The sequence below is a fragment of the Rhizobium sp. YAF28 genome, from assembly GCF_052113285.1.
Lineage (GTDB): Bacteria > Pseudomonadota > Alphaproteobacteria > Rhizobiales > Rhizobiaceae > Rhizobium.
Map to the genome: position 1 here is coordinate 107,803 of NZ_JBFRCX010000005.1, position 228,113 is coordinate 335,915.

Annotated in this window: 215 protein-coding genes, 1 tRNA gene, 2 other RNA genes, 2 pseudogenes and 2 riboswitches (2 of these 222 only partly in view); of the genes and pseudogenes, 85 read left to right on the top strand and 135 right to left on the bottom strand. The window is 61.1% G+C overall.

What is annotated here, in order from left to right:
• The 9 genes from AB4Z13_RS12920 to AB4Z13_RS12960 all read right to left on the bottom strand — a co-directional run.
• Nucleotides 1–598, bottom strand: the 5' end (the start) of a protein-coding gene (locus tag AB4Z13_RS12920; RefSeq protein ID WP_439015793.1) for a glycoside hydrolase family 43 protein. It extends 1,016 nt beyond the left edge of the window; the window shows 598 of its 1,614 coding nt (coding positions 1–598); it begins with the start codon at nt 596–598; its stop codon lies beyond the left edge, outside the window.
• A gap of 90 nt (nt 599–688) precedes the next feature.
• Entirely contained in the window at nt 689–1,720 is a 1,032-nt protein-coding gene (gene mgrA, locus AB4Z13_RS12925; protein ID WP_442206094.1) for an L-glyceraldehyde 3-phosphate reductase, read from the bottom strand.
• A gap of 288 nt (nt 1,721–2,008) precedes the next feature.
• Nucleotides 2,009–3,142 (bottom strand): Gfo/Idh/MocA family protein, encoded by a 1,134-nt coding sequence (locus AB4Z13_RS12930; protein ID WP_442206095.1) that lies wholly within the window; start codon nt 3,140–3,142, stop codon nt 2,009–2,011.
• An 8-nt stretch (nt 3,143–3,150) separates the two neighbouring features.
• Entirely contained in the window at nt 3,151–3,915 is a 765-nt protein-coding gene (locus AB4Z13_RS12935; protein ID WP_442206096.1) for a sugar phosphate isomerase/epimerase family protein, read from the bottom strand.
• Between the two features lie 39 nt (nt 3,916–3,954).
• On the bottom strand, nt 3,955–6,420 hold the full coding sequence (locus AB4Z13_RS12940) for a beta-mannosidase (RefSeq protein ID WP_442206097.1): 2,466 nt from the start codon (nt 6,418–6,420) through the stop codon (nt 3,955–3,957).
• A gap of 125 nt (nt 6,421–6,545) precedes the next feature.
• Entirely contained in the window at nt 6,546–7,637 is a 1,092-nt protein-coding gene (locus AB4Z13_RS12945; RefSeq protein WP_442206098.1) for an ABC transporter ATP-binding protein, read from the bottom strand.
• Between the two features lie 4 nt (nt 7,638–7,641).
• Nucleotides 7,642–8,574, bottom strand: coding sequence for a carbohydrate ABC transporter permease (locus tag AB4Z13_RS12950; protein WP_439017251.1), 933 nt, complete (start codon nt 8,572–8,574; stop codon nt 7,642–7,644).
• A gap of 4 nt (nt 8,575–8,578) precedes the next feature.
• Nucleotides 8,579–9,484 carry a carbohydrate ABC transporter permease gene (locus tag AB4Z13_RS12955; protein ID WP_113320652.1) on the bottom strand — a complete coding sequence of 302 codons (906 nt, stop codon included), beginning with the start codon at nt 9,482–9,484 and terminating at the stop codon, nt 8,579–8,581.
• 209 nt (nt 9,485–9,693) lie between these two features.
• On the bottom strand, nt 9,694–10,929 hold the full coding sequence (locus AB4Z13_RS12960) for an ABC transporter substrate-binding protein (protein WP_037099253.1): 1,236 nt from the start codon (nt 10,927–10,929) through the stop codon (nt 9,694–9,696).
• 455 nt (nt 10,930–11,384) lie between these two features.
• Here AB4Z13_RS12960 and AB4Z13_RS12965 point away from each other — a divergent pair, with 455 nt between their 5' ends.
• The gene (locus AB4Z13_RS12965) at nt 11,385–12,425 is read left to right on the top strand and encodes a LacI family transcriptional regulator (RefSeq protein WP_439015799.1); all 1,041 of its coding nucleotides are present in this window, start codon (nt 11,385–11,387) and stop codon (nt 12,423–12,425) included.
• Nucleotides 12,426–12,673: 248 nt separating this feature from the next.
• Here AB4Z13_RS12965 and pyrE read toward each other — a convergent pair whose 3' ends face one another.
• The 4 genes from pyrE to gndA all read right to left on the bottom strand — a co-directional run bounded on the left by pyrE (nt 12,674) and on the right by gndA (nt 16,361).
• A complete protein-coding gene (pyrE, locus tag AB4Z13_RS12970; protein ID WP_442206099.1) occupies nt 12,674–13,213 on the bottom strand; it encodes an orotate phosphoribosyltransferase in 540 nt (179 codons plus the stop codon).
• A 445-nt stretch (nt 13,214–13,658) separates the two neighbouring features.
• The gene (locus AB4Z13_RS12975; RefSeq protein ID WP_439015803.1) at nt 13,659–14,123 is read right to left on the bottom strand and encodes a histidine kinase; all 465 of its coding nucleotides are present in this window, start codon (nt 14,121–14,123) and stop codon (nt 13,659–13,661) included.
• A 324-nt stretch (nt 14,124–14,447) separates the two neighbouring features.
• Nucleotides 14,448–14,846, bottom strand: a complete 399-nt coding sequence (locus tag AB4Z13_RS12980) for a VOC family protein (RefSeq protein WP_113320676.1) — start codon at nt 14,844–14,846, stop codon at nt 14,448–14,450.
• Between the two features lie 84 nt (nt 14,847–14,930).
• Nucleotides 14,931–16,361, bottom strand: coding sequence for an NADP-dependent phosphogluconate dehydrogenase (gene gndA / locus AB4Z13_RS12985; RefSeq protein WP_439015804.1), 1,431 nt, complete (start codon nt 16,359–16,361; stop codon nt 14,931–14,933).
• Nucleotides 16,362–16,516: 155 nt separating this feature from the next.
• Between gndA and AB4Z13_RS12990 the strand changes: the two genes are divergently transcribed.
• The 3 genes from AB4Z13_RS12990 to AB4Z13_RS13000 all read left to right on the top strand — a co-directional run bounded on the left by AB4Z13_RS12990 (nt 16,517) and on the right by AB4Z13_RS13000 (nt 18,127).
• Nucleotides 16,517–17,302, top strand: coding sequence for a DUF6597 domain-containing transcriptional factor (locus tag AB4Z13_RS12990; RefSeq protein ID WP_442206100.1), 786 nt, complete (start codon nt 16,517–16,519; stop codon nt 17,300–17,302).
• A 62-nt stretch (nt 17,303–17,364) separates the two neighbouring features.
• Nucleotides 17,365–17,763: an SRPBCC family protein gene (locus AB4Z13_RS12995; protein ID WP_113320658.1), complete on the top strand. Its 399-nt coding sequence runs from the start codon at nt 17,365–17,367 to the stop codon at nt 17,761–17,763.
• A gap of 1 nt (nt 17,764) precedes the next feature.
• Nucleotides 17,765–18,127 carry a VOC family protein gene (locus tag AB4Z13_RS13000; protein WP_442206101.1) on the top strand — a complete coding sequence of 121 codons (363 nt, stop codon included), beginning with the start codon at nt 17,765–17,767 and terminating at the stop codon, nt 18,125–18,127.
• Between the two features lie 2 nt (nt 18,128–18,129).
• Here AB4Z13_RS13000 and AB4Z13_RS13005 read toward each other — a convergent pair whose 3' ends face one another.
• The 8 genes from AB4Z13_RS13005 to hemN all read right to left on the bottom strand — a co-directional run bounded on the left by AB4Z13_RS13005 (nt 18,130) and on the right by hemN (nt 25,905).
• On the bottom strand, nt 18,130–18,834 hold the full coding sequence (locus AB4Z13_RS13005; RefSeq protein WP_439015807.1) for a PAS domain-containing protein: 705 nt from the start codon (nt 18,832–18,834) through the stop codon (nt 18,130–18,132).
• A 199-nt stretch (nt 18,835–19,033) separates the two neighbouring features.
• Nucleotides 19,034–19,969, bottom strand: coding sequence for a lipid A biosynthesis lauroyl acyltransferase (locus AB4Z13_RS13010; RefSeq protein WP_439015808.1), 936 nt, complete (start codon nt 19,967–19,969; stop codon nt 19,034–19,036).
• Between the two features lie 4 nt (nt 19,970–19,973).
• Complete coding sequence (locus tag AB4Z13_RS13015) at nt 19,974–21,002, bottom strand: zinc-binding dehydrogenase (protein ID WP_439015809.1); 1,029 nt, start codon at nt 21,000–21,002, stop codon at nt 19,974–19,976.
• A gap of 57 nt (nt 21,003–21,059) precedes the next feature.
• Nucleotides 21,060–22,346 (bottom strand): beta-ketoacyl-ACP synthase, encoded by a 1,287-nt coding sequence (locus AB4Z13_RS13020; RefSeq protein WP_439015810.1) that lies wholly within the window; start codon nt 22,344–22,346, stop codon nt 21,060–21,062.
• A 12-nt stretch (nt 22,347–22,358) separates the two neighbouring features.
• Nucleotides 22,359–23,564, bottom strand: a complete 1,206-nt coding sequence (locus tag AB4Z13_RS13025; protein ID WP_439015811.1) for a beta-ketoacyl-ACP synthase — start codon at nt 23,562–23,564, stop codon at nt 22,359–22,361.
• Nucleotides 23,561–24,058, bottom strand: coding sequence for a 3-hydroxyacyl-ACP dehydratase FabZ family protein (locus AB4Z13_RS13030; protein ID WP_113320665.1), 498 nt, complete (start codon nt 24,056–24,058; stop codon nt 23,561–23,563). The genes AB4Z13_RS13025 and AB4Z13_RS13030 overlap by 4 nt, the downstream gene beginning before the upstream one ends.
• Before the next feature lie 115 nt (nt 24,059–24,173).
• Entirely contained in the window at nt 24,174–24,452 is a 279-nt protein-coding gene (locus tag AB4Z13_RS13035) for an acyl carrier protein (protein ID WP_007814022.1), read from the bottom strand.
• Nucleotides 24,453–24,558: 106 nt separating this feature from the next.
• Nucleotides 24,559–25,905, bottom strand: a complete 1,347-nt coding sequence (hemN, locus tag AB4Z13_RS13040) for an oxygen-independent coproporphyrinogen III oxidase (RefSeq protein WP_439015812.1) — start codon at nt 25,903–25,905, stop codon at nt 24,559–24,561.
• Nucleotides 25,906–26,097: 192 nt separating this feature from the next.
• On the opposite strand from hemN, the gene AB4Z13_RS13045 reads away from it, so the two are divergent.
• Nucleotides 26,098–26,820 carry a Crp/Fnr family transcriptional regulator gene (locus AB4Z13_RS13045; RefSeq protein ID WP_442206102.1) on the top strand — a complete coding sequence of 241 codons (723 nt, stop codon included), beginning with the start codon at nt 26,098–26,100 and terminating at the stop codon, nt 26,818–26,820.
• A gap of 5 nt (nt 26,821–26,825) precedes the next feature.
• Here the strand turns inward: AB4Z13_RS13045 and AB4Z13_RS13050 are convergent, their stop codons facing one another.
• Nucleotides 26,826–27,254 (bottom strand): L,D-transpeptidase, encoded by a 429-nt coding sequence (locus tag AB4Z13_RS13050; RefSeq protein WP_439015814.1) that lies wholly within the window; start codon nt 27,252–27,254, stop codon nt 26,826–26,828.
• A gap of 136 nt (nt 27,255–27,390) precedes the next feature.
• Nucleotides 27,391–28,899 (bottom strand): winged helix-turn-helix domain-containing tetratricopeptide repeat protein, encoded by a 1,509-nt coding sequence (locus AB4Z13_RS13055; protein ID WP_439015815.1) that lies wholly within the window; start codon nt 28,897–28,899, stop codon nt 27,391–27,393.
• A gap of 177 nt (nt 28,900–29,076) precedes the next feature.
• Here AB4Z13_RS13055 and plsY point away from each other — a divergent pair, with 177 nt between their 5' ends.
• Entirely contained in the window at nt 29,077–29,736 is a 660-nt protein-coding gene (gene plsY, locus AB4Z13_RS13060; protein ID WP_439015816.1) for a glycerol-3-phosphate 1-O-acyltransferase PlsY, read from the top strand.
• Between the two features lie 46 nt (nt 29,737–29,782).
• Here the strand turns inward: plsY and AB4Z13_RS13065 are convergent, their stop codons facing one another.
• Nucleotides 29,783–30,694 (bottom strand): agmatinase, encoded by a 912-nt coding sequence (locus AB4Z13_RS13065; protein ID WP_439015817.1) that lies wholly within the window; start codon nt 30,692–30,694, stop codon nt 29,783–29,785.
• A 175-nt stretch (nt 30,695–30,869) separates the two neighbouring features.
• Between AB4Z13_RS13065 and AB4Z13_RS13070 the strand changes: the two genes are divergently transcribed.
• Nucleotides 30,870–31,106 (top strand): DUF1127 domain-containing protein, encoded by a 237-nt coding sequence (locus tag AB4Z13_RS13070; RefSeq protein ID WP_439015818.1) that lies wholly within the window; start codon nt 30,870–30,872, stop codon nt 31,104–31,106.
• A 12-nt stretch (nt 31,107–31,118) separates the two neighbouring features.
• On the top strand, nt 31,119–32,321 hold the full coding sequence (locus tag AB4Z13_RS13075) for an MFS transporter (RefSeq protein ID WP_439015819.1): 1,203 nt from the start codon (nt 31,119–31,121) through the stop codon (nt 32,319–32,321).
• On the opposite strand, the gene cbiB is transcribed toward AB4Z13_RS13075, so the two are convergent.
• The 6 genes from cbiB to AB4Z13_RS13105 form a co-directional block, all read right to left on the bottom strand.
• The gene (cbiB, locus tag AB4Z13_RS13080) at nt 32,318–33,298 is read right to left on the bottom strand and encodes an adenosylcobinamide-phosphate synthase CbiB (RefSeq protein ID WP_439015821.1); all 981 of its coding nucleotides are present in this window, start codon (nt 33,296–33,298) and stop codon (nt 32,318–32,320) included. The two genes, AB4Z13_RS13075 and cbiB, sit on opposite strands and share 4 nt — an antisense overlap.
• On the bottom strand, nt 33,295–34,296 hold the full coding sequence (gene cobD / locus AB4Z13_RS13085; protein ID WP_439015822.1) for a threonine-phosphate decarboxylase CobD: 1,002 nt from the start codon (nt 34,294–34,296) through the stop codon (nt 33,295–33,297). The genes cbiB and cobD overlap by 4 nt, the downstream gene beginning before the upstream one ends.
• Nucleotides 34,293–35,600 carry a cobyrinate a,c-diamide synthase gene (locus AB4Z13_RS13090; protein WP_442206103.1) on the bottom strand — a complete coding sequence of 436 codons (1,308 nt, stop codon included), beginning with the start codon at nt 35,598–35,600 and terminating at the stop codon, nt 34,293–34,295. Before AB4Z13_RS13090 ends, cobD begins: the two co-directional genes overlap by 4 nt.
• Nucleotides 35,597–36,445, bottom strand: a complete 849-nt coding sequence (gene cobA, locus AB4Z13_RS13095; RefSeq protein WP_439015824.1) for a uroporphyrinogen-III C-methyltransferase — start codon at nt 36,443–36,445, stop codon at nt 35,597–35,599. The genes AB4Z13_RS13090 and cobA overlap by 4 nt, the downstream gene beginning before the upstream one ends.
• Nucleotides 36,446–36,641: 196 nt before the next feature.
• Nucleotides 36,642–37,592, bottom strand: a complete 951-nt coding sequence (locus AB4Z13_RS13100; protein WP_442206104.1) for a nucleoside hydrolase — start codon at nt 37,590–37,592, stop codon at nt 36,642–36,644.
• Nucleotides 37,593–37,759: 167 nt separating this feature from the next.
• On the bottom strand, nt 37,760–38,179 hold the full coding sequence (locus AB4Z13_RS13105; RefSeq protein ID WP_442206105.1) for a cobalamin biosynthesis protein: 420 nt from the start codon (nt 38,177–38,179) through the stop codon (nt 37,760–37,762).
• A 115-nt stretch (nt 38,180–38,294) separates the two neighbouring features.
• Between AB4Z13_RS13105 and AB4Z13_RS13110 the strand changes: the two genes are divergently transcribed.
• Entirely contained in the window at nt 38,295–39,080 is a 786-nt protein-coding gene (locus tag AB4Z13_RS13110) for a TSUP family transporter (RefSeq protein WP_442206106.1), read from the top strand.
• Here AB4Z13_RS13110 and AB4Z13_RS13115 read toward each other — a convergent pair.
• Complete coding sequence (locus tag AB4Z13_RS13115; protein WP_442206107.1) at nt 39,077–39,724, bottom strand: isochorismatase family protein; 648 nt, start codon at nt 39,722–39,724, stop codon at nt 39,077–39,079. The genes AB4Z13_RS13110 and AB4Z13_RS13115 overlap by 4 nt on opposite strands.
• Before the next feature lie 261 nt (nt 39,725–39,985).
• Here AB4Z13_RS13115 and AB4Z13_RS13120 point away from each other — a divergent pair, with 261 nt between their 5' ends.
• Entirely contained in the window at nt 39,986–40,366 is a 381-nt protein-coding gene (locus AB4Z13_RS13120; protein WP_113325752.1) for a nuclear transport factor 2 family protein, read from the top strand.
• Nucleotides 40,366–41,160 (top strand): helix-turn-helix domain-containing protein, encoded by a 795-nt coding sequence (locus AB4Z13_RS13125; RefSeq protein WP_442206108.1) that lies wholly within the window; start codon nt 40,366–40,368, stop codon nt 41,158–41,160. Before AB4Z13_RS13120 ends, AB4Z13_RS13125 begins: the two co-directional genes overlap by 1 nt.
• A gap of 3 nt (nt 41,161–41,163) precedes the next feature.
• Here the strand turns inward: AB4Z13_RS13125 and cobO are convergent, their stop codons facing one another.
• From cobO to cobU, 4 genes are read right to left on the bottom strand one after another with little or no spacing between them, the layout of a single operon-like run.
• Nucleotides 41,164–41,796: a cob(I)yrinic acid a,c-diamide adenosyltransferase gene (gene cobO / locus AB4Z13_RS13130; protein WP_037099329.1), complete on the bottom strand. Its 633-nt coding sequence runs from the start codon at nt 41,794–41,796 to the stop codon at nt 41,164–41,166.
• Nucleotides 41,793–45,599, bottom strand: a complete 3,807-nt coding sequence (gene cobN, locus AB4Z13_RS13135) for a cobaltochelatase subunit CobN (protein ID WP_442206109.1) — start codon at nt 45,597–45,599, stop codon at nt 41,793–41,795. The genes cobO and cobN overlap by 4 nt, the downstream gene beginning before the upstream one ends.
• A 9-nt stretch (nt 45,600–45,608) precedes the next feature.
• Complete coding sequence (gene cobW / locus AB4Z13_RS13140; RefSeq protein WP_439015832.1) at nt 45,609–46,655, bottom strand: cobalamin biosynthesis protein CobW; 1,047 nt, start codon at nt 46,653–46,655, stop codon at nt 45,609–45,611.
• 4 nt (nt 46,656–46,659) lie between these two features.
• Complete coding sequence (cobU, locus tag AB4Z13_RS13145; protein WP_442206110.1) at nt 46,660–47,184, bottom strand: bifunctional adenosylcobinamide kinase/adenosylcobinamide-phosphate guanylyltransferase; 525 nt, start codon at nt 47,182–47,184, stop codon at nt 46,660–46,662.
• 352 nt (nt 47,185–47,536) lie between these two features.
• Nucleotides 47,537–47,931: riboswitch (cobalamin riboswitch) on the bottom strand.
• Nucleotides 47,932–48,138: 207 nt separating this feature from the next.
• On the opposite strand from cobU, the gene AB4Z13_RS13150 reads away from it, so the two are divergent.
• Nucleotides 48,139–49,929, top strand: coding sequence for a chloride channel protein (locus tag AB4Z13_RS13150; protein WP_439017252.1), 1,791 nt, complete (start codon nt 48,139–48,141; stop codon nt 49,927–49,929).
• Nucleotides 49,930–50,004: 75 nt separating this feature from the next.
• Here the strand turns inward: AB4Z13_RS13150 and AB4Z13_RS13155 are convergent.
• Together AB4Z13_RS13155 and AB4Z13_RS13160 are read right to left on the bottom strand one after the other, a co-directional pair.
• Nucleotides 50,005–51,314, bottom strand: a pseudogene (locus tag AB4Z13_RS13155) (adenylate/guanylate cyclase domain-containing protein).
• Nucleotides 51,307–51,606: a DUF1330 domain-containing protein gene (locus AB4Z13_RS13160; protein ID WP_442206111.1), complete on the bottom strand. Its 300-nt coding sequence runs from the start codon at nt 51,604–51,606 to the stop codon at nt 51,307–51,309. Before AB4Z13_RS13160 ends, AB4Z13_RS13155 begins: the two are co-directional and overlap by 8 nt.
• Nucleotides 51,607–51,710: 104 nt before the next feature.
• Here AB4Z13_RS13160 and AB4Z13_RS13165 point away from each other — a divergent pair, with 104 nt between their 5' ends.
• A complete protein-coding gene (locus AB4Z13_RS13165; RefSeq protein WP_113311133.1) occupies nt 51,711–52,214 on the top strand; it encodes a MarR family transcriptional regulator in 504 nt (167 codons plus the stop codon).
• Between the two features lie 34 nt (nt 52,215–52,248).
• On the opposite strand, the gene AB4Z13_RS13170 is transcribed toward AB4Z13_RS13165, so the two are convergent.
• A complete protein-coding gene (locus AB4Z13_RS13170; RefSeq protein ID WP_442206112.1) occupies nt 52,249–53,019 on the bottom strand; it encodes an SDR family oxidoreductase in 771 nt (256 codons plus the stop codon).
• A gap of 104 nt (nt 53,020–53,123) precedes the next feature.
• Nucleotides 53,124–54,578, bottom strand: a complete 1,455-nt coding sequence (locus AB4Z13_RS13175) for a cobyric acid synthase (RefSeq protein ID WP_439015837.1) — start codon at nt 54,576–54,578, stop codon at nt 53,124–53,126.
• A 662-nt stretch (nt 54,579–55,240) separates the two neighbouring features.
• On the opposite strand from AB4Z13_RS13175, the gene AB4Z13_RS13180 reads away from it, so the two are divergent.
• Nucleotides 55,241–56,239 carry a glycine betaine ABC transporter substrate-binding protein gene (locus AB4Z13_RS13180; RefSeq protein WP_442206113.1) on the top strand — a complete coding sequence of 333 codons (999 nt, stop codon included), beginning with the start codon at nt 55,241–55,243 and terminating at the stop codon, nt 56,237–56,239.
• Nucleotides 56,240–56,272: 33 nt separating this feature from the next.
• Nucleotides 56,273–56,623, top strand: a complete 351-nt coding sequence (locus AB4Z13_RS13185; protein ID WP_439015839.1) for a hypothetical protein — start codon at nt 56,273–56,275, stop codon at nt 56,621–56,623.
• Nucleotides 56,624–56,629: 6 nt separating this feature from the next.
• Here the strand turns inward: AB4Z13_RS13185 and AB4Z13_RS13190 are convergent, their stop codons facing one another.
• The 4 genes from AB4Z13_RS13190 to AB4Z13_RS13205 form a co-directional block, all read right to left on the bottom strand.
• On the bottom strand, nt 56,630–56,785 hold the full coding sequence (locus AB4Z13_RS13190; protein ID WP_113321818.1) for an entericidin A/B family lipoprotein: 156 nt from the start codon (nt 56,783–56,785) through the stop codon (nt 56,630–56,632).
• Between the two features lie 190 nt (nt 56,786–56,975).
• Nucleotides 56,976–57,668: a molybdate ABC transporter substrate-binding protein gene (locus AB4Z13_RS13195; RefSeq protein ID WP_439015840.1), complete on the bottom strand. Its 693-nt coding sequence runs from the start codon at nt 57,666–57,668 to the stop codon at nt 56,976–56,978.
• A 74-nt stretch (nt 57,669–57,742) separates the two neighbouring features.
• Nucleotides 57,743–58,642, bottom strand: a complete 900-nt coding sequence (locus AB4Z13_RS13200) for a LysR family transcriptional regulator (RefSeq protein ID WP_439015841.1) — start codon at nt 58,640–58,642, stop codon at nt 57,743–57,745.
• A gap of 109 nt (nt 58,643–58,751) precedes the next feature.
• The gene (locus AB4Z13_RS13205) at nt 58,752–60,158 is read right to left on the bottom strand and encodes a DUF882 domain-containing protein (RefSeq protein WP_439015842.1); all 1,407 of its coding nucleotides are present in this window, start codon (nt 60,156–60,158) and stop codon (nt 58,752–58,754) included.
• A gap of 289 nt (nt 60,159–60,447) precedes the next feature.
• On the opposite strand from AB4Z13_RS13205, the gene AB4Z13_RS13210 reads away from it, so the two are divergent.
• The 5 genes from AB4Z13_RS13210 (at nt 60,448) to AB4Z13_RS13230 (ending at nt 65,807) form a co-directional block, all read left to right on the top strand.
• Entirely contained in the window at nt 60,448–61,752 is a 1,305-nt protein-coding gene (locus tag AB4Z13_RS13210) for a hemolysin family protein (protein ID WP_310387469.1), read from the top strand.
• A gap of 125 nt (nt 61,753–61,877) precedes the next feature.
• A complete protein-coding gene (locus AB4Z13_RS13215; RefSeq protein ID WP_439015843.1) occupies nt 61,878–63,779 on the top strand; it encodes a potassium transporter Kup in 1,902 nt (633 codons plus the stop codon).
• A gap of 215 nt (nt 63,780–63,994) precedes the next feature.
• The gene (locus AB4Z13_RS13220; protein WP_007817848.1) at nt 63,995–64,162 is read left to right on the top strand and encodes a hypothetical protein; all 168 of its coding nucleotides are present in this window, start codon (nt 63,995–63,997) and stop codon (nt 64,160–64,162) included.
• 116 nt (nt 64,163–64,278) lie between these two features.
• Nucleotides 64,279–64,482 (top strand): hypothetical protein, encoded by a 204-nt coding sequence (locus tag AB4Z13_RS13225; RefSeq protein WP_113323313.1) that lies wholly within the window; start codon nt 64,279–64,281, stop codon nt 64,480–64,482.
• Between the two features lie 302 nt (nt 64,483–64,784).
• Nucleotides 64,785–65,807 (top strand): GlxA family transcriptional regulator, encoded by a 1,023-nt coding sequence (locus tag AB4Z13_RS13230; protein ID WP_113323369.1) that lies wholly within the window; start codon nt 64,785–64,787, stop codon nt 65,805–65,807.
• 186 nt (nt 65,808–65,993) lie between these two features.
• On the opposite strand, the gene AB4Z13_RS13235 is transcribed toward AB4Z13_RS13230, so the two are convergent.
• The 9 genes from AB4Z13_RS13235 to AB4Z13_RS13275 form a co-directional block, all read right to left on the bottom strand.
• The gene (locus AB4Z13_RS13235; protein WP_439015844.1) at nt 65,994–67,325 is read right to left on the bottom strand and encodes a diguanylate cyclase; all 1,332 of its coding nucleotides are present in this window, start codon (nt 67,323–67,325) and stop codon (nt 65,994–65,996) included.
• A gap of 201 nt (nt 67,326–67,526) precedes the next feature.
• Nucleotides 67,527–68,357, bottom strand: coding sequence for a response regulator (locus tag AB4Z13_RS13240; protein WP_113323315.1), 831 nt, complete (start codon nt 68,355–68,357; stop codon nt 67,527–67,529).
• Between the two features lie 147 nt (nt 68,358–68,504).
• Nucleotides 68,505–71,018, bottom strand: a complete 2,514-nt coding sequence (locus tag AB4Z13_RS13245; protein WP_442206114.1) for a GcvT family protein — start codon at nt 71,016–71,018, stop codon at nt 68,505–68,507.
• 236 nt (nt 71,019–71,254) lie between these two features.
• Entirely contained in the window at nt 71,255–71,530 is a 276-nt protein-coding gene (locus AB4Z13_RS13250) for a hypothetical protein (protein ID WP_442206115.1), read from the bottom strand.
• A 100-nt stretch (nt 71,531–71,630) separates the two neighbouring features.
• Nucleotides 71,631–74,270, bottom strand: coding sequence for a mechanosensitive ion channel family protein (locus tag AB4Z13_RS13255; protein ID WP_442206116.1), 2,640 nt, complete (start codon nt 74,268–74,270; stop codon nt 71,631–71,633).
• A 91-nt stretch (nt 74,271–74,361) separates the two neighbouring features.
• Complete coding sequence (locus tag AB4Z13_RS13260; RefSeq protein ID WP_439015848.1) at nt 74,362–74,919, bottom strand: DUF924 family protein; 558 nt, start codon at nt 74,917–74,919, stop codon at nt 74,362–74,364.
• A gap of 33 nt (nt 74,920–74,952) precedes the next feature.
• Complete coding sequence (locus tag AB4Z13_RS13265; protein WP_442206117.1) at nt 74,953–76,008, bottom strand: sensor histidine kinase; 1,056 nt, start codon at nt 76,006–76,008, stop codon at nt 74,953–74,955.
• Between the two features lie 273 nt (nt 76,009–76,281).
• Nucleotides 76,282–77,727, bottom strand: a complete 1,446-nt coding sequence (locus tag AB4Z13_RS13270; RefSeq protein WP_442206118.1) for an MFS transporter — start codon at nt 77,725–77,727, stop codon at nt 76,282–76,284.
• 166 nt (nt 77,728–77,893) lie between these two features.
• On the bottom strand, nt 77,894–78,973 hold the full coding sequence (locus AB4Z13_RS13275) for a glycosyltransferase family 2 protein (protein ID WP_442206119.1): 1,080 nt from the start codon (nt 78,971–78,973) through the stop codon (nt 77,894–77,896).
• A 190-nt stretch (nt 78,974–79,163) separates the two neighbouring features.
• Between AB4Z13_RS13275 and AB4Z13_RS13280 the strand changes: the two genes are divergently transcribed.
• A complete protein-coding gene (locus tag AB4Z13_RS13280; RefSeq protein WP_442206120.1) occupies nt 79,164–79,853 on the top strand; it encodes a methyltransferase in 690 nt (229 codons plus the stop codon).
• Nucleotides 79,854–79,868: 15 nt separating this feature from the next.
• On the opposite strand, the gene AB4Z13_RS13285 is transcribed toward AB4Z13_RS13280, so the two are convergent.
• The 8 genes from AB4Z13_RS13285 to AB4Z13_RS13320 form a co-directional block, all read right to left on the bottom strand.
• Entirely contained in the window at nt 79,869–80,522 is a 654-nt protein-coding gene (locus AB4Z13_RS13285; protein WP_113323324.1) for an O-methyltransferase, read from the bottom strand.
• Between the two features lie 227 nt (nt 80,523–80,749).
• Nucleotides 80,750–80,825, bottom strand: a tRNA-Lys gene (locus AB4Z13_RS13290).
• A 126-nt stretch (nt 80,826–80,951) separates the two neighbouring features.
• The gene (locus tag AB4Z13_RS13295; RefSeq protein WP_442206121.1) at nt 80,952–81,863 is read right to left on the bottom strand and encodes a PhzF family phenazine biosynthesis protein; all 912 of its coding nucleotides are present in this window, start codon (nt 81,861–81,863) and stop codon (nt 80,952–80,954) included.
• A 70-nt stretch (nt 81,864–81,933) separates the two neighbouring features.
• Nucleotides 81,934–82,683: an NUDIX hydrolase gene (locus AB4Z13_RS13300; RefSeq protein ID WP_442206122.1), complete on the bottom strand. Its 750-nt coding sequence runs from the start codon at nt 82,681–82,683 to the stop codon at nt 81,934–81,936.
• Nucleotides 82,680–83,789 (bottom strand): endonuclease/exonuclease/phosphatase family protein, encoded by a 1,110-nt coding sequence (locus AB4Z13_RS13305; protein WP_442206123.1) that lies wholly within the window; start codon nt 83,787–83,789, stop codon nt 82,680–82,682. The genes AB4Z13_RS13300 and AB4Z13_RS13305 overlap by 4 nt, the downstream gene beginning before the upstream one ends.
• Before the next feature lie 128 nt (nt 83,790–83,917).
• Nucleotides 83,918–84,937 carry an ABC transporter ATP-binding protein gene (locus tag AB4Z13_RS13310; RefSeq protein WP_442206124.1) on the bottom strand — a complete coding sequence of 340 codons (1,020 nt, stop codon included), beginning with the start codon at nt 84,935–84,937 and terminating at the stop codon, nt 83,918–83,920.
• Nucleotides 84,925–86,619, bottom strand: coding sequence for an ABC transporter permease (locus AB4Z13_RS13315; protein ID WP_442206125.1), 1,695 nt, complete (start codon nt 86,617–86,619; stop codon nt 84,925–84,927). Before AB4Z13_RS13315 ends, AB4Z13_RS13310 begins: the two co-directional genes overlap by 13 nt.
• 7 nt (nt 86,620–86,626) lie before the next feature.
• Nucleotides 86,627–87,604: an ABC transporter substrate-binding protein gene (locus tag AB4Z13_RS13320; protein ID WP_442206126.1), complete on the bottom strand. Its 978-nt coding sequence runs from the start codon at nt 87,602–87,604 to the stop codon at nt 86,627–86,629.
• A gap of 585 nt (nt 87,605–88,189) precedes the next feature.
• On the opposite strand from AB4Z13_RS13320, the gene AB4Z13_RS13325 reads away from it, so the two are divergent.
• Together AB4Z13_RS13325 and AB4Z13_RS13330 are read left to right on the top strand one after the other, a co-directional pair.
• Nucleotides 88,190–89,248 carry an aldo/keto reductase gene (locus AB4Z13_RS13325; RefSeq protein WP_442206127.1) on the top strand — a complete coding sequence of 353 codons (1,059 nt, stop codon included), beginning with the start codon at nt 88,190–88,192 and terminating at the stop codon, nt 89,246–89,248.
• Between the two features lie 96 nt (nt 89,249–89,344).
• Nucleotides 89,345–90,388 (top strand): DUF2278 family protein, encoded by a 1,044-nt coding sequence (locus tag AB4Z13_RS13330; protein WP_442206128.1) that lies wholly within the window; start codon nt 89,345–89,347, stop codon nt 90,386–90,388.
• A 24-nt stretch (nt 90,389–90,412) separates the two neighbouring features.
• Here AB4Z13_RS13330 and AB4Z13_RS13335 read toward each other — a convergent pair whose 3' ends face one another.
• A complete protein-coding gene (locus AB4Z13_RS13335) occupies nt 90,413–91,630 on the bottom strand; it encodes an aminotransferase-like domain-containing protein (protein ID WP_442206129.1) in 1,218 nt (405 codons plus the stop codon).
• A 315-nt stretch (nt 91,631–91,945) separates the two neighbouring features.
• On the opposite strand from AB4Z13_RS13335, the gene AB4Z13_RS13340 reads away from it, so the two are divergent.
• The 4 genes from AB4Z13_RS13340 to AB4Z13_RS13355 all read left to right on the top strand — a co-directional run bounded on the left by AB4Z13_RS13340 (nt 91,946) and on the right by AB4Z13_RS13355 (nt 94,399).
• Nucleotides 91,946–93,043, top strand: a complete 1,098-nt coding sequence (locus AB4Z13_RS13340; RefSeq protein ID WP_442206130.1) for a branched-chain amino acid aminotransferase — start codon at nt 91,946–91,948, stop codon at nt 93,041–93,043.
• Nucleotides 93,044–93,255: 212 nt separating this feature from the next.
• A complete protein-coding gene (locus tag AB4Z13_RS13345; RefSeq protein WP_442206131.1) occupies nt 93,256–93,504 on the top strand; it encodes a ribbon-helix-helix domain-containing protein in 249 nt (82 codons plus the stop codon).
• The gene (locus AB4Z13_RS13350; RefSeq protein WP_442206132.1) at nt 93,491–93,793 is read left to right on the top strand and encodes a type II toxin-antitoxin system RelE/ParE family toxin; all 303 of its coding nucleotides are present in this window, start codon (nt 93,491–93,493) and stop codon (nt 93,791–93,793) included. The genes AB4Z13_RS13345 and AB4Z13_RS13350 overlap by 14 nt, the downstream gene beginning before the upstream one ends.
• An 18-nt stretch (nt 93,794–93,811) precedes the next feature.
• Complete coding sequence (locus tag AB4Z13_RS13355; protein ID WP_442206133.1) at nt 93,812–94,399, top strand: class I SAM-dependent methyltransferase; 588 nt, start codon at nt 93,812–93,814, stop codon at nt 94,397–94,399.
• Nucleotides 94,400–94,450: 51 nt separating this feature from the next.
• On the opposite strand, the gene ilvC is transcribed toward AB4Z13_RS13355, so the two are convergent.
• Nucleotides 94,451–95,470, bottom strand: a complete 1,020-nt coding sequence (gene ilvC / locus AB4Z13_RS13360; RefSeq protein ID WP_442206134.1) for a ketol-acid reductoisomerase — start codon at nt 95,468–95,470, stop codon at nt 94,451–94,453.
• Between the two features lie 48 nt (nt 95,471–95,518).
• A complete protein-coding gene (locus tag AB4Z13_RS13365; protein WP_007817743.1) occupies nt 95,519–96,169 on the bottom strand; it encodes a TetR/AcrR family transcriptional regulator C-terminal domain-containing protein in 651 nt (216 codons plus the stop codon).
• Nucleotides 96,170–96,343: 174 nt separating this feature from the next.
• Between AB4Z13_RS13365 and AB4Z13_RS13370 the strand changes: the two genes are divergently transcribed.
• On the top strand, nt 96,344–96,700 hold the full coding sequence (locus tag AB4Z13_RS13370) for a DUF4087 domain-containing protein (protein ID WP_310387522.1): 357 nt from the start codon (nt 96,344–96,346) through the stop codon (nt 96,698–96,700).
• A 3-nt stretch (nt 96,701–96,703) separates the two neighbouring features.
• Here AB4Z13_RS13370 and AB4Z13_RS13375 read toward each other — a convergent pair whose 3' ends face one another.
• The gene (locus tag AB4Z13_RS13375; protein ID WP_442206135.1) at nt 96,704–97,612 is read right to left on the bottom strand and encodes an AraC family transcriptional regulator N-terminal domain-containing protein; all 909 of its coding nucleotides are present in this window, start codon (nt 97,610–97,612) and stop codon (nt 96,704–96,706) included.
• Nucleotides 97,613–97,809: 197 nt separating this feature from the next.
• Here AB4Z13_RS13375 and AB4Z13_RS13380 point away from each other — a divergent pair, with 197 nt between their 5' ends.
• Entirely contained in the window at nt 97,810–98,856 is a 1,047-nt protein-coding gene (locus tag AB4Z13_RS13380) for an NAD(P)-dependent alcohol dehydrogenase (protein WP_113323340.1), read from the top strand.
• 57 nt (nt 98,857–98,913) lie between these two features.
• Here AB4Z13_RS13380 and AB4Z13_RS13385 read toward each other — a convergent pair whose 3' ends face one another.
• Nucleotides 98,914–100,194, bottom strand: a complete 1,281-nt coding sequence (locus tag AB4Z13_RS13385; protein WP_442206136.1) for an NAD(P)/FAD-dependent oxidoreductase — start codon at nt 100,192–100,194, stop codon at nt 98,914–98,916.
• Here AB4Z13_RS13385 and AB4Z13_RS13390 point away from each other — a divergent pair.
• Complete coding sequence (locus AB4Z13_RS13390; RefSeq protein ID WP_310387527.1) at nt 100,183–101,157, top strand: aminoglycoside phosphotransferase family protein; 975 nt, start codon at nt 100,183–100,185, stop codon at nt 101,155–101,157. The genes AB4Z13_RS13385 and AB4Z13_RS13390 overlap by 12 nt on opposite strands.
• 9 nt (nt 101,158–101,166) lie before the next feature.
• Here AB4Z13_RS13390 and AB4Z13_RS13395 read toward each other — a convergent pair whose 3' ends face one another.
• The gene (locus tag AB4Z13_RS13395) at nt 101,167–101,631 is read right to left on the bottom strand and encodes an Lrp/AsnC family transcriptional regulator (RefSeq protein ID WP_310387529.1); all 465 of its coding nucleotides are present in this window, start codon (nt 101,629–101,631) and stop codon (nt 101,167–101,169) included.
• A gap of 149 nt (nt 101,632–101,780) precedes the next feature.
• On the opposite strand from AB4Z13_RS13395, the gene AB4Z13_RS13400 reads away from it, so the two are divergent.
• From AB4Z13_RS13400 to AB4Z13_RS13415, 4 genes are all read left to right on the top strand, one after another.
• The gene (locus AB4Z13_RS13400; RefSeq protein ID WP_442206137.1) at nt 101,781–102,503 is read left to right on the top strand and encodes an aspartate/glutamate racemase family protein; all 723 of its coding nucleotides are present in this window, start codon (nt 101,781–101,783) and stop codon (nt 102,501–102,503) included.
• A 62-nt stretch (nt 102,504–102,565) separates the two neighbouring features.
• Nucleotides 102,566–103,483, top strand: a complete 918-nt coding sequence (locus AB4Z13_RS13405) for a bifunctional helix-turn-helix transcriptional regulator/GNAT family N-acetyltransferase (protein ID WP_442206138.1) — start codon at nt 102,566–102,568, stop codon at nt 103,481–103,483.
• Between the two features lie 60 nt (nt 103,484–103,543).
• The gene (locus AB4Z13_RS13410) at nt 103,544–104,167 is read left to right on the top strand and encodes a TetR/AcrR family transcriptional regulator (protein ID WP_442206139.1); all 624 of its coding nucleotides are present in this window, start codon (nt 103,544–103,546) and stop codon (nt 104,165–104,167) included.
• A 93-nt stretch (nt 104,168–104,260) separates the two neighbouring features.
• Nucleotides 104,261–105,469 (top strand): MFS transporter, encoded by a 1,209-nt coding sequence (locus tag AB4Z13_RS13415; RefSeq protein WP_442206140.1) that lies wholly within the window; start codon nt 104,261–104,263, stop codon nt 105,467–105,469.
• 88 nt (nt 105,470–105,557) lie between these two features.
• Here AB4Z13_RS13415 and AB4Z13_RS13420 read toward each other — a convergent pair whose 3' ends face one another.
• Nucleotides 105,558–106,004: a winged helix-turn-helix transcriptional regulator gene (locus tag AB4Z13_RS13420; protein WP_113323347.1), complete on the bottom strand. Its 447-nt coding sequence runs from the start codon at nt 106,002–106,004 to the stop codon at nt 105,558–105,560.
• 119 nt (nt 106,005–106,123) lie between these two features.
• On the opposite strand from AB4Z13_RS13420, the gene AB4Z13_RS13425 reads away from it, so the two are divergent.
• Nucleotides 106,124–107,011 (top strand): SDR family oxidoreductase, encoded by an 888-nt coding sequence (locus AB4Z13_RS13425; protein ID WP_442206141.1) that lies wholly within the window; start codon nt 106,124–106,126, stop codon nt 107,009–107,011.
• Nucleotides 107,012–107,160: 149 nt separating this feature from the next.
• On the opposite strand, the gene AB4Z13_RS13430 is transcribed toward AB4Z13_RS13425, so the two are convergent.
• Nucleotides 107,161–107,913, bottom strand: a complete 753-nt coding sequence (locus AB4Z13_RS13430) for a pyridoxine 5'-phosphate synthase (protein ID WP_113323349.1) — start codon at nt 107,911–107,913, stop codon at nt 107,161–107,163.
• Nucleotides 107,914–108,360: 447 nt separating this feature from the next.
• Here AB4Z13_RS13430 and AB4Z13_RS13435 point away from each other — a divergent pair, with 447 nt between their 5' ends.
• Nucleotides 108,361–109,053: a MerR family transcriptional regulator gene (locus AB4Z13_RS13435; RefSeq protein WP_007817771.1), complete on the top strand. Its 693-nt coding sequence runs from the start codon at nt 108,361–108,363 to the stop codon at nt 109,051–109,053.
• A gap of 68 nt (nt 109,054–109,121) precedes the next feature.
• Here the strand turns inward: AB4Z13_RS13435 and AB4Z13_RS13440 are convergent, their stop codons facing one another.
• Both AB4Z13_RS13440 and AB4Z13_RS13445 read right to left on the bottom strand, forming a co-directional pair.
• Nucleotides 109,122–110,249 (bottom strand): ATP-dependent DNA helicase, encoded by a 1,128-nt coding sequence (locus tag AB4Z13_RS13440; RefSeq protein WP_113323371.1) that lies wholly within the window; start codon nt 110,247–110,249, stop codon nt 109,122–109,124.
• 59 nt (nt 110,250–110,308) lie between these two features.
• Nucleotides 110,309–111,634, bottom strand: coding sequence for a bifunctional folylpolyglutamate synthase/dihydrofolate synthase (locus AB4Z13_RS13445; RefSeq protein WP_442206142.1), 1,326 nt, complete (start codon nt 111,632–111,634; stop codon nt 110,309–110,311).
• Nucleotides 111,635–111,654: 20 nt separating this feature from the next.
• Nucleotides 111,655–111,735, bottom strand: a riboswitch (ZMP/ZTP riboswitch).
• Between the two features lie 172 nt (nt 111,736–111,907).
• Between AB4Z13_RS13445 and AB4Z13_RS13450 the strand changes: the two genes are divergently transcribed.
• The 4 genes from AB4Z13_RS13450 to AB4Z13_RS13465 all read left to right on the top strand — a co-directional run bounded on the left by AB4Z13_RS13450 (nt 111,908) and on the right by AB4Z13_RS13465 (nt 114,716).
• Entirely contained in the window at nt 111,908–112,939 is a 1,032-nt protein-coding gene (locus tag AB4Z13_RS13450; RefSeq protein WP_442206143.1) for a sensor domain-containing diguanylate cyclase, read from the top strand.
• Nucleotides 112,940–113,030: 91 nt separating this feature from the next.
• Complete coding sequence (locus AB4Z13_RS13455; RefSeq protein WP_439015880.1) at nt 113,031–113,411, top strand: COG4315 family predicted lipoprotein; 381 nt, start codon at nt 113,031–113,033, stop codon at nt 113,409–113,411.
• A 10-nt stretch (nt 113,412–113,421) separates the two neighbouring features.
• Nucleotides 113,422–113,937 carry an RNA polymerase sigma factor gene (locus tag AB4Z13_RS13460; RefSeq protein ID WP_113323353.1) on the top strand — a complete coding sequence of 172 codons (516 nt, stop codon included), beginning with the start codon at nt 113,422–113,424 and terminating at the stop codon, nt 113,935–113,937.
• Complete coding sequence (locus tag AB4Z13_RS13465; protein WP_442206144.1) at nt 113,934–114,716, top strand: anti-sigma factor family protein; 783 nt, start codon at nt 113,934–113,936, stop codon at nt 114,714–114,716. Before AB4Z13_RS13460 ends, AB4Z13_RS13465 begins: the two co-directional genes overlap by 4 nt.
• A 27-nt stretch (nt 114,717–114,743) precedes the next feature.
• Here AB4Z13_RS13465 and AB4Z13_RS13470 read toward each other — a convergent pair whose 3' ends face one another.
• The 4 genes from AB4Z13_RS13470 to nthA form a co-directional block, all read right to left on the bottom strand.
• Nucleotides 114,744–115,301 (bottom strand): hypothetical protein, encoded by a 558-nt coding sequence (locus tag AB4Z13_RS13470; protein WP_442206145.1) that lies wholly within the window; start codon nt 115,299–115,301, stop codon nt 114,744–114,746.
• Nucleotides 115,302–115,484: 183 nt separating this feature from the next.
• Entirely contained in the window at nt 115,485–115,856 is a 372-nt protein-coding gene (locus tag AB4Z13_RS13475; protein ID WP_442206146.1) for a nitrile hydratase accessory protein, read from the bottom strand.
• Nucleotides 115,843–116,502 carry a nitrile hydratase subunit beta gene (gene nthB, locus AB4Z13_RS13480; RefSeq protein ID WP_442206147.1) on the bottom strand — a complete coding sequence of 220 codons (660 nt, stop codon included), beginning with the start codon at nt 116,500–116,502 and terminating at the stop codon, nt 115,843–115,845. The genes AB4Z13_RS13475 and nthB overlap by 14 nt, the downstream gene beginning before the upstream one ends.
• Nucleotides 116,499–117,173: a nitrile hydratase subunit alpha gene (gene nthA, locus AB4Z13_RS13485; RefSeq protein WP_442206148.1), complete on the bottom strand. Its 675-nt coding sequence runs from the start codon at nt 117,171–117,173 to the stop codon at nt 116,499–116,501. The genes nthB and nthA overlap by 4 nt, the downstream gene beginning before the upstream one ends.
• 255 nt (nt 117,174–117,428) lie before the next feature.
• Here nthA and AB4Z13_RS13490 point away from each other — a divergent pair, with 255 nt between their 5' ends.
• The 3 genes from AB4Z13_RS13490 (at nt 117,429) to AB4Z13_RS13500 (ending at nt 119,974) form a co-directional block, all read left to right on the top strand.
• Entirely contained in the window at nt 117,429–118,121 is a 693-nt protein-coding gene (locus AB4Z13_RS13490; RefSeq protein ID WP_442206149.1) for a hypothetical protein, read from the top strand.
• A gap of 99 nt (nt 118,122–118,220) precedes the next feature.
• Nucleotides 118,221–119,504 carry an SDR family oxidoreductase gene (locus tag AB4Z13_RS13495; protein ID WP_442206150.1) on the top strand — a complete coding sequence of 428 codons (1,284 nt, stop codon included), beginning with the start codon at nt 118,221–118,223 and terminating at the stop codon, nt 119,502–119,504.
• Complete coding sequence (locus AB4Z13_RS13500) at nt 119,504–119,974, top strand: DUF2269 family protein (protein WP_310387561.1); 471 nt, start codon at nt 119,504–119,506, stop codon at nt 119,972–119,974. The genes AB4Z13_RS13495 and AB4Z13_RS13500 overlap by 1 nt, the downstream gene beginning before the upstream one ends.
• On the opposite strand, the gene AB4Z13_RS13505 is transcribed toward AB4Z13_RS13500, so the two are convergent.
• Nucleotides 119,966–120,559: a LysE family translocator gene (locus AB4Z13_RS13505; protein ID WP_439015888.1), complete on the bottom strand. Its 594-nt coding sequence runs from the start codon at nt 120,557–120,559 to the stop codon at nt 119,966–119,968. The genes AB4Z13_RS13500 and AB4Z13_RS13505 overlap by 9 nt on opposite strands.
• Before the next feature lie 152 nt (nt 120,560–120,711).
• On the opposite strand from AB4Z13_RS13505, the gene AB4Z13_RS13510 reads away from it, so the two are divergent.
• The gene (locus AB4Z13_RS13510; protein WP_442206151.1) at nt 120,712–121,557 is read left to right on the top strand and encodes an aldo/keto reductase; all 846 of its coding nucleotides are present in this window, start codon (nt 120,712–120,714) and stop codon (nt 121,555–121,557) included.
• Between the two features lie 230 nt (nt 121,558–121,787).
• The gene (locus AB4Z13_RS13515; RefSeq protein WP_442206152.1) at nt 121,788–122,705 is read left to right on the top strand and encodes an SAM-dependent methyltransferase; all 918 of its coding nucleotides are present in this window, start codon (nt 121,788–121,790) and stop codon (nt 122,703–122,705) included.
• A gap of 58 nt (nt 122,706–122,763) precedes the next feature.
• Here the strand turns inward: AB4Z13_RS13515 and ilvN are convergent, their stop codons facing one another.
• Nucleotides 122,764–123,336 carry an acetolactate synthase small subunit gene (gene ilvN, locus AB4Z13_RS13520; RefSeq protein WP_113323364.1) on the bottom strand — a complete coding sequence of 191 codons (573 nt, stop codon included), beginning with the start codon at nt 123,334–123,336 and terminating at the stop codon, nt 122,764–122,766.
• Nucleotides 123,337–123,362: 26 nt separating this feature from the next.
• On the bottom strand, nt 123,363–125,156 hold the full coding sequence (locus AB4Z13_RS13525) for an acetolactate synthase 3 large subunit (RefSeq protein WP_113323365.1): 1,794 nt from the start codon (nt 125,154–125,156) through the stop codon (nt 123,363–123,365).
• A gap of 342 nt (nt 125,157–125,498) precedes the next feature.
• Between AB4Z13_RS13525 and AB4Z13_RS13530 the strand changes: the two genes are divergently transcribed.
• A complete protein-coding gene (locus AB4Z13_RS13530; RefSeq protein WP_442206153.1) occupies nt 125,499–127,544 on the top strand; it encodes an ATP-binding protein in 2,046 nt (681 codons plus the stop codon).
• A 7-nt stretch (nt 127,545–127,551) separates the two neighbouring features.
• Here the strand turns inward: AB4Z13_RS13530 and AB4Z13_RS13535 are convergent, their stop codons facing one another.
• Together AB4Z13_RS13535 and miaA are read right to left on the bottom strand one after the other, a co-directional pair.
• Nucleotides 127,552–127,809: a hypothetical protein gene (locus AB4Z13_RS13535; protein ID WP_007817811.1), complete on the bottom strand. Its 258-nt coding sequence runs from the start codon at nt 127,807–127,809 to the stop codon at nt 127,552–127,554.
• A gap of 81 nt (nt 127,810–127,890) precedes the next feature.
• On the bottom strand, nt 127,891–128,787 hold the full coding sequence (gene miaA / locus AB4Z13_RS13540; protein WP_442206154.1) for a tRNA (adenosine(37)-N6)-dimethylallyltransferase MiaA: 897 nt from the start codon (nt 128,785–128,787) through the stop codon (nt 127,891–127,893).
• Between miaA and serB the strand changes: the two genes are divergently transcribed.
• Nucleotides 128,786–129,676, top strand: coding sequence for a phosphoserine phosphatase SerB (gene serB, locus AB4Z13_RS13545; protein WP_442206155.1), 891 nt, complete (start codon nt 128,786–128,788; stop codon nt 129,674–129,676). The genes miaA and serB overlap by 2 nt on opposite strands.
• A gap of 293 nt (nt 129,677–129,969) precedes the next feature.
• On the opposite strand, the gene AB4Z13_RS13550 is transcribed toward serB, so the two are convergent.
• The 6 genes from AB4Z13_RS13550 to AB4Z13_RS13575 all read right to left on the bottom strand — a co-directional run bounded on the left by AB4Z13_RS13550 (nt 129,970) and on the right by AB4Z13_RS13575 (nt 135,655).
• Nucleotides 129,970–131,709 carry a Do family serine endopeptidase gene (locus AB4Z13_RS13550; RefSeq protein WP_442206156.1) on the bottom strand — a complete coding sequence of 580 codons (1,740 nt, stop codon included), beginning with the start codon at nt 131,707–131,709 and terminating at the stop codon, nt 129,970–129,972.
• A 103-nt stretch (nt 131,710–131,812) separates the two neighbouring features.
• Nucleotides 131,813–131,998 carry a DUF2065 domain-containing protein gene (locus tag AB4Z13_RS13555; RefSeq protein ID WP_442206157.1) on the bottom strand — a complete coding sequence of 62 codons (186 nt, stop codon included), beginning with the start codon at nt 131,996–131,998 and terminating at the stop codon, nt 131,813–131,815.
• Between the two features lie 11 nt (nt 131,999–132,009).
• A complete protein-coding gene (gene hflC / locus AB4Z13_RS13560; RefSeq protein ID WP_442206158.1) occupies nt 132,010–132,975 on the bottom strand; it encodes a protease modulator HflC in 966 nt (321 codons plus the stop codon).
• A gap of 3 nt (nt 132,976–132,978) precedes the next feature.
• Nucleotides 132,979–134,079: an FtsH protease activity modulator HflK gene (hflK, locus tag AB4Z13_RS13565; RefSeq protein ID WP_442206159.1), complete on the bottom strand. Its 1,101-nt coding sequence runs from the start codon at nt 134,077–134,079 to the stop codon at nt 132,979–132,981.
• A gap of 146 nt (nt 134,080–134,225) precedes the next feature.
• Complete coding sequence (locus AB4Z13_RS13570) at nt 134,226–134,747, bottom strand: dihydrofolate reductase (protein WP_442206160.1); 522 nt, start codon at nt 134,745–134,747, stop codon at nt 134,226–134,228.
• A gap of 113 nt (nt 134,748–134,860) precedes the next feature.
• Entirely contained in the window at nt 134,861–135,655 is a 795-nt protein-coding gene (locus tag AB4Z13_RS13575; RefSeq protein ID WP_442206245.1) for a thymidylate synthase, read from the bottom strand.
• A gap of 114 nt (nt 135,656–135,769) precedes the next feature.
• On the opposite strand from AB4Z13_RS13575, the gene ssrA reads away from it, so the two are divergent.
• From ssrA to AB4Z13_RS13595, 4 genes are all read left to right on the top strand, one after another.
• Nucleotides 135,770–136,146, top strand: a transfer-messenger RNA (tmRNA) gene (ssrA, locus tag AB4Z13_RS13580).
• 131 nt (nt 136,147–136,277) lie between these two features.
• Nucleotides 136,278–136,790: an SspB family protein gene (locus AB4Z13_RS13585; protein ID WP_113325497.1), complete on the top strand. Its 513-nt coding sequence runs from the start codon at nt 136,278–136,280 to the stop codon at nt 136,788–136,790.
• A 47-nt stretch (nt 136,791–136,837) separates the two neighbouring features.
• Complete coding sequence (locus AB4Z13_RS13590; RefSeq protein ID WP_037070786.1) at nt 136,838–137,026, top strand: DUF4169 family protein; 189 nt, start codon at nt 136,838–136,840, stop codon at nt 137,024–137,026.
• Between the two features lie 82 nt (nt 137,027–137,108).
• Complete coding sequence (locus AB4Z13_RS13595) at nt 137,109–137,330, top strand: ribbon-helix-helix domain-containing protein (protein ID WP_113325498.1); 222 nt, start codon at nt 137,109–137,111, stop codon at nt 137,328–137,330.
• 22 nt (nt 137,331–137,352) lie between these two features.
• Here the strand turns inward: AB4Z13_RS13595 and AB4Z13_RS13600 are convergent, their stop codons facing one another.
• The 3 genes from AB4Z13_RS13600 to AB4Z13_RS13610 form a co-directional block, all read right to left on the bottom strand.
• The gene (locus AB4Z13_RS13600) at nt 137,353–141,066 is read right to left on the bottom strand and encodes an AsmA family protein (RefSeq protein ID WP_442206161.1); all 3,714 of its coding nucleotides are present in this window, start codon (nt 141,064–141,066) and stop codon (nt 137,353–137,355) included.
• Nucleotides 141,067–141,155: 89 nt separating this feature from the next.
• Entirely contained in the window at nt 141,156–142,568 is a 1,413-nt protein-coding gene (locus tag AB4Z13_RS13605; protein WP_439015898.1) for an FAD-binding oxidoreductase, read from the bottom strand.
• 100 nt (nt 142,569–142,668) lie between these two features.
• The gene (locus AB4Z13_RS13610) at nt 142,669–143,721 is read right to left on the bottom strand and encodes an aldo/keto reductase (protein WP_442206162.1); all 1,053 of its coding nucleotides are present in this window, start codon (nt 143,719–143,721) and stop codon (nt 142,669–142,671) included.
• Between the two features lie 91 nt (nt 143,722–143,812).
• Between AB4Z13_RS13610 and AB4Z13_RS13615 the strand changes: the two genes are divergently transcribed.
• From AB4Z13_RS13615 to AB4Z13_RS13625, 3 genes are all read left to right on the top strand, one after another.
• Entirely contained in the window at nt 143,813–144,715 is a 903-nt protein-coding gene (locus tag AB4Z13_RS13615) for a LysR family transcriptional regulator (protein WP_442206163.1), read from the top strand.
• A 152-nt stretch (nt 144,716–144,867) separates the two neighbouring features.
• Nucleotides 144,868–145,962 (top strand): AbrB family transcriptional regulator, encoded by a 1,095-nt coding sequence (locus tag AB4Z13_RS13620; RefSeq protein ID WP_442206246.1) that lies wholly within the window; start codon nt 144,868–144,870, stop codon nt 145,960–145,962.
• 117 nt (nt 145,963–146,079) lie between these two features.
• Complete coding sequence (locus AB4Z13_RS13625) at nt 146,080–147,000, top strand: LysR family transcriptional regulator (protein WP_442206164.1); 921 nt, start codon at nt 146,080–146,082, stop codon at nt 146,998–147,000.
• 1 nt (nt 147,001) lies between these two features.
• On the opposite strand, the gene AB4Z13_RS13630 is transcribed toward AB4Z13_RS13625, so the two are convergent.
• Together AB4Z13_RS13630 and AB4Z13_RS13635 are read right to left on the bottom strand one after the other, a co-directional pair.
• Nucleotides 147,002–147,955 carry an NmrA/HSCARG family protein gene (locus AB4Z13_RS13630; RefSeq protein ID WP_442206165.1) on the bottom strand — a complete coding sequence of 318 codons (954 nt, stop codon included), beginning with the start codon at nt 147,953–147,955 and terminating at the stop codon, nt 147,002–147,004.
• 453 nt (nt 147,956–148,408) lie between these two features.
• Entirely contained in the window at nt 148,409–148,807 is a 399-nt protein-coding gene (locus AB4Z13_RS13635; RefSeq protein WP_442206247.1) for a VOC family protein, read from the bottom strand.
• Nucleotides 148,808–148,895: 88 nt separating this feature from the next.
• On the opposite strand from AB4Z13_RS13635, the pseudogene AB4Z13_RS13640 reads away from it, so the two are divergent.
• Nucleotides 148,896–149,603, top strand: a pseudogene (locus AB4Z13_RS13640) (helix-turn-helix transcriptional regulator).
• Here the strand turns inward: AB4Z13_RS13640 and AB4Z13_RS13645 are convergent.
• Nucleotides 149,598–150,512, bottom strand: coding sequence for an AraC family transcriptional regulator (locus AB4Z13_RS13645; protein ID WP_442206166.1), 915 nt, complete (start codon nt 150,510–150,512; stop codon nt 149,598–149,600). The pseudogene AB4Z13_RS13640 and the gene AB4Z13_RS13645 sit on opposite strands and share 6 nt — an antisense overlap.
• A gap of 33 nt (nt 150,513–150,545) precedes the next feature.
• On the opposite strand from AB4Z13_RS13645, the gene AB4Z13_RS13650 reads away from it, so the two are divergent.
• Nucleotides 150,546–150,953: a DUF2000 family protein gene (locus tag AB4Z13_RS13650; protein WP_113325509.1), complete on the top strand. Its 408-nt coding sequence runs from the start codon at nt 150,546–150,548 to the stop codon at nt 150,951–150,953.
• A gap of 68 nt (nt 150,954–151,021) precedes the next feature.
• Here AB4Z13_RS13650 and AB4Z13_RS13655 read toward each other — a convergent pair whose 3' ends face one another.
• Both AB4Z13_RS13655 and AB4Z13_RS13660 read right to left on the bottom strand, forming a co-directional pair.
• Complete coding sequence (locus AB4Z13_RS13655) at nt 151,022–151,687, bottom strand: OmpA family protein (protein ID WP_113325510.1); 666 nt, start codon at nt 151,685–151,687, stop codon at nt 151,022–151,024.
• A 164-nt stretch (nt 151,688–151,851) separates the two neighbouring features.
• A complete protein-coding gene (locus AB4Z13_RS13660; protein ID WP_310389410.1) occupies nt 151,852–152,262 on the bottom strand; it encodes a winged helix-turn-helix transcriptional regulator in 411 nt (136 codons plus the stop codon).
• Nucleotides 152,263–152,339: 77 nt separating this feature from the next.
• On the opposite strand from AB4Z13_RS13660, the gene AB4Z13_RS13665 reads away from it, so the two are divergent.
• Nucleotides 152,340–152,933, top strand: a complete 594-nt coding sequence (locus AB4Z13_RS13665) for an NADPH-dependent FMN reductase (protein ID WP_442206167.1) — start codon at nt 152,340–152,342, stop codon at nt 152,931–152,933.
• 64 nt (nt 152,934–152,997) lie between these two features.
• Here the strand turns inward: AB4Z13_RS13665 and AB4Z13_RS13670 are convergent, their stop codons facing one another.
• The 5 genes from AB4Z13_RS13670 to AB4Z13_RS13690 form a co-directional block, all read right to left on the bottom strand.
• On the bottom strand, nt 152,998–153,996 hold the full coding sequence (locus AB4Z13_RS13670; RefSeq protein ID WP_113325513.1) for a flagellin N-terminal helical domain-containing protein: 999 nt from the start codon (nt 153,994–153,996) through the stop codon (nt 152,998–153,000).
• A 283-nt stretch (nt 153,997–154,279) separates the two neighbouring features.
• Nucleotides 154,280–157,435: an efflux RND transporter permease subunit gene (locus AB4Z13_RS13675; RefSeq protein WP_113325514.1), complete on the bottom strand. Its 3,156-nt coding sequence runs from the start codon at nt 157,433–157,435 to the stop codon at nt 154,280–154,282.
• Nucleotides 157,432–158,637, bottom strand: coding sequence for an efflux RND transporter periplasmic adaptor subunit (locus tag AB4Z13_RS13680; protein ID WP_113325515.1), 1,206 nt, complete (start codon nt 158,635–158,637; stop codon nt 157,432–157,434). The genes AB4Z13_RS13675 and AB4Z13_RS13680 overlap by 4 nt, the downstream gene beginning before the upstream one ends.
• A 193-nt stretch (nt 158,638–158,830) precedes the next feature.
• Nucleotides 158,831–159,619, bottom strand: coding sequence for a helix-turn-helix domain-containing protein (locus tag AB4Z13_RS13685; protein ID WP_113325520.1), 789 nt, complete (start codon nt 159,617–159,619; stop codon nt 158,831–158,833).
• 188 nt (nt 159,620–159,807) lie between these two features.
• Complete coding sequence (locus tag AB4Z13_RS13690) at nt 159,808–160,290, bottom strand: VOC family protein (protein WP_439015909.1); 483 nt, start codon at nt 160,288–160,290, stop codon at nt 159,808–159,810.
• A gap of 332 nt (nt 160,291–160,622) precedes the next feature.
• Between AB4Z13_RS13690 and AB4Z13_RS13695 the strand changes: the two genes are divergently transcribed.
• The 7 genes from AB4Z13_RS13695 to AB4Z13_RS13725 all read left to right on the top strand — a co-directional run bounded on the left by AB4Z13_RS13695 (nt 160,623) and on the right by AB4Z13_RS13725 (nt 166,584).
• On the top strand, nt 160,623–161,312 hold the full coding sequence (locus AB4Z13_RS13695) for a hydrolase (RefSeq protein WP_442206168.1): 690 nt from the start codon (nt 160,623–160,625) through the stop codon (nt 161,310–161,312).
• A gap of 69 nt (nt 161,313–161,381) precedes the next feature.
• Complete coding sequence (locus AB4Z13_RS13700; protein WP_007814401.1) at nt 161,382–161,651, top strand: XapX domain-containing protein; 270 nt, start codon at nt 161,382–161,384, stop codon at nt 161,649–161,651.
• A gap of 28 nt (nt 161,652–161,679) precedes the next feature.
• On the top strand, nt 161,680–163,566 hold the full coding sequence (locus tag AB4Z13_RS13705) for an amidohydrolase (protein ID WP_439015910.1): 1,887 nt from the start codon (nt 161,680–161,682) through the stop codon (nt 163,564–163,566).
• An 11-nt stretch (nt 163,567–163,577) separates the two neighbouring features.
• Nucleotides 163,578–164,006, top strand: a complete 429-nt coding sequence (locus AB4Z13_RS13710) for a DoxX family protein (protein WP_439015911.1) — start codon at nt 163,578–163,580, stop codon at nt 164,004–164,006.
• A 129-nt stretch (nt 164,007–164,135) separates the two neighbouring features.
• Entirely contained in the window at nt 164,136–164,957 is an 822-nt protein-coding gene (locus AB4Z13_RS13715; protein WP_442206169.1) for an alpha/beta fold hydrolase, read from the top strand.
• A 40-nt stretch (nt 164,958–164,997) separates the two neighbouring features.
• Entirely contained in the window at nt 164,998–165,879 is an 882-nt protein-coding gene (locus AB4Z13_RS13720; RefSeq protein ID WP_439015913.1) for a glyoxalase, read from the top strand.
• A gap of 27 nt (nt 165,880–165,906) precedes the next feature.
• Nucleotides 165,907–166,584: a YoaK family protein gene (locus AB4Z13_RS13725; RefSeq protein ID WP_442206170.1), complete on the top strand. Its 678-nt coding sequence runs from the start codon at nt 165,907–165,909 to the stop codon at nt 166,582–166,584.
• A 9-nt stretch (nt 166,585–166,593) separates the two neighbouring features.
• On the opposite strand, the gene AB4Z13_RS13730 is transcribed toward AB4Z13_RS13725, so the two are convergent.
• The gene (locus AB4Z13_RS13730) at nt 166,594–166,863 is read right to left on the bottom strand and encodes a hypothetical protein (RefSeq protein ID WP_442206171.1); all 270 of its coding nucleotides are present in this window, start codon (nt 166,861–166,863) and stop codon (nt 166,594–166,596) included.
• Nucleotides 166,864–167,035: 172 nt separating this feature from the next.
• Here AB4Z13_RS13730 and AB4Z13_RS13735 point away from each other — a divergent pair, with 172 nt between their 5' ends.
• The 5 genes from AB4Z13_RS13735 (at nt 167,036) to pncA (ending at nt 172,005) form a co-directional block, all read left to right on the top strand.
• Nucleotides 167,036–169,528: an ATP-dependent helicase gene (locus AB4Z13_RS13735; protein WP_439015916.1), complete on the top strand. Its 2,493-nt coding sequence runs from the start codon at nt 167,036–167,038 to the stop codon at nt 169,526–169,528.
• A 161-nt stretch (nt 169,529–169,689) separates the two neighbouring features.
• Nucleotides 169,690–170,187 carry a hypothetical protein gene (locus AB4Z13_RS13740; RefSeq protein ID WP_442206172.1) on the top strand — a complete coding sequence of 166 codons (498 nt, stop codon included), beginning with the start codon at nt 169,690–169,692 and terminating at the stop codon, nt 170,185–170,187.
• A 136-nt stretch (nt 170,188–170,323) separates the two neighbouring features.
• Entirely contained in the window at nt 170,324–170,665 is a 342-nt protein-coding gene (locus tag AB4Z13_RS13745) for a hypothetical protein (RefSeq protein WP_113324954.1), read from the top strand.
• On the top strand, nt 170,662–171,171 hold the full coding sequence (locus AB4Z13_RS13750) for a GNAT family N-acetyltransferase (RefSeq protein WP_113324953.1): 510 nt from the start codon (nt 170,662–170,664) through the stop codon (nt 171,169–171,171). The genes AB4Z13_RS13745 and AB4Z13_RS13750 overlap by 4 nt, the downstream gene beginning before the upstream one ends.
• Before the next feature lie 207 nt (nt 171,172–171,378).
• On the top strand, nt 171,379–172,005 hold the full coding sequence (pncA, locus tag AB4Z13_RS13755) for a bifunctional nicotinamidase/pyrazinamidase (protein ID WP_113324952.1): 627 nt from the start codon (nt 171,379–171,381) through the stop codon (nt 172,003–172,005).
• Here pncA and AB4Z13_RS13760 read toward each other — a convergent pair whose 3' ends face one another.
• On the bottom strand, nt 172,006–172,257 hold the full coding sequence (locus AB4Z13_RS13760) for a DUF2164 domain-containing protein (protein ID WP_439015921.1): 252 nt from the start codon (nt 172,255–172,257) through the stop codon (nt 172,006–172,008).
• A 134-nt stretch (nt 172,258–172,391) separates the two neighbouring features.
• Here AB4Z13_RS13760 and AB4Z13_RS13765 point away from each other — a divergent pair, with 134 nt between their 5' ends.
• Together AB4Z13_RS13765 and AB4Z13_RS13770 are read left to right on the top strand one after the other, a co-directional pair.
• Nucleotides 172,392–173,123 carry an AzlC family ABC transporter permease gene (locus AB4Z13_RS13765; RefSeq protein ID WP_442206173.1) on the top strand — a complete coding sequence of 244 codons (732 nt, stop codon included), beginning with the start codon at nt 172,392–172,394 and terminating at the stop codon, nt 173,121–173,123.
• 1 nt (nt 173,124) lies between these two features.
• Nucleotides 173,125–173,433 carry an AzlD family protein gene (locus AB4Z13_RS13770; RefSeq protein ID WP_442206174.1) on the top strand — a complete coding sequence of 103 codons (309 nt, stop codon included), beginning with the start codon at nt 173,125–173,127 and terminating at the stop codon, nt 173,431–173,433.
• Nucleotides 173,434–173,457: 24 nt separating this feature from the next.
• Here the strand turns inward: AB4Z13_RS13770 and AB4Z13_RS13775 are convergent, their stop codons facing one another.
• A complete protein-coding gene (locus AB4Z13_RS13775; RefSeq protein WP_113324957.1) occupies nt 173,458–175,293 on the bottom strand; it encodes an aminopeptidase P family protein in 1,836 nt (611 codons plus the stop codon).
• A 278-nt stretch (nt 175,294–175,571) separates the two neighbouring features.
• On the opposite strand from AB4Z13_RS13775, the gene AB4Z13_RS13780 reads away from it, so the two are divergent.
• Complete coding sequence (locus AB4Z13_RS13780) at nt 175,572–175,745, top strand: hypothetical protein (protein ID WP_007814367.1); 174 nt, start codon at nt 175,572–175,574, stop codon at nt 175,743–175,745.
• Nucleotides 175,746–175,915: 170 nt separating this feature from the next.
• Here AB4Z13_RS13780 and AB4Z13_RS13785 read toward each other — a convergent pair whose 3' ends face one another.
• Both AB4Z13_RS13785 and AB4Z13_RS13790 read right to left on the bottom strand, forming a co-directional pair.
• Complete coding sequence (locus tag AB4Z13_RS13785) at nt 175,916–176,794, bottom strand: 50S ribosomal protein L11 methyltransferase (RefSeq protein ID WP_442206175.1); 879 nt, start codon at nt 176,792–176,794, stop codon at nt 175,916–175,918.
• A gap of 59 nt (nt 176,795–176,853) precedes the next feature.
• The gene (locus tag AB4Z13_RS13790; RefSeq protein ID WP_442206176.1) at nt 176,854–177,456 is read right to left on the bottom strand and encodes an SCO family protein; all 603 of its coding nucleotides are present in this window, start codon (nt 177,454–177,456) and stop codon (nt 176,854–176,856) included.
• A 376-nt stretch (nt 177,457–177,832) separates the two neighbouring features.
• Here AB4Z13_RS13790 and AB4Z13_RS13795 point away from each other — a divergent pair, with 376 nt between their 5' ends.
• On the top strand, nt 177,833–179,797 hold the full coding sequence (locus AB4Z13_RS13795; RefSeq protein WP_442206177.1) for a methyl-accepting chemotaxis protein: 1,965 nt from the start codon (nt 177,833–177,835) through the stop codon (nt 179,795–179,797).
• 2 nt (nt 179,798–179,799) lie between these two features.
• Nucleotides 179,800–180,270: a chemotaxis protein CheW gene (locus AB4Z13_RS13800; protein WP_037099584.1), complete on the top strand. Its 471-nt coding sequence runs from the start codon at nt 179,800–179,802 to the stop codon at nt 180,268–180,270.
• A 47-nt stretch (nt 180,271–180,317) separates the two neighbouring features.
• Here the strand turns inward: AB4Z13_RS13800 and AB4Z13_RS13805 are convergent, their stop codons facing one another.
• A complete protein-coding gene (locus AB4Z13_RS13805) occupies nt 180,318–180,809 on the bottom strand; it encodes a CreA family protein (protein ID WP_442206178.1) in 492 nt (163 codons plus the stop codon).
• An 89-nt stretch (nt 180,810–180,898) separates the two neighbouring features.
• Nucleotides 180,899–181,489: a 3'-5' exonuclease gene (locus tag AB4Z13_RS13810; RefSeq protein WP_442206179.1), complete on the bottom strand. Its 591-nt coding sequence runs from the start codon at nt 181,487–181,489 to the stop codon at nt 180,899–180,901.
• Nucleotides 181,490–181,761: 272 nt separating this feature from the next.
• Here AB4Z13_RS13810 and AB4Z13_RS13815 point away from each other — a divergent pair, with 272 nt between their 5' ends.
• Nucleotides 181,762–182,292, top strand: a complete 531-nt coding sequence (locus tag AB4Z13_RS13815) for a GNAT family N-acetyltransferase (RefSeq protein WP_442206248.1) — start codon at nt 181,762–181,764, stop codon at nt 182,290–182,292.
• A gap of 33 nt (nt 182,293–182,325) precedes the next feature.
• On the opposite strand, the gene ligA is transcribed toward AB4Z13_RS13815, so the two are convergent.
• The 10 genes from ligA to aqpZ form a co-directional block, all read right to left on the bottom strand.
• Complete coding sequence (ligA, locus tag AB4Z13_RS13820; RefSeq protein WP_113324943.1) at nt 182,326–184,482, bottom strand: NAD-dependent DNA ligase LigA; 2,157 nt, start codon at nt 184,480–184,482, stop codon at nt 182,326–182,328.
• Nucleotides 184,483–184,556: 74 nt separating this feature from the next.
• Nucleotides 184,557–185,075, bottom strand: coding sequence for a DUF6886 family protein (locus AB4Z13_RS13825; RefSeq protein ID WP_113324942.1), 519 nt, complete (start codon nt 185,073–185,075; stop codon nt 184,557–184,559).
• 71 nt (nt 185,076–185,146) lie between these two features.
• Nucleotides 185,147–186,820 (bottom strand): DNA repair protein RecN, encoded by a 1,674-nt coding sequence (gene recN, locus AB4Z13_RS13830; RefSeq protein WP_439015929.1) that lies wholly within the window; start codon nt 186,818–186,820, stop codon nt 185,147–185,149.
• A gap of 5 nt (nt 186,821–186,825) precedes the next feature.
• On the bottom strand, nt 186,826–187,695 hold the full coding sequence (locus AB4Z13_RS13835; RefSeq protein WP_310389354.1) for an outer membrane protein assembly factor BamD: 870 nt from the start codon (nt 187,693–187,695) through the stop codon (nt 186,826–186,828).
• Between the two features lie 273 nt (nt 187,696–187,968).
• A complete protein-coding gene (gene lpxC / locus AB4Z13_RS13840) occupies nt 187,969–188,925 on the bottom strand; it encodes a UDP-3-O-acyl-N-acetylglucosamine deacetylase (RefSeq protein ID WP_439015930.1) in 957 nt (318 codons plus the stop codon).
• Nucleotides 188,926–189,185: 260 nt separating this feature from the next.
• Complete coding sequence (gene ftsZ / locus AB4Z13_RS13845) at nt 189,186–190,898, bottom strand: cell division protein FtsZ (RefSeq protein ID WP_442206180.1); 1,713 nt, start codon at nt 190,896–190,898, stop codon at nt 189,186–189,188.
• A gap of 56 nt (nt 190,899–190,954) precedes the next feature.
• Nucleotides 190,955–192,286 carry a cell division protein FtsA gene (gene ftsA, locus AB4Z13_RS13850; RefSeq protein ID WP_113324938.1) on the bottom strand — a complete coding sequence of 444 codons (1,332 nt, stop codon included), beginning with the start codon at nt 192,284–192,286 and terminating at the stop codon, nt 190,955–190,957.
• Complete coding sequence (locus AB4Z13_RS13855; RefSeq protein ID WP_442206181.1) at nt 192,283–193,215, bottom strand: cell division protein FtsQ/DivIB; 933 nt, start codon at nt 193,213–193,215, stop codon at nt 192,283–192,285. The genes ftsA and AB4Z13_RS13855 overlap by 4 nt, the downstream gene beginning before the upstream one ends.
• Complete coding sequence (locus tag AB4Z13_RS13860) at nt 193,203–194,129, bottom strand: D-alanine--D-alanine ligase (RefSeq protein ID WP_442206182.1); 927 nt, start codon at nt 194,127–194,129, stop codon at nt 193,203–193,205. Before AB4Z13_RS13860 ends, AB4Z13_RS13855 begins: the two co-directional genes overlap by 13 nt.
• Nucleotides 194,130–194,405: 276 nt before the next feature.
• On the bottom strand, nt 194,406–195,092 hold the full coding sequence (gene aqpZ / locus AB4Z13_RS13865) for an aquaporin Z (RefSeq protein WP_113324935.1): 687 nt from the start codon (nt 195,090–195,092) through the stop codon (nt 194,406–194,408).
• A gap of 276 nt (nt 195,093–195,368) precedes the next feature.
• Here aqpZ and AB4Z13_RS13870 point away from each other — a divergent pair, with 276 nt between their 5' ends.
• Nucleotides 195,369–196,679, top strand: a complete 1,311-nt coding sequence (locus AB4Z13_RS13870) for an MFS transporter (RefSeq protein WP_310389342.1) — start codon at nt 195,369–195,371, stop codon at nt 196,677–196,679.
• A gap of 114 nt (nt 196,680–196,793) precedes the next feature.
• Nucleotides 196,794–197,723 carry a UDP-glucose 4-epimerase family protein gene (locus AB4Z13_RS13875; protein ID WP_442206183.1) on the top strand — a complete coding sequence of 310 codons (930 nt, stop codon included), beginning with the start codon at nt 196,794–196,796 and terminating at the stop codon, nt 197,721–197,723.
• Nucleotides 197,724–197,726: 3 nt separating this feature from the next.
• Here the strand turns inward: AB4Z13_RS13875 and murB are convergent, their stop codons facing one another.
• From murB to AB4Z13_RS13960, 17 genes are all read right to left on the bottom strand, one after another.
• Nucleotides 197,727–198,701, bottom strand: coding sequence for a UDP-N-acetylmuramate dehydrogenase (murB, locus tag AB4Z13_RS13880; RefSeq protein ID WP_442206184.1), 975 nt, complete (start codon nt 198,699–198,701; stop codon nt 197,727–197,729).
• Entirely contained in the window at nt 198,698–200,113 is a 1,416-nt protein-coding gene (murC, locus tag AB4Z13_RS13885) for a UDP-N-acetylmuramate--L-alanine ligase (protein WP_113324355.1), read from the bottom strand. The genes murB and murC overlap by 4 nt, the downstream gene beginning before the upstream one ends.
• Nucleotides 200,110–201,234 carry an undecaprenyldiphospho-muramoylpentapeptide beta-N-acetylglucosaminyltransferase gene (gene murG, locus AB4Z13_RS13890; RefSeq protein ID WP_442206185.1) on the bottom strand — a complete coding sequence of 375 codons (1,125 nt, stop codon included), beginning with the start codon at nt 201,232–201,234 and terminating at the stop codon, nt 200,110–200,112. Before murG ends, murC begins: the two co-directional genes overlap by 4 nt.
• 6 nt (nt 201,235–201,240) lie before the next feature.
• Complete coding sequence (gene ftsW / locus AB4Z13_RS13895; protein WP_007824016.1) at nt 201,241–202,395, bottom strand: putative lipid II flippase FtsW; 1,155 nt, start codon at nt 202,393–202,395, stop codon at nt 201,241–201,243.
• 1 nt (nt 202,396) lies between these two features.
• Nucleotides 202,397–203,809 carry a UDP-N-acetylmuramoyl-L-alanine--D-glutamate ligase gene (gene murD, locus AB4Z13_RS13900; protein ID WP_442206186.1) on the bottom strand — a complete coding sequence of 471 codons (1,413 nt, stop codon included), beginning with the start codon at nt 203,807–203,809 and terminating at the stop codon, nt 202,397–202,399.
• A 7-nt stretch (nt 203,810–203,816) separates the two neighbouring features.
• Entirely contained in the window at nt 203,817–204,917 is a 1,101-nt protein-coding gene (gene mraY, locus AB4Z13_RS13905; RefSeq protein ID WP_113324358.1) for a phospho-N-acetylmuramoyl-pentapeptide-transferase, read from the bottom strand.
• A 20-nt stretch (nt 204,918–204,937) separates the two neighbouring features.
• Entirely contained in the window at nt 204,938–206,371 is a 1,434-nt protein-coding gene (locus AB4Z13_RS13910) for a UDP-N-acetylmuramoylalanyl-D-glutamyl-2,6-diaminopimelate--D-alanyl-D-alanine ligase (RefSeq protein ID WP_442206187.1), read from the bottom strand.
• Nucleotides 206,368–207,828: a UDP-N-acetylmuramoyl-L-alanyl-D-glutamate--2,6-diaminopimelate ligase gene (locus AB4Z13_RS13915; protein ID WP_439015937.1), complete on the bottom strand. Its 1,461-nt coding sequence runs from the start codon at nt 207,826–207,828 to the stop codon at nt 206,368–206,370. Before AB4Z13_RS13915 ends, AB4Z13_RS13910 begins: the two co-directional genes overlap by 4 nt.
• A 64-nt stretch (nt 207,829–207,892) precedes the next feature.
• On the bottom strand, nt 207,893–209,641 hold the full coding sequence (locus tag AB4Z13_RS13920) for a peptidoglycan D,D-transpeptidase FtsI family protein (protein ID WP_113322230.1): 1,749 nt from the start codon (nt 209,639–209,641) through the stop codon (nt 207,893–207,895).
• The gene (gene ftsL, locus AB4Z13_RS13925; RefSeq protein ID WP_113322231.1) at nt 209,641–210,066 is read right to left on the bottom strand and encodes a cell division protein FtsL; all 426 of its coding nucleotides are present in this window, start codon (nt 210,064–210,066) and stop codon (nt 209,641–209,643) included. The genes AB4Z13_RS13920 and ftsL overlap by 1 nt, the downstream gene beginning before the upstream one ends.
• 1 nt (nt 210,067) lies before the next feature.
• Nucleotides 210,068–211,093, bottom strand: a complete 1,026-nt coding sequence (gene rsmH, locus AB4Z13_RS13930) for a 16S rRNA (cytosine(1402)-N(4))-methyltransferase RsmH (protein WP_439015938.1) — start codon at nt 211,091–211,093, stop codon at nt 210,068–210,070.
• A 17-nt stretch (nt 211,094–211,110) separates the two neighbouring features.
• Nucleotides 211,111–211,548 (bottom strand): division/cell wall cluster transcriptional repressor MraZ, encoded by a 438-nt coding sequence (gene mraZ / locus AB4Z13_RS13935; RefSeq protein ID WP_439015939.1) that lies wholly within the window; start codon nt 211,546–211,548, stop codon nt 211,111–211,113.
• 430 nt (nt 211,549–211,978) lie between these two features.
• An RNA gene (gene rnpB / locus AB4Z13_RS13940) (RNase P RNA component class A) lies at nt 211,979–212,372 on the bottom strand.
• A 58-nt stretch (nt 212,373–212,430) separates the two neighbouring features.
• Nucleotides 212,431–213,606 (bottom strand): NAD(P)/FAD-dependent oxidoreductase, encoded by a 1,176-nt coding sequence (locus AB4Z13_RS13945; RefSeq protein WP_439015940.1) that lies wholly within the window; start codon nt 213,604–213,606, stop codon nt 212,431–212,433.
• Between the two features lie 81 nt (nt 213,607–213,687).
• Entirely contained in the window at nt 213,688–214,305 is a 618-nt protein-coding gene (locus AB4Z13_RS13950) for a lytic transglycosylase domain-containing protein (RefSeq protein WP_439015941.1), read from the bottom strand.
• 263 nt (nt 214,306–214,568) lie between these two features.
• A complete protein-coding gene (locus AB4Z13_RS13955) occupies nt 214,569–215,330 on the bottom strand; it encodes an N-acetylmuramoyl-L-alanine amidase (RefSeq protein WP_113322236.1) in 762 nt (253 codons plus the stop codon).
• Complete coding sequence (locus tag AB4Z13_RS13960; protein WP_113322237.1) at nt 215,327–216,034, bottom strand: J domain-containing protein; 708 nt, start codon at nt 216,032–216,034, stop codon at nt 215,327–215,329. Before AB4Z13_RS13960 ends, AB4Z13_RS13955 begins: the two co-directional genes overlap by 4 nt.
• Before the next feature lie 468 nt (nt 216,035–216,502).
• Between AB4Z13_RS13960 and AB4Z13_RS13965 the strand changes: the two genes are divergently transcribed.
• The 3 genes from AB4Z13_RS13965 (at nt 216,503) to AB4Z13_RS13975 (ending at nt 219,491) form a co-directional block, all read left to right on the top strand.
• A complete protein-coding gene (locus tag AB4Z13_RS13965; protein WP_439015942.1) occupies nt 216,503–217,714 on the top strand; it encodes a pyrophosphate--fructose-6-phosphate 1-phosphotransferase in 1,212 nt (403 codons plus the stop codon).
• 57 nt (nt 217,715–217,771) lie between these two features.
• The gene (locus AB4Z13_RS13970; protein WP_439015943.1) at nt 217,772–218,407 is read left to right on the top strand and encodes a LysE family translocator; all 636 of its coding nucleotides are present in this window, start codon (nt 217,772–217,774) and stop codon (nt 218,405–218,407) included.
• Between the two features lie 115 nt (nt 218,408–218,522).
• Nucleotides 218,523–219,491: a transglycosylase SLT domain-containing protein gene (locus tag AB4Z13_RS13975; RefSeq protein ID WP_439015944.1), complete on the top strand. Its 969-nt coding sequence runs from the start codon at nt 218,523–218,525 to the stop codon at nt 219,489–219,491.
• A 27-nt stretch (nt 219,492–219,518) separates the two neighbouring features.
• On the opposite strand, the gene AB4Z13_RS13980 is transcribed toward AB4Z13_RS13975, so the two are convergent.
• Complete coding sequence (locus AB4Z13_RS13980) at nt 219,519–220,922, bottom strand: serine hydrolase domain-containing protein (RefSeq protein ID WP_439015945.1); 1,404 nt, start codon at nt 220,920–220,922, stop codon at nt 219,519–219,521.
• Between the two features lie 196 nt (nt 220,923–221,118).
• Here AB4Z13_RS13980 and AB4Z13_RS13985 point away from each other — a divergent pair, with 196 nt between their 5' ends.
• From AB4Z13_RS13985 to AB4Z13_RS14005, 5 genes are all read left to right on the top strand, one after another.
• A complete protein-coding gene (locus AB4Z13_RS13985; RefSeq protein ID WP_439015946.1) occupies nt 221,119–222,363 on the top strand; it encodes a DUF3419 family protein in 1,245 nt (414 codons plus the stop codon).
• 14 nt (nt 222,364–222,377) lie between these two features.
• Nucleotides 222,378–223,031, top strand: a complete 654-nt coding sequence (locus AB4Z13_RS13990; RefSeq protein ID WP_439017256.1) for a class I SAM-dependent methyltransferase — start codon at nt 222,378–222,380, stop codon at nt 223,029–223,031.
• 120 nt (nt 223,032–223,151) lie between these two features.
• On the top strand, nt 223,152–223,949 hold the full coding sequence (locus AB4Z13_RS13995; protein WP_113322243.1) for a glycoside hydrolase family 25 protein: 798 nt from the start codon (nt 223,152–223,154) through the stop codon (nt 223,947–223,949).
• Nucleotides 223,950–224,032: 83 nt separating this feature from the next.
• Nucleotides 224,033–225,259, top strand: coding sequence for a lytic murein transglycosylase (locus AB4Z13_RS14000; protein WP_113322248.1), 1,227 nt, complete (start codon nt 224,033–224,035; stop codon nt 225,257–225,259).
• 95 nt (nt 225,260–225,354) lie between these two features.
• Nucleotides 225,355–226,260: a DMT family transporter gene (locus AB4Z13_RS14005; RefSeq protein WP_439015947.1), complete on the top strand. Its 906-nt coding sequence runs from the start codon at nt 225,355–225,357 to the stop codon at nt 226,258–226,260.
• A gap of 428 nt (nt 226,261–226,688) precedes the next feature.
• Here AB4Z13_RS14005 and metF read toward each other — a convergent pair whose 3' ends face one another.
• Nucleotides 226,689–227,591 (bottom strand): methylenetetrahydrofolate reductase [NAD(P)H], encoded by a 903-nt coding sequence (metF, locus tag AB4Z13_RS14010; protein ID WP_439015948.1) that lies wholly within the window; start codon nt 227,589–227,591, stop codon nt 226,689–226,691.
• Nucleotides 227,592–228,113, bottom strand: partial view of a metalloregulator ArsR/SmtB family transcription factor gene (locus AB4Z13_RS14015; protein WP_113181102.1) — the 3' portion only. It continues 504 nt past the right edge of the window; 522 of the gene's 1,026 nt are visible here — the last part of the coding sequence; its start codon lies beyond the right edge, outside the window — the gene reads right to left on this strand; the stop codon is at nt 227,592–227,594.

Here is a 228,113-nt window from a genome sequence, read left to right on the forward strand (position 1 = left end):
TCTTGCGGAAGAGATGCGGCCCTTCGACGAGGCCGAGCGGGCTGCCGGCAAAGATATTCTTGATCGGGCCTTTCAGCGTCTTCGTCTGCGGGTCCCATTCCTGCAGCAGGATGCCGTCGAAGGCCGGCGATTTCGGCGAGCCGCCATAGCTTTCTGTACGGTGGTTCCACTGCATGTTGATGAACCACTTGCGGCCGTCCTCGTCATGGAAGAGCGACGGATCGAAGCCCGAGGAATTGACATAGATGGGCTCGGACCATTCGCCCTCGATGGTGGGCGAAGTCACGATGTAGTTATGCGCATCCTTGAAGTTGCCGTCGAAGCGCTTGACGTCGGTATAGACGAGCCAGAACTGTCCGTCGGCATAGGAAAGGCATGGCGCCCAGATGCCGCAACTATCAGGATTGCCGCGCATGTCGAGCTGCGAGGCCCGCTCCAGCGGCCGCCGCACCAGCTTCCAGTTCACCAGATCGCGCGAATGGTGGATCTGCACGCCCGGATACCATTCGAAGGTGGAGGTCGCGATGTAATAGTCGTCGCCGACGCGGCAAATGGACGGATCGGGATTGAATCCAGGCAAGATGGGATTGCGGATCATGGCGGCTCCTCCGTTGAGCAACAATTTTTGCTGCACGTACATCAAATTATAACAGAAAAACGCCCGGGGTTTTGCCCCGGGCGATCAAAACTAATCCAGCTCTGCGGACTTGGCCCAGAGGTTGATGTCGGCCTCCTTGGCATAGACATCGATCTGCTTCAGCTCCTCTGCCGAGAACTCGAGATTGTCGAGTGCGGCAACGCAATCGACGATCTGAGAGGAGCGGCTGGCGCCGATCAGCGCCGAGGTCACGCGCCCGCCGCGCAGCACCCAGGCGATCGCCATCTGCGCCAGCGTTTGGCCGCGCTTCTCGGCGATCTCGTTGAGCTTCCTGATATTGTCGATGATCGAAGGGCGGATGAAATCCTTCTTGAGGAAGTGGTTCTGTGCCGCACGGCTGTCGGCGGGAATACCGCCGAGATATTTCGTCGTCAGCATGCCCTGGGCGAGCGGCGAGAACACGATCGAGCCCATGCCGACCTCGTCGAGCGTATCGAGCAGTTTGTCATCCTCGACCCAACGGTTGAGCATGGAATAGCTCGGCTGGTGGATGAGGCAAGGCGTTCCCAGATCCTTCAAGATCGCGGCCGCCTCGCGGGTGCGCTGCGAATTATAGGAGGAAATGCCGACATAGAGTGCGCGGCCGGAACGCACGATATAGTCAAGCGCGCCACAGGTCTCTTCCAGCGGGGTGTCCGGATCGAAACGGTGCGAATAGAAGATATCGACATAGTCGAGACCCATGCGCTGCAGGCTCTGGTCGCAGGAAGCGATCAGATACTTGCGGCTGCCCCACTCGCCGTAAGGACCCGGCCACATGTCGTAACCTGCCTTGGACGAGATGATCAGTTGGTCGCGGAGACCAGCAAAATCGGTGCGCAGGATTTCGCCGAACGCGGTCTCGGCGCTGCCGGGAGGCGGGCCGTAATTATTGGCGAGGTCGAAATGGGTGATGCCGAGATCGAAGGCCGTGCGGCACATATCGACCTTGCGGTCATGCGGGGTGTCACCGCCGAAATTGTGCCAGAGGCCGAGGGAAACGGCCGGGAGCTTCAGGCCGGAACGGCCCGTGCGGTTATACTTCATCTTCGAATATCGGTCTTCGGCCGGTTGCCAGCTCATCTGAGGTCTCCTCAACCTGTAAAAGTGCTTCTCTTTCGTATCCCGCACCAAGCGGCAGTCGAAAGCTAAAAACGTCGCCGCCCTCATGTCAGGCAAAGCGCGACGGCACTATTGGATTAAGCACGCCGATACGGCAAGCGCGTGGCGCGTGTTCTCGACAGCTTCACTCACTGACGCTGCCTGATGGCAAGCCCTATCAGCCGACACCGTCATGTCAGGGCCTGGCCTGACATGACGAGATTATTGTCCGAGCGCACCGCGCGACAAGCGCACGGCGCAGCCCTCACCTTACTTCAACAGCGCCTGCGCCTCTTCGATGCCGAGAGCCGCCGGCTGTGTGCAGGTCGTCTTGAGCTCCACGAACCGGCCTTCCGCACCCGACTTCAGGATCGAGGTCATGATGTCGACGCCGTGCAGGGTGCGGTCGAGCGAGCAGCGTGCATCGCGGCCCTCGATCAGCGCCATGGCCATGTCGGCAAGGCCGGCGGTGCGGTAGTTGGCGCGCGGGCCGTTCGGGCTTTCCTGGTTGAACTTGCCGAACGGGTGATCCCAGGCGCCGAGTGCCTTGATGTCCTTGTCGCGGCCGCTTGCCTCGACGACACCGCCAAAGAAGTTCGGATCCGGCACGTAGAGCGATCCGTCCGTGCCGTAGAGCTCCATATTGGCATGGCGGTGCGACCAGACATCCCAGCTCGCCGTCAGCGTCACGGTGGCACCCGAGACGAATTCGAGCAGCGCCTGGATCGTCGTCGGCGTCTTGACCGGGATGGTCTCGCCGTTGCGCGGCTGGCTGGTGATGGTGCGGGTTTCCGACGCCATCGAGGTCAAGCCAGCAACACGCTTCACCGGTCCGATCAGGTTGATCAGGTTGGCGATGTAATACGGACCCATGTCGAGGATCGGGCCGCCGCCCGGCAGGAAGAAGAAGTCCGGGTTCGGGTGCCACATTTCCATGCCCGGGCCCATGACGTAGCAGGCGCCGGACGTGATGCGGCCGATACCGCCGTCATCGACGAACTTGCGGGCAAGCTGATGCGCGCCCCCGAGGAAAGTATCCGGGGCGCAGCCGACCGAAAGCCCCTTCTCCCTGGCGATGCGGCGAAGCTCTTCGCCCTGCTCCAGCGAGAGAACCAGCGGCTTTTCCGAATAGACATGCTTGCCGGCTTCGAGTGCGGCCTTCGACACCGGATAATGCGCATCCGGGATCGTCAGGTTGACGACGACGTCGATCTCGTCATTGGCGAGAAGCTCTTCGATCGTCTGTGCCGTCACGCCATATTCCTCGGCGCGATGCTTTGCGGCCTGCACATTGATATCGGCGCAGGCAAGCACCTTCAGCCCCTTGAAGAGCGGTGCGAGTGAAAAGTAGGTGGTGGAGATGTTGCCGCATCCGATGATGCCGACGCCAAGTTCCTTGGTCATGGTCTGCCTCAGTAGGTCTTGAAGGAAGCAATCGAGCGCGTGATGTTGCGGTCGATATCATTCGGGTTGTCGTGCTCGACGACGAAATGCTTGGCCTTGGTCTTTGCCTTGACGACCGGAAGCAGCTTCGCCCAGCCGATCGTGCCATGGCCGACATCGGCCCAGCCGCCTTCGTCAGTGGCTTCGCCAGCCGGTGCGATGTCCTTGACGTGGACAGCGCTGATACGGGAGCCAAGCTTCTCGACCCAGGCATAGGGATCCGCACCGCCGCGAACGACCCAGGCGATATCCGCTTCCCAGGTGATGCCTGGCGCGCCTTCGAAGATGCGCTCGATCGGCAGCGAGCCGTCGGAAAGCTTCACGAATTCGAAGTCGTGATTGTGCCAGCCGAATTCATAGCCCGCATCCTTGTAGGGCTTGCTCATTTCCTGCAGGCGCTTGCCGAAGGCGAGCCAGCCGGCAGCATCCGTCGGGCGCTGGTCGGGCATCAGGTGCGGCGCATAGATGGAATCCATGCCGAGGATCTTGGCGATCTGCAGCGACTTCTCGACATTGCCGTCGAGGAAATCGGGGCTGAAATGGCCAGTCGCCATCACGAGGCCGTTCTTGTCGAGTTCGGCGCGCAGGTTCTTCAGACCGGCCTCGTCGAGTTCGGCATAAATGCCGCCGAAGCCTTCGACTTCGCCGTAGCCGGCCTTGCCGAGCTTTTCAAAGATCGCCGACAGCGGCGGGAAATTGCGGGCGCTATAAAGCTGATAGCTGAGCTTGGTCATGTCATCCTCCTCGGGCCTCGTGCCCGTTCTCACGTAAGATCAATCTGCCGACTGGCAGGAATGCAGGTCGTAGAAGCGGAATTCCGGCAGCTTGCCCTCTTCGAGCGGTTTTGCCGGCGTAAAGGTGATGCGGCGGCTTTCGCCAGCTGCAAGGTCGAAGGCATTGTCGGAATATTTGCCGTCCACGTCCGTCTCGATCATCACGAAGAGCGCCAATCCCTTGGCGGTGACGTCGATATCGATCGAGCCGTTCTCGTCGACGAATTCGCGGATGACGGAAAGGCCCGCCGGTTCCAGTTCCAGCGCTTTGTAGGTGCCGTTGACGAAATGCCCCTCGCCGCCCATGCCGTTCGAGGCCGTGAAGTGCCAGGCAAGCAGCGTACCGGGGGGTATCTCGGAAATGTCGAGCGTCGCTGCAGTGCAGGCCGCATCCGGCGCGCACATGGCCTGCACGTTCTTCAGGTGCTTGCGTTCGCCCTTCATCGTCAGGATGGAGATGGCGAGATCGGCGCTGACCTCGGCAAGCGTATCATTGACCAGCGAGAAGCGGATCGACTTGCCGTCGTCGGACGGAATGGCGGCAACCGCCACCGGCTGGAAGAAGCGCTTGACGAGATAGTGCATTGCCTTCCAGCGGCCACCGTAGTCTAGGCTCGACCAGGAGGCCACAGGCCAGGTGTCGTTGAGCTGCCAGTAGATCGTGCCCATGCAATGGGGTTTCAGCGAGCGCCAATATTCCACCGCCGTCTTGATCGCCAGACCCTGCTGGATTTGGCTGAGATAGACGAAATTCGGGAAATCCTTCGGGAAACGGAAGTAACGGAACATCGTGCCGGCAATGCGCTCGTTGCCGCCGGCATTCTTCTGGTGCAGCTCCATGACGGGCGATGCCACGTTCATGTCCTTGGCGTCGGCATAGGTCTTGATAACAGGCAGCGACGTGTAGGACTGGAAACCGAATTCCGAGCAGAAGCGCGGCCGCACCGAGCGGTAATTGTCGAACGACTTGTTCTCGTGCCAGACCGACCAGTAATGCATGTCGCCGGAACCATCGGCATGCCAGGCATCGCCGAAATCGAGATAACCGGAAGCCGGGCTCGACGGCCACCACAGGGCGCCAGGCATCGCCTTCTTCACAGACTGTTCGATGGTGCGGTTCAGGCGGTCGTAGGAAACGAGATAGCGGTCACGATCCCTACGGGACTCCTCAAACCAGGTGAGCGCGCCGACGAGCTCGTTATCGCCGCACCAGAGCGCGATCGAGGCATGCGAGGACAGCCGGCGAACCTGGTAATCCACCTCGACGGCGACATTCTCGAGGAAGTCTTCGGTCGAGGGATAAAGGTTGCAGGCGAACATGAAGTCCTGCCAGACCATCAGGCCAAGGCGATCGCAGATATCGTAGAACCAGTCGTGCTCGTAGAAGCCGCCGCCCCACACACGGATCATGTTCATGTTGGCGGCCTTGGCCGATTGCAGCAGGTCCTCGGTCTTCTCCTGCGACGAGAGCGAGAACAGCGCATCGGCCGGGATCCAGTTGGCGCCGCGGCAGAAGATTTCGTGACCATTGACCTTGAAGGCGAAACGGCTGCCGGCGGCATCGGGCGTGGTGATCAGCTCGATGGTGCGCAAGCCGATCTGCTTCGTCACGCTGTCGGAGCCAAGCTCGACGGTGAGAGTATAAAGCGCCTGCTCGCCGCTGCCGGATGGCCACCAGAGACGCGGATTGTCGATCTGGAAGACGTGGTTGATGTCAGCCTCGCCGGGGTTGACGCCAACATCGAGCCGCACACGCTCGCCATCGAGATCGAAATAGAGCTGGGCGATGCCGGCATTCTTGGCGTAGAGCGTCGCCGTCACCTGCAGTTCCACCGAGCCATCGGCATTATGCGTCTGGCGTGTCAGCACATGCTCAATGCGCGCCGTCTCCAGCTTCTTCAGCGCGATCGTGCCATAGAGGCCGAGAGGGGCAATGGCGATATTCCAGTCCCAGCCGAAATGGCATTGCGGCTTGCGCAGCATGTTGCCGTCAGGGATCGGCGAGTTGCCGGTGCTATAGGGAATGTAGAAGGGCTGCTTCTTCTGCCGTTCGGCACCGGTGGCAATGCTTGAGGCAAAGACGATGCGGATCGTGTTCTCGCCCTTCTTCAGCATGCTCGAAACATCCGGCCTGTAGCGGCGGAAGCTGTTATCGGCTTCGAGCGCCAGGAAGCCGTTGACGTGAACGCTGGCGACCGTGTCGAGGTAGTCGATGTCGAGATACCAGTCGCCCTCGGCATCAGGAAGCGTGAAGCTGCGCTCGACCACCCATTCGCGCTGGGCGACCCACTGCACCTTTTCCTCGTTACGACCGAAATAGGGATCCGGGATCAGTCCCGCGCGGTGAAGCGCGGTGTGCACGTCGCCCGGCAGCGTGATGACGCTGCGAATCTCGCCATCGGCGGAGGCAAGCTGCCACGAGCCCGAAAGTTCGATGTTGAAACCGTTCTTCGGCAAGGATGTCATAGTCTTATCCTGATCGGGCCGCTCCTGGGAGTGCCGGACAAGCCGGACTGCGGCCGAATTTGGCTGGCCTGACGGCCGATTGGAGGATCGGGCGGCACTGTTTCCGGCGCCGCCTGCAGAACTTTCTAGAGGCGCAGTTCGCTTTCGGCGTCGAAGACCGAGGCGAGCGACATGTCGAAGCTGAGCTTCACCTTGGCTCCGACGTTGAAGCGGCGCGCACCGTTGATGCGTACCGACATCGTGTGACCAGCATGTTTCAGCCACAGAAGATTGTCCGCGCCCATCGGTTCCTCGATGTCGACAGTGGCGTCATGCTCTTCACCACCGGTATTCTCGTTGACCTTGATGTGTTCGGGGCGAACGCCAAGCACCACCTTGCGGCCGGGCTGCAGCTTATCGTAGCCGTCATAGGCGGCAAGCGAGAAATTGACGCCATTGGCGGTAAAGGCGATGCCGTCACCCGATTTGATCAACTCGCCGTGCAGGAAGTTCATCGACGGTGAGCCGATGAAGCCGGCGACGAAGAGATTGCGCGGCTTGTTGTAGATCGTCGTCGGATCGTCGAGCTGCTGGATGATGCCGCTCTTCATGATGGCGATACGGTCAGCCAGCGTCAGTGCCTCGATCTGGTCATGCGTGACGTAGATCATCGTGTTCTTCAGCGACTGGTGCAGACGCTTGATTTCGACGCGCAGTTCCGAGCGCAACTTCGCATCGAGGTTCGACAGCGGCTCGTCGAAGAGGAAGACATCGACATCGCGCACCAGAGCACGGCCGATCGCCACACGCTGGCGCTGACCACCGGAAAGCTCGGCGGGCTTGCGCTTCAACAACGGCTGGATCTGCAGGATCTCGGAGGCACGTGCCACACGCTTGTCGATCTCGACCTGCGGCACCTTGGCGACGCGAAGGCCGAAGGAGAGGTTCTTTTCAACCGTCATCTGCGGATAAAGTGCATAGGACTGGAAGACCATGCCGATGCCGCGGTCCTTCGGCTCTTCCCAGGTGACGTTCTTGCCCTTGATGAAGATCTGCCCTTCCGAAGCGTCGAGCAGGCCGGCGATGCAGTTCAGCAAGGTCGACTTGCCGCAGCCGGACGAGCCGAGCAGCACCAGGAATTCGCCGTCTTCGATATCAAGGTTGAGATCCTTCAGCACGCTGACCGCGCCAAAATTCAGCGACAGATCCTTGATGGAAACGCTTGCATTCATATTCATGAGATCAACCCTTCACTGCGCCGGCGGCGATGCCGCGGACGAAAAGCCGCCCCGACACGAAGTAGACGATGAGCGGCACGAGTCCCGTGAGGATCGTTGCCGCCATGTTGACGTTGTATTCCTTCACGCCCTGGACGGAATTGACGATGTTGTTGAGCTGCACGGTCATCGGATAGGTATCCGGCCGGGTGAAGACCACGCCGAACAGGAAGTCGTTCCAGATGCCGGTCACCTGCAGGATCATCGCGACGACGAAGATCGGCAGCGACATCGGCAGCATGATCTTCAGGAAGATCTGCCAGAAGCCCGCCCCGTCGACACGCGCCGCCTTGAAGAGTTCCTCAGGCAGCGACACGAAGTAGTTGCGGAAGAGCAGCGTCAGAATCGGCATGCCGAAGATCGAATGCACGATGACGAGGCCGGTGAGCGACCCGTAGATGCCGATTTCGCGCAGGATGATGACGATCGGATAGATCATTACCTGATAGGGAATGAAGGCGCCGATGATGAGGACCGAGAAGAAGAATTCCGATCCCTTGAAGCGCCAGTTCGCCAGCGCATAACCATTGACCGAGGCGATCGCGATCGAAACGATGACCGAGGGAACGGTGATGCGTACCGAGTTCCAGAAACCGCGCGAAAGACCGTCGCAGTTGAGGCCGGTGCAGGCCGTCGCCCAGGCCTTGACCCAGGGTTCGAAGGTGATTTCCATCGGTGGCGCGAAAATGTTGCCGAGCCGGATCTCCGGCATCCCCTTGAGCGAGGTCACGACCATCACGTAGAGCGGGATCATGTAATAGACGGCGGCCACAAAAAGCGAGCCGTAGACGATGATGTTGCGGGCCGAAACCACCGGCCGCGGCTTTGGCCCGGCCGGACCGGAAACCGACTTCTTCTCGAAGGGAGTGTCGCCGCCGTTGACGGCCTTGAGAGCGATATTGTCAGCCACGTTTGCGCCCTCCGCCAAATTCCAGATATGCCCAGGGAATGACGATGATCGCCACTGTCAGCAGCATCATGGTCGAAGCTGCGAAGCCCTGACCGAGATTCTGTGCCTGGAACATGTAGTCGTAGACGTATTTCGCCGGCACTTCCGACGAGATGCCCGGACCGCCGCTGGTCTGGGCGACGACGAGGTCGTAGACCTTGACGATGCCGCTGGCGATGATGACGAGCGTGGTGATGAAGACCGGCCGCATCATCGGAATGATGACGAAGAGATAGGTCCGCCACATGGGAATGCCATCGACGCGGGAAGCCTTCCAGATATCTTCGTCGATGCCACGAAGCCCTGCGAGCATCAGGCACATCACGAGGCCGGTGCCCTGCCAGAGGGCGGCGATCAGCACCCCGTAGATGACGATTTCCGACGTATAGAGCGGGTCGAAACTGAAGCTTGTCCACCCCAGTGACCGTACGACCGCCTGTACGCCGAATTCCGGGTTCAGGATCCACTGCCACACGAGACCGGTGACGATGAAGGACAGCGCAAAGGGATAGAGGAAGATCGTGCGGAACGTGTTCTCGAAACGGATCTTCTGATCCATGAGAGCCGCCAGCATGAAACCGATGACCAGACTGAAGATCAGCGACAGAATGCCGTAGATCGCCAGGTTCTCGATGGACACGACCCAGCGCGGAGCGGCCCAGAGACGCTGATATTGCTCGATGCCCACGAAGTTCAATCGCGGCAGAAGCTTGGAATTGGTGAAGGAATAAACCACCGTCCAGATCGTGCCACCGAGAAAGATGACCATGGAGGTGAGGATCATGGGAATGGAGGCAATCTTGGAATTCAGATTGCGAAATAGTTTAAACGGTCGGCCGGCTTTCGCTTGACCTGTCATTGAGCTTCCTCCTGAAGCACAGTCGCTTCGGTGATCGCGGCTCCATCCGAAGACGGCCACCCTTCCCGCCCCTGTCGCAACCGCCATGCGGTCTTGGCGCGATCGCAGCCGGGTGTGGCGTGCCGTCGCCGGAAGGATCAGAGATCCGGGCGGCGCGATCCGGCCCTGCAACATGCAGGACCGGACCTGATGGGCTTGAGGACCGAGGATCAGTCGGCGGCGGCGATGATGTCGGCGAAGCGCTTCTGCGCTGCGTCGGGCGTCATCGTGTTATTGGCGAAGAACTCGGCGAAGAGGTCTTCGATCTGCTTTGTCGTATCGGGCGAAACGAGCTGATCAGAGCTGGTAACGATATTGCCCTTGGAGAGGATATCGAGACCCTTCTTCATGCAGTCGTTTGCGGCCGAGATATCGACGTCGCCGCGAACCGGCAGCGAGCCCTTCTTCAGATTGAAGGCAACCTGGGTCTTGGGGTCGAGAAGTGTGGCGGCAAGCACGTCCTGAGCCTTCGCCTTCTCGGCATCCTTCTGGAGCGGGAAGTAGAAGGCGTCACCGCTGGTCGAGATGATCTCGTTCACGCCGAGGCCCGGAAGGCAGGTATAGTCCTTGCCGGCAACCTGTTTGGCGACCTGGAATTCGCCCTGCGCCCAGTCACCCATGATCTGGCCGCCGGCCTTGCCGGTGATGACGAGGTTGGTGGCCTGGTTCCAGTCCTGCACGTTGCTGCCCTTGGACATGCGGCGTGCATCGTCGGCAGCCTTGAAGACCTTGGCAATCTCGGGGCCGGCTGCCACCTTGGCATCCTTGTCCTTGAAGACCTTCAGGTAGTTGTCCTTGCCGCCGATGGCGATCATCAAAACGTTGAAGGCGCCGCTTGCCTGCCAGCCCTGACCGCCGACTGCAAGAGGAACGATCCCGGCCTTCTCAAGAGCCGGAGCGGCAGCGACGAATTCATCCCAGTTCTTCGGAACCGCAACGCCGGCCTTCTGGAAGGCGGCATTCGACAGCCACAGCCACTGCCAGGAGTGGATGTTGACGGGGGCGCAATAGATCTTGCCGTCGATCGTGCAGGAATCGAGCAGGGTCGACGGACGGATGATTTCCTTCCACTTGCCTGCGGTCGCCACATCGGTCAGATCCTTCATGAGGCCGGCCTGGACGAGTTCCTCGGCCTGACGGCCGTGGTTGAACTGGGTCGCACCCATCGGGTCACCGCCGGTGATGCGGCTGATCATGATCGGACGCGCGGTGCTGCCGGAACCGGCGATTGCGCCGTCTACCCAGTGGTTGCCGGTGGCATCGAATGCCTTTGCCAGCTCAGCCACAGCGGCAGCTTCACCGCCCGAGGTCCACCAATGGGTGACTTCGAGATCGGTTGCCTTGGCGGCACCAAACGGAATGGCTACGGAAGCGGCAAGCACAGCCGCCATCATACGGATTTTCATGAGTTCTCCTCCCTCACTGAAACGTTGCCGGAAAAACTTAGAGCAATCGATTTATCCGCGCAACCGCCCGCTCGCAAAATTTTCTGTGAAAGGCAGAATTACAGCCTATGAGGGCAATCACCAGTTCCGCCTTTGCTCAATAAGAAAAGCGTAAGCAAGCGATTTCGCAATTGCGGCATTATGCTAAAATAATGATTTTGCTATTTAATTTTTGATTAATCTGACAATTCCGGCCTTTCAGCATTTCGCGGGTGCAAAAAATCGCGCGCCGGACATGCGATTCAACCAGAGAGCACCACTATGCAACGTTGATCAGAAAAAAGGCTCGACATTTCTACTGTATCGTTACAGATTGTCTCGCTCAGGGAGGAGAGCTTTTTCAGCGCCGGCGTACTTACAGCGCAGCAAAAAGTCTCTATAAGGCGAAGCAAATCGCGTGAGGCGGGCCTAAAGGGATGGAAAACAACGGAAATTTCGGCGGAGCGGCATCCGGTTCCGTTCCGCGCGAGCGCCCGACATTGAAGACGATCGCCTTCATGACGGGCCTTGGCGTTACGACCGTATCGCGGGCACTGAAAGATGCACCGGATATTGGCGCTGAAACCAAGGAACGGGTGCGTATGGTCGCCCGCCAGCTCGGCTATCAGCCGAACCGGGCCGGTGTGCGCCTGAGAACAGGCAAGACCAACGTAATTGCCCTCGTCCTCAGCATCGATGAGGAGATCATGGGCTTTTCCAGCCAGATGGTCTTCGGCATTTCCGAAGTGCTGACCGGCACGCCCTACCACATCGTCGTCACCCCGCATTCGCACAGCAAGGACCCCATGCTGCCGGTGCGCTATATCCTCGACACAGGCTCCGCAGACGGTGTCATCATCTCGCGCGTCGAGCCTGACGATCCGCGCGTGCGCCTGCTCGCCGAAAGCGGCATGCCCTTTACCGCCCACGGCCGCACCGATGCCGGCCTCGTGCACCCCTACCACGATTTCGACAACGAGGCTTACGCCCATCAGGCCGTGCAGAAGCTCGTCAACCGCGGCCGCAAGCGCATTGCCCTGCTGCAGCCGCCGAGCAAGCTCACCTATTACACCCATACCCGCATCGGCTTTCAGACCGGCCTGCACGATTATGGCGCCGAGGAAGTGCCGCTACGCGCCAATATCGACGCCCCGCTCGCCGAAATCCGCGACGCCGTGGAGCAGCTGATGCGCTCCCCCGGCGCACCTGATGGCATCGTCTCGTCAGCCGGCAGCGCCACCATCGCCGTCAACGCCGGCATCGAAGCCGCCGGCAAACGCCTCGGCCACGACGTCGACCTCGTCTCCAAGCAATCCGCCCCGATCCTCAACTGGATCCGCCCCGAGATCATCACCGCCTACGAAGACGTCCGCCACGCCGGCCGCGAGATGGCCAAGCAGGTGATCGCGCGGATCGATGGCGTGGATGCGGAACTGTTGCAGAGTATCAGCAAGCCGGAATGGCCGGACGGGCGGTAGGCTGATCCAAACGCAAATCCGCGAAACCACCGGCCATGGCCATAGAAGCGATCTTCTTCGACGTCGGTGAAACACTCGTCGATGAAACCCGGCAGTGGTTCTCCTGGGCCGACTGGCTCGCCGCCGGCCCCGCCTGACCTTCGCCGCAGCCCTCGGCGCAGTGATCGCCGAAGGCCAGCACGTCTTTCCCGGTAAGGCTCGCCGGACGATTTGTGCCTGTGCCGAAAAACCGGTCTCCAGCAGCCCGCCTACCGCGCATTCTCCAGATCGGCCCGCGTAAACACTGGATACACGGCAAGCCTCGGCACGCCCTCGATGCGCGCAGCCCCCTCGCCGCGCCAGATCGCGCAGACGACGCCGAGGACCTTGGCCTTCTCGCCGACCGCCATCCGATAGGCATCGGCCACCGCCCCGCCCGTGCTGATCACATCCTCGATGAAAGTCACGCGCCGGCCGACCACGTCCTGCCCTTCGATCGCCCGGCAGGTGCCGTAGGTCTTGGCTTCCTTGCGGATGAAGGCGGCTGGCAGGCCGGTTTCCAGCGAGATCGCGGTCACGAGCGGTACGCCGCCGAGCTCCAGCCCGGCGATGATCTCCGTATCCGCGGGCAAAAGGGCCGCCATTGCCTGCGCCAGCGGCTTCAGAAGGGCCGGTGTGCCTTCGAAGCGGTACTTGTCGAAATAGCGGTTGGAAACCTGGCCAGAGCGGAGGACGAATTCGCCCTCCAATGTTGCGATTTCAGAGATTTGCCGGGCCAATGCCGCATGGTCGACGGATGCCTTGATCATTTCTACCCCTTCAGAAAGTGCTGGCTCACAACGCTGCTTCGCACAGAGGAATGCCCTACACATGCGCATTCCCGCAACAGTGTCGCTGCGATTTGTGCCGGTATGAACAGGGCAGTTATGGGCGCGACGATGATGGGACAGAGTCCGGCTTCCGCGGCAGGCCTACGATGGCGGGATGAGCGCTTGTGCTCGGCAGGCCGACAGCGGCAATTAACGGGCCTGCCGGACTATCGCTCCGCAGCCAATTCGCGCGAAACCCGCTCAGCCTCCTCGATATCGGCACGTGAATGCTTGCCATCTGCTCCCCGCGTCGACGGCTCGCAAACGGCGATCGGGGCGTGTCAAAGCACCGGAAAGGCAAGGTCATATGCCGGGAGCACGGAGCCCAGGAAACGGCTGGTGAACTATGCTCTCGGCACGACGAGGCTGTAGATGGCCCGCCTATTTACTGCTTGGGCTTTTCGGATTCCCAATTGAGAAAGAAGCCGACATCGCCCGGCATGCCGCTCGGAAAATTGACGACGACAGCCTTCAGCTTATAGCCCTGCGGCCGCCCGTATTTCTCGTAGCGCTCGTAGAATTCCTTAGCTTTTCCCTGCAGCGTTTCCGGCCAGTTATCGGCGCCGTTATTGATGGCGCGGCCGCTGTCGGTGCAGTAGTCGGACGAGAACTGATAGACCAGCGCTTCCGTCTTTCCGTCCCTCAGGGCATTATCGACCAGTCGCCGCACGATCTGGATTTCGTTTTCGGTGACATGCTTGAACATAAAATCATTGACGAGGTCGAAATGACTTTTCTCCTTCGCCTCCGTCGCTCGCGTCGCCTTCTGCTTCATCGCCTCCTGAAGATCGCGCAGATCCTGCGCGCTCGGCGGCATCTCGTTTGGGTCAGAGCTTTTCCTGTCCGACATTCCGTGTCTCCCTCTCGGTTCAAAGGAACAACGCAACGCCACGCAGTTAGTCCTTCATGGAACTAGTCAAACGTCGGGAACAACAGCCGATTCTTGAGCAGTTCCCCGCCTGAACAAGAGGATTACCCGATAAGGACTATGTGCAAGCGTCTGATGGTGAGACCAGCGCCTTATGACATTGCTGCTAAAGCCTGTACGCACTGCTAATAGTTCTAACACCTAATATTAGTGCCAATTCGAATCGGCAGCAATTAGGGCGATTGCGTACACACTTGCAGCGCGAGGTAACGGATAACACAGTGGCACCTCTCAGCCGAGCAACCGTCACTCCGCCTGATTGAAAACCGCCTCCACACGATACCCGTCGGGATCGATCACGAAGGCCGCAAAGTAATTCGGCCCATAATGCTGCCGAAGCCCCGGCCCGCCATTATCCACGCCGCCATTGGCAAGGGCTGCCGCATAAAAGGCGATAACCGACTGCCGGTCGGGTGCCGCAAAGGCGAGATGGAAACCGGCACCTGGCGCGCCCTGCCCCGCTTCCACCGATTTGAGCGCCAGCTTGTCGCCACCACCGGGCACGCCATAACCGACAGCCTGCCCGACCTCGCCGGGACGCAAGTCCTCCCAGACCCTGATATAGCCGAGCGCGCCGAGCGCAGCATCGTAAAACCGCGCGGCTCTCTCGATATTGCCAACCCCGAAGGATGCATGGTGAAGCATGTCGAAAACCTCCCGTTCGCCGTCGGCCTTATAGCAAAAAGCCCGGCACGATGGCCGGGCTCTTCATCTTTATCCTGACAAACCTCAGAAGGTCGATGCACCGCTGCCCCAGGGGCCATGGTGGAAGTCCTTGCCGTCGAGGCGGTCGAAGCCGTGGGCGCCGAAGAAGTCGCGCTGCGCCTGGATCAGGTTCGCGGTGCCGCGGCCCTGGCGGTAGGCGTCGAAATAGCTGAGCGCCGAGGCAAGCGCCGGAACCGGCAGGCCGGCGGCAAGTGCTGCGGTCACGACGCGGCGCAGCGCCGGGATCGATTCCTTGACCATGCCGGAGAAGGCAGGCGTGACGATGAGGTTTGCAGCGTCAGGCGCATCGGTAAACGCCTTGGTGATCTCGTCGAGGAACTGCGAGCGGATGATGCAGCCGGCGCGCCAGATACGGGCGATCGTCGGCATCGGCAGCGACCAGTTGAACTCCTTGGAGGCTTCCGCCATGACGGCAAAGCCCTGCGCATAGGCGCCGATCTTGCCGGCAAACAGCGCCAGTTCCAGATCCTTGTTGAACTCGGGGCCATAGGCGATCGGGAAGGCAGCACCGAGATCACCGAAGATCTTTTCGGCGGCGACGCGCTGTTCCTTCATCGACGACAGGCTGCGGGCAGCGACGGCGGCTTCGATGCCGGTTGCCGGAATGCCCATGTTCTGCGCTTCGATCGCCGACCACTTGCCGGTGCCCTTCTGGCCGGCCTTGTCGAGAATCATGTCGACCATCGGCGTCTTGGAGATCGGATCCTGGGCGGCCAGAACCTTCTCGGAAATCTCGATCAAGTAGGAATTCAGGCGACCCTTGTTCCACGCGCCGAAGATGCCGGAGATCTCCGCAGCACTCTTGCCGAGGCCATCGCGCAGGATGCCGTAGATTTCGGCGATCATCTGCATGTCGGCATATTCGATGCCGTTATGGATCGTCTTGACGAAATGGCCGGCGCCATCATTGCCGAGCCAGGCGACGCAGGGGTCGCCATCATACTTGGCGGCAATCGAGGTCAGAACCTTCTCGACGCGCTTCCACGAATCTTCCGTGCCGCCGACCATGATCGACGGGCCGTGGCGGGCACCTTCCTCACCGCCCGAAACGCCCATGCCGATGAAGGTCAGGCCGGTATCCTTGAGGCGGTCGAAGCGGGCGACCGTATCGCGGAAGTTGGCGTTGCCGGCATCGATCATGATGTCGTTCTTCTGAAGATGCGGGCGTAGCGCCTCCATCTGCTGGTCCACGGCATCGCCCGCCTTGATCATGATGATGATCGGGCGCGGCGGGCGGATTGCCTCGACGAACTCCTCGATCGTCTTGCAGGGAATGATCTGCTTCTTGAGATCGCCGGCGCTCTCGTAGAATTCATCCGTTTTTTCAGGCGTGCGGTTGAAAACCGCGATCTTGTTGCCCTTTTCCGCAATGTTGAGAGCCAGGTTGGAACCCATGACGGCGAGGCCGATCAGTCCGATTTCTGCCTTTTCCACGACAAACCTCCGATGAGTGAAATGGTGCGATGTTGTGGCACTCTCTCGGCCAAACGGCAAGGTCGAAGACCGCGATTCGGGTCGAAAAAAGGCTGGCGGAACAGGCTTTTCGAATGGCCAGGGGAGCACCATATGCATGTGTTTGGGAGGCCGGAATGACTGCTGCTGCAGCAGGGCAAAGCGATATCAGGCCGCTGCTCGCAAAGAGAGCCGGGCGCTACCGTGAATACGCGCCCTCGCTGGTACTCGCCCCGCATTTCCACTGCCTCTGGTCGCATGAGATTCGAACCGCAAGCCCGGTCGCCATCGTACCTGATGGCTATTGCGACCTGCTTTTCGCAGATGGCCGCCTCTTCGTTGTCGGGCCGGACCGCACTGCCGCCTTCCCTCCGATGACGCCTGGCATGCGGATTATCGGCGCGCGTTTTGCACCGGGCGCCGGCGCCGCCTGGCTGAAGCTGCCTCTGTCAGAGATCACCGGCCTCTCCATTCCCCTGAGCGATATCGCGCCTGAGAAGGCCGCCGCCCTCGAACCGCGCCTGTCCGACTGTCCGGATGAGCCTGCCGCCCTTTCGCTCTTCGCCACCCTGTTGAGTGAACTGGCAAGGGAAGAAGCGGAGCCGGACCCCGAGGCTCGCATGATCTTTGCCGCTGCTGACGATGGATCAGGCCGTATCGGCGACCTGCGGCAGAGGCTCGATATCGGCGAACGGCAATTGCGCCGCCGCGCCCACCACCATTTCGGCTACGGCATCAAGACGCTCGAACGCATCCGCCGGCTGCAGCGTTTCATGGCCTTGTGCCGCGCAAGTGAGACCCTGTCCCTTGCCGCTCTCGCCCTCGAAGCCGGTTTTTCCGACCAGGCGCATATGACGCGCGAGATCGGCGACCTGACGACACTGACGCCATCCGCCATGCTCGCTCAATTGACGACCCGCTGACCGTTTTGTTCAAGACGGCCCGTGCCGGCCTGCTAGTCTGACGCAAAGCAAAGGACAGACCGATGAACACAATGCCCGCCCGCATCGTCCACATCACGATCAAAAGAGACTGGCGCGATGTCTATGATTTCGCCGGCCGGCCGGAGAACATGCCGCTCTGGGCCTCGGGCCTTGCGAGCGGCCTGGAACCCGATGGCGAGGACTGGATCGCCCACGGCCCGCTCGGCAGCGTCCGGGTAAGCTTCGTGCCGCCGAACGAATTCGGCGTCATCGACCATACCGTCACTATCGAATCCGGCCTGCGCGTCTATAACGCGCTGCGCATCGTGCCGAATGGCGATGGGTGCGAGGTGATGTTCACGCTGCTGCGCCTGCCAGGCATGACCGACGAACAATTCGCGGCCGATGCCGCCCATATCCAGAAGGATCTGGCGGCTCTGAAATCGATGATGGAGAAATAAGATGGCCAGCAACGACGCTCAAAATGACCGCCGCATCGACTATGTGGAGTTTAACGTCGCCGATATTGGTGCGGCAAAAGCCTTCTACGGCGCGGCCTTCGGCTGGCGCTTCACCGATTACGGGGAGAGCTACTGCGAGTTCGACGACGGAAGGCTGAAAGGCGGCTTCACCAATCTCAGCCCGGCGCGCGCCGCAGGCGGCCCGCTCGTCATCCTCTATGCCGAGAAGCTGGAAGACGTGCTCGCCAGCGTCGAAAAGGCCGGCGGCACCATAGCTAAACCGATCACGGCCTTTCCCGGCGGCCGGCGCTTCCATTTTGTCGACAAGGACGGCTACGAACTCGCCGTCTGGAGCAAAGACTGAAATCAGGCGTCCGCCGTTGCCGTGGTGCCGAGATTCTGGATGGTGATGAGCGCCCCGATCACCTTCTTCGCTGCGTCATGGAGCGGCACCATGCGGCAGCGATTGTGCCGCTCATCCCGCGCGTAGGTGTAATCCGCCGACATGCCGTCGAAGCAGGCGTCGAGCTTTTCCTTCACCTCGCTGGCAAAGCGCTCTTCGCCGATGAACTCGACGATATGGCGGCCGATGAGCTGCATGGCATTCTTGCCGAGGTGGGCGCAATTGACGGGATTGGAATAGAGATAGCGGTAATCCTTCGTCAGCACCGCCACGCGGTCCGGCAGCGTCTGCAGGATGGCCGCATTGAGGAACTGACCGTTATCGGTATCCGGAATATAGGCTGGCGGTTGCCTGAGCTTCACGTCCACCGGCAGCGGCACGCGCCAGTCCGGCGCATGGGCGCCGAAATAGCGGTCGAGCAGATAGGAGAGCACGGCGGAATATTGCGTCACGAAAGCCGCGTCATCGGCATCCTGCGCGATGAGGTAGCTTACAAACTGAAGTTGCATATAGACTTCGATGAGGCTGGAGGCCCTGCATGAGAGGATCGCCTCGACCAGCGGCTGGATATCGCGGTCGAGCGCCTCCACGCGCCCATCATCCCCTAGCCTTATCGCTTCCTCTATCTGCGCGCAGCGCAAGGAAAAGGCCCTGAACAGCTCAAGCAAGATACCCCCAATATCCATTTCCTGAGAAACGTTCCGAAACCGGTCGAGGCCTATGCTTAATAAAAGACTACGCCCTGCGGTAGGTGCTTTGCGCGCCCTAGTAGAGACGCGTAACATGAACCGTGCTCATTTTCAACCGAACTGAACCTGTCGCTTTTCACCGATTATAAATCAGGAGCAAAATCTTACAGGCAGAATCTTACAGACTGACGGAACGCTTGATATCCCAGCGGTCGTGATACCAGAGCCACTGAGCCGGATATTCGCGCACCCAGCTCTCCACCTTGTCGTTCATCATCTGTGCCGTGGCGGGAAGATCCAGATTGCCCTTCTCGTCGCGCGGCATCTCCATCTTCGGCTCGATCTCCAGGCGGTAGCGATTGCCGGGCAGGCGGATGCAGCGGGCCGGATAGACCTCGCAATTGAACTGGCGCACCAGCTTCGGCAGCAGCGGATTGGTCTTGGTTTCCAGGCCGAAGAATGTCGTCTTCAACCCGCGGCTGAATTTCTGGTCGACGAGGACGCCAACGCCCTGCCCTGCTTCCAGCTGACGAGCGAGCGCAAAGGAAGAGCCAGCATGCGAAGGCACCAGCTTGCCCATGCGGCCGCTGCGGAAATCGAAGACCTTCTGCGCCACATAGGGATTGTTCGGCGGGCGGAAGAGCACGGTCACGCTGAGACCGAAGGCATTGCCCGCGACCGGCAGCAGCTCGAAATTGCCGGTATGGCCGGTAAAGACGATGAAGGGGCGCGGATTGTCGCGCAGCTCCAGGAAGATCGGAATGCCTGAGACCTCCACCCTGCCCGGCTCGGCACTTTCAGGATCGAAATCGAAGAGCTGGTCAAGAAAGACATATTCGGCCGCAAGCCGGCCCATATTGCCCCAGCTTTCGAGCGCGATTTCCTCAAGCTCCGCATCGCTCTTTTCCGGGAAAGCCCGGCGTAGATTGTAGAGCATCAGTTTGTGGCGCTTCAGCCGCCGGCCGATCTGGCGGGTCATCCAGTCGGCAAAGCGCATGGCACCATCGGCCGGAAAAAGCTTCAGGAGGTTCAGGAAGCCGAACATCAGCTGCGCCACCAGCCATTGCTGGAAACGCCTCAGCGCCAGAACGATCCTGGTGACGAAAAGCTTCACTCGGTCAGTCCATCTTCAGGATGATCTTGCCGAAGATCTGACGGGTTTCCATGCGCTCCAGGGCGCGGTCGATATCGTCGAAGCTGACTTCCGTATCGATGACGGGATGAACGAGGCCGCGGCCCATCTTCTGCATGGCATCAGCCATGTTCTCCATGCGGCAGCCGAAGGAGCCGAGCAGCTTCAGCTGCTGCTGGAAGAGCATCATCAGGTTCATCTCGGTCGAAACGCCCGAGGTCGAGCCGCAGGTGACGAGACGCCCGCCGCGCTTCATGCAAAGCATCGAGCCCGCCCAGGTATCCTTGCCCACATGTTCGAAGACGACATCGACGCCCTTCTTCTTGGTGAGCTTGCGCACCACCCCTTCGAAACGGTCGGTGCGGTAATTGATGACGTGGTCGGCGCCGAGCGCCCTGGCCTTCTCGATCTTGTCGTCGGAGCCGACGGTCGTGATGACTGTGCAGCCGATCTTCTTGGCAAGCTGGATCGCAGCCGTGCCGATGCCGGAGCCGCCGGCATGGACAAGGATCGTTTCGCCGGGCTCGAGCTTGGCATTGTCGAACAGCATGTGCTCGACCGTGCCGAAAGTGACAGGCGCAAGCGCCGCACCAATCGCATCGACACCGGGAGGGGCCGGAACCAGGAGACGCGCCGGCAGGTTCACCTTCTCCTGCGCGAAGCCATCGAGATGGAAGCCATGCACGCCGGAAACGTGTTCGCAGAGATTGTCGCGGCCTTCGCGGCAAGGACGGCAGAGGCCGCAGGTGCGCGCACCATAGATTGCCACGAGCTGGCCGGGCAGGACATTCGCCACGCCGGGGCCGATGGCCTCAACCACACCGGAAGCTTCCGCACCGATGACGAGCGGCATCTTGCGCTTGGCGAAAGCCATGCCGCGCCAGCCCCAGACATCGATATGGTTGAGCGCAACCGCCTTGACGCGCAATGTCACTTCGCCGGTGCCAGGAGCGTCCGGTTCCGGCAGGTCGGTGATCTCAAGCTTGCGGTCATCGATCAGTTGCAAAGCGCGCATGGCAAAACCTCTCGCCTCTGGGGCGTTTTTCTTATCGGTTGGATTGTCGGGAACCGCTTAAGCCGGTTCGAGCGCCATGACAAGGCTGGCATTCTGTCCGCCGAAGCCGAAAGAGTTGGAAAGCACGGCCGAAACCTGGGCTTCCCGCTTCTTGTTCGGCACGACATCGAGAACGATCGACGGATCCGGGTTGTTGTAGTTGATCGTCGGCGGCAGCGTGCCGGTCAGCATCGTCTGCAGCGAGAAGACCGCCTCGACCGCACCGGCAGCCGTCAGCGTATGGCCGATCATCGACTTGTTGGACGACACCGGAATGCCGACCAGCTTCTCGCCGAAGACGGCGGACATGGAACCATATTCCATCTTGTCGTTTTCAGGCGTCGAGGTGCCATGGGCGTTGATATAGCCGATATCGTCCTCGCTCATGCCGGCATCGGCAAGGGCTGCGCGGATCGTCGCGATCGCCGGGGCGCCATCGGGCGAAGAGCGCGTGCGGTGGAAGCTGTCGGCCTTGTCGCCCGCACCCTTCATGATGCCGAGCACCTTGGCGCCGCGGGCAATTGCCGATTCCAGGGATTCCAGCACCAGCGTCGCCGCGCCTTCGGCGATGACGAAACCGTCGCGATCCTTGCTGAAGGGCTTGGAAGCCTTGGTCGGCGGATCGTTCTGGGTAGAGAGAGCAGATAACAGCGAGAAGCGGATCAGCGCTTCCGCACTCAGCGAACCGTCGGTCGCAACCGTCAGCGCCCGGTCGGTGCGGCCCTGGCGGATCGCCTCGATGCCGAGCTGGATGGCGGTCACACCCGATGCACAGGCCGTCGACAGCGTGACCGGCAGGCCGCGCGTGCCGAACCGGTCGGACAATCGCTCGGAAATCGCGCCGAAGAGCGCCGCCTCATGGAAGGCCGGATCGGGACGCTGGCGCATGGCAGCGAGGAACCGCTCATAGGCATCGCCCGGATGGTCGGCGGCCGGCGAACGGTCGGCAAGCTCGAAACGGGCGCTCCATTCCGGCTCGATCGGCGGTGCAGCCAGGAACAGCGGACCGTTGAAATCGCCGGAAATACCGGCATCGGCAAGCGCTTCGATGGTCGTTTCGCGCGCAAAGGCATAGGAGCGCTCGACGGCGTTCGGCACCGGGATGTCGATGAAATCGACCGTGCCGGCAATGCGCGTCGAAAGGCCGTCCGTCGGGAAGCGGGTAATGTCGTGAATGCCCGATGTACCTGACGAAAGAGCTGCCCAGTTATCCCTGAGGCCCTGGCCGAGCGAGGTGATGATACCCATGCCGGTGACCGCAATGATCGGACGGCCGAGATGATCCCTGTAAGCGGACGCTGTCATTTCAGTCACTCCTCACGCTTCTGCGGAAAGAACGGCAACGCCTTCGCCGCGCTGATGTCCGACAGTGGTTACGACGGCAGCCTTCGTGCTTGCCTTCATCGGCGCTTCGTTCGCGGCATCAAAAGGCGGAACCTTGGCCTTGGCGTCGATCGCAAGCGCTGCAAGCGCAAGGCCGAGCGTGAACTGCGCCTCGATCGTGTGGCCGGAAACGCCGGCGAAGCCGCGGATCGCAGCACCCGGAAGCTGACGTTCAAGCACTGCCTTTTCGCGGGCGGCAAGCTCATGCATGCCGGTCGAGCCGGAGAAGATCGCCGTAGTTTCGGGGGCCAGACCGGCAGCGGGTTTCAGCAGCCGCTCCAGGCGCACTTCGAAATTACCCGCAGCCCGATTGCCGCGGTCGCCTTCGACGGCACCGATTGTCGCATAGATATGCGCGCCGCGCTCTTCAGCATGCTTGCGCGATTCCAACACCAGGAAGGCGCCGGCGGAACCGGTGATCATGCCGCCGCCCTCAAGACCGGAGCGCGACCAAAGCGGCGCCCACTCACCCCGCGTATGCGCGCCGATTGCTTCCGTCAGCAGGATCATGTCCGGGCGTTCGGCCGCAAAGGCGCCGCCAACAAGCGCATGGGTGGATTCGCCTGACTTGATGCGCCAGAAGGCCGTCTCGACGGCGGAAACGCCGGAAGCTTCCTCACCCATGAAAGTGCGCGAGGAGCCGGTGACCTTGTGAACGATGGAAATATTGCCGGCAAGCAGGTTGGAAAGCTGTGCCAGAAACAGCGTAGGCCGCAGTTCGGTCGTCAGCTTCTCATTGAGCAGCAACTCGCGGTCGTTGCGCTTCAGGCCCTCATCGACGATCAGCGTATCGACATTGATGTCGCGCTCGCCGCCGCCGGCCGCCACGATCATGTCCATCGTGCCGCAGGCTTCCAGATTGTCCTTGAAGCCCGCATCATCGAGCGCCAGACCCGCTGCAAAAACGCCGATCCGCTGCCAGTTTTCCATCTGGCGCTGGTCGCCGCGCTTGGCGATCTGCTGCGACCAGTCGATCTCAGGAAGCGGATGGACCGGATAAGGCCTGAACTTCTCGGTCTCGATAACGGTCGCAGGTGCGGCATCGGCAGTCAGGATCGCCAGATGCGCATCCTTGCCGACACCCTGACAGGTCACGATGCCGATGCCTGATATCACGACGTCATTGGCGGCCTTGCTCATTCACTCACCCCCTGGGCCTTCGCCCGCTGCGCAGCGATGGCGTCCATCAGGCCCACCTCGCCGGCACGTTTCTTCACGATATCGCCGAGCGGAATTTCACTGAAAGGCATGGTGCGCAGTTTGAGCTGCGCATCGCAGACCTTCTTGCCGCCGCTGGTGATCTTTGCCTTGGTGACGGCAAAACCGGAGCCGTCATGTTCGAGGAAAGCCTCGATGTCGAGCACCGCTTCCGGCTCGACGAAGGTGCGCATCTTGGCGCCATCGACCGACATCAGGAAGGGCATTGACGTAAAATCGGTGGCGGCCAGCACCAGCATGCCTGATGCCTGCGCCATGGTTTCGATGAGAAGCACGCCAGGGACGAGCGGCATGCCTGGAAAATGCCCCTCGAAAACGGGGCTCTTGGCCGGCACGACCGAGCGCGCAACGAGCGTGCGCTTCTCAAGGTCCACCGCCTCGACGCGGTCAATCATCTGGAAATATTCCAGCAGCATCAGACTTCTCCGGCGCGACGCGCACTAAGCCCGTCGGAAGGCCTACTTAGGAACAAAACCGCCCGGCCGCCATATCAATGGCGGCAGGGCGTGAAAAAAAGATGATGATGTTGCTTCAAGCCTTGGCGGCGCGCAGCTCGTCGATCTTGGCACAGAGGTTCTTCAGCACGAAGTATTCTTCGGTGGAAACCTTGCCTTCGTTGACTTCCTGCGTCCACTTTTCGAGCGGAATCTTGATGCCGAATTCCTTGTCGATGGCGAAAACGATATCGAGGAAGTCGAGGCTGTCGATACCGAGGTCATCGATCGTGTGGCTTTCCGGCGTGATCGTTGCGCGGTCGATCTCGCTGGTTTCAGCAATGATGTCGGCAACTTTATCGAATGTAGCGGTCACTCGCTCTACCTCTTGGAAATGAAGATTCTCCCCCTCATAGGCAAATCCATTTCAAAAGCCAATGCTTTCGTCCCGGTTGCAAGCCAATTTGGCGGGCAGGTGTTGCCTAAACAGCAATGGAATGGCGCCCTTTGGCCTGTCCGAGATGGGCATCGAACCAGGAAGAGACCACCCGGCTAAAGACTTTTGCCGTTTCCGTGACGCAAAAACCGTCCGCCTCGACGGCGCAGAGGCCATCCTGATCCAGCGCCGCAATCTGCCGCGCCTCCGTAATCAGCGGCTCGGCCGCAGCCCCGAATTTCGCTCGGAGGTCACGGAAGGAAAAACGGAAATCGCACATCAGCCGCTCGATCACATGCCCGCGTAGCCGGTCGTCATCGGAAAGTGCGATCCCGCGCACCACGGCAAGTCCGCCGGCATCGACCATGCGCTGATATTCGCCGGTTGCCGGCATGTTCTGCACATAGCCTTGCGGCAGCCGCCCGATCGAAGACGCGCCGAGCCCGATCAGCACAGGCGCCTCATCCTCCGTATAGCCCTGGAAATTCCGGTGCAGGCGCCCTTCCCGCGCGGCGACCGCCAGCCCGTCGTCGACTCTGGCGAAATGGTCGATGCCGACGGACTGGTAGCCGGCCGCGCACAGCATCGCGGCTGCGTGACCCATTTGCCGGAAGCGTTCTGCCGCATCGGGCAAAGTCTCCTCAGGGATCATCGTCTGATGTTTCTTCATCCACGGCACATGCGCATAGCCGAAGAGCGCGATGCGGTCGGGATCGAGCGTCACGATATTGGAAACGGTACACTCTAGGCTCGCAAGCGTCTGATGCGGCAACCCGTAGAGCAGATCGCAATTGACCGAGCGAACGCCCCTCGCCCTGACGGCATCGACGACGCCCCTAGTCTGCTCGAATGTCTGCAGCCGGTTGATCGCCTGCTGGACCACAGGATCGAAATCCTGCACGCCGAGGCTTGCCCGCGTCAGCCCGATCTCGGCAAGCGCCTCGTAACGCGCCTCATCGAGATCGTTGGGGTCCATCTCCACGCTGATGGACGCATCCGCCTCGAAACGGAAACGCGTCTTGAGATGCCCGATGAGGCCGATCATATCCCCAGGTTTCAGCATGGTGGGCGAGCCGCCGCCAAGATGCAGCGCGGTGATGCGCGCCTCGGGGATCAGCTGCGCCACCATATCTATCTCGTCCTTCAGCGAGCGCAGATAGGCGGCGATCGGCTCATAGCGCAGCGTCTGCTTCGTATGGCAAGCGCAGAACCAGCAGAGCCGGTCGCAATAGGGAATATGGACATAGAGAGAAACCGCAGTGCCGGGCGCGATCTCGTCCAGCCACAGCGCATATTCGCCGGCACCTATACTTGCGTTCAATTGCGGCGCTGTCGGATAGCTCGTATAGCGCGGTACGGGGCCGGAATATTTCTTCAGCAAGTCGGTTTTCAAGGCGGGGATTCCCCTTAACGAGACTTCCCTCAAATAAACCTGCTGAAAAGAGGAAACTTTGACCTGGATCAAATCGGATTCGAGACGGAATTGATAAAGATCAAGACGTAACCGCAAGAAATCGGGATAGATGACCTGGGGGCCGAAGCGTATCACAGACGCGAGGCCGAATGGTCGGATCGGGGCATCGACATGGATATCGCGCGCAGTGAAGATCCAGACATAAGTATTCCCGCAGCCTGCCGGGTCTGCGAGGCACGCCACGGCGTGGTCTGCAGCGCGCTGACATCAGCCCAGCTTCGCGAGCTCTGCAAGCACTCCATGCGCCGCAAGATCGATGCGGGAAGCGAAATTGTTGCGCAAGGCGAAGAAGTCTTGTCCTATTCCAACATCATGAATGGCGTGGTGAAGCTCTGCAAGGTGATGCCGGATGGGCGCCAGCAGATCGTCGGGCTGCAATTCGCCCCCGATTTCATCGGCCGCCCCTTCGTGCCCGAGAGCACGCTGTCGGCCGAGGCAGCCACGCCGACGGAAATCTGCGTCTTCCCCCGCCGTCTGCTCGACCGGATGATATCAGATACACCGGAACTGCAGCACAACCTGCATGCTCAGGCGCTGAAGGAACTGGATGCTGCACGGGAATGGATGCTGACGCTCGGCCGCCGCACGGCCCAGGAAAAGGTCGCAAACCTTCTCTATCTCGTCGCCACGCATGCCGAGCCGGAAACGACCAGCAGCGCGGCCTTCGACCTGCCGCTCTCACGCAGCGAGATCGCCGATTTCCTGGGGCTGACGATCGAAACCGTCAGCCGCCAGATGACCAAATTGCGCAAGCAGGGCGTCATCCAGATCGAGAACAGCCGTCATATCACCGTTCCCGATATGGATGAGCTCGAGCGCCTGGTTAGCGCCTGATTTGCTTACCGCGTGATCACCACGCGGGTATTGGCAAGGCCGTTTTCCTGCGCCATCGAGAAGAACTGGGCCGCATTGTTGGGGTCGAGACGGACGCAGCCATGCGAGGCCGGCGTGCCGAGCCGCTTGCGTTCGAAAGTAGCATGAACGGCATAACCGCCATTGAAGAACACGGCGAACGGCATCGGCGCATTGTCGTATTTCTTGGAGCGGTGATCGCGAGACAGCCACTTGGCGCTCCAGGAACCGGTTGGCGTGGTATAACCCTTGCGCGCCGTCGAAACCTTCCAGCGATACTTCACCCAACCGTTCTCGGTAACAGTCATCGTCTGCTTGCTGAGGCTGATATTGGCAACCAGCGTAGCAGCCTGAGCCGCAACTGGAGAAAACTGCAATAACAACACTGCCGTAGCAGCCGCAAAAAACGTCTTCATGGTCGTCCCTCTATCGAACCTTTAAAGGCTTATTTTCGCCCAACGAGAGAAGAGACTACGGCAATACTTGTTATTTTGCTTTAACTCGAATGGTAATCACATTTCTAACAAACCGGGGCCGGTTGCGGCACTGGCGTCACTCGGGAAAGCCGGCCTTGCGATAGCCGTCGACAAAATGTGCGAGCGTCCCTGCGTCCCGGAACGGTTCCATCGCGATCCAGTGGCTGATCGTGAAATGCGGGTTTGCGACGAGGAACAGCTCCGCCTCTGCACGGGCCTCATCGAGCCGGCCGAGCTGGGCAAGACCTGCCGCCAGGAAACGGCGTGAGCTCGTGCGATAGGTTTCCTCCCGGCGCAGCGTCTCGACGACGGCTTCATAGTTGCCATCAGCATATTGCGCTTGGCCGAGTGTCAAATAATACCAGCTGGCCGGAAACGGGTTCAGCCGAAACGCCTTGCCGATATGCTCCAGGCCCTCGTCGATCCGCCCGGCGAGAACGGAAATATCTGACAGAGCCGCCCACGTATCGGCCTCATTCGGATCGAGCGCGATGGCCTTTTCGAATTCCGCATCGGCTTCCGCGAAGCTGCGCTCATAGGCAAGCAGGTAAGCAAGCACCCAGCGGCAGCCGGCATCGTTCGGATCGAGCGCGACGGCCTTGCGCGCCAATTCCAGGGCAACGCTGCGATTGGCTTCGGTTGGACCACCGCTATGCACCCATCCCATCCAATGGTTCAGCGCAAGCCACCGATGGGCCTCGGCATAGTCAGGGTCGAGCGCAATCGCCCGTGTCAGCATCAGCTGCGTTTCCCGCGCGCTTTGCGGCGCATCATCCATCAGCGTGCGCGCCCGCACGCAGAGATCATAGGCTTCGAGGCTCTTGGGGCGGTTACGCGGCGGCGGTGGACGCAGCCGGCCAAGCAGCGCCTCGACGATCTTGCCGGTGACCTCGTCCTGAACGGCAAAAATATCGTCCAGGCCGCGGTCGAAACGCTCCGCCCAGAGATGATCGCCGCTTTCGGCATCGACGAGCCGGGCGTTGATGCGCACGCGCTCCGCCGCCCGTCTTGCGCTGCCGTCGAGCAGATAGCGCACCCCAAGCTCCTCGGCGATATCACGCACATCCATCGCCTTTCCCTTATAGGCAAAGCTCGAATTGCGGGCGATGACGAAGAGGCCCGAGGTCCGGGAAAGATCGGTGATAAGGTCTTCGGTCAGGCCATCCGCAAAACCCTCCTGCTCCGGATCGCCGCTGACGGTGACGAAGGGCAGTACGGCAATCGAGGGTTTGTCGGGCAGCGCCAAAGCTTTTCGCCTCCCGCTGCCGAGCTGTTTTATGGCGCCGGTGAAGCGATAGCCGATGCGCGGAACCGTCGAGATCCATTCACCACCGTCAGCGGCAGGACCCAGCAGCTTGCGCAGCTGCGCGATCTGGACGGTGAGGTTGCCCTCCTCGACGGCCGTGCCCGGCCAGGCCGCATCCATCAGCTCGGTCTTGGCCAGAATTTCGCCGGGCCGCCCGACGAGCGCGGCAAGCAGCATTACGCCGCGGTGCCCGACGGCAACGGGATCGTCGTTCCGAAGAAGCGTTCCCGCCTCCGGATCAAGCACGAACGGACCAAAGGCAAAGCGCGCTCCCTGCATGGCGCGCATCCTAGAGGCTTTCATGCCGGGTTGGAACCGTCCTGCCTGATGCCATTCGATCTCGGCATTCCCGCGGACAATTTCGTCCGCTTAGGCGCGTGGCATCCGAGGCGCGACTGGTTTAATCGTGTTCGATCAGATAATTACCGGCTGAAAAAAGAGCGTCGAGGTACACCCATGGTTTTCTGGATAGCAAGTCTGGTGGGACTGGCGGTCGCCTATCTCTTCGGCTCCCTGCCCACGGGCTATCTGGCGGGCAAACTGCTCAAGGGCATGGATATCCGCCAGCATGGCTCCAGATCCACCGGAGCAACGAACGTACTCAGAACGCTCGGTAAATGGCCTGCTTTGGCGGTTCTCCTGATCGATGTGCTGAAAGGTGTCGCAGCAGTCGTCTTTGCCCGCTGGTTTTATCTCTGGCTCTCGACAGTACCATCGGGCACGCCGCCGACAGCACCTGACCTGCAAAGCGCGGAGCCCTGGATTGTTTGCCTGGCCGGTCTTGGCGTGTTGTTGGGGCATGGCCGTTCGATCTGGCTGAACTTTATGGGAGGCAAATCTGCTGCGACAGGGCTCGGCGTGTTGCTGGCAATGTCCTGGCCCGTCGGTTTGGGTGCCGCGGCGGTTTTCTGCCTTGCGCTGGCCGCCTTCCGCATTGTTTCCCTGAGTTCGATGCTGGCAGCGTTGACGGCCATCGCTCTCGTCTGCGGCCTGGAGCAACCGTTGCCCTATCGGCTGCTGGTAATATCAGGCGGCATCTACGTGATTGTGCGCCATCGCGCCAATATCAGGCGGCTGCTGGCTGGGACGGAGCCACGTCTGGGCAAAGTCGCCTAGAATCGAAAATGCACCGATACCAATTGCCGTGAGAGCAAGAAGCGTTTCAATCCTGCCTGACGATGGCGCCGACCGCATTGACGAGCACGCGCGACACGGTCAGCGCCGACAAGCCGTCGATATCAGCCGGAGGATAAAACTCGACCAGGTCAAACCCGGCGATTCTCGCCCGCCTGCCGAGGCCGGCGATCAAGTCGATCACCTGTGTGTAGGTGAGGCCACCAGGGGTACGCGCCGCCACGCCCGGCATGATGCCGGGATCGATGCTGTCGCAATCGAGCGTGACGACCACCCGCGCTCCCTCGGGAATATGCCGGAGAGCGGCTTCGACACCCACTGTGTGGATCTCGCGGGCAGTGACAAAGCGGCTGCCATAAAGCTGCGCCGCTTCCACCTCGGCGATGCGCGCGCTGCCGACGCTGCGCAGACCGACTTGCACCATGCCGGCGACATGCGGCATCTCGCTCGCCCGACGCATCGGACTTGAATAGCCGTAGCGCTCGCCATGCACCTCGTCGCGCCAGTCGATATGGGCGTCGATCTGCAGGACCCAGACCGGCCCTTGATCCGCAAAGCCAGCGAGGAAGGGAAAGGTCACGGAACAGTCTCCCCCGAGCAGGATCGGTACGGCCGATAGTGCCAGGATTTCGCGCGTCTTCGCCTCAATCCGAGCGCGGTTGTCGGCATTGTCATGCATGGTGGTCTCGATGTCGCCAGCGTCGATGCAGGAGATCGGCTTGCCGGCAAACAGCGGGCCGCCGAGATCGAAATCCCAATGCTCGATGAGCCCGGCATCCTCCTGGCTCGCAGCGCGGATGGCGCCGGCGGCCAGCGCATAACCGCTGCTGTCCTTGCCGGGATAGGTGCTGCCGTGCGCGGCTGCGAAGATCACCGCACGGGGCAAACGGCCATCGGCCAGGCGATCTGGAAGGCCGAGAAAGGAAGATGAGGCGGTCATGTCCTTATTGTCCTGATCAGGCGAAATCCTGTTTTAACCTGTTTAGTCACTTTGGAAGTTTTTGCGAACTTTTTGGAAGCGCTTAATTACGCCCCGCGCCGCATCCTCCAGACTCCACCATCCTTTGAAATCTAAGGCCCCAGGCGAAATCCAAGTTCCCGGACCTTCAAGCTCCATGGAGTTCATCATGAGCGATTGCTGCACCCTTGCATCAACCCCACGTCACAAGTTACCGCGCCGGCACAATAGCCTGATCATCCTGCGAAGCGCGATCACGCACTGGTTCTGGCGCATCCGCATCCGCCGCGAACGGAAGCGACGGTCGAAAATCAGCCCCGTTCTGATCGACGATATCGGCCTGACGGAACAACAGGCAGGCTCCGAGACCACCGGCTTTTTCTGGCACGTGTGAGGCGAATGTCCGATGACACACGATGACCAGTTTCCTCCAGCCGCAACGATCGACCGGCGCAGCCCGATATCGCCACGCGAAGATCGCATTCCATGGGCCGCGATGGCAGGCATCATCGCCACCGTCACGGTGTTCGCCATGGCGCAGGGCCTGACCTATCCGCTCCTGAGCTTCATTCTGGAGCGGCAGGGAACACCATCAGGCCTGATCGGCCTGTCGGCCGCCATGACGCCAACGGGCTTTATCGTCTCCGCACCCTTCATTCCTGCCCTGTCACACCGCGTAGGCGCCGGACGGCTTGCCATCCTCTGCTCGATCCTCGCAGCACTCAGCCTGATTGCCATTGCCTGGACGCAGGACATTTGGGCGTGGATGCCGCTGCGCTTCCTGCTCGGCGTCTTCGCCAACCCGCTCTACGTGATCAGCGAAACCTGGCTGCTCGCCATCACGCCCGCCGCGCGCCGTGGCCGCATCATGGGCCTCTATTCGTCCGTCGTATCAGGCGGCTTCGCCATCGGCCCGCTATCCCTCGGCCTTGCCGGTACGGAGGGCTGGCCACCCTTCCTGATCGGTATTTTCGCCTTCCTCGTCTGCGGCCTGATCGTGCTTGCCGTCACAAGACGACTGCCCGACATGCCGCAGGAGGGCGAAGCCATATCTGTCGGCGGCTTCGTCATGCTGGCGCCGCTCCTGCTCTTCGCCGTCTTCGTCGCCGCCGGTTTCGAGCAGATCCTGCTTGCCCTCTTCGCCGTCTATGGCGCAGCCCTCGGCAGCCCCGAACCCCGCATCACCGCGCTGATCACCTGCTTCATCGCAGGCAATGCCGTGCTGCAGATCGTCCTCGGCCGCCTCGCCGAACAATTTGGCTCCCGCCCTACCCTGCTCTTCTGCGTGCTCGCCTCGCTCGCCGGTTGCCTGCTCCTGCCGCTGCTCTTCGATACATGGCTCATCTGGCCGCTGTTTTTCGCCTGGGGCGGCGTCTCCTTCGGCATCTACACCCTGTCGCTGATCCAGCTCGGTGAACGCTTCACCGGCCAGTCCCTCATCGCCGGCAACGCCGCCTTCGCCCTCGTCTGGGGTCTCGGCGGCATCGCAGGCTCGCCCGCGACGGGCGTGGCGATGCAACTGATCGGCCATCAGGGCCTGCCACTATCGCTTGGCCTGCTGAGCTGTGTCTTGGCGTTACTTTTGACGGCGGAGAAATGGCGAGGCTAAAGCAGGCAGACGAAGGCCACGAAGGTAAGCAGCGTCAGCGCCATGCAGCTGGCCTGGAAGACCGAAATCCCGTCCTCCACATCGCCTGCCGTCGCCACATCCCGGCCCGTGCCGTTGATCATCGGCTCGCGCACGACCACGCCCGAATAGACGCGCGGGCCGGCAAGCTGGAGATCGAGCGCGCCGGCCATCGCCGCCTCCGGGCGGCCGGAATTCGGCGAGCGGTGCAGCTTGCCGTCGCGGATGCCGACACGGAAAGAATCGCGGAAGGCTGACGTGCCGCGGCGGATGCCGGCGCCGACGGCGATCAGCAGGATCGACAGGCGTGCCGCCGGCCAGTTGGCGATATCGTCCAGCCGCGCCGAGGCCCAGCCGAAATCGACATATTTTTCCGAACGGTGGCCGATCATTGAATCCGCTGTATTGAGCATCTTGTAGAAGAACAGGCCAGGTAGGCCGAAGATCGCAAACCAGAGGGCCGGCGCCACCACGCCATCGGAAAAATTCTCGGCGAGGCTCTCGATTGCCGCACGGCAGACACCCGGCTCATCCAGCGTTTCCGGATCGCGCCCGACGATGCGCGACACCGCCTTGCGCCCGCCAACGAGGCCGTCGCTCTTCAGCGCCGCTGCGACCGCCGCGACATGATCCGACAGGCTCTTTTGCGCCAGGAAAATCGCCACGCAGAAGACTTCGAGCAGGATACCGACAGGGCCGAAGAGCATCAGGAACCAATGCAGCACCAGGCCGGTGACGACGGCGAGCCCCGACAGCGCCAGGATCGCCACCACGCCGTTCTGCCGGCGCTGAGCCTTGCTCAGGCTCTCACGGTTGAAATGCTGGTCGAAATAGCCGACCGCCCGACCGAAGATGGCGACCGGATGCGGCACGCGCATCCACAGCCATTGCGGATCGCCGATGATGCGGTCGAGCAGCAGCGCCAGAACCAGCACGAGAAAATGTTCATCCAGATTCATCGGTTAAAGCTCCGAAGGGCCGCAGCAAGTCGTCCATCCGCCGCAGCATCCGGCGCAAGGCCGATGCGCAGCCAGTCCGGTGCATAATCGAACCGGCGGACGAGAATATGATGGCGGCAGAGAGTCGTGTAAATGTCACCGGCTTTCGCGTCGGCAACGAGGGTGAAAAGCGGCGTGCCGCCCGCAATAGCAAGGCCGGCTCCGGCAAGCACGGCATGCAGGCCCGCCTGGCGCTCGGCAATCGAGCCGGCGATGGCGGAGACATCCGAATTCAGCAGCGAGCTCGCCATTGACAGCGCAGGCCCCGACACCGCCCAGGGACCGAGCCAGTCCTCGAAACGCACGAGAATATCGCCCCGCGCAATGGCAAAGCCGAGCCTCAGCCCTGCAAGCCCGAAGAACTTGCCGAAGGAGCGGAAGACGATGAGGTTCGAAAGACCTGATGCACGCGGCACGAGGCTCGCCTCCGGGCTCGTATCCCCGAAAGCCTCATCGACAACAAGAAAACCGCCGCCCGCCTTCAGCCGCTCATGCAGCGCTTCCAGCCTGTCCGCCGCGTGGACCCGACCGTCTGGATTGTTCGGATTGACGACAACTGCCAGCCCATGCTCCGCGCCGATATCATCGATATTGCTGACCGCATCGACGGCAAAACCCGCAACGCTGAAAGCCCGCGCATATTCCCCATAGGTCGGCGACAGGATCGCAACTTTTCTGCCCGGCTCGATCAGCCGCGGCAGAAGCTGGATGACCGATTGCGTGCCGGGAACCGGAAGCGGCAGGATCGCGCCGCTGCGGTAATGATCGCGCGCCGCATGTCGCGCCGTCTCGATCAGATGTCGGTCCGGCAGCCGATGCCACACCCTTGCAGGTATCTCCGGCAGCACCACCGGATTGGGATTGATGCCGGTCGAAAGATCGAGCCAGTCCTCCAGCCGGCCGCCGAAGCTTGCCGCCGCCGCGGTGATGCCGCCGCCATGCACGATCGGCGCATTCATGCGGCAGCTCCCACAAGATCGATCAGATGCATGTAGGATCCGGCCACCTGCCCGCGCCGCAAGCCGGTGAAGCCGAGATCGTTGCCGAGCGCATCCTGCGTGGCAAACATCCGGTCGGCCTCCCCTTCGGAGACGATCGTCGAATAGTGGAATTCATGCGCCGTCATCGGCCTGTCGAAAAAGGCGCCGTCGAGCGGCGTGACGCGGCGATAGCCGAGATGCCGCTTGCGCGTCTCATAGCTGGTGACGATAGGCAGCAGGCCGAGCATTTCATGGCGCTCGCCTTGCCCGTCGATCAGCCCGTCGCCGAGCACCATGTAGCCGCCGCATTCGCCATAGATGCGCACGCCCCGCGCCGCCGCAGCCTTCATGCCGGCTACAAAATTCTGCGAAGCCGCGAGCCTGCCCGCATGCAGTTCGGGATATCCGCCCGGAAGATAGATCGCATCGGCAGCCTCGGACGGGCCCTCGTCGGCGAGCGGCGAGAAGAAGGAAATCTCGGCCCCGCGCCGCCGCCAGCCGAGCAGCATATGCTCGTAGCAAAAGGCAAAGGCGATATCGCGCGCGACGGCAATGTGCCTGCCGAAAGGCATCAGCCGGGCAATATTGGCAGCCGACGGCCGGTTCATACCCTGCCGCGCGATGCGCATGAGGAATTCGAAATTGCACTCTTCGGAAACGGCATTGGCCGCATAATCGATGAACTCCTCGAGCGCCCCATGCTCGCCCGCCTGTACCAGTCCCAGATGCCGCTCTGGCAGGGCCAGCATCGCATCCTTGCGGATGACGGCAACGATGGGCATGCGGATCGCTTCCAGCGCCTGGCGCAACATCGCTTCGTGCCGGTCGCTGCCGACCTTGTTGAGGATGACACCGGCGATGCGCACATCGGCGCGGAAACCGGCAAAACCGCTGACGAGCGGCGCCACCGATTGCGACAGGCGCGAAGCATCGACGACGAGCACGACCGAAAGTCCGAGCTGGGCCGCAAGGTCCGCCGCCGTGCCGCGCCCGTCCGCAGCACCATCGAACAGGCCCATCATGCCCTCGATCAGCAACACCCGGTCGCCGGAGCGGTGCAGCGTCGCATTGGCGGAAATCAGTTCCGGCCGCATGCCCCAGGGATCGAAATTCAGGCAGAGCGTGCCGCTTGCCGCCGCGTGAAAGGCCGGATCGATATAATCAGGGCCGGCCTTGCCGGGTGCGACGGCGACGCCGCGATTGCGCAGCGCCCGAAGCAACCCGAGCGTCACTGTGGTCTTGCCGGAACCGGAGGACGGTGCGGCGATCAGCAACCCGCTCATGCTGTCTCCCTCCCTTGCCCGCCGGCATGCCTGAAGGGGTCGGGCTGCAGCCGCCGACCGCCAAGCGCGCCAAGCCAGTCGAGAGAGGCGCGCAACCGCACCACCTCGCCGACGACGACGATCGCCGGCGGTTCCAGACCGGAGGCGGCAACGGCTTCAGGCGCTTCGCCAAGCGTCGTCTCCAGCACCTGCTGGTCACCGGTCGCCGCGTTGCAGACGAAGGCCACTGGCTCGAAAGCCGAACGGCCCGAAGCAATCAGATTGGCGCTGATCTGGGCAATATGTTTCATCGCCATATACATGACGATGACGGGCGAGCCCTTGCCGATCGCTTCCCAATTGATCGCGTCAGGCACGATGCCGGAGGAATCATGGCCGGTGAGGAAGGTCACGGCATGGTTGATGTCCCGATGCGTCACCGGAATCCCGGCATAGGCAAGCCCGCCGATACCAGCGGTAATGCCCGGCACGATACGAAACGGGATATTGTGCTCGACCAGCGTCAGCGCCTCTTCCCCACCCCGCCCGAAGACGAAGGGATCGCCGCCCTTCAGCCGCAGCACGCGTTTGCCGGTCCGCGCCAATTCCACCAACCGAAGCGAAATATCCCGCTGCTTGGCCGAGGGTTTGCCGCCGCGTTTCCCCGCATATTCGAGCTCCGCACCTGACCGCGCGAGCTTCAGGCATTCCTCGTTGACCAGCGCGTCATGGACGATCACATCGGCCTCGGAAAGCCCCTTGGCGGCAAGCAGCGTCAGCAGGCCCGGATCGCCGGGACCGGCCCCAACGAGCCAGACGCTGCCCGGCTCCAGCGCCGGCAGATGTGAGAATGCGCGATCTATCATCCCGCTGATCTAGGCCCGGCAGCAGACGAGGTCAACGCCATCAGTGGCAGCGCACCGGAAGTTGACAAAATGGCCGAGACTCAATTTCCGAAGAAGCGGAATCAGCCTCGGAAGAAACGCATATAACAATTTGATTGGATTCCAGAATATGGGAACGGGCCGGCCGCAGGCATGCGGGACCGGCCCGTTGAAGCCATCAGAGGCGCAGCAGCGTATCGCGGATCAGCTCGAGCACTTTTTCCGACTCGATGCCGGTGGCAACGATCTGGCTCGGCAGTCCATCCCAGTCGCCCGGCGGGAACCGGCGGCCATCCTGCTTGATCACCGTCTGGCCATCGGCAATACCGCTGCAGACAACACGCACCGCGCCCGTGATCGTCGTGAACAGCTCGGGCGCCACGACATAGACGCTGGCGCAGCTGTCATGCACCATCATGCCGTCTTCGACCGCATGCTTGTAGAAGTCGATATAGGACTGCGAAAGCGTATCGAGCTGCTTGACCGCCTTGTCGCCCCTGGCGGCCATCTCCCCGAGATAGCTGCGGCTCATCGTCGTGATCGCGGTCACATCGAGGCCGATGACGACGACCTTCCACGGCGCAGTCATGACGATATCGGCCGCTTCCGGATCGCCATGGATATTGGCTTCAGCAACCGGCGAGACATTGCCCGGCACATAGAAATTGCCGCCCATGATGACGACGTCCTTCACGAGGCCTGCAATCTCGGGGTCTTCCTTGAGCGCCAGGGCCAGGTTGGTCATGCGGCCGACGGCAACCAGCCTCACCTCGCCCGGATTGGCGCGCACGGTCTCGATGATGAAGCGATGCGCCGGGCGCGGATCGACCGGCAGGTCGATGGTATCTGGCACCGGCATATCACCGAGGCCATTCTCGCCATGCACCATGGTCGGCCACGGACGCTCATGACGCGCAGGATCGATGGTGACATTGGCGCCCTTGGCAACGGGTGCTGCGATATCCCACTCCCGCTTCAGGAACAGCGCATTGCGCGTCGTCGTCTCGATCGAGGCATTGCCAAAAATCGTGGTGATGCCGATCAGATCGATCTCGGGGTGGCGGTGCAGGAAAAGCAGCGCCATTGCGTCATCGACGCCTGGATCCGTGTCATAAATGACCTTGTGCATATGTATCCTCCAGAGCAATTCCAGCAAAAATCTGCGGCGGTTTTGCGCCCGGAATTGCGTGAAAACAAAGGGATAGAGCACATTCGTGATTCAAAAAACGAAGATGCTCCGGATTCGAATCGCTGGCAGCCGGACGGCGCCGCGAAGTGCCGCCACCATAACGCCCGTCAGGCTTTCTGCAACCCGATGCGGGCGACGGCTGCTGTCGCATGCTGAGATTTGATCTTGCCGAGCACCAGCTCTGCATCCATGCCAAGAGCCGCAAGGGCCGCCGCTTCCGCCACCCCATGGCAGCCGACACGGGCAAAAACGATGGCAGAGGGATTCCTGAGCCGCGGCGTCTCCTCTTCCAGGCGCGCCGCATCGAAGAACACGACAGGCACGGAAAATTGCGCAGCAACGGCGAGGATCGCCGGCTCTTGCCCGCGGCTATCGATCGAGGCAACAGCCGCAAGCTCAGCCCCGCTGATACCGGCCGCCCTCAACGCCTCGACGGCAAGCGCCATCACCTCGCTATCAGGCGCCCCGCGCTCGCAGCCAAGCCCGAGCACATGCCGCCTTGTCTCATCAATGGTGATTTCGCTCACTCCCGTCAGCCGATTGCGCCCCGCTGTGTCCCCGGAGCCATTGCAGCTTGAGGTGGGAAATGCAACAAGGCCGCCCGAAAGCCCCCGCCCCGCATACCTCTCCCGGAATAGCATCTTGCCTGACATTGCCATCCATCTGCTTCTGCTGCTCTGCGCGGCGGCCTTCTTTGCTGGTTTCGTCGATTCCATTGCCGGTGGTGGCGGCCTGATCACCGTTCCCGCCATGCTGATCGCAGGCATCCCGCCGCTACAGACGCTCGGCACCAACAAGGTGCAATCCCTCTTCGGCGCCGCCTCGGCGACCATCGCCTATGCGCGCAAGGGCCATGTGAAGCTTTCGGAACAATTGCCGATGGCGCTGATGGCCGTCATGGGCGGCGCGCTCGGTGCAGCCCTCGCGACACTCGTTCCCGGCCACGTGCTGCAGGCCGTCATGCCGGTGCTGCTCGTGGCAATCGCCATCTTCTTCGCCGTCAAGCCGAACCTCAACGACCTCGATACCGTCAGGCGCATGACGCCCTTCCTCTTCGGCCTGACGCTGGTTCCGCTCATCGGCTTCTACGACGGCGTCTTCGGCCCGGGCACCGGCTCCTTCTTCATGCTGGCTTTCGTCACGCTCGCCGGCTTCGGCATGCTGAAGGCGACGGCCCATACCAAGCTTCTCAATCTCGGCTCGAATTTCGGTGCGCTCGTCGTCTTCGCAAGCTTCGGTGCGACGCTCTGGAAGATCGGCCTTCTGATGGGTGTCTGCCAGTTCCTCGGCGCACAGTTCGGCTCGCGGCTCGCCATGCGCATCGGCGCAAAGCTCATCAAGCCGTTGCTCGTCATCGTCTGCATCGCTTTCGCGATCAAACTTCTGTCCGATCCCGCAAACCCGCTGCGTGTCTGGCTCGGGGTTTAGAATTTGATCTGATCAATCGTGGTCAGCGTCGTCTTCGCCGAAACACCCGGCGCATTGGCGAAATGCCAGGCGACATATTGCTCGGCATAAGGATCGGCAGATGACATGCCATCGACAGGCAGGATCACATTCATGCCCTTCAGCGCCGCATAGGCTGCCGTATTCAGCACCGCGCCTTCGGATGCCGTTCCGGCCACGATGATGGTCTTGATGTGCTTCTCGGTCAGGATCTTTTCGAGATCGGTGTTGATAAACTTGTTGGCCCCGGCTTGTACGATCGCATCGCCCTCCTTCGGCGCCAGCACGCTGGCGATATCGCCCTTCGTGGCACCACCGGTGATGCTGTAGATGACGGGAACGCCGCTCTTGCGCGCCTCGTTCATCAGCTTTTCCACTTTCGGGAGAGAGGCGATGCAGCGCGGCTTGTTCTTCGCGTTGCACGGCCCCTTGGACGGGTCCTGCGCGCCATTGAAATCGAGCAGCAGCAGCACCGTATCCGACCTATTCACGCTGACCGGCTTCAGCGCCGGTGCTGCCGGCACCTTGATCGTATTCCAGTCATCGATAACAGTTGCCTGCGTCGCGGATGCGCCGAGAAGCGCAATGGCGAATGCGGCTAAGGCTTTGTATGAACGGGTTTTCACCGATGTCTCCTCCGGGGCAAAAGGGGTCGCCGCAAATCTCCGGGCTGCCTCCACGCCTGTCAAATCACCAAGCCGCGAGATGAGCGGTTCCAGCAAAAATGTGCCGCGGTTTTACGTCCGCAATGGTGTGAAAACCGATTGTTGATCAGCCTTCCATTACCTCCCGCGTAATTGATAGGCTGCACCGCTTTCGCCGATGATCGCCCTGCCTGAACATGCCACCTGCCTGAATATGAAAGGCGATCAAAAGGAGATGACCCGATGCCCAACGCCCCGACAAACGACGCAAACACCAACGCCGAGCGCTACCTCGCCATCTGGAACGAGACGGACGCCGCTCGCCGCCGCGCTCTCATCGCCGAGAGCTGGGCGGAAGCCGCCACCTATATCGACCCGCTGATGCGCGGCGAAGGCCATGAGCAGATCAATTCGCTGGTCGAAGCCGTCCAAAGCCGCTTCCCCGGCTTTCGTTTCGAGCTGATCGGCACGGCCGATGGCTACGGAAACAACCTGCGCTTCTCCTGGGGCCTCGGCCCTGAAAATGGCGAAGCGCTGATCAAGGGCACGGACTTCGCCGAGCTGGAGGACGGCAGGCTGAAATCCGTACGTGGCTTCATCGATCTCCTGCCGGAAGCCGCCTGATGACCCCGACCGCCCGCTCTCTCGGAGATCACCTGCGCGAATGGCGCCAGCGCCGCCGCATGAGCCAGCTCGACCTCGCGCTGGAGGCCGAAATCTCGCAACGGCATCTGAGCTTCATCGAGAGTGGGCGCTCGACCCCGAGCCGCGAAATGCTGCTGCATCTCGCCGAACGCCTCGGCGTGCCTCTGCGCGACCGGAACCCGCTGCTGCTGGCTGCGGGTTTCGCCCCCGTCTTTGCCGAACGCAGGCTGGATGATCCCGCCCTTGAGCCCGCGCGCCGGGCCATCGATAGGGTGCTGAAAGGCCACGAGCCCTTCCCGGCGATCGCCATCGACCGCCACTGGACGCTGGTTGCCGCCAATGCCGCCATCGCACCACTGCTCGAAGCCGTTGCCGATCCATCCTTGCTGGAACCGCCGGTCAACGTGCTGCGCCTCAGCCTGCATCCCCAGGGGCTGGCACCGCACATCATCAATCTCTCGGAATGGCGCGCCCATCTCCTTGATCGGCTGCGTCAGCAGATTTCGGTCTCGGGCGATCCGATGCTGGAAAAGCTGCTGAAGGAACTGCTGTCCTATCCGGCTCCCAAAGATGCTGGCGAGACCCACACCGACCTTGCCGGCATCGCCGTGCCCTTGCAACTTTCGACCAAAGCCGGCCTGCTTTCCTTCATCTCGACAACGACCGTCTTCGGCCCGCCCGTCGATATCACCCTGTCGGAACTGGCAATCGAAACGCTCTTCCCGGCCGACAAGGAAACGGCCGCGATACTGCGCGGCCATCTGGCGAATTAAAGATCAGAATTCCACGCCCGGCTGCCCCTTGATACCCGAGCGGAAGGGATGTTTGACGAGTTCCATCTCGGTCACGAGATCGGCGATCTCGATCAGCTCGTCCTTGGCGTTGCGGCCCGTCAGCACAACATGCGTCATATAGGGCTTCTCGGTTTTCAGAAATTCCACCACCTCGTTGATATCGAGATAGTCGTAGCGCAGCGCGATGTTGATCTCGTCGAGCAGCACCATGGAATTGCGCTCGTCGCGGATCAGTTCCTTGGCCTTTTCCCAGGCCGCACCGGCCGCCGCTACATCCCGCGCCCGGTCCTGCGTCTCCCAGGTAAAGCCCTCGCCCATCGTGTGGAACTGGCAGACATCGGAAAAGTGCTTCTCGATCAGATCCCGCTCGCCCGTCCACATGGCGCCCTTGATGAACTGCACGACGGCAGACGGCTTGCCATGGGCGATATGGCGGAAAATCATGCCGAAGGCGGCTGATGATTTGCCCTTGCCCTTGCCGGTGTGGACGATGATCAGGCCCTTCTCATCCGTCTTGCTGGCCATGATCTTGTCACGGGCGGCCTTCTTCTTCGCCATCTTCTCGGCGTGACGGGCATCGTCCTTTTCGGCTGGTACGACTGGCTCTTCGGTCATGGCTGGCTGCCTGCTCTTTTCTTGGTTTCGTTGGATTCAGTGAGGTTGAATTGCGCCGAGTTGCTGCGCGGCGTCCAGAGCCCGCGCTCGATCGCCTCCATGAGCCGTTCCTTCATCTCGGAAAGTGCCGCCGGGTTCTTCTCGGCCATGAAGTCGCGCACTTTGGGGTCGGCGACGAAGGCCTGATAGACCGCCTCGAAATGATGGTTGCCGACAGCCCCCGTCGTCGCCGCAAAGGCAAAGAGGTAATCGACCGTCGCGGTAATCTCGAAAGCGCCCTTGTATCCGTGGCGCATGACGCCCTCGATCCATTTCGGATTGACGACGCGCCCGCGCACCACGCGCCCGATCTCTTCTTCAAGCGAACGGATAACAGGCTTTTCCGGCCGCGAATGGTCGTTGTGATAGATCGCCGGCCGCGCACCGCCGAGTACCTCGGTCGCCGCCGCCATGCCGCCTTCGAACTGGTAGTAATCGTCGCTGTCGAGAAGGTCATGCTCACGATTGTCCTGGTTCTGGACGACCGCCTGAATGGACCGCAGCCGCTCCTCGAAGAGCCCGCGTTCGGCCTGTCCCTCTTCACCCGCGCCATAGGCATAACTGCCCCAGACGAGATAGGCCTCGGCCAGATCCGCACGCCGCTCCCAGCCCTTCTCATCGATCAGCGCCTGCAAACCTGCACCATAGGCGCCGGGCTTCGACCCGAAGATGCGATAGCCGGCCCGCTTTGCCGCGGCCTTCTCGTCAAGCCCGGCAGCGGTCAGCCGTGCCGTCTCGCCGCGCATGCGCCCGGCAATCGGGTTGTCGGTTGCATCCTCCTCCAGCGCACCAACCGCGCGGATCGCCTTGTCGAAGAGCGCGATCTGCTCGGGAAAAGCATCGCGGAAGAAGCCGGAGATCCGCAGCGTCACATCCACCCGCGGCCGCCGCAGCATGGCCGGCGGGATGATCTCGTAGCCGGTGACGCGGCGCGAGGCCATGTCCCAGACTGGTTTGACGCCGATCAGCGCCAATGCCTGGGCAATATCGTCGCCACCGGTGCGCATATTGGACGTGCCCCAGGCCGTCAGCCCGAAGGAGACGGGCCATTCGCCGTGATCTTGCACATAGCGGCGGATCAGCAGTTCGGCAGATTTCTTGCCGAGTTCGTAGGCGGCGGGCGTCGGCACAGCGCGACTGTCCACCGAATAGAAATTCCGCCCCGTCGGCAGCACATCCGGCCGCCCGCGCGTCGGCGCGCCGGATGGGCCAGGCGGCACGAAACGGCCGTCGAGGCCACGCAGCAGACTGGCGATCTCGGCCGGGCCGCAGGCGAGAATCGAGGGTTTAAGACGAGCCTCGATTTCATCGAGCACGCTTCTGGTTTGAGACCAGGGAGGTGGGCAGGTGATTTCGCCAGAGACAAGCTTGGCTGCGAGCAGTTCGATGCGTTCGACGGTGTCGCCGTTCGTGCGCCACGGGGCGTCGAGGATGTCTGCGAGGATTTTGGGTGTTGGACCGCTCCAGGGGGCGGCCATGTCGCAGTCGAGAGGGTCGAAAGACGCCTCCCCAGCTCCTCCACACAGGTGGGAGGGGTCTTTCAGCGTATCCCAAGCAATCGCCCGCTGCAGGCTCGCATCTCCACCCTCACCTAGCCCGCGCGGCACCCGCGCCAGCGCCACAGTCAGATCCGTCAGCAACCGCCCTTCAGGCGACACGCCAAACACATGCAGCCCGTCACGGATCTGCATTTCCTTGAGGTCGCAGAGATAGGCATCAAGCTTCTTCAGCGCCTCACCTTCGGCCTCGCCCTTGGCGATGCCCGCATCCCGATCCAGCCCGATATCAGCGACGAGATCGAGGATCTGCCGGCTGAGCAGGCGGATACGGCGCGGATCGCCGCCCGATGCCTCGTAATACTCGTCGACCAGCGCCTCCAGATCCTTCAGCGGCCCATAACTTTCGGCCCGTGTCAGCGGTGGCGTCAGATGGTCGATGATGACAGCGGCAGTGCGGCGTTTCGCCTGCGTGCCCTCGCCGGGATCGTTGACGATGAAGGGATAGAGATGCGGCAGTGGCCCGAGGATCGCCTCCGGATAGCAGGTCTCCGATAGCGCCAGTGCCTTGCCCGGCAGCCATTCCAGATTGCCGTGCTTGCCCATGTGGATCACTGCCTGTGCGCAGAATTCCTCGCGCAGGAAAGCATAGAAGGCGAGATAGCCGTGCGGCGGCACGAGATCGGGCGAGTGATAACTTTCCTTCGGATCGATATTATAACCGCGCGCCGGCTGGATACCGATCAGCAAGTCGCCGAAACGGGCGAAAGGCAGCGCAAAAGCGCCATCGCGGACATAGGGATCGGCCTCCGGCACACCCCAGCGCGTGCTGACTTCATCCTGAATCTGAGCAGGAAGAGATTCCAGGAAATCCTTGTATCGACTCAGGGAAAGCTGCTGGCGCACGACCTTTCCATCGAAGCCGGAATTGGTCGGCCCCGCCATCAGGTGCCGTATCAGCGCATCGCCATCGGCAGGGATATCGGCGACCGGGTAGCCGGCCTTCTCCATCGCTCGCATTACCTCGATAGTGCCTGCTGGCGTATCGAGGCCGACGCCATTGCCGAGCCGTCCGTCGCGGTTTGGATAATTCGCCATGACGAGCGCAACTCGCCTGCTCTCCAACGGCATCTGCCGCAGCCGCGCCCAGTTGGCGGCAAGCGATGCCACATAGTTCATGCGCCCTTCATCCGGCTCGCTGGAAACGATGTTGGCCTCGACAGCAACGTCGTAGCGCGCGGCTGATTTAAAGGAGACGGCGCGCGACAGCACCCTGCCATCCACCTCCGGCAGCGCGACATTCATGCCGAGATCACGCGCCGAGAGCCCTTGCGATGAGACGGCCCAGGCCTCTCGCGACGAAGCGGAGAAGATTGCCTGTAGCACGATCGCGTCGTTGGCCTCCAGCACCGTCGGCTCGCGATCGGCGCCGGGTGCGGAGACGGCAAAGCCTGTCGTGTTGATGACGACCTCGGGCTTCAGTTCGGCGAAGATGGATTCGAGGATGCCCTTGGAGACGGGATCCTTGAGGCTGTAGGCGAAGACCGGCAACGGACGCAGGCCTTGTTGCTGGAGGGCTTCGATCAAGGCTTCGACGGGCTTAGTTTCGCCGCTCTGCACGAGGGCGCGGTAGAAGGCGATGGCGACAGTAGGTGGCGTCCCCTTCCGGACTTGAACTTCGGCTTTGGCAAGCCGCCGCCACTCCTCAACTCCGACAAGCCCTCGCCCCGGCCACCAGATCCCCGCCTTCATCAGCGGCGCGGCTGGCGCCGGCTTCTCCGCCCCCGAAAGCATCGCTGATGCATAGGCAAGAAAGCCTTGCGCATTGGCGTCGCCGCCCTCGATCAGATACGCCCACAGCGCATTCAGATCATCAAGCGACACATTGGAAAACGGCGTCAGCCCCGCATCCGGCCGCGCATCGCCCGGCAGCACCGCAATCAGCGCCCCGTTACGAGCGGCAACCGCATGCAGCGCCTCCAGTGCGTAGTGAAAGTAGCTCGCCCCACCCAGCGCCCGCACGATGATCAGCTTCGCATGCCGTGCCGTGCGTTCGACGTAGGTATCGACCGACATCGGATGCTTCATGCTCATCAGGCTCGCAAGCCTGAGCGTATGCCCGCTCGCCCCGCCGGAATGAGCCGCAGCGATTGCCGCAAGCTCGGTGTCGGCGGCCGAGAGGAACAGGATATCGCCCGGCGACTGGCCGAGGTCGATGGCCTCGTCCCCGTCGCTGATCGTTCCCTGTTGAGCCAGAAGCAGGTGCATCGAAACCCCTTAGACCAGTGCCGCGATCGCCTTGCGCACCGCGTCCTGATCCATCTCATGCAGGCCGATGACGACGAGGCGCGTGGTGCGGGCTTCGCCCGGCGTCCAGGCGCGGTCGAAATACTGGTCGATGCGGGCACCCACGGCCTGCAGCTGCAGGCGCATCGGCTTGCCGGAGACATCGATGAAGCCCTTGAGACGCAGCACGTCATGCTCGGCGATAATGCCCTTCAGCTTCTCGACGAAACCTGATGTATCGGCGATAGCGCCGAGCTCGACGACGAAACTGTCGAATTCGTCGTGATCGTGCGGCGTACCGTCCTCATGCTCCAGCTCGTGATGGGACTTGCGGTTGACGATATCGTCTTCCGTGCCGATGCCGAGGCCGAGCAGCACGCTTGCCGGCACCTCGCCATTCCTGGCCTCGATCATCACAGGCTTGCGGGCGATGCGCGAGGCGACTTCGCTTTTCACACGGCCAAGGCCGTCAGCGTCGATCAGGTCGGTCTTGTTGAGCACGATCAGATCAGCGCAGGTCAGCTGATCCTCGAAGAGCTCCTCGATCGGGCTTTCATGATCGAGCGATTCATCCTCGACCCGGCGTGCATCGACAGCATCATGGTCATCGGCAAAACGCCCTGCGGCAACAGCGGCGCTGTCGACCACGGTGATGACGCCGTCAACGGTGACTTCGCTTCTGATGTCCGGCCAGTTGAAGGCGGCGACCAGCGGCTGTGGCAAGGCAAGGCCTGAAGTTTCGATGACGATATGGTCCGGGCGCTGCTCGCGCTCCAGAAGCTTGGTCATGGTCGGAATGAAATCGTCGGCGACCGTGCAGCAGATGCAGCCATTGGTGAGCTCGATAATATCGTCCTCGGTGCAATTCTCCGCCCCGCAGCCCTTCAGCACATCGCCATCGACGCCGAGATCGCCGAACTCGTTGATGATGAGCGCAATCTTCTTGCCGCCGGCATTGGTGAGCAGGTTGCGGATCATTGTCGTCTTGCCCGCACCGAGGAAGCCAGTGATGACGGTCGCGGGAATTTTCTGCTGCATGGATTTAACCCTTCATTTTCAGCGGCAGACCTGCCGCGATAAAATACACGTCGTCGGCCACAGCCGCGATCATCTGGTGCAGCCGGCCGGCATGGTCGCGAAAATCCCGCGCCATGCGGTTCTCAGGCACGATGCCGAGGCCGACTTCATTGGAAACGATGACGAGCCGCGCCTTTGCCTGCGGTAGAAAGGCGGCAAGGGCGGCGGACTGGGCGGCGATATCGCGCCCCTCCATCATCAGATTGGTGAGCCACAGCGTCAGGCAATCAACGAGAACAGCCCTGCCCTCGCCGTCGATTGCCGCAAGGCGCTCGGTAAGGTCGAGCGGTTCCTCATGCGTGGTCCAGGAGGGGCCGCGGTCGGCCTTGTGCTGGTCGATACGCGCCTGCATTTCGTCATCCCAGGCGCGGCCTGTGGCGATGTAGTGGCGGTCGAGGCCGCTTGTGGTGACGAGGTTTTCGGCGAAGCGGGATTTGCCGGAGCGGGCGCCGCCAAGGATGAAGGTGGCGTTGAGAAGGCTCTTGGTCATGCCACGGCCGCCCTTGGAGCGAAGGCGCGGCTCCACCCACTTCCCTCATCCCTGTGCTTGTCACAGGGATCCAGCGTGCCCAAGTCCTTGGGCACGAGAGACTCACTCAACGACGGCGTAGATTCACTCACTGCGCGGACGCGCCGTGGCTGGATTCCTGTGACAAGCACAGGAATGAGGGAGGAGAGGAAAGTGCGCGCCGGGTAACGTCCACCAACAGGCGCCAGACGCATCCCATCAGGAGGTACCGAACCGACACCTTTCACATGCACCACCAGAGGCAGCGCTGAATCAAATCCTTCAGCCAAGACAACCTCCGTGCTGGCAGCGGGCAAACGGCCCAGTATGGGCATTGTGCCCGGCACGGATGGCAGGTCTCCTGGCTCGCAGTTAGCGGCCGCGACAGGGGCAGACCGTTTCCGGTCGCCCCTGATCGTGCCAGCGGATCCGCCTCGCCTTCCCGGCTGCTTCTCGTGAAAAGGCGGACGATTCGTAGAAATAGAGGCGTCCTGCCCCGGCTGATCACGATGCATTCCAGTGGCTTTTCCGGCACTTATACCGCCTTGCCCGCCTGCAGAATGCGAGGCTGTCAGCGCAACGGCTAAAATACCGGACGGAAGACCCTGACTGCTCTACAGTCGCGGGGTCGGCTGTGATGAAGGCGCCCGGCTTGGGTCCGCCCCGTCACATTCCCTTTTCATCCGGAAGGCGTAAGGCCGATCCGGAACCATCCATTATGTCAATTCATGGTTAGGCTTCCGCCCCGGGCATGTCAATCGGCGCACTGGGTGCACACAGAGATCATCTCGACTTACACTACCGATATTATCGTCTTTAATCAAAGGTTTACGTCACAAAAACTTTACGGCGCAGTCGGTATTTTGCCGCAATTGCCGCTCATGCGGATGCCGGCTCCGCCCTTGACCCCCACTCCTGCCGCCTAGTTTCCCCATGATGCTCTCCCGAATGGATATTCGCCGCCTCGGCCCTCTCGGCACCGTCTTTGATCCGGGACGCCTGCGCGCGCTTATCCGCCACAGCGAAATGGGCATGGTCTTTGCCGGCGCGCTCGTCGGTATCGCCTCGGGGCTTGCGGTCACCGCCATGAGCTATGTCTCGGAAGAGATGCACAGGCTGATCTTCGGCATAGACGGCACGACGAGGCTCAGCGCCTCGCAGATCGACAGTAAGTTCCTGCTGATGACGGCCCCGGTTGCCGGCGGCATGCTGCTCGGCCTGTTGATCTTCATTCTCGCCAGATGGCGCAAGAAGCCGATGGTCGACCCGATCGAGGCCAATGCCTTGCATGGCGGCCGCCTGTCGCTGACGGACAGCATCCTCGTCGCCATCCAGAACCTCGTTTCCAACGGCTTCGGCGCGTCCGTCGGTCTGGAGGCCGGCTATACGCAGCTTGCAGCCGGCATCGCTTCGAAATTCGGCCTGAAGCTGCAGCTGCGCCGCTCCGACATGCGCGTCCTCGTCGGCTGCGGCGCGGCCGGCGCCATCGCCGCCGCCTTCAATGCACCGCTGACGGGCGCCTTCTATGCCTTCGAGCTGATCATCGGCACCTACACCATCGTCTCGCTGACGCCCGTCGTCGTCGCGGCCCTCGTCGCTACACTGGTCGCCCGGCTGCTATCCGGCAGCGATTTCATCATCGATGTCGGCAGCTTCGGCGCTGTCCAGCCCGCCGATTACGTACCGGCGATCGCCCTTGGCGCCTTCTGCGCCGGCATCGGCATCCTCATCATGCAGGGCGTCTCCTTCGTCGAGGAACTGGCGCGCAAAAGCTCCATCGCGCTACCCTTCCGCCCGGCGCTCGGCGGCCTGGTCGTCGGCCTGCTGGCGCTGGCCTCGCCGCAGGTCCTCGCCGCCGGTCACGGCGCGCTGCATCTCAACCTCTCCCATGAGATCACCATTCCCGCGCTGATCGGCCTCTTCCTTCTGAAGTCGGTGGCATCGGCCATTTCGATCGGTTCCGGTTTCAGGGGCGGCCTGTTCTTCGCCTCGCTCTTCATGGGTGCCCTGCTCGGCAAGCTATTCGCCTATTCCGCCCCCTATTTCGCCGATGCGACACTGACACCCGTGATCTATGCCGTGGTCGGCATGAGCTCGCTCGCCGTCGCCGTCATCGGCGGGCCGCTGACCATGACCTTCCTGGCGCTGGAGATCACCGGCGACTTTCCGATCACCGTTCTGGTGCTCGCCGCCGTCATTACCTCCTCGCTCGTGGTGCGCACCACCTTCGGCTACTCCTTCGCCACATGGCGCTTTCACCTGCGCGGCGAGAGCATCCGCAGCGCCCATGATGTCGGCTGGATCCGCAACCTGACCGTAGACAAGCTGATGCGATCAGACGTGAAGACCGCAAAACTTGGAATAACGATGGACGAGTTCAAGGAGGCCTTCCCCATCGGTTCGACGCAGCGCGTCATCCTCGTCGATGACGGCGACAAATATGCCGGTCTCGTGCTCGTGCCGGAAATCTACGCCAACCCCACCAGCGCGCAGGACGAAGCCCAGCAGCTGACCGATTTCATCCGCTACAAAAACGATTTCCTGCAGCCGCAGATGAACGCCAAACAGGCGGCCGCGATCTTCGACAAGACCGAAAGCGAAGCGCTCGCCGTCGTCAACAACCTCATCGAGCGCAAGGTGATCGGCCAGCTCAGCGAAAGCCACACGCTGCGCCGCTACAGCGAAGAACTCGACCGCCGCCGTCGTGAGGTCTCAGGCGAGATCTGAGACATTTGCCGCTGAAGTCGGAAACACGCCGCCATTAGAGCTACGCATCAGACTTTCTGAAAATCGATGCCGATTTCAGGCTACTGCCGTAGTCGGTGCCGCGAGTTTGAACACGTCCGCCCTCCTCGAAACGCCGCGCAATTCGAACGATCCCAGATGTTCGCAGGCGACACCGCAGCCAGCCGCGAAGCTTTCCGACATCAGAAGCGGCTGGCCGAGTTCGCCGCAGAGTTTCTCGAGCCGCGAGGCCTCGTTGACGGCCCTGCCGATCACGGTGAAATCAAGCCTGCCGCGGGCGCCGACATTTCCGTAGAACACCTCGCCGAGATGCAGGACGACGTCGACACCGATATCAGGACCGCCCTCGCGCGTCCGCTGACGATTGAGCGCCTCGTTTGCCTCCAGAACATTTCGGGCCGAGGCGAGCGCAGCCATGCAGGCCGTCTCAGGATCCTCGCCGTCTTCACCGCCTGTCGGGAAGATCGCCAATACGCTGTCGCCCATGAACTTGAGGATCTCACCGGAATTTTCCTCGACATGCCGGCCGATCAGCTCGAAATGCTCGTTCAGAAACCCGGCGATCTCACCGGGTTGATAGACCTCGGTCAACGCCGTGAAGTTTCTGAGGTCCGCAAGCAGGATCGCGGCATTGATGGCGCCTCCCGTTCCCCTCTGGACCTCGCCCGCAAGGATGCGCGCACTCGTCTTGGCGCCTGTATAGACAGCAAGGATATCCGAGGCGGTTCTCGATGCCGCGATGCGGTAGCAGGCAAGCCCCAGTGCCGGGAAAAGCTTTGCGATGATCGACAGCTGATCATTGGAAAATCCGCCCGGCCTGTCGCTTGTCAGGGACAGGCTGACCCCGCGCAACGCAGCTTCCTTCGGGAACTCCAGCAGGCTGACCAGATGATCCGTGCCGCCGCCAAGCGCGAATTCCGCAAGCTGCGGATAGTCGTCGACACCCTCCCCCTTGGCAATGATCCATCGTCCCGACGTTTCGCCGCGGCCCAACAGATAATAGATCGGCGTCTTCTCGAAGCTCAGCTGCGCCGCGCTGCCATATTCGGCCCTCTCGATGGTGGTCGCGCCGCCGCGCACGAAATTGGCCGAGATGCCGGCATACATGGGATGAATGGATGGCATCGCGATACTGCCCCGCCAGATGGGAAAGCCATCCGCGATCAACCGGTCGCACAAACCGGCAATGAGCTCGCCGATATGCTCGCTCCTGATTCCCTCGTCTATAAGCCACTGAATATGATCGTTAATTTCGAAACCTCCACATGGGGCGGCGCAATTCTATGATCGGAAATAGGGCGAATGGGCGGCAATGCCGAACCGGGCTGCGACCTCAGGCAATGGCTGCGAGGCCGATGTTTAACCATCCATCCCGACAACGATAACCGCGGGGCAGGCGAAGAGAGAACGATACCTGGCAACACCTTCATTCGCCTGCTTCGCCTCCTCATACCATTCCCGGGCAATGGAGGCGGTGCGGAATTCGATGATCAGAAGCCTGTTCATCTGCCGGTTTCCCTGGACCGGCTGAACCTTGCCTCCCGGAGATCGGACACGGCCCCCATGGAACGTCATATCCGCCGATATGCATGCGAGATAATCATCGATCGCCTGATCTTTGATATCGGGATGGATTTCGAGAATGAAATAGGCGCTCATGGATCGCTGCCTCTAACAAGGGCCGAACAGCCATGCGAGAGTATCGACATGACGCTGACGATTCCTTAGAATATCGAAACAATTAGTTCGGAGATCTAAACGTTTTGCCGAAAAAGTCAACTGACCGCCTCGCGCGCTACATTCCGACGGTCCAGCTGTTTTCGGCCCGGCTCGGGCTGTTCCACCAGAAGGTGGCCGAGCAGGTGGGCTTGACCAGCACCGAATTCAAGTGCTTCCGGCTGTTGGAAAAACTCGGACCGCTGTCGATGACGGCCCTGTCGCGCGAGGTCGGATTGAAGATCGGTACGGTCAGCGGGCTGATCGACAAGCTGGAGGCGACCGGCTTCGTCGTCAGGCAACGGGATGAGACCGACAAACGCCGCCTAGTCCTGGTTGCCTGTCCCGAGGCCTCGGCACGCGCCACCCGGCTCTACGAGGAGCAGAGCGAGCCGGTCTCCGCGATCCTGGACTCCTACAGCGAGCCGGAATTCAACCTGCTGCTGACCTTCCTCACCGATCTCGGCAATATCTTCGCCCGGACCTCTCCGCCGTCGCTGAAAGAACCGCATCCCGAGCAGGCCTCCACCCACTCCGGTGAGAAGCCATGAAAAACGCCGCAGGAATGAAGGCGGGCATCTCCGCTCACATCCTTACCGTCATGCCGCCGTCGACGGTCAGTACGTGGCCGTTGACGAAGGAAGCGGCACCGCTTGCAAGAAACAGCGCCGCGCCGGCGATCTCGTCCGGGCGGCCCCAGCGTTGGACCGGGATGCGCTGGCGCACGAAGGGCATCAATTCCTCGTTTGCAGCCATCGCCGCATTCGTCTCGGTGGCGAACCAGCCGGGCGCAATCGCGTTGCTGGTGATGCCATGCGGCCCGAATTCGACCGCCATGGCGCGCATCAGGCCGGTCAGGCCCTGCTTGGCCGCCGGATAGACGCAGTCGCCGGGCATGACGACATGGCCGCTGATCGAGGTCACCGCGATCAGGCGGCCGTAATTGCGCCGCTTCATCAGCACGGTTGCGTCCCGCGAAAGCGTTATCGCCGCGGCCAGATCGGTGCGCAGCAACTCGATGATGGCATCGTCGTCGAATTCGGCCAGCGGCCGCCTGTCGCGGGCGCCGACATTGTTGATCAGGATATCGAGACGGCCATGGGTCCTTTCGATGTCGGCCATCAGCCCGCGCTGGGCCTCTCGGTCGGCGATGTCGAACGGGGCGGCCTGCGCCGTCTCGCCAGCGGCGCGGATGGCCCTTACGGCATCTTCCAGCGTCGCCGCTGTGCGCCCGGTGACGATGACGTGCGCACCGGCCTCGGCAAGTGCGCGTGCCATCTCGAAGCCCAGGCCACGGCCGCCGCCGGTCACGAGCGCCACCTGACCTGCCAGTGAAAATCTATCCAGTATGCTCATGATCTCTACCGCTCTCGACTGGGTGCGTTGCAGCGATAATTAATGGACTCAGTCAACTAATTTGGCAATAGCGGAGCCTCGTCGATGAACGCAGGCCATCCGGCCTAGTCAAGCAGTCCTGCAAGCCAGCGCGGGTCGAGATGTTTCTCCAGGTCGACTGCGACCTCATCGAGCGTCCGGTCGACGCTCTCGCGGTAGTTGCCGCCCTCGCCTGAGAGGCCAAAGCTTTGAAGCAGCCGGGCGCGGTAGGCGTCGCTGCCGAAGAGGCCGTGCAGATAGGTGCCCATGATCCGGCCGTCGGCCGAAACCGCACCGTCGGCCAATCCATCCACGATCGCCGCCGGCCGTTCGCAATCAGCCCCTTGCGTGACGCCGAGGTGGATCTGATAGCCTGACAGCGGCACGTCATATTCCGCCGAATGGGCAGAGCTGTTGCGCACTGTCTTCTCCGGCGCCATCTCCGTCTCGACATCGAGCAGGCCAAGCCCTTCGATCTCTGTCGTCGTGCCCTCGATGCCGAGCGGATCATGCACCTTGCGGCCGAGCATCTGGTAGCCGCCGCAAATGCCGATCACCCGGCCGCCACGGCGCACATGGGCGGCAATGTCGCGGTCCCATCCCTGCGCCCTGAGATCGGCGAGATCCGATATGGTCGATTTCGAGCCGGGCAGGATGATCAGCGCTGCATCGGCTGGCAGCCGCTCGCCAGCGCGCACGAAGACGAGCTCAACGCCAAGCTCGGCCCGCAGCGGATCGAGATCGTCAAAATTGGCAATGCGCGGCAGCACCGGCACGGCGATCTTCAGCGCCCCCCGCTCGCCCTTCACCAGCCGCTCCAGCACGACGGAATCCTCGGCGGGCAGCCGCCCGGCCGCCTTAAGCCAGGGCACGACGCCGAAGCAGGGCCAGCCGGTGAAACCTTCGATGGCGCGGATACCGTCGTCGAACAGGCTTACATCGCCGCGGAACTTGTTGATGATGTAACCCGAGATCATCTTGCGATCTTCCTCGCTGAGGATCGCGTGCGTGCCGACCAGCGAGGCGATCACCCCGCCACGATCGATATCGCCGACGAGAACGACAGGGACGTTCGCCCGCGTCGCAAAGCCCATATTGGCGATATCGCCGGCCCTGAGATTGATTTCGGCGGGTGACCCTGCCCCCTCGACGATGACGAGGTCGGCACCCTCGGACACCTTGGCGAAACTCTCCAGCACGGAAGAGAGCAGCTGCGGCTTCAGCCGTTGATAGTCGCGCCCCTTCGCCTGCCCGAACACCCTGCCCTGCACGATGATCTGGCTGCCGTTTTCCGACTGCGGCTTGAGCAGCACCGGGTTCATATGCACCGATGACGGTGTGCGTGCTGCGAGCGACTGCAGCCATTGCGCCCGGCCGATCTCGCCGCCGTCGTCGGAAACCGCCGCATTGTTCGACATATTCTGCGGCTTGAACGGCCGCACCGTCAGGCCGCGATTGGCCGCCAGCCGGCAGAGCCCCGCCACCAGCACCGTCTTGCCGACATCCGAGCCGGTTCCCTGCAGCATGATGGCTCTGGTCATTGGCGCCTATCCGTGAAGTATTTCCGGCAGGCCTACAATGCGCGCGGATATCAGGTCAACAGAGGGCCAGAAATGCGAAAACCGCGATCGGGCCATAAGCCCTACGCGGTTTGCCGTAAAAACGCAGGCGTCTTCATCATTACGCAATGAAGCTCGCTTTTTCCGGGACGCAGTACCTGATCCGGAAAAGCAGCGGATGTCCCCCGCCGCGTCACAACAGATAACGGCACATTCTTACCGGATGGTTAGTGAAGACCCAACCGGAGACAAAATTCGACTTTTTTTGAACTTTTCCGACTTTCTCTCACTTGGAACCGCTTTCACCCCTCGCCGCGAGCGTGCATTTCCACCAATCGCACCCCGGGCCGCAGTTTCATGAAACTACCGGCATAAATTCTTCGAATTCAATAATTTAGTTACAAATACAACACGGAAAAGAGAGTTGATTTCCTGCAGCAAATCCGTAGGTTTGCTCATATTAAGCCATCGATAGAAATGGCCAGCGACGAGCCGCCGGAAGACCAGACGAACGGCGCCGCACATAGGAAAAGCCGCGTGGAGCCATATTCCGGCCGTGGGCACCTGAAGCGGCGGGGAGATTTGTCGGCTAATTGCCTCGGTGCATGCGCGTTCGATCACATAAAAATTTCGGGGAACGTATAATGAAGACATTTTTCACGCCATTCATCCTTGCGGTCTGCTTTTATGCCGGAATAGCGGAGGCGCAAGCTGCCGGATGCGGCAAGGTCTCGATCGCCGAGATGAGATGGGGCTCCGCCGCCATTGCCGCGAGCTTCGATAAATTCATCCTGGAAAAGGGCTACGGCTGCTCCGTCACCATCGTGGATGGCGATACGCTGCCGACTTTCGCCTCCATGAATGGCAGCGGCACGCCCGATATCGCCTCGGAATTCTGGGTGAAGGCGGTCAAGCCGCAGCTCGATGCCGCCATCAGCGCCGGGCGTCTGGTCAAGGGCGCCGAAATTCTTGCGGATGGAGCGGTCGAAGGCTGGTACATTCCGAAATTCATCGCCGACGCAAACCCGGATATTCGTTCCGTGCAGGATGCGCTGAAGCATCCGGAACTCTTTCCCGATACCTACGATCCCTCGCGCGCCGCAGTCTATAATTGCCCGGAAGCCTGGGCCTGCGAGATCTCGACCAGCAATCTCTTCAGAGCGCTCGATGCCGACAAGCTCGGCTTTGCGCTGGTCGACAGCCGGACACCCAAGGATTTCGACGGTTCGATTGCCCGCGCCTTTGAAAACAAGGTCGGCTGGCTCGGTTATTACTGGGCGCCGACATCAGTCATCGGCAAATACGACATGAAACAGCTGGGCTTCGGTGTGCCGCACGACGAGGCCGAATGGAACGCCTGCACCTCGGTGCCCCGTTGCGCCAATCCCAAGGTGAACGCCTATCCGGTGTCGCAGGCCTTCACGCTGATGACCAGGGCTTTCGCTGATCGCGCCGGCCCGGTCATGAACTATCTGAACGCCCGCAGCTGGGACAACGAGACCATCAGCCAGGTGCTGGCCTGGCAGGATGAAAATGGCGAGGACAACGAGAATGCAGCCCTCTATTTCCTGCAGAATTATGAGGAGCTCTGGAGCCGCTGGGTTCCGGCCGATGTAGCCGAGAAGGTCAAGGCCAGTCTATAAGCCTTGCTGACAACAAGGACTGGACGATTCGTTATGACTGGCACGGTGCCCTTCCCCGATCGCGATACCGTCGCGGAAAAACTCGCGGCGCTCTCGGAAACCGACAAATCCTACCTGTCACTGCTCATGGAAAATCCGGCGCAGGACGATAACCTGCTCGCGGGTCTCTATCGGCATCTCGACATCGCCTCCTCCGCGCGCCTTCTCAACTCGCTGAAGCTTGAAACCCTCGGCAAATGGATCGGCGAAGCTGCACCCGACCGGCTGCAGATCAGGCTCATGGAAGCGGCGCGCTCCAGCCAGCACCCGGCCTATGCCGCATTCCGGACCGGGCTGACCCGATCCGGCGGCCTCGAAAAAGCCTATCCGACTTCAAAAATCTGAAAGTAATTATCTCTTCGCTGCGCGATCGACACTGCGGCCGGCATCCTGCGTGGCATTGACGGCATTTGCCGTATCCCTGCCCACGCCACGGATCGTGTTGGCGCAAGAAGAAAGCGTAAGAAGGATCATCAAGGCGGATGCGATTTTACCCGTGGTCGTCATGTGCGAAATCCTTTTGTGAAATCAACCCCGAACGGCTGAAGCCGTCCGGGCGGGATAACGCATTCGTGAGCGAAAAGTTCACCGGCTAAGAGCCTTTCTCCGGAGAAGGCCAACATCTTCGAGATCGTCAAACGCGATTCAGCAACCAGGGACGATAGCCCGCGCCGATCGCTGCCCATCAAGCACATATTCAGCTGCGCTCGACGCCCTTTGCCGCCAGGATATCGTCAATGGCTGCCGACATCAGAAACGCTGACAGCTGCCTGGCAGCGTCTGCACTCGTTGAATTGGCGCTGATGCCAATGGAAAAGTCGATGTAGCTTTGGAGTTCTGCCGGAAACTTGCCGACGAGCATGACCTCGGGAGCGGCGGCGAGGATAGACGTCACGGGAACGACACCCATCTCGGCCTCCCCGCGGCCGACAGATGCCGCCGTCTGGCCTCCTGCTACCGGCACCAGCTTGGGCTTCACCTCTTCGGCTATTCCCAAGCGCTCCAGCAAACCGGAGAAGTAGCCACCGCTGGTTCCGTCACTGGCATAGGCGATTGATCCGGCGTTCTTCAAGGCGTGTTTGAATGCTTCCACGGAGCCAATGTCGAGCGGTCGGCTGCCTTCTTTTGCCGCCACTCCCATTGCTATCCGACCGAAAGCGACCTGGCTCCCCGCCTTGACCTTCCCCAGGGCGGTGAGTTCCTCAATCAGATCAGGATTGGTGATGACGAGATCGAAAGGTTCCCCGGCTTCAATCTGCTTCCTTACGGTCGGATTGAGCTCCCACCTGACCGCGACCTTGCATCCTGAGATCGTTTCGAACCGGGAGATGACGGCAAGGACGGCAGGTCGGACCGCAACAGCGCCAAAAAGCCGGACTTGCTGATCCATGGCCTGACCGTCCTTGTAAGGTGGTATCTAAGCATTCCGCGTCTACGCGATCATTCCATATCGCTCTGTGCCAATCAGGCAGCCGCCGCTTTCGATCTTTCGGCGAAGGATGCGCGAATGCTGTCGGCCACCGTCTCGATCGGCCCTGTCATCTGCGATGCAGTCAAAAGCTGGATGTCGAAAGACCCCAGTTCCGGCAGCCCTTCCTGGATGCCGAGGATAGCCATATCCTCGCTGACATAGGAGAGCGGCAGCGGCGCGATGGCGAGATCGGAGACCACGGCGGCGCGCTGCGCCATCGTGTGGGCGCTGAGATAGGCGACGCGATAGGGCCGCTTGTTGCGCTCGAGCTGGGTGATCGCCTCCTGCCGCCAGATGCAGCCGTCTTCCCAGATGGAGATCGGCAGCGGATCGCGCCGGTGCGCCGAGCCGCATTTGGCTCCCGCCCAGACGAGGCGCTCGCGATAGACGACCTCACCATTGGTCGGGAAAGGCCGCGTGGCGCAGTTGATGAGCGCAAGATCGAGGCGCTGTTCCTCCATCCGCTTCTTCAGGCCGATGCTCATGTCGATCGTCACATCGACCATGATGCCTGGATAGATCTGCGCAAAGCTCTTCAGGATCTGCGGCAGCAGCCGCTCGCCGATATCCTCGGGCGCGCCGAGCCGCACCACGCCGCTGAGCTCGGGCATGATGAAGCGCGACACCGCCTCGTTGGAGAGCGCCAGGATGTTGCGCGCGTAAGACAGCAGCATTTCACCATGCTGCGTCAGCGTCACCGAGCGCGCATCGCGGCGAAACAGCGTCACGCCAAGCTGCTCTTCGAGCTTCTTGATCTGCATGGAAACGGCCGACGGCGTGCGGAACACGGTTTCGGCCGCAGTCGAAAAATTACCGGTCTCTGCAATGGCCACGAAGGTGCGCAGCACGTCATTGTCGAGCAGAGGAATGGGACGGCGAAACGGGATTGTCATCGTCACATCTTTCAATTTTTCTGAATGACCAAGGATTATCATTCCATTTGATTGAAAGTCAATCTGCGCCCTATTTTTGCAGGGCAACCGCCATCGAGCCTATTTGAGTTCAGCCCTCGGTACCGAAACGGCTGGTCTTGAAGCTGGTTCCAGCCGCACCTGAAGCAACCGCCCGGCCCTCGCCGACACCCTTCGGATAGGTGTTGCCGATCATGGCAGGCGCCGTGAGTTCAACTGACGTTTCCGGTGATCGCACTGCCCAGGCAATCAGCGCTCGTGCGGACATTTCTCCGACGCCACCCGAGACATGCTCCGACGCGGAGACCGGCAACACCGCGATCTGCTCGGCCGTCGGTGCGGGATGGGTCAGCCGGTCGGCGATACCTGACGTATTGGCAGGCTTGCGACCGACGACGAACCGCGTGAAATCGGCCGGGGCCGGCTGGACGGATGCCAACACCGGCGCAACCGCCGGCACAGGTGCGGGCGTCTCGCTTTCCACGGCCTCGATTTCAACAGGCCGCAGCATCGGCAGCGGAACGGTCAGTGAGGCAAGATCGGCAAAGGCCCGGTCGGCGACCGCCTTGTCCTCCGGCTTGGCAAGCTGCGGCGCCAGTCCGATCTCGGCCCGCCTCTGCGGCGTCGGCAGCATGGCGGTGACAAGGCTTCCGGTCACGACGGGATCAGGTGCCTTCACGGGTGCTGCTGCGCGTGCCGTCAGCAGGGCCGATGCCGCTGCCTTTGGCGCTACAGGCGTATCGTCATCCTCATCTTCACCTGCGGCAATCTCGATCGGTGCCGAGCGGATACCCTTCTTGCGCTCGGCAAGCGCCACCTGATAGCCCGGCAGCGGTCGTCCGTCCGCCGGCAGGTGGATCGTGCGTCCGTCAGGGAAAAGCCGCGCCAGCTCCTGGCGCGACATGCGCGGCCAGGCGCGCACATTGCCGACGTCGAGATGCACGAAGGGCGAACCCGATGTCGGGTAATAACCGACGCCGCCGACCTGCATCTGCATGGCAAGCGCGCGCAGCGTCGCAAGCTTGACACCGGGAATGTAGAAATCCATCGCCTTGCCGAGCATGTGCTGGCTGCGCTTGGCGACACCGGTATTGCGCGATCGGTTGCGCAGCATGTTGTTGGTCGCCGGCGAGCGATAGGCCGAAACGACGTGGATCGCCTCCTTCGCCCCGCTCTTGCGATAGACTTCCCAGACGAGGTCGAGCAGCCGCGGGTCCATCCTGGCCGGCTCGTTGCGCCGCCAGTCGCGCAGGAAGCGGTTGATCTGGTTGAGGCCGCGCTGGTCGAACTTGCCGTTGCGCTTGAAGACGATCGTCGCCCGCTCGCCGGTATGCGTGAAGTAGAGTTTCAGCGCCCTGTCCTCGGCCGCCGCCTCGCCCGATCCGGCCATGACAGCAAAAACGAAGGCCGCGGCGATCGCCATGCGATGAGCGACGACAGACAAAAACCACGCAGACGCGGTCGTCGGAATGGCGGCGATGGCTTGATGAAGGGACACAGACTTCGTCCTTGGTGCGAAACACGAAAACATCACAGGCACCGCACACGTGGGCGGCGTTAAGCCTTCATTATGGTCAATAGATCCTTAAGAGGGGGTTTATGAGCTGCGGACTATATGAGACGCCGTTTCAAGGAGATGCCGTCTTGCGGCTCTCCAGTTGCGGTGGCTGCGAGAAGTCCCGCCATAATTATCTTGGCAAGCGCCATGATCTTTGACGGGAACCCTCGCAAAGCGAGGCGAGATCGCATAGTTTCGACGGATCATTGTCATCGAAACAGGCCAAAGTTTGTATACCGAAATAGCCATCGTCGTCCTCCTCACCATTCTCAACGGCGTCCTGGCGATGTCGGAGCTCGCAATCGTCTCCGCCCGCCCGGCACGCCTCAGGGTTATGGCTGATCAGGGAAGCAGAGGAGCGCGACTGGCTCTGCGGCTCGCGGAGAATCCCGGCCGTTTCCTGTCGACGGTTCAGATCGGCATCACCCTCGTCGGCGTACTATCAGGTGCCTTCTCGGGCGCGACGCTCGGCGCGCGATTCTCCACCTGGCTGCTGGCGCAGGGGCTTCCCGATGCCTGGGCGGACGGGCTTGGCGTCGGTACGGTCGTCGTAGCGATCACCTATCTCTCCCTCATCATCGGCGAACTGGTGCCCAAGCAGATGGCCCTTCGCGCGCCGGAAGCCGTCGCCGCCAGGGTCGCTCCGACCATGACCTACCTGTCGAAGGCGGCTCTGCCGCTCGTCTGGCTGCTCGACGGCTCGGGCAAACTCGTTCTCGCCCTGCTCGGCCAGTCCGGAAAGAACGCCGATGGCGTCACCGACGAGGAGATCAAGACGGTTCTCGCCGAAGCCCAGAGCGCTGGCGTAATCGAAATAGGCGAGTCCGCCATGATCACCGGCGTCATGCGTCTTGCAGACAGAACGGCACGTGCGCTCATGACGCCGCGGCGCGACGTCGAGCTGGTCGATATCGAAGATACCGCCGAGGAGATCCGCAAGACCATCCAGACGACCTCGCGAACGCGACTGCCGGCCCGCAAGGGCAGCTCCGACGAGGTTCTCGGCGTTCTGGCCGTCAAGGATTACTACGACGCCCTTGAAGCCAACCGGACGGTCGACATCATGACGCTGGTACACGATGTTCCGATCATCTCGGACCTCGCTCCCGCTTCCTCGGTGATCGAATCCATCCGCAAGTCCTCGCAGCATATGGTTCTGGTTTTTGACGAATACGGCCACTTCGAGGGTGTGATCACGTCAGGCGACATCCTCGAATCGATCATGGGTGTTTTCGGCGATGCGGCCTCCGGCGAAGAACCGGCGATCAAGCGACGCGAGGATGGCTCCTACCTGGTTTCCGGATGGACACCGATCGACGAGTTTTCGGAATTCATGAACTTCCCCGTTGATGAAGACGTCGAATATCAGACCGTCGCCGGTCTCGTTCTGGAAGAACTGAAGCATCTGCCCGAGCTTGGGGAGACCTTCATCAAGAACGACTGGAAATTCGAGGTGATCGACCTCGACGGGCGGCGCGTCGACAAGCTCCTCGTCAGCGCGCTGACGAAGGACGAGGCACGGGCGGAGAACTGATCGGTACGACGGAGCCGGGATGCAAGCGGCCTGACGGCCCTTGCGCCCTCTGCTCGCTGCCAGACGTGCTATTCTCAGGCTTGCGCCCTATATCCTTCATTCCAAACGACAATCAGGGAATGTCCATGTCCGCCACCACCCACGACGCAGACCGGTCTCATGCAGGCCAGCAAAAGTTTGCGGCTCTCCTGCTCGGGGCGGTCGGAGTGGTCTATGGCGATATCGGAACGAGCCCACTCTATGCCTTCCGCGAAGCGCTTCGGCCCTTCACCCATGACGGCGTCACTCCAAACGAGGTCATCGGGCTGATCTCGTTGATGATCTGGACGCTGACGATCATCGTCACGTTCAAATACGTGCTGTTTCTGCTTAGGGCGGACAATGAGGGCGAAGGCGGCACCCTTTCCCTGCTGGCCCTTCTCATGAAGAAGACCAGCCGGCACGCGACCATCTTCTTCTTCGCAGGCATTATCGGCGCCGCACTCTTCATCGGTGACGCGATGATCACGCCTGCCTTGTCGGTATTGTCGGCGCTCGAAGGTCTGAAGCTCGTGACACCGGTCTTCACCCCCTACATCCTGCCGATCGCCATCGCGATCATGCTGCTCCTGTTTTTCGTCCAGTCAGTCGGCACCGCATCCGTGTCAAAGCTTTTCGGTCCGATAACGCTGCTGTGGTTTCTCGTGATGGGCCTTGGCGGACTCGCCCACATCGCCGACGATCCGGCGATCTTCGAAGCGCTCAATCCGCTCTACGCCTTCGACTTCATCACCCATGCAGGCCTCATTGGCCTCGTGGTCCTCGGCGCCGTCTTCCTGACCGTGACGGGCGCGGAAGCGCTCTATGCCGACCTCGGCCATTTTGGCAGGAAGCCGATCCAGGTCGCCTGGTTCGCAGTGGTCTTCCCGTCGCTCCTCCTGAACTATCTCGGCCAGGGCGCGCTTGTGCTTGCCAACCCGCAGGCTGCGTCTGATCCGTTCTTCCTGATGTTTCCGGAATGGGCGATCCTTCCGGTGGTCATCCTTGCCACCGCAGCCACCATCATCGCCAGCCAGGCGGTCATTACCGGGGCGTTCTCTCTCGCCCGTCAGGCGATCCATCTCGGATTCCTTCCTCGGCTGGAGATCTGCTTCACCTCCGCCTCCAACACCGGCCAGATCTATGTCCCGGCCGTCAACATGGCGCTTCTCATTGGTGTGCTTGCCCTGATCTTCGCATTCGGCTCCTCCGAGGCCCTCGCCACCGCCTATGGAATTTCGGTCACCGGTGCGATGGTCGTCACCACCATCCTGTCCTTCCAGTTTCTCCGCGTCGTCTGGGGATGGAACGTGCTCATGGCATTGGCGGCACTCCTGCCGCTCCTCGTGCTTGAAAGCATCTTCCTGGGCGCCAACCTCCTGAAGATCCACGACGGCGGCTACGTCCCGATCCTGATCGCCGGCGCGCTGATGGTTATGATGTGGACCTGGAAGAAGGGAACGCTGCTTGTGCGCCAGAAGTCCGCCAGCAACGACATACCCCTGATGCAGTTTCTGGCGTCGATCGAACGGAAGTCGGATCACGCTCCCGCCCAGGTCCCGGGCACCGCGATCTTCCTGACCAGCCTTCCCGATATGACGCCCGGCGTGCTGCTGCACAATCTGAAGCACAATCGCATTCTTCACGCCCGCAACGTCATCCTCAATGTGAAGACCGCTCCGCGCCCCTATGTGCCGGAAACGGATCGGGTGACGATCGAAAGGCTGTCGGAGCGCTTCATCAAGATCCAGCTCCTGTTCGGCTTCATGGAGGATCAGGACGTCTCCAAGGCCCTGCCGCTCTGCCGCAAGGCGGGCTTCGACTTCGAGATCATGTCGACCTCGTTCTACGTCGGCAGGCGCAAGCTCGTCGGCGATCCGAATACCGGCCTTCCGGCTTGGCAGGACCGCCTCTTCATCGCCATGGCCGGCTTCGCCATCGACCCTTCGGACTATTTCCAGCTCCCTAGCAACCGTGTTGTGGAGCTCGGAGAGCAGATGGTCATCTAACCGCTTCTGCGTGGATCGTCCACACCCGTCCACCCGTTTATATGTCGCCCGACAGGCACGAAGCGCTGCCGAAGGCAGCCCGTCACAGCCATTCTACGCGCGCCTCATCTTTCAATTTCTCTGAACCTAAGACCCAGTTCATTTCATTTGTTTGAACCAGCCTCAGCACCTATATTTTAGTTGTGACGATGAGGCTGAAGAAAAGGAGGCCGATCATGTCGCAGACATTAGGCTTCAACATCCTCCAGGCTTTCTTCGCGTTTCGCGCGCGCATGTTTCGGGTGGCGGTACGCGAACGGATCAGGCAGGAAATGAAGCATTATCCGCCGCATCTTGCGGCCGATATCTGCGCCCTGCCCGCCCTGGACGAGCAGCAGCGATAGTTCAAAATCGCTTATGGTACCCATGAAATCTATTCGTTTGAATGATGAGTGCCGCAAGCGCATATTTCACTTCAAGGATACGGCAATCCCGTATCTCGCAAGGAAAGGAAACGGCAATGACCTCTATGACCTACAGAGATGGCGGCAAGGGCCTGTCGTCCTATAGCAGACATTCCTCGCTCGGTTCCTATGCCGACAAGCTCGTGCGCGCATGGCGCCGGTGGCAGACGGAACGTCAGATCGAATCCATGCCTCTCGACATCCGCAAGGATATCGGCTGGCCGAGCGCCGATGAGACCGGCAAGGACAGAGCTCACTAAACATAGGGCTCATGAATGCAATACCATGCAATGAATGCGACATACCTCCCAAGCTAAAGGCGGTGCCTGTCCCAAGCAGCACCGCCTTTTTCATATCCTCCGCCTGCCCTTTCCCCGGTGAATTTCGCAGGACTATGCCCCCGCAGCGACGCCTTTTGCATCGCTCGCGCCGCAAATCACCGATCATGTCGCAGATTTGCTCTTCCTAGCCGCATTTATCCATGCCAGTGTCGCTTTTGGAACATCGGAACGACGCATTCCACGCGACCAATATGCAGTCGCCCTCGAGCATGGATTTTCCAATGAACAAGATGCAGCTCAAGAAACGTTCCGTAGTCTTCTTCATGGTTCCGCAATTCACCATGCTGCCCTTTGCGGCGGCGGTGGATACTCTGCGGATCGCAAACCGCATGCTCGGCTATCCGGCCTATACGTGGCGCCTGAGCTCGGTCGACGGCGAGAAAGTCTATTCCTCCTGCGGCATCGGCGTGGAGGCCAATTCGTCGCTCGCTGAAGAGCGCCGCCATCTCGGTGGCGAAAACCGGCCGGGCATGCTGCTCGTCTGTTCGGGCATCGATGTTGAGACCTTCAACAACAAATCCGTCAATGCCTGGCTGCGCGAATCCTATAATCGCGGCGTCGCCGTCGGTTCGCTCTGTACGGGCGCGCATGTGCTTGCCCAGGCAGGTCTCCTGAACGGCAAGCGCTGCGCGATCCACTGGGAAAACCTGCCGGGCTTCTCCGAGGCCTTCCCGCAGGCCGAGGTCTATGCCGACCTCTACGAGATCGACAACAACCTCTACACTTGCGCCGGCGGCACGGCCTCGCTCGACATGATGCTGAACCTCGTCGGCGAGGATTTCGGCGAAAGCCTTGTCAACCGCATCTGCGAGCAGCACCTGACCGACCGCGTGCGCAACCCGCATGACCGCCAGCGCCTGCCGCTGCGCGCCCGCCTCGGCGTCCAGAACGCCAAGGTGCTGTCGATCATCGAACTGATGGAAGGCAATCTCGCCGAGCCGCTATCGCTGCTCGAAATCGCCGAGGGTGCCGGCCTGTCGCGCCGCCAGATCGAACGCCTGTTCCGCCAGGAAATGGGCCGGTCGCCAGCCCGCTACTATCTTGAAATCCGTCTCGACCGCGCTCGTCACCTGCTGGTGCAGTCTTCTATGCCGGTCGTCGAAGTCGCCGTCGCCTGCGGCTTCGTCTCCGCCTCGCACTTCTCCAAGTGTTATCGCGAACTCTATCAGCGCTCACCGCAGCAGGAGCGCGCCGATCGCAAGATGACCATGGCCACCGCCCGCCAGCAGGCGGTTGCGGCTTGAGGCAGTGACGGCAGGATGACGAAACATGAAAGGCGGCTCGGTGGCCGCCTTTTTGATTTGCGAGGGCACCACCCTCTCCTTCGTCATGCTCGGGCCTGTCCCGAGCATCTGCTGCCGTCTCGTCTTTTGGAACGTAGCGGATGTCAGAGACAAGCCCGAGGATGACGGCGAGTGGAATTGCGCCCCTTACTGCGCCGCCTCTTCCGTCATCTTGGCATCGGAATAGACAAGGTTTCGCCCCTTGTGTTTGGCCATGTAAAGAAACTGGTCTGCCGCGTTCAGATAGTTCTCGAAGGTCTCGTAGCCGGCGATCTCGGCAACACCAATCGAGACCGTCACCGACAGTTCCTCATCGTCGGCCGTCACCTTGAGGCGGGAAATATCCGAGCGGATCTCATCGCAGAGCTTGGTAGCGGCCAGCGAATCCATCTGCGGGAAGAGAATGGCGAATTCCTCGCCGCCGAGGCGCGAGAGGAGATTGTCGCTACCTTCGAAGATCGTCTGCAGCCTGTCCGCGACAGCCTTCAGCACCTTGTCGCCGATCTCATGACCATAGGTGTCGTTGAGGCGCTTGAAATGATCAATATCGAGAATGGCGACCGCGGTCGACATTTTGAGCCGCAGGCATTCGTTCACCAGCTTCGGGCCGTTGTCGTAGAAATAGCGCCTGTTATAGAGGCCCGTCAGGTAATCGCAGGCCGCCGCTGCGCGCAGCTGCTTCATCTGCGTCAGCGTCTCGACATTGTTGGCGATGCGGCATTGCAGCTCTTCGGCCACGAACGGCCGGTAGACGAAATCGCTGGCACCGGCCTTCAGGAAGCTGGCCGACAGCATGCGGTCGTTCGACGAGGAAACACCGATGACGCGCAGCTTGTCCGAGCCGAACCGGTGGCGGATGCGCCGCGTCAGCTCATAGCCGCTCATATCGGGCATGTGATGGTCTGTGACGACGAGTTCGATATCGCTGTAGGCCTCAAGTGCCGCAATCGCCTCAAACCCGGAACTGGCTTCGACGACCATATATTGCTGGGCTTTCAGGAGATCGACCAGTACCTGGCGCGCAGATGAAACGTCGTCGACGACGAGCACCCGCGTCTTCCGGTTCATGATCGCACGGCGCACGGTCGCGACCAGATTGTCGAGCGCGAATTCGTTATCCTTCAGCACATAGTCTATAACATTGCGCTCGAGGATGCGGGCGCGCGTATTGAGATCGAAGGTCGCGGTAAAGACGATGGCCGGAATATTGTGCTCGATCGTGCAGTCGAGCGCCTCGCCATAGGGCGAATCCGGCAGGTTCAGGTCAACGACGGCCATGCTGCAGCCGTGGTCGTCCTGCGAGAGCGCTTCGCGCAACGCCTTCAGCGAGGAGCAGCAGACAACGCTGAGGTTGAGCTCGGTCTGGAACCGATGGCGGAGCACGGCGGAAAACATTCGAGAATCCTCAACCAGAAGTATGCGGATTCCTCCAAACCGAGGACCTGCATTCTCCCGCTGAAAATCCCCCTGGAATGTCACAGCTGCCTACCCCTCCACACGCCCAAGGGGGTCGACTCGCCCCCTCTTGCCGTGCCGGACGATAGCCGAGGCCTCCCCTCCAGTGAAGAGGCAAATGACGGCAGCAACACCTGCGATTGCAGAAATATGAGCTTCCGTCATGTCTTTCAGGTGTGGGCCGATCACGGAGCCGCTTCCCTGCACCCGATCTTTGCGGCAGGGTCAGGCAACAGCCCGTTCCTTGCGCATGGACTGGATCTGCAGGAGCGTATCCAGGTTCTGGTTGACGCGGCAGTAGAACTCTTCGTCGATGAACGGGCGCAGCATGAAGTCGTTGCCGCCGGCCTTCAGGAACCGCGCTGAAAGCAGGCGGTTGGAAGAGGAGGAAACGCCGATGATGCGCAGCTGGTGCGAGCCGATCGACGCGCGGATGCGGCGGGTCAGCTCGAAGCCGTCAATATCGGGCATGTTATAGTCGGTGACCATCAGGCCGATATCGCGGTTGGCCTTGAGGATTTCGAGCGCCTTGGCGCCGCTCTCGGCGGTGCTGACGCGGAAATTATAGCGCTTCAGGCGGCTGGAAAGCAGCGCGCGGGCCGTGGCGCTATCATCGACGATCAGCACGTGATGGCGGTGATTGGTCAGGAAGCGGCAGATCGATTCCGCCAGCAGGTCGACGGCAAAGATATTGTCCTTGAGGATATAGTCGACGATATCCTTGGCGAGCAGCTTGTCGCGCATGCCTTCCTGGAAGGTGCCGGTAAAGACGATCGTGGGGATCGACAGATCGACCAGATATTCCAGCGCCTCGCCGTTTTCGGCGCCCGGCAGGTTGATGTTGGAGATCGCGAGCGTAATCGGATCAGAAGACTTGTCGTAGGAAAGCTGCAGCTCTTCGAAGCTGCGGCAGATCTCGACATCGATATCGAAGAGCTCCTTCAGGCGCTTTCCGATCATCGAAGTGAAGACGTTGGAATCTTCAGCGAGGATAATACGCGCGCCGGCAAACATTTCTCCGGAATATTGCATCCCCGAAATACCTAGAAACGCCATGGCAAACCTTTAAAGTGGAAATTCTGTCCCCGAACGAAACGGTTACATGAATTCATTTGAATAATTATTAATCGGCTTGCCATAGCCAGCTATGAAAAAGGCGGCCGATGGTGCGGCCGCCTTTTTCTTGTCAATATGATTAAGAAATCACGTGCGAAGTGCGGCGTTCTCCGTATCGAACGGGCTCTCGCCGACGACAGTTGCGTTGTAGGTCGTGCCGAGGATCTTGATCTTCAGCTTCGTACCTTCCTTGGCGTAATCGGGCCGCAGCATGGCAAGCGCCAGCGAGCGGTTGATGCGGAAGCCGAAGGTGCCGTTGGTGGCACGGCCGACGAGCTCGCCTGCCTCGTTGTAGATCGCTTCCGAGCCGCGCGCATCGACATCATTGCCGGTTTCGACGACGAGCGTCGCGAAGTTCCACTTCAGGCCCTTTTCCTTGTAGGCAAGCAGGCCCTCGCGGCCGAGGAATTCCTTCTCCGGTTTGATGAAGCGGTCGAGGCCGGATTCATAGGCATTGTACTCGATCGACATTTCGCGCGGGATCAGGCGGTAGGACTTTTCCACCGACATGGAGAGCATGGCGCGGATGCCGAAGGGCTTGATGCCGAATTCAGCGCCGGCTTCCATCAGCTTGTCGAAGATGTAGTTCTGCATCTCGATCGGGTGATGCAGCTCCCAGCCGAGCTCGCCGACGAAATTGACGCGCAGCGCATGGGCGTTGGCCGCACCGACGGAGATCTCCTTGCCCGAGAGCCAGGGGAAATCCTTGTTGTCGAGGCTGGTGTGCGTCAGCTTCTTCAGGACATCGCGCGACTTCGGACCCGCAAGCACCAAGACGCCATAGGCCTGGGTGATCGGCGTGAACTTCACGCTGCCGTCTGACGGCAGAAGCTTGCGCATATAGTCGTGGTCATGCGCCTCATAGGCGCCGGCCGAGACGAGATAGAAGGTGCCGGGTGCGCTTTCATAGACGGTGAATTCCGAGCGCACGCCGCCTTCCTTGGTCAGCATGTGGCAAAGCGCGATGCGGCCGCGCTTCTTCGGGATCGCATTGGCAAAGATCGATTCCAGCCATGCGCGCGCGCCCGGGCCTGTCACCAGCGCCTTGGCGAAAGCCGACATGTCGAGCACGCCGACATTCTTGTGGACGTTCACGACTTCGTTGCCGACATGCTCGAAATAGTTCGAGCGGCGGAACGACCACCGTTCCAGAATGCGGCCGTCTTCGGTCGGATCCGAATGATTGTGGTTGGTCAGCACGTCGGCGCCGACGCCGATCTGGTCCTTCGGCAGATCGTAGCCCTCGGGCGCAAACCAGTTGGCGCGCTCCCAGCCATAGACGGAGCCGAAGACGGCGCCGAGCTTCTTCAGCCGGTCATAGACAGGCGTCGTCTTCAGCGGACGGGCGGCTGCGCGCTCCTCGTCCGGATAGTGCATGGTGAAGACGTTGGCATAGGCTTCCTCGTTCTTGGCAATGAGGTAGCCTTCCTTGGCATAGGGGCCGAAGCGGCGCGGATCGACGCCCATCATGTCGACGGTCGGCTCGCCATCGACGATCCATTCGGCAAGCTGCCAGCCGGCGCCGCCGGCCGCCGTAATGCCGAAGGAATGGCCTTCGTTCAGCCAGAAATTCTTGAGGCCCGGTGCGGGGCCGACGATCGGGTTGCCGTCAGGCGTATAGGCGATGGCGCCGTTATAGACCTTCTTGATGCCCACTTCGCCGAAGGCCGGCACGCGGGCGATCGCGGTTTCGATATGCGGCATCAGGCGCTCGAGTTCTTCCTGGAAGAGCTCGTATTCGCTGTCATCGGAGGGACCGTTGACATAACAGACCGGTGCGCCCTGCTCGTAGGGACCAAGCAGCAGACCGCCATTTTCCTCGCGCATGTACCAGGCGCTGTCGGCTTCACGCAGCACGCCCATTTCCGGCAGGCCCTTGGCCTTGCGGGCCAGAATATCGGGATGCGGTTCGGTGACGATATACTGGTGCTCGACCGGGATGACGGGAATGTTGATGCCGACCATATCGCCGGTCTTGCGGGCGAAGTTGCCGGTGCAGGAGATGATGTGTTCGGCGGTGATCTCGCCCTTGTCCGTGGTCACCTTCCAGAGGCCGTCAGCCTGCTGCTCGATGGCGGTGACCGTCGTGTTGCGGTAGATTGTGGCACCGAAGTCGCGCGCGCCCTTGGCAAGCGCCTGTGTCAGGTCCGCCGGCTGGATATAGCCGTCATCGGGATGCTGGATGGCGCCGAGCAGGCCATCGGTCTCACAGAGCGGCCAGATTTCCTTCACCTGCTCCGGCGTCAGGATATTGACCTTCACGCCGATCGTCTCGGCAATACCGGCATAGTACATGAATTCGTCCCAGCGGTCCTTGGTGCGGGCGAGACGAATGTTGGAGACCTGGCTGAAACCGACATTCATGCCGGTCTCCTGCTGCAGTTCCTGATAAAAGCGGACGGAATATTTGTGAATCTGGCCGACCGAATAGCTCATGTTGAAGAGCGGCAGCAGGCCGGCTGCATGCCAGGTCGAGCCTGACGTCAGCTCCTTGCGCTCGATGAGCACGCTGTCGCCCCATCCCTTCTTCGCAAGGTGATAGAGCGTCGAAACACCGACCACGCCGCCGCCGATGACCACTGCCCGCGCATGTGACTTCATGGAGAAATACCCTCTTTTATCGAATGTCCGGCAGCCCATACCGGACGAACTCCCAATATCCGGCGGCTCAAGCCGGACGAACTATCTTCGCGAACTATGCAGCGAGGCCTGCGTCATGAGAGGCCTGTTTACGACATGCGAAAAGCTTGCCGCGACGAGGCGCAAATAGACAAGCGTCAAAAGCCGCAAGGCTCAAAAATTCATAAAAATCGATAGTGGCCGGGCCGAAGCCGCCGTCACTTGATGACGGCGGAACCCTTGACGATCTCGATCGTCTCGTCGCCGGAAAGCCCGATACGGTCGCCATCAGGCGTCGTCATGAAGCAACCGGAGGGGCAGACCCGTTCGGATGCGCCGGCATCCACGACGACTTCCACGCGGTTGCCGCCTTCGGTGACGGTCAGCACCACGGCTGCATCATCCTTGTTGGTAACGGAGGCGGCGAGCGCCAGAGGTGCTGCGGAAAGGAGAAGAAGAAATGCGACTGCGGATCGTGTCACGGTATGCGACATAGGCTACACGCCCTCCCCTGGAGCGCTCGTCGCTGCCCAGCAGCGATCGATTGCCTGAGGTTATAGCGCAAGACCCGTGAATGAGCGCTGAATGACCCGTTCAGCCTTTGAGCTTGCCGTCCGCCGTCTTGCTGCGCAACTGGCGCACCGGCCGCTCGTCTTCTACCGTCTCTATTTCCTTGACCTCGTTTTCAGCCGTGGCCTCCTCGGGCTCATCAGGCTTTTGGACAAGCACCTTCTCCGCATCCGCATCCGCATTCGCCTGCCGATGAATGGTCAGATCACTCTGCGGCAGCGGGATCTCGATGCCCTCCGCCTTGAAGCGCCTGAGGATCTCGATCCTCAGATTGTTGCGCACCGTCAGGCCATCCCCCATATCAGCCAGGAAGAAGCGCAGCTCGAAATCAAGTGAATAAGGCCCGAAGCGCAGGAACTCGACATGCGGTTCCGGATTGCGCAGGATCAGCGGCACGGCCGCCGTCAGTTCCAGCAGGATATCCATCACCTTGCGCGGATCGGCCTCATAGCTGACGGAAACAGGGATTTCCGAACGTCCGAGCTTGTTGCGATGCGTCCAGTTGCCGACGAGCCCGTTGATGAGCTCCGAATTCGGCACGATGATCGACTGCTTACGGAAGGTCTCGATTTCGGTCGCGCGCACCGAGATGCGCTTGACGATGCCTTCGGCCGTTCCCGAAACGACATGGTCACCCACCTTGAAGGGGCGCTCGACGAGCAGGATCAGGCCGGAGACGAAGTTGGAAACGATGTTCTGCAGGCCGAAACCGATACCGACCGACAGCGCCGAGGCAACGAGCGCAAGGTTGGAAAGATCGATTCCCGCCGCCGAGATGCCGAAGATCGCCGCCACGCCGACGCCGAGATAACCGATGCCCGTCTTGACCGAATTGCGCACGCCGAGATCGACATGGCTGCGCGCCATGACATTGCTGTCCAGCCACTTCTGCACCCAGCGCGTTGCGAGATAACCGCCGGCAAAGAGCAGGATGCCGGTGAAGATGCCGACGAGCGAAATGCTGATGCCGCCGAGCCGCACCTCGGTGAAAAGCCGGTAGGCAAGCAGCTGCAGGTCCTGCACGTGGAAGCCCCAGAGCAGCAGGATCAGCGGAATGCCCGTCAACAGCGCCACGGCATAGATCAGCAGGCCGACGACCAGCCCTACCTGATCGATCGCCACAGGCCCGAGCTTGAAGCGGGTCTCGAGAAAACGGCCAAGGAACGTATCGCCGAAATTGTCCTGCCGCGAGATCGCCTTGCCGAGCAGCAGGCCGATATAGGTCGTCACGATGATGGCGCTGGTGATGATGAGCTGGGTGGCGACGAAACGCGCCAGACCCACGTAGCCCGAAAGCGCCGCAAAGATGAGGCCCGCACCGAAGACGCGCAGCAGGATCGCCATGCCGCGCGGCCAGTGGCGGCCCGGCGCATCGGGATCGCCATTCTTCGCCAGCATCGGTTTTCCGAAGGACACGGCAATCAGGATGAGGCCGATGATCAGCGCCGCAAGCAGGCTGCGCACGACGGTCAGGACCAGCGGCGATCCCATCGCCTCGCCGATGGCGCCGAAGAGATAGTCGAGCGCGTTGACGACGGCCATGGCGATCAGGCAGTAGCCGACCGAGCGGGCGCCGAGATTGGAAAGGCGCACCAGCCGCCACGACGGATCATTCGGCGCAAAGACGGCGTTGACGAAGCGGCCGACGAAATAAACAAGGCCGATCGAGCCGAAGAGCGCGCCGATGACGGGCGTGATGTCGCTCCGCAGCACATTGAAGCCGTCGAGGAAGATCAGCGACGTCACCAGCAGCACATCGAGCGCCGCCGTGCGGATCAGCGTCGACCAGAAGGCAAAGGCAAGCCGGCTGATATAGGACGGTTCTTCGACATGGACGTCGCGCCGCAGATACTGGCCGAAAAGCCGGTAGCCGCCGGAGAGCAGGATCAAGGCCGTCGCGAGCGACAGGAAGATCGCCGCAAAAAGCGACAGGCTCTTGAACTTCCAGACGAAGGTGATCCAGCTCGAAAACGTCTGGGAAAACTCGCTCACTTCCTGAACGAAGGCGCTGGTCGCATCGTCGAAAACGGAGACGGAGATTTCGGTGCGCCGGAACAGCGTATCGGCAAAGAGCTGGCGGCGCGTCGCCGTGATCACGTTGGAAAGCTTGGTGATTGCGATCGACAGGTTTTCCGCGTCACCCGTTACGGCATTGATCTGAGAGCGTTCCGATGTCAGCGCATTGCGCTCCTCGGTAACGATCTGCGCTTCCGGCGGCTGCCCGTCCTTCGGCGGTTCGCCAAGCTCGGCCAGACGGCTCTTGATCTGATCGAAACGCGGGCGCAGGCTGACGGAGGTGGCGATAACCCCGCGGCCGAGTTCATCCGTCTGGCCGGCAAGCTCTACCAGAGCGTCGTCATTATCGGCATTCTGCTTGACGCGGTCCTGCAGCGAAGCAAGCTGGTTCTTCGCCTTGTCGATATCCTTCAGCGCTTGGTCGAGCGCGCTGCTGGCAAGGGGCGCCTCGGCCGGCGCTGCCTGGGCCGGGGTTGCCTGAGTCTCAGTTGCTTGGGTCCCAGTTGCTTGAGCCGGGACAGCCTGCGTCTGGGCCTCGGCCGCAGGCTGCGGGGCCTGCGCGAAAGCGGCCTTTCCATCGAGATGCAGGCCGGCAACAGCCAGCGACAGCAGAAGAACGGTGCGAAGCAGCCAGTGTGTCAAGCGCAAGATGCCCCCGCGTGGATTCGTCTCATCAGGTAATTGACCGCTTCTTATAGGAAAGAAAGGCGACAGAAAGGCGGAATTTCCAGATAACGGCTCAGAAACCGGAGCCGGGAAGCGCCAGATACGCCAGTTCGGCCTCGCTCGACTCCCGCCCGACGATGGCATTGCGATGCGGAAAACGCCCATATGTCGCGATCACGTCGCGGTGGCGAAGCGCATAGTCGCGGAACTCCTCGTCGCCGAGCGCGGTAAAGAGCACCACCGAACGATCCTGCTCGGCGAGGTCTTCCGCATGCTCGAACGGCATGTAGAAGAAGGTCCGCCGGATGCCCTCGACGGCCTGATCGGCGCCGACGGCAAGCGCCATCTTCGCCTCGCGCAGCGCCAATCCATCGGTCGAAAAGGCAAGCGGTGTCGCCCGGTAGATGTTACGCGGAAACTGGTCGAGCACGATCACGGCGGCAAGCCTGCTTTCAGGACTGGAGCGCCATTCCTCGGTGACCTCAAGGGCAAGCGACAGGTGGGTTGCGCGAAATCGCGCCCGGATTTCCTCGTCCAGTTCGGCGCTCGAGCCGAACCATTCCTTTCGGCTGCAACGGATGAACCAGAAATCATAGACCTCGCCGGGCGTGCAGACGATATCCGTGTTCATGATCTCTCCCCCGTGAGCTTACAGAAAAGCAGGTCAGCTTACTGTAAAGACCAGTATCGCCTTCGTGCCGCGATGCCCTGGATCGTAGCTAAGTTCGGATTTCAGGCTGCCGGCCATCGCGGTCAAGATCTTCGAGCCGAGACCGGTTCCCTTCGCCGGGCCGGAAGGATCAAAGCCCTGGCCGGCATCTTCGACGGTGACCCTGAGCACATCGCTTTCCTGCTCGACGATAACATTGATCTCACCGGGGCTGCCATCCGGATAGGCATATTTGAAGGCATTGGTGACGAGTTCGCTGACGATGAGGCCGAGCGTGATGACCTTGTCGGTCGCCAGATTGACCGGCTGCGAGGTCAGCACCACGCGATGCGGCCGCTTCTCGTCGCGCATCGAGGCTTCGAGTTCGGTCAGGAGGCTGCTCAGATACTCATCCACCTGCACAGTGCCGACCTGCCGGTTGGTGTAGAGGCGGCGGTGGACGCTGGCGATCGCATTGATGCGCATCTGCGTTTCCTGCAGCGCGTCGATCGCCACCTGGTCGCTGGTCATGGAGGATTGCATGCGGATCAGCGCACCGACGAGGCCGAGGCTGTTGGCGATGCGGTGATTGACTTCGGCAAGCAGCATTTCCGCATGGTCGCGCTGCTGGCGGATCACCTCCTGCGCCTGCGCCGTATCGCGGCGGAATCGCGCCCGCTCCAGCCCCTGTTCGAGGGCCGCGGCCAGAAGATCGAAATAGTCGGGGGAAATGCCTTTCAGAACATAATCGTCGGCACCAGCCTTCAGCGCTGCGACCGCAATGCTCGTATCGCCCGAACCGGTGGCGTAGATGACCGGCGGATGATCAGGCATCGCCGTGATGCGCGGCAGGATATCGAGCCCGGTTTCGGCCTTCAGGAAATGATCGAGAACGACGGCTTCGATACCGCCTTCGGCAAGCACCGCAAGGCCGGTCGCTCCGTCGCTCGCCCATTCGAGCTTGAAGCCGCGACGACCGAGATTCTTCCGCATCAGCAGCGCAAGCTCTTCGTCGTCATCGATATAGAGGATACGGATCGCTTCACCCGTACCGCCTCTGGACTCGCTCATTCTGCCTCCGGGCATTTTCCCGCAGCAATACCGGCTGTGAGGCCGCCGAGTCTTTCTGCATGAGACTGTCGTATTGCATCGGCCAGCGCGCGTAAACAGCACCTGGCCTTTGGTATGATGTGACGCCTGATGCCAGACGGATCGAAGGAGAATGCCATCGAGAATGTCGACCTCTGCCGGCTGCGGCCGGAAGCCCCTCTAAAAAAATTGCGAACACAGATACTGAAAATCAGGCCGTTAACGCAGGGGAAGGCAAATGGTTCCGAGGGTAAGTCAGCTTTTTTGAAAGCGGCGGTGGTGGGAAACTTCGGCACCCGCATCGGCTGAAAGCTGCAGGAAGCGCAGGCAGGACAAAAAACCGATCATGCCAACCACGAAGAAAGCCCAGCGGAAGTCACCAAGAACAGGGTCCGTTGCGCCGCGAAACCCTGCGGAAATGTTGAGCACGGCGGCCGCAACGGCAACGCCAAGCAGCATGGAAATCTGCTGCAGCATGCTCGACAGCGTCGAGGCCGAACTTCTCTGCGCCGGGCCGATATCGGCAAAGGACAGCGTGTTGAGGGCGGTAAATTCCATCGAGCGGGAAAGCCCAGCAATGAGGAGCAGCGCCGAGATGACGACCTCGGGGGTATCAGGTGTCAGAAAGCCGCAGGCGACGATCGAGCCGGCGGCGATGACGCCGTTGAAGAAGAGCACGTTGCGGAAGCCGAAATACCGCAGCAGCGGCGTCGTCACCACCTTCATGCCGAGATTGCCGAGGAAATAAACCAGGAGATAGGTGCCGGCGGCAATCGAGCTCAGGCCGAAGCCAAGCTGGAACAGCAGCGGTAGCAGGAAAGGCGTCGCATTGATCGCCACACGGCAGGCCGTACCCGCCGAAAGCGTCGTCATCGAGAAGGTCTGCACCTTGAAGGCGGCCAGATCGAGCAGCGGATTGTCGACCCGCAGGAAATGCCGCGTCGCCATGACGGAAAGCACGATGCCCGCCACAAGCAGCACGACGAGGGGCACGAAGCCGCCCTGTGCTTTGACTGACAGTTCAAGTGCCGCAAGCAGCAGGGTCAGCCCCGCCGCACTGAGGAAAAAACCCTTGATATCGAGCGGCCCGACCCGTTCCTCGCGCTGTTCCGGCACGAAGCGGAGCACCAGCGCGATGCCGACGAGGCCGATTGGGATATTGATCAGAAAGTTCCAGTGCCAGCTGGCATAGGTGGTGATGAAGCTGCCGAGCACCGGGCCGACCACGGGTGCCGTCAGCGCCGGCCAGGTGATCAGCGCGATCGCCTGCACGAGCTCGGACTTGCGGGCGTTCTTGAGCACGATGATACGCCCGACCGGCGTCATCAGCGCACTGCCCACACCCTGTACCGCACGGGCAATGACGAATTCGGTGAGGTTGCCGGACAGGCCGCAGAACAGCGACGCCACGGTGAAGACGGCAATGGACACGAGAAAGACGCGCCTCGCCCCAAACCGGTCGCCGAGCCAGCCGGAAAGCGGAATGAAGGCCGACATGGTGAGCATATAGACGGTGATGCCGATGCTCATGGCGACCGGCTGCACACCGAAGCTCGTCGCCATCTGCGGCAGCGAGGTGGTCACGATCGTCCCGTCGAGGATCTGCATGAAGAAGGAAACGGCAACGACGAGCGCTACGATCTTCGCCTGGCGGACGCTTGCCGCCTCATCTGTATTCTCACTCGTCTGGACTGCAGTCATCGATCTGCCAAATGCGAATTCCGGATTGCGCGGGAAAAGGCGGGAGAACCGACAGGGCAAGCCGCGCGGAGGGATACAGTCTGCATACGCCCCTTATGCCGGATCGGAAAGGTCAAATGCCGCCAGGTCCGAGACTTTTGTAAACATGTTCGGCAACAATCCGAGATCAGCGGCCAACAGCCGCCTCAAGCGGCTTTGCGCTCACGCTTGCCGTCGAAAGCCTGCCGAGCTCCGACCTGCGGCTGGCGGTATCAAGTTCGGAGAAATCGTCGGGCAATTCGGACGTGACCTCGCCTTGCACCACGCAGTCGATCATGAACATCGGCCGGCGCTTATGCTCCTGCACGAGGCGACCGACATATTCGCCGAGCGTGCCGAGCGCAATCAGCTGGATGGCGCTCAAGGCCGATACGGCAGCCATGATGCTCGACCAGCCGGTAATGACATTGCCCTCGAACCATTGCACGAGCGTATAGATCAAAAGCCCGACCGCAAAGACGGCCGAGATAAGGCCCATCCAGGCGCTGACGCGCAGCGGAATGATCGAGAAACTGGTGATCGCATCGATCGCGAAACGGATCATCTTGCGCAGCGGATATTTCGTCGCCCCGGCATAGCGGGCATCGCGCGTATAACGCGGTGCCACCTGCCTGCCGCCGATCCAGCTCACCATGCCACGGGTGAAACGATGCCGCTCCGGCATATTGAGCAGGATATGGACGATCCGCGCCTTCATGAGCCGGAAGTCGCCGGTGTCCTGCGGGATCGAGATAGAGGTGAGCCGCGTCAGAAGCCGATAGAAGACGGAGGCGGTGATGAGCTTGAACTTCGTCTCGCCCTTGCGTTCGCTGCGCTGCCCGTAAACGACATCGGCGCCCTGATCCATGATCGCCATCATCTCGGCCAGCAGTTCCGGCGGATCCTGCAGGTCGGCATCGATCAGCAGCACGCGCTCGCCGCGCGCCACAGCAAGGCCGGAGGTCGCCGCAAGCTGGTGGCCATGATTGCGCAGAAGCTTGACGCCGAGCACTTGCGGAATGTCAGCTGCAAGCCCCGATATCACGCCCCATGTATTGTCGCTGGAGCCGTCATCGACGAGGATGATCTCGAAGGAGCCGCCAGCTACGGCTTCCGCCGCCGCCTTCGCCCGTCGGCAGAATTCGCTCAAGCCTTCGGCTTCGTTGTAGCAGGGCGCGACGATGGAAAGCTTCGTCTTCACGTCAGCACCATCAACGGATTTGCCCATTTCCACCGAATCTCCTTGCTCCCCGCAGGGCAGCATGACCAATCACCTGAGGGCACACAAGACAGAGCACCCCTGCCCTGATGATCGGCACCCGTGCCTCCGGCGATGGTTTGATATCATGCGTCTGCTTTGCATATTCTAAAGGCGAAGCCGCAAAGTGGATTGCGGAGCATGAGCACAGGGAAGCGTGATGCAGGAAAGAGCACCCGATCTCGGCCGCAGGGCCGCCGGAGCCAACGCCAAGTTTCTCGTGGCCCTCGCCGTCATTGTCTTCCTGGCGGCGGGCACCCTCGCCTATTGGCAAGGCTGGCTGTTCCTCATCAATTTCGCCGCCTGGTCGGCCGGCTCATCGGTCTATTTCTATTATCGACACCCCGCACTTCTGGAAAAGCGCATGCGCGCCGGCCCGGCCGCCGAAACGGAACCGGTGCAGAAGCGCATCCAGCTCTTCACCGGCATCGTGATGGTCGCGCTCATCGTGGTTTCAGCACTCGATTATCGCTTCGGCTGGTCGACCGTTCCGGTATGGGCAATCATTCTCGGCAATCTGCTGATCTCGGCAGGATTCCTGTTCGTCGTCTTCGTCCTCAGGGAAAATACCTTTGCCTCGGCCACCATCCAGGTCTCTGAGGACCAGAAGGTCATCTCCACAGGCCCCTACGCCCTCGTGCGCCACCCCATGTATGCCGCCGTCCTGCCGCTGGCATCAGGCATTCCGCTTGCCCTCTCCTCCCTGTGGGGCCTGATCATCGTGCCGCTGATTTTCATCGGCCTGATCCTGCGCCTCCTCGACGAGGAGGGCCATCTGCGCCGGGACCTGCCCGGTTATGAGGATTACTGCCGCAAGGTGAGCTACCGGCTGTTTCCCGGCCTCTGGTGAAAATCCGCCTGAGACTCAGGGCTCGTACCGGCTGACCTCCAGCCCCGATCCGACCGGCAGCAGCACGCTGGTGATCCCTGGCTTGGTGCGGATGGCCCGGGCATAAATCTTCACGTCTTCAGTCACAGGATAAATCATGTTGTCGGCAACGATGATCGCGCCCGCATTGAGCTTCGGATAGAAGGCCTCGAGGCACGGCAGGTAGAGATCCTTCCAGAGATCGACGAGCACGAAATCCACCTTGCCCCGCAATTCGCGGATCATCGCAACCGCATCGCCCACCCGGAAATCGATATGTTCGGCAAGACCGGCTCTCTCGGCCATCGTCTGCGCATGGGCGGATTTATAGCCATGCACTTCCATGGTGATCAGCCGCCCGCCGGTCGCCCGCGCAGCTTCAGCAAGCCAGATGCCGGAATAGCCGAAGGAAGTGCCGAGCTCGAGAATGGTCGGCGCCGTCAGGCTTCGGACGAGAATGTTGAGAAACCGCCCCGTCTCCGGGCCGACAGCCCGCATCCGCTGATCCTGCCCGCCATCGCGTCCGCCCGGTACCTCCTGGCGCAGAGTGCCACGCTCCTCGTCGATCCGCTGGTGATAGGCACCGAGCACATTGAGCACCTTCTCATCCAGCCGATGTTCGCCGAGATTATTCTGTCTGTCATCGCTCATTGCCATTCCTCCAGGGATAGGCTTGCGACGGTAGATGCCGCAGCAAGGACTTCGCTCCAGCGAGTTAAATACCGGGGGCGTCTTCGGGCAAGCGCAGAATATTTGGAAAGCGGAAACCGCCGATTCCCCGCAAACGGAGGCGGCGGATTCAGAAAAACAGAAAAAGCCAGCAAGCCTTTGACATCAAAGGCCTTGTTTCTGGATTCTGTTCTCTTCGAAGGAGAATTTGGTGGGTGATGTAGGGCTCGAACCTACGACCCGCTGATTAAGAGTCAGCTGCTCTACCAACTGAGCTAATCACCCGTCCGCGCTTGGCTGCGCGGTGTGACGGGGCATATAAATAGGATCGTCCGGCTTGTCTAGCGCCCTGCCGAATTTTCTTTGGTTAATTGCGAAGTTTTTTTGTCAGGAGCTGGAAATGCAATGAAATCAAAGGTCGAGCGTGCCGGTCGCAATCCGCACCGCCTGACCGCCGATCCGGGCGTTCGAAATGGCCCCGCCTTCGATATCCATATGCAGGTGGATGAAGGACGGACGGCCCATTTCCAGGCCCTGCTCGATGAGGATCGGGTGATGCCCGTCCGTCAGCCGGTCGAAATGGTTGATCGCACCCGAGAGAGCGGCGGCGGCCGAGCCTGTGGCCGGGTCCTCGGAAATGCCCATGCCGCTAGCAAACATGCGGGCATGGAACTTGGCGACATGGTTCACGCCGCCACGGCAGTAGATATAGGCCGAGGCGAGCGCGCCATCGACGAAGGGCACCGTCTTTTCCCAGAGCTGCGGATCGAACTCCAGGCGCTCTGCCGCGCCGACATCGTGGACCGGCACCATCAGGAAGGGAACGCCGGCACTCCAGATCGACGGCACGTGATTCTCGAAGCCGATCTCCGTGGTCTTCAGCGACAGCGCGTCGGCGATGCCGAGCTTGTCGAGCGGCAGCGATATCTGTTGGGATTTGCGCGGCAGGTCGAATTCGGCAAAGCTTGCCTCGCCTTCCCGCAACCTGACGGCGCAGCGCACCGGGCCGACATTTTCTTCGAGCACGGACACGAGATCGAGCGTTCCCGCTCCATGCGCTTTCTCCGCCAGCGCAATCGCCGTACCGACGGTCGGATGGCCGGCAAAGGGCAGTTCACGGCCGGGCGTGAAGATGCGGATACGCGCCGTATAGGCGGGATTGTTGGCCGGCTGCACGAAAACCGTCTCGGATAGATTGGTTTCGCGGGCAACCGCCTGCATCGCCGCGTCGTCAAGCCCCTTGCCGTCAAAGATCACGGCCAGCGGATTGCCGGCAAGTTTGGTGTCGGTGAACACGTCATAGACGCTGTAGCTTAACGCCACACTGGCCTCCTTGAATCGGTCATCGAGCCGCCAACCTGCCCGACAGCACACGCAAGTGCAAGCGTCAGGTCTACTTGCCCGCGAAATACCAGTCGATGATCGGCAGCATCGCGACATTGTAAGGCTGAGCCTTCGGATCGGCCGAGCGGATCGCAACCGCACCGGCAATTTCCTTATCCTCGGCGACCAGCATATGCGCACCGATGAAATCGACCATCTCGTCTGCTGTCATGTCGAAACGGAAGAGCTTGAACAGCGAGACGGAACCGCGCACATGGCCCGCATAGAGCCCCTCGCCCACGATCGCATTGTCGAGATCCAGGCCCGTCTCCTCCATCACTTCGCGGCGCATATTGCTGTTGATGTCGCAACGCCCGTCCACGACATCTTCCGGTTCCAGCGAGCCCGCAGCGAAATAGACCTGACCGGGGTTGGCCGTATGCGCTCCCATGCGGATAGCGACCAGCGCCCCATCGGAGGATTCGAGCACCGGATAGGAAAAGAGATGGATGGCGCCCTTCCGGTCCGGCTGGCGCCGCCACCACATGAAGGCCGAGAAAGGCGCGATATAGGCCTCACCCGCAATTCCGGCTTCGGACAGTTTCAACCGGTGCTGTAACACAAGCCGGCCATCGAACAGTGCCGGATTGGCGACGATTTCCCGCTCCCAGTTCTCGCGGATATCAGCCCTGTTGGCGACAACCAGCGGATGATCACCCTCGAGCACGCGCAGATCGGCGCCGGCAATGGGAAATACCGTGCGTTCCGGCGGAAAGGCCGAAAGGTCTTCTGAAAAAGTCTCTGAAAATCGAAGTGTCATAAGAGATCCAATGTCATGACGACGGGGCAATGGTCGGATGCCTTCGGCCTGTCCCAGCCGGTGCGCGGGTAACGCTCCACCTGCTGCCCCGGCGGGAAGATGGTGCGGTAGGGCTGTCCGTGGCGGATGATTTCCGGAATGCGCTTGGCATTGGTGGCGGCAAGTGCCGGCGACAGCCAGAGATAATCGAGCTGGCAGAGCCACTGCTCCTCCGGCCCGCGCGAATGATAGAGCGTCCAGCGGTCAAGTGGCTCGCGGCGGCGCACGACATTTTCGGCAAACCCGTCCTTGCTGAAGACATCGAGCGCGCTTTCGGCCTCATCCTGATGCTCGAACCGATAGCCCGTGCCGCGCCGGCCGATAACGTCGACCCGCTCCTGATAGTCGTTCATGTCGCCGCAGATGACGAAGTTCTTGCTTGCGGTATGGCCTGCGCCGAACCGGTTCTCGATGATGCGGCGAACGGCACGCGCCTCCGCCCGGCGGATCGGCAGGGTCGATTGCCGCCCGTCCAGCCCATCGCGCGGATTGCCCATCGACTTGAAATGCACGACATAGAGCGTCATCGGCACACCGCCGATCCTCAAATCCAGTTCCAGGCAGTCGCGCTTGAAGATCTTGTCGTCGAGCCGGTTGGTCTTGCCGATCTCCTCGTCGAAGAGATCGAATTCGCGATAGGTCACCATCGCATGGCTCTTGATATCCCTAAGCTCGATCTTCTGCCCGTCGCGCGTTTCCTCGCGCATCAAGACGGCGACATCGATGCCGCGGCTGTCATTGCCCTCGACCAGATATTTCTGCCGGTAGCCATTGCCGACCATGCGGTAGAGATAGCCATATTCGAAGGCCTGCAGGGCGGCCATATTGTCGATTTCCTGCAGGCAGAGAATATCGGCATCCGCATCGGCGATGGCGAGTGCCGTCATCTGCCTGGTATCGTCGGTCGACGCGATTACCCGTGCCTGCTCAAGCTGCTGGTAGGTGCCCTCGTTGCTGACCTCGAAGAGCTTGATGACGCGGTCCTGCCGGAGCTGGTTGCGATAGCCCGTGAAGTCGAAGCGGGTGAGCAGGTTTTCGACATTGAAAGTGGCAAGGCGAAGCGACATCAGGCATTCCCGGTTGGATCGACGCCAATTACTAGAGCAATTCCAGCAAAAGTGTGCAGCGGTTTTGCGTCCGGAATCGCTTGAAAACAGTTAAAGTCGAATACGCGCTTCGAAAAGCCGTTTGTCCGTCAGAGCCGCCAGCCGGCGCGGATGACGACATGCACCGCCTCATCAGGCACGACAGCCACGCGGCTATAGGCGCGCAGCGTCTGGCCGTTACCGAGGGTCAGCTTCACGGCATAACGTTCGCCTTCGAAGAGCACGGATTCGACCGTCGCGGGCGCGCCCTCGCTACCGATGATGACATCTTCCGGCCGCACCAGAATATCGGCGCCATCGATATTGGCGGCATGCAGCACCCCCTCCAGCTCGTCCCATTCGAGCTGGCGCTCACCGCCCATGACCGGCAGCGTGACGATCGCGCCGCGGCCGATCAGCCCGCCGACCATGCGCCCTTCCGGCCGCGCATAGATTTCCGCCGGCGGCGCCACCTGCAACAGCCGCCCCTCGGACATGACGGCAACATCGGTTGCCAGCGCCATCGCCTCGCTCTGGTCATGCGTCACATAGATCATCGTTGCACCGGAGCGCTGGTGAAACTCGCGGAACGTCTCCTCCATCTCCTGCTTCAGATGCCGGTCGAGATTGGCAAGCGGCTCGTCGAGCAGCACGACATCGGGCGATGTCACCAGGCAGCGGGCCAGCGCCACGCGCTGCCGCTGGCCGCCGGAGAGATCCGCCGGCCGCCGCTCGGCATAATCGACGAGGCGCACGGTCGATAGTGCCTCTCTCACCTTGGCCTTGTAGTCCGCGCCCGATATGCCGCGAACTTTCAGCGGATAGCCGACATTGTCCGCCACACTCATATGCGGCCAGAGCGCATAGGACTGGAAGACCATCGCCATGTTGCGCTTCTCCGGCGGCAGCGATTGCGAGGCATCGGCCAAGAGCCGCTCGCCGAGATGGAGGGATCCGTCAGTCGGCGTCTCGAAACCGGCAATCATCCGCAGAACCGTGGTCTTGCCGCAGCCGGAGGGGCCGAGCAGCGCCAGGAAGCCGCCCTCGCGCACATCGAGCGAAAAGCCGCTGACCGCAGCCCTGCCCGTGCCGAAATCCTTGGCCACCTGATTGAGGATCAGCTTCGCCACGGCACTACTCCCTTGGGCAGATGTTTCGCCAGAAGCTCCAGAAGCAGCATCATGGCGACGACCATGAAGACGACGAGCACGGAGAGAGCTGACGCGAGGTCGGAACTGCCGCTGTCATCGAGATTATAAATGGCGACACCCAGCGTCTGCGTACCCGCCGACCAGAGCAGCGCCGAGATCGTCAGCTCGTTGCAGGCAATGAGGAAGACAAGGATCACGGATGCGCCCGCCGCCGGCGCAATCAGCGGCACGATGATATCCTTGAGCCGCCGGAAGAAGCCCGCACCGGACAGCCTTGCCGCCTCTTCCAGGGCCGGATCGAGCTGATGAAAGGCGCTGACCACAGGCTTCAGGCTGACGGCGAAGAAGGAGGAGAAATAGGCGATGAGGATGATCCAGACCGTGCCGTAGAGCGTGACGTTCAACACTGGGATCGGCGCGGCAAAAACGACGATGAAGCACACCGCCATGACGATGCCCGGCAGCGAATAGGGTATTTCCACCAGACTGGAGACAATACGGGACAACGTATCCTTACGGCGCGTCAGCGCATAGGCCGCAAGCACCGTCACGAAGAGCAGGCCGACCGCCGCCCCGCTGGCCAGCGACAACGAATTGATAAAGGCGGTGCGCGTCACCGCCTGCCGGAAGAGAATTTCCTCGAAGGCATGGAAGGTCATGGTCTTGAGGGTAAGCGGCACGCCATAGGCCGGCACAAGCGCGCCGGCGACGAGCGCGAAGAAGGGCGCGGCCAGCATGAAGAACAGGGTGATCCAGAGCAGCGGCGAGAAAACAAGCTTCCACCCGCCGAGCTCGAAGGCAGCGGTCGCGCCCGAAAGGCCGATGACGCGGTAGTCCCGCCCACGCAATGCCCTATCCTGAATGGCAAGGCCGCCGACAGAGATCAGCGCGATGATGGCAGAGAGAAGTGCCACATCGCCGAAGGTCCGGCCGGTAAAGGCGGTAAACTTCGAAAAGATCAGCGTCGGCAGCGTAAAGATCGAGGCCGGAATGCCGAGAATGGCCGGAATGCCGAAATTGCCGGTACAGGAGACGAAGGAAATCGCCGCCCCCGCAATGACGCCCGGCAGCGACAGCGGCAGGATGATATCCCGAAAGACCCGCAGACTCGATGCGCCTGAGAGACGTGCCGCCTCAACCCCGTCGCGCGGCAGGGTCATCAGCCCTGCCCTCAGCGCCAGATAAACGAGCGGCGCATGCTGCACGCCATAGAGCAGCGCAATACCGCCAACCGAATAGAGCGGCTGCGGCGATCCCATCGGCGGGGCGATATACAGCGCCTTCAGAAGCGGGCTCGACGGTCCCGACATCTGCACCCAGGCAAGTGCCGTCACCTGCGGCGGGATCATCATCGGCAGCACGAAGAAGAAGCTGAGCGGCCCCTTGGCCGGAATATCCGTCAGCGTCAGCAGATAGGCGAAAGCGCAGCCGATGACGAGCGAGATAACAGTGCCGAGAACCGCCGTGACGATGGTGTAATAGACTGCCGACCAGACCATGGGGTCGGAGAGAACCACCATGACCCCACCATTGGCGAAGGCGGAAATGCCGACGACCGCGAGCCGCGCCAGAGGCAGCACGCTAAGAAAAAGCACCACTGAAACGATAAAAGGAAACAGCCAGACGGGCTGGCTGTTTCCTGGACGTACATAGCCCTGCATGGGTCTATTATTTCGAACCGAAGAGATCCGTAAAGGTCTTCAGATCCTTATCGGTATTCTTGAGAGCCTCGGCGGCATTGACGGGCAGAACCTTGATCGTGTCGCGACCCGGGAAGCCGGCAGGCAGCTTCATGCCGTTACGAGCAGGGATATAGCCGAGCTTCAGGAAGCCTTCCTGGCCCTTTTCGGAGAGAACGTAATCGACGAACTTCTTGGCGGCATCGGCATTCTTGGCGCTAGCGAGAATGCCGACCGGCTCAGTCACCGCGGAAACGCCTTCGCTCGGGAAGACGAACTCGACCGGAGCACCCTTGGCCTTTTCGCGGATCGGCAGGTAATCGACGACCACGCCATAAGCCTTTTCGCCCGAGGCAACGGACTTCAGGACAACACCGTTGCCACCGGAGGCGACCGCAGCATTATCGGCGAGCGACTTGTAGAAATCCCAGCCGAGGCCGGGAACGGCGGCCAGCGTCTGCGCGTGGATGAGCGCTGCACCCGAAGCAAGCGGGCTTGGCATGGTGACGAGGCCCTTGGCTTCCGGCTTGGCGAGGTCCTTCCAGCTCGTCGGCTTCATGGCAGCCGATGTGTTGTACATGATGCCGGTCGTGATCAGCTTCGTGGAATAGTAGTAGCCGTCGGCGTCATAGAGCGCGGCATCGTACTGGGCTGCTTCCGGCGACTTGTAAGCCAGCAGCTTGCCGTCTTCCTTCAGGCGCTCGAGCGTCACGACATCGGCGATCAAGAGAACGTCGGCAACCGGGTTGCCGGCCTGGATCTCAGCCTGCAGCTTCGCCATGATCTTCGGCGTGCCGTCGCGTACCCAGTCGACCTTGATATCGGGATTGGCGGCCATGAAGCCGTCGACGGTCGCCTGCGCATCTTCGTTCGGCTGGCTGGTGTAGAGAACGAGGTTTGCGGCCGAAGCTGGGATGGCGAAAAGGCTCGCGGCGAGAAGTGCTGCGGCGGAAACTAGAGTTTTCATGGAAGGAATCCTCGGATTGCGATGCCCTCCCTTATTAGGGGCGTTTTACAGCGGTGTGACAGGGCACGGTAGCTTCAACCTAGTCGTCTATGCCGGTTGAGCGGCCGCACCTTCTCATCTTCTTTCTCCACAAGAACACGCATTTTTTCCAGCGGGTCTAAAGCAAAACCATATGAACTTAAGATTGAATCACCTACAGCTCCGCACGCCGATCCGTCTTTACCTTGCCCCGCAACAGGGCTCGCTATTGGAACTGGGATTTCTCACCGCCGAGTCCTGCAGGCCCACTCGCCAGGCGCTGCTCGAAGCGGTTGGCAGAAATGAAAGCACAGGCTTCGTCCGTGCCCTATCGCGCAGGACGGAACGAAGCCAGCCAGTACTCGCGGCAGACATGACCCGCGCGTCGCGGACAAAAAAAGCGCTTGTCCCGGAAACTCCCCGCGCTCGCGTCGAAATCAGTCGGCTATTCTCCTCGCGCGAGCGGCGGCGAAAGGGTAAAATCACGCAGGCGTGAACACCTTGCCGTTTGACGGCGAGCTTTGCTGCGGTACGTCAATCAGGCCATTTTCATGAGGAGGAATTTCAATGGAATATCGTTTGCTCGGCCGTTCCGGCCTTAAAGTTTCCACCGTGACCATGGGCACGATGACCTTCGGCGGCGTCGGCTGGGCAAAGACGGTCGGCGATCTCGGCGTGCAGGAAGCTCGTCGCATGGTCGATATCTGCCTCGATGCCGGCGTCAACCTGATCGATACGGCCAATGTCTATTCCGCAGGCGAATCCGAGCGCATCATCGGCGAAGTGCTCGGCGGCAAGCGCCCTGATGGAGTGCTGCTCGCCACCAAGGCCCGCTTCGGCATGGGCGATGGCCCGAACGATCGCGGCCTGTCGCGCTACCACCTCATCCGCGAATGCGAGGCGAGCCTCAAGCGCATGAAGACGGACGTCATCGACCTCTACCAGGTCCATGAATGGGATGGTGAGACGCCGCTCGAAGAGACAATGGAAGCGCTCGACACCCTCATCAGGCAGGGCAAGGTGCGTTATGTCGGCTGCTCGAACTATTCCGGCTGGCACATCATGAAGGCGCTCGGCGTCGCCAATGAACATAAGTACCAGCGCTTCGTCAGCCAGCAGATCCACTACACGCTGGAAGCCCGCGACGCGGAATACGAATTGCTGCCGATCTCGATCGACCAGGGCCTCGGCGTGCTCGTCTGGAGCCCGCTCGCCGGCGGCCTGCTCTCGGGCAAACATCGCCGCAATGCCGCCGCCCCCGAAGGCACCCGCCAGTTCGCCGGCTGGACCGAACCGCCGATCCGCGACGAAAACCGCCTCTGGAACATCGTTGAGACGCTGGTGGCGATCGGGCAGGAACGCGGCGTTTCCGCAGCACAGGTAGCACTTGCCTGGCTGATCGGCCGCAAGGCCGTCACGTCAGTCATCATCGGCGGCCGCACCGAGGCCCAGTTCAAGGACAACCTCGCCGCCGCCGACCTGAAACTGTCCGCCGAGGAGCGCAAGCGCCTCGACGATGTCAGCGTGCCCCCGGTCATCTACCCCTATTGGCACCAGCTCAACACCGCCAATGACCGCCTGAGCGAAGCAGACATGGAGCTCTTCGCGCCGCATGTGAAGAAATAAGACTCTCCAAAGCGTTGCATGGCGGAAAATCAGCGTCACAAAAGATGCATTTCCGCTATGCTATTGTGAATCCCCGCCCCCACCACGAGGTTCACCATGCTCCGGAATTACAAGGTGTTGAAGGGTACGGCTTCGGCGCTCGCCCTTGACGATGACAACGATCCGCATATCGAAATCCGCATTGAGGCCGGTGGCGTCAGCTATCGCATCGCCATGAACGTGCGCTCGAAGGAATCGCCGCACGACTTGCTCTACGCCAATGTCATGGATTTCCAGCATGAGACACTGACGGCCGAGCTCGCCGTCCTGCCGATGGGCCTCACCGACATCAGAGGCGACCGGCTGGATCTGGCGATCGACTATGTGCGCGGCGGCATGATCGAGCGCGAGGATATGAATGTCGCGCCCTTCCAGCTCGACGGCCCGAAGAACGACCTGCGTGATTTCATCGAACCCATCGTGCAGGAAGGCATCGCCGACAAGTCCATCCACTTCTACGCCTTCGGCGAAGCCTGGGGACCGGAAAACAACAAGCCGGATGAATATTTCGGCTTCGAGCCCGGCAATGGCATCCACGACATCCACATGAACCAGGGCGACAGCGGCAGCTTCCGCGCCACCAATGCGCCCAATCAGGACGGCGCGCTGCTCATTCATTTTTCGGATGAGGATCACTGGGCGGCGATCTTCCTCGGCTTCCAGTCGCAGAACTGGAACACGGATGCTATCTCCGGCCACCCCGTCGGCGACAACAGGGGCGGCCAGGGCCGCGGCGAAGGCACCCGCCGCCCGCAGCCGATCGTTGCTTCCTCGCTGCGCATCGTTGCCGCCATGATCAATCCGGTGAACCGCCCTGACGGCACCGAGGATGAAACGGTGACACTCATCAACCGCTCGGATGTGGCGATGTCGATCGAAGGCTGGACGCTGGAAGATGGCGAAGGCCGCCGGCAGAAATTGACGGGCTCGCTCGCCTCGGGCGAATTCCGCACCATCACGCTCGATCCTGAGAATGGCGGCCCGCAGCTCGCCAACAAAGGCGGCGATATCATCCTCATCAATGCCGATGGCGCGGTCGCCGACCGTGTCGGCTACGGCAAGAGCGAAACCGCAAACGAAGGCTGGACGACGATCTTCTGATCGCCGCCCAAACCTGAAGTCACATCAGCCGATCTCGCTGGCGATCAGCCTGCCGAGACGGCTGATGCCCTCGTCGATCATCTGGTCGTTGGCGCAGGAGAAGCTGACGCGAAACGTATTTGCGCCCGAACCATCGGCAAAAAAGGCCTGGCCCGGAACGAAGGCGACCTTGGCGCTTTCGAGCGACCTGGCGAGCAACTTGGCGCCGTCCATGCCCTCTGGCAGCGTCACCCAGACGAACATGCCGCCTTCCGGCTTCGTCCAGCTCGTGCCCGTAGGCATATACTTTTCGAGCGCAGCCAGCATGGCGTTGCGGCGCTGGCTGTAAACGGCCCTGACCTTGGCGACCTGCGCATCGAAACCGCGCTCGGCCACTTCCGAAATCGCCATCTGGTTGATGGTCGAAGAATGCAGGTCGGCCGCCTGCTTCATCAGCACCAGCTTGCGGATGACGGGCGCATTGGCAACGATGAAGCCGACGCGCAGGCCCGGTGCCAGCGTCTTGGAGAAGCTGCCGCAATAGATCGTGCGCGTATCGTTGATATGGCCCTTCTCGGCAATCTCCAGCGCCAGGATCGGCGGGATCGGATCGCCGTCATAGCGCAGCGACTGGTAGGCAGCATCCTCGATAACCGCGATGTCGAGCTCTTCGGCAAGTTTCAGAACCTTCTCACGGCCATCACGGTCGACGGTCTCGCCGGTCGGGTTGGAGAAATCCGCCGAGAGATAGGCGAATTTCACCTTGCCGCCCTTCCGCGCCGCGGCCTCGCGGTAAGAATCCGGCGTGCGGTTGCCGCCGGGGGTCAGCTGGTCGTAGGACGGCTCGTAGGCGTTGAAAGCCTGCAGAGCGCCGAGATAAGTCGGCCAGGTGACGAGCGCCGTATCGTTGGGCGACAGGAACAGCTTGCCGAGATAATCGAGGCCCTGCTGCGAACCGGAGACGATGAAGACATTGTCGAGCGCGCAGGGAATGCCGAGGCCAGCCATCTGCTTGATGAGCCACTCGCGCAGCGGCTTGTAGCCTTCGGAAACGGAATATTGCAGCGCTGAATTGACGGCCGAGCTGTCGAAAATGTCAGCATAGGCCTGCTTGAACTCCTTGTCCGGAAACAGCGCCGGGTCAGGAATGCCGCCGGCAAAGGAGATGATATCCGGCCGGTCGAGAAGTTTCAGAAGCTCGCGGATTTCCGAAGCGCGCATCCTTGTAGAGCGCGTCGCAAACATATTGTCCCAGTTCAGCATGGGGTTTCCTCGTATTTTTTATAATATCAGCAGCTCACCATGCAGCGGAATTTATGTCAATAATACTGACCTATTTTCTTGTCACTGTGACAAGTTTGGAAGTCCTGTATTCCATAGCCTCGGTGCCGATTGGGCTGCCGTTCGAGATTTCACGCAACCGAACCGAATGGCCTGCCTCGTTGCGTGAACGTTCGCCACATCACGCGATTATTCCTTTGATCAAAAGCAGAAACCGGCCGATTCAGACCTTTCCAAAACCGACCCGGCGGCAGTAGTGTGCCGGCCATTATTCAATGGACTATCAAGGTGCCAGCAATGACTGCGACGTCGACCTCTCCTGAAATCAAAATCGAATTCCACAAGTCTCCCGTCTCCGACGCCGACCGCATCCGGGCACTGGAAACGCCCGGCTTCGGCAAGGTCTTCACGGATCATATGGTCCTGGCGCGATGGACTGCCGACAAGGGCTGGCACGATGCGAAGGTTACGCCGAGGCGCCCTCTGGAACTCGATCCGGCAAGCGCCGTCCTGCACTACGCCCAGGAAATCTTCGAGGGCATGAAAGCCTACAAGGCGGACGACGGCCGGATTCTGCTCTTCCGGCCTGAAGAAAACGCCCGGCGTTTCGCGCAGTCGGCCGCCCGCATGGCGATGCCTGCCGTACCGGAAGAACTCTTCCTGAAGGCGGTCGAAGAACTGGTCCGCGTCGACAAGAACTGGATACCCTCCGGCGACGCCAGCCTCTACCTTCGCCCCTTCATGTTCGCCAACGAGGCCTTCCTCGGCGTTCGCCCGGCGCAGGAATATATCTTCTGCATCATCGCCTCCCCGGTCGGCGCCTATTTCAAGGGCGGCGCCAAGGCCGTCTCCCTCTGGGTCGAGACCGCATACACCCGCGCAGCCGCGGGCGGCACCGGTGCCGCAAAATGCGGTGGAAACTACGCAGCCAGCCTCGTGGCGCAAGCGGAAGCCGCGAAGAAGGATTGCGACCAGGTCGTCTTCCTCGATGCAGCAGAGCATCGCTGGGTCGAAGAACTCGGCGGCATGAACGTCTTCTTCGTGATGAACGACGGATCTGTGGTCACCCCGCCGCTCGGCGGCACGATCCTGCCGGGCATCACCCGCGCCTCGGTCATCGTGCTTGCCGAAGAAAAGGGCCTGCGCGTCGAGCAGCGCCCCTACTCCTTCGAGGAATGGCAGGCTGATGCAGCGAGCGGCAAACTTGTCGAAGCCTTCGCCTGCGGCACGGCCGCGGTGCTGGCCGGCATCGGCCTCGTTCGCCACGCCGACGGCGAATTCAAGGTCGGCGACGGCCAGACCGGCAAGCTGACTAGCGACTTGCGCCAGCAGCTCGTCGGCCTGCAGAAGGGCGTCACCAATGACGAGCGCGGCTGGACCCGCCGCGTTCTGTGATCTGAACTTTCGAGTACCGGGATCGCTTCAGCGTTCCCAACAGAACCCTTTGGCACGATAAACAGGCATTTCGAAACCGGGCGCACTGCCCGGTTTTTTCGACACAGGGAACGCTTGTGATGGCGAGGAAGCTTGCTTCTATTAAAGCTCGAGAAATGTTAGTTTCGTTCCCAGGATAGCTGCAACTGAAACTCGCTGACGGTATCGATTCAATGACCAAAATGACGATCTCGCTTCCGGATAGTCTAGCGGATTACATTGCCGCACGTGTCACGAGCGGCAAATACAGTGACGCCAGCGCATTCCTGCGCGATCTCGTTCTTCGCGATCAGGAAAATCACAAGCTCGATGACGCAGAGCTGCGGGATGTGCTGAAAAAGGCCGAGCAAAGCGGTTCGAGCGATCGACGCATTCCCGACATCCTGGCAGACGCGAAGGCAAAGTTGCGTGGCCACCTATAGGCTTACTCGAACCGCGGACGCCAAGCTTTCCAGCATTTACGAATATTCCTATCTCAATTTCGGTGAAGCTCAAGGCGACGCCTATCTGCTCAACCTTCACAGGGTTTTCGAGCTTCTCGCGGGCACGCCCTTCATGGGAAGAGACTGCAGCGAACTCAGCGTCGGCCTTCGCCGCCTCCTTCATCGGCAGCACGTCACCTTCTACCGCGTAACTACGGAAGGCATACTCATCATCGATATTATCGGGGCGGACCAACTCCCCGAAAAACACCTTCAATCCGACCAATAATCGAGATCGGCACCCCTGATGCCCCAAGACAACACTTCTGACTTCTACACCGACAACGCCGAAACCTACGCCACCCGCGACCGGAAGCCACCAATGGCAAGACTGGACGCCTTCCTTACCACTCTCCCCGAAAAGGCACGCATCCTTGAACTCGGCTGCGGTGGCGGGCAGGACTGCGCCTATATGCTGTCCAGGGGCTTCGACGTGACACCCACGGATGGCTCGGCGGAGCTTGCCCGGCAGGCAGAGAAACTGATCGGCAGGCCGGTGAAGGTCATGCGCTTCGAGGAGCTTACGGCGCGCGATGAATTCGACGGCGTCTGGGCCGAGGCGAGCCTTCTGCATGTGCCCCGCACCGACCTTCCCGCCATCCTCGCCCTCATCCGCAACGCCCTGAAGGAAGACGGCATCTTCCACGCGAGCTTCAAGGCGGGCACTGCCGAAGGCCGTGATGATTTCGGGCGTTACTACAACTACCCTTCAAGGGAATGGCTGCAGGAATTGCTCGTTGCGGCCGGCTGGAGAGACGTCGTGATCAACGAAGCGGATGGCGGCGGTTATGACAACAAGCCGACCCGCTGGCTGCATCTTGCCGCCCGCAAATAACAAGGCCGGAGCTTTCGCCCCGGCCTCTTAATATCACGTCATCAAAACAGCTTAGTTGACCGACTTGTCGACCAGCTTGTTCTTGCCGATCCAGGGCATCATGGCGCGCAGCTTCGTGCCGACTTCCTCGATCTGGTGGCTGTCGTTCAGGCGGCGGATGCCCTTGAAGCGCGCGCCGCCGGCGCGGTATTCCTGCATCCAGTCGGAGGTGAACTTGCCGGTCTGGATATCCTTGAGAACACGCTTCATTTCGGCCTTGGTTTCGGCAGTGATGATGCGCGGACCGGAGACGTATTCGCCCCACTCGGCCGTGTTGGAGATCGAGTAGTTCATGTTGGCGATGCCGCCTTCATAGATCAGGTCGACGATCAGCTTCACTTCGTGCAGGCACTCGAAATAGGCCATTTCCGGCGCGTAACCGGCTTCGGTGAGCGTTTCGAAACCAGCACGGATGAGTTCGACGAGACCGCCGCAGAGAACGACCTGTTCGCCGAAGAGGTCGGTTTCGCACTCTTCGCGGAAGTTGGTTTCGATGATGCCCGAACGGCCACCGCCGACGCCGCAGGCGTAGGAGAGAGCGAGTTCAAGTGCATTGCCGGAAGCGTTCTGGTGAACGGCAACGAGGCAGGGAACGCCGCCGCCCTTCTGATATTCGCCGCGAACCGTGTGGCCCGGGCCCTTCGGGGCGATCATGACGACGTCGACGGTCGCCTTCGGTTCGATGAGGCCGAAGTGAACGTTGAGGCCGTGAGCGAAGGCGATAGCAGCGCCGTCACGGATATTGCCGGCGATGTCGGCCTTGTAGATGTCGGCCTGCAGTTCGTCCGGGGTTGCCATCATCATCAGGTCCGCCCAGGCGGCAGCTTCGGCAACCGTCTTGACCTGGAAGCCGTCGGCTTGCGCCTTCTTGACGGTCGGCGAACCGGCCTTCAGCGCGATGACGACGTTCTGGGCGCCGCTATCCTTGAGGTTCAGCGCATGTGCGCGACCCTGCGAACCATAGCCGATGATGGCGACCTTCTTCGACTTGATGAGGTTGAGATCGGCATCACGATCGTAATAGACGCGCATTGAAATTCCTTCCCTTTTGCTTGTCTTGTTAACTGTCAGTAAAGCGGTTCAGCCGAGGATCGGCATCTCCGCCAGAACTTTCTCCGTGCCGTAAAGGCGCAGGAAAGCGGTCACCGCCTTCTCCGCCTGACGCGCGGTATCCTTGAGGCCGGGTTCACCGAGCAGCATGCGCACATGCAGATCGGAAACGATCAGGCCGTAAAGCGTATGATAGGCTTCGTCCGCATCATGGAAGCGCAGGAGCCCTGCCCTCTTGCCGGCGTCGATCAACGCCATGGCGCGGCGATCGATCTGCCGGCGGCCGCGTTCGAGCAAGAGCTTGCCGAGCTTGGAGCCGTCGCGATGCGACTGGCCGATCGCCAGCCGGTTCAGGGCCAGTGATACGTCGCCGGCCAGAACTTCCAGAAGATCGCGGGCGAAGATGACGAGATGGTCGTGCAGGCTCGTATAGGTCAGCCGCTCGCCGCTTCGCTCGAAAGTGCGCACCTTGCTCGCCTGATAGGCGATCATCGCCGAGAGCAGACCGTCACGGTCGCCGAACCACTTGTAGAGGCTTTCCTTGGAGCAGTTGGCGGCGCGCGCCACACCCGATGTCGTCAGCGCCTTCTCCCCGCCATCGACGAGAAGCTGCAGCGCCTGTTCCAGAACAGCGTTCTGGCGTGGCGAAAACTCGCTCGGCTCTGCGACATCGACTGACACGGTTTCAACTCCCCAATTACGTACCGTACGGTACGGTTCGCGGCGTTTATGCGCCAGATCGGAGGCTCTCGTCAAGAACCATCAGGAGATTTTTTCGTATCATATGAAACAGCGGAATTCGGCTGTTCGAAGGCAGGCAAATCGCCGAACATCGATGCCCAAGGAGAATCGCCCGTGAAAACAATAGCCCTCACCGCTGCCCTGTCGCTTGCCCTCGCCCTCCCGGCCCTTGCCGCCGAGACGCGCTGCGGCTGGATCCAGAACCCCACGCCTGCCAATTGGTGGCTGGACGATGCACAAAATACCTGGACGATCATGACGCAGGGAAGCGGCGAAGAACCCGAGGGCATGGACCTGATCCCTGATATCTCCGAGCACGACTATGTGCGCACCAACGGCAATTACGGCTATGCCTGCGCCTGCATGAACGTTGAGACCGACGGCAAGGAGCGCATTACGCGCATCCTCGCCTTCCGCCAGCTGACGCTCGCCAAGTGCCGCAACGACAAGGCGCTGAAATTTCCTGGCTGAGGTCTATTCTGCTGCCATGACCTCGCGCGCGCCATCGACATCGCGCGCCGGCGACGCGCCGTAGAGGCGGCTATATTCGCGGCTGAACTGAGACGGGCTCTGATAGCCGACTTGGTGGCCGGCAGTGCCCGCATCGAGCCGCTCCACCAGCATCAGCCGGCGCGCCTCGTGCAGGCGAAGCTGTTTCTGATACTGCATCGGCGTCATAGCCGTCACCGACTTGAAATGATGATGGAACGAAGACGCGCTCATGCTGACATGATCGGCCAGCTCCTCGATGCGCAGCGGCCGGGCGAAATTTTCCTTCAGCCAGGCGACGGCCCGCGCGATCCTGTTGCTGTGGCTGTCGGCAGTGGCGATATTGATTAGCCGCTCGCCATCGGGGCCGGTCAGTATCCGGTAGAGGATTTCCTGCTCGATCAGCGGCGCCATGGCCGGAATGTCGTCTGGACGATCGAGCAAGCGCAGCAGGCGCACGGCAGCGTCAAGAAGTTCCGGCGGCGCGACATTGACAGCCATGCCGCGCTGGCCGTCGGTATGGGCGGCAGGCCGCGGAATGTCGATGCGGCTCAAAAGCTCCAGCAGCTTTTCGGAGTCGATCGCGAGCCCGAGACAAAGATGCGGCACCTCGGGGCTGGCCTCGGCGATGCGCCAGGCGACCGGCAGATCGAGCGAAGTCAGCAGATAATCCCCGGTTCCGTAGCTGATGAACTCATCTCCGAGGCGAAGGCTCTTGGCGCCCTGCAGCACGAAGGCAAAACATGGCTTGTAGCTGCTATGCAACGGATCGCTGGGATTGGAGCGGCGGCTAATGTGAAGATTGCCGATCGACGTGCGGAACTCGCCATCGCCGGGCGCAAAGCGCATCGCGATATCGACGATTTCCCGATAGGGATTGAAGGGCAAGGTCATGGGCAACTCTTTCTGTCTCACGCCAGCGATATCGGTCTTATCTAAAGCTCCTTTTCCATTTCGCAAACAGGTGGCCGGCTCACTTTTGCAGGATCGTGCAAAAAGCAGAGAGTATCGCTCTAACGCTGATGCGTGGTTCCGGGCAATAGTCCGGGCATCCTCTCACCCCACCCCTGAAATCGAAAAGGAAGGCTCCCATGCCTATTGCAAGAGGCTACGCCGCCACCGACGCTTCCAAGCCGCTCACCCCTTTCACCTTCGAGCGCCGCAACCCGAACCCGGACGACGTCGTCATCGACATCAAGTTTGCCGGCATCTGCCATTCCGACATCCATACCGTCCGCAACGAGTGGAAGAACGCCGTATACCCGATCGTGCCCGGCCATGAGATCGCCGGCATCGTGACGGCCGTCGGTTCCGCCGTGACCAAGTTCAAGGTCGGCGACCGCGTCGGCGTCGGCTGCTTCGTCGATTCCTGCATCGGCTGCGCCGAACGCGACCTCGACCGTGAACAGTACATGCCGGGTCTCAGCGGCACCTACAATGATTTCGAAGCCGACGGCAAGACACGCACCCAGGGCGGTTATTCCGACTCGATCGTCGTCAAGGAAGGCTATGTCATGTCCATCCCGGACAACCTTCCGCTCGATGCCTCCGCACCGCTTCTCTGCGCCGGCATCACGCTCTATTCGCCGCTGCGCCACTGGAAGGCCGGCCCCGGCAAGAAGGTCGCAATCGTCGGCATGGGCGGCCTCGGTCATATGGGCGTCAAGCTCGGTGCTGCCATGGGCGCCGATATCACCGTGCTCTCCCAGAGCCTCTCCAAGAAGGAAGACGGCCTGAAGCTCGGCGCCAAGGAATATTACGCTACCAACGACCCGGAAACCTTCAAGAAGCTCGCCGGCGCCTTCGACCTCGTCATCTGCACAGTCAGCGCCGAGATCGACTGGAACGCCTATCTCGGCCTCGTGAAGGTGGATGGCGCCTTCGTGGTGGTCGGCGTTCCGGAAAACCCGATCCCGGTTCACGCCTTCTCACTGGTCCCCGGCCGCAAGAGCATTTCCGGCTCGATGATCGGCTCTATCAAGGAAACCCAGGAAATGCTCGACTTCTGCGGCGAGCACAACATCGTTTCCGAGATCGAGAAGATCAACATCCAGCAGGTCAACGAAGCCTATGAGCGGGTGCTGAAGAGCGACGTCCGCTACCGCTTCGTCATCGACATCGCCTCGCTGGCAGCCTGATGAAACAGAAAGGGCGGCTCCCGGAGCCGCCCTTTTTCTTTGTGGTCTGTTTCGCCCCTACCCGTCGTCGCGCATGGTCTCGCGCTGGGTGATCAGCCGGGCGCTGTGCTGGCCGCTCATATAGATCCAGAACCAGTTCCAGGCGACGGTGAAGCGCGAGCGCGTACCGATCAGGAAGTAGATATGGGCGAGACCCCAGATCCACCAGGCGAGCCAGCCCTTGAGCTTGAAGCGACCGAAATCGATGATCGCCGCGCTCTTGCCGATCGTCGCAAGGCTTCCCTGATGCCAATATTTGAACGGCCCTGGCGCGGGCTTGCCGGATATGCGGGCGCGGATCACCTTCGCCACATAGCCGCCCTGTTGCTTGGCCGCCGGCGCAATGCCCGGCACCGGCTTGCCATCCTCACGCATCACAGAGGCCGTATCGCCAATCACGAAGACATCGGGCAGGCCCGGCGCCGTCAGGTCCTTCTCGACGATGGCGCGCCCCGCCCGGTCGGCCGGCACGCCCAGCCAGCGCGCCGCATGCGACGCCTGCACGCCGGCGGCCCAGACGATGGTGCGGCTCGGAATGAAGTTTTCGCCGACGGTCACGCCGTCAGCCGTGCACTGCGTCACCGGCGTTCCCGTCAGCACCTCGACGCCGAGCTTCTCCAGTGCCTTTTGCGCATAGGCCGAGAGATCCTCGGCAAAGGCCGGCAGCACACGCGGCCCAGCTTCGATCAGCACGACGCGGGTCTTGCGTGTGTCGATATTGCGGAATTCCTTGGGCAGCGTGAAATGCGCCAACTCGGCGATGATGCCGGCAAGCTCGCAGCCCGTCGGGCCAGCCCCGACGATGGAGAAGGTCAAAAACGCGTCGCGCACCGCCGGATCGCTTTCCACTTCCGCCCGCTCGAAGGCGAGCAGCACGCGGCGGCGGATCGTCGTCGCATCTTCCAGCGTCTTCAGGCCCGGAGCGACAGGTTCCCATTCGTCGTGGCCGAAATAAGCGTGCGTAGCACCAGTCGCCAGCACCAGCGTGTCGTAGTTCAACACCATACCGCTGCGTAAGGAAACGGTCTTTGCCAGCGCATCGACGCCGTTGACCTCGCCAAGCAGCGTGGTCACCTCGGGCCGGTCGGCATAGAGATGGCGGATCGGCCAGGCGATCTCTGAAGTGGAGAGGATGGTCGTTGCTACCTGATAAAGCAGAGGCTGGAAGAGATGGTGGTTGCGCCGGTCTATGAGCGTGATCTTCACGCCCCCTCCCCTTGATCCCAGGCCTTTCAATCCATTGACGAGCTGCAGCCCACCGAAACCGCCGCCGACAACGACGACGTGATGTTCGCTCATGACCTACCCCTTTTTGTCATTCTGCTGCAGCAAATGTCGCCTTTCGCCGGAAGTATTCAACCGCTGTTTCGGCATATCTCCCCTGCATCCCGATCGGCTTTGATCGTTGCAGATATGCCCTTCACGTCCGTGCCATCCTCGTTGTCATCAAAACCGTTTTCCGCATACATTCCGGGCATGGACGAGGAAATCATTTTAACTGGCGGCGGGCGCAGCGAAGTGTCTCGGCAGGGCAGTATCGTTTATCGCCAGAGCGGCCCCTGGTCCCCGACCACTATTTCGCTGCTGAGACATCTTGCGCAGGTGGGATTCGCCGCATGTCCCCGTGTCGTCGGCACAGGTTTTGACGAGCGAGGCCGCGAAACCCTCTCGTTTATCGAGGGAGAGTTTGTCCATCCGGGGCCTTGGAGTGATGAGGCCATGCCGCGTCTCGGAAATATGCTCCGGCAACTCCACGAGGCGACGTCTTCGTTCAAGGTTCCAGACAATGCGGTCTGGCGCGGGTGGTTTGGCCGCGAACTCGGAACCGGTCCGCGTGTCATTGGTCACTGCGACACCGGCCCGTGGAACATTGTCTCTCGCTCCAACTCGCCAATCGCCCTCATCGATTGGGAGGTCGCAGGACCGGTCGGAATAGACATCGAACTGGCGCAAGCCTGCTGGTTGAACGCCCAGCTTTTCGATGACGATATAGCGGAAAGAATGAACCTTGGCTCGGCTATGACGAGAGCACGGCAGGTTCGCTATCTGCTCGACGGCTATGGCTTTTCGAAAGCGCAGCGAGATGGCTTTTTCGACAAACTGCTCACATTTGCTGTTTACGATGCTGCCGAGCAGGCGAAAGAGGCCCACGTCGCGCCGGAGACAAAAGATCCAGAATCCCTATGGGCCATAGCGTGGCGAACAAGGAGCGCATCCTGGATGCTCCGCAACCGATCCGCGTTGGAAGCGGCCTTGCTCTAGGTCGTTCGCTCAATTGGCGTAACTAACGGGGATCGCCGTGCCGCTCTTCATCAGTTCCATGGAGATCGACGCCGAGACGTCGAAAAGTTCGATGCGACGCACGATCCGCTTGTAGATAACATCGTAATGTTCGACGCGCGGCAGGACGATCTTCAGAATGTAATCGTAATTGCCGGTCAGCCGGTGCGCTTCGACGATTTCGGGGATATCGCTGATCGCGCGGCGGAAGGCCTCCGTCCATTCGTCGGAATGATGCGCCGTCTTGATGAGCGCAAAGAGCGTGGTCGGCACGCCCATCCGCTCGCGATCCAGCACGACGATGCGACGCGCGATATAGCCGCTCTCCTCCAGCCGCTGGATGCGCCGCGAACAGGCCGAGACCGATAAGGCCACGCGCTCTGCAAGGTCGGTCACGGAGATGCCTGCATCGTCCTGCAGGATATCAAGAATCCGCCTGTCGCGATCGTCGATCATGATGGCTCACGCTGAAATTTTGCAAAAAACTGAGAAATGCCGCAAAACCTTAGCACATATCGATGCAAAAGCACAAACAATGCAAACACGTTGCACCTGATCTGCTGCATCATTCCTGCATTCGAAAACACCATAGGGAGCGAGAATCCATGAAAAACATCGGCCTGATCGGCGGCATGAGCTTTGAAAGTTCTGCGGTCTATTACCGTCTCATCAACGAAATGGTGCGCGAGCGCCTGGGCGGCCTGGCCTCTGCCGAACTCACTTTGCATTCGGTGAATTTCGAGGAGATCGTTGCCCTGCAGAAGGCCGGCGCCTGGGATATGGCTGCCTCGCGCCTCGGCGATATCGCACTGCGCCTGCAGATTGCCGGTGCCCATTGCGTGCTGATCTGCACCAACACCATGCATCTGATCGCACCCGAGGTCTCCTCGCACATCTCAGTGCCGCTGATCCATATCATCGACGAGACCGCTAAGACGATCCATGAAGCCGGCTGCAAGCGCCCGCTGCTGCTTGCCACACGCTACACGATGGAGCACGGCTTCTATACCGACCGCATGAAGGGCCTCGGCCTCGACATCATGGTGCCCGACGCCGCCGACCGCACCACCGTGCACGACATCATCTTCAACGAGCTCTGCGCCGGCAAGGTGCTCGACAGCTCTCGCCAGAAGCTGATGGCGGTGATCGAACGCGCCCGCGCCAATGGCGCCGACAGCATCATTCTCGGCTGCACGGAGATCTGCCTGATCCTCAACCCGGATCACCTTCCCCTTGCTGGATTCGACACGACAGCAATCCATGCTCGCGCCGCCGTCGATTTCGCGCTCGAGGGAGAAATCGCAAACGAAGAAGAAGACGCAGCCTGAGCCCTCAATTTAGTTGACTCAGTCAAATAAAATCAGCAGGGTCTCTATCAGGAGACCCTGCCATGACCGACCTTTCCCTCATCGAATCCGCCCGCGAATTCAACCGCTTCTATACGAACTTCCTCGGCCTGTTGAACAAGGCCTATCTCGACACGCCCTTCACACTGACGGATGCGCGCGTGCTCTTCGAGATCGGCGCCCATGATGGCGTCAATGCCGGCGCTCTCGCCCGCGACCTGCAGCTCGACCCCGCCTATCTCAGCCGCATTCTCAAACGTTTCCGCGAAGAAGCCTTCATCGAGGCGACGCCCGATCCAGCCGATCAGCGCAGCCAGATCCTCACTGTCACCGGCAAGGGACGCAGCCAGTTCGAGGAGCTTGGCCGCCGCTCGAATGCACAGATCGCCGCCCGCTTCGACACGCTGGCCGATGGCGAGCCGCAGGCCGCCGTTGCCGCCATGCGCACGATCCGTTCGATCCTCGATCCGCAGGCAAGACCGGCTGCCGCCATCATCCGCCCGCATCGCGCCGGTGATATCGGCTGGATCGTCCAGAGCCAGGGACGCTTCTATGCCGAGGAATATGGCTGGGACCTGCGCTTCGAAGGGCTGGTCGCTGATGTCGCCGGCAAGTTCCTCGCCAATTTCGACCACGAGATGGAATATTGCTGGATCGCCGAGCGCGGCGGCATCAATCTCGGCTCCGTGCTGATCACCAATGGCGGCGACGGCATTGCGAAGCTCCGCCTGCTCTATGTCGACAAGGCCGCCCGCGGTCTCGGCCTCGGCAAACGGCTTGTCGATGAGTGCATCGCCTTCTCGCGCCGTAAGCGATACCGGCAGATCTCGCTCTGGACCAACGACTTCCTCCACACCGCCCGCGCCATTTATCAAAAAGCCGGCTTCCGGCTTGTCTGCGAGGAGAGACATCGCATGTTCGGCCCGGAAGCCAACGGCCAGACCTGGGTGCTCGATCTCTGACCTTGCTGCGTCGCAGAAATTTCACTTGATTTGGAAACGGTCATTCCCTAATTAGGCGCCATGACCGTTGACACCCTGACACCTGATGTAAAAATCCGCAGCCGCGGCCGCCCGCGCGAGTTCGACATGGACGCAGCACTCGACGCTGCGCTGCGCGTCTTCTCCGAGCGCGGCTACCACGCCGCCTCCATCAGCGAACTGACCGAAGCCATGGGCCTTGCCTCCGGCAGCGTCTACAAGGCCTTCAAGGACAAGCGCGGCATCTTCCTTGCCGCCTTCAAGCGCTATCGTCAGCTCGGCCGCGGCCGGCTGGGGGCAAAGATCGCATCCGCAAAGACCGGCCGCGAAAAGGTCTTCCAGATGGTCACATATTACGCCGAGCTTTCCCATGGTGAAGCGGGCCTCAAGGGCTGCCTCGTCGTCGGCGGCGCAAACGATCTTTCTCTGCTGGACGAAGAAGCTGCAGAGCATGTGGCCGCCGCCTTTTCCGCTGACGAAAAGCTGATGGCCGACCTCATCCGCATCGGCCAGGCCGATGGCACCATTCCGTCGACCGTGGATGCTGATGCCACGGCCCTCACCTTTCTCTGCCTGACCAAGGGCTTGCGTGTCATCGGGAGGACGGGACGCGGCGAGAAAGAGATGATGGCTACAGTCGAGGCCGCGATGCGACTCGTGACTTGACGACCGAAATATCGTCATCCGGTCAGGGATCGGGTGGCGGCAGACGATTAAATTGCATTCAATCCTCCCGATCATTGCCTATTGGAGTTTCTGATGAGCGTTTCAGCCACCACGCCGGATAAGGTCGCGCCCCGCACCCTATCCCCCTGGCTAACCTTCCTTTTTGCAGCTTCCTGCGGCTTCGTCGCCGCCAACCTCTATTACGGCCAGCCGCTGGCAGGCCCGATCAGCGCCAATCTCGGCTTCTCGCCAGCCGCAACCGGCCTCATTGTCACGCTCACGCAGATCGGCTATGGCCTCGGTCTGCTCCTGATCGTGCCACTCGCCGACCTCTTTGAAAACCGCCGCCTCATCCTGACGCTGATCGCCGCCTCGGCACTTGCGCTTGTTGGTGCGGCCTTCTCCTCCACGCCGGGCATGTTCCTGACAGCCTCGCTCTGTATCGGCCTCGCCTCGGTCGCAGCACAGGTCCTCGTCCCCTTCGCCGCCAGCATGGCGCCGGATGCGACGCGCGGCCAGGTCGTCGGCAATGTTATGAGCGGACTGCTCTGTGGCATCATGCTCGCCCGCCCCTTTGCGAGCCTCGTCGCCGAAGCTTCCTCCTGGCATATGGTCTATTACGTCACGGCCGCCGTCATGATCGCGCTCGGCATCGTGCTGCGCGCCAATCTGCCGGTCCGCGTCCCCCATACCAAGCTGCGTTACGATGAACTGCTGGCGTCGATGGCCCACCTTGCTGTGCATTCCCGTGTGCTGCAGCGCCGTGCCCTTTATCAGGCCGGCATGTTCGGCGCCTTCAGCCTGTTCTGGACGACCGCGCCGCTGCTACTCGCAAGCCCTGCCTTCGGCATGTCGCAGAACGGCATCGCGCTGTTTGCGCTTGCCGGTGCCGCCGGCGCCATCGCCTCGCCGATCGCCGGCCGCCTTGCCGACCGCGGTATGACGAAGGTCGCCTCGACGCTCGCCATGCTGCTCGGCATGGGCTCCTTCCTCATCAGCCATTTCGCCACCGATGGCTCGCTGACAGCGCTCATCCTGCTGACGGCTGCGGCGATCCTGCTGGATTTCGGCGTGACGACCAATCTCGTCTGCGGCCAGCGTGCGATCTACGGCCTGAGCCCGGAACATCGCGGCCGCCTGAATGGCCTCTTCATGGCGACCTTCTTCACCGGCGGCGCCATCGGCTCGGCGCTCGGCGGCTGGGCTTATGCGACGGGCGGCTGGTCGATGGCGGCCTGGATCGGCTTCGGCTTCCCCGCAGTCGCCTTCCTGTTCTTCCTGACGGAAGGCCGCGAGAAGTAATCAAGTGTAGGTCAGGCGGCTCGACCGCCTGATCCCCTAAAGCAATTCCAGCAAAAGCGTGCAGCGGTCTTGCGTCCGGAATTGCGATCTATACAGCGTCTGCGTCGAACCGCAGCCGTGCCGCGCGAACATCGTCATGGTTCGCCTCGGCCCAGTTCAGAAGCTGCGACAGCACCGTGTAAAGCGAGCGGCCGAGATCGGTCATCCGGTATTCCACGCTCGGCGGCTTCGTCGGAAAAACCTCCCGCTCGATATAGCCGTCCCGCTGCAGGTCGCGCAGCGACTGGGTCAGCATGCGCTGGGAAATATCCGGGATCATGCGGCGCAGCTCGCCGAAGCGATAGGGCTGCTTGGCAAGCGCCTCCAGAAGCAGCGTCGACCATTTGCCGCCAATCTGCTGCATCATATCCCTGACCGGGCAATTCGTGAAATCCAGGCTGGCAAGGTCGATCTCGCGCCGCGCGCCCCCCGGCCCATCGGCCGGTCCTTTTGATTGGCGCGCTCTGGCTTTCAGATTGACGACTGTTCCTGCCATGAGGTGGTTCCCTTTTGGTAACGAAGTCCCGAAAAACTGCCTTCTTTACAGCCCCCGGTCAATTCCTATTCTAGTGTTACTCTCTTTTTGAGACCATCTGTCAACCACTAGAGGATATCATGAGCGAAACCATTCTCGTCACCGGCGCTGCAGGCCAGCTCGGCCAGCTTGTCGTCCATCACCTGATCGAAAGCTACAAGGTCGCCCCGGCAAACATCATCGCCGCGACCCGCAGCCCAGAAAAACTCGCGAGCCTCGCCGCCAAGGGTGTTGTCACCCGCAAGGCGGATTTCGATGACGCCGCCAGCCTCGAAGCCGCCTTTGCCGGCGTCGATCGCCTGCTGATCATCAGCACTGACGCCCTCGACACCCCCGGCAAGCGCCTGATCCAGCATAAGGCTGCCGTCGCCGCTGCCGTGAAGGCCAAGGTGAAGCACATCACCTACACTTCCATGCCGGCCCCTGATAATTCGCTCGTCACCTTCGCGCCCGACCACCTCGGCACCGAAAACGCCATCAAGGAAAGCGGCATCCCCTACACGATCGTGCGCGACGCCTGGTATCACGACAACTACCTGCACAGCATGCCGCACAATCTGCAGACCGGAAAATGGTTCACTTCGGCGGGTGACGGCAGGATCTCGACCATCTCGCGTGACGATTGCGCGCTCGCCATCGCCTCGGTGCTGGCATCAGGCATCTCCGCCAGCGCCACCTACACGGTGACCGGCAAGCAGTCGCTGACGCCGAAGGAAATTGCCGTGATCGCCACCGAAGCCACCGGCAAGCCGCTGGATGTCGTTGATGTCACCGACGAACAGCTCGGCCAGGGCATCCGCGGCGCCGGCCTGCCGGGCTTCGTTGCCGACATGCTGGTCTCGGCCGATGCCAATACCCGCGCGGGCAAGTTCGACATCGTCACCGACGATTTCACGAAGCTGACGGGCAAGCAGCCGCAGTCGCTGAAGGACTATTTCGTCGCCAACAAGGCCGCGCTCACAGCCTGAGCCGGCCTACAGCATCGGCCCGAAAATCGGAATTGATTTTCGGAAAGCCTGATGCGTAGATTCAAAGAGTTAGAGCGTCCTTTGTGCGTCCGAATGGACGCACGGCGCTCTAAGGCTCGCCCACATCCACCGAGGGCGGGCCTCTTCTTTCAGATCTTCTGGCCGCAGGCCCGGCAGAAGCGGCGCACCGTTTCCGCCATGCCATATTCCAGCGCATCCGCCGTCAGGCCGTGGCCGATCGAGACTTCGGCGAGCGCGGGAATGCGCTTCACGAGCGCGGGAAGATTTTCCACTGTGAGATCATGGCCGCCATTGACGGCAAGGCCGAGCGCAAGTGCGGCATCCGCCGTCTTGCCGAGCCCTTCGAGGATCGGCCCTACCCTTTCAGGCGCATCGTAGCAACCACCATAGGGGCCAGTGTAAAGCTCGATTCGGTCAGCGCCCGTCGCTTTCGCAGCCTTCACCGCCTCCGCATCGCCATCTCCATCGGCAAACAGCGAAACACGGAATCCCATCTTCTTCAGCCGCGCTACGACATCGGTCAGGAAGGCTTGATGCCTGCGGAAATCCCAGCCGTGATCGGAGGTCGCCTGCGAGGGATCATCAGGCACGAGCGTCACCTGCTCCGGCTGGGCCTTGGCACAAAGCTCCAGGAATTCCTCGGTCGGATAGCCCTCGATATTGAATTCGGCTTCCGGAAACTCGTCGTCGATCAGATTGCGGATCACGGGCAGATCGGAAAAGCGGATATGCCGCTGGTCCGGCCGCGGATGCACGGTCAGCCCTGAGGCACCAGCGGCAAGCGCGATGCGACCGAGGCCTTCCACGCTTGGCCAGGGCAGATCGCGCCGGTTGCGCAGCATGGCGATAGCATTGAGGTTCACGGAGAGTTTGGCGGGCATGGCAATATCCGTCTGGGATGGCGACTGGTCCTGCTTTTAAGGCAAGCTGTCCGCGAACGCCAATGAGATTCGCACATGCATTCATGCCTGTCCTTGATAGTCGCGCCCACCATGACGATCGACGTCAGGGGCGTACCGAAAAAAGTAATTCCCGTTCCCTTCGAAGATCATTCGTCAGCGACGACGAACCGTGTGGTTTTATTTTACCACATACCAAGCAAGAGGCGGATTGAGATGCCGCAACATTGCTATCCCATTTAAAAACGGTTATTTTTAGCACTTACAAAAGAACCCGTCCGCGCATAAAGTGGGCGCCACGTAACGAGTAAGTACGCCGAGTACTGCTTCTTCCAACGATAAGAACGCTAGAGGAAAACCCCGCTCGCCGCGCTCCGGAAGCAACTGGCAAAGCCGCATGAGGTGCAACTATCTGCCCCAGGAGGGTTCATGCCAGACGGTTCCAAACGTTTGTTTGCTGCCGCCGGTATTGCTTCGGAGGCCCGGTCAAAATACCGGTTCCTGCCTTCGGCCGCTTTGCCGCCGGATATCCCACAAGGTCCCGTTCCGATCGCCGACATGGCGAACGCATTCGGCGTCACGCACAGGACACTGCATTTCTACGAAGAGAAGGGCCTGATTTCCGCAAACCGCATCGGCCTGATGCGCGTTTACGATCAGGATGATGTCATGCGCATGGCGGTCATCACCGTCTGCCGCGAAACCGGCATGCCGATCGCCGTCATCCAGGAATTGATGGACGTGTTGCGCAGCGCGGCCTCCCAGGAAGAGGCCGAGTCGATCTTCCGCGAGGCCCTCTCCCAACGCAAGCGCGAACTGACGGCCGAAATGTCGACTTTGCACCGGCAGCTGCAGCAGGTGAGCGACCTTCTCGATTACGACAGCAGCCTCGACCTGCCGCCGATCAACGACAACAGGGATCCGGCAAGCCTGACCGATCAGGAGCGCCAATGCCTGGAGCTGATGGCCGAGGGATATTCGACGCAGCGCATCGCCCGCGCCCTCGACCTCAGGCATGAGGAAACGCGCGCGCTGGAAGCCGATATCATCATGAAATTCCAAGCCAACAACCGCTTTCAGGCGATCGCCAAGGCGGTTCTCCTCGGCATCGTGCAGGCCTGATCACTTGGCAGCGGCCGCCACCGCATCCCTGTAGGAGCACAAACGCCAGTTTCCAGCGGACGCCGATCTTAGCGAACGATTGTCAGCGTCTCTGCTGCGCGCGTAATCGCGGTGTAAAGCCAGCGCTCGCGCGTATCGCGAAAGGCCCAGCTTTCGTCGAACAATACGACATTGTTCCACTGCGAACCCTGCGCCTTGTGCACCGTCAGCGCATAGCCGTAATCGAACTCGTCATAGCGCTTGCGTGTGTTCCAGGGGATCTCGCCTTCCACATTCTCGAAGGCTTGCTTCAGAAGCTTGATCTTCGCAGCCCCACGATCCATATCGTCATCTTCGGGGCGGACCAGCAGGTTGATGCCGGGCTTGGTCGTTTCCTTGGATGAGGTCATGACCTGCCAGAGCGAGCCATTCAGCAGGCCCTTGGCCGGGTCGTTGCGCAGGCAGACCAGCTTGTCGCCGGTCTGCGGATGTTCGGTCGTAAAACCCTTGAGCTCCCGCAAACGCTGGTTATAGCGCCGCCGCGTCTTGTTTGTGCCGACGAGCACCTGATCGGCATCCATGACCAGCGGCTGCGTCACCTCGTTCTTCGAGATCACCTGCGCCTTGCCATAGTCGCCATACATGATCTCGTTGCCCTCACGCACCTGCATGGCAAGCTTGATGATCGGATTGTCGCGCGCCTGCCGATGAATATCGGTCAGCAGGTAGTCTGGGTCCTGATTGGTGAAGTAGCCGCCGCCGGTGACCGGTGGCAGCTGGCCAGGATCGCCGAGCACGAGGATCGGCGTGCCGAAGCTCATCAGGTCCTTGCCGAGCGCCTCGTCCACCATCGAGCACTCGTCGACGATGATCAGTGCCGCCTTGGCGACCGGGCTCTGGCGGTTGATGGAAAACATCGGCGCAATCGATGTCTTGCCGGTTTCCTCGTCGGCAATCTCTTCCTCGCCGCGCGGCCGGTAGATCAGCGAATGGATGGTCTTGGCATTCGACGCCCCGCGCGAGCGCAGCACCTGTGCCGCCTTGCCGGTGAAGGCGGCAAACAGTACGTCGCCATCGACATGCTCGGCAAAATGCTTGGCAAGCGTCGTCTTGCCCGTGCCGGCATAGCCGAACAGACGGAAGAGCGGCGACCTGCCCTCCTTCAGCCAGTTCGAAACGGCTTTCAGGGCTTCATCCTGTTGTGGGGCGAATTGCATGGAAGCGACTTGGCAGGATTCGCCCGGCATAGGCAAGGCGGAATTTTCCTTGAAGCGACCTAGCTCTTCGCAGCCTCGCTGATGACCCGCTCGCGCAGCAAGCCAACGAGATAGAGCGATCCCGTCAGGATCACCCAGGCGCCGGAGGCCGCTGCCCGTTCGAGCGCCTTTTCATAGGCTGTCTGCGGATCGTCGATCACCTCGCTCGCGAGACCGATCTGACCGGCAAGCGTCTGTAATTCGGCAGGAGAGCGGAAACGATTGGAAACCGAGGTGAAGATCGGCGAGACGCCGTAGCGGCCCATCACCTCGAGAAGCCCGGCGGCATCCTTATCTGCCGCGATCGCCACGACAGCAATGCCCGGCCCGACAAATCCTTCCATGCCGGAGAGGTCGTCAAGCACTGCTTCGAGATTGAACGGCACATGTGCCCCGTCGAGCGCAACGGCAACACCTCTGCCCGCGACAGGCCCCGAAACAGACCCAGAGACAGGCACGATGAAACGCTCCAGCCGCCCGGGCAGCTGCGATTCCCGCTCGGCCTCTGCATCGATCAGCCATCCACCGACCGCCTTGCCGTCGCGCGCCTTGACGCCAAGTTCACCGAGCACATCGAGCGCGGTACCCGCGACTGTGACATTGCGCCCGGCAATCGTCGACGCTCCGGAAAAATCCGGACGGATCAGACGGGCATCGATCTCTGCTGCCCGCTTGGCAATCACGGCACCGGCTTCATCATCCGCATCGAGCGGCGTAACGACGGTCGAGCGCGGCTTGATGATGCCGGCCTTTTCGAAGGCAATGGCCGCCCGTGTCTTGCCCAATATCTCCGTATGCTCGAGGCCGATATTGGTGATGATGGAAACATCGCTGTCGACGATATTGGTTGAATCCAGCCGGCCACCGAGACCCGTCTCGATCACGGCCCATTGAACGCCCGCGTCGCGGAAAATCAGGAAACCGGCCGCTGTCAGTATGTCGAACCATGTTGCAGCTTCCGCTGCCGTCTCTTCCGCCCTTGCGGCCTTGAGAGCATCGAGCCCCAGGAAGAGCGCCTCGGCGAGCACAGCCTCTTCGACCGGTTGGCCATTCAGGCTGACACGCTCGGAAATATGCTCCACATGCGGCGAGGCATAACGCCCGACGGAAATGCCGGCATGGCGCAAGCCTGCTTCGAGCAGCGCCGAAGTCGAACTCTTGCCCTTGGTGCCCGCCACATGGATCGAGCGGAAGGCGCGATGCGGATCGCCGAGACGGGAGGAGAGATCGAGGATCGGCTCCAGTCCGACGCGCATTTCACCGCGCGGACGCTGTTCCCAGTTGGTGAGCTGATCAAGTTGCGAAAGGGCTTCGATAAGGCGGGGATTTTCTATCTGCATGGGCATGGCACAGGTTACAGGGGTTATTTTGGTGCCCAGGCGAGCGGCATCGGCAGCCTGCGCTTCCCGATGGTTCGCCATCTGTCTCGCCAGTCACGCAGGCGGGCCGACACTAGAACCTTTCCGTTGCCCTGCCTAGCCTCGCAAGCGTCATCAGCACGGCTCGCCGCGACGCCGCCTGCGGCAACTGCCAGTTAACGCTGGTGAATTTTAGCTCTTGCGGAGATTGGCAAGAGCGCCACTTTAGCTCCTGTCTATGACAAAGAGGCGGAGATTCGAATGGGACAGACTGTCCGAATTCCAGTCAACGAACCGCAGAGACTGCTTGCCGTGCGCTCGCTGAGCGCCATCAGCAGCAGCCCGACGCCGGAGCTTGCAGCACTTGCCGAGCTCGCCAAGAATGCATTCGCAATGCCCTATGCCGCCGTCAACATCGTCGACGAGGACTGGCTGCGCATCGCCGGCGAAGCGGGCATGCAGCTTTCGGAATGCCCGCGCGACCTTTCCTTCTGCACCCGTGTCGTCTTTGCCAACGACGTGGTCGTCGTTCCCGATCTGGAACAGGATGCGGAGCTCAATGCCGCGCCCTATGTGACAGGCCCACCGCATTTCCGTTTTTATGCCGGCGCACCGCTGGAACTGGAAAACGAACTGGTCATCGGCGCCTTCTGCATTCTCGATCAGAAGCCGCGCCTCTTCACCGAAAAAGAGGCGGCCAATCTTCGCCGTTTCGCTCGTGTCGCGAGCGCGCTTTTGCGGCTGCAGAAGGCGAATTTCGTCATGGGCCTTGCCGAAAGCAGCCTGCGCACCGCGGCCATGACCGATCCGCTGACCGGCTTCCTCAACCGCGCGGCACTCGATGCCATCGTCGACCGCGCACTGGAATCAGCCCTCGCCTCCGGCCAGACCTTCGGCGCCCTCTATCTCGACATGGATGGTTTCAAGTCGATCAACGATACGCTCGGCCACCATATCGGCGACGAGGTGCTGCGGGAGGCGGCAAATCGCATCCGTTCGGTCATCCGCTCCGGCGATATCGTCGTGCGCATGGGCGGCGACGAATTTGCGATCTTCGTACCGAACCCGCCGAACACCGAAGCGCTGGTCTCCGTCTCCGAACGCCTGCTCTCGGCCTTCCGCAGCCCCTTCACCATCGAGGGGAATACGATCCTCGCCCGCCTGAGCATCGGTGCCGCACTCGCCCCGCAAGGTGGCCGCCGCCGCCGCGAACTGCTGCGCAACGTCGATGGCGCCCTCTATAGCGCCAAGGCTGCCGGACGGGACTGCTATGTGGTTTTCAATCCGAACTGACGTTTGAAAGAGAAACGGGAATAAAACGGACGCCTGCCGTGTCTCATCTCCGGTATCGCAAAAATGCGTGCCCAACCCGAGGAGAGAGACCATGAAGTCCGTGAAATTCCTGTCCGTGCTGGCAGTCGTTGCTGCCACCGCCACTGCAGCCTTCGCCGCCCCCGCGGTCACCACCGTCGAAACGACCAAGGGCAAGGTTCTTGCCGGTGAAAAGGGCATGACGCTCTACACCTACAAGAAGGACGAAAAGGGCGTCACGAATTGCTACGACAAGTGCGCCACCAACTGGCCGCCCTTCCTTGCTCCTAGCGACGCCAAGGCCGATGGTGCATACTCACTCGTTGAACGTAAGGATGGAAAGAAGCAGTGGGCCAAGGACGGCATGCCACTCTATTACTGGGTGAAGGACACCAAGTCCGGCGACATCACCGGCGACGGCGTAGGCGGCTCCTGGGATCTTGCCAAGCCCTGATGAGGCCAGCGTGAAGCCCCCCTCACCCGATACGTTCGAGGGCCAGATCCTGGCCCTCCTTCCCTCGCTCCGGCGGTATTCCCGCAGCCTCACCCGCTCGGATGTCGAAGGCGAGGATCTGCTTCAGGATTGCGTGGAAAAGGTTCTGGCCCGGCGCGGCCAGTGGCGCGGCATCAACCTGCGCGGCTGGGTCCTGACGACGATGACCAACCTCTACCGCAACACCCGCCGCGCCAGCCCCCGCGACCGGCTGATCGAGCTCGACGCCGTCGAAGAACTTGCCGGTCCTGATGCCCAGGCCGATCCGTTGGAGCGCCTGCGGCTGGAACAGGCTCTCGACAGTCTGTCGGAAGACTACCGCGCCGTCCTGATGCTCGTCGTCATCGAAGGCTACAGCTATCATGAAGTGGCAACCATGCTGGACATCCCGATCGGCACCGTCATGTCGCGCCTGTCGCGCGCACGCCAGCGCATGAGCGACCATATGAAAGCCGATAATGTGATTACGCTTCGGAGACCGAAATGAACGAGACCAACCCCACCGTGACCGAAGCGGACCTGCACGCCTTTGCCGACGGGCAATTGCCGGAGGCCGCCCGCGCCCGCGTGGAAGCCTACCTCGCCGAAAACCCCGAGGAAGCCGCCATGGTCGCCGGCTGGCAGGCGCAGAATGCCGGCATCAAGTCCCTGTTTTCAGGCTATGAGAAGAGCCGCGACACCGATCTCCGGATGGTGGCACCGGCTGACACTGCCTCCCCCTGGAAGACACGCTCTGCCCTTGCCGCTGCCGCCGTCATGCTCTTCGCGCTTGGCGCCGTCAGCGATCGCTTCATCCCGCCGCTCTTCCAACGCCCGCCGCTGCAGTTGGCCGAATCCGAGACCTTGCCGAAGCAGGCCGAAACCGCCTTCCTCGTCTATGCCGGCGAAGTGCGCCACCCGGTCGAAGTCTTCGCCAATGAGGAAGCGCATCTGGCGACCTGGCTCGGCAAGCGGCTGGCAATCCCCGATCTCAAGGTGCCGGACCTGAAATCCCTCGGCTTCCACCTTGTCGGCGGCCGCCTGCTGCCTGTCGATAACAGGCCGGGCGCCATGTTCATGTACGAGGACCAGGGCGGCGAACGCCTCACCGTCATCGTCGGCCGCAACAAGGAAAACAGGACGACAAGCTTCCGCTTCGCCTCTGCCAAGGATGTCGAGACCTTTTACTGGATCGACGGTGAACTCGGCTATGCGGTAACGGGCGAAATCTCCCGCGACATGCTGCGCAAGGTGGCCGAAGAATGTTACCGGCAGTTCCCGTCATAAAAGGGGAACTGCACGCAGACTACGCGATCAGGCCGATACGACTTGGTAGCGGCCGATTTCATCCTGCTTGAGCATAGAACCGCCCTCAGCACCCTCGGCAAGCTGCTTCTTCAAGGCCTGCGTGACCTTGTCGTTCTTGTCTGGATCATCAGCGCTGTTGATAAGATCTTCCAGCGTGATGCCGAGCTTATCCAGACCGAGATCGCGCTCGATCTTGGCAATGGCCTGCGCCCCGTCCGGCTTGCTCTTAAGGTCAGAAAAAGCCTTTTTCGTCGCAGCGACGAACGCATCCATCGATGCATAGTCGCTCTTTTTCACGCCGAGCGCTTCGCCTGCGCGGTCAATCAGATCGAGCTTCATCTGGGTCACGCTTCGATCGTTCACGCTGAACAAGGCATCCGAGATCTTGGACTGCGCGGCCGTCGGTTGCGGGCTCATGCCGGATGTCTGTTTGACCGGCTGGCCATGGGCAATCGCCACCAGATTGTCACCATCGGTCTTCTTGGCGTCGGTGGAATTCACAGGCGAAATGCTCTGCTGAAGGATCAGCAAGGCGGCTTCATTGGTCGATGAAATCGAAGTCATGCATGGTCCTCGTGCGCATGTGCTCGACCATCACGGGCGCAATGTGCAGGTTTGACCGGGCGTCATGCCTGAGCGGGAATCAGCTGGGTTTGCGATGGCATCATCGCCGTGATTCCTTGCATAAATATAAAACTTGAGCGTGTGCCTGTCGATAAATCCGATCGACAGCGTCAGGCCGTGATCTCAGCGCTGGGGATCGTTGGCAAGCTCGATCGGCTTGCCATGCGGCGTCGCTTCCGCCGCCCGCTGCCAGCTCTTCTGCAGGTCGAGAATGGCGGAAGCATCCGCTACACCACGGCTGACAAGCACCTCGGAAAGGGCCGCCACCCAACAGTCAAAATAATCGCTGCCATCTTCGGCACGGCCAGGCTTATGCAACTCCCTGGACAGGACTTCCGCCCATTCGCTCCAGGCAAACAACCCCTTCTCATGCAGATGCACGGTCATGGCGAAGGCTTCTGCCGCCCAGGGCTCCGGGAAGACGGGATCACCCTCCGGCGACTTCGGCAGACCCGGCGATTGGGCCAGTTGCGAGGGCGTCTCACATACGCTCAAGATAGCTCTCCCACGCATCGATCGACACCGTCAGCGACGGATCGGCGCCCTCGCCCCAGATCTCGCCGCCATCGAAGACGACGGTATAGAGCCATTGCGGATTCTCGCCTTTGCCATGCGCGTTGTCATCGGGAAAGACGAAGGAACCCTGCACCGCCTCGATCACGCCCGTCTTGGCACGCGCATAACGCGGCAGCCGCGTATGGCTCGCCGGATTGAAATTCTTCGTCTTCACCGCTTCTCCGACAACGAAAAGCGGCGCGGTCTCGACCGGCCGGTCGCAGGGAGCGCCCTTGGCGAGCACCCCTGATACCATATCGGCCTTCAGCACCCGCTTCGGCACCGTGCCATCCTGCAGCTTGTGCCCGGACAGCAGCTCCTCGCGGCTCGCAAAACCATGGCGTTCCAGGAGCATGTCGATGCCGCGGATCCAGATTTCGTAATAGCTCGCCGCAAGATAATCGGCCGGCGGAATGCTTTCGCGCGCATGCCGGCTCTCGTCGATCGTCCAGGCACCGAAAGCGCCGCAGGACAGTGTGATGCCGAGCGCCCGCTTCTCCCATTCGGCATGGAAATAGGGTTCGTTCGTTTCGGGCGCGACGGGGCCGAAGCCCATCTGGCCTCCGAGATCGTGCGGGCCGTTCATGGGGTGACCTCCGGGTTGCCGGCACCCGAAATTTTCGGGCTGCCCACAATTGCGGTGCCGATCATCGCATCACGGCTGACGAGATCGGCAAGCGCCTCCTCGTCCATGCCTTCGGTCCCCTGTGGCCGCTCGGGAATGACGAGATAACGCAGTTCCGCCGTCGAATCCCAGACGCGAACCTTCTTGCTCTCAGGCAGCGTCACCCCGAATTCCGCAAGCACGCCGCGCGGATCTATGACCGCGCGTGAGCGATAGGCCGGCGCCTTGTACCAGACAGGCGGCAGGCCGAGCACCGACCACGGATAGCAGGAGCAGAGCGTGCAGACGATGAGGTTATGCGTGTCTGATGTATTGAAGACGGCGCGCATATGCTCGCCCTGCCGGCCGGTGTAACCGAGGCTCGCAATCGCCGCCGTCGCATCCCGCTTCAGCCATTCGGCAAAGTCGGGATCGCTCCAGGCTTTCGCAACGACACGCGCACCATTGCGCGGCCCGACCTTTGTCTCATAGGTCTCGACAATCACATCGATCGCCGCCGGATCGATCAGCCCCTTCTCCGTCAGCAGCGTTTCCAGCGCTTTCACACGCGCCTGCATGTCCGAATAGTGGTTGTCGTGGTGATGATCATGGTGATCGTGGTCATGATCTGCGTGGTCGTCTCTGTGCCGCATGGCGCTCTCCAGGGTAGAGCGCTCAATCTTATGCGCCGATCGGAGGACCGCCAAGCGTATTTCTCGCCAAGAAGTGCCCCAATGAATGCAATCGGCAAAGGTTGAAGATGGAGCTAATTAAGCAACTCCTTATTTTTCGCCGTGATCCTAACCAAACGTTAACGGCTTCATCTCAACATCGCACACATGAAAGTTCCGACATTCGGCCGCAGCACCAGGCCACCCGCGCCCCCGTCCGCCCCTCCGCGAGAGGAGATGGAGAGCCTTGCCGACAGCTCGGCCTCTGCCGATCCGCGCCGGCGTGAGACCGAAGATACCGTGCAGAGCCCGGGGCTGGTTGCACGCGCCCTGCTCGACCACGTGATTCAGGAAATGGCGACGGACGGCAATGTTCATTCGATCGATCTGTTCGCAGCCCTGGGATCGGTTGGCGGTTTTTCGTGCGTCCTCACCGCCTTTGATATCGCTTCCGCCGGACAGCTCAGCGACGACGCTGATCTCATCGCCATGGAAACCGAGGATGGCTCCCGCTATTATACTGGCAATCTGCCGAACGCCTTCCTTCTGGAAAACCATGATTCCCTGCTCAACCTGACATACGGCGCGGCAAGAAGGTCCGGTGCTGTGATCTCGCAAGAGATGGCGATGGAAGCGCTTCGTTACGTGGTCTCAACCATCGGACATCCGCAGTTCGGAATACCGCGATTGATGGATGAACACCGTCCAGGCGATACGCCCCTTGCCTACGTTCGCCGCCTGTGGCCGAAGTTGGCCGATGCTCTCGATCGAAATATCGTGCCCATCAGCAGGCGACCTTTCGCGATCGGCCTGGCGTTGGAACTTGCCTTCTACCAGGTCAGGCCGCCGCTCGACCCGTCCCTGGCGGCGCGGATCGTCACCGAATGCGCTATTCCCATGGCCAAACTCGATCCCCGCCTTATCGCCTAAGCCATCCGGCATGAAAGCGAGGCAGTTTCTTGCGAGCAATACGCGGGCATTACACGGCCGCCCCCTGCTCGATATGCCGTTTTTCGGTAGTCTCCCACTATGAACATCCTGATTCTCGGTGCCACAGGCTTCATCGGCTCGGCGATCGCAGCACAGTTGCTTGCGGACGGCTGCACCGTGACCGGGCTTGCCCGCAATCCCGACCGGGCACGGGTTCGCCAGCCCGCTATCCGCTGGATCCGGGCCGATCTGGAGAAGATGACCAATGTGGCCGACTGGGGGCCTGTGCTGGAAGGCCAGCACGTCGTCGTCAACAGTGCCGGCGCCCTCCAGGACGGTCTTTCGGACAATCTCGCAGCCACCCAGCAACGCGCAATGATCGCGCTCCAGCAAGCGGCGCGACCAGCCGGCGTGACGCTGATCGTCCAGATCTCCGCCCGAACCGACGGCGCCGGCAGCCACTTGCCCTTCCTCACCACCAAGCGTGCTGCCGATACAGCGCTTGCAGCATCCGGCCTGCCTTACGTGATCCTGCGCCCATCCCTCGTGCTCGGCCGCAACGCCCACGGCGGCACCGCACTTCTGCGCGCGCTTGCATCCTTCCCCCTTGCCCTGCCGCTCATCCATGCCGACAGCCCGGTCGAAACCGTCGCCGCCGAAGATGTCGCCTCTGCCGTCTTGGCCGCGATCTCGGACGCACTCCCCTCCGGCAGCGATATCGAACTCGCCGCTGAGGAACGGCACACGCTCGCAAGCCTCGTCAAACTGCATCGCGCCTGGCTCGGCCTGCCGGATGCGCCTGTCATCTCCATCCCGCCGGCAATCGCAAGGCCGGTCTCATGGCTTGCCGATATTGCCGGCCATCTCGGCTGGCGCTCGCCGCTACGCTCTACCGCCATGACCGTCATGTCCGAGGGTGTGCGCATGGACCGCCCCACGCCCTCGGGTCTGCCGACACTCTCGGCTGCGGAGACGCTCGCCGCCCATCCCTCCGGCGTTCAGGACCTATGGTTTGCCCGCCTCTATCTCCTGAAGGCGCCGGTCATTGCCGGGCTGTCGCTCTTCTGGCTGCTATCCGGCCTCATCCCGCTTCTGGCCCCCGCGCAGGCAAGCGCTCACTTCCTGCCCTTCATGCCCGCGGGCGCTGCGGTCACGGTGACAGTCCTCACCTGCCTGATCGATATCGCGCTCGGCGCTGCAGTCCTCTTGCGTCCATTCGCCCGCCGCGCCCTCCTCGGCATGCTCGTCGTCTCCCTCGCCTATCTCTTGGGCGGCACGATGCTGGAGTCCGCGCTCTGGCTCGATCCGCTTGGGCCGCTCGTCAAGATCCTGCCATCGCTGCTGCTGACGCTTGCGGCACTCGCCATCCTGGATGAACGCTGATGCTCGCAGAACTGCTGCTTCTCGCCCATGTTGTCGGCGCAACTGTGCTCTTCGGCACCGGCGCCGGCATCGCCTTCTTCATGGTGATGGCCCATCGCACCCTTAACCCTGTCCTGATCGCCCATGTCGCCGGCACCGTCGTCATCGCCGATACGGTCTTTACGGCCACAGCCGCCATTCTCCAGCCGGTGACAGGCTATCTTCTTGCCCGCATCATCGGCTGGGATCTGACGGAAAGCTGGATTGCGCTATCGCTGGTGCTTTATGTCGTCACCGGCATCTTCTGGCTGCCGGTCGTCTGGATCCAGATCCGGTTGCGCAATCTCGCCCGCGCAGCAGCCGCCTCGGGCACTGCCCTGCCGCCGGCCTATTTCAGCCTCTACCGCGTCTGGTTCGCCTTCGGCTTTCCGGCCTTCTTCGCGGTAACAGGCATTCTCTTGTTAATGCTATCAAAGCCGACGCTATTTTAGCATCGGCCACAAGCTGAGCACGAGCAGCACCGCCATGGTGATGTTGAACCATTTCAGCCGCACCGGATCGGAAAGCCACTGCCGAAGCGCCGAACCGAAGCCCGCCCAGGTGGAAACCGAGGGCACATTGACCGTCGCAAAGGCAAGGCCGACGAGCAGCACGCTGATCAGATAAAGCTCCGGATTCGTATAGGTTGCCATCGCCGTGACCGCCATCACCCAAGCCTTCGGATTGACCCACTGAAAGGCCGCAGCGCCAAGGAAGGACATCGGTTTCACGCCGCTCTTGCCTTCGCTCAGCGACCGCGATGTCGCAATCTTCCAGGCGATCCAGACGAGATAGGCGCCACCGGCAAATTTCAGCGCGATATAGACCGTCGGCACCGTATGCAGCAGCGCCCCGAGCCCCAGACCTACGGCAAGCAGCAGCGACAGGAAACCCGCCCCGATGCCGAACATATGCGGGATGGTGCGGCGAAAGCCGAAATTCACGCCCGAGGCAAACAGCATCATATTGTTCGGCCCTGGGGTGATCGAGGTCGTGAAAGCAAAAAGCAGCAGGGCCAGAAACGTATCCAGCGGCATGAAACCCTCCCGGGGCCGCACAGGTTCATAGCAAGGCGGCCTGTTGAAATTAGGTCAGCATAACTGCCCTAAACCCCTGTCACCATAACATGATTGTCATGGTGACAGGATTACCTGATAGTCTATCGAGCACGCACAGGATCAGAACGGACATGGACGACCCCATCCCCACCATCACCTTTCCCGATGGCACCGAAGTGCCGGCGCTCGGCCAGGGCACCTGGGGCATGGGCGAGGATTCCGGCCATGCGAAGGAAGAGATCGCAAGTCTCAAGGCCGGCCTCGATCTCGGCATGACGATGATCGATACCGCCGAAATGTATGGCGACGGCGGCGCCGAGGAAATCGTCGGACAGGCGATCAAGGGACGCCGCGACGAGACCTTCATCGTCAGCAAGGTCTATCCCTGGAATGCCAGCCGCACCGGCACGATCACCGCCTGCGAAGGCAGCCTCGAACGCCTCGGCACCGACCGCATCGACCTCTATCTGCTGCATTGGCGCGGCAATTATCCGCTTACCGAGACCGTCGAGGCCTTCGAGACGCTGAAAGCGGCCGGCAAGATCCGCGCCTGGGGCGTCTCCAACTTCGATACCGACGACATGGAAGAACTGCTCTCCGTCCCCGGCGGTCAGAATGTCGCCGCCAATCAGGTTCTCTACAATCTCGCCCGCCGCGGCATCGAATACGATCTCCTGCCCTGGTGCCAGAGCCGCAACATTCCGATCATGGCCTATTCGCCGATCGAACAGGGCCGCATCCTGCACCACCCCGACCTGATCCATATCGCCAAGGCCTATCAGGCGACACCGGCCCAGCTGGCGCTCGCCTTCCTGCTCGAACGCGACGGCGTCTTCGTCATCCCCAAGACTTCGAATATCGAGCGCGCCCGCGAAAACCGCGACTGCGTCTCCCTCGATATCACCGACGAGGACTGGGAAGCCCTCGACGCCGCCTTCCCGCCACCATCAAAGAAAACGCCGTTGGAGATGCTCTGATCCCTTGCGGCGCAGGGGATTTGGCTCGCTATGCCGGGGAAAGCCTGATAGTTTTGGGCAACACCAAGCGAGGCAATCCCATGCCAGGTGGTCCCACGCGAAATGATTTGGCGGCTATGCAAGGGGGCGGTTTCTACAATCGCCATTCCGCCGTGCAGGCCACCGGTATTACTGCTCTGCTTTCCCTATGGGAAGCTGCATGCCGGACAGTGGACATTCGCGAAAGTCCTGTGACCATCGTCGACTACGGCTGTTCCCAGGGCCGAAATTCGATGATCCCCATGCGAAAGGCGATTGAACTTTTGCGTTTGAATGCAGGGGCGACCGTTCCCATCGAAGTCATCCACACCGACCTTCCGTCCAATGATTTCTCATCTCTGTTCGAAGCCCTGATCGCAGACCCCGACAGCTACATGACGGGAACCGCCGATGTTTTCCCTTTGGCGATCGGCAAATCATATTTCGCGCCGTTGCTTCCGCCTGGCCGAGTGCATCTTGGCTGGTCGACCTGGGCGTTGCAGTGGATGAGCACCAACGAAATCGAAGCGGCAGATCATGTCCTCGCGGGAATGAGCAGGTCACCGGCTGTCGCCGCCGCTGTCGCGGCGCAGCAAGCGCGCGACTGGGAATGCTTTCTGACGCAGCGGTCACGAGAGATGCGACCTGGCGCGAAACTCGTGGCCGGCTTCACGGCGCGCGCCGAAGCCGACACGGGCTGGGAATGGCTGCTCGGCGAACTATGGTCAGCAATCGGAGACATGAGAAAAGACGGTTTGCTGTCGCAACGGGAGCAGGAGCAAATTACGATACCAATCGGCCTTCGATCCCTGGAGGATATTCAGGCTCCTTTCAGGCCATCCGGATATTTCACTGAACTGGCGTTGGAACACCTCGACCTGGTTAAGGTCAGTGATCCGTTCTGGCCGGAATGCGATAGCAGCGGCGACAGAGTGACGTTCACCAAACATCATGCGAACGCGACGCGGGCATGGAGCGGCCCGACGATCGCCAGCATCACGCCACGCGCCCTCGAACGGACCACGTTTGTCGATGAGCTGTTTGCTCGATTTGAGCACCGCTTGACGAAAGATCCGAGACCTCACGAACCTTACATGGCGGCCGTGGTACTATCGAAGAAAGATCGGTGAATCTATTGTCGCGTCGAAGAACGTGCCCGAGCAATATCACCTGCCCGGGCTGTAATCCTTACATGCCCTGCCCGCCGCGGTTCATAGCGGCAATGCCGGTGCGGCAGACTTCGATGAGGCCGAGCGGCTTCATGATCGCGATGAACTGGTCGATCTTGGAGGACTTGCCGGTGATCTCCAGGATGAAGTGATCGATCGTCGCATCCACCACCTTGGCGTGGAAGGCGTCCGCTAGGCGCAGCGTCTCGGCGCGGGTCTCGCCATTGCCGATAACCTTGAGCAGAGCCACTTCCCGCTCGATCGGCCGGTCCTGGCCGAGCTCGCGGGCGCGTACCGTCAGGTCCACCACGCGATGGACAGGTACGATGCGTTCGAGCTGCGCCTTGATCTGCTCCAGCACATGCGGCGTGCCGCGGGTGACGATGGTGATGCGCGACAGATGCGCCGCATGCTCCGTCTCCGAAACCGTCAGGCTTTCGATGTTGTAGCCGCGGCCGGAGAACAGGCCGATGACGCGGGCGAGTACGCCCGGTTCGTTATCGACCAGCACCGAGAGCGTATGGCTCTCGACGGCCGCCGTTTCCGGAGAGATGAAGTAGGCAGAGCCGGTGGGTTGAAGGTGTGCGTTCATGATCCTGGGTTCCTACCTATCTATTGTTATACTAGCTGACGGCCCTTGGCGTCGATCGCGTTGGCGACCGCTTCGTCCGTGGCTTCGTCCGGCAGCAGCATTTCATTATGGGCCTTGCCCGAGGGGATCATCGGGAAGCAGTTGGCGAGATTGGCAACGCGGCAATCGAAGATGACAGGTTTCTTGACGTCTATCATCTCCTGGATCGTCGCATCGAGATCATCAGGCTTCTCGCAACGCAGGCCAACAGCGCCATAGGCTTCGGCGAGCTTCACGAAATCAGGCATCGCTTCTGTATAGGAGTTGGACAGGCGGTTGCCGTGCAGCAGTTGCTGCCACTGGCGCACCATACCCATGTACTGGTTGTTCATGATGAAGATCTTGATCGGCGCATTGTGCTGGATCGCTGCCGACATTTCCTGAATGCACATTTGGATCGAGGCATCGCCGGCAATGTCGATGACGAGGCTTTCCGGATGAGCGATCTGCACGCCGAGCGCTGCCGGCAGGCCATAACCCATCGTGCCGAGGCCACCCGAGGTCATCCAGCGGTTCGGCTGTTCGAAGCCGAAGAACTGGGCCGCCCACATCTGGTGCTGGCCGACTTCGGTCGTGATGTAGGTGTCGCGATCCTTGGTCAACGCGAAGAGACGTTCCAGCGCATATTGCGGCATGATCACGTCCTTGCTCATCGCATAGGCGAAGGAATTGCGGGCGCGCCAGCGGGTAATATCGCCCCACCAGGCATCGAGACGGTTCTTTTCCGGCTTCTTCGGCAGTGCGCGCCACAGGCGGATCATGTCTTCCAGAATATTGCCGACATCGCCGCGGATGCCGACATCGACACGGACGTTCTTGTTGATCGAAGACGGATCGATATCGATATGGATCTTCTTGGAATTCGGCGAGAAGGCGTTCAGACGACCGGTAATGCGGTCGTCGAAGCGGGCACCGATGCAGACCATGACATCGCAATCATGCATCGCCATGTTGGCCTCATAGGAGCCGTGCATGCCGAGCATCTTCAGCCAGTTCTTGCCGGAAGCCGGATAGGCGCCGAGGCCCATCAGCGTCGAGGTGATCGGGAAATCTGTCAATTCGACCAACTCGCGCAGCATGCGGGAGGCTTCCGGGCCGGAATTGATGACGCCGCCGCCCGTATAGAAGACCGGCTTGCGGGCGTTGGCCATCAACTCGATCGCCGCCTGGATCTGGTTCAGGTCACCCTGGATCTTCGGCTGGTAGCTCTTCTGGATGGCATGATCGGCCGGCGGCGTGTAGGTGCCGGTGGCAAACTGCACGTCCTTCGGGATATCGACGACAACGGGACCCGGACGGCCCGACTGGGCAATACGGAAGGCCTCATGGATGACGGCGGCGAGCTCGTTGACATCCTTGACCAGCCAGTTGTGCTTGGTGCAGGGGCGCGTGATGCCGACCGTATCGCATTCCTGGAAGGCGTCCGAACCGATCAGCGGCGTCGGAACCTGGCCGGAGAGGCAGACGAGCGGAATGGAATCCATCAACGCATCCTGCAGCGGCGTGACGGCATTGGTGGCACCGGGGCCTGACGTGACCAGCATGACACCGACCTTGCCGGTGGAGCGGGCGTAACCTTCGGCCGCATGGCCGGCGCCCTGCTCATGGCGCACGAGGATGTGCTTGATATCCTCCTGCTGGAAGATCTCGTCATAGATCGGCAGGACGGCACCGCCGGGATAGCCGAAGATGTGCTCGACACCATTGTCCTTCAGCGCGCGGAGAACGATTTCCGCTCCCGTCATCCTGTTGTCTGCCGCTTGATTGTCCGTGCTCGCCATGTGTCTGTTCCGTTTGATGCTGGAGATCTGAGGTTTGTGGCCGGAAGCCCTGATTTCGGGCATAAAAAAAGGCCCCTGAGGAGCCTTCGTCTTGCGCATGGGTGGCTATCGCCGGATGGTTACACCATCCTGCCCATGCGCTTTCCCACCACGATAAGAACGTTCGAAATTGTCATGGGCGGAAGTGATAGACAGAAAATTTCGCAGCGTCAACGCATTCCGCAATAAAAAATCGGCACGCCGTCAACTGCGCAAACCGTCCAATGGGCCGTCCAATTCTGGGGCTGAAGGATTTATTAAAGGATCGATTCTATCCTGCCCTTTAATGCAGGGAGTAACCCTTTGCTCAACAACGACATGATGACGACAGGCAAAGCAGGCGAACAGGATCGCCGCGACAGCCTTGCGCCGGGGAATCGATTTCTCGGGCGTGTCGTTGCATGCAGCGGATCGCGCGCCACCATCGCCGCCGTGGCGGAAGCCGGCGGCACCGATCTCACCGAATTATGGTCCGTCGGCCGGCTGATTTCGATCAGCGTCGGGCGCAATCGCGTCGTCGCCCTCGTCTTTTCCATGAATACCGGTAGCCAGGGCTGGGGCGAAGGTCAGGACAATATCTTCCGCATCGAGACCGAACTGCTCGGCGAAGTCCGCGTCGATGAAGACGGCCGCGAGGAATTTTCGACCGGCATTTCGCGTTACCCCTATCTCGGCGCCATCGCCCACCGCATCCGCTCCGCCGACCTGATACGCATCTATGATGCCGGCAAGGGCGCCACTGCCGTCATCGGCAATCTGACGCAGGATGAAAGCATCGACGCGGCGATCCATGTCCCCTCGATGCTGTCGAAGCATTTCGCCGTGGTCGGCTCGACCGGCGTCGGCAAATCGACCGCCGTCTCGCTGCTCTTGCACAAGGCGATCGAGGCCGATCCGAAGCTGCGCGTGCTGATCCTCGATCCGCATAATGAATTTGCCGCCGCTTTCCCGAAACACGCCGTCACCATCGACACCGACACGCTCGACCTACCCTTCTGGCTGATGCGGCTCGAGGAATTCGCCGAAGTTGTCTTTCGCGGCCGCCCGCCGGTGCCCGAAGAACTCGACATGCTGCGCGATATCCTGCCGGAGGCCAAACGCGCCTTTCGCGGCAGCGACAGTTCGCTGGTGCGCCGCCAGACGGAAAAGAGCTCGATCACCGCCGACACTCCGGTGCCCTATCGCATCGCCGATCTGCTTGCCCTCATCGACGAGCGCATCGGCAGGCTGGAAGGTCGCGCCGAAAAGCCCTTCCTGCGCTCACTGAAGATGCGCATCATCGCCGCGATCAACGATCCGCGCTATCACTTCATGTTCTCCAGCAACACGATCAGCGACACGATCACCGAGACCATCGCGCAGATCTTCCGCATCCCCGGCGACAACAGACCGATCTGCACCTTCCAGCTCGCCGGCATCCCCTCCGAGGTCGTCAACTCCGTCGCCTCGGTACTCTGCCGCATGGCCTTCGAAATCGCGCTCTGGAGCGAAGGCGCCATTCACATGCTGGTCGTCTGCGAAGAGGCGCACCGCTATATACCCTCGGACCCGAACCTCGGCTTTGTGCCGACGCGGCAGGCGATTGCCCGCATCGCCAAGGAAGGCCGCAAATACGGTGTCTCGCTCGGCATCATCACCCAGCGCCCCGGCGAACTCGACCAGACGATCCTGTCGCAGTGCTCGACGCTCTTTGCCATGCGCCTCGCCAACGACCGCGACCAGGAAATCATCCGCTCGGCCATCCCCAATTCCTCGATCTCGACGACGAGCTTCATTTCCTCGATCGGCAATGGAGAGGCGATCGCCTTCGGAGAGGCGATCCGGGTGCCTATGCGCATGCGCTTCTTGCGCGTCGACGAAACCCTGCTGCCGAAGGCCCATAGCGCCACCAGCAAACATGCCGAGGAAGACCCTGACACCGTCGACCTGCGCCGCATCGTCACCCGCATGCGGGCGATCACATCAGGCCCCGATATCTCCACCTTCCAGCAGAACTACAGTGCAGCGATAGCGGATTACGAGCCGGAAGAGGATTTCGAAGACGAGGACGCTGCTCAGCCCCACGCCAACCAGCCCTATACCGCTCCATCAGCAGCACAGGCGCCGCTCGAACCCTATCGCCCCGGACTGCTGCCGCAAAGCCGCGCGCAACATCCCGAGACCCCGCCGCTCTCGCCGCAGACTTCCATTGACGCACGCCTCGAAGCGCTGCGCCGCGAAATGCGCCGCGACGAGCAGTCGAGGCCGGCCTTCGGCGAACAGACGTCAGCGCCGCGTCGCGAGGGCGGCATGTCGCTGCGCGAAAGCATCCTGAAGAAGCCGCTGAGCAGCCTTTACGATAAGGACTGAGTACTGCCTACGAACGCGGCTGGCGCGTTGCCGCTGCGATTTCGGAGAGATGCCGCTCGATCAGTGCCAGGAAGGCGATGGTGCCGCAGATCAGCGCAGCAACCACGATGCCGCCGATGGCGCCCAAAATTGCTCCGACGATGAACATGCCCGATCCACCCTGCGCCGCTGCTGCAGTCGCACCCGAAAGCGTGGAAAAAGCAAGAATGACGATTGCGATCAAGGCGTTGATCGAAGAAAGCGTCTTGGCGAGAAAGTTGTTCATGCCGGCCCCCATAGCTCCATTGGTCATGATTCGAAGATTATTCTAGCCGTTTGCGGGCGTGAAGCATGGGTCGCTTTGGCGCTAAGGCGAAAGCCTCTCCCAGCTTTCATCCATCTGATTGCGGAACCAGGTCATCTGCCGCTTGGCATATTGCCGTGTGGCGGCGGCCCCACGCTCAATCACCTCGGCGCGGCTCATCTCGCCGCGCAGCATCGCCGCGATCTGCGACACGCCGATCGCCTTCATGACAGGCATTTCCGGGGGAAGATCAAGCGCGAGTAGCGCCCTCACCTCGTCTTCCGCCCCCTGCTCCAGCATTTTCTCGAAACGTCCATTGATACGCTGATGCAGCACGGCGCGATCCGGCAGCACGACGATCTTGCGGGCCGTATCGGGATCGACGACGACGGGTCCCACCTGCCCCTGGAATTCCGCGATCGACTGGCCCGTCGCCTCGACAATCTCAAGCGCCCGCACGATCCTCTGCCCGTCCTGTACGTTCAGGCTTTCGGCCATGGCGGGATCAACCTTCGCAAGCTCCGCATACAGGCCCTCCGGACCCTCCTCCAGAAGCCGTGCGCGCAGCCGCTGCCTTATCTCCTCGGGAATGACGGGCATTTCCGACAACCCGCCCGTCAACGCCTTGAAATAAAGCCCGGTGCCGCCGACGAAGACCGGCAGTTTTCCTTCGGCGTGGATGCGCGGCAGAAGCGCCGTCACGTCCCGCAGCCAGGAACCGGTCGAATAGGCCTGCGCGGCCGGCACATGGCCGTAGAGATGATGCGGCACACCATCCATATCCTCTTCGGAGGGTCGCGCCGTCAGCACCCGCAGCGTGTCATAGACCTGCATGCTGTCGGCATTGATCACTACGCCGCCATGCTCTTTGGCCAATTCCACTGCGAGCGCGGACTTGCCGCTGGCAGTCGGCCCGGTTATCAGGATCGCATTCACAGCGCTCAGAAGGTTTTCCATCATGGCCCTCGTTGCCACGCTTGTTGCCAATCCGTCAAACCCCGTTCTTTCGCCTGAGATCGCCGAGCGCGCTTCAGACGCCGTCAAGGCATCCGGGCTCTACTGGCTGGCCGATGGCATTGCCTGCGATATCGTGCTCGCAGACGGCTCTGACAGGCAGGCAGCCGAGGCCAATCTGCACGCCGTCATCGCCAACAGCCCGATCGATCTCGTCATCCAGGAACAGGAAACCCGCCGCAAGAAGCTGCTGATCGCCGATATGGATTCGACAATGATCGGCCAGGAATGCATCGACGAACTCGCTGCCGAAGTCGGCCTGAAGGAAAAGGTCGCCGCCATCACCGCCCGCGCCATGAACGGCGAGATCGCCTTCGAACCGGCGTTGCGGGAACGCGTCGCCCTCCTGAAGGGCTTGCCGATCTCGGTCGTCGACGAAGTGATCGCCAAGCGCATTACGCTTACCCCGGGTGGCCTTGAACTGATCGCTACCATGAAGTCGAAAGGCTATTATACCGCCCTCGTCTCCGGCGGCTTCACGGTCTTCACCAGCCGCATCGCAGCCACCCTCGGCTTCGACGAAAACCGCGCCAATCTCCTGCTTGAGGAAGACGGCCTCCTCTCCGGCCACGTCGCGGAACCCATTCTCGGCAAGCAGGCCAAGGTCGATGCTCTCAACGACATCGCCACCCGCCTCGGCATTTCCCCCGAAGAAGCCATTGCCGTCGGCGACGGCGCCAACGATCTCGGCATGCTGCATCTGGCCGGCTCCGGCGTCGCCCTCCACGCCAAACCGGCTGTCGCTGCCGAAGCCGACATGCAGATCAACCACGGCGACCTGACCGCGCTGCTCTATATCCAGGGCTACCGGAAGACGGATTTCGTGACGGCTTGAACCGCACGAGGCGTGGCTGAAAACTGAAAAGGAGCGTCATAACCGCTCCTTTCGCGTCTTGGGGCGGCAAGCGCCCCTCCCCACCCTCATTCCTGTGCTTGTCACAGGAATCCAGCTACCGAGCGTCCGCGCGGTGAATGACTCGTATTCTCCGTAAAGGGAGAAAGTCTTTCCTGCCCAAGGACTTGGGCAGGCTGGATCCCTGTGACAAGCACAGGGATGAGGGAGAACTGGGCGGTCGCCGCGACTAATCAACTACCCTAGTCACGGCATCCTCCGCCAACCGACAGCCCTCACTCCATCGGCACTGCGACAAACCGCAGGTCGCCATTCGCTGCAGCGACCATCATCTGCGCGTTGCGCCGGCCTTCCTGCTTCAGCGTCTGCACCTTGGTAGCAACCGCATCCGGCGACTTCATGAATTCCTGCGCCACTTCGACGATCACGTCGCCGGGCTTCAAACCCTTTTCGGCGGCGGCCGAACCCGGCGCAACCTCAGTCACGACGACACCATCAACGCTTTCGGCAATGCCGAAGGCCTTGCGGGTCTCGGGGCTGAGCAGCGAGAGTGAAAGACCGAGCACATGCTTCGGAGCAGCCTGACCGGGCGTTGCCTGATCCTGGCTCTGGCTTTGCCCTTGTCCCTGGCCCTGTTGCTGCGGATCCTGGCCGTCAGGTGCGGCCTGCCCCTGATCGCCACCCTGATCCGGTTCGTCCATATCGTTGTTTTCACCAGGATCGGGATTGATGACACCGTCATCCGTCGAATTGTCGTTGGCGGCGGCCTGGTCGCTATCTTCGAGACGACCGAGCGTTACCTTGACGGTCTGCTCCTTGCCGTCACGCAGCACCACCACATCGACTTCTTTGCCGACGGGGCTTTCGGCCACCACGCGTGGCAGGTCGCGCATCTCGCTGACGACCTTGCCGTCGAATTTCAGGATCACGTCGCCGGCCTTGATCGAGCCGTCATCGACCGGCCCGCCCTTGATGACGCCAGCGACTAGCGCACCCTTGGCGGTGTCGAGGCCGAGGCTGTCGGCCACTTCGTCGGTGACAGGCTGAATGCGCACGCCGAGCCAGCCGCGCCGCGTCTCGCCATATTCGCGAAGCTGGTCGACCACGCCTGAGGCAAGCTCCGACGGCACTGAGAAGCCGATGCCGATCGACCCGCCCGACGGGGAGATGATCGCCGTATTGATGCCGATCACTTCGCCCTTCATGTTGAAGAGCGGACCGCCCGAATTGCCCTTGTTGATGGCCGCATCCGTCTGGATGAAATTGTCATAGGGGCCGGCATTGATATTGCGGCCGCGGCCCGAAATGATGCCGACCGTCACCGATCCGCCGAAGCCGAACGGGTTGCCGATTGCCATCACCCAGTCGCCGATGCGCATGACGCTGGAATCGCCGAACTTGACGGATTTCAGCGGCTGTTTCGGCTCGACCTTCAATACCGAAAGGTCGGTCTTGGTGTCCGTGCCGATCAGCTTGGCCTTCAGCTTGGAGCCATTGGCGAAATTGATCTCGATGTCGTCGGCGCCCTCGATCACGTGGTTGTTGGTAACGATATAGCCGCTGGGGTCGATAACGAAGCCGGAGCCGAGCGAGCTGACATTGTGATTGGGGCCACGATTGCCCTGCTGCTTGTTGAAGAAATCGTTGAAGAATTCCTGGAAGGGCGAGCCGTCTGGCGCGCGCGGCGCCGGGCCTGCACCTTCGTCGTCCTTCACATTCTGCGAGGTCGAAATATTGACCACGGCATCGAGCAGTCCCTCGGCGAGATCGGCGACCGAAGCCGGTCCATTGCCCGGAGCCGTCATCTGCACCGGCGGAGCGGCGGGCACTACTGCAGCCGGGGAAACCGGCGCCGGTTGAGGGGCGGCAGGGGCCGGTGCTGCCTGTTCAGGTGTCGCTGGTGCGGGGGCGGTTTGCGCATGCGCAACACCGCTTGCGCCGACATTTGCCAGAAGGGCGGTGCCGGCCAGCAGCGCGAGCGTTCGTCTGAAGGGCGAGCGAGTCGTGGGGGCCATCAAGCTTCCTCGTCTGGGGTAAAGGCGCACATACAGCACCAGCATAAGGCGGAATGATGGAGGGCGAAATCACCTTTTCGCGAAATCCCCTTGCGAATGTGATCTAGCCTCGCAAAAGCCAGACACAGCCGACGCCGAGCGCTATCGCGGCAAGCCCGAAGACCCTGAGTTGCCGCTCCCGAACGGTGGGGAGAAGCTTTGCCATCTCGATAAGAAAACGAGGGGCCAGTGCGTAGACCAGCCCCTCAATGATAAGGAAGAATGCAAGTCCGGTCAGGAGGTCCTGCATTCAGTCTGTCGTCAGTTCGCCGGCGGTGCCGGAGCGGCCGGCTGTGCGGCCGCAGGCGGCACGAGGCCCCCGGTCTGGCCCGGTGCAGCAGGCTGGTTGCCGTCCGCATTCTCGAAGTAGCGGAAGAACTGCGAGGTCGGCGAAAGCACCAGCGTCGTATCCGGAGAGGAAAGTGCCGTGGAATAGGCGGCCATCGAGCGGTAGAACTCGAAGAAGGCCGGATCCTTGCCGAAGGAATCGGCGAAGATCCGGTTGCGCTCCGCATCACCTTGACCGCGCAGGATTTCCGAATCGCGCTGAGCATCTGCGGTAATCTCGACGACCTGGCGGTCGGCGACAGCCCGGCGGCGCTGGCCCTCTTCATTACCCTCGGCGCGGATGCGCTCGGCTTCGGCCAGACGCTCGGAGCGCATGGCGTTGTAGGTGTTCGGAGCCACTTCCGGCGAAAGGTCTGTCCGGCGGATGCGGACGTCATCGATATGCAGGCCGAGATTTTCGGCATCGGTGCGCAGATCGTCGCGGATTTCGAGCATCATCGCCACGCGCTCTTCCGAAAGCGCGGCATTGTAGTCACGCAGACCGTAGACGCGGCGAAGCGAGGAATCGAGCTGCGCACGCAACCGTGCTTCGGCAGCGTCGCGGTCGCCGGAGACCGTTTCGCGGAAACGGCGCACATCCGAGATGTTGTAGATCACGAAGGCGTCGACATCGAAGGTCTGGCCGTCCTGAACCTGAACGCGGATATTGTCGAGGTCGAGCCTGAGCGCACGCTTTTCCACGAACTGCACGCGGTCGGCATCCATGAAGCCGAACGGCAGCTTGAAGTAGAGGCCGGGCTCGCTCTTCACCGACTGGATCTGACCGAAGCGCACGACGATGGCCTGCTCACGCGCATTCACGACGAAGATCGACGAATAAAGAATGGCGAGAACGATCGCGAGCGCGATGAGGATTACGGGAAGTCTGTTCGATACCATGGTTCAACCTCCCTGCCGTGCCGGTGCTGGTGCCGCCGGTCTGTTGATCTCGTTGAGCGGCAGGTAGGGCACGACGCCCTGCTTTTCGTCGATCACGACCTTCTTGGAGTTTTTCAGAACCTGCTCCATCGTTTCGAGGAACAGGCGCTTGCGCGTCACATCGGGAGCTTTCGAATATTCGTCGTTGATGGCCGTAAAGCGCTGGGCTTCACCTTCCGCTTCCTTGACGACGCGATCCTTGTAGGCGGCTGCGTCTTCGCGGATACGGGCGGCATCGCCTCGTGCCTGACCGAGCTTCTGGTTCGTATAGCGGTTGGCGTCCTCGATCGTGCTGTCGCGGTCGCGGCCGGCACGCTGTACTTCTTCGAAGGAGTCGGCGACTTCGCGCGGCGGCGCCACGTTCTGGATCGTCACGCCGGTCACGGTAATGCCCGCGCCGTAACGGTTCATCGTATCCTGAACGATGTTGAGAACCTGCGTCTCGATCGGCTGGCGGTTGCTGCGGAAAGCGTCCAGCGCCGGACGGCGGCCGACGACTTCGCGCATGGCGCTGTCGGAAACCTGCTGCAGTGTTTCAGCCGGATTTTCCACACCGAAAAGATAGGCCTTGGGATCGCTGATCGTATAGAAGACGGCAAACTGCACGTTGATGACACTCTTGTCGCTCGACAGCATCAGCCCGCTCGAAGAGCCTGCCGTGGTCGCGCCGATGTTCAACTGCTGCACCGTCACCTTGACCGTCTCGACGGTTTCAACCGGCCAGAAATGGAAATGCAGGCCCGGCATGGAAATCTCCTGCTTGGGCTGGCCGAAGCGCAGCTCAACGCCGCGCTCGTCCGGCTGGACGACATAAATGCATTGGAAAAGCCAGAAGATCGCGACAACAGCCACGATGATCGCAACGACACCGCCGTTGAAACCACCCGGAATGAAGCCGCGCAGCTGATCCTGCCCGCGCCGGATGATGTCTTCCAAATCGGGCGGACCGCCCTTGCCGCCGCCACCGCCGCGTGGACGGTTCGGCCCCTGCCCCCATGGTCCCTGATTATTACCGCCGCCGCCGCCCCAAGGGCCGCCGCCGCCATTCTGATTGCTCCAGGGCATCAAAACCTCGTTGTTCGTTACGTCATACACATCCGACCGCCGTGGGGGCTGCCGGCGGATGCGATCCGACCGTTATAGGTATCGCCGCATCTGCTTTCAACGCAGCGTCAGAAACTTGGTCAATATAATTGGAAAATAGTTCCTTTTCAGGCATCTCGCCGTTCATAAACGACGAAACGCGTGCGATAGGTGTCCCTTTCCCCCGAGGGAACATCGAGGCTCTCGGTCGCTACCCAGATTGTGGGATCGATGTCGGGAAAGGACGTGTCGCCATCCACATCGGCTTCCACATGCGTCACGCACATGCGGTCGACGAACGCCATCGCCTGCGCGTAAATCTGTCCGCCGCCGAGGATGGAGATCTCGTTTTCACCCTGCTTGCGGGCGAGCTCCTCGGCCATCTCTATCGCCTCGTCGAGCGAGCGGGCCATTTGCACGTCGGGAAGATCGATAGCGGCACCGCGCGAGATCACCACGTGCTGGCGCCCCGGCAGCGGCTTGCCGCCGAAGCTCTCGAATGTCTTGCGGCCGACGACGACAGGCTTGCCTGTTGTCATCGCCTTGAAGCGCTTGAGGTCAGTCGAAAGCCGCCAGGGCATGTCGCCGTCGCGGCCGATGATGCCGTTGCGCGCAACGGCAACGAAGATGGTCTTGCGGATATCGGACATTGGCCTTCCCGGCTTGGAGCACGTCGCGCAAAAATGTGCAGCGGTTTTGCGATTACGACATGCGAAACAAAAGCCTAAAGCGTGGCAAGCGATCTGAAAGATCGCGACACGCTTCAGACAGCAATCGGCGCCTTGATATTGGCATCGGCGTCGTAGCCGACGAGTTCGAAATCCTCGTAGACGAAGCCGAAGATATCCTTCACATCGCGCTTGATCAGCATGCGCGGCAGCGGCTTCGGCTGGCGCGCCAGCTGCAGCTTCGCCTGGTCGAAATGGTTGTGATAGAGATGTGTATCACCGAGCGTATGGACGAATTCGCCATATTTCAGCCCAGTCACCTGCGCCACCATCATCGTCAGCAAGGCATAGGAGGCGATGTTGAAGGGAACGCCTAGGAAGATGTCGGCCGAGCGCTGATAGAGCTGGCAGGAAAGCTTGCCGTCAGCCACATAGAACTGGAACAGGCAGTGGCAGGGCGGCAACGCCATCTCGTCCACTTCTGCCGGGTTCCAGGCCGAAACGATGTGACGGCGCGAATTGGGGTTAGTGATGAGGCCCTTCACGAGATTGTCGATCTGGTCGATATGCCCGCCATCCGGTGCCGGCCAGGAGCGCCACTGCGCGCCATAGACCGGGCCGAGATCGCCGTTTTCGTCGGCCCATTCGTCCCAGATGCTGACGCCGTTTTCATGCAGGTAGCGGATATTGGTCTCGCCCTTGAGGAACCACAGCAGTTCATAGATGATCGAGCGAAGATGCAGCTTCTTCGTCGTCAGCACCGGAAAGCCGGCATCGAGATCGAAGCGCATCTGATAGCCGAAGACCGAACGCGTGCCGGTGCCCGTGCGGTCACCCCGGTCGGTGCCTTTTTCCATCACATGGCTCAAGAGGTCGAGATATTGCTTCATGGTCGCCACCGATTCCTTTTGCACCCAATTTAAGGGCAAAGCGGCCGCAAACCAATGCGTCTTGCTGATTATCCAAGCAAAATCCCTGGAGAGCACGACGCTTTTATGACGTATCCCCTTCCCTTGCGATCACAAAAACACTATATCACCCATGCCGGCTTTCGGGCCGGCTATGGCGATAAACGGGCGGTGGAATAAACCTATTGGACCCGGGGGCGGTACCCGGCGCCTCCACCAAAAACAGGCGGCTCTCCTTTTGGAGAAAGGCCTGCTTTTGATGGGGGCGAAATAGGATCGACAAGGGTGTAAAGATCGACTTTTCGCTCGGCATGATACCGCCGTTATCGGGTCACAAGTGTAGTTGCAAACGACAACAACGCTAAGGAATACGCTCTCGCTGCCTAACGGCGGTGCGGGAATTCCGCTCTAAGTCCTTACGGTTAGCCCCGTAAGGCGGGGTCCGAAGGCACCTGGCAACAGAAGCCTTCACCTTCTCCCCTTTTTCGATGAAATCATGTATGCTTGATGAACGCATGAATCGGCTTGCGCCTTTCCCAAAGCGCCCGGACGTGCCATACAAGTTCGTGAAAAGACTTCCAAACCGACGAAAGACAGGAAAAGCATGGGGCAGGATCATATCCGCTACGACATTCTGGCACAGGACGCGTTGCGCGGTGTCATCCGCAAGGTCTTGACCGAAGTCGCAACGACGGGCCGTCTGCCCGGCGACCATCACTTCTTCATCACGTTTCTCACGGGCGCTCCCGGCGTGCGCATCTCGCAGCACCTGAAGTCCAAATATCCCGAGCAGATGACCATCGTCATCCAGCACCAGTTCTGGGAACTGAAGATCACCGAATCCCATTTCGAGATCGGCCTGTCCTTCTCAGACGTGCCGGAAAAGCTCGTCATTCCCTTTAACGCCATCCGCGGCTTCTACGACCCCTCGGTCAATTTCGAGCTGGAGTTCGACGTACCGCTGAGCGACGGCGAGGAACTTCCGGCCGCCGAGATCACCGCCTATCCCGTTGATGCCGTCAAGACGGAGGACGCGGCCGCAAAGCCTGCCGCAGAAGGCGAGGAAAAGAAACCGGGCTCCGTCGTTTCGCTCGATTCTTTCCGCAAGAAGCAGTAATGCCGAGGGAGGCGAAAGCCTCCCTTTTTCATGATGGAGGCAACCGCGTGAGCGCCGAAATCGTCAATCTACGCCAGTTCCGCAAGCAGCAGGCTCGCTCCGAAAAGGAGAAGCAGGCAGAGCAAAACCGCATCTCCCACGGCCGTACCAAGGCTGAAAAGCAATTGACCCGCGCCCTCAACGAAAAGGCCGAAAAGGCGCTTGATCAGGGCCGGATCGAAGACGACAAGACCTGATCGCCGGCGGGTGAAAAGCCTGGGCGATCAGACAGATGCGGTTCCTGACTGAATCGCTTTCTCAACGAAGACGAAGCAGGCGATGATCCGCAAACATTCGGCGACGTTGCATGGGCACCGCACCAGTTTCTCGCTGGAAGATGAATTCTGGACCGAGTTGAAGGCGATTGCCGCGGGTCGTTCCATGCCGCTCGCAGCGCTGATATCAGAAATAGACGATGGCCGCGCGCCTGACAGCAACCTCTCCTCGGCGCTGCGCCTGCACGTTCTGTGCTGGCTGAAAAACGCCGTGGCGAACGCCTGATCGTCCGCTTGACCGGCCCTTCTTACTGGGCCTGAACGCCGGGCAACTGATCGAAATTGAGCTGGCCGGGCTGCAAGGGCTGTTCTGCCCGCCGCGCGGCCTCAGCCTCCGAAGCAGCCTTTGCCTTCGCTTCTGCCTCAGCCTTGGCGCGCGCCGCAGCTTCGGCAGCCGCCTTCGCCTCGGCTTCCGCCTTGCGCTGGGCCGCCTGCTGCGCAAGAGCCCTCAGCCGCTCTTCTTCCGCCTGCCGCTGCCGCTCGATCTCGGCAGCTGCAGCCCGCTGGGCGTCATTGAAGCGATAGAGCGCCACCTCGCGCCGCAGCCGCTGCTTTTCCAGCACATTGGTCTGCAGCCGCTCGACACGACGCCGCTCGCGCTCGAAGGCGCGCAGCGAGAGAAAGCTGGTAATATCGGTCACATCCATCGTCTTGCCGGGCGAGGCCAGCAGGCCGGAGAAGTTCAGCCGGATGCCCGGCTCCGCGCCCGAAAGCGCCTCCGCGCCGGGATTGAGGCCGATGCCAAGTGTCGCGCTGATGCGCCCCTGCGGCAGCTCGATTTGCGCGTCGGCGCTCAAATGTGCCAGATCGTTGGCAACGCTGACATTCTGGACCCGCAGCGTACCGTCAGTCACGTTGAAGGGAATGCCGAGCGGCGGCAGCTTCGCCTCGCCATTGTTCAGCAGCGTTTCGACAATCGGATGTATCTTGCCGGCATTGATCTGGTCCTGCATCGGATCGGTGGCGGCCAGCAGCGGCGCCAGGATCGCAAGGTTCAGCCCGCGAACGCTCGTCTCGCCGAGCCGGATTTCGCCCGAGCCGTTCAGAGAACTCGCAATTTCCGAAACCGTCTTGCCCGAAGCTTCGAGCGCCAGAGACATGCCGAACTTGCCGTTGGCGACAGGCGCGCCGTCGCGCGGCCAGACGACGCCGCCGAGATCGGAATCGGCAAGTGCAAGCCGCAACTGCAGGAAGCCCGTGCCATTGGCATTCGTAACGAGCATATTGCCGGAGAGCGCGCCGCCATCCCAGTTGCCGGCCATGTCGTTGAGCTGCAGCTCGTCGCCCTTGTAGGCAACGTTTGAGGTGAAATCGTTCACAGCCGTGTTCAAAAGCCCAGGCCAGAACTGCTTGGCGGTAAGCTCCAGATTGACGTCGAGATCGCGGAAGAGCGGCAGGCCGAGGGCGGCCGTTGTCAACTGGCCGTTGGCGGGATCGTTGATCTGCCCGAACACGGCTTCGCCGAGCCAGCCGAGATCGGCCTTGGAAAGCGCGAGCGTGCCGCTCGCCGTCGTCTTTGCCGCCTTGCGATCGAAGGTCAGCCCGCCGGCAAATTCATTGTCGGCAGCATGCCCGTTGAGATCCGCCAACACCACCTTATCGGCATCGATGGTCGCGTTGGTCTGCAGCTTGAAGGGCAGCCCGGTGCCAAGCTCAGGCAGCGCGATGCCGTTCATGACCAGATACGGATCGAGATCGGCGCTTTCGAGCGATACGGCGACATTGCCGTTCATGAAAGTGTCGGGCCGTACATCGACCTTGCCGTTTGCCGTAAACGACGTCCGGTCTGTCGCGAAGGTCAGCGCGGCATCGGCAGGATCATTGCCCGCCGCCGTTACCTTCAGCGTCATGCGGCCATTGGCGCCCGCGTCGACCGGCAGCGGATCGAGACCCGCCTGCCCGAACAGGATCGACGGCACGGCATTGTCGAGCGTCGCCTCCAGCGTCGTCGTGCCGCTGCCCGTCAGCGCCAGGAGGTCGGACATGCGGTAGTCGAGATTGACGCGGCTGCCGTTCGAAACGCCTGCGAGCGTCACCGAAAGCGCATTGCCGTCGTCGCCGCCGAGCGTCAGCGCGCCGCGCAGTGCCGTATTGCCGTACCAGCCGGCGTTGCGCACCAGCCGGTCCATTACAGGATGATGCGGCAGATGCTCGCGCAGCATGGCGAAGAAGGCGCCGGGATCGGCGGCCTTGAAGGTGATCTCGCCGGTGCCCTTATAGTCGAGCAGCGATCCCTCCGCCTTGCCCGTCGCCGTCAGTTCGGCGCCCGCAAGATTCTTGATCGACAGCCGGTCGACGGAAAGCGCCCCATCGGCGAGCGTAAAGGTCGTCTCGACATTATCGGCCTGCACACCGAAGGCCGTGAATTTGTCGGCCTTGAGCTGTGCGGCAATCTTGTGATCGAGCACATTGTCGCCGGCATCCTGGCCGGTAAAGAGGCCGGTCAACGCCCTCAGCGCATCGAGATCAAGTGAATCGCCGTTCAGCGCAACGGAAAGCGACGGCGTCTGGCCGTTGGTCGCCTGCCGCTCCAGCCGACCCTTCAGCGTCGCAGCACCGATCGCGATCTCCAGGTTCTCGAAGCGCTGCAGATCACGCGTCAGGCTGACATTGGCCGAAAAGCCCGCCTGCCGGAGCTGGCGGATCGCCGGATCGACCGAACCTGCCAGCCAGGAGGCAAGGCCCGTAGGCTGCGTGGAGGCAACCACCATCTGGCCGTTGAAGGACGGATCGCCCGTGAGCGTCAACTTGCCCTTGCCTTCCACCTGCGTGCGGCCGGGCAGCGTGCCGACGGCATTGTCGATCATCCAGCCATTGCCGGCCGGCCTCAGTTCCAGCGCCACGTCGCGGATCGTCGTATCGCCGGCAACGATTGCCGGCAGGCGCACCGTCGCCTTGCCCGGCACTTGCGGGATCGGAACCTGGCCGACAATTTCGAGCAGCGAGTTCAATCGCTGACGTGCCGAAACCGCAGGGTCGCGGTTGGTCTTGCCCGCGGCACCCTGATTGCCGATACGGTTGACGTCGATCTGCTGGCCATCGGCGGTCAGCAGGAATTCCGGCGCGCTGCCGGTGTCGAGCGTCGCCTCGCCCGTGATCACATAGGGGTCGTCGGTCGAGCCGACTTCCATACGGTATTCGGGAACGCGGATGCGGTCGTTGGTGAGTTCGAAACGCCCCTTGAGGCGCGGCGGCGCCTCCCCCTTTTCGCTCTTGCCCTCACGGTTTTCGATCGCCGCAACCAGCGTGCCCTGATAGTTCGGCCGGCTGTCGACGAGCTTCAGTTCACCATCGAGATCGACTGTGACGGGATGCTTGTCCGGCGCAAGCCGGGTGCGCACGCGCAACACGCCGCTCTCGTCCGGCTGATTGCTGGAGATGGAAAAGCTGCCATGTTCGCCGTCGAGCGTGCCATCGCCCTCGATGCGCCATGGACCGGCGAGCGACTTCGCCGACATTTCCGCATTGAGCCCCGTCACATGCCGCGAACGGCCGGACTGGTCGTCGATGAACTCGATCTCGCCGCCGTTGACATGCACATTTTCCAGAACGACGGTCTTGGCCGGAATTTCCGGCTGGCTGCCGCGCATCCAGTCCAGCGAGCCGTCCTTCAGAAGCCGCAGCCGCACCTTGGGGTTGACGACCCGCATGTCGAAGATCAGCGCCTCGCCCGAGAGGAAAGGCGCAAGCTCGGCATCCATGGAGAACTGCTCGACCTGGACGACCGGCGTGCCGTCCTCTTCCTGGCCGACGCGCACGTCATGCAGCGTCACGGACGGAAACGGCAGCAGCCGTGCGTCGACCGTGCCATGCACCGTCACCTTCTTGCCGATGATGCGGCTCGCCTGATCCTCGAAATTCATCCGGAAATCCGTCCAGTCGATGAACAGCGGTGCCAGCAGCGCCACGAAGAGCACTACGACGATCACTCCTCCTAGAAAGACGAGGAACCGGCCTACCAAGTCAGGGATTCTCCATTCGGGATTCTGTTGCCGACACTAGCGCTATTCATGCCGGGGGCAAGGGCCAAGATCATGAGATTATTCCATTTTCAGCCCAGATGAAAAATCTTGCCGGGATTGAGGATATTGTCAGGATCAAGCGAGCGCTTGATCTGGCGCATCAGGTCCACCGTACCCCCGAGCTCCTGCTCTAGAAATGCCATTTTCCCCTGCCCGATCCCGTGTTCGCCGGTGCATGTGCCATCCATTGCCAGCGCCCGCACATTCAGCCGGGCCACGAACTCCTCGGCCGTGGCAATCCCCGCGGCACTCTTGTCGTCGAACAAAAGCTGCACATGGAAGTTCCCGTCGCCCGCATGGCCGACGATCGGCGCCAGCAAACCATTCGCCTCGATATCGGCCTGCGTTTCGGCAACGCAATCCGCAAGCCGCGATATCGGAACACAAACATCGGTCGAAAGTACGGCAAGTCCGGGCGCGAGCGCCCGCACCGACCAGTAGGCATCATGGCGCGCCTTCCAGAGCTTCGTGCGCTCCTCCGGGCTCGCCGCCCACTTGAATTCGCCGCCGCCGCATTCGGCCGCGATCTCGGCAAAGGCGGCCGATTGCAGAGCCACCGTCTCGTCCGTGCCGTGGAACTCGAGGAAGAGCGCCGGGCTCTCCTCATAGGGAAGGCCGGCATAGGCGATGCTGGCGCGCATCTGCAGCGCATCGACAAGCTCGATACGCGCCACCGGAATGCCCATCTGGATCGTCATGATGACGGCGTCGCAGGCAGCCTTGACGCTCGGGAAGGCGCACACACCTCCGGCGATCTTCTGCGGAATGCCGTGCAGGCGCAGCGTCACCGAGGTCAGGATGCCGAGCGTGCCTTCCGCACCCACGAAAAGCCGTGTGAGATCGTAACCGGCCGACGACTTGCGCGCCCGCCGCGCCGTGCGGATTTCCTCGCCGGAAGCGGTCACTGCCGTAACGGCAAGCACATTGTCCTTCATCGTTCCGTAACGAACGGCATTGGTGCCGGACGCCCGTGTCGAGGTCATGCCGCCGATCGAGGCGTTGGCGCCGGGATCGATCGGGAAGAACAGGCCGGTATCGCGCAGATGGATGTTGAGCGCTTCGCGGGTGATGCCCGGCTCGACCGTGCAATCGAGATCCTCCGGATTGACTTCAAGCACCCGGTTCATTCGGCTGAAATCGATGGAAATTCCGCCATTTGGCGCATTGACCTGCCCCTCAAGCGAGGAGCCGGTGCCGAAACCGATAACAGGCACTTTATGATCGGCGCAGGCCCGTACAGCGGTCTTCACATCGTCAGCGGTCTCGGCAAAAAGCACGCCGTCGGGTAGCTGGGCGGGAATATATGTGGTCGTATGTGCATGCTGGGCGCGAAAAGCCTGGCCGGTCTGGAAGCGCTCTCCGAAGCGCTGTTTCAGAATGCCGGTGACGGCCTCTATGCCTGCCTCGTTTCGCACCCCAGCCTTCGCGTCGCGCAGTGCCATGCCCTTGATCTCCCTGCATTCCACAGCCTGCTACAGCATCTGTAGCAGGCCGGGTATGAGGCAAGTCAAAGCAGCTGTCCAGCCAAGATTCGGGAAGATTTCATCCCATCTTTGTTGCAGGGACCGTGGGCGGGTTGAGCCGCGCAAAGCCCTCCTGCCGATAATAGGGAAAATAGGGATAGGGCGGCGTCACGGCACTCACCGCATCCAGCCGCCCGATCTGCTCCGGCGTCAGCCTCCAGCCGACTGCGCCGAGATTTTGCCTGAGCTGCTCCTCGTTGCGCGCGCCGATGATGACGCTTGAAACCGTCGGCCGGCCGATCAGCCAGTTGATGGCGATCTGCGGCACCGTTTTGCCTGTCTCGGCGGCAATTTCATCCAGCACGTCGACGATATCGAAAAGCTTCTCGTCATCGACGGGCGGGCCGTATTCGGCAGTCTGGTGCAGACGGCTTCCCTCGGGCAGCGACGCACCGCGGCGGATCTTGCCGGTCAGCCGGCCCCAGGCGAGTGGGCTCCAGACCAACGCCCCCACCTCCTGATCGGCGGCAAGCGGCATCAACTCCCATTCGTAATCCCGCCCGGCGAGCGAATAATAGACCTGATGGGCCACGTAACGCGGGTATCCATATTTTTCCGACAGCCCAAGCGATTTCATCAGCTGCCAGCCGGAGAAATTGGAAACACCGACGTAGCGAACCTTGCCAGCGGCCATGAGCCCATCGAGCGTAGCGAGCACCTCTTCGACAGGCGTCGAGGCATCGAAGGCATGAAGCTGCAAGAGGTCGATATAGTCGGTGCCGAGCCGGCGCAGCGCATCCTCGGTTGCGCGGATCAGCCGTGCCCGCGAGGTGCCCCAATCATTCGGCCCCTCGCCCATCGGCAGCGCCGTCTTGGTCGAGACCAGCACCGCGTCGCGCTTTCCGGAGATCGCCTGCCCCAGCACCTCCTCGGAAGCGCCGGCCGAATAGACGTCCGCCGTATCGAACAGCGTCACACCTGCCTCCAGGCAGATATCCACCATTCGCCGCGCCTCTTGCGCATCCGTCGTGCCCCAAGCGCCAAAGAGCGGCCCGCTGCCGCCGAAGGTGCCGGCCCCGAAGCTCAGCACCGGCACCCTCAAGCCCGATGCGCCTAGATTTCTGTATTCCATGATTCAATCTCCTGTTTTCTGAAGCGATAGACCCGGCCAGAACGATGATATAGATTGCCTTGGAGCATATCATCTGTGATTTGAATTCATCATGAGCCGTCAGGACATCAATCGATCGGGCGAAATGGAAGTCTTCGTCAGTGTCGTCGAGCGCGGCGGTTTTTCCGCTGCCGCCCAGGTGCGGCGCATGACGCCATCGGCCGTCAGCAAGCTGGTCGCCCGGCTGGAAACAAGGCTCGGCGCCCGCCTCGTCAACCGCTCGACGCGCAAGCTGCAACTGACGCCCGAAGGCTGCGCCTTCTACGAGCGCAGTGTCGCGATCCTTGCCAATATATCGGAGGCTGAGCGTTTCGCCTCGGCCGGAGAACAGGCGGCGGGCCGCATCAGCATCAACACCAGCGGCTCCTTCGGCAATCATGTTCTGGCGCCGCTGATCCCGGCCTTCATGGCCGAGCATCCGGATGTCACCCTCGATATCACCCATACCGACAAGGTGGGCGATCTGCTGGAAGAGCGTGCCGATGTCGCAATCCGGGCCGGCCCGCTGAAGACATCGAGCCTGATCGCTCGCAAGCTCGGCGCTGCCAGAAAGATCATCGTCGCCTCGCCCGATTATCTTGAGCGACACAGCAAACCGCGCTCGGCCGAAGAACTGCGCAATCACCGCCGCATCGGCTTTTCCTATGCCCGCGCACTGGAAGGCTGGCCGGTCATTGATGCCGGCGAGACGATCACCATTCCCCTCACCCCCGGCCTTCAGGTCGGCGATGGCGAGGCTATGCGATATCTCGCGCTCTCGGGCGCCGGCCTTGCCCGCATGACAGAATTCACCGTGCATGCCGATATCGCCGCCGGTCGGCTCGTTCCCGTGTTGGAAAAACTCAATCCCGGCGATGTCGAGGAGTTCTATGCCGTCTATATCGGCCAGGGCGGCCCTCTTCCCGCACGCGTTCGCGCTCTCCTTGATTTCCTTGCGAAACACATCCGTCTTTAGGAGCACAAAGGTCAGATTCCGCGATTGACCCCTTGGCCACCCCGCGCCTATATCGGGTCTGCGCCTGCCGGCCCTCGCAGCCGGCCTCTTCATACTGCCGGGGCCTCCTCCCACCTCCGCCTTCGGGCTCGCTCCGGTCGAAAAGTTCGGGGATCACAATTTTGGACGCAAGCAGCTTCCATCAGAGAGCGAGCCTGCCCAAATGGGCATTGCTGCTCGCCTTGTCGGCCGTTCTCGTCCTTTTCCTCGAACTCTTCGCGCTGCCCGCCTCGCTGCTGATCGGCCCGATGGTCGCGGCCATCGTGCTGGCGCTCACCGTCGGCAAGGGGCAGCTGCGCATCCCCTACTGGCCGCTGCAGTTCGGCCAAGTGCTGGTCGGCCTCTTGATGGCGCGCAACATCACGCCCGATATCCTCGGCACCATGGCCAAGGACGCGCCACTCTTCTTCGTCTTCATCGTCTCGGTGATCGCCATTGCCGCCGGTCTTGGCTGGCTGCTCACGCGCTGGCAGGTCTTGCCGGGCACGACCGCCGTCTGGGGCTCCACGCCCGGCGGCGCCTCGGCCATGGTCATCATGTCGGAAGCCTATGGGGCAGATGCCCGCCTCGTCGCCTTCATGCAATATCTGCGCGTCGTCTTCGTCGCCGTCGGCGCTTCCGTCATCTCCCGCCTCTGGCTTGCCGCCGATGGCGAAGAGCCGCCGCCGGTCATCCTCTTCCCGCCGGTCGATTGGTCGGCCTTCGCCATGACTGTCGCCTTCGCTGCCCTCTGCTGCTACGCCGTCCTCCGCTTCCGCATCCAGGGCGGCAATATCGTCATCCCGCTGATCGGCGGCGCTCTTCTGCAGGGTTTCGGCCTGTTGAAGATCGAGCTGCCGACCTGGATCCTGGCGCTCAGCTACGCACTGATCGGTTGGAGCATCGGCCTGCGTTTTACCCGCTCGATCATCGAACACGCCGCCCGCGCTCTGCCCCGCGTTTCCGCCTCCATCATCATCCTGATGGCGCTCTGCGGCTGCATGGCGCTGGCACTCCACAAATTCGCCGGTATCGACCCGCTCACCGCCTATCTCGCGACCAGCCCCGGCGGCGCTGATTCCGTCGCCATCATTGCCGCGTCCAGCGATGTCGACGTGCCCTTCGTCATGGCCATGCAGACCGGCCGCTTCATGATGATCCTGTTGATCGGCCCGGCGCTCGCCCGCTTCATCGCCCGCCGCTCCGATCTTGCGGAAAACGCCGCTTGAGGTCGGGAAATCGTCGGCATGTGAAGCCGTCGAAAGCGAACTGTTCTGCCCATGCTTGACTAGTCGCAGGCCCGGTTATTCCCTACATTGGTTGAATGACCATCACTGTGCTGAAAAATGGATAACACGGGACTGTCTCTCGACAGGATGCGCACCTTTGTTCGCGTTGCCGAGCGGGGCAACCTGTCTACGGTGGCAAAGGAGCTCGGCGTCGGTCAATCAACCGTGACGCGGCACCTCAATGAGCTCGAGGACGCAGTCGGCGTACCCCTCCTCAGCCGGACCACGCGTCGCGTCACCCTTACCGACGAAGGCAGCCGCTATTATGCCAACTGCCTTCAGGTATTGCGCCTGGTCGAGCAGGCTACCGAGGAAGCCAGAAATGCCCGTCGGGCGGCCGCAGGCGCTGTCAGGCTCTCGTGTACTGCAGCGCTTGGCGTGATGCACATCACCCGCCTCATCTTCGAATTTCAGGACCAGCATCCGGATATCAGCGTCGATCTCAACCTAACCGACGAGCGCATCGACCTGGTTCGCGAGGGCGTTGATGTGGCGCTCCGGCTTGGGCCTCTCACCGACAGCTCCATGAAGCTTCATGCGCTCGGAAAAAGCCATCGGCTGATGGTAGGCGCTCCAGCGTATTTTTCCGCCCACGGGCGGCCGGAGCACCCGGACGATCTCTCGCGATACGAAACCGTCATCATGTCCAATATAGCCGGGAGCGATCAGGTCACTCTCTCCTCCCGCCATGGCGCGAATGTGACGGTTCCAGTCAATGGGAAGCTGCGCGTCGATCACGGGCTTGCGGCGCGCGAAGCCTTGGCCGCAGGACGCGGCATTGGTCCCGCCCACCTTTGGCTGGTCCACGATCTCCTGGACAACGGTCGGCTCGAGGTCGTGCTAGAAGACTATCGTCCGTCGCCGGTCCCGCTAAGCCTGCTCATCGTGCCCGAGCGTTCCACTATTGCCCGCGTTCGCCTTCTCACCGACTTTCTCGTCGCCGAGATTTCCAAACTGCCGGGAATCCGGCCATCGTGACTCAGAGCCCGAAAGATCGCTTGTCGCCGCGCCAGCCCGTGGTCCGAAGATACTGTTCCCAGTCGAGCGCGTCGGGATCCAGGCGACGGCTCCATTCCAGATCATGCTCCCTGCCGAAATAACCATATTCGACAGCATATTCGACCATCCCCAGAAGCTCTCGCACGAGAAATTCGTTGGCGGCAAACTCCGGAAAATGCTGCAGCAGGCCGTCCTTGGTGAAAGCATCTCGATATTCTGCCTTGATGCCGGTTACCTCTCGGAAAGTTTCGACCATCTCGCGCGGAGAGATGATATCGCCGACGATAGGCAGCGTTTTCCCGTTGTAGCGCTCGGGATTTGAGAAAATTTCGAGCACTGCCGGCCCGGTCGCCGTGAGCGGATCGACGAAAGGCGCTCGAAAATCTTCAGGAAGATAAATCGGCAGCAGGAGCGTGTCACCTTCCATGCGCGGCGGATAATATTCGAGAAGATTCGTGTAGAAGAATGCCAGGATGACGAAGGAATGAGAGATCGGCAGACCGCGAATATAGTCTGCAACGCGCGCTTTGTCGGTGAAATGCGGAGCATACTTCGTCCCGCCGGAGATGGCGTCGACATTCTCGAGCGTGCTGAAAACAATATGTCCGACACCTGCCTCAACCGCTGCATCCGCCAGTTGGCGGCCGATGGGAGCCTCTATTGTCTCCGGTGGCATGACGGGCGGCGTCATCAGAAATACCCCGTCCGCGCCTTCGAAGACAGCAACGAGATCCTTCTGGAAACCAAGCTGGAGAGGGACTGTTACAATTTCAGCTCCAAGTTTCTCCAGACTTAAAGCCTCGGGTGAATCCTTTTTTCGGGTTAAGGCGCGTACGCGGAAACGTTCGCTGCGAAGGAGCGTCGCTGCGACGCTACGGCCCTGTTTGCTGGTTGCACCGACAATTGCGATAAGTGGTTTATCATTTGAAGACATAGTTGCGCCTTGAACCTTTTCCCTGTCTCACCCGCTGCTGATTGCACAGCCAGGCGTCATACTGGAGAGAGCTTTCGGCTCATGCCGATAGCTCGGATCCGGGAGGCAAGTTATGTCATCAAGCTTTCTTGCTGTAGGCATGCGCAATGCATATGATAATGCCACTTTACGGATAAATACGGTGGCCGGCCGCGCCTATCGGCCGCTGGACGAGGCAGGATTTCGAAATCCACGCAGGAGACGAGATCATATCAGGCCAACGGATCCGGCCCTTATTTTCAGGTCTGCGCCACGAAAAAAGACTGTGACAAACTACCATTGCTGACCGTTGCCGCAGAAAACCGCTGAAGCCCCACCCAGCGCTCTAGCGTGACCCCATAGACCTTCTTGAAATGCCGGATGAATGCGCCTGATCGGCAAAGCCGGTTGCCGCTGCCACTGCCCGCAGGCGAGTTAACGACCGCTGAAGCGTTGTCTCGCAGCCTCGGTAACGGGTGTATAAAGCGCCACGCGGGTGCCCTCCGGGTCGGAGAGCTGAACCGTGCGATTTCCCCACGGCAAATCCTTGGGTTCATGCACCACCTCGACATGATCCTTGAGCCGAGCGAATTCAGCGTCGACGTCCGATACCATGAATTCAAGAATGGCGGTTTTATTGGCGCGTGGCTCCGCACTGCCCTCCTTGAAGAGCGCGACCGTTTCCGCGCTCCCTATTGCCACGACGGCACCGGGTGTGACGATCTCGGCAAAGACGGGAGCAAGCCAGTCCGCGCGATAGCCCGTCACGAGCTCATAAAAGGCCACCATGCTTTCGATATCCGAAGCGATGAGACGGGTGGATGCGAGTTTCATCATTTTCTCCTTCACGCGTAATGATCTCTTTGCCCGCTCTTGTGACATAGTCGTCCTGCCAGCGTTGTGGCAGCAGGAGTCACCAGCCATGCGAAAAGCGGAACGGCTTTTTCAGATCATCCAGATACTTCGAAGGTCAAACCGTCCGGTCACCTCGGCGCAGCTTGCGGACGAACTCGAGGTCGCGCGACGAACCGTCTATCGTGACATTGCCCACCTGATTGGCCAGCGCGTTCCTATCGAAGGGGAAGCTGGTTTTGGCTACGTCCTCGACCCACGATACGATATGCCGCCGCTGATGCTGACTGCAGAGGAAATCGAGGCTGTTCTACTGGGCGTTCAGATGTAGGCGAAGCTGGGTGACCCGGCCATCAACGCTGCGGCGAGAGATGTCATCGCAAAGATTGCCTCAACCGTACCGGACCACCTTCTTCCCTTCATTGCCGAACCTTCGGTCAGCCTGAAACCTGGCAAGGTGATGGACAGCCTGACGCTCGACAGCCGTCCAGTCCGGCGGGCGATCAGGGAGGGGCGAAAGATTGAGCTTGAATATCGCGCCGCGAATGGAGCGGTAACCAGCCGTATCGTGTGGCCGGTGCTCCTCGGCTATGAGGATGCGCGCTGTCTTTTGATTGCGTGGTGCGAGTCGAAACAGGCCTTTCGCCATTTTCGCACCGAACGCATTCTCGATCTCAAGGTTCTCGAAGAAACCATCGGCCTATCTAGAGGCAAATTGAGACAGCAATGGCTGCAATGGCGTGAAGCCGAACTTTCCCGTTCGCGCCAGGCGCTATGATACGCCGCCATTGCTTACCTGCGCTGTCCGCTGAAGCCCCACCCATCGTCCAGGCGTCACGCCATAGGCCTTCTTGAAGTGCCGGATGAAATGCGCCTGATCGGCAAAGCCCGTGGCGGCCGCCACATCGGCGAAACCTTCGCCCTCGCCCATCAGCGCCTTTGCCTGCTGCAGCCGCCGCATCAGCATGTAGCGGTGCGGGCTGGTGGCAAAGGCCGTACGGAAATGTCGTGACAGGGTGAAACGGTCGAGGCCGGTAATGTTCTCCAGCTCGCCGGAGCGCACTGGCCTCAGAGCATGCGCCTCCAGATAATCGCGCGCCGCCCGCACCTGCCTCCAGGCAACGGCGCCGAGAGCCCGGCGGCGTACCTGCGAATGACGCGACAACCCGCCCGCCACGCGGCTCACGAAATCGTCGACGAAAAGTTCGTCCAGCTCCCGGTCGAGTTCGCCGAGTGCAGCGAGGAGCAATTGCGCCAGCGCGCCGTCGGCAATCACGGGCTGATCGACGAAGGGAAGGCCGATCTTTTCCGCCTCCAGGCATTCCATCAGGAGCGCCGGCTCCATGTAGAGCATGCGGTAATGCAAGCCCGCCTCCGTCGCCGCTCCGCCGTCATGTTCCTCGTCGGGATGCAGGACGATTACCTGCCCCGGCATGCTGAAGCGCCGCTCGCCGCGATAGGTGAAGGTCTGCACGCCATGCAGCGTCACGCCGAGCGCATAGGTATCGTGCCGGTGCGGCTCGAAGACATTGCCTGAGAACTGCGCCTCGATGCGCTCGATGCCCGGAAAGGCCGGCGCAGTCAGGATGCCGCTGCCGGCGGGCGCGGCCAGTATGCCGCTGCCCCGCTGCGGCTCGCACAAACGTTCAAGACCCTCGAAGACCTGCGGCGTTAGATCCTGGCTCAATGCGTTTCCGATACCCTGACGAAAGAGACTGGAATGTTTGATACCAAAATTGCGATCGTCCTGCGAAACAATCTTGCCGGCTGGCAGAAGCTGAATGTCACAGCCTTCCTTTCGACAGGCATCGCCGGGCAATATCCTGAAATCATCGGCGAGCCCTACAAGGATCGTGCCGGCAATCTCTACAACCCGCTATCCATCCAGCCGATCATCGTCTTGTCGGCCGACGAAGCGACGATATCGACGATCCACCGCCGCGCGCTGGAGCGCGAGGTGACCTCCTCGATCTTCATCGAGGAGATGTTTGCAACCGGCCATGATGCCGCCAATCGCGCCGTCTTCGCCGAATACACTCCCGATGATGCCAAGGTCGTTGGCATTGCGCTGCGCGCCGACAAGAAGATCGTCGACAAGATCACCAAGGGCGCGACGATGCAGCATTGAGGCAAACGGCCGGAAACGAAAAAAGGCCGGGCAATGACCCGGCCTTTTTGTCGTCTGAATGCAACCGATCAGCCCTGGGTGATCGGTGCAATCTGGATTTCGACGCGGCGGTTCTGGGCGCGACCGGCTTCGGTCGCATTGGAAGCGACCGGCTGCGACGGACCGTAGCCGACGGCCGAAACGCGGCGCTGGTCGATGCCCTGGCCGCCGAGATAATCGGCAACGGACAGCGCACGGCGCTGCGACAGGTCCTGGTTATGCTGCAGGCTGCCGGTGGAATCCGTATGGCCGTTGATGTCGATGAGCGTGCGGTTGAACTTGCGCAACACGATCGCGACAGAATTCAGCGTCGGATAGAAGCCGGGCTTCACCGCATCCTGGTCGATATCGAAGGTGATGTTCGACGGCATGTTGAGGATGATGTTATCGCCCTGGCGGGTAACGGAGATGCCGGTGCCTTCGAGCTGGGCGCGCAACTCGGCTTCCTGCTGGTCCATGTAGTTACCGATCGCACCACCGGCGAGCGCGCCGATGCCGGCGCCGATCAGCGCCGCATTGCGCTTGCCATGGCCGCCGCCACCGACGGCGACACCGACGAGAGCACCGCCGAGCGCGCCAAGGGCAGCACCGCCGGCAGTATTGGATACCTTCTGCTCACCAGTATACGGATCGGTCGTCGTGCAAGCTGAGAGGTAACTCGCCGCAACGGCCAGAAGGATGAATTTCTTGATCATGGACAGGAGGTTCTCCGTTCGAAGCTGGTGCGAGCAGATATTAGGGAATGCGGCAACAAGATGAAGATGCCAATCTGATAAGCTAAATTTCCCATGGAAAACATCGGCCTGTTGCAGCCGTGCCCCGATATCACCAGCTTTCTTGGCAAACAGCAGCGCTTGCCTCAGTCGAGCCCGCGGCGTCTGGCATAGGCCGCCCGCGCCTCGTCCATGCGTGCGGAGTTTGCGACGACCCACTCGGCAAGCCCCCGAACCGGATCCAGGAACTCCCGACCGAGATCCGTCAGCGCATATTCGACCTGCGGCGGCGTGGTGGGCGTCACGGTCCGGGAAACGAAGCCGTTCTCCTCCAGCTCCCGCAATGTCGATGCGAGGACCTTCTGGCTGATCTCGCCCACTTCGCGGCGCAAGGCGTTGAAACGCAGCGGCCCGTGACCCAGCACGCGCACCACCAGCAGGCTCCACTTGTCGCTGATGCGCGCCAGCATGCGGCTGATGTGATCGCAAGCACGAACTTGCTGGCAGCCATCGACTTCCTCGCAGGGGGCGGTTTCCTGATGGTTATCTGGTTTCAACAAAGTGCCTCCTTGTGCGGTCACACAAACCATTCGTAATCTGGTTACCGTAAGAAACCAGCATACAGGAGGTTACTTTGAATTCTAAGCCCCGTATCGCCGTTATTATCGGCTCCACCCGCCCCACTCGTTTCGCCGATGCCCCGGCACAATGGATATTGAAACAAGCTCAGGCACGTGATGACTTCGACGTGGAGCTGATCGACCTGCGCGATCACCCGCTTCCCTTCTTCGAAGAGATGGCGTCAAACCTGTGGATGCCCAGCCAGAACCCCGAAGCAGTCCGCTGGCAGCAAATGGTTGGGCGCTTCGACGGCTATATCTTCGTGGTCGCCGAATACAATCACTCGATCACGGCGGCTCTCAAGAACGCACTCGATCAGGCCTATAAGGAATGGAACCGCAAGCCCTTTACCGCCATCGGCTATGGCGGCTCTGGCGCCACGCGCGCCGTCGAACATCTGAGGGGAATCGGCGTGGAACTGCAGATGGTGTCCACACATGCTGCCGTCCATATTGGCGGCGGCGATTTCATGGCTGTTCATCCGGCTTTCGGCAACAAGCCGATCGAGGAAATCGAGACGAGCCTGCTGCCTACAGCAAAGACGGCCCTCGACGAACTGGTCTGGTGGGCCAAGGCGACGATGGCCGCAAAGGCAGCCGAAGCCTGAGCTTTCCGAAAGAAAACCGCGCGGCAAGCATGCTTGGCGCGCGGCTATGTTGCTGCTTCGGGACTTAGAAGTTCTGGAAGAGCTGACGAACCTTATCGTAGGACGCGTTTGCAATATTCAGTGATTGCAGACCGAGCTGCTGCTGGGTCTGCAGCGCCCTGAGCTTGCTCGATTCCTCCTCCATATTGGCATCGACAAGGCGACCAATGCCTTCGGTGATGTTGTCGGACAGGTTCTTGGCGAATTCGTCCTGCAAGCTGATGCGCTTTTCCAGTGCGCCGAAGGCCGAGCCGACGGTCGTCAACTGTCCGAGCGCCGCATCGACGACGCTGATCATTTCGTTCAGGTCCTGCTTGCTGGTATTCGCCGTCAGGCCGATTTCCACCTGGCCGGCCGTGTTGCCGTTCTTGCTTTTCGTCAGCACCCAGGTCTGCGCGGTGCCGAGTTCGGTTGCGAAGAAGGCGGAGGTCAGCACGCCATATTCGCCGGTGCCGCCCGCCCGATCGTCGATCACATAGCGTGCATCCTTGGAGGAGGTCGCGCCGCTCGGCGGGATATCGATATGGTAGCTCAACATGCCGACCGATACCGTACCGTCAGAATTACGGATGAAGGAGGCCGGGATCTGACGCGGCTGCGTCGGCGTCGTGGTATTGTCGAGAATGATCCAGTTGTCGTTGTTGAAGCCTGCGCCCTCGGAAACGCTGCGCAGCTGCGCCTTCAGCTGCTCGAGTTCTTCACCGACCTTGGTCTTGTCGACGCCCTGCTCGGTTGCGGCGACAAGCTTTGCCTTGATCTCGGTGACGACGTCGATGACGCTGTCGACGCCGGCTGATGCCGTTCCCATGGTGGCAGCCGCCATGCCGAGAGCATCCTGAACGGCGGAAAGTGCCTTGTTGTCGTGGCGCGCAGTCGTCGCGACCGACCAATAGGCGGCATTATCTCTGGATTTTTCAACACGCAGACCCGTCGTGATATGGTTCTGCGTCACCGTCATATTTCGATTGATATCACGCAGCACATAAAGCGCCGCATCCACGGAGGTGCGCTGATAAATACTCACGGTACGAACTCCAAAAACACAACAGAACGCAACAGAACAGGATGTGCCGAAATCAAGCGAACATTCATGTCCGCCGTCGCTGGAAAATCAGCGCAATGGCCCTCGGGAAAACTGGGGAAGGCCGACCGGTACTGATCGCAATCATTGCCGGTTATGCTTAAAAAACGGCTAAAGTTCAGAAGTAATTTATCTTATTTCACAAGACTTCATACACCATAAAAACGCCCGCCGGAGAGACCCGGCGGGCGTTTCCGAAAGTATTAAAAAAGGCTTGTTCGCGCTCTTACTCAGCAGCCTGAAGCTGTTCTTCCGGGCTCGGCTTCGGACGCGTCGCATGCGTCATTTCCTCGTGCAGGCGCGCTTCCTCATGGGCATGCGGCTTGGCGAAGCGGGCAATCAGGAGATAGGCGACGGGCGTGATGAACAGCGTCACCAGCGTTGCAAAGCCAAGGCCGCCGACGATGACCCAGCCGAGCGCCACGCGCGCTTCCGCACCGGCGCCATGCGCAAAGACCAAGGGAACACCCCCAAGAATGGTCGCGATCATCGTCATCATGACCGGGCGCAGGCGAAGCGCACAGGCCTTCTCGATGGAGGAGCGCACATCCTCGCCGCGATCGCGCAGCTGATTGGCGAATTCCACGATCAGGATGCCGTTCTTCGCCATCACGCCGACAAGCAGCACGAGACCGATCTGACTGTAGATATTGAGGCTGGAGCCGGTGATGATGAGCGCGAAGACGGCGCAGGCAAGGCCGAGCGGCACCGTCGACATGATGATCAGCGACGACAGCACGCTTTCGAACTGTGCCGCCAGCACCAGGAAAATGATGACGATCGCAAAGCCGAAGGTCAGCGCCATGCCGCTGGAATTCTCTTCCAGTGTCGCGGCTTCCGCGAGCGGCAGCAGGCGCGCACCAGGCGGCAGGAGCGGTGCTGCCATTTGTGTGACGTTCTTCACAGCGTCGCCGAGCGACATGCCGTCCTTCAGGCCGGCGGTGATCGCCACGGAGGCGAGCTGCTGTTCACGGCTGAGCTGCGGGGCGACCGAGCCTTCCTTCAGCGTGGCGATGACCGACATCGGCACGATCTTGCCGTCGCCGGTCTTCAGGAAGACGTTTTCGAGATCGGTCGGATCGTCGATCGGCCGCATCGTCGATGTCAGGAGCACCGGATAGGATTCGCCGCCGACGAAGACGTCGACCACTGAACGTCCCTCGAGCAGTGACTGGATGGCGGTCGAAAGCCCGGTGATGTCGATACCAAGATCGGAGGCCCGCTCGCGGTCGATGGCGACGGAGACCTGTGCCTGCGACGGTTCGTTGGTCAGGCGTGGCGTGTCGTACTGGCCGCTCGCATCGAGCTGCTGCACCAGCTTGGCGGCAGCCGCCGTCAGCGCCTCGTGATCATTGCCAATCAGCGCCATCTGCAACCCGCTGCCGGCGCCGCGGATACGCAGGCTGTTCGACGAGATCGCGTTGCCGCGCAGCGCCGGCACCTTGAAGGCCGCCTGATTGATATCGCGGACGATATCGGCCTGCGTGCGATGACGCTCGCCCCAGGGCGCCAGCGTCAGCACCATGAAGCCGCTGTTGGAAGAGCCGCCCTGGCCGGAAATCGAGAAGATGTTCCTGATGTCGCCGCTTTCGACGAGCGGCTGCAGGTATTCCTCCACGAGCTGCATCTTGTCGCGCGTATATTCGAGGCTGGAGCCCTGCGGCGTCGTCAGCCGCATCTGCACCATGGCGCGGTCTTCTTCCGGCGTCAGCTCACTCTTGACCGTCCCGAAGGCGACAATGGCGGCGGCACCGAAGATGAGGGAGAAGACGATGACGACGACAGGCGCATTCAGGCAGGCATGCAGCGCCCATTTATAGACGCGGGCGAAAGCCTCGCCGAAACGGCCGAGCAACCCGTGATCCTCGATCATCGGCTTGGTCAGCATGCGCGAGGCGAGCATCGGACACAGCGTCAGCGCCACGATCGACGACAGACCGACCGAGAAGGCCAGCACGAAGCCGAACTCGCGGAACAGGCCGCCCACCTGCCCCGGCAGGAAGGATAGCGGAATGAAGACGGCGGCAAGTGTCGCCGTCGTCGCGATGACGGCGAAGAACACCTCACGCGTGCCGAGCACGGCAGCCGCGCGCGGCCCCATGCCCTCGGAGCGGCGGCGCACGATGTTTTCGAGCACGACGATGGCGTCGTCGACCACGAGACCGGTCGCCAGAACGATCGCCAGCAGCGTCAGGATGTTGATGGAGAAGCCGACCATATAGATCGCCGCCAGCGTGCCGATCAGCGCTACCGGCATTGAAACGGAGGGAATCAGCGTCGCACGCCAGTCGCGCAGGAAGAGATAGATGACGACGGTGACGATGACCGCCGACAAAAGCAGCGCCAGCACCACTTCGTGGATCGCGCCATCGATGAAGACGGCGTCGTCGCTGGTGATCGCGATCGTCGTGCCCTTCGGCAGCGTCTTCGAAAGTTGGTCGACAGCAGCGTGAATGCCGGTGGAAATATTCAGCGTATTCGACTGCGCCTGGCGGATGATGCCGAGACCGATGCCAGGCTTGCCGTTGGAACGCAGTGCTGTCTCGCCGTCGCGCGGCCCGAGCGTCACGGTCGCAACGTCACCCAGGCGCACATTGTGTTGCAGGATGACGTTCTGGAAGTCCTCGGGTGTCTGCAGGCTGGCGGTGGCGCGCACCACGATATCCTGCATCGGGCTCTTCAGCGAACCGGCCGGCACGTCGAGCGCGGCATTGTCGAGCGCCTTGGTGAGATCGCCGATGGTCAGCCCGCGGCTTGCAAGCGCGCCCTGATCGACGTCGACTCGGAAGACCTTTTCCTGATCGCCGTATTCTTCGACATCGGCCACGCCATCGACGGAGGCCAGGCGATCGACCACCTCGTTTTCGACAAGCAACGTCAGGTCGTCCATGTTGAGCGTGTCCGACGTCACCGCGAGGCGCATGATCGCCGAAGAATCCGAATCCGCCTTGACGATCTGCGGCGCATCCGCCTCGTCGGGCAGGTTCTGGGCAATACGGCCGATCGCGTCGCGCACGTCGTTGGCGGCAACGGCGAGATCGATGGAATCGGAAAATTCCAGCGTCACACGGCTCTGGCCGAACTGCGAGCTGGAAGAGATGGACTTGAGACCGCTGACACGCGCGACCGCGCCTTCGATGACCTTGGTCAGTTCCTGGTCGATCGTCTGCGGCGAAGCGCCGTCGAAGGTGGTGCGCACGGTCACGACCGGCCGGTCGACATCGGGCAGCTCGCGCACTTCGACGCCCACATAGGCCGCAAGGCCCGCCACCACCATCAGCGTATTGAAGACCAGCGCCAGGATCGGCCGCCGCACGAAAAGCGCGGTGAAGGTCGCCTTGTTGGATTCCGGTTTGCCGTGGTGGATCTCGGTCACGCTCATTGGGCGGCGACCTTGTCGTTGGAGGCGACATCGGTTGCCACCCGCACCGCGCCGTTCTCGCGCACGCGCTGCAGGCCCTGTGTGACGATCAGATCGCCGTCCTTCAGCTCGCCCTTAACAAGCACATAATCTGGATTGCGCTGCACGACCGTGACCCGCACCTTGTGCGACTTGTCGTCGGTCACCTGCCAGACGAAGGAGCCCTGAGCATCCCACTGCACAGAGAGCGGGTTGACGGCCGGATATTTATCGCCGGCAAACTTCATGCTGACGGCGAAGGACATACCAGCGCGCAGTTCGTCCGAGCCGTTGTCGATCCGCCCCCGCAGACGCAGCGTGCGGCTTGCCGAATCGATGCGGTTGTCGACCGCTTCCAGCACGCCAGAGAAGACCTTGCCCGGCCGCGCCACAGACGTTGCCTCGACCGTCTGGCCGACGGAAACGGTATTGGCGAAACGCTCCGGCACCCAGTAGTCGACGAGGATTTCAGTGCGGTCGTCCAGTGTTACGATCGGCGTCGAGGTCGTGACATTGTCGCCGATATTGACGGGCACGATGCCGACGATGCCGTCGATCGGCGCCACGATGTTGCGGCGCGTAAGATTGAGCTCGGCAGCCTGCAGCTGCAGCCGCGCATTCTGCTCGGCGATCTCGGAATCGAAGACGTCCATGCGCGAAACGCTGGACTTGATGCTGTGATAGAGGTTGGACTTCTCAAGCGCACTGTTCAGCGCCACCTGTGCCTGCCCCTGGGCAATCACCTGCTCTTCGCTGTCGAGCTTGGCGAGAACCTGGCCCTGCTTGACCATATCGCCTGATTTGATGAGGATTTCGCGGATCGTGCCCGTCGCCTGCGGCGTGACCGCAACGGAGCGGATCGCATCACCTGTGCCGATCGCATTCAGCCGGTCGTTAACGACGCCCTGCACTACGGCCTGGGTGACGACAAGTACGGCAGCATTGCGTCCGCCGCCATTCCGACGGCCCTGCCCTTGCCCCTGAGCACCCTGACCTTGCCCACCCTGTGCCTGAGCGCCGGCATCGGCTGCTTCCTCACCCTTGGGTGCGATCATGGAGACGATATTGTCAGGAATACCGGCATTACGCATCGTCTCGCCGGCGCCGGGCACAAAGTAAACCCACGCGGCAAAGCCGGCCAAAATGACGACGATGCAAAATGCAAATTGCTTCCAAAAGGGCATTCACGTCTCCGGAGGGACTCGAGGTTACGTCCAGGGTCGGTCGAAAGAGGCGTACGGGACGACAAGTCCCGCCTGGTGCGACAATATCGCACCTTCCCCCGGCCAGCAGCAAGCGTAACCACCCGTCATTACGGATTTGTAATGTCAGCAAGTTTTGAAAATAACCCGTCCAGTCACTTTTACTTGAGCGAAGCTAAATACGCCGCTCCCGCCGCCATGTTCCGGGCGAAACTCCGTTGAGTGCGGTGAAGATACGCGTGAGATGGCTCTGGTCGGCAAAGCCGCAGGCGACGGCGATCTCGGCGATGGAAGCCGTGCCCAGCAGCATCTGCCGCGCCTTCTCCGCCCGATATTCCATCAGCCAGCGATGCGGCGTGCGGCCCGTCGATTTCTTGAAGGCGCGGATGAAATAGCTGGTCGAAAGCCCGCATTGCGCCGCGACATCCGATATCGTCGCCTCCCGCGCCGTCAGCGATGCGAGGAACGCCGTCGCCATGTTGAGCTGGCGCCCTGAAAGTCCGCCGCTACGCTCTGCAGGCAGATTGACCTTGCCGTAACGCGTCACCAGGTGCGCCTGCAGCGCCAGGAGAATGTGATCGATGAAGAGCGCGCTCGCATATGCCGGCTGGCTGAGTGCCGGCAGCAGCGCCATGGCAAGCCCCTGCACAACAGGATCGAGCTGCCCCTGCCCGCAATCGAGCCCGTCAAACCCCGAGCGTCCTGCCTCGTAGCTGAAATCGGAAAGCCCCTGCCGGGATATATTGAAGCGCATATTATCGAAGGAGGAGCGATGATGGCAGCGCCATTCTTCCCCAAGATCGGTGATCGCCAGCGCGCCTGCCGGATGGCCGCCGTCATGGACGAGCTTGCCGCTGCGCCAGAGGCGATGATTGTCGAAAGGTTTCAACTGGGCGATGACGCTGAAAGCCTCCGCCTGGGGAATCGGCCCGCTTTCGTCATGGTCGACGCTATTGCTGCGCATGCGCACGATCGAGACCGCACCGGCTTGAAGCAATGAAATCTTTGGCCGAGACGCCAATTCAATCACCCCCGTTTTCGAATTGCCTCCCGCCATCACAATTACATGATTTCCCCTCAAAAACCACTGACGGAATCGAAACGGCAGCCTCCTTCCCGAGACTGCCGTCCGTCATACCGTTTCCCGAAAGATCAGGCGGCTTCCTGAAACGCCTTCTCAAGCGTGGCGATGTCGAGCTTGACCATCTGCAGCATCGCCTCGGTCATCTTCTTGGCATTACCCTTGCGCGTACCGCTCATCATCTCGGTCAGCGCCTTGGGCACGATCTGCCAGGAAAGACCCCAGCGATCCCTGAGCCAGCCGCATTGTTCTGCCGTGCCCCCGTTGGCAAGGAAGCCATCCCAAATGCGGTCGACCTCCGCCTGATCTTCGCAGATGACCTGCACGGAGTAGGCATGGTTGAACGGTTCGAATGGTCCGGCCCGCATGGCGACGAAATTCTGGCCGCCGAGCGTAAACTGGACGATCTCGACGCTGCCCGGAGGGCCGCTCGGTGTCTCCGCCGGCACGGTGGTGATCTCGCCGATAGCGGAATTGGGCACCAGCGAGACATAGAATTCGACCGCCTCGCGAGCGCTTTCTGCAAACCAGAGATGTGAAATGACCTTGACCATGAAACGTCCTCCTTTGGTCTGTTGGTCTCCGTTCATGGCTAAGACGTGTGAGCCGTGCCCGTCCCGACAGCGAGTACGAGAATTTTATCGGCCTTCTTTTTCGGCCTCCCGTTTTTCGGTTTTCCGAAGCCTCAACACGGCCCTGCAGGTCAGGGCAATTTTCGACAAAAGAGGGTGAGAACAAACAATCGGAATTGGTTTTTGCCAAGTAGGTTCGCGGCAATACGCGGCCTCGCTCTTGCGGGGAAGCGATGCCGACCGACGCCCTCCATGGACGCATGTCGGCAACACGTTTCTTGCCTTTAAGGCCTCATGACCAGGGAGAACGACCAATGTCCAGATATCTTGAAGTCCTCACGCCGCAGAACAGCCAGCTGATCTTCATCGACCAGCAGCCGCAGATGGCCTTCGGTGTCCAGTCCATCGACCGCCAGACGCTGAAGAACAACGTCGTCGGCCTCGCCAAGGCTGCCAAAACCTTCAAGGTGCCGACCACCATCACCACGGTCGAGACCGAAGCCTTCTCGGGCCACACCTATCCGGAACTGCTCGCTGTCTTCCCCGAAAACACAATTCTCGAACGCTCCTCGATGAACTCCTGGGACGATCAGAACGTTCGCGACGCGCTAGCGAAGAACGCCGCCAACGGCCGCAAGAAGGTCGTCGTGTCAGGCCTCTGGACCGAAGTCTGCAACACCACCTTTGCACTCTCCTGCATGCACGACACCGATTACGAGATCTACATGGTCGCCGATGCCTCGGGCGGCACATCCGGCGATGCCCACAAATACGCCATGGACCGCATGGTCCAGGCTGGCTGCGTTCCCGTCACCTGGCAGCAGGTGCTGCTGGAATGGCAGCGCGACTGGGCCCGTCGCGAAACCTATGAGGCCGTCACCACCATCGTGAAGGAACATTCCGGCGCTTACGGCATGGGCGTCGATTACGCCTATACCCATGTCCACAAGGCACCCGAGCGCGTCACGCATGGCAAGCGCATTGGCCCGAACCCGGCCAAGTGAGTTCTCTCGAGGGAGCGGCTTCATCGCCGCTTCCCCGTTGCTGCATGCCGAAATAAATCGAGGCCTCAAATGAAAATCTATCTCCTCTCCCTCGGCGCCGGCCTTCTCGTTGGCATCGTCTACAGCCTCCTGAACGTTCGTTCGCCGGCTCCTCCTGTGATCGCGCTTGTCGGTCTGCTGGGCATCCTTGTCGGCGAACAGATCATTCCCTTCGCCAAGACGATTATCAACAAAGAGCCGGCCGCAGTCTCGTGGCTGCATCAGATCAAGCCACACATGTTCGGCCATTTGCCCAAGGGCACAAATCCCGCCGACATCAAGCCTTCCGACAAGGTCTGATACCTGCTCTCGCTCGAGGACGAAGATTATGGAAAACGCAACCGCCGACCTCATCCTGCATCACGGGCTGATCACCACGCTCGACCGCTCCAATCCGACCGCCAGCGCCGTTGCCGTCAAGGACGGCAGGTTCCTCGCCGTCGGCCACGATGCCGAGATCATGGCGCTCAAGGGGCCGGACACCAAGGTGGTCGATCTCAAGGGCAAACGTGTCCTTCCCGGCCTCATCGATAACCACACGCACGTCGTCAGGGGCGGTCTGAACTTCAACATGGAGCTGCGCTGGGATGGCGTGCGCTCGCTCGCAGACGCGATGAACATGCTGAAGCGCCAGGTGGCGATCACACCTGCACCGCAATGGGTGCGAATCGTCGGCGGTTTCACCGAGCATCAGTTCACCGAGAAGCGCCTGCCGACCATCGACGAGATCAACGCGGTTGCGCCCGACACCCCGGTCTTCATCCTGCATCTCTATGATCGTGCCCTGCTGAATGGCGCAGCCCTTCGCGCCGTCGGCTATACCAAGGACACGCCAAACCCGCCCGGTGGCGAGATCACCCGCGATGCCCAAGGCAACCCGACCGGCCTGCTGCTTGCCAAACCGAATGCCGGTATTCTCTATTCGACGCTCGCCAAGGGTCCGAAACTGCCCTTCGACTATCAGGTCAATTCCACCCGCCACTTCATGCGCGAGCTGAACCGCCTCGGCGTAACAGGCGTCATCGATGCCGGCGGCGGCTTCCAGAACTATCCAGATGACTATGCCGTCATCCAGAAGCTTGCCGATGACGGCCAGATGACCGTCCGCCTCGCCTATAATCTCTTCACCCAGAAGCCCAAGCAGGAGAAGGAAGACTTCCTGAACTGGACGGCTTCGGTGAAATACAAGCAGGGCACAGATTACTTCCGCCACAACGGCGCCGGCGAAATGCTGGTCTTTTCCGCTGCCGATTTCGAGGATTTCCGCCAGCCGCGCCCCGATATGCCGCCGGAAATGGAAGGCGAGCTGGAAGAGGTCGTGCGCGTACTCGCCGAAAACCGCTGGCCCTGGCGCCTGCACGCCACCTATGACGAGACGATCAGCCGCGCGCTCGACGTCTTCGAGAAAGTCAATCAGGATATCCCGCTCGAAGGCCTCAACTGGTTCTTCGACCATGCAGAGACGATTTCCGAACAGTCGATCGACCGTATCGCCGCACTCGGCGGCGGCATCGCCGTGCAGCACCGCATGGCCTATCAGGGCGAATATTTCGTCGAGCGCTACGGCGTGGGGGCTGCCGAGGCCACCCCACCCGTCGCCCGCATGCTGGAAAAAGGCGTCAAGGTTTCCGCCGGCACCGATGCCACCCGCGTTGCCTCCTATAATCCCTGGGTGTCGCTCTCCTGGATGATCACGGGCCGCACCGTCGGCGGCATGGCGATCTATCCGCGCCGGAACTGCCTGGACCGCGAAACGGCGCTGCGCATGTGGACCGAAAACGTCACCTGGTTCTCCAACGAGGAAGGCAAGAAGGGCCGCATCGAGAAAGGCCAGTTCGCCGATCTCATCGTGCCGGACAAGGATTTCTTTGCCTGCGCCGAAGAGGAAATATCCTTCCTTACGTCGGAGCTGACCATGGTCGGCGGCAAGATCGTCTATGGCGCGGGCCACTTCGCCGAGCTCGATGATAACCCGGTTCCGCCCGCCATGCCGGACTGGTCGCCGGTACGCGCCTTCGGTGGATATGCCGCCTGGGGTGAGCCTGAGGGCGCCGGCAAGAACTCGTTGCGCCGCCACCTGATTTCCGCCTGCGGCTGCGCCAATGATTGCAATGTCCACGGCCATGCCCACGCCAATGCCTGGGGTTCGAAGGCACCGGTCTCCGATCTCAAGAGCTTCTGGGGTGCGCTCGGCTGCGCCTGCTGGGCCGTCTGAGGATCGATGCCATGCATGCCCTTGAAATCCAATTTGCGTCCCTCGCCCGCCCTCTTTTCGGCGCCGCCTTCATGCGCTTCATCGCCTACCTCGGCCTCTGCGCCGCCTATCTGCAGGGCGGCCTCAACAAGCTCACGGACTTTCCGGCCGCGATCGGTGAGATGACGCATTTCGGTCTCTCGCCTGCCCCGCTCTTTGCGGTATTCGTCATCATCCTGGAGCTTGTCGCCTCACTCATGATTCTTACCGGCTTTTTCCGTTGGCTGGGCGCACTCGCCCTCGGTGGCTTCACACTGATGGCCACCTTCCTCGCCCTGCGTTTCTGGGAATTGCCTGATGGAATGGAACGCTTCATGGCCGCCAATTCCTTCTTCGAACATCTGGGCCTCGTCGGCGGTTTTCTGCTCGTCGCCTGGCTCGATCTCAGGGAAAAAGCATAGGGCAACCTGCACCTAAGCATCACTTCCGCTGACCATTGCAAAAATGCTTCCTGACCCTGTCAGCACCGCGGTGCAAACCATCCGCCCCCAGGGCGTAGATCCTGCCAACCTCAGCATAGGACAAGTTCAATGCCGACGATCACAACCAAAGACGGAACGACGATTTACTATCAGGATTGGGGCAATGGCCAGCCGATCCTCTTCTCCCACGGTTGGCCGCTCTCGAGCGACGCATGGGAAGTGCAGATGCTCTATTTCGCCCAGCAGGGCTACCGCGTCATCGCCCACGACCGCCGCGGCCACGGCAAGTCCTCGCAGCCGTGGAACGGCAACAATATGGACCAGTATGCCGATGACCTCGCCGAGCTCATCGAGAAGCTCGATCTGAAGAACCTCATCATGATCGGCCATTCCACCGGCGGCGGCGAAGTCGCCCATTATATCGGCCGCCATGGCACCAGCCGCGTCGCCAAGGTCGTGCTCGTCGGCGCCGTTCCGCCGCTGATGCTGAAGACGCCTGCCAATCCCGAAGGCTTGCCGATCGAAGTCTTCGACGGCATCCGCAAGGGCACGGCCGGCGACCGCTCGCAGTTCTACCGCGACCTCACCATGCCCTTCTACGGCTTCAACCGCGATGGCGCCAAGGTCAATGAAGGCCTGCGCGAAACCTTCTGGCTGATGGGCATGGCCGGAGGCATCAAAGGCCACTACGATTGCATCCGCGAATTCTCCGAGGTCGATTACAGCGACGACCTGAAGAAGATCGACGTTCCGGCGCTCCTCATCCATGGCGATGCCGACCAGATCGTGCCGATCCAGGCTGCCGCCGAAAAGGGCATCAAGCTTCTGAAGAACGGCACGCTGAAGGTCTATCCGGGCGCCCCGCATGGCCTCGCCCAGACCGAAGCCGACAAGTTCAACGCCGACGTTCTCGCCTTCATCAAGGCGTAAACCGGGAGTAGCGGCCGGCCAGGCCGAAGGAGATCACGCAATGCTTCGTCTATCGTTAGCCCTTGTTGCCCTTCTCGGCCTAGCCGGTGCCCCGGCCTATGCCGCCTCGCCGCAATTCGGCGTCGGCGCGCAATATGATACGACCCATGTCTATGTCGCTCCTGGCGACGTGGACGCCTTCGCCAAAAGCTTCCTCGCAACTTTCGGCGGCACCAGCACCAAGCAGGTAACGGCAACCGTTACGCCGACGCCGAGCAGCACGACGTCGCAGCTTCTGCAGACGCCCGTCGGTACTATCTCGCTCTTCGGCTTCGAGACGCCGATCCCCTACCCCTTCGGCGCCGAACGATCAGGCTATCTCGTCACCGATCTCGACAAGGCCATAGCCGCGGCAAAGGCTGCCGGCGCCGACGTCATTGTCTCCGCCTTCCCGGATCCGATCGGCCGCGATGCCGTCATCCAGTGGCCGGGCGGTGTCAACATGCAGCTCTATTGGCACACGACCACGCCAAACTATCCGGCCTTCACGACCATCCCGGAAAACCGCGTCTACGTGTCCGTCGACCGCGTGGCCGCCTTCACCCATGCCTTTCTCGCCTTCTCGCATGGCAAGGTCGTCTCCGACGATGAGAAGGCGCCCGGCACCGAGATTGGCCTGCCGGACAAGGCCTTTCACCGCCTGCGCATCGAATCCGTCTTCGGCCGCATGACCGTGCTCGTCACCGATGGCCAGCTGCCTTTCCCCTATGGTCGCGAAATGACTGGCTACGAGACCGCCGATCTTGACGCGACGCTTCAAAAAGCCAAGGAGAGCGGCGCTGAAATTCTCGTCGAACCCTACCAGTCCGGCGATCGCCGCGCCGCCATGGTGGAATTCCCGGGCGGCTATATTGCCGAAATCCACGCCGTCGCGGCACACTAGGCAAACGAATTCATAGAGGAAAAAACAATGCGCCCAGCCCTGCCCGTGCTCCTGAGCCTGACCGGCGGCTATGTTGATACAGCCGGCTTCCTGGCGCTTGGCGGCCTCTTCCCCGCCCATGTCACCGGCAACTTCGTGACGCTTGGCGCAGCGCTCACTCACGGCACGTCTGGCATCATCGCCAAGTTGCTGGCGCTGCCGGTGTTCTGCCTGACGATCCTTCTGCTGCGCTACCTCACCCACAATGTGCCGCCAGGCGATGAGAAGGGCTTGCGCATCCTGCTCGTGATCAAGCTTCTCTTCCTGATTGCCGGCGGCGCCTGCGCCATCTGGCTTGCGCCCTTTACCAATCCGGATGGCCTGCCGCTGGTCGCGACCGGCATGCTGCTCGTCATCGCCATGGCGATCCAGAACGCCGCTCACCGCATCCATCTCGGCGCCTCACCGCCGAGCACGCTGATGACCGGCACGACGACGCAGATCATGATCGATCTCGGCGACCTCGCCCATGGCAGCCTCGGCGATCAGACAAAGACCGTGAAAGGGCGCCTGTCGCGCTTGACGGTCGCCGTTTTCGCCTTCGCCCTCGGCTGCGGCCTTGCCGCCTTGCTCTTTGCGACCATTGGCGTCTGGTGCTTGGCCCTGCCGCCGCTCTTTGCGCTGGTTTCGGTCTACTTGGCTTTTGCCGGCCCGCAGGCCGCTTGAGAGCAGCCCTTAGCGGCCGATGCCGTTGCCGGCCGCCTTTGCCTCTGCCTCGGCAATACGTTGCCTCAGCGTGGCCTTGCGCGCCCGGATCTCAAGCGAAACGAGTTCGGAAATCGACCCATTGCGGCGCAGCAAGGCAATCGTGCTCAACACGGGAGCCACAATGGCAGCGACAAAGAATCCGAGGCCCTCGCCACTGTGCGGCAAACCGTTCCCCGCGATCAGCGCAGCAACGATGATCAGCAGGATCAGATTGGCAAGAATGGCGATGACGTGCATATGGCTCTCCCAATGGTTGGCGCGAGACCATAGTTGAGCTCCAGGAGGACCACAACTCCTGGGCAGGCTTCCCGACCAGGCAAATAAACCGGCTGAGGATAGCGCAGCCGCTGGGAATGAAAGCAGAACATCTTTTCTGGTCTTTCCTTCCCGAATCACTACATTACGCGCCATGAGCAATAGTTTCGACGATATGCCCTTCTTCGACGAAGAACCGGGCGATGCGCCGCGCAAGCCGCAACAGCCCGCTGCTCCCGCAAGGGCGCCCGCTGCCGGCGGCGGCATTGCTGCCCGCGCCATGGCGGCCCGCGATGGCGGTCGCCCCGATTATCTCAGCGGTCTCAACCCGGAACAGCGCGAAGCCGTCGAGACACTCGAAGGCCCCGTCCTCGTGCTCGCGGGCGCAGGCACGGGCAAGACGCGCGTACTCACCACCCGCATTGCCCATATCCTTCAGACCGGCCGCGCCTTCCCCTCGCAGATCCTCGCCGTGACCTTCACCAACAAGGCCGCCCGCGAGATGAAGGAGCGTATCGCGCTTCTCGTCGGCGGCGCCGTCGAAGGCATGCCCTGGCTCGGCACTTTCCACTCGATCGGCGTCAAGCTCCTGCGCCGCCACGCCGAACTCGTCGGCCTGCGTTCCGATTTCACCATCCTCGATACCGACGATGTGATCCGCCTCATCAAGCAGATCATCCAGGCCGAAGGCCTTGATGACAAGCGCTGGCCGGCCAAGCAATTCGCCGGCATGATCGATACCTGGAAGAACAAAGGTCTCGGCCCCGCCGATATTCCGGAGGGAGACGCTCGCGCCTTCGCCAATGGCCGCGGCCGCGATCTCTACTTCGCCTATCAGAACCGCCTCTCGACGCTGAACGCCTGCGACTTCGGCGATCTCCTGATGCATCCGATCGCGATATTCCGCAAACAGCCGGACCTGCTCAAGGAATATCACCAGAAGTTCCGCTTCATCCTCGTAGACGAGTATCAGGACACCAACACCGCCCAATATATGTGGCTGCGGCTTCTCGCCCAGCGCCCCAAGGGCGAGCCGCAGAATGTCTGCTGCGTCGGCGACGACGACCAGTCGATCTATGGCTGGCGTGGTGCGGAAGTAGACAATATCCTGCGCTTCGAAAAGGATTTTCCAGGCGCCAAGGTCATCAAGCTTGAGCGCAATTACCGCTCGACGGCCCATATCCTCGGTGCTGCCGCCCATCTCATCACCCACAATGAAGGCCGCCTCGGCAAGACGCTTTTCACCGATCGCTCCGATCCTGACGACGTCAAGGTGCAGGTCCACGCTTCCTGGGATTCGGAGGAAGAGGCGCGTGCCATCGGCGAGGAGATCGAGCGCCTGCAGCGCGGCGATGCCGACGGAAAGAAGCATCTGCTGAACGACATGGCGATCCTCGTGCGCGCCTCCTTCCAGATGCGCGAATTCGAAGATCGGTTCGTGACACTCGGCCTGAACTACCGCGTCATCGGCGGCCCGCGCTTCTACGAGCGCCTCGAAATCCGCGATGCCATGGCCTATTTCCGTCTCGTCGCCCAGCCGGCCGACGATCTCGCCTTCGAGCGCATCATCAACACGCCGAAGCGCGGCCTCGGTGATACGACGGTGCGCGCACTCCACGATTATGCCCGCGCCCGCGACATCCCGATGCTCGCGGCCGCCGCCGATATGATCGAGACGGACGAACTTAAGCCCAAGGCCCGCAAGGCCCTCTTCGATGTGATTCAATCTTTCCGCCGCTGGCAGGAACTGCTTGAAAACACACCACATACCGAGCTTGCCGAGCAGATCCTCGAAGAGTCCGGCTATACCGATATGTGGAAGAACGACAAGAGCGCGGAAGCGCCGGGTCGCCTCGAAAACCTCAAGGAACTCATCCGCTCCATGGATAGCTTCGAATCCTTGCGGGGGTTCCTGGAGCACGTCTCGCTTGTCATGGATGCCGAGACGAACGAAAATCTCGATGCCGTCTCCATCATGACGCTGCATTCGGCCAAGGGCCTGGAGTTCGACACCGTCTTCCTGCCCGGCTGGGAGGAAGGCCTCTTCCCGCATCAGCGCTCCCTCGATGAATCCGGCCGCGCCGGCCTCGAAGAAGAACGTCGCCTTGCCTATGTCGGCATCACCCGCGCCAAACACCGCTGCCACATCTGGTTCGTCTCCAACCGCCGCATCCACGGTCTCTGGCAATCGACCATTCCCTCGCGCTTCCTCGACGAACTGCCGGAGACCCATGTGGAAGTCGCCGAGATGGAGCAGAATTACGGTGGCTACGGCCGCGGCGGCGGTTATGGCCAGTCGCGCTTCGACAAGGCCGATCCCTTCTCCAATTCCTATTCCACGCCCGGCTGGAAACGCGCCCAGCAAAACAAGACCGACGCCACCCGCGACAACTGGGGCAGCCGCTCCGGCCATGCCGTGGAGCGCATCGGCTACGGTGAAAGCGGCCCGCGCGGCCGCACCATCGAAGGCGAACTGGTGGCGAAATCCACCTCTACGGAACCCTCGCGCTTCGCACTCGGCGACCGCGTCTTCCACATCAAGTTCGGCAACGGCTCCATATCAGGCATCGAAGGCAACAAGCTGACGATCGACTTCGACCGCGCCGGCCAGAAGCGTGTGCTCGACGGGTTTGTGGAGCGGGTCTGACCGCTCCACTGCCTTGGCGCTTCGCCAGGAATCACAGGCCCAGCCGCACGCGCTTCTCCAGATGACAAAACGCCGCTTTGACCCGACTCGCAAATCAGCCTAGCCCGGTCATTGCCCGCCCATGAAAGGCAGGCTTCACAAGACCTTCAAAGGAGGTTCAAGTGACCAGTGTTTCAGCCCTGGGCAGCACGCTGACCCAGTATCAAGCCCCCCTCAACCCACTCGACAAGAACGGTGACGGCGTCGTCTCGGCAGACGAGCTCGCCGCCGCTTCCCAATCCTCAACAGCCAGCGCCTCGACCGCCAGTACCACGTCCGCCGGCGATGACGATTCCTCCGGCTCCGATGTCGTCCAGAAGATCGCAGCCGATATTCTGGCGCTCATGCTCTCGCTTCAGAAGACCGATGACAGTGACAGCCAGTCTGGCACCGATGCCAAGGGTGACGGCTCCAAGGGCGCACTCTCTGCCCTTGATACGAATGGCGATGGCAAGCTCACAACGTCGGAAATTCTTGCCGCCGATCCGCAGAAAATTGCCGCGGCCGGCGGTGACGATGATGACAGCGGCCTGATGGCCAAGGTCCTCACCGACATGCAGACCGCACTTCGCGCATACCAGACGACCTATGGCACCTCGCCCGTCGCCCACCGGCGATAGCGACCAGACGGCCTGATGCAATGAGGCTCCGCCGGGGGAGCCTCGCTGAACAGGCAATGCGCTTTCCTCAATCGCAGAGACAACCTCCCTTCGCTAGCCGCTTGTGCTGGCTTGATTTATCGGAGAGGTTGCCGGCATGACTGATCATTCAACAATCGAAATGAACGTCTTGCGCCAGATCGGGTGGGATCATTGGGATCCTGTTGGTATCAGGCAAACAGACGATCCGGCCTGGCGTACTGCTGCAGCCGATGAATATGATTCCTATCTCCTCCACGCCGCTGGCATCATTCTTCAGAGCGCCTCACAGGAGGCCGTAGCGGCTTATCTGGACGACATCACCGTCATAAACATGGGGCTGGGACCTGTTAACGGTGCAATTCACGGGGCGTCGGTTCGAACCGCCGATGCGATAGCCGCATATCTTCGAACCAGATCCAACGACGCCAGATCCAGCGACACAAGAGACATCCGATGACGGTTATACCAACACTTCAAACCGAGCGCCTGATCCTTCGACCTCCCGTGATGGAAGACTGGCCGGATTATCATGCGCTGATGATCTCCGATCGCGCGCTCTATATGGGCGGTCCGCATTCGACTAAGGCTGCCTGGGGCATGTTCTGCCATGACGTCGCCTTATGGGAGCTGATGGGCCACGGCGCCCTGATGATGGAGGATCGCGCCACGGGACAATGCCTCGGCCAGGTCGGCATCAATCACGGTCCGCTTTTTCCCGAGAAGGAACTAGGCTGGCTGGTCTATTCGCAAGCCGAGGGCAAGGGTTACGCCTATGAGGCAGCCGTTGCCTTGCGCGACTGGGCCTTTACGGTGCGTGGCCTGAAGACGCTGGTGAGCTATATCGCTCCTCCCAATGTGAGGTCGATCCGGCTCGCGGAGCGGCTGGGCGCCGTGCCGGATATAAAGGCGGCGCGCCAGGAGGGTGATGCCGATGATCTGGTCTTCAGGCATCCGGCTCCATAGCTGCATGCATAAACCCTAATATAAAACGCGAAATACTTGCCGCTTTCGCGTATAACGCGAACGGCAACAGAAAAATACGTTGATGCAGCCATTTGCCACTCTCGATACGAGAAATAGCACTTGCGCCCTGCCCCCCGGAAATCCACTAGTTGATTGTGCTGGCACTGGTCGGCATTTTGCGACGCGGAATGCGTAAGGGATAGCTTGATGAAGGCGTTGCTGCTGGTCGATATTCAGAATGGCTTCTGTCCCGGAGGCAACCTGCCGGTTCTGGATGGCCATGAAGTCGTTCCCGTCGCCAACAGCCTCATCGACAGCGGCAAATACGATCTCATAGTCGCCTCACAGGACTGGCACCCGGCGGACCACGGAAGCTTCGCCTCCTCCCATCCCGACAAGAACCCTTTCGAAATGGGCGAACTCTCCGGCAAGCCGCAGATGTTGTGGCCGGATCACTGCGTGCAATATACGCGCGACGCCGAGCTGCACCCCGAGCTCCACGCTGCCCAAATCGATCTCATCCAGCAGAAGGGCGAAAACAAGAACGTCGACAGCTACTCCGCCTTCCGCGACAACGATCAGTATGCCGTGACCGGCCTTGCCGATTTCCTGGTGGATCAGGGCGTCACCGAACTCGACGTCTGCGGGCTTGCGACGGATTATTGCGTAAAATTCTCTGCGCTCGATGCGCTGGAGCTGATCCCTGGCGTCAAGGTCCGCTTCATCGAGGACGCGAGCCGGGGCATAACGCCCGAAGGTGTCGCCGCGGCCATCGACGAGATGCGCCAGAACGGCATTGAGATCGTCAACAGCGCCGATATTCTGGCTGCCTAATCAGCCGTTTTTCTCGCCCTCGCGCTCCAAGAGATAGATCTCCTCTCCGAAATCCTCCATCTTCTTCAGGAAGGCGGCGTGGGCATCCCTCAAGCCGCGATTATAGAAATAGGGTCCGATATGCTCGGAGAAGAAGTCGAGCAGGAATTCCGCCGGCAGCGCGCCGATCGGATCGAGTTCGCGGTCGAAATATTGCCGGATGCGCGAAACGATTTCCGCTTTTTCCTCTTTTGTAAATTCGATCTTTTTCATTGTCTCCCTCGCCTTGCCGGTGACGTAAACCGGTAACGCTTCAGCAAAATCGATTGGTGAATCAAGGAAATTCAATTGCCGCAGCAGGTGAGACACCATAGAGGGAAATTTCAATTCCAACAGGACCTAATCCCATGAATCGCGCCGACTTTGTCGAAGGTTTGCGGGGCGGCTTTGCCGTGGCGCTCGCTTCTGCCCCCTTCGGAGCACTGTTCGGCGCACTTGCCGCCGAGCAGGGCATGTCGCTCTCCGAACTCACCTTCATGAGCGCCACCGTCTATGCCGGCGCCAGTCAGCTGGTCGGCATCGAGCTTTTCGGCCACAATGTGCAGGCTTGGGTGATCGTGCTGTCGATCCTCGCGGTCAACTTCCGCCACGTGCTCTATTCGGCAGCGATTGCCCGCTACATCAGGCATTTCACGGCGATCCAGAAGTTCTTCACCTTCTTCCTGCTGGTCGATCCGCAATTTGCCGAGACCGTCAGACGCGGTGAGGCAGGTCAGCCCGTTACCTTCACCTGGTATCTCGGCTTCGGCATCATCATTTACATTCCCTGGGTCATGATCAGCCTGATCGGCGGCATGCTCGGATCCCTCATTGGCGATCCGAAGACGATCGGCCTCGATATCCTGCTGCCGGCCTATTTCCTCGCTATCGTGCTCGGCTTCCGCAAGCGTGACAACTTCCTGGCTGTGGCGCTGACGAGCGCCGTCGCCTCGGTCATCGCCTATCATTTCGTGGGTTCCCCCTGGCATGTGAGCCTCGGTGCTGCGGCCGGCATCCTGCTTGCCGCCCTCTTACCCCTTCCCGCGGAGGAGCCGGATCTCGAAGTCGACGCCCTCAACACCGAAAACCACGAGGTCTGAGATGCAGTTCGATCTCCACATGGCTCTCGTGATTCTGGCCGCCGCAGCCGCGACCTTCGCGACCCGCATCGGCGGCTACGTCATGATCACTAAGATGAAGCGCATCCCACCGCGCATGGAGGCGGCATTGAATGCCGTGCCGGCCGCGGTCCTGACGACGCTCGTCGCACCTGCCTTCTTCATCGGTGGTTGGGATTCGAAACTGGCGCTCGCAATCGCCCTCATCATCGGTCTGCGCTTCTCGCACACCTGGATGCTCGTGGCCGCCTGGATCATCGTGATGACCTGGCGACACACGATCGGCCTCTGAACCGAAGGCCGGATAGCCGGCCGCTCAGTATTCCAACGGCAAAGTCGCATTCTCGAGCCATGCCTTGACGTCATGGTCGTGGATCAGCGGCATCAGCGCCTCGCGCGTCTGGCGGTGGTATTCGTTGAACCAGTGCAGCTCGTCATGCGTCAGCAATTCGGGGATGACGATGCTGCGATCGATCGGGCAGAAGGTCAGCGTCTCGAAGCCGAGCATCGACATGTCGCCGCCGTCGACGGCTTCAGCCTCCCGCACATAGATCAGGTTCTCGATGCGGATGCCGAAATGGCCCGGCCGGTAGTAACCCGGCTCGTTGGAGAGGATCATGCCCGGCAGCAGCTCCTGCGTCGAAAGCCGCGAAATGCGCTGCGGTCCCTCGTGAACCGAGAGGTAGGAGCCGACGCCATGGCCCGTGCCATGCGCGAAATCGGCCCCTGCCCGCCATAGCGCGATACGCGCCAGCGGATCGAGATCGCAGCCGCGCGTGCCCTTCGGGAAACGCGCCGTGCTGATCTGGATCATGCCCTTCAGCACCAGTGTGAAGAAGCGCTTGTGCTCTTCGCCGACAGCACCGATGCCGACAGTGCGGGTGATATCGGTCGTGCCGTTGATATATTGCGCGCCGGAATCGATCAGGAAGAGTTCGCCCGGCTGGATATGCCGGTCAGTGGCCGTCGTCACCCGGTAGTGCATGATGGCCGCATGTTCGCCGGCACCCGAGATCGTGTCGAAGGAAATATCCTTCAGCGGGTTCTGCATGCTCTGACCCAGCTTTGCGCGAGCCGCTTCCAGCCGTTCAGCGGCGCCAATTTCGGTGATCGTGCCGGGCTTGCTCTGCGACAGCCAGTAGAGGAATTCCACCATGGCCGCACCATCCTGCAGATGGGCAGCGGCCGAGCCATTGATCTCGACGCTGTTCTTCACAGCCCGCGGCAGCTTTGCCGGATCGACACCTTCCACGACTTCGCCGCCAGCCTTGCGGATGATCTCGGCGAGCGCATAGGAGGCGATATCGGGATCGATGAGGATGCGGCCGCCATCCTTGGCGACCGCAGCAAGCTTCTCATCCAGCAGCGAGGGCGCAAGCTGGGTGGCGATCTGCGCGAGATAGGCTTCCGGCTCGATGCCGGTCTTGCGCTTGTCGAGAAAGATCTCCGCCTTGCCGTCGGCATGAATGATGGCGCGCGCCAGCGGATGCGGCGTGTGCGGCACGTCGGCGCCGCGGATGTTGAAGATCCAGGCAATGGAAGACGGATCGGCGATAAGCACTGCCTTTAGGTTCTTCTTGGCGAGATCATCCGCGATGGTCGCGATCTTGTCCTTGGCGAGAATTCCGGCCTGCGCCACGTTCTGGATAGTGACAGGCCCAAGCGGTTCCGCCGGCCGGTCTGCCCAGAGCTTGTCGAGCGGATTGTGCGGCAGGAAAACCAGTGCGCCACCGATCTCCGAGAGCGCCTTTTCGAGCTTGCGCACTTCGGCACCCGAATGCAGCCACGGATCGATGCCGAGCTTCAGCCCTTTCTTGCCATGCGCAGGCAGCCAGACATGCGGCGGCTCGTTGACCAGATCGCCGCCGGTAAAGACGGAACCATCCACCTGCTCGGCAAGCTGCGTCACGTAGCGCCCGTCGACATAGACGATCGCTTCCGTCCGGGTGATCAGCGCAATGCCCGCAGAGCCGGTGAAGCCCGTCAGCCAGGAGAGCCGCTCCGCACAGGCAGGCACGTACTCGCCGTTATATTCATCGGCGCGCGGCACGAGGAAAGCATCGATGCCGAGCGCATCGAAACTGGCGCGCAGTGCGGAAACCCGTTCCCTGCCGAACTGCGGCGTGGAGGTGACTTCGAAAGACTGGAACATGCTGGAAACCCGAATGAATGAAACGAATCCGGTTAATGGGATAACGGCCATGTTAGCGAATTTTCAGTCATTGGGGAGAAAAAGCGACGCGAAGCGCCTGGAAGGTAGCGGCAGCCCAATAATTTGGCAGAAATGTGTCTCGATGTGGGAAACTGGCACGCTTCATGCATTACGCGCATGGCTGCAATGAAACAAACCCTCTGCCACCGCATGACGGAATAGCTATATAGAGCGCATCGAACGGTTCACGACGAACCATCAACAAAGGATTTTTTGAAATGACCGCCTCTCTCTCGCGCTTCGCTTACAGCAGCCCGGTACAGGCTGGCGAACGCCAGACTGTGCGTCACGTCATTGGCGCCCGCCGCCCGCAGAATGAGGATAGCCTCAAGGTGCTCGCAGCAGGCCAGCGTTCCACGCGCCACAAGGGCGCACCGAGCTACGCATTCTGAGCTTAAAGCCCTTCCGATCCTCCTCCCTCCACCGGACAGGCCTATCGGAATGCAGTAGTGCCCGCTCGAGCATCCTCCTCCTTCGAGCTCGCGGGCAAGACCGGATTTAAATGCCGGTCCAAGGCGGTGCCTCTGGCACCGCCTTTTTTCTTGTTCGGAATTCCCCGAGATTACGGACGATCGAGATGGATCGTCACCCAGCCATTGCGCCAGATCGTGCGCACGTGGCGAAGCTTCGCGCCATTATAGGCGGCAATCACCTTCCAGCGCTGGCTGGCAAGGATGCCGGACAGGATCACCGATCCACCCGGCGCCAGATTGGTGACGAGCTGCGGCGCCATTCTGATCAGCGGCCGCGCCAGAATATTGGCGATGATGAGGTCGAAAGGTCCGTTCTCGGAAAAGGCAGTCGAGTGGAAGCCCGGTGCAGTCACCGTTCTGATGCCGCTGGCAATGCCGTTGCGACGGACATTTTCAGCCGCGACACGAACGGCGATCGGGTCGATATCGGTTGCGAGCACCGGAATGTTGCGCAGCTTGCGCACCGCAATCGCCAGCACGCCGCTGCCGGTACCAAGGTCCAGCGCATTGCGCACCTTGCGTGACCGGACCACGCCGTCGATCACTTCAAGGCAGCCGGCCGTCGTGCCGTGATGGCCGGTGCCGAAAGCCTGGCCGGCATCGATCTCGATGGCAATGTCCCCCATGCGCACCTTGTCGCGGTCATGCGAGCCATGCACGAGGAAGCGCCCTGCCCGGACGGGCTTCAGCCCTTCAAGCGATTTCGTCACCCAGTCCACGTCAGGAATGACCTCACGCGACAGCGCCGCATCGGGAAATGCCTGCGCCAACGCCTCTTCGACGCGGGAGCGTACATCGGCCTCGTCCTCCGCCATCATGTAGACGGAGGCTTCCCAGATATCTTTCTTCTCGTCGATCTCGGTCGTGCCGATGGCAAAATCTTCTTCGCCGAAGACCTCGCTCAGAAGGTCGAGGATTTCCTCGGCCTGCTTTTCAGTCGTCGACACGTAAAGGCGGATTTCACTCACGATAGGCAATCTTTCCGGTTGCGTCGCCCGCTACCGGTTGCGATGCTTTCAGCTGCCGGTCATCCCTTGGCGACGAGATTCTCAAGCTTCTTTATCGCCGTATCGGGGTTTTCGCCATAGGAGATCGTTCCCGAAAAACGCCCCTCCGAATCGAGCAGGAAGACCGAGGCCGTATGGTCCATCGTGTAATCTCCGTCAGGATTGTTCTCGTCCACAGGCACCTTCTTGGCATAGACGCGGAAGCCCTTGATGACGTCGGCGATCTTGTCCGGCGGACCAGAAATGCCCGTAATGCGCTTGGAAACGTTGGAGACGTACTCGTTCATGATCTCGGGCGTATCGCGCTCGGGATCGACGGTCACGAAATAGGCCTGCAGCTTGTTACCCTGGGGATCGACCTTCTCCATCCAGCCGTTGAGCTCGAAGAGCGTCGTCGGGCAGACTTCGGGGCAATGCGTAAAGCCGAAAAACAGGGCCGTCGGCCTACCGCGCAGGGCCTGCTCCGTGATCGGCTGGCCACTCTGCGATACCAGCGTGAACGGAACGCCGAATGGCCCCTCGGCCACCACTTCCCTCGTCCGGCTCTGGTCTAGCGTGAACCAGCCGAGCACGCCGGCAAGCAGCAGCACTGCGATCCAGACGGCGATACGGAAATTCTTCATGGTACTTTCCTCGATGCGCGGATGCCCCCATCCGTCTCGCCCGTGTGATTATAGTCGCGATCGCAAGCGCGCAATTCAAGAATGCGTTTTCTCACCCGTGATTAATTGCCCCACCTTGATGAATGCCAGATGCGGGCAAACGTCCTGCGAAAAAGTCGTACAAAGACGAATTATCGCACCTTTCTAACGGCTTGCCGCGGAGGCCTCGAAGCAGCCCGAAGAAATACATCGTTAGGAAAGGCTTAATTGCGGATATCTATATTTAGTAATGCACACAGTGCTTCGGCGCTGTTCCGACATGATGTCGGCCGGAGCATGAACCGGATCAGCATAAAATCGAGGGAACTAAAAACCGCCTGGGGCGGAGGGTGGCTTTATGACAAATTCGACGGTTCGCAGAAACCTTTCGGTCGGCCAGCGGCTCTGGACGCTCGGCGGGGCTGCTCTCATCGGCTTTAGCTCGATGCTCGGCATCGGCTGGTACGAGAACATGCAGGTCGATACCGGCCTGCGCCGCGCCGACGAGATCCAGCAGAGCATCGACATCATCAACGACATGCGCGTCGCCAATCTGACGCTGGTTCTCGCCGCCATGGACTCGATCGTCGACCGGGAAGAGAAGATCATCCAGCCCGACCGCCTGAAGATCGTTGCCGATTCGCTGGCAACCCTCTCCAGCGGCTCGAAGGAAATAGGCATGATCGCCGAGGAGCTAAAGGCCGGCGACCTGCTGAAGAGCTACGATTCCGATGTCGGCGCACTTCGCCAGGCCATTCAGGTGGATCTCAAGGCGCTCGTCGAACAAGGCGCGTCCGATGCCGAATTCGACAAGATCGACGATCGCATCGACTCTGAAGGCGAAAAGCTCGCCGCCACCCTCGACAAGTTCGCCAGTGACGGCACCGTCGTTGCCCGCAAGCGCATCGAAAGCGCCAACGAGACCTCCAGCAGCTCGCTTGTCATCCAGATCGCGCTTGGCGTCATCGCCATCCTCACAATGGCTGCGCTGCAATATATCCATGGTGGCTCCATCCGCCGCGGCATCGTCACCGTGCGCGAAAGCATGCTGCGCATCTTGAACGGCGACCTGACAAGCAACGTCGCCGGCAAGGAGCGCGGCGACGAGATCGGCGAAATGGCCCGTGCCGCCGAAAGCTTCCGCCTTGCAGCCATCGAAAAGATCGATCTGGAAGCCCGCACCGAGACCGACCGCCAGCGCAGCGATGCCGAACGCCGCGAGCGCGAATCTGCCAAGCTTGCCGATACGGAAGCGCTGAACACCACCGTCACGGCGCTCGCTCAGGGCCTCACCCGCCTTGCCAACGGCGACCTGACAGCGAGCATCGACCAGCCCTTCCGCGACGAGCTGGAAAGGCTGCGTCAGGATTTCAACCAGACGGCCCTACGCCTGCGTCAGGCGATGGGCGATATTGCCCTGAACAGCACGTCCATCCAGGCCAACAGCCACCAGATGCGCGCCGCCGCCGACGACCTTGCCAAGCGCACAGAGCAACAGGCCGCCTCGCTGGAAGAGACCTCAGCGGCGCTGGACGAGATCACCGCTACCGTCCGTAACGCCACCAGCCGCGCCGAGGAAGTCGGCAACATGGTCGCTCATACTCGCCAGAATACCGAGAAATCCGACGCCATCGTCGGCGATGCGATGGCCGCGATGGAGCGAATCGAAGGCGCCTCCCGCGAGATCGGCACGATCATCAACGTCATTGACGAGATTGCCTTCCAGACGAATCTGCTGGCACTCAACGCCGGCGTCGAGGCCGCGCGTGCCGGCGAAGCCGGCAAGGGCTTTGCGGTCGTTGCACAGGAAGTTCGCGAACTTGCCGGCCGCGCAGCAGGAGCAGCCAAGGATATCAAGACCTTGATCGGAAAATCCGGCGCCGAAGTTAAGATCGGCGGCGAATTAGTGACGGCTGCCGGCGAGGCTTTGCGCCAGATCGGCGAAGATGTTCTGCGTATCGACGGTCATGTTAAATCAATCGTAACCTCTGCGCGCGAACAATCAGTCGGACTGAACGAGATCAATACAGCCATCAGCCAGATGGATCAGGTGACGCAGAAGAATGCGGCCATGGTGGAAGAAACGAACGCCGCCAGCCACACTCTCGCAACCGATGCGGAAAACCTGACGCAGCTGGTTCGGCAGTTCAAAATCGGCGAGGGCATGAGCGCCCGTCAAACGCCGCGAGAAGCCCCCGCAGCCTCGCATCCGAAACCTTCACCCGCACGGCGCCTCATGGGCAAGGTCGCGGGCGCATTCACAGGCGGCGGCGCCGCCAGGACACTCGCCTCTCCGGCCGGAGACAACTGGGAAGAATTCTGACCATGAACAACAATGCCATCAAGCAGTCGGGCGCCTACCTCGAAATCGTCTCGTTCCACCTGGGCGACCAGGAGTTCTGCATCGATATCATGGCGATCCGCGAAATCCGTGGCTGGGCGCCGGTCACCCCCATGCCGCACACCCCGCCCTACGTCCTCGGCCTCATCAACCTGCGCGGTGCCGTGATCCCGGTTATCGACATGGCCTGCCGCCTCGGCATGAAGATGACGGAACCGTCGGAGCGTTCCGCCATCATCGTCACCGACATCGCCGGCAAACTCGTCGGCCTGCTGGTCGAACAGGTCTCCGACATGATGACCATCAAGAGCGAAGACCTTCAGCCGCCGCCGGAAATCATCCCGGAAGCCCAGCGCGCCTTCTGCCGCGGCATCGTTGCGCTCGAAAAGACCATGGTCTGCTTCCTCAACCTCGACACCGTCATCGCGGACGAACTGTCCCGTGAAGCCGCCTGATCGCTCTTCATATTCGGAATTCAAAGGCCCGGCTTGTCCGGGCCTTTTCATTGCGGTTTCCCGTTTTTCCACACCACATCCTGCCCGTAGAGCGGAATGGTCGAAATCGACATCTTCGCCGAGCCATCCGTAAGCTCCCGCGAATGGGCGAGATAGATCAGCGTATTGTTGGCCTTGTCGTAGATACGGTTGACCGCCAGCGTCTTCCAGATCAGCGACATGCCCTGGCGGAACACCTCGCTGCCATCCTTGGAAAGATCGATACTGCCGATCTCGATCGGCCCCGTCTGGCGGCAGGCGATGGAATTGTTCGAGGGGTCTTCGAACCAGTTGCCGTTCTTGAAGCGGTCGATGAGGCTGCGGTCGAAATAGGTGACATGGCAGGTCACGCCCTTCACCTCAGGGTCGGAGACCGCCTCGATAATGATGTCGTTGCCGATCCAGTCGACCCCGACCTTGCCGACGACTTCCGCAGATGTCGCGCCTGCGGAAACGGCGAGGAATGCTGAGCCAAAGAAAAGATTACGCAAAGCGGACATGGCAACTCCCGTGTTGATCCGGAAGTTAAGATAAGAATGGCCGCCCCCTTTGCAAGAAAACGCCCAACCCATTGCAAGAAAGCGAAAAGTTACGCCTTGCGGCAGGTGCAGGGCTCGTAGCCGGCGGCCGTCAGCCTGCCGGGCTTCATGCCGATGACGGCGGGAATGGCAGCAACCGTGGCAGCCTTGACCGCCTTCGCCATCTCGATTGCCGCTGCCGCGCAGACGGCAGCATCCTCAGCCGCATTGTGGTGGACGAAACGCAAGCCGAGATGTTCGGCAATCAGGTTCAGCCGGTGCGACAGGAAATGCGGCCAGATGCGCTGCGCCATCTTCAGGCTGCAGAGATAGCTGAGCTCCGGATAGGACTGCCGGTAAAGATCGAGGCTCGCCCGCCAGACGCTGAAATCGAAGGCGGCATTGTGAGCGATCATCGTCGCGCCCCGGAAATCCTCAAGGAACTCGTCCATGACTTCAGGAAATTCCGGCGCATCCTCGACATGCTCAGGGCGAATGCCGTGGATCGCGATATTCATGCCGGAGAAGCGCATGTCGCGTGGCCGGATCAGCCGCTCCTCGACCCGCGTCACCTGCCCGTCCTCGATCCAAGCAAGGCCGACGGAGCAGGCGCTGCCGCGCTGTTCGTTGGCTGTCTCGAAATCGATGGCGATAGTCTTCACGGGCAATTATCCGAATCGTCTGCTCTTCCGGAATAATCTTAGCCGTATCCGAAGGCAAATTCTCACCTGTTGACATCTGCACGCAAATGGCGAAACTTCCGTCCATGATCAACTCAGTGGCCCACACCCTTCATCTTATCACCACGACCCATGCAGGGTACGCGGGAGAGATGGTGCGCCACTAGCAGCCGATCATCCCCGAAAACCCTGCCGAGGCGAGCAGGGTTTTCCGAAACTCCACTCTCCTCTTTTAGAAACCCAAGGAGAGCATGATGTCAGCCAATCAGGATACCCCACCCGAAAAGCCTTCGTTGAAAGGCCTCAATGTTCGCGCTTTGCGCATGAGCGATGTCGAAGCCGTTACCGAACTGATGAACCTGCCGGGCTATCGCGCCGGCACGCTGCGCCCGCCTTTTCAAAGCATCGATGCGGTGCGCAAGCGTATGGAATCCCCCTCACCCAACGCCCTCAACCTCGTTGTCGAACTCGACGGCCGGATCGTCGCCAATGGCGGCATGAACCGCTTCGAAGGACGGCGCCAGCACGCCGCGAGCCTCGGCATGGGTGTGCACGACGATTTCACCGGTCGCGGCGTCGGAACCACCCTGATGGCCGCGTTTGTCGATACCGCCGACAAGTGGCAGGATATCAAGCGGATGGAACTGACTGTCTATACCGATAACGCGGCAGCTATCCGCCTCTACGAAAAATTCGGCTTCGAAAAGGAAGGGCTCCTCCGATCATTCGGCTATCGCGACGGGCAATATGTCGATGTCTATACGATGGCGCGGCTGAGGGCCTGAAACAAAGAGGCTGGCGTTGTTGGCGGCTCTCCGTTACCCCCCAATCAGGGCCAGCCACTCGTCTTCGTCCATGGTCTGAACGCCGAGTTCGCGAGCCTTGTCGAGCTTCGAGCCGGCGCCGGGGCCGGCAACGACGATATCGGTCTTCTTGGAGACGGAACCTGCCACCTTTGCCCCGAGGCCTTCAGCCCTCGCCTTCGCCTCTTCGCGCGTGAATTTCTCCAGCGAACCGGTGAAGACCACGGTCTTGCCGGCGACCGGGCTGCCCGCTGTCACCGGCTGTTCGGCCTCCTGCGGCGTTACCTCGTCGAGCAGGCGGCCGATCACCTCGATATTGCGCGGCTCCTTGTAGAATTCCACGATGGCACGCGCCACGACCTCACCAATGCCTTCGATGGCGTTGAGGTCGTTCCAGGCATCACCCGAAAGCGTTGCCGCCTCCTTCATTGCCGCCGCAAAGGCCTCGTAGGTATTATAGGAGCGCGACAGGAGCTTCGCCGTCGTCTCGCCCACGTGGCGGATACCGAGCGCGTAGATGAAGCGGTGAAGGGCGATACTGCGCCGCTCATTGATTGCAGCATAAAGCTTGCCGACGCTGACCTTGCCGAAACCGTCGATATTCTCCAGCTTGGTGATCGACTGTTGCTGACGCTTCTCCAGCGTGAAGATATCGGGCGCCGTGCGGATCTGCAGCGCAGGATCCTCGCTCTCGAAGAAGAAGTCGATCTGCTTGGAGCCAAGTCCTTCAATATCGAAGGCATTGCGCGAAACGAAATGCTTCAGCTCTTCCGTCGCCTGCGCGCGGCAGATGAAGCCGCCGGTGCAGCGCGTGACGGAATCGAGCTTGCCGGTCTTCTCATGCCGCTCACGCACCGCATGCGAACCGCAGACCGGGCACACTTTCGGAAACTGATAGGGCTGCGCCTCAGCAGGACGCTTTTCCATAACGACATCGAGCACCTGCGGGATCACGTCACCGGCACGCTGCACGATGACGGTGTCGCCGATGCGGATATCATGCTCCTCCTCACGGATGCGCTCGCCATTATTGCCGATGCCCTTGATATAGTCCTCATTGTGCAGGGTCGCATTGGTGACAACGACGCCGCCGACGGTGATCGGCGTCAGCCGCGCCACCGGCGTCAGCGCGCCGGTGCGACCGACCTGGATGTCGATATTCTCGACGACGGTGAAAGCCTGCTCGGCAGGGAACTTGTGCGCCGTCGCCCAGCGCGGGCTGCGCGAGCGGAAGCCGAGACGCTGCTGCAGCTCGAGGCTGTCGACCTTGTAGACGACGCCATCGATATCGTAATCGAGGTCCGGCCGCTCGAGGCCGATCTCGCTGTAGTGGGCAAGGATATCGTCAACCGAGTTCAGCCGCTTCATCAGCGGATTGACCGGGAAGCCCCACTCCCTGAACTTTTCGACCATGCCCATCTGCGTATTGGCAGGCATGTCCGACATCTCGCCCCATGCATAGGCAAAGAACTTCAACTTGCGGCTCGCCGTCACCTTCGCATCGAGCTGACGCAGCGATCCTGCCGCCGTGTTGCGCGGATTGACATAGGTCTGCTTGCCTTCGGCCTCCATCTGGGCGTTGAGCGCCATGAAATCGCTCTTGGCCATATAAACCTCGCCGCGCACTTCCACGACGGATGGAACGCCCTTCGGCAGCTCGTTCGGGATTTCCTTGATAGTGCGGATATTGGCCGTGACGTTTTCGCCCGTCGTGCCGTCGCCGCGCGTGGCAGCCGTTATAAGCTTGCCGTTCTCGTAACGGATCGACATGGAAAGCCCGTCGATCTTCGGTTCGGCCGTAAAGGCGATGGAATTGTCAGGCAGGCGGCCGAGGAAGCGATAGACGCTGGCGACAAAATCGCGCACGTCCTCCTGCGAGAAGGTGTTGTCGAGCGACAGCATCGGCCGGGAATGAACGACCGGCGCAAAAGTCACTGAAGGGGCTGCACCGACCCGGCGCGACGGGCTGTCTTCGCGGATGAGCTCGGGGAAGCGTGCCTCGATCGCATCGTTGCGGCGCTTTAGCGCGTCATAATCCGCATCGGAAATCTCCGGCTGGTCCTTGCCATGATAGAGCGCATCGTTACGCGCAACCTCCTTGGCCAGCCGTTCGAGTTCGATGGCAGCGTCTTCAAGGGTCAGGTCCTCAACAGCGACGGATTCGGTCGACATGCAGCTTCACTCCAGAGAATCTGCAATGGTTTTAGAGCAAAATTCCGCGATTGAAATAGCACCAATGTTTTGAATTATGGCTGCGCGTTGCGCAGTCTGATGGCGCTGACATGTAGCGTGCTGTCCCGCAGGGCCTTCAGCGGCACGAGGCTGTCAACGACCCGCAGCTCGATGCCGCGCGGCGCAAATTCGCGATCGAGGCCGGACATTGCGGTGAGTGCGAGCGGCAGAACCGTCCTGCGCGACACCCACATTCCCGCGTCCTGCAGGTCCTCGAAACCATCGGCCGGCATCTCGTAGCGGTGGATGCTTTCGGCCTGCAGCCGCGCCAGCCAGCCACGCTCGATATAGGCGGCACCCCGCCAGTCGCCGAGCAAGCGGCGATCTTCGTCTGATGTCTCGGGCGTCGCCCAGATCAGAATACGCGGGCAATCGCGCGGGAAGAGATACATGAAGTCGTGGATGTCATCGATCGCCCAGACGAGCGGGCCGTTCAGCCATTCCATTCCCGCCAGACGCTCCGAGGGAGCGCGCACGGGGCGCGGCTCAAAGACCGCAATAGTGGGATCATCACTGAAATGGAAAAGCCGCATGAATGGCTGAACCTCACCGGTGGGTGACGTCCCATAGCCTGGCCGCCGAGATTTGTCACTGGCGGCTTATGCTAGCCGTTACCCGCCAGCAACCGTGCCGCAGCCGCCCTCGCCTCTTCCGTCACGGACGCGCCGGCAAGCATGCGGGCAATCTCTTCCGTGCGGTCCTTCTGGGCCATGGTGGCAACGCGTGTGGCGATCTTGTCGGAGCCTTCGCCGGACGGTCCCTTGGAGATCAGGAGATGTGTGGCGGCACGGGCTGCCACCTGCGGCGCATGGGTGACGGAGAGAACCTGCACGCGCTCGGAAAGCCGCTTCAGCCGCTGGCCGATCGCATCCGCCACTGCCCCGCCGACGCCTGTGTCGATTTCGTCAAAGACGAGCGTCGGCGCCGAGCCGCGATCGGCAAGCGCCACCTTGAGCGCCAGCAGAAAGCGCGAGAGTTCGCCGCCCGAGGCGACCTTCATGATCGAGCCGGGACGCGTGCCCGGATTGGTCTGGACGTGGAATTCCACGACATCGATGCCCTCGGCCGTCGCCTCTTCCGCATCGGTGGTAATCTCCACCATGAAGCGGGCGCGCTCGAGCTTCAGCGCCGGCAGCTCAGCCATGACGGCCTGCGCCAGCGCATCGCCGGCATGGTGACGCTTCTCCGAAAGCGAGCGGGCGGCCGCATCGTAATTCGCCTTGGCGACCCCAACTTCCGCCTCGAGCTTGGAGAGACGCTCCTCGCCGGCATCGAGATCGGCAAGATCGTTGATCATGCGCACGGCGAGCGCCGGAAGCTCGGTGACGGGAACAGAATATTTGCGGGAGGCAGCGCGCAACGCAAACAACCGCTCTTCGACGCGCTCCAGTTCCTTCGGATCATATTCCGTCTTGCGCAGTGCCGCCTCGACTTCCATCTGCGCGTTGGAAAGCTGGTCCAGCGCGGCGTCAAGCAGGGCTACGGTGTCTTCCAGCAGGCCGGGCGCCTCATGGCTCTTGCGCTCGAGACGGCGCACCAGCGAGGCGATATGCGGCACGGGAGAGGCATTGCCGTTGAGGAATTCGGAGGCCTCGGCGATATCGCCGGCAATACGCTCCGCCTTCATCATCTTCTGGCGACGGTCGGCAAGTTCATCCTCTTCGCCATCGCGTGGCGAGAGCTTTTCGAGCTCTTCGACGGAGGAGCGCAGATAATCCGCCTCACGGGCAGCTACCTCGACCTTCTCGCGGTGTTTCTTCAGCGTGCGCTCGCTATCGCGCCACTGGCGGTAAAGCGTGGCCACGCCCTGCACGTCCTCGCTGATGCCCGCAAAGGCGTCAAGCAGCGTTCTGTGGGCGTTGGTATCGACAAGCGCGCGGTCGTCGTGCTGGCCATGGATCTCGACCAGCATCTGGCCAGCCTGGCGCATCAGTTGAACGCTGACAGGCTGGTCGTTGACATAGGCCTTGGTGCGCCCGTCGGAGGATTGCTGGCGACGAAAGATCAAGTCACCTTCGTCATCGATGCCGTTTTCGCGCAAGAGCCTGCGGGCACCATGATCCAAGCCGACATCGAAGACGGCGGTCACCTGGCCCTTGTCCTCGCCATGGCGCACAAGACCGCCATCGCCGCGCCCGCCAAGGGCCAGCGACAGGCTGTCGAGCAGGATGGATTTGCCCGCACCGGTCTCACCCGTCAGCACGGAGAGGCCGGTCTCGAAGGCAAGATCCAGCCGCTCGATCAGAACGATATCGCGGATCGAAAGCTGGATCAGCATTGGCCTCAGGAACCGAGAAGGAGTTTCTTGCCCGCTGCAGCGATCCACGAACCCTTGTTTTCACGCGGTTCCGCGCCGCCCGACTGCAGCAGCTTGTAAGAATCAGCATACCACTGGCTGTCGGGATAATTGTGACCGAGAACGGCAGCGGCAGTCTGCGCCTCCTCGACGACGCCCAACGCATAATAGGCTTCGACGAGACGGGCGAGCGCCTCCTCCACCTGATTCGTGTTCGGGTATTTCTCGACGACGATGCGGAAGCGCGAGATCGCGGCAAGATATTCCTTGCGCTCCATGTAATAGCGGCCGACCTGCATTTCCTTACCGGCCAGCTGGTCGCGCGCAAAGCGCATCTTGGCCTGCGCGTCATCCACATATTCGGAGTCAGGATAGTTGTCGACGACGGCCTGCATCGCCTCGATCGTCTTCTGCGAGGCGCGCTGGTCCTGCGTCACGTCGACGATCTGCTTGGAATAGGTCAGGCCCACGAGATACTGCACGTAAGCGGCATCCTTGGACTTCGGATATTGCGCCATGTAACGGTTGCCCGATGCAAGCGCGTCGTCGAAGCGGCCCTGGCGGTATTTGACGAAGGTGCTCATGACGAGCGCCTTGCGCGCCCATTCCGAGAAGGGGTTCTGCGCATCGATCGCGTCGAACTTGCGCCCCGCCTCGGCCATGTTGCCTGCCTTCATGTTGGCGAGGCCCTGGGTGTAAAGCACATCTGGCGGATCGGTTTCGAGGCCGAGCTTGGTGATGTCGATATCAGGGTCCGACTGGCAGCCGGAAATCAAGGCACCTGCGCTCAGCACCATCACGGATGCGAGCAAAGCGCGCGCTGTCTTCATCATCATGTCAGACCTTGCATAAGCCATTCGAAAGAATCCCACCGCTGCCGTCCACTCCACAGCAGCCACGCCTAGCTGGCGTTTCTAGCCACAAATACCTGTCAAGAGCAACGCAATGATCACGCATTAACGCATTTTTGTGGCAGCACCGCCGAGAATGTCGGGCTTTTCACCGGCATTCGAAGCGGCAGCGGCTAAATATATGCCGCAAAACATCTATCGACGCGCTTGTGCGCCCCTTCCCACAAAAAAACCGCCCCCGTTAGGAGGCGGCCCTGGCCTTAATTGGTATACTGGAGGTCATGCCGACCAGGGGGCGAATTCCGGAGCGCTGACTGCAATGAATTCGCGAACGGCAACGCGCTGGCGCGGCGTCGAAGTCTCGACCACTTCATAGGCCGAGGCATCGCTGAGCAGTGCCTTGAGAGCGTTGGCGTTCATCTTGTGGCCGCCGCGATAGGAACGGTAGCAGCCGATGAACTGTGCGCCGGCGAGCGCCAGATCGCCGACGGCATCGAGCGTCTTGTGACGCACGAACTCGTCCTTGGCATAGCGCAGGCCTTCGACATTGATGACGGTGTTGTCGTCGGAGATGACGACCGAGTTTTCAAGCGAGGAGCCGAGAGCATGGCCCGAAGCCCAGAGACGCTCGACATCACGCATGAAGCCGAAGGTGCGCGCACGCGACAGCTCGGTCTTGAAGACGGCGGCGGTGAGATCGCCTTCCCACTTCTGGCGGCCGATCAGCGAGCATTCGAAATCGATCTCGACTTCGAAGCGCGTGCCGTCATAGGGGCGGAACTCGCTCCAGGAACCGCCATGCTCGATACGAACCGGCTTGGTGATGCGGATGTAGCGACGCTTGACGCCGAGGGAAACGAGGCCGACCTGTTCGATGGCTTCGACGAAGGGGACCGAACTGCCATCCATGATCGGCATTTCGGCGCCGCTGACTTCGATCACGACATTGTCGAGGCCGAGAGCGTAAACGGCTGCCATCACGTGCTCGATCGTCGCGACGGAATGGGCAGGCGAGAAGCCGAGAACGGTGCAGAGATCGGTATTGCCGACCTGCGAGGAAACAGCCTTCAGTTCGGTGACGTCACCATTGTCATGGATGCGCTGGAAAATAACGCCGGTGCCGGCTTCGGCCGGATTGAAGGTGATCGAAACGTCGGCACCAGAATGAACGCCGATGCCCGAAAGAGTCACCGGACGTGATACCGTCGTCTGAAAGCCCAGCAAGCCAAGTCCCATAAAATCTGCCTTTATTCTTCCGTACCCGTTGTTGCCAACCGACCGGATCGTTCTTCTACACTGCCCGAACCGTTCGAAGCGGACTCTAAGGGCAGTTCGCTTGCTTCATACTTACGTGGACGCGCGCTGCAATCCAAATCACTGTTTCTTTCGCTTTGTTACGAAATCTACCACGCGAAAAACATTTAGAATTCAAGCATGTAGAAACGCAAACGCCCGGGATTTCTGCCCCGGGCGTTTTCTGTGGAGAAGTGCTCTTCTCAGTTCGACTGGCGACGCAGGAAGGCCGGGATTTCCAGCTGGTCGTCTTCCTGCATCATGCGGGCCTGCGGCACGGCACGGCCCTGGTCGTCGAGATTGCCGCGACGCGGTGCGTAGAGGCTTGCTTCCGGCGACAGCGGACGGCGCTGCTGCGAGGATGCAGCCGGTGCGGAGGTCATTTCCGGAGCGACTTCCTCTTCGCGGCGGCCGAGCGAATTGGTGATTCGCTTGAGCAGACCCATCGGGCCGCGCTCTTCCTGGACGTGCGAAGCAGCAGGCTGCGAGCGATGGTCGATCTCGGCCTGGACCACCGGCGGGAAGTCCTCGACCTTCGGCATGCGGACCTGCTCAGGAGCCTGGCGGATCACCGGCTCATGACGGACCGGCTGCTGCTGCATGACCGGCTGCGGAGCCGGCTGCTGCATGACGGGAGCCGACTGCACAGGAGCCTGGCGCATGACCGGGGCTGCTTCAGGCGCAGAAGCAAAAATCTTGCTCTGCGGACGGAAGGTCTCCTGCATCACCGGCTGCTGCTGGATCGGAGCAGCGGCACGCGGAGCCGGGATTTCCAGTTCACGTTCCATCTCGGCTTCAGCCATACGGATGGTCTGTGCAATCTGGTCGGCCTTCGGTGCCTGCATTACCGGAGCAGGCTGAACTGCGGCCGGTGCCGGAGCAACGGCCGCGGAGGGACGGATAACCGGCTTTGCGACCGGCTGGAACGAACGGTCGGCAGCCTGGCTCATCGCGCGGTCGATACCGGTGGCGACGACCGAGACGCGGATGATGCCTTCGAGCGATTCGTCGAAGGTTGCGCCGAGGATGATGTTGGCGTCCGGATCGACTTCTTCGCGGATGCGGGTTGCAGCTTCGTCGACTTCGAAGAGCGTGAGGTCGCGACCGCCAGTGATAGAGATCAGCAGGCCCTGTGCGCCCTTCATCGAGGTTTCGTCGAGCAGCGGATTGGCAATCGCCGCTTCGGCGGCCTGCATGGCGCGGCCCGAACCGGAAGCTTCACCCGTACCCATCATTGCGCGGCCCATTTCACGCATGACCGAGCGGACGTCGGCGAAGTCGAGGTTGATGAGACCTTCCTTCACCATCAGGTCGGTGATGCAGGCAACGCCCGAGTAGAGAACCTGGTCGGCCATGGCAAAGGCGTCGGCGAAGGTCGTCTTGTCGTTGGCGATCCGGAAGAGGTTCTGGTTCGGAATGACGATAAGCGTATCGACAGACTTCTGCAGTTCCTGAATACCGGATTCGGCCAGACGCATGCGGCGTCCGCCTTCGAAGTGGAACGGCTTGGTGACGACGCCGACGGTCAGGATGCCCTTGTTGCGGGCCGCCTGTGCGACGACCGGGGCAGCGCCCGTACCGGTGCCGCCGCCCATGCCGGCGGTGACGAAGCACATATGCGTGCCGTTCAGGTGATCGACGATCTCGTCGATGCACTCTTCGGCGGCTGCACGCCCGACTTCCGGCTGCGAGCCGGCGCCGAGACCTTCCGTGACGCTGGCGCCGAGCTGGATGATCCGTTCGGCCTTCGTCATCGTCAGTGCCTGGGCATCCGTGTTGGCAACGACGAAGTCGACGCCCTGGAGGCCTGCAGAAATCATGTTGTTGACGGCATTGCCGCCGCCGCCGCCGACGCCGAACACGGTGATGCGCGGCTTCAGCTCGGTGATGTCAGGCTTTTGCAGCTTGATAGTCATGGTACCAGTTCCTTCTCTCTCTGGCCGCATCGCCACGCCGGCCAATTCACTCAATTTCAAAAGCTTTCCTTCAGCCACTGGCCCATGCGGGCGATGCGGCTGTTATTACCCCCAAGCGACAAGAGCAGACTGCTCTGTGACGCATGTGTCTCCATGTCCGCGACCTGCGGATAGATCATCAGACCGACGGCCGTCGAAAAAGCCGGACCCTTGGCTGCCGTCGGCAGACCCGAGACACCCATCGGACGGCCGATACGGACGTTGCGGGCCAGGATGCGGCGCGCCACTTCGGCAAGCCCCGTCAGCTGGCTGGCGCCACCCGTCAGCACGACACGCTTTCCGACGATCGGGCTGAAGCCCGAACGCTGGATCCGGTCGCGGATGAGTTCCATCGTCTCTTCGATGCGCGCTGAAACGATGCGCGACACCAGAGCCCGCGGCACCTGGCTCGGCTGATCACGATCATCCTCGCCGATCGGCGGAATGGAGATCAGCTCACGCTCGTCGGAAGAATTGGTCAGCGCCGAAGCGTGGACCACCTTCAAACGTTCAGCATCCTCGATCCGTGTGGAAAGGCCGCGTGCGAGGTCGGTCGTCACATGATGACCGCCGAGGCCGACAGCATCGGTATGGACAAGCTTGCCTTCGGCAAAGACCGAAATCGTCGTCGTGCCGCCGCCCATGTCGATGGCCGCACAGCCAAGTTCGACTTCATCGTCGACTAGTGCGGCAAGACCGGATGCATACGGTGTTGCAACGATTCCTTCCACCGAAAGATGCGCTCTGTTGACGCTGAGCTCGAGATTTTTGAGCGCCGAACGTTCCGCGGTCACGACATGCATGTCGACGCCGAGTGCATCGCCATACATTGCCAGCGGATCGCGGATGCCGCGTTCGCCATCGAGAGAGAAGCCGGTTGCCAGCGAATGCAGCACGGCGCGATCCTGGCGCAGCGACTGCTGGCAGGCGGCCGAGAGCACCTTCTTCAGGTCGTTCAGCTCGACTTCCTGGCCGCCGAGATCGATGGTCGCGGTGTAAATATCGCTGCCGAGACGGCCAGCCGTCAGGTTGACGATCAGGCTTTCCACGGTCAGGCCCGCCATACGCTCTGCCGCATCCACGGCGAGACGGATGACGCTTTCCAGCGCGTCGAGATCGGCGATGACGCCGGTCTTGATCCCGCGCGAACGCTGATGGCCGATGCCGATGATCTCGATATTGTGGGTGCGGCCCGGCAGGATCTGGCTTTCCTCGCGCGGCGTCAGCCGACCGATCATGCAGACGACCTTGGTCGAGCCGATATCCAGCACCGAAACGATATGCGACCGCTTCGACGAAAGCGGCTTCAGGCGCGGCAATCCGAAATGGGATGAACCGAACAAGCTCATATATTTTGCCCCGCCTTCTTCAAATCCTTGGTGCGCGCCGTAACCACCGCCTGACGGCGTGCTGCCGCCTCGGGCGTTAGCTGGATCGTCGTGCGATCCGGCAGCCTGAGATCGACTGCAGCGATATCGCGCTCCAGAAGCTGCTGTTCCTTGTCAAATTTCGAAAGCGTCGCCAGCGCCTGGTCGAGATCATCTTCCGGCAGCTTGACGACGACGCCATTGTCCATGTGCAGGTCCCAGCGACGGCCGGAAACCCAGACGTAAGCCTTCACGCGAGCCTTCACATCAGGCCACTTGGCGAAGGCATCCTCGATGGAAGCCGCAGCCGTTTCGGCGTCACGGCCGACGACCAGCGGCAGAGCCGAAAACTTGTTATCGCGAAGCGGCGCGATCACGCTGCCGCTCTTCTCGATCAGCGAAAGCTCCTGGCCGTGCTGCCAGATGGCATAGGCGGCGCGCTCAGAGAGCTTCACCTCGATCGTCTTTGGATAGACCTTGCGGACTTCGACATTTTCGACCCAGGGAAGGCGCGCGATCTTCTGGCGCGCAGCATCGACATCAAGGGCGACGAGTGATGTCGCGCCATCGAGGCCGAGAAGCTGCAGAATCTCGATTTCGGAGGTCTGATTGTTGCCGGAAACCTTCACGTCCTCGATGGCAAAGCCGACAGCGCTGGTCGTCGCTTGCGCGACGGCTTCCGTATGACCGCCAAGCGACATGCCATAGAGGCCGGTCGCAGCCAGGAAGCCAAGCGCGGAAACCGTACCCGTGTGGACAGGGATATGGATGCGGCCGCTACCGAGGCTTACGAGGAAGCGCACGACGCGGCGCAGCGGACGCGGCAGCACGCGGCGTTCGTCGGCTTCCATAACGGGAAGCTCGGCATAACGGCTGGGGCGCCCTATCCTTTTGACTGTCAACGCAAACAAGACGCGTCCTCCACCATCCACCGGAGAAATGCACCAAAGGAATATCCGGCATGGCCGGCCATTTCGGGCACAAGGGAGGTTGGAGTCATGCCTGGCTGAGTATTGACCTCCAGCCAGATGATCTCGCCGTCTTCGGAAAAACGATCGTCGTAACGAAAGTCGGACCGACTGACGCCGCGGCAACCGATTGCTTGATGCGCCCTTAATGCCAATGTTTGTATTTTTTGGTAAATTTTCGGTGAAATTTTAGCCGGCAAGACATGTTTTGAGCCACCCGACGCGTACTTGGAGTCGTAATCATAGAAATTGTGGCCCTGCGGCACCACCTCAATGACATCCATGGGTTGATCACCCATCACACCGCAGGTCAGCTCGCGACCATGGATGTAGCGCTCGACAATGACTTCCTCGCCATAACGCCACTCGGCCGAGCCGATGACCTGCGGCGGGTGGGCCTGATCCTCACCGACGATGACGACGCCGAAGCTGGAGCCTTCGCGCACCGGCTTGACCACATAGGGCGTCTTCATCGGATGCTCCGACGGAAACGAGAAGCGATTCAGCACCTGCGATTCGGCAACCGGAACACCGGCGGCGGCAGCCACACGCTTCGCCCGGGCCTTATCCATGGCAAGCGCAGAAGCAAGCACGCCCGAATGCGTATAGGGGATCTGCAGATATTCGAGAATGCCCTGGATGGTGCCGTCCTCGCCGAAAGGCCCATGCAAGGCATTGAAGACAACATCGGGCTTCAGGGCGGAGAGCTTTTCGGAAATGTCGCGCTCGACATCGATGCGCGTCACCTTGAAGCCTTCGCTTTCGAGAGCATCGCCACACGCCTTCCCCGAAGAAAGGCTGACAGGCCTCTCCGAAGAAAATCCGCCCATCAGGACAGCTACGTGCTCGCGACTCATCAACACCCCCAAAAAATAACTTCCACTTTGCCGAACCGAGGCTTGCGCGGAGCTGGTCTGCGCGGTTCGTGTCCTTTGTCTGACTTGGGTGCATTAGAGCATCATTATGGTTAACGAATCGTTTACTTTCGTTAACTCCGCCTTGCCGTATGCTTCATTTTTCTGCCATCACGATCACTCGAATATCGCAGCGAACAGGCCGCAAGCACGATGGAAAACGAAAAACCCGCGCGGAAAAACCACGCGGGTTCAATGGCATACACAGATGTTCTGCAGTCAGTCCTTATCGCCGAAGAACTTCCAGACGAGGCCGCCAATCGCACCCCCGGCAAGCGGCGCAATCCAGAACAGCCAGAGTTGCTGCAGCGCCCAGCCGCCGACGAAAAGCGCCTGCCCCGTCGAACGCGCCGGATTGACGGAGGTGTTCGTTACGGGGATCGCGACGAGGTGAATCAGCGTCAGCCCCAGGCCGATCGCAAGCGGCGCAAAGCCGGCAGGCACCCTGCTGCTTGTCGATCCGAGGATGATGATCAGGAAAAACATGGTCAGCAGAATTTCGATCAGCAGCGCCGAAAGCAGCGAATAACCACCGGGAGAATGTTCGCCATATCCGTTGGCGGCAAACCCGCCGAGCTCGAAACCCGCCTTGCCGCTGGCGATGAGATAGAGCGCTGCAGCAGCAACAATGGCGCCGATCACCTGTGCGACGATATAGGGAATGAGACGCGCCGCAGGAAACCGTCCCGCAACAACAAGACCAAGAGAAACGGCGGGATTGAAATGACCGCCGGAAATACCGCCCACGGCATAGGCCATAGTGACAACGGTCAAACCAAACGCCAGCGCCACGCCGGCAAAACCGATTCCAAGTTCGGGATAGGCGGCCGCGAGCACGGCACTACCGCATCCGCCGAAGACCAACCAGAACGTGCCGAGAAACTCGGCAGCAAGACTTTTTTGCATGTATGCCCCTCCATTCTCTCAACCAGAGAACACTTTATCAATCAATTGCAATTTGATTCCGGTCAAGTTCGGGGCCACCTCCCGGCAAGCTTGGCGCAAGGTTGAGAACCGCTGAGGCTGGGAGACGAATACCCGACATCGGCGCAGCCCAGTCACACCAGCGCATAATGTCGCTTGCGTCATATTCTTGCGTGCCCGGGCATTTTCTCAGCCTTAAAATTGCGTTAAGAGCGACACCTCCCAAGCAAATCGATAAAAATACTGATTGGAATGAACATGACAGAAGCGATCTCCGTATCGCCGAGCCCTTCGAGCAGCACGCAAGTCAATTCCCCCGCACGCGTCCTGATCGCCAGCCTCATCGGCACCACGATCGAATTCTTCGACTTCTACGTTTACGCGACGGCAGCCGTCCTCGTCTTCCCGCACCTCTTCTTCCCGTCGAGCGATCCGACCTCTGCACTGCTGCAGTCGCTGGTGACCTTCTCGATCGCCTTCTTCGCCCGCCCCTTCGGCGCCGTGGTCTTCGGCCATTTCGGCGACAAGGTCGGCCGCAAGGCGACGCTGGTGGCAGCCCTGATGACCATGGGCCTGTCGACCGTGGTGATCGGCATTCTGCCCGGCTACGACTCGATCGGCATCGCCGCGCCGCTGCTGCTTGCGCTGTGCCGCTTCGGCCAGGGTCTCGGCCTCGGCGGCGAATGGGGCGGCGCTGTGCTGCTCGCGACGGAAAATGCTCCTCCCGGCAAGCGCAGCTGGTACGCCATGTTCCCGCAGCTCGGCGCGCCGATCGGCTTCATCCTTTCCTCCGGCTTCTTCCTGATTCTCGCGGAAACCATGAGCAACGAGGACTTCCTCGCCTATGGCTGGCGCATTCCCTTCATCGCCAGCCTCGCGCTCGTCGCCGTCGGTCTCTATGTCCGCCTGAAGATCGCCGAAACGCCGGAATTCCAGAAGGCCGTCGAGAAGCACGAGCGCGTCGCCGTTCCGGTCGCGACCGTCTTCCGCGGTCATCTGCGCAGCCTGATTCTCGGTACCTTCATCGCCGTTGCCACCTTCGTGCTCTTCTACCTGATGACGGTCTTCACGCTGTCCTGGGGCACCACACCTCTGGAAAAGGGGGGGCTTGGCTATTCGCGTGAGCAGTTCCTGGTCGTCCAGCTCGTCGGCGTCGTCTTCTTCGGCCTGACGATCCCGCTCTCCGGCTGGCTGTCGGACCGTTACTCGCGTCGCCTGATCCTGACCCTGACGACGATCGCGATTGCGATCTTCGGCTTCTTCTATGCGAGCCTGCTGACGGCGGGCCTGACCGGCGCCTTCCTTTGCTCGATCATCGGCCTCGGCCTGATGGGCTTCACCTACGGTCCGATCGGCGCTGCCCTGGCAGCTCCCTTCCCGACCATGGTGCGCTACACCGGCGCCTCAATGACCTTCAACCTCGGCGGCATCTTCGGGGCTTCGCTCGCCCCCTATATCGCCACCTGGCTCGCAACCAACTACAGCCTCAACTATGTCGGCTATTACCTCGCCGCCTCGGCTGCGATTTCGCTGATCTGCATCCGGCTGTCGGGCCGCGAAGAAGTCTGAACCTCATACTTCCTGAACAAGAAGCCGCGACGCTCACCGTCGCGGCTTTTTTTATTGATGCGATCGGCAGTTCCGGCTAGCGAAGACCTCTACGGTCGGAACAGGGAGAAGATCATGCGATGCCTCGTCACCGGTGCAGCCGGCTTCGTCGGCGCTCCTCTTGTCGAACGGCTGTACAGGGAGCAGATTTGCGACGTAGCGGTCACGACACGATCCCCGACATCAGCCTTCCCGCCGGATATCAGGCATTTCCCAATCGAGATCACCGAGAAGACTGATTGGACGACAGCACTCGAAGGCGTCGATGTCATCGTCCATCTCGCCGCCCGCGTTCACATCATGAACGATCGCTCGGCCGATCCGCTGGCGGATTTCCGCCGGGTCAACACAGCCTCGACGCTCAACCTTGCCGAACAGGCGGCGCGCGCCGGCGTGAAGCGTTTCGTCTTCATCAGCACCATCAAGGTCAACGGCGAAGAAAACGATCGGCCGTTCCGGCACGACGATCAGCCGAAGCCGATCGATCCCTACGGCCTTTCGAAAATGGAAAGCGAAATCGGCCTTCGGGAGATCGCCGCCCGCACCGGCATGGACGTCGTCATCGTCCGACCGCCGCTGGTTTATGGCCCCGGCGCACGCGGCAACTTCGCCCTGCTCGTCGGCCTTGTCCGCAAGAAGCTGCCCCTGCCCTTCGCGTCACTGAAAAACCGCCGCACGCTGGTCGCGGTACAGAACCTCGTCGACCTGATCATCACCTGCATGCAGCATCCGGCGGCATCTGGCGAAACATTCCTTGCAGGAGATGGTGAGGACCTGTCGACGCCGGGATTGATCGAGGGCATCGCTGCGGGCCTCTGCGTCAAACCGATGCTCCTCCCTTTCCCGCCGTCCCTGATGCACATGGCAGCCAGGATCACAGGAAAGGAAGCCGTCTATCAGCGCCTCTGCGGCTCGCTGCAGGTCGATATATCCCATGCGCGCGACACTCTGGGCTGGTCGCCCGTCGTCACGCCGCGCGAAGGTTTGAAGCTTGCGGTAAAATAGCGCTTACTCTGTCGTGACGCCCTGGAAGGGGCGAACCTCGCGCTCAGGCATGAAGAGGCCGAGCCGCTTGATTTCCCATTCGAGCTTGATGCCGGCCGTCTCGAAAACCTTGCGGCGCACTTCTTCGCCCAGATACTCAAGATCGTAGCCCGTCGCCTGCCCCATGTTGATCATGAAGTTGCAGTGGAGCGATGACATCTGCGCGCTGCCGATGACGAGACCGCGGCAGTCCGCCTCGTCGATCAGCTTCCAGGCCGAATGGCCCTCGGGATTCTTGAAGGTCGAACCACCAGTCTTTTCGCGAATCGGCTGGACCGTCTCGCGGTGGTTGCGCACGGCATCCATTTCGGCACGGATCTTCGCGCGGTCGTCGGGATAGCCCTCGAACAGTACTGAGGTGAAGATCAGATCTTCGGCGGCGTCAGAGTGGCGATAGGAATAGCCCATCTCGGCATTCGACAGCACATGCTTGTTGCCCTTGCGGTCGATTGCCCGCACCTCGACGACGCGATCCTTCGTCTCGGAGCCATTGGCGCCGGCATTCATGCGGGCAGCACCACCGATGCCACCCGGAATGCCGTAATAGAAAGCAAAGCCACCGATGCCATTATCCATCGCCATGGCGGCAACATGCTTGTCCGGGCAGATGGCGCCAGCGTGAATGCGGTTTTCGCCAGCGAGTTCGACAAAGCCGAAGCCCTTGGCCGACAGGCGCAAAACGACGCCCGGAATTCCGCCATCGCGCACCAGGATGTTCGAGCCGACGCCGACCACCGTCAGCGGCACTTCATCCGGCAGGATCTTCAGGAAGGCGATAAGGTCGTCCTCGTCATGCGGCTGGAACATCAGCTCGGCCAGACCGCCGGCGTGGAACCAGGTGACGCGATCCATGGGGGCATCCGGCGTCAGTCGGCCGCGAATGTCCTTTACGCCCTCTCCGAGAGAGGCAAGAAGTTTTTCCCCATTAACCTGTTTCATGCGGATTTTCCTGAAAGGTCTTGCAACTGCTTCGGCAGCGCCGCTGCCCAATATGTAATGCTACCAGCACCCAACAGAACTACAAAGTCCCCGGGTTTTGCAATCTCTGCTACCATCTGCGGTAGAGCTTCCGCCGAAGGAAGGAAGCGCGCGTCGCGATGACCACCCGATTTGATGCGGGAAACCAACGATTCCGAATCCGCGCCCTCGATGGCCTCCTCGCCCGCAGCATAAACAGGCGCGATGAAAATACTGTCCGCATCATTGAAGCAGGCGGCAAATTCCTCGAACAGGCTCGACAGGCGGGTATAGCGGTGAGGCTGGTGCACGGCGATGATACGGCCCTTGCAGGCCTCGCGGGCGGCGCGCAGCACCGCCTTGATCTCGACCGGATGATGGCCGTAGTCGTCGAAGATCTGCACGCCGTTCCATTCGCCGGTCAGCGTGAAGCGCCGCTTCACGCCGCCGAAAGAGGCAAGCCCCTTGGCTATATCCTCGCGGGACATACCGAGGCGGTTGGCGACGGCGATGGCCGCAGTTGCATTCGAGATGTTGTGACGGCCGGGCATCGGCATGACGAGATCGTCAAGCCTGATGACCTCGCCGGTGCGGCGGCGGCGGATTTCAACGTCGAAGATCGAGCGCGTGCCGTCGATGCGCACATTCATGAAGCGCACATCGGCCTGCGGGTTTTCGCCGTAGGTGATGACCTTGCGGTCTTCGATCCGGCTGACCAGCGCCTGAACCTCGGGATGATCGAGGCACATGACGCCGAAGCCGTAGAAGGGAACGTTCTCGACGAACTGCCGGAAGGCGGCGCGAACCGCGTCGAAATTGCCGTAATGATCGAGATGTTCAGGATCGATATTGGTGACGACGGCCACATCGGCCGGCAGCTTCAGGAAAGTGCCGTCGGACTCATCCGCCTCGACCACCATCCACTCACCCTCGCCCATGCGCGCATTCGTGCCGTAGGCATTGATGATGCCGCCATTGATGACGGTCGGGTCCAGCCCGCCGGCTTCGAGCAGCGTGGCGACGAGCGACGTGGTCGTCGTCTTGCCATGCGTGCCGCCAATGGCAATCGCATTGCGAAAACGCATCAGCTCGGCCAGCATTTCAGCGCGGCGCACGACAGGCAGCAGCTTCTCGCGTGCGGCAATGAGTTCCGGATTGCTCTTCTTGATCGCGGTCGACACGACAACGACTTCGGCATCGCCGAGGTTTTCCGCCTTGTGGCCGACAAAGACTTCGATGCCTTTATCGCGCAGGCGCTGAACGTTGGCGCTGTCGGACTGATCCGATCCCTGCACCTTGTGGCCGAGGTTATGCAGCACCTCAGCGATACCGCTCATGCCGATACCGCCAATGCCGATGAAATGGACAAGGCCGATCGCCTTTGGCAGCTTCATACGCGTGCCCCCTTGAATTCTGCAACTGTCTTACCGGCGGCAATAGCCTCAACCATGTCGGCAAGCAAGTTCGCTGCATCCGGTTTTCCTGCAAGCTTGGCGGCAGCCGCCATGGTTGCAAGCTTTTCCGGATCGTTCATGACATGCGTCAGGATAGAGGCGATACGCTCGGGCGAAAGCTCGGATTGGGCGATCACCTTGGCTCCGCCGGTCTCCGCCAGCGCTGCGGCATTAGCCGCCTGATCGTGGTCCAGCGCATGCGGATAAGGCACCAGCACGGCCGGACGGCCGATGACCGAGATTTCCGAAACCGTCGAGGCGCCGGAGCGGCAGATGACCAGATGCGCCTTGGCAAGACGCTCCGCCATGTCGTTGAAAAACGGCGCAATATCCGCAGCCATCTGCAACTGCACTACACACCCGCGCACCGTCTCCATATCCTCCGAGCGAACCTGTTGGGTTACCCGGAGCCGCGCGCGCAGCGCGTCGTCGAGCAGGCTGATCGCCGTCGGCATCGCCTTGGAGAAATATTGTGCGCCCTGGCTGCCGCCGAAGACCACGAGATTGAAATCCTCCCCCGGATGCGACGGTATGTAAGGCTGTTCGGCCGCGGCAAGGATCGTCGGCCGCACAGGATTGCCGGTCGCAATCGTCTTGTCGGAAAACGTGCCGCCGCTCTCGGGCAGGAAGCCGCCGGCAATCGCCCTGACGCGCGGCGCAAGCGCCTTGTTGGCACGCCCCATGACGGCATTCTGCTCATGCAGCATTGAAGGCACACCGAGGCGGCTGGCGGCAAGCAGCGGCGGCACTGTCGGATAACCGCCGAAGCCAACGACGATCACCGGTTTCAACCGCTGGATCAGCCGCTTTGCGGCGCGCATTCCGGTCCAGAGCTTCCACAGAGAACGGGCAACGGCCACGGGGTTCTTGGAACTGATCGTCGCCGACGGCACGACATGGATCTCGTCGGCCGGAAACTTACCGGCATATCGCTCGGCACGACTGTCGGTGACGAGATGCACGGAATAGCCGCGCTCCTTCAGCTTGAAGGCCAGCGCCTCTGCCGGAAAGACGTGGCCGCCGGTTCCCCCGGCGGCAAGAAGGACGATGCCCTTGCTCATAATGCCCTACTCCGCCGGCATGCCGTGCGGCACGCGGAAGAGGCTCCGGTCCTGCGCACGTTTTTCCGGGCGATGGCGCGTCAGCGCCAGAATGAAGCCGGCCGTCACGCAGATCGCCACCATCGACGAACCGCCGTAGGAAATCAGCGGCAGCGTCATGCCCTTGGCCGGCAGCAGTTCGAGATTGACGCCGATATTGATGATCGACTGGATGCCCATCTGCAGCACAAGGCCTGCGACGGCAAAGCGATTGAAGTCGTTGCGTTCGCGATAGGCATGCGACAGGCCGCGCAGCACCAGCACGGTGAAGATGACGACGAGCGCGATGCAGAAGACGATGCCGAATTCCTCGGCCGCGACCGAAAAGATGAAATCGGTATGCGCATCCGGAATGATGCGCTTGACGATGCCTTCGCCCGGCCCCTGCCCGAACCAGTCACCGCGGATGATCGCCTCGCGGGCGGTATCGATCTGGAACGTATCGCCTTCGCCGGTAAGGAACTTGTCTATTCGGCCCGCCACATGCGGGAAAACGTAGTAGGCGGTCACAAGGCCGCCGGCACCGCCGACACCCAGCACGATGATCCAGAGCCACGGCATGCCGGCCATGAAGAACATCCCTCCCCAGACGGCCGTCGTCAGGATCGTCTGGCCAAGGTCAGGCTGTGCCACGAGCAGGGCGACGACGATGCCGAACAGGATGATGGCGAAGAGATTGCCCGGTATCTCCGGCTGGCGCGCATGTTCGGCAAAGAGCCAGGCGCAGACCACCACGAAGGCCGGCTTCATGAATTCCGACGGCTGGATGGAAAGGCCGGCGATCCAGATCCAGCGCCTTCCACCCTTGACCTCCTGGCCGAAGAACAGCACCAGCAGCATCATGGCGAGTGCCACGATCAGCAGGATGATTGCGGTGCGCCGCACCTGGCGCGGCGTCAGGAACGAGAGGCCAAGCATGACCGCAATCGACGGGATCATGAAGGCGGCGTGGCGCTTGACGAAATGGAAGGGCTCCAGGCCAATGCGCTCGGCAACTGCCGGCGAAGCCGCAAAGGAGAGCATGAAGCCGATGCCCATCAGGAAGAGGAACAAGGCCAGGAAAAAGCGGTCGATGGTCCAGAACCAATCGGCCAATGCTCCACGTTCCGCGCGGCTCACCATGTCATTTGTCTCCTGTTGCCGAATTGATCAGCATGGTCACGCCGTCAAGGGCGGCCACATGGCCGACAAAGGCATCGCCCCTGACTTCGAAGTTCTTGTACTGGTCGAAGCTTGCGCAAGCCGGGGATAACATCACGGCCACGGGACCGGTTTCATCCTTTTCGGCGTCAGCTGCGGCATGCGCCACGGCCCGTTCCAGCGTGCCTGATATTTCGTAGGGTGCCGCCTCGCCGAGCGTCGCGGCAAATTCTGCCGCCGCCTCGCCGATCAGATAGGCCTTGGCGATCCGCGGGAAATAGGGCGCAAGCGTCGTAATACCGCCCGCCTTCGGCAATCCACCGGCAATCCAATAGATCCTGTTATAGCTCGAAAGTGCCGGAGCCGCAGCATCCGCATTCGTCGCCTTGGAATCGTTGACGAAGACGACATTACCGCGCCGGCCGATCGGTTGCATGCGATGCTTGAGGCCGGGGAAGGATGCAAGACCCGCACGGATGTCCTCGGCGGAGACACCCACCGCAAGGCAGGCGGCGACCGCGGCAGCAGCGTTCTGTGCATTGTGACTGCCGCGCAGCGTCTGGATGCCGTCGAGATCGACGAAGGGCAGCATGGCACCACCCGCTGCCTGGATGAGCTTCGTGCCTTCGGCATAAATACCGTCGGCCAGCACATTGCGGCGGGATATCCTGACCACCTTCACGCCTGCCCGCTCGATGCGGTCGGCAATCAGCACCGAATGGCTGTCATCGACGCCGACTACAGCGACATCGCTGCCGGCGACCAGCCGTTCCTTGACATCCGCATAGTGCTGCATCGTGCCATGCCGATCGAGGTGATCGGGCGTCAGGTTGAGCAGGATGCCGGCGGACGGATTGAGCGTCGGCGCAAGATCGATCTGGTAGGAGGAACATTCGACGACGAAATAGCGCTCGCTCTTCGGCGGATCGAGCGTCAGTACGGCCGTGCCGATATTGCCGCCGAGCTGCGTATCGCGGCCGCTCGATTTCAGGATATGGGCAATCAGTGCCGTCGTCGTCGATTTGCCGTTCGTTCCGGTGATCGCGATGAAGGGGCAATCGGGAGCATGCGCGCGGCGCGCCCGCACGAAGAGCTCGACATCGCCAACGATATCGACGCCAGCCGCACGCGCGAGATCAACGGTCCAGTGCGGCTTCGGATGGGTGAGCGGCACGCCGGGAGAAAGCACGAAGAGCGCCTGCGCGCTCCAGTCGATCGTGTGCAGGTCGGCGGTAGCAATGCCTTCCGATGCGGCCTTGGCAACGCTGTCAGGATTGTCGTCCCAAGCTGTGACATCAGCACCGCCAGCGATCAGCGCCTTGGCGGTCGCTGAGCCGGAGCCGCCGAGACCGAAGAGAGCGACCTTCTTTCCTGCAAGCGTCGTGACCGGGATCATGACCGCCTCACCGCAGCTTCAGGGTGGAAAGGCCGAGCATGGCAAGGCCGACGGCGATGATCCAGAAGCGGATCACCACCTGGCTCTCAGTCCAGCCCTTCTTTTCGAAATGGTGGTGGATCGGCGCCATGAGGAAGACGCGCCGGCCAGTCATCTTGAAGAAGCCGACCTGGATGATGACCGACAGGGTTTCTATGACGAAGAGGCCGCCGACGATCGCCATGACGATCTCATGCTTGGTGGCGACGGCAACCGTACCGATCGTGCCGCCGAGCGCCAGCGACCCGGTATCCCCCATGAAAATCGCCGCCGGGGGGGCGTTGAACCAAAGGAAGCCGAGGCCCGCGCCGATAACGGCGCCGAGCACGACGGCAAGCTCGCCAGTACCGGGCACGAAATTGATCTGAAGGTAATTGGCAAAGACCGCATTACCGGCGAGATAGGCGATGATGCCGAAGGCGGCGGCGGCAATCATGACCGGCACGATAGCAAGGCCGTCGAGGCCATCAGTCAGGTTCACGGCATTGCCGGCGCCGACGATGACGAAGCCGCCGAAGACGACGAACATGATGCCGATATTGATCAAGAAGTCCTTGAAGAAGGGAAATGCAATCGAGGAGCCGAAGGTGGAGCCTGCCGGACCCGAGACGAGCGCCGTGCGCATCATGAAATAGACGGCGATGCCGGCAATGATGAACTCGATGCCGAGACGCGCCTTGCCCGAAAAGCCCTTGTGGCTCTGCTTGGTGACCTTGAGATAATCGTCATAGAAGCCGATGGCGCCGAAGCCGAGCGTCACGAGCAGCGTCGCCACGACATAGACATTGGAAAGATCGGCCCAGAGCAGCGACGCGCCGACGATGCCGGCAAGGATCATCAGGCCGCCCATGGTCGGCGTACCGGCCTTCTTGAAATGCGTTTGCGGCCCGTCGGCGCGGATCGGCTGGCCCTTGCCTTGCCGGATGCGCAGCGAGTTGATGATAGCAGGCCCGAAGAGGAAGACGATCAGAGCGGAGGTAAAAAGAGCGGCACCCGCCCGGAAGGTAATGTACCTGAACAAATTCAGAAATTTGAAATATTCCGACAGTTCGACTAGCCAAATCAGCATTCAAGGCCCCTTTTACCCGATCATAGTTCGCGTTGCGTGTCTGAAACTGGCGGGTACTTGTCAAGGAGCGCGGCGACAATCTTGCCGAAACCGATCCCCAGAGACGACTTCACCATCAACACGTCGCCAGGTGCGATCGAGTTCAATACGAATTCCAACAATTCTTCCGTCTTCTCGCGATGCTCGACTGCGACGCTGTCGGGAAGCGATTCTTTCAGCACCACCATCTCAGGCCCCGCGAGCCAGACATGTTCGAGACCGGCGGCCAGCAGCGGGCCGGCAAGATCCGCATGCACCTGCTCAGCAAATTCACCCATTTCCAGCATGTCGCCGAGCACGGCGATGCGGCGTCCCCGGCCGGTCGGTTCGGCTGTCGCAAGCAGCGCGATCGCCGCGCGCATGGAGGCCGGATTGGCGTTATAGCTCTCATCGATCAGCGTGAGGCTGCCATTGCCGATCGGAAGCCTGTAGCGCTTGCCCCTACCCTTTTCCGGCTTCAGCGTCGCAAGTGCTTCGATTGCCTTGTCGAGGCTGGCGCCGACGATCGTCACGACACCCAATGCAGCCAGCGCATTCTCAGCGATGTGGCGGCCCGGCGCGCCGATGCGCACTTCCTTGGTATCGCCTCCAACCGTCATCCAGAGCGTCGAGCTTTCGTCCGAGCCGTTGAATTCAGCGAGACGGAACTCCGCCTTGGCATGCTGGCCAAAGGAATGGATCTTCGTGATGCCGAGCGCCTGGGCTGCCTGCTCCAGGAAATTGAACTGATCATTGTCGCGGTTGAGAACGACGTCGCCGCCCGGCTCAAGCCCCTCGAAGATTTCCGCCTTGGCGGCGGCAATTTCCTGAACGCTCTGGAAATTGCCGAGATGGGCCGGCGCGATCGTCGTGATGACAGCGACATGCGGTCGGATCATCTTCACAAGCGGCCGGATCTCGTCCGGATGGTTCATGCCGACCTCGAAGACGCCGAAATAGGTGTCGATCGGCATGCGTGCCAAGGTCAGCGGCACGCCCCAATGATTGTTGAAGGAAGCAACGGACGCATGCACCTTGCCGGAGGGAGACAGCACATGGCGCAGCATCTCCTTGGTCGTCGTCTTGCCGACCGATCCGGTGACGGCAATGATCTTCGCCCGCGAACGCTCACGCGACGCAAGCCCCAGACGGCCGAGCGCGGCAAGCACGTCCTCGACCACGATCATCGGCACTGTCAGGCGCCCCATGGCCGGCAGGCGGGCCTCGCTGACGACCAGCAGCGACGCGCCGTTTGCCATCGCCATCGAAGCATAATCGTGCCCATCCACGCGGTCGCCCTTGATCGCGAAGAAGGCCTCACCGGGCGCAATCGAGCGGCTGTCGATGGAAATGCCGGTAATACCCTGCGGCAGCGAGCCGAACGGACGGCCCGCCATCGCGGCGATCATGTCTTCGGTGGTCCAGAGCCAGTTCATGGTACCCGCTCCTCCAAAGCCTTGCGCACTTCGGCATGATCGGAAAACGGCAGCGTGACGCTGCCGACCGTCTGCCCCTCTTCATGTCCCTTGCCGGCAACGATCAGCGTATCGCCGGATTTCAGCTGCAGAACCGCCTCACGTATCGCCTGGGCGCGGTCGCCGATCTCGGAAGCGCATTTGGCCGCGGCCATGATCTCGCCGCGGATCGCAGCCGGCTCTTCCGAGCGCGGATTATCATCGGTGACGATGACGACATCGGCAAGCCGGCAGGCGATCTCGCCCATAATCGGCCGTTTGCCGCGGTCACGGTCTCCGCCGCAGCCGAACACGACGATGACGCGGCCCGTCGTGAACGGACGCACCGAGTTTAGCACATTTTCCAGCGCGTCCGGCTTGTGGGCGTAATCGACATAGGCGAGCGCGCCGTCCTTGGTATGACCGACCAGCTCAAGACGGCCGGAAGCACCCTGCAGCTTTTCGAGTGCCGCCATCGCGATCTTTGCCGGAACGCCGGTCGACATGGCGAGCGCCGCAGCAACCAGCGCATTGGCGATCTGGAAATCCCCGGCAAGCGGAATATCGACTTCGAAGATCTCACCTTCGGCATGGACTTCCGCAACCTGCTTGTGACGGAAATGCTCGACACGCTTCAGCGTCAGATAGGCACCCTTGCGGCCAACCGTACGCACATCGTGGCCGGCAGCCGTCGCCGCCTTGATCGCCTGCTCCGACCACGGATCGTCTGCGAAGATGATGGCAGGCGAGCCCTTCGGCAGCACCCGGTCGAAGAGATGCATCTTGGCGGCCATATAGTCTTCGACCGTCGGATGGTAATCCATATGGTCGCGGCCGAGATTGGTGAAGGCGGCAGCTGCGAGCTTCACGCCGTCGAGGCGATACTGGTCGAGGCCGTGGCTGGAAGCCTCCATCGAGGCATGCGTGACGCCTTCATCGGCGAGTTCGGCGAGCAACTCGTGCAGCGATACAGTATCAGGCGTCGTCAGCGATCCATATTCATTGCGTGTCGGCGAGATGACGCCGGTCGTGCCGATCATCGCGGCCGCATGGCCGGCATGCGCCCAGATCTGCCGGGTAAAGGAAGCAACCGAGGTCTTGCCGGCCGTGCCCGTCACCGCAACCATCGTCGCCGGCTGGCGGCCGTAGAAATGCGAAGCGGCAACGGAGAGGAAACGGCGCGGCTCGGCAACGACCAGAACCGGTACGGGGGTCTCGGCCGCATGCGATGCGATGACGACGGCAGCACCTTTGGCAACCGCATCAGCGATGAAACCCGCACCATCGGCCTTGGAGCCGGCAATCGCCACGAAAGCCATTCCGGGCGCGACCTTCCGGCTGTCGGAAGACAATCCTGATATATCCAGCGCCCCGGCCGGTCCTTCAAGTTCAGCTTTGAGTTCCGGAAACGCATTTCCGGCGAGGTCCCGCAATTTCATCGAATGCACTTTTCTGGTTCAGGTCGACCGCCCCTTACGAATCGACACCGACATTGATTCACACTCAATAAGACACCAACAAGGCCGAACCGTCTTCGCCAAATTCCGGCTCGACGCCGAGGATGGGCGCTGCACGGCGTACGATGTTCTTGACCATGGGCGCCGCCGTATAGGCGGCGATGCGCTGGTGCTGCTCGCCATCAAGCGGTTCGTCGCAGAAGGTCAGCACCACATATCTTGGATTGTCGATCGGAAAAGCCGCCAGAAAGGCGTTGAAATTGAGGTTGCTGGCGTAGCGGCCGTTGACGACCTTGTCGGCTGTACCGGTCTTGCCGCCGACATTGAAGCCCGGCACGTCGGCGTTGCGGCCGGAGCCCTTCTGGCCATTCAGCTTGAAGAGATAGCGGATGTCGTCGCTCGTCCCCTTCTTGACGACCATCTCGGCCACGTCATCAGCCTGGTCGCGGGTGCGCGGCAGGAAAGTCGGCTCGATCAGCTTGCCGCCATTGATGAGCGCAGCACCAGCGACAGCCGTCTGCAGCGGCGTCGTCGCCACACCATGGCCGAAGGAGATCGTGATGGAATTGATCTTTTTCCAGACGCGCGGCTGGCTCGGCATCTTCACCTCCGGCAGCTCGGTCTGCATCTTGGTCAGCAGGCCGAAACGCGTCAGATAGTCCTTCTGCATCTCCATGCCGACGATATCGATCATTCTCGCCGTGCCGATATTGGAGGAATATTCGAAGATTTCCGGAACGGTCAGCCAGCGGCGCTGGCCGTGGAAGTCGTGAATGGTGAAGCCCCCGATGCGGATCGGGTTGGTCGCGTCGAAACTATCCTTCAGCGAGACCTTGCCGCTGTCGATCGCCATTGCGGTCGAGAAGGTCTTAAAGGTCGAGCCCATCTCGAACGTCCCGTTCGACATGCGGTTCAGCCAGCCGTCCTTGGAGCCTTCCTGCGGATTGTTCGGATCGAAATCCGGCGCAGACGCCATGGCGAGCACTTCGCCGGTATGGGCATCCAGCACGACGGCCCCCGCACCCTTTGCCTTGTAATTGACCACCGCATTGGCGACGACATCGCGCACGATCGCCTGCACGCGCACATCGATCGAAAGGCGCACCGGCTCCAGCGGCTGGTTGCTCGTCATGCCGACCGAGGCGAGATCGGCAAGCCCCTGGTCGTCGATATATTTTTCCATGCCGGCCACGCCGCGGTTGTCGATGTTGACATAGCCGAGGATATGCGCGGCCGTCGCGCCGCCCGGATAGAAGCGGCGCTTTTCCGGACGGAAACCTATGCCGGGAATACCAAGCGCCAGGATCTGGCTCTGCTGTTTCGGCGTCAGCTGGCGGCGCAGCCAGGCGAAATGCGAGGTGCGGCTCGAGAGCTTCTTGTAGGTATCCTTGACGTCGAGGTCGGAAAGCACCGTCTGCAGCTTCTCTACGGCCTCGTCGGTATCGACGATCTTGTTCGGCTCGGCAAAGAGCGAAACGGTTCGGATATCGGTCGCCAGCACTTCGCCGTTGCGGTCGACAATATCGGGGCGCGACGCCATCAGCCGATCGGGCGGAAGGATGGACGAGACCGATTCCGGTTCCTTCATCGCATATTCGACCATACGGGCGCCGATAACCGCATAGAGGGCGGTAAAGCCGACGATCAGCAGGCCGACGCGGCTCCTGGCCTGCCCGGCCCTGCGCTTGCGCGAGCCTTCGATCGCCATGCCCGAGGGGGCGCCGAAACGGTCGTAGACGCCGGCGGAAAAATGCGCCTGGCTCTTCAGCACCATGATGCGGGAAAGGAAGGACATTATTCCACCGCTCCCGTTTCGATCTGGTCCGCGTCTTCGGCTTCGCGGGGCGCTGGCATCGGGATCGGTTGAGCCTTGGCGGCAGCACCCGGCTTGGCGCCCGCCTTGGCTTCGGTGATATCAGGCGGAGGAACCTGCGACTTCAGCATCGGCAGCTCGCGCGCATGGGCAAGCGAGGTCGAATCCGTCGGCTGCAGCTGCAGCTCGCTGTTATAGGCATTGACCAGCCGCTCCAGCCGGTTCGGCTGCGATTGCAGCGCCCAGTCGGCCTTCAGGAGATCGATCGTGTCCTTCTCCAGCTTGATCTCCGCTTCGAGGCGATGAACCTCCTCGAGCTTAAGCTCCGCGCGGTGCTTGATCGTATAGGTGACGGCGGCTGCCGCTGTCATGATGCCGATGAGCACAAGATCGAACGTTCTCAGCATATCAACCTCCAAGCTTTCCGAGGCTGGCAAGATTTGGGAATCCGAAGAGCGACATGTCTTCGGATTCAGCGGGGGCGGTGGTGCGCTGGCCGGCGCGCAGCTTGGCGGAACGGGCGCGCGGATTGGCCTGAGCTTCTTCTTCGCTGGCAGAAACCATCGACTTGCCGACCGGCTCGAAGGTCGCGGCGCGCTCATGCGCAATGGGCAGATGACGGGAGCCGGAAGCCTTGCCGGCACGGTCGGAGAAGAACTTCTTGACGATACGGTCTTCCAGCGAATGGAAGGTGACGACGACGAGACGGCCGCCGGGCTTCAGCGCCCGCTCGGCAGCAAACAGCGCCTGCGCCAGCTCGCCGAGCTCGTCATTGACGAAGATGCGCAGCGCCTGGAAGACGCGCGTTGCCGGATGGATCTTGTCCTTCATCTTGCGCGGCGTCACCAGCTCGATCAGGCCGGCGAGATCGCGCGTCGTCTCGAAAGTTTTTTCGACGCGGCGCTTTTCGATCGCATGCGCAATGCGTGGCGCTTGGCTCTCTTCGCCGAGATAGTGGAAAATCCGGATGAGATCGGCGACCTTGGCGCGATTGACCACATCGGCAGCGGAAACACCGGCAGCCGACATGCGCATGTCGAGCGGCCCGCTCTTCTGGAACGAGAAGCCGCGCTCGGCCTCATCGATCTGCATGGAGGAAACACCGATATCGAGCACCACGCCATCAAGCCCGCCACCGGGCGCATGATTGGCAAGTTGCGAAAATTGCGAATGGATGAGCTTGAGATGACCGCTATGGGCGGCGACGAGCGCCTGGCCGGCGGCAATCGCCGTCGGATCGCGATCGAGCGCGATCACATCGGCACCTGCGTCGAGAATGGCGGAGGTATAGCCACCCGCACCAAAGGTGCCATCGAGGATGACCTTGCCGGAAAAAGGCTCCAGCGCCGCAACCACTTCCTTGAGAAGAACCGGAATGTGGCGAACCGGTCCGCCACCGGCTTCAGTTGAACCTCCGCCAGGATTCGCCGCCATTCCGTTCCCTCGTTCGTTCAGGAACGCTTGCCCGCCAGCTTGCGCTCCCCTCGTGCCTGCGCCTGTGCGGCCGCGAATGCTTGCGGCTGCCAGAGCTGAAAGTGATCCGCCCGACCCACGAAGGTCACCTCGTCCGAAATACCGGTGAAGCCGCGAATGAAATCCGTGACCATCAACCGCCCCTCGGCGTCGAGCTTCATGAAGACCCCGCCCCCATGAATGAGAAGCGACATCTCGTTTGCATCCGGCGAAAACGGATCCTCCGCCGCAATCTGCCGCTCGAACCTTTCCAGAAGATCCAAACCGCCGACGCTGATCGCCGGAAACACAAAGTCCTGAAAGCAATAAAGCTCCTGAACGTTGCGCTGCGCCAGCACGGAACGAAACGCCGCCGGCACGGAAACCCGGCCCTTGGTATCGATCCTGTTGGTCGCATTCGAAAGGAAGCGGCTCATGACACGAAACATCCGTTTCCGAAAGAGCCCGGAATGCCATTGGCCGCCCGAAACCCTCAAAGTCAGGCACAGCTTCGCAAGCCGAAAGAACCAAGGCCCTCCCGACGCTTCCGATCCGGAAGGCGCCTTTGCTTTGCGATTGATGGGCAGATGATTGCCCTGATGCAGTGCGCATTTGGGATAGCATGGGACCATATGGGCGTCAATGGGATGAGCCCATTTTGAGGCGGGCGCAGTATCAAACATTTATAAGCTGTTAAGTTTAACAAAGGGTTAGGAAAGCGATTCTCAAACGCCACCCGAAGCACACTGAGCGAACGGGAGATCCGGCCAAGCAAGATCCGTGAGACCTCGCCTCCATTTCAGACATTTCAATGGCTTGATAGGAAGGATATTGGATTTTGCGGCAAAGCGGACGCCGGAAAAGGTAATCGCCAGTTGGCCTGTAAGCCGGGTTCTGTATGGCTCCGGCGAACCGGAACGTGGCAGCCATTCATCTGGGACAGCGCTTGCACGCTGCCTCACGCAACCCACCCGGATGACTGACCCAGAAACAGGCCGGAAGGCTTTCGCCAACCGCGTCATCCCTATTCGGTTTTGCTCCCGGTGGGGTTTACCGTGCCATATCCGTTGCCGGAGATGCGGTGGGCTCTTACCCCACCCTTTCACCCTTACCTGTCAAGACAGGCGGTTTGCTTTCTGTGGCACTTTCCCTGAGGTCGCCCTCGCCGGACGTTATCCGGCACCGTGTTTCCGTGGAGCCCGGACTTTCCTCACCCTACCGCCTTTCGGCATTGGTAAAGCGCGGCTGCCCGGCCAACTGGCAGGGGCTCCCTTAAACGAGGAAGCCCGCAAATGCCAACGAAATATGGGGTGGTAGGCTTAACGGAAATAAGGTGTGAAATCCGTGGCGTAGCCCTGATCCTTGATTCTGCCTGCCAGAAGCAGTTCAGCCCCCAGCCTGCCGATCTCGTCGGAGCTCTTGGCAGACGTTCCCGAGCAGCCGGTCAGAACGGCAATATGCGGCGAAGCGGTATAGCCAATCATCGGATAGCGGCTCTTGGTATAGGAGACCACGCAGGATGCACTCGAAATGGACCGTGCCTCGAGTTCCGGCACGATGCGTGCAACGATGCCCTCGAAGTGTTCGCGCGCAACCTCGCGCCCGTCGGTGCGGAACCAGGCACGCATGTCTTTATCATTGTTCAGCACCAGATTGTCCGGATCACCGCCGATCTTCAGATAAAGCCTGCCGTCGGGATAGCGGATCGGCGGCAGCAGGTAGATGTCGATGCCGGGTGCATCGAGGATCAGCGACGGCATGCCGGCAAAGCGATGCGCATCCTCTTCCGCCACTTCGAAAAGTGTCACGGTGCGCCCGTAAACCGTCATATCAACGGATTGCGGCAAGAGATTCTGCGAAATGGAAAAACCGCCGGCCGCAAGCAGCACTTTCTCGGCGCGATAGACCTCGCCGCCCGCCATTGTGACGACAGCCGCACCGCCCTCCTCCCGGATCGAGATGACATGATCACGGATCACCGCCGCACCTGCCTTCTCGGCAAGCAGCGACTGCGCCCTTACAAGCTTGCGCGGGCTGATATGCCCCGCTCCCTTCGCTTCGAAAATGCCGGTACTGCCGGAGGGAAAGGCGAAATAGGGAAACTGTCTCTTCAGGCCAACCTCATCGAGGGAGGCGGTCTCCACACCGAGCGAGATCGCTGCCCGCCTTGTATCGTTGAGATAATCGCTTTCGGAAGGCGCCACGGCGACACAGCCTGCCTCCGTATAGAAATCGATGCCGCTTTCTTTGGCGATCTCGCCATAGCGGGCGATGGAGCGATTGGCGAGCAGGGCCCAGTCGCGATCCGGATCGATGGTGCGGGTGATGCGTCCTTCATCATAATGGCTGGCGAAGACGCCGTCGTGCGCCTTGCGGTCTTCAGGCTCGTCCGGGCCGATGACGGCAACGCCGTCCGTCTGGCGCGCCAGATATTTTGCGGCCGCGGCACCCATCATGCCGCGGCCGATGACGATGAATTTAAAATCGACTGCCATATCTCACCTCGCTAAAGGCTAGCGATAACATGGCAATCGTTCTGAATCATCCGGCCCCTGTCAGAGACAAGCGTTTCCGTTTCAGAGCATCGCAAGAACCTTGCCGCAATAGGACTTGGAGACCGGGTTCATGCGCGTCGCGCCGTGACCGGCATTGTACTTGAGGATGGTATTGCAGGTCTGCCCGCCACCGAGATCGTGGGCGGCCGCCAGGTACTTCATGCCGTATTTGATGTTGGTTTCCGGATCGAACAGACCCTTGGCACCGCCGGAATAGCCCATCATGCGGGCCGTCGCCGGCTTGATCTGCATCAGGCCGATTTCGCCGTGGCTGCCGCGCGCCATCGGATTGAAATTGCTTTCAACACGGATGACAGCAGTCGCAAGAGCCACCGGCACATCATATTGATTGGCATATTTGCTGATCAATGCGGAATAGGAATTGCCGGAAACATCGGCGACGGGATAGCCACTCTGGCGCTCGACCGTCTTCAGCGGACGCTCTGTTTTCTTCTGTACACGCTGCGCCGTTCTCTGCGGGCGTTCTTTCTTATGCACGCGCTCCGCTGTCTTCTGCGGACGCTCCACTTTCTTCACGGGCGCATCGGCTCGTACGCCCCAGTCATTCGCAAAGGCAAAGCTATTTCCCGCCAGCACCATGCCAACGCATGCTGCAGCAACAACAATCAATTTTCTCATGTAGTCTTGATCACTCCGACCCAAAGAATTGCCGGGCTGCGCGCCTCGCCAGCATGGAGAATACCTGACCAAGAACTGATCAGGTTTCGCAGCAATTCTTATCGTTTCACATGACGCCTTCGATTTAACTTGGGAACAACCATCGGCGCCGCTTAGCGGAAGCTCTTAGACCATCGCAATGAGGAGATAATAGGGAAATGATGTGGCAGTCCGAATTTCGCGTCTGAACATGGAAAATCGGTAATGTCAGAAACTATGAAAGGTCAGGAATACCGCGGCAGCGCCGAAAGCAGGCGATGCAGCGTATCGATCGTCGAGAAATCGGCGATCCCGTCTACCCGTTCGGGGCGGAAATGCCGCTGGAAGGCTTCCACGTCCCCGGCCGTCTTATCGCTGAATTCGCCTGTGATCTCAGTGCCGTAACCATAGAGCGACAGCATGGACTGCAGTGCCTCGATCGGCTGCCCGCGATCACCGCGCTGGAAGAAGCGCCCGCCGGTAATAGCGGCCGGTTCCACCCAATGGCCGATGCCGGCCCGATACAGCTCGCGCCAGGGGAATTTTTCGCCCGGATCGACCTTGCGCACAGGGGCGACGTCGGAGTGGCCGAGCACCCTTTCAGGCGCGATTGACCAGCGATCGCCGCAATCGCGACATAATTCGATCACCGCCGCAATCTGCTTTTTCGGATAATCCGGAAGCCCGCCCGGATGGCCGGCATTGGCGATCTCGATGCCGATTGACAGTGAGTTGATATCCGTCTCGCCGTGCCAGAAACTCTTGCCCGCATGCCATGCGCGCCGATTCTCAGGCACGAGTTGCACGATCTCGCCGTCCGGGTGCACGAAATAATGGCTTGAGACCTGGCTTTCGTCCCGACAGAGCCACTCGAGTGCTCCTTCCGGGCTCGGCATGCCGGTATAGTGCAGCAGGATCATATCAGGCTTGCGTCCGTCAGCGCGCTCGCCATGGTTCGGCGAAGGCTGGACGCACGCCTGCTTGTAATCGGCCTCGAATGAGGTCATGCGGCGCGGCGTTCCTTTTCGATCGCCGCATAGGCGTCGTTCAGCGCTGCCATACGTTCATTGGCAATCGCATGAAACTCTTCCGGCACGCCGCGCGAGATCAGCCGGTCCGGATGATGCTCGCTGACGAGCACATGGTAGTGGCGGCGGATCGTCGGGAAATCATCTGCCGGCGAAACTCCGAGAACCTTGTAGGGGTCGCGTCCATCGGAAACGTGACGCGCAGCGATCTGATCGAAACGGGCCTCGCTCATCTGGAAGATCTCGGCGATATGGCGCAGGAAATTCATTTCATTCTCGTGGATCAGCCCATCCGCCTTGGCAATATGGAACAGACCATCAAGAACGTCTTCCAGAACCGGGCAATTGGCGGCGCAGGTCGAGCAGAGCGTAGACAGCTTCGCTGCATAGGCCTCGTAACCGGCAACGTCCTGGCGGGCGAGATTATAGAGGCGCGCGACATTCTTCGCCTCGCTCGGAGGAAACTCGAAGATATCGCGGAAAGCCTGCACTTCCTTTTCGCTGACGATACCGTCAGCCTTTGCCATCTTGGCCGAAAGCGCAATGACAGCTACGGAGAAAGCAACCTTGCGGCGCGTCTCCGGATCACCTTCGAAAACCGTGCGAATAGCCTCGACCACCGCGGAGAGCGCATTGCCCGCCGCATTGCCAATGGCATTCACCAGTTTTTCCCAGAAAGACATCGTCATCTTCTCGCAATGCAGCAAGTTCTAGAAGAAACACCTTGACCAAATAATCGTTGCCATTGCAAGGCGGCTATTGGTCGTAGGTTTGAAAACAGTTTTCACAATTCGGTAATGGTCGCTGATGCCGCGACCATCCGCTGTGTCCGCCATTTCCTGTATTATCCACACAGCGGCCGGCGATTTCCACAACACTTATGGATAGGTGGACTGGCATTGAACCGATTATATCGCCGCTTCCGGCACCCGCTCCGCAGAAAGGCGCGTTTTTCGTAAATTCTTTACTTTACAGGCCACTTTCCCTGCCGCATCCATGCGTTACCTGAAGCATGTCGCGCAAAACTGTACAGCGGTTTTGCGGTCACGACATGCGGAAAACAAAGACTTAACGCGTGGCAGACGGATCTGAAAAATCGTGACACGCTTTAGGCTGCACGTAGTCGCGCATCGGGCGCCAAAGGAGGGATTATGGCCAAACAGAAAGTCGCAATGCTGACCGCCGGAGGCCTCGCGCCCTGCCTCTCATCCGCCGTCGGCGGCCTCATCGAACGATATAGCGACGTTGCACCCGATATCGAGCTCATCGCCTACAAGTCCGGTTATCAGGGCGTGCTGCTCGGCGACAGCGTCGCGATCAACAAGGAAATGCGCGAGAAGGCGCCGCGCCTGCACCGTTATGGCGGCTCGCCGATCGGCAACAGCCGCGTGAAGCTCACCAATGCCGCCGACTGCGTGAAGCGCGGTCTCGTCAAGGAAGGCGAAAATCCGTTGCGGGTCGCCGCGGAGCGCCTTGCCAATGACGGCGTCACCATCTTGCATACGATCGGCGGCGACGACACGAATACGACAGCCGCGGATCTGGCCGCCTATCTTGCGGCAAACGGTTATGATCTCACGGTCGTCGGCCTGCCGAAAACCGTCGACAACGACGTCGTGCCGATCCGCCAGTCGCTCGGCGCCTGGACGGCCGCCGAAGTCGGCGCCCACTTCTTCGACAATGTCAGCAACGAACAGACCGCCGCCCCGCGCACGCTCGTCATTCACGAGGTCATGGGCCGCCACTGCGGCTGGCTGACGGCCGCTACCGCCCGCGCCTATCTCCAGCGCACCAAAGGCAATGAATATGTCGATGGCCTGATGATGAACGCGCATATGAAGAGCATCGACGCCGTCTACCTGCCGGAAATGGCCTTCGATCTCGATGCCGAGGCCGCGCGCCTGAAGGAGATCATGGACCGCACCGGCCATGCCACGGTCTTCGTATCGGAAGGCGCCTGCCTCGATGCCATCGTTGCCGAACGCGAGGCCGCCGGCGAGACGGTCAAGCGCGATGCCTTCGGACATGTGAAGATCGACACGATCAATGTCGGCGCCTGGTTCCAGAAGCAGTTCGCAAGCCTGCTCGATGCCGAGCGCTCGCTCGTCCAGAAATCCGGTTATTTCGCCCGTTCAGCACCGGCAAACGGCGACGATCTGCGCCTGATCCAGAGCATGGTAGACCTCGCAGTCGAAAGCGCTCTCAACAAGATCTCGGGTGTAACCGGCCATGATGAAGCGCAGAACGGCAAGTTGCGCACAATAGAATTTCCGCGCATCAAGGGTGGCAAGCCATTTGATCTTGCAACCGCATGGTTTGGTGAAGTAATGAGCCAGATCGGGCAAAAATACAGGGCGGCATGATTGACGGATGGCTAATATGGTGTCTTTGCTTGTTCTCTAGGAATAGGAGGAGATTCCATGTCGCTTGAAGCTTGGCTCGCTTTTGCAGCCGCATCCGCCATCATGCTCGCCATACCGGGACCGACCATTCTTCTGGTCGTTTCCTATGCGCTGGGTCATGGCCGGAAAACGGCGCTGGCGACCGTTTCGGGCGTGGCGCTCGGCGATTTCACGGCCATGACGGCGTCGCTTTTTGGACTGGGCGCACTGCTCGCCGCATCCGCGACACTGTTCACCGTGCTGAAGTGGATCGGCGGCGCTTACCTGATTTGGCTCGGAATCAAGCTCTGGCGGGCTCCGATCGTCGGCGAACACATCGCGGACAACGATAACCTGCCGGAAGAAAAGTCGCTGCGGATCTTCCTGCACGCCTATATGGTGACGGCGTTGAACCCGAAGAGCATTGTCTTCTTCGTCGCCTTCGTTCCGCAGTTCCTCAACCCCGCCCTTCCCTTCTTCGATCAGATGCTGATCATGGAAGCGACATTCCTCGTTCTCGCCACCATTAATGCGTCCTGCTACGCCATGGCCGCGCATGCCGCCCGAGGCCTGATTCGTAAGGCCAGCGTGCAGCGCGCGGTCAACCGCACCGGTGGCACTCTCCTCATCGCTGCCGGCGCCGTAACCGCCGGGTATCGTCGTATTGCAGCCTAGTAATATTCCGTGGTTGCTGGAAAGCCACGAATAGGTTAATGGCTATCCCCGGGCTTAAGGTATTTAGTAACTTTTAAGACGCTGCCGGGGCGGCGGGATTCACGAAAGTGAGAGAATGGTAGCGATCGGATTTTCCGGCCTGAAACGCAGTCTTGTGGTCTCTACCATGCTCTGCGGTGTCATTTCCGGATGCGCGAGCGTCGAATATACCTCTCAGGCGGAACTGACCGCCGCACAGACCGTGATTCCCATGCCGAAGCCGGGTGAAGATGCAACGCTGGCTGCTATCCCGACTGCTGAAGGCGCAAACGGCCCGGCCGTCGCCACTCTCAATCCCCAGGCAGCAACTGCCGCACCTGTTCTCACTGCAGCCGCAATGCCGAATGTCGTCTCCCCCGTGCAGCAGCAGGCTGGCGATTTTGCCATGCAGGGCGGTGTCCAGCAGGTTGCCGTCAACGGCTATGCTCCCATTCCGCTCACGCCCGAAATGACGGCGATCCAGTCCGTCGTTCCGACGCCGCGTCCGGGCTCGCCGGCAAGCCCCTCCACGCAGCTTGCCTTCGCCGCCACCACACCGCAGAACGGCGCGCTCGCAGCGCTTGCCGCCGTCGACACCACACCGCGCTTCACCATGGACTACGGCTTCGACGAGTCCGGTCCGATCGATCCGCCGGCCGCCCCGCCGATGTTCAGCGATGACGACCGCGACGATGCGCCGACCGTCGAAAAGAGCTTCGTCAGCAAGCTCATCAGCAAATATTCGAAGCTTTACGAAATTCCGGAATCGCTGCTCCACCGCGTCGTTCATCGCGAGAGCCGCTACAATTCCAAGGCCTACAACAAGCGCGGCTACTTCGGTCTCATGCAGATCAAGTACAACACCGCAAAGTCGATGGGTTACGGCGGCAATCCCGCCGGCCTCTTCGACGCCGAAACCAATATCAAATATGCAGGCAAGTACCTGCAGGGCGCCTGGCAGGTAGCCGACAAGAAGGAAGACGACGCCGTTCGTCTCTATGCCCGCGGTTACTATTATGACGCCAAGCGCAAGGGCATGACCGACATTGCCCAAGGCAATTACTGATAGTCCAATTACTGATACAAAACACCATCAGTGACGGGCCTCAGCCGGCTTCGCCGACTGAAGCGTATTGAGAATTTCCTTCAGCACGATCTGCGGCCTGTAGCCCAGCCAGCTCGGCGTCAACCCCATGCGGACGAAAACGAGATTGGCCGAAGGAATGATTGCCACCGTCTGGCCGTCATGGCCCTGCATCCAGAACGTATCCTGCGGCAGGCCGAATTCCGCGCTCGTGCCGCCCCCCGGCCCCGCAAGCCAGGCCTGGCCTTGCGTATATTTGCCGCCCGAACTTGCCGTCGGCGTGCGGATCATCGCAACAAACCCTTCCGGCAAAAGCCTCTGGCCGTTCCACACGCCATCCTGAAGCAGGAACTGGCCGAAACGCGCCCAGTCATGCCCCGTGGCATAGAGATAGGAACTGCCGGTAAACGTACCGCGCTCATCGGCCTCGAAGACAGCGCTCGTCATCCCGAGTGGAGAAAACAGCGCATCGCGGGGATAATCGAACGCCGCCCGCGGATCGCCGACCTTGTTCATCCAGATACGTGACAGAAGCACGGCCGTACCGCTGGAATACCGGAAAACTGAGCCCGGAGCAGCCACCAGAGGCGCACCGGCCGGCAGGGAAACCATATCGGGGTCGAGGTAGAGCATGCGCGTCACATCGGCAACTGCGCCATAATCCTCGTTGAAAGCGAGCCCGCTTTCCATGCCGAGCAAGTCGGAGAGCTTGATGTCGCCGCGCGGATCATTCGCCCATTGCGGCAGGAGATGCGTGTCATCGAAGGAGATCTTGCCCGACAGCATCAGCCTGCCGATCAGCGCCGCATTGACGGTCTTCGTCATCGACCAGCCGACCAGCGGCGTATCGGCGTTGAAGCCCGGCCCGTAGCTTTCGGCAATGATGCGACCATCCTGCACGACGACCATCGCCCGCATGGCAGGCCCAGCAAGCTTGGCGTCGGCGAGAAGGGCCGCGACTTTGGCATTGCCGGTCGCAGGATCAACGCCGTCGCCGTCCGGCCAGACCGCGTCATTTTCACCCACCTGAGGCGCCGGCACCAGCGGTGCGGCCCTGGCGGCGGCATCGAAATCGCCATCAGGCACGCTCGTGCAGCCCAGAGCACCGCGATAAAGCGCGTAGCTCGGCGCAAACAGGCCCATGAAACGCGAAGTCACCCGCCCGCTGTCACGATCGATCTCGACGCGCATCAGCCTGAGCAGCGGGTTTCCAGGCGCTTGGACATCGTCGTAAAGAACGGCGTCGGGATCACGACCGGCAATAAAGACATTGGAGCAGACGATCTTGGCTGCGTAGCCATTGCCCACCTTCAGGAGCTCCGGCGGGCTTATGGAGAGCCACGCGACTGCGCCTATGGCAACGAGAATGACGAGCAGGGTCAAGCCCTTGAAGATACGCGGAACAACTCGCATGCAATCCTCCACGGAACGGAGAGAAGCAGGAAACTTGGCTCACGGAAAGAGAGAAGCGAAAAGAAGTGTTTTAATCGACTTCAAATTTCGCGGAAGTCTTGGCCGGGTCTCCTCGAAGCCTTGGCCCACAGGGCTCGTCATCAAACTGTAGCAGAGGCGCGTTACACGCCCTGAACGCTAAAAAGGTGACAGACTCATGTCGGAATTTGCACCGGATACCGGCTTCCGCAAGAACCGGAAACTCAAGGCAGCGCTTCTCCGCCACAAGGCTTTTTCCAAGGACGGCTTCTCCGAGCGTCTCTTCGGCCTTCTCTTCTCCGGCCTCGTATACCCACAGATCTGGGAAGACCCGGATCTCGATATGCAGGCGATGGAGCTGAAGCCCAATCACCGTATCGTCACGATCGGCTCGGGCGGCTGCAACATGCTGGCCTACCTTTCCAAGGCGCCGGCTTCGATCGACGTGGTCGACCTCAATCCGCACCACATTGCGCTGAACAGGCTGAAGCTTGCCGCCTTCAAGAACCTGCCGGGCCATTCCGATCTCGTGCGCTTCCTGGCGATGCCGAACGAGAAGTCGAACAGCCGGGTTTTCGACCGCTATCTGTCGTCCAATCTCGATGATACGACCCGCGCCTACTGGAACACCCGCAAGTTCGGCCGCCGGCGCGTCACGGTTTTTGACCGCAACATTTATGAAACCGGCCTGCTCGGCCGCTTCATCGGTGCCGCTCATCTTCTCGCCCGCCTGCATGGCGTGAAACTGCAGGAAATGACCAAGGCCCGCACGATTCGCGAGCAGCGCCAGTTCTTCGACGATCAGATCGCTCCTCTCTTTGAAAAGCCCGTCGTTCGCTGGATCACCAACCGCAAGAGCTCGCTTTTCGGTCTTGGCATTCCGCCGCAGCAATATGACGAGCTGGCAAGCCTTGCCGCCGACAATTCCATCGCACCGGTTCTGAAACACCGTCTGGAAAAGCTCGCCTGCCATTTCCCGATGCGCGACAACTATTTCGCCTGGCAGGCCTTTGCGCGCCGCTACGCCGATGGCGAGGAAGGCCCGCTGCCGACCTATCTGAAGCCGGAGCACTATGAGGTGATCCGCGCCAATGTCGACCGCGTTAACGTACACCACGCAAGCTTCACCGAGCTTCTGGCCGGCGAGCCCGCCGCATCGCGCGACCGCTACATCCTGCTCGACGCGCAGGACTGGATGACGGACCAGCAGCTCAATGATGTCTGGCGCGAAATCACCCGCACCGCCCGCGATGGAGCCCGCGTGATCTTCCGCACGGCCGCCGAAAAGAGCATCATCGAAGGCCGCCTTGCCCCTGAAATCCGCGACCAGTGGCATTATTTCGAAGAGCAGTCGCGTGAGATGACCACCCAGGACCGCTCGGCAATCTACGGCGGCTTCCACATCTACGGGAAGAAGGCGTGAGCAAAGTCGACGAGATGACCGTCAAGAGCGAGGAACATGCCGACCTGATGGACGGCATGTACCGCTACCAGCGCCATTTCTATGATCTCACCCGCAAATATTATCTTCTCGGCCGTGACAGCACGATCCGCAATCTCGACGTTCCCGAGGGCGGCACGCTCCTAGAAGTCGGCTGCGGCACCGGCCGCAACATGGCGCTTGCCCACAAGCATTTCCCGACGGCCAAGCTCTACGGTCTCGACATTTCCCAGGAAATGCTGATTTCCGCCCGCAAGACTTTCGCCACCAAGGCGACGGTCCCGGATTTCCGGGTGGCGGATGCCACGGCCTATACGCCGCGCGAATTCGGCACCACCGGTTTCGACCGCATTCTGATTTCCTATGCACTGTCGATGATCCCGGATTGGGAACGCGCGGTGGATGCGTCGATTGCCGCGCTCAATCCCGGCGGCCAGCTCCACATCGTCGATTTCGGCCAGCAGGAGGGCCTGCCCGGCTGGTTCCGCAGCCTGCTGCAGGCCTGGCTCGCCAAATTCCATGTCACGCCGCGTGCCAATCTGCGCGAGGTTCTGGAAGCGCAATCCGCTGAAAACAACGCGCGGCTGTCGTTCGAGACGATCGGCGGCGGTTACGCCTGGCGGGCGGCGATTATCAGCAGGCGCTCATAATTCGCTTGTAAATAACCATTTTTTTACGTTGATATTAGAAAAGAGGGTTATACCCTCTGCAGGGCGCGTCTTTTCGAAGGTCAGGCTGTGGGGCAGATCCATCATCACGACGGAACATTTATGCGTCGGCTTCTGTTTTGCGTCCTGCCGCTTGCCCTGCTGCTCGCCGGTTGCAGCTCCACGGGTTACGATTATCTCGAAACCGCTTCTATAAAGCCGAAGGCCCGCTTCAAGGATACCGATCCCCAGGATTTCGGGCCCAAGCGCCCGCAGCAAAACGCTGTCCACGGCATCGACATTTCCAAATGGCAGGGTGATATCGACTGGCAGACGGTGCGCAAATCCGGCGTCGCCTTCGCCTTCATCAAGGCGACCGAAGGCAAGGACAGGATCGATCCGCGCTTTGACGAATACTGGCGCGAGGCAGCTGCGTCAGGCATTCCGCATGCGCCCTATCACTTCTATTATTTCTGCTCCTCCGCCGACGACCAGGCCGACTGGTTCATCCGCAACGTTCCCAGGGAATCCATGCGTCTGCCGCCGGTGCTGGATGTCGAGTGGAATGCAGAATCGAAGACCTGTCGCTTCCGCCCCGACCCGGCCACCGTACGTTCTGAAATGCAGCGCTTCATGGATCGCCTGGAAGCCTATTACGGCAAGCGGCCGATCATCTACACCTCTGTCGATTTCCACCGCGAGAATCTAGCCGGCTATTTCCAGGACTATCATTTCTGGGTCCGCTCGACCGCCAAACATCCTGACGTGACCTATGCCGACCGACGCTGGGCCTTCTGGCAGTATACGTCGACAGGCGTCATTCCCGGCATTCAGGGGCCAACGGATATCAATGTCTTCGCCGGCTCCGCGAAAAACTGGAACAACTGGGTGGCTGACGTTTCCAAGGATAGAAATTCTTAGTAACGTGCCCTAATCTTTCTTGCTTCCGTCACATTCATCTGTGAAATCGGCGGCATTCTATGTCATTTTACGAGGATCGTTTCATGCACCGCTCGCTCAAAAGCTGCTCTGCACTTGCCCTTCTGTTTGCCTGCGTCCTAGCAACAGGCGCTGCCGCCCAGCAGGCTCCGGATGCGGCAGCTTCGGCCCCGGCAGCACCCTGCGGTGGCGATCTCTCCACCTTCCTCCAGGGCGTCAAGAAAGAGGCGATTGCAGCGGGTGCGAGCGCCGAAGCAGCAGACCAGGCGTTGGCCGGCGCTGAGATCGATCCCAAAGTCCTGAGCCGCGACCGGGCCCAGGGCGTCTTCCGCCAGACCTTTCTGGAATTCTCGCAGCGCACCGTCAGCCAGGCTCGCCTCGATATCGGCCGCCAGAAGATGAAGCAATATGCCGATGTTTTTGCCCGCGCCGAGCAGGAATTCGGCGTTCCCGCCGGGATCATCACCGCCTTCTGGGCAATGGAAACGGATTTCGGCGCCGTACAGGGCGATTTCAACACGCGTAACGCGCTGGTGACGCTTTCCCATGACTGCCGGCGCCCGGAACTCTTCCGCCCGCAGTTGATCGCCCTCATCGAAATGGTGCAGCATGGCGACCTCGACCCGCAGACCAACACCGGCGCCTGGGCCGGTGAAATCGGCCAGGTTCAGATGCTGCCGCGCGATATCATCGCCTATGGCATGGATGGCGACGGCGACGGCCATGTTCGCCTCAAGCAGAGCGGCCCGGACGCGATCCTGACGGCCGCCAAGTTTATCCAGCATCTCGGCTTCGAGCGCGGCCAGCCCTGGCTGCAGGAAGTCACCGTGCCAGATAACCTTCCCTGGGAAAAGTCGGGCCTCGGCGGCACGATGACGGCTGGCGAATGGTTCAACCTCGGCGTCAAGCCGCGTGACGGCAACACCGCTTTCGCCAATCTCGAAGGCGATCTCGTCCTGCCGCAGGGTCGCCTTGGACCAGCCTTCATCGCCTATCCCAATTTCAAGATCTATCTGGAATGGAACAAGTCGTTCATCTACACGACCTCTGCGGCCTATTTCGCGACCCGCCTCTCCGGCGCCCCGACCTATCAGAAGGGCACGCCCGAACAGGGCCTTTCCAACGACCAGATGAAGCAGCTGCAGACGAAGCTCGATTCGCTTGGCCATGACGTCGGCGAGATCGACGGCATCCTTGGCTCCGGCACTCGTGTGGCGATCCAGAAGGAACAGCTCCGCCTCGGCATACCGGCCGACGGCTGGGCGACACCGGCCCTGCTGAACGCGCTCTGAGACTTCACATTTTCTCTTTCGCCACCCGGCTGCATGAATCGGGTGGCGGCTATCCGCCGATCGGTTAAACCTCCCAGCAAATGGGAGGGATCGGCATGGAACAGAAAATGAGTGCTTTGACCTGGGGGCTTCTTGCCCTGCTCGGTCTGATCTGGGGCGGCTCCTTCTTCTTCGCGCGCATCGCTGTTGTGGAGGTGCCGCCACTCACCCTCGTCTTCCTGCGCCTCTCCATCGCAGCCGTCGCGCTGCATATCTACATCGGCGGGCGCTTCAGCATCTATCCACTGCTGAAGAGCCGGTGGCGCGAATTCCTCATTCTCGGCATCCTCAACAACGCACTGCCCCACGCGCTGATCTTCTTCGGTCAGACACGCATCGGCGCCGGCCTTGCCTCCATTCTCAATGCCACGACGCCGATCTGGACGGTGCTGATCGCCAATTACCTGACATCAGATGAGAAGCTCTCCTCGGCCAAGATCATCGGCTGCCTTACCGGCCTTCTCGGCACAGTCGTCCTCATAGGCCCGAGTATCACTGATGGCAGCGACCTGCCCCTCTGGGCACTTCTCCTACCCGTAGTCGCAGCGGTCTCCTACGGCTTTGCCGCCACTTACAGCAAGCGCTTCAAGGGCGTGGCGCCGCCCGTCATCGCTGCCGGCCAGATGACGGCATCCTCGCTGGTCGCCCTGCCGCTGTCGCTCGTTATGGACCATCCCTGGGCACTCTCCATCCCTTCGGCCAACGCCATCGCCGCCATTCTGGCAATCGCCCTGCTATCCACCGCCTTCGGTTATATTCTCTACTTCCGTATTCTGGCCGCTGCAGGCGCGACCAACGCCTCTCTGGTGACGCTGCTCGTGCCGCCGAGCGCGATCCTGCTCGGCTTCCTGTTCCTGGGTGAGCGACTGGAAATGACCGAGATTGCCGGCATGGCGCTGATCGGCGCGGGACTTGTCATACTGGATGGTCGCATCTACCACCGCTCTGGCGTGGTAACCTGAAATGATTATGCTGCAGTGCGCCATTCTTTCGCCAAAAGCGTGAATCGCTGCTATCGGTTTGTAACGAAGCGTTAAATTTTGAGAGCTTAATTTTCTAATTATATTTCAGTAGCTTGCAGGGTGGTTGCTAGACTTATCCACTGCCCTCTTCGGCAGTGCAGCACAAGAAGCGCTTCCCAACTAACACATTTCCGACATATTATTAGCTGGTTAACGCGAGGAGGCAGACATGGGACTTACGCAATCCTTGAATGTCCTGTTGGTCAGTGCAGCGTTCGCATTCGTCGTATCCATGCTCTTCATTTGAGCCGATACGAAGCGTAAAGACTGAATACCGAACTCCTGAAACAATCAGCCCCAGATATTGAAAAGCGCATGCCCCGCCCGGCATGCGCTTTTCCTATATGCTGATAACAGTATCTGTCTGATCAGGCGGCAGCGCCGGCGCTTCTCGCCGTCTGTCGCGAATGGCCGAGGTTGGCGAGAACGGCAGAAACCAGCGGCGCACGGTTCATCGTATAGAGATGGAACTCGTGGAGGCCGCGACGGACGAGATCCTCGATCTGCTCGGCTGCGACATCGGCGGCAACCTTGGCGCGCTCCTCCGGCTTGTCGTCATATCCGGCAAAACGTTGATCGAGGAAATCAGGGATGACCGTGCCGCAGGCGCCGGCAAAGCGCTTCAGCTGCGTCAGGTTCTGGATCGGCATGATGCCCGGCACGACAGGGATCCTGACGCCGGCTGCACGCACCTTTTCGAGGTAACGCTCGAAGTTGTCATTGTCGAAGAAGAACTGTGTCAGGGCGCGGTCGGCGCCATTGTCGGCCTTGCGCTTCAACATCTCGATGTCAGCCGCCTGGTCGCGGCTTTCCGGATGCTTTTCCGGATAGGCCGAGACGGAGATTTCGAAATTGCCGATCTGCTTGAGGCCGGCCACCAGTTCGGCTGCATTGGCATAGCCGCCCGGATGCGGCTGATAGGGCGCACCGACGCCGCCAGGCGCATCACCGCGCAGCGCCACGAAATGCGTGACGCCTGCCTTGCGGAAGCTGTCGACCACCTGATGCGTCTCTTCCTTCGTGGCGCTGACGCAGGTCAGGTGTGACGCAGTCGCAAGCGGCGTATCGGTCAGGAAGCGCGTGACCGTGGAGAGCGTCGGCGCCTTGGTGGTGCCGCCGGCGCCATAGGTCACCGAGACGAATTCCGGGTTCCAGTCCTGCAGGTCGCGGACGGTGTGCCAGAGCTGGCCCTCCATCTCCTCGGACTTCGGCGGGAAGAACTCGAAGGAGATCCTGATATCGCGGCGGCGGGCGTCGTTTTTCTGGGTCATTTATTCTCTCCCGGCAAATGTAGGTACGGCGCCTTCCGTCTCCAGTGAGGCCATCAGGCGCCTCGGGTCGCGTGCGAGCCAGACCGTGACCGTGAGGCCCTGCTCGCCCTGCTGACCCGGATGAAGGTCGACGACCTGCTCTATATCGAGCCCAGCCTTGCGCACCCAGTCCGACATGGCCTGATGCGAAAAGCCGAGACGCACATGGGCATGTTCGTCGCGAAGATATTCGAGATTGTGCGGCGCCAGATCGATAATGACGAGACGTCCGCCCGGCCGCAGCATGCGCGCGGCTTCCGTGATCGCGATGTCAGGCTGATCGAAGAAGTGCAGCACCTGATGGATGGTCACCAGATCGAAATCCTGCCCCTCGAAAGGCAGGTTCAGGATATCGGCGTGGCGCACCGAAGCCGTGGTGATGCGGGACTTGTCGAGATTGGCGCGCGCCACGCTCAGCATGTCGCGGCTGGCATCGACGCCGATCGCCCGGCGATAACGGCCGGCGAGAAGCTCCAGCATGCG

Bases quoted from the DNA above. Each gene is read 5' to 3' on its own strand.
- AB4Z13_RS13260 (WP_439015848.1), bottom strand. From the start codon at position 74,919: ATGAACACGGATATCGTCTGCACGCCCGGCGAGGTCTATGATTTCTGG.
- AB4Z13_RS13090 (WP_442206103.1), bottom strand. From the start codon at position 35,600: ATGAGCGGGTTGCTGATCGCCGCACCGTCCTCCGGTTCCGGCAAGACC.
- AB4Z13_RS13875 (WP_442206183.1), top strand. From the start codon at position 196,794: ATGCGATGCCTCGTCACCGGTGCAGCCGGCTTCGTCGGCGCTCCTCTT.
- AB4Z13_RS14000 (WP_113322248.1), top strand. From the start codon at position 224,033: ATGCACCGCTCGCTCAAAAGCTGCTCTGCACTTGCCCTTCTGTTTGCC.
- cobW (WP_439015832.1), bottom strand. From the start codon at position 46,655: ATGCAGCAGAAAATTCCCGCGACCGTCATCACTGGCTTCCTCGGTGCG.
- AB4Z13_RS13675 (WP_113325514.1), bottom strand. From the start codon at position 157,435: ATGAGCGTGACCGAGATCCACCACGGCAAACCGGAATCCAACAAGGCG.
- AB4Z13_RS13395 (WP_310387529.1), bottom strand. From the start codon at position 101,631: ATGATCGACGATCGCGACAGGCGGATTCTTGATATCCTGCAGGACGAT.
- AB4Z13_RS12945 (WP_442206098.1), bottom strand. From the start codon at position 7,637: ATGAATATGAATGCAAGCGTTTCCATCAAGGATCTGTCGCTGAATTTT.
- AB4Z13_RS13625 (WP_442206164.1), top strand. From the start codon at position 146,080: ATGGATAACACGGGACTGTCTCTCGACAGGATGCGCACCTTTGTTCGC.
- AB4Z13_RS12935 (WP_442206096.1), bottom strand. From the start codon at position 3,915: ATGACCAAGCTCAGCTATCAGCTTTATAGCGCCCGCAATTTCCCGCCG.
- AB4Z13_RS13450 (WP_442206143.1), top strand. From the start codon at position 111,908: ATGGGACAGACTGTCCGAATTCCAGTCAACGAACCGCAGAGACTGCTT.
- ftsA (WP_113324938.1), bottom strand. From the start codon at position 192,286: ATGAGCTTGTTCGGTTCATCCCATTTCGGATTGCCGCGCCTGAAGCCG.
- AB4Z13_RS13465 (WP_442206144.1), top strand. From the start codon at position 113,934: ATGAACGAGACCAACCCCACCGTGACCGAAGCGGACCTGCACGCCTTT.
- AB4Z13_RS13415 (WP_442206140.1), top strand. From the start codon at position 104,261: ATGAGCGTTTCAGCCACCACGCCGGATAAGGTCGCGCCCCGCACCCTA.
- AB4Z13_RS13015 (WP_439015809.1), bottom strand. From the start codon at position 21,002: ATGCGCGCTTTGCAACTGATCGATGACCGCAAGCTTGAGATCACCGAC.
- AB4Z13_RS12975 (WP_439015803.1), bottom strand. From the start codon at position 14,123: ATGTCGGACAGGAAAAGCTCTGACCCAAACGAGATGCCGCCGAGCGCG.
- AB4Z13_RS13915 (WP_439015937.1), bottom strand. From the start codon at position 207,828: ATGAAATTGCGGGACCTCGCCGGAAATGCGTTTCCGGAACTCAAAGCT.
- AB4Z13_RS13695 (WP_442206168.1), top strand. From the start codon at position 160,623: ATGTCCAGATATCTTGAAGTCCTCACGCCGCAGAACAGCCAGCTGATC.
- aqpZ (WP_113324935.1), bottom strand. From the start codon at position 195,092: ATGCAAAAAAGTCTTGCTGCCGAGTTTCTCGGCACGTTCTGGTTGGTC.
- AB4Z13_RS13500 (WP_310387561.1), top strand. From the start codon at position 119,504: ATGCTCGCAGAACTGCTGCTTCTCGCCCATGTTGTCGGCGCAACTGTG.
- ligA (WP_113324943.1), bottom strand. From the start codon at position 184,482: ATGTCGACCGAATCCGTCGCTGTTGAGGACCTGACCCTTGAAGACGCT.
- AB4Z13_RS13250 (WP_442206115.1), bottom strand. From the start codon at position 71,530: ATGTCGCATACCGTGACACGATCCGCAGTCGCATTTCTTCTTCTCCTT.
- nthA (WP_442206148.1), bottom strand. From the start codon at position 117,173: ATGCGGCACAGAGACGACCACGCAGATCATGACCACGATCACCATGAT.
- AB4Z13_RS13335 (WP_442206129.1), bottom strand. From the start codon at position 91,630: ATGCTGAACTGGGACAATATGTTTGCGACGCGCTCTACAAGGATGCGC.
- cbiB (WP_439015821.1), bottom strand. From the start codon at position 33,298: ATGAATCTGGATGAACATTTTCTCGTGCTGGTTCTGGCGCTGCTGCTC.
- AB4Z13_RS13570 (WP_442206160.1), bottom strand. From the start codon at position 134,747: ATGTCCGATATCCGCAAGACCATCTTCGTTGCCGTTGCGCGCAACGGC.
- AB4Z13_RS12940 (WP_442206097.1), bottom strand. From the start codon at position 6,420: ATGACATCCTTGCCGAAGAACGGTTTCAACATCGAACTTTCGGGCTCG.
- AB4Z13_RS13445 (WP_442206142.1), bottom strand. From the start codon at position 111,634: ATGCCCATGCAGATAGAAAATCCCCGCCTTATCGAAGCCCTTTCGCAA.
- AB4Z13_RS13595 (WP_113325498.1), top strand. From the start codon at position 137,109: ATGATCCGCAAACATTCGGCGACGTTGCATGGGCACCGCACCAGTTTC.
- AB4Z13_RS13795 (WP_442206177.1), top strand. From the start codon at position 177,833: ATGACAAATTCGACGGTTCGCAGAAACCTTTCGGTCGGCCAGCGGCTC.
- AB4Z13_RS13735 (WP_439015916.1), top strand. From the start codon at position 167,036: ATGAGCAATAGTTTCGACGATATGCCCTTCTTCGACGAAGAACCGGGC.
- AB4Z13_RS13910 (WP_442206187.1), bottom strand. From the start codon at position 206,371: ATGAACTGGCTCTGGACCACCGAAGACATGATCGCCGCGATGGCGGGC.
- AB4Z13_RS13075 (WP_439015819.1), top strand. From the start codon at position 31,119: ATGACACACGATGACCAGTTTCCTCCAGCCGCAACGATCGACCGGCGC.
- AB4Z13_RS13425 (WP_442206141.1), top strand. From the start codon at position 106,124: ATGAGCGAAACCATTCTCGTCACCGGCGCTGCAGGCCAGCTCGGCCAG.
- AB4Z13_RS13685 (WP_113325520.1), bottom strand. From the start codon at position 159,619: ATGCGCAGCAATAGCGTCGACCATGACGAAAGCGGGCCGATTCCCCAG.
- AB4Z13_RS13720 (WP_439015913.1), top strand. From the start codon at position 164,998: ATGCTTCGTCTATCGTTAGCCCTTGTTGCCCTTCTCGGCCTAGCCGGT.
- AB4Z13_RS13385 (WP_442206136.1), bottom strand. From the start codon at position 100,194: ATGAGCGAACATCACGTCGTCGTTGTCGGCGGCGGTTTCGGTGGGCTG.
- AB4Z13_RS13000 (WP_442206101.1), top strand. From the start codon at position 17,765: ATGGCCAGCAACGACGCTCAAAATGACCGCCGCATCGACTATGTGGAG.
- AB4Z13_RS13630 (WP_442206165.1), bottom strand. From the start codon at position 147,955: ATGTCTTCAAATGATAAACCACTTATCGCAATTGTCGGTGCAACCAGC.
- AB4Z13_RS13995 (WP_113322243.1), top strand. From the start codon at position 223,152: ATGCGTCGGCTTCTGTTTTGCGTCCTGCCGCTTGCCCTGCTGCTCGCC.
- AB4Z13_RS13390 (WP_310387527.1), top strand. From the start codon at position 100,183: ATGTTCGCTCATGACCTACCCCTTTTTGTCATTCTGCTGCAGCAAATG.
- AB4Z13_RS13340 (WP_442206130.1), top strand. From the start codon at position 91,946: ATGACTGCGACGTCGACCTCTCCTGAAATCAAAATCGAATTCCACAAG.
- AB4Z13_RS13970 (WP_439015943.1), top strand. From the start codon at position 217,772: ATGTCGCTTGAAGCTTGGCTCGCTTTTGCAGCCGCATCCGCCATCATG.
- AB4Z13_RS13160 (WP_442206111.1), bottom strand. From the start codon at position 51,606: ATGAGCGCCTATTTCATTCTCGAAATCCATCCCGATATCAAAGATCAG.
- AB4Z13_RS12980 (WP_113320676.1), bottom strand. From the start codon at position 14,846: ATGCTTCACCATGCATCCTTCGGGGTTGGCAATATCGAGAGAGCCGCG.
- AB4Z13_RS13280 (WP_442206120.1), top strand. From the start codon at position 79,164: ATGCAGGAAAGAGCACCCGATCTCGGCCGCAGGGCCGCCGGAGCCAAC.
- AB4Z13_RS13990 (WP_439017256.1), top strand. From the start codon at position 222,378: ATGACCGTCAAGAGCGAGGAACATGCCGACCTGATGGACGGCATGTAC.
- hflK (WP_442206159.1), bottom strand. From the start codon at position 134,079: ATGCCCTGGAGCAATCAGAATGGCGGCGGCGGCCCTTGGGGCGGCGGC.
- AB4Z13_RS13275 (WP_442206119.1), bottom strand. From the start codon at position 78,973: ATGGGCAAATCCGTTGATGGTGCTGACGTGAAGACGAAGCTTTCCATC.
- AB4Z13_RS13575 (WP_442206245.1), bottom strand. From the start codon at position 135,655: ATGAAGCAATATCTCGACCTCTTGAGCCATGTGATGGAAAAAGGCACC.
- AB4Z13_RS13725 (WP_442206170.1), top strand. From the start codon at position 165,907: ATGCGCCCAGCCCTGCCCGTGCTCCTGAGCCTGACCGGCGGCTATGTT.
- AB4Z13_RS13770 (WP_442206174.1), top strand. From the start codon at position 173,125: ATGCAGTTCGATCTCCACATGGCTCTCGTGATTCTGGCCGCCGCAGCC.
- AB4Z13_RS13175 (WP_439015837.1), bottom strand. From the start codon at position 54,578: ATGACCAGAGCCATCATGCTGCAGGGAACCGGCTCGGATGTCGGCAAG.
- AB4Z13_RS13610 (WP_442206162.1), bottom strand. From the start codon at position 143,721: ATGGAATACAGAAATCTAGGCGCATCGGGCTTGAGGGTGCCGGTGCTG.
- AB4Z13_RS14005 (WP_439015947.1), top strand. From the start codon at position 225,355: ATGGAACAGAAAATGAGTGCTTTGACCTGGGGGCTTCTTGCCCTGCTC.
- AB4Z13_RS13440 (WP_113323371.1), bottom strand. From the start codon at position 110,249: ATGCAATTCGCCCCACAACAGGATGAAGCCCTGAAAGCCGTTTCGAAC.
- AB4Z13_RS13200 (WP_439015841.1), bottom strand. From the start codon at position 58,642: ATGACAATCCCGTTTCGCCGTCCCATTCCTCTGCTCGACAATGACGTG.
- mraY (WP_113324358.1), bottom strand. From the start codon at position 204,917: ATGCTGATTTGGCTAGTCGAACTGTCGGAATATTTCAAATTTCTGAAT.
- AB4Z13_RS13420 (WP_113323347.1), bottom strand. From the start codon at position 106,004: ATGGCAGGAACAGTCGTCAATCTGAAAGCCAGAGCGCGCCAATCAAAA.
- AB4Z13_RS13240 (WP_113323315.1), bottom strand. From the start codon at position 68,357: ATGGCGTTTCTAGGTATTTCGGGGATGCAATATTCCGGAGAAATGTTT.
- AB4Z13_RS13300 (WP_442206122.1), bottom strand. From the start codon at position 82,683: ATGACACTTCGATTTTCAGAGACTTTTTCAGAAGACCTTTCGGCCTTT.
- AB4Z13_RS12960 (WP_037099253.1), bottom strand. From the start codon at position 10,929: ATGAAAATCCGTATGATGGCGGCTGTGCTTGCCGCTTCCGTAGCCATT.
- AB4Z13_RS13815 (WP_442206248.1), top strand. From the start codon at position 181,762: ATGTCAGCCAATCAGGATACCCCACCCGAAAAGCCTTCGTTGAAAGGC.
- AB4Z13_RS13195 (WP_439015840.1), bottom strand. From the start codon at position 57,668: ATGGATCAGCAAGTCCGGCTTTTTGGCGCTGTTGCGGTCCGACCTGCC.
- AB4Z13_RS13825 (WP_113324942.1), bottom strand. From the start codon at position 185,075: ATGCGGCTTTTCCATTTCAGTGATGATCCCACTATTGCGGTCTTTGAG.
- AB4Z13_RS13410 (WP_442206139.1), top strand. From the start codon at position 103,544: ATGACCGTTGACACCCTGACACCTGATGTAAAAATCCGCAGCCGCGGC.
- AB4Z13_RS13225 (WP_113323313.1), top strand. From the start codon at position 64,279: ATGACCTCTATGACCTACAGAGATGGCGGCAAGGGCCTGTCGTCCTAT.
- AB4Z13_RS12990 (WP_442206100.1), top strand. From the start codon at position 16,517: ATGACTGCTGCTGCAGCAGGGCAAAGCGATATCAGGCCGCTGCTCGCA.
- AB4Z13_RS13745 (WP_113324954.1), top strand. From the start codon at position 170,324: ATGACTGATCATTCAACAATCGAAATGAACGTCTTGCGCCAGATCGGG.
- AB4Z13_RS13495 (WP_442206150.1), top strand. From the start codon at position 118,221: ATGAACATCCTGATTCTCGGTGCCACAGGCTTCATCGGCTCGGCGATC.
- AB4Z13_RS13780 (WP_007814367.1), top strand. From the start codon at position 175,572: ATGACCGCCTCTCTCTCGCGCTTCGCTTACAGCAGCCCGGTACAGGCT.
- plsY (WP_439015816.1), top strand. From the start codon at position 29,077: ATGGTTTTCTGGATAGCAAGTCTGGTGGGACTGGCGGTCGCCTATCTC.
- AB4Z13_RS13305 (WP_442206123.1), bottom strand. From the start codon at position 83,789: ATGTCGCTTCGCCTTGCCACTTTCAATGTCGAAAACCTGCTCACCCGC.
- ftsZ (WP_442206180.1), bottom strand. From the start codon at position 190,898: ATGACTATCAAGCTGCAAAAGCCTGACATCACCGAGCTGAAGCCGCGC.
- AB4Z13_RS13975 (WP_439015944.1), top strand. From the start codon at position 218,523: ATGGTAGCGATCGGATTTTCCGGCCTGAAACGCAGTCTTGTGGTCTCT.
- AB4Z13_RS13055 (WP_439015815.1), bottom strand. From the start codon at position 28,899: ATGCAGGGAGCGCGCTTTGCCTTTGGTCCGTTCGTGCTTGATCCGGAG.
- AB4Z13_RS13125 (WP_442206108.1), top strand. From the start codon at position 40,366: ATGACCCCGACCGCCCGCTCTCTCGGAGATCACCTGCGCGAATGGCGC.
- AB4Z13_RS13315 (WP_442206125.1), bottom strand. From the start codon at position 86,619: ATGCAGGGCTATGTACGTCCAGGAAACAGCCAGCCCGTCTGGCTGTTT.
- murG (WP_442206185.1), bottom strand. From the start codon at position 201,234: ATGAGCAAGGGCATCGTCCTTCTTGCCGCCGGGGGAACCGGCGGCCAC.
- cobA (WP_439015824.1), bottom strand. From the start codon at position 36,445: ATGATAGATCGCGCATTCTCACATCTGCCGGCGCTGGAGCCGGGCAGC.
- mgrA (WP_442206094.1), bottom strand. From the start codon at position 1,720: ATGAGCTGGCAACCGGCCGAAGACCGATATTCGAAGATGAAGTATAAC.
- AB4Z13_RS13615 (WP_442206163.1), top strand. From the start codon at position 143,813: ATGAGCCGTCAGGACATCAATCGATCGGGCGAAATGGAAGTCTTCGTC.
- AB4Z13_RS13190 (WP_113321818.1), bottom strand. From the start codon at position 56,785: ATGACGACCACGGGTAAAATCGCATCCGCCTTGATGATCCTTCTTACG.
- AB4Z13_RS13470 (WP_442206145.1), bottom strand. From the start codon at position 115,301: ATGACTTCGATTTCATCGACCAATGAAGCCGCCTTGCTGATCCTTCAG.
- cobD (WP_439015822.1), bottom strand. From the start codon at position 34,296: ATGAATGCGCCGATCGTGCATGGCGGCGGCATCACCGCGGCGGCGGCA.
- pyrE (WP_442206099.1), bottom strand. From the start codon at position 13,213: ATGATCAAGGCATCCGTCGACCATGCGGCATTGGCCCGGCAAATCTCT.
- AB4Z13_RS13375 (WP_442206135.1), bottom strand. From the start codon at position 97,612: ATGACCTTGCCCTTCAATCCCTATCGGGAAATCGTCGATATCGCGATG.
- AB4Z13_RS13965 (WP_439015942.1), top strand. From the start codon at position 216,503: ATGGCCAAACAGAAAGTCGCAATGCTGACCGCCGGAGGCCTCGCGCCC.
- nthB (WP_442206147.1), bottom strand. From the start codon at position 116,502: ATGAACGGCCCGCACGATCTCGGAGGCCAGATGGGCTTCGGCCCCGTC.
- AB4Z13_RS13775 (WP_113324957.1), bottom strand. From the start codon at position 175,293: ATGTTCCAGTCTTTCGAAGTCACCTCCACGCCGCAGTTCGGCAGGGAA.
- AB4Z13_RS13405 (WP_442206138.1), top strand. From the start codon at position 102,566: ATGACCGACCTTTCCCTCATCGAATCCGCCCGCGAATTCAACCGCTTC.
- AB4Z13_RS12955 (WP_113320652.1), bottom strand. From the start codon at position 9,484: ATGACAGGTCAAGCGAAAGCCGGCCGACCGTTTAAACTATTTCGCAAT.
- AB4Z13_RS13760 (WP_439015921.1), bottom strand. From the start codon at position 172,257: ATGAAAAAGATCGAATTTACAAAAGAGGAAAAAGCGGAAATCGTTTCG.
- AB4Z13_RS13870 (WP_310389342.1), top strand. From the start codon at position 195,369: ATGACAGAAGCGATCTCCGTATCGCCGAGCCCTTCGAGCAGCACGCAA.
- AB4Z13_RS12995 (WP_113320658.1), top strand. From the start codon at position 17,365: ATGAACACAATGCCCGCCCGCATCGTCCACATCACGATCAAAAGAGAC.
- AB4Z13_RS13345 (WP_442206131.1), top strand. From the start codon at position 93,256: ATGACCAAAATGACGATCTCGCTTCCGGATAGTCTAGCGGATTACATT.
- AB4Z13_RS13220 (WP_007817848.1), top strand. From the start codon at position 63,995: ATGTCGCAGACATTAGGCTTCAACATCCTCCAGGCTTTCTTCGCGTTT.
- AB4Z13_RS13430 (WP_113323349.1), bottom strand. From the start codon at position 107,913: ATGCCCGCCAAACTCTCCGTGAACCTCAATGCTATCGCCATGCTGCGC.
- AB4Z13_RS13030 (WP_113320665.1), bottom strand. From the start codon at position 24,058: ATGCTGCTGGAATATTTCCAGATGATTGACCGCGTCGAGGCGGTGGAC.
- AB4Z13_RS13860 (WP_442206182.1), bottom strand. From the start codon at position 194,129: ATGAGTCGCGAGCACGTAGCTGTCCTGATGGGCGGATTTTCTTCGGAG.
- cobU (WP_442206110.1), bottom strand. From the start codon at position 47,184: ATGACCAAGAGCCTTCTCAACGCCACCTTCATCCTTGGCGGCGCCCGC.
- AB4Z13_RS13355 (WP_442206133.1), top strand. From the start codon at position 93,812: ATGCCCCAAGACAACACTTCTGACTTCTACACCGACAACGCCGAAACC.
- AB4Z13_RS13285 (WP_113323324.1), bottom strand. From the start codon at position 80,522: ATGAGCGATGACAGACAGAATAATCTCGGCGAACATCGGCTGGATGAG.
- AB4Z13_RS13050 (WP_439015814.1), bottom strand. From the start codon at position 27,254: ATGAAGACGTTTTTTGCGGCTGCTACGGCAGTGTTGTTATTGCAGTTT.
- ftsL (WP_113322231.1), bottom strand. From the start codon at position 210,066: ATGCTGAGAACGTTCGATCTTGTGCTCATCGGCATCATGACAGCGGCA.
- murB (WP_442206184.1), bottom strand. From the start codon at position 198,701: ATGAAACAGGTTAATGGGGAAAAACTTCTTGCCTCTCTCGGAGAGGGC.
- cobO (WP_037099329.1), bottom strand. From the start codon at position 41,796: ATGACCGAAGAGCCAGTCGTACCAGCCGAAAAGGACGATGCCCGTCAC.
- AB4Z13_RS12930 (WP_442206095.1), bottom strand. From the start codon at position 3,142: ATGACCAAGGAACTTGGCGTCGGCATCATCGGATGCGGCAACATCTCC.
- AB4Z13_RS13960 (WP_113322237.1), bottom strand. From the start codon at position 216,034: ATGTCTTTCTGGGAAAAACTGGTGAATGCCATTGGCAATGCGGCGGGC.
- AB4Z13_RS13330 (WP_442206128.1), top strand. From the start codon at position 89,345: ATGCTCCGGAATTACAAGGTGTTGAAGGGTACGGCTTCGGCGCTCGCC.
- murC (WP_113324355.1), bottom strand. From the start codon at position 200,113: ATGAAGCTGCCAAAGGCGATCGGCCTTGTCCATTTCATCGGCATTGGC.
- AB4Z13_RS13730 (WP_442206171.1), bottom strand. From the start codon at position 166,863: ATGCACGTCATCGCCATTCTTGCCAATCTGATCCTGCTGATCATCGTT.
- AB4Z13_RS13265 (WP_442206117.1), bottom strand. From the start codon at position 76,008: ATGAGCGAGTCCAGAGGCGGTACGGGTGAAGCGATCCGTATCCTCTAT.
- AB4Z13_RS13585 (WP_113325497.1), top strand. From the start codon at position 136,278: ATGGGGCAGGATCATATCCGCTACGACATTCTGGCACAGGACGCGTTG.
- AB4Z13_RS13025 (WP_439015811.1), bottom strand. From the start codon at position 23,564: ATGAGCAAGGCCGCCAATGACGTCGTGATATCAGGCATCGGCATCGTG.
- AB4Z13_RS13710 (WP_439015911.1), top strand. From the start codon at position 163,578: ATGCATGCCCTTGAAATCCAATTTGCGTCCCTCGCCCGCCCTCTTTTC.
- AB4Z13_RS13635 (WP_442206247.1), bottom strand. From the start codon at position 148,807: ATGAAACTCGCATCCACCCGTCTCATCGCTTCGGATATCGAAAGCATG.
- AB4Z13_RS13070 (WP_439015818.1), top strand. From the start codon at position 30,870: ATGGAGTTCATCATGAGCGATTGCTGCACCCTTGCATCAACCCCACGT.
- AB4Z13_RS13650 (WP_113325509.1), top strand. From the start codon at position 150,546: ATGTTTGATACCAAAATTGCGATCGTCCTGCGAAACAATCTTGCCGGC.
- AB4Z13_RS13455 (WP_439015880.1), top strand. From the start codon at position 113,031: ATGAAGTCCGTGAAATTCCTGTCCGTGCTGGCAGTCGTTGCTGCCACC.
- AB4Z13_RS13550 (WP_442206156.1), bottom strand. From the start codon at position 131,709: ATGGCCCCCACGACTCGCTCGCCCTTCAGACGAACGCTCGCGCTGCTG.
- ilvC (WP_442206134.1), bottom strand. From the start codon at position 95,470: ATGCGCGTCTATTACGATCGTGATGCCGATCTCAACCTCATCAAGTCG.
- AB4Z13_RS13680 (WP_113325515.1), bottom strand. From the start codon at position 158,637: ATGCCCTTTTGGAAGCAATTTGCATTTTGCATCGTCGTCATTTTGGCC.
- AB4Z13_RS13325 (WP_442206127.1), top strand. From the start codon at position 88,190: ATGGAATATCGTTTGCTCGGCCGTTCCGGCCTTAAAGTTTCCACCGTG.
- lpxC (WP_439015930.1), bottom strand. From the start codon at position 188,925: ATGGGACTTGGCTTGCTGGGCTTTCAGACGACGGTATCACGTCCGGTG.
- AB4Z13_RS13945 (WP_439015940.1), bottom strand. From the start codon at position 213,606: ATGGCAGTCGATTTTAAATTCATCGTCATCGGCCGCGGCATGATGGGT.
- serB (WP_442206155.1), top strand. From the start codon at position 128,786: ATGGCCCTCGTTGCCACGCTTGTTGCCAATCCGTCAAACCCCGTTCTT.
- AB4Z13_RS13245 (WP_442206114.1), bottom strand. From the start codon at position 71,018: ATGAAGTCACATGCGCGGGCAGTGGTCATCGGCGGCGGCGTGGTCGGT.
- AB4Z13_RS13700 (WP_007814401.1), top strand. From the start codon at position 161,382: ATGAAAATCTATCTCCTCTCCCTCGGCGCCGGCCTTCTCGTTGGCATC.
- AB4Z13_RS13510 (WP_442206151.1), top strand. From the start codon at position 120,712: ATGGACGACCCCATCCCCACCATCACCTTTCCCGATGGCACCGAAGTG.
- AB4Z13_RS13505 (WP_439015888.1), bottom strand. From the start codon at position 120,559: ATGCCGCTGGATACGTTTCTGGCCCTGCTGCTTTTTGCTTTCACGACC.
- AB4Z13_RS13835 (WP_310389354.1), bottom strand. From the start codon at position 187,695: ATGGCTTATGCAAGGTCTGACATGATGATGAAGACAGCGCGCGCTTTG.
- pncA (WP_113324952.1), top strand. From the start codon at position 171,379: ATGAAGGCGTTGCTGCTGGTCGATATTCAGAATGGCTTCTGTCCCGGA.
- AB4Z13_RS13805 (WP_442206178.1), bottom strand. From the start codon at position 180,809: ATGTCCGCTTTGCGTAATCTTTTCTTTGGCTCAGCATTCCTCGCCGTT.
- AB4Z13_RS13170 (WP_442206112.1), bottom strand. From the start codon at position 53,019: ATGAGCATACTGGATAGATTTTCACTGGCAGGTCAGGTGGCGCTCGTG.
- AB4Z13_RS13525 (WP_113323365.1), bottom strand. From the start codon at position 125,156: ATGGCGAGCACGGACAATCAAGCGGCAGACAACAGGATGACGGGAGCG.
- AB4Z13_RS13535 (WP_007817811.1), bottom strand. From the start codon at position 127,809: ATGAACAACTTTCTCGCCAAGACGCTTTCTTCGATCAACGCCTTGATC.
- AB4Z13_RS13320 (WP_442206126.1), bottom strand. From the start codon at position 87,604: ATGAAAACTCTAGTTTCCGCCGCAGCACTTCTCGCCGCGAGCCTTTTC.
- AB4Z13_RS13790 (WP_442206176.1), bottom strand. From the start codon at position 177,456: ATGAAGAATTTCCGTATCGCCGTCTGGATCGCAGTGCTGCTGCTTGCC.
- AB4Z13_RS13705 (WP_439015910.1), top strand. From the start codon at position 161,680: ATGGAAAACGCAACCGCCGACCTCATCCTGCATCACGGGCTGATCACC.
- AB4Z13_RS13185 (WP_439015839.1), top strand. From the start codon at position 56,273: ATGACTGGCACGGTGCCCTTCCCCGATCGCGATACCGTCGCGGAAAAA.
- AB4Z13_RS13120 (WP_113325752.1), top strand. From the start codon at position 39,986: ATGCCCAACGCCCCGACAAACGACGCAAACACCAACGCCGAGCGCTAC.
- AB4Z13_RS13750 (WP_113324953.1), top strand. From the start codon at position 170,662: ATGACGGTTATACCAACACTTCAAACCGAGCGCCTGATCCTTCGACCT.
- AB4Z13_RS13100 (WP_442206104.1), bottom strand. From the start codon at position 37,592: ATGCACAAGGTCATTTATGACACGGATCCAGGCGTCGATGACGCAATG.
- AB4Z13_RS13555 (WP_442206157.1), bottom strand. From the start codon at position 131,998: ATGCAGGACCTCCTGACCGGACTTGCATTCTTCCTTATCATTGAGGGG.
- ilvN (WP_113323364.1), bottom strand. From the start codon at position 123,336: ATGAACGCACACCTTCAACCCACCGGCTCTGCCTACTTCATCTCTCCG.
- AB4Z13_RS13270 (WP_442206118.1), bottom strand. From the start codon at position 77,727: ATGACTGCAGTCCAGACGAGTGAGAATACAGATGAGGCGGCAAGCGTC.
- AB4Z13_RS13215 (WP_439015843.1), top strand. From the start codon at position 61,878: ATGTCCGCCACCACCCACGACGCAGACCGGTCTCATGCAGGCCAGCAA.
- AB4Z13_RS13980 (WP_439015945.1), bottom strand. From the start codon at position 220,922: ATGCGAGTTGTTCCGCGTATCTTCAAGGGCTTGACCCTGCTCGTCATT.
- AB4Z13_RS13150 (WP_439017252.1), top strand. From the start codon at position 48,139: ATGCTCTCCCGAATGGATATTCGCCGCCTCGGCCCTCTCGGCACCGTC.
- AB4Z13_RS13765 (WP_442206173.1), top strand. From the start codon at position 172,392: ATGAATCGCGCCGACTTTGTCGAAGGTTTGCGGGGCGGCTTTGCCGTG.
- AB4Z13_RS13955 (WP_113322236.1), bottom strand. From the start codon at position 215,330: ATGACCTCATTCGAGGCCGATTACAAGCAGGCGTGCGTCCAGCCTTCG.
- AB4Z13_RS13920 (WP_113322230.1), bottom strand. From the start codon at position 209,641: ATGTCCTTCCTTTCCCGCATCATGGTGCTGAAGAGCCAGGCGCATTTT.
- AB4Z13_RS13435 (WP_007817771.1), top strand. From the start codon at position 108,361: ATGCCAGACGGTTCCAAACGTTTGTTTGCTGCCGCCGGTATTGCTTCG.
- AB4Z13_RS13490 (WP_442206149.1), top strand. From the start codon at position 117,429: ATGGAGAGCCTTGCCGACAGCTCGGCCTCTGCCGATCCGCGCCGGCGT.
- AB4Z13_RS13690 (WP_439015909.1), bottom strand. From the start codon at position 160,290: ATGGTCAAGGTCATTTCACATCTCTGGTTTGCAGAAAGCGCTCGCGAG.
- ftsW (WP_007824016.1), bottom strand. From the start codon at position 202,395: ATGGTGAGCCGCGCGGAACGTGGAGCATTGGCCGATTGGTTCTGGACC.
- AB4Z13_RS13380 (WP_113323340.1), top strand. From the start codon at position 97,810: ATGCCTATTGCAAGAGGCTACGCCGCCACCGACGCTTCCAAGCCGCTC.
- AB4Z13_RS13715 (WP_442206169.1), top strand. From the start codon at position 164,136: ATGCCGACGATCACAACCAAAGACGGAACGACGATTTACTATCAGGAT.
- AB4Z13_RS13020 (WP_439015810.1), bottom strand. From the start codon at position 22,346: ATGACAGCGTCCGCTTACAGGGATCATCTCGGCCGTCCGATCATTGCG.
- rsmH (WP_439015938.1), bottom strand. From the start codon at position 211,093: ATGGCGGCGAATCCTGGCGGAGGTTCAACTGAAGCCGGTGGCGGACCG.
- AB4Z13_RS13950 (WP_439015941.1), bottom strand. From the start codon at position 214,305: ATGAGAAAATTGATTGTTGTTGCTGCAGCATGCGTTGGCATGGTGCTG.
- AB4Z13_RS13230 (WP_113323369.1), top strand. From the start codon at position 64,785: ATGAACAAGATGCAGCTCAAGAAACGTTCCGTAGTCTTCTTCATGGTT.
- AB4Z13_RS13800 (WP_037099584.1), top strand. From the start codon at position 179,800: ATGAACAACAATGCCATCAAGCAGTCGGGCGCCTACCTCGAAATCGTC.
- AB4Z13_RS13400 (WP_442206137.1), top strand. From the start codon at position 101,781: ATGAAAAACATCGGCCTGATCGGCGGCATGAGCTTTGAAAGTTCTGCG.
- AB4Z13_RS13045 (WP_442206102.1), top strand. From the start codon at position 26,098: ATGGATATCGCGCGCAGTGAAGATCCAGACATAAGTATTCCCGCAGCC.
- metF (WP_439015948.1), bottom strand. From the start codon at position 227,591: ATGACCCAGAAAAACGACGCCCGCCGCCGCGATATCAGGATCTCCTTC.
- hflC (WP_442206158.1), bottom strand. From the start codon at position 132,975: ATGGTATCGAACAGACTTCCCGTAATCCTCATCGCGCTCGCGATCGTT.
- miaA (WP_442206154.1), bottom strand. From the start codon at position 128,787: ATGATGGAAAACCTTCTGAGCGCTGTGAATGCGATCCTGATAACCGGG.
- AB4Z13_RS13180 (WP_442206113.1), top strand. From the start codon at position 55,241: ATGAAGACATTTTTCACGCCATTCATCCTTGCGGTCTGCTTTTATGCC.
- mraZ (WP_439015939.1), bottom strand. From the start codon at position 211,548: ATGAGCCGCTTCCTTTCGAATGCGACCAACAGGATCGATACCAAGGGC.
- AB4Z13_RS13985 (WP_439015946.1), top strand. From the start codon at position 221,119: ATGTCGGAATTTGCACCGGATACCGGCTTCCGCAAGAACCGGAAACTC.
- recN (WP_439015929.1), bottom strand. From the start codon at position 186,820: ATGCTGATCCAGCTTTCGATCCGCGATATCGTTCTGATCGAGCGGCTG.
- AB4Z13_RS13655 (WP_113325510.1), bottom strand. From the start codon at position 151,687: ATGATCAAGAAATTCATCCTTCTGGCCGTTGCGGCGAGTTACCTCTCA.
- AB4Z13_RS13065 (WP_439015817.1), bottom strand. From the start codon at position 30,694: ATGACCGCCTCATCTTCCTTTCTCGGCCTTCCAGATCGCCTGGCCGAT.
- murD (WP_442206186.1), bottom strand. From the start codon at position 203,809: ATGATCCCGGTCACGACGCTTGCAGGAAAGAAGGTCGCTCTCTTCGGT.
- cobN (WP_442206109.1), bottom strand. From the start codon at position 45,599: ATGCACCTGCTTCTGGCTCAACAGGGAACGATCAGCGACGGGGACGAG.
- AB4Z13_RS12965 (WP_439015799.1), top strand. From the start codon at position 11,385: ATGGAAAACAACGGAAATTTCGGCGGAGCGGCATCCGGTTCCGTTCCG.
- AB4Z13_RS13605 (WP_439015898.1), bottom strand. From the start codon at position 142,568: ATGGCACTGCGCGACGCGAAGGCTGGGGTGCGAAACGAGGCAGGCATA.